A 230,686-nucleotide genomic window follows, 5' to 3' on the forward strand; every position below is an offset into this window, starting at 1 on the left:
TAACCCGAAGGTCGTTGGTTCAAATCCAGCTCCCGCAACCAATTCTTTTATAACAGAATTAAAACAGTTATTAGCGTCAACATGGACGCGGGATGGAGCAGTATAAAAGCTACTCGAACTCAACTCTTTATAAAAGAAGGGCGAAGGTCGTTGCCACGCTTTTGTAAAAAGTAATCCATCTTACGTAATCAATTCTTTTATAACAGAATTAAAACAGTTATTAGCGTCAATATGGACGCGGGATGGAGCAGTATGGTAGCTCGTCGGGCTCATAACCCGAAGGTCGTTGGTTCAAATCCAGCTCCCGCAACCAATTCTTTTATTGAAGAGTGACGTGATATGTAGGCCAGCGAAAGCTGGTTTTTTTGTACCTGCGATTTACCGTTCTTTATAAGGTTATGAATTTGGATGGTGCAGTTTACTTGCTCGTCGGGCTCAACTTTTTATAAAAGCTAGGGCTAAGGTCGTTGCCACGCTTTTGTAAAAAGTAATCCAGCTCCCGCAACCAATTCTTTTATTGAAGAGTGACGTGATATGTAGGCCAGCGAAAGCTGGTTTTTTTGTGTCTGAAATTTGTAATTCCCGTCTTCTTTTACACGCGTGAGCCAATTTATATACCTGCACGTTTTCTTTTGTTGGTGCCTATCAGTATAAAGATATGTTCGCTTTACTGACCGGTCATTAATAGCTGATCGGTTCTACCATCCTCGGTCTCTGTATCTGCGTCACCGTACTTCAGGAATCGATTTATTCGTCTTGCATTAGTTTGCCAAAAATACTCTGATCAAATCACTTTCCCTATATTGATAGGAATTAGAGTAACTTCCTCAATAAAAGCTATAAGCTGAAGAGTGGCCGTATTAGACTGCAGTGCAGTCAATGCAGTGTTAATTAGCATAGGTTTGATGCATATTCTATGGCTTATAACGCCTAGGTGCTTATAAGCATGTTTTACCTGATAAAACTTGCCCATAAAAAAACAGGCTAACTGCAATAGCGTTAGCCTGTTTCATTGTTATGGATAACCAGAGCTGGAACTTAATACTTAGCTATTAGGCTGATATTGTTGTCCTTCCGATTAAATTGCTGAGTGCACAACGCCCAATTTTTGAATGTACCTTAAGCGTGCGGCAAACATTATCGCTGCACTTGTAAGACCTGCAATAAGGCCTATCCAGAAACCTTGGGCACCCATATGCGGTACGATGATATCGGTACGCGCTAAGGTATAACCTAAAGTCATACCCACACCCCAGTACGAAACTAAGGTGATATAAAACGCGCTGCGAGTATCTTTATAGCCACGTAATGCACCTGCGGTAACGACCTGAACTGAGTCTGATAACTGATAGATGGCGGCATAGAACATTAAGCTACCAGCTAGTGCAACGACCTCAGGGTTATCATTATAGAGTAGGGCAATTTCATGTCTAAATAACACGGTAATGATTGCGGTACAGGCTGCTAAAGAAAACGAGATAATGAGTGCGAGTTTGGTCACTAGCGCTGCAATTTCTGGTTTATCTTGACCTAGGTAATAGCCGACACGAATTGATACCGCGATACCGAGAGAAAGCGGTAACATAAACACAATCGATGAGAAGTTAAGTGCTATTTGGTGTCCTGCAACGACTGTTGCGCCCAATGGTGCAAGTAAAAGGGCGATGATTGCAAATAAACTCACTTCAAAAAACAGCGCCATAGCAATTGGGAAGCCATGTTTTGTCATTTCAAACATGACTTTGAAGTCTGGTAAGTGAAAAGATTTGAACGGAGCCAGTTCTTTAAACTTATCATGGAACTGCATGTAGATGATCATGGCGATAAGCATTGCCCAGAATACTAATGCAGTGGCAACACCACAGCCAGCGCCGCCCATTGCTGGCACACCAAAGTGGCCATAGATAAAAATGTAGTTAGCAGGGATGTTTACCGCTAAACCGACAAAACCTATGACCATAGTGGGTAAAGTATAAGAGATCCCTTCGCTACAACCTCTTAATACTTGATAAAGCACAAATGCCGGAACGCCCCACATAAAGCCATTTAAATAGCCAATACCGAGCCTTGCCATTTCGGGTTCAAGCTCCATCATGGTGAAAATATTCTCTGCAAATGAGAGGATAAGCACCACACCCACACTGCCAATTATGGCAATATAAGCAGCTTGGTAAGCCAATGGTTGAATTGCCTTTTGATTGTCGGCACCGTGATGGTGAGCAAATACGGGTGTAAAGGCCATTAATAAGCCTTGTACAAACAGTAAAGCGGGTAACCAAAGACTTGCTGCAATGGCAACCGCGGCCATATCTACGGCACTAACGCGACCCGCCATGACGGTGTCAATAAAGCCCATCATGGTTTGTGTTACTTGAGCAATTAGCACCGGTAGTGCTAACTGGATTAAACGTTTGGCTTGAAAGCCAGAATGGTTCATGAATACAGCCCTTAATACTAACGAGAGATAAAATGTTTACAGGTATAGTTCAAGCAACATGCGAAGTGTTGGCGATAGATAAGAAATTAGGCTTAAGCACGCTACAAATCGCAATTGGGCCGGATTTGCGCGAGGGACTTTCACTAGGGGCAAGTGTCGCAAATAACGGTGTTTGTTTAACAGTCACAAGAATAGATGATGATAGGGTGTTTTTCGATGTAATGGAAGAGACCCTTAAGCTAACTAACCTATCAAAACTGAGAGTCGGATCACAGGTTAACATCGAGCGTTCATTAACCTTCGGTAGTGAGATTGGCGGGCACATATTATCGGGCCACGTGCACACTCAAGCCGAGGTCGAATTTGTTAGTGCAACGGATGAGCATTACGATATTTGTTTGAAGGTTGAACCTAAGTGGATGAACTACATTCTTTATAAGGGTTTCGTTGGTGTTAACGGCTGTAGTTTAACGGTGGGTGAAGTGAAAGACACGAGCTTTATGCTGCATCTAATTCCAGAAACATTAAAGCTAACCAACTTAGATGGCTATGTTAAAGGTGATAAAATTAACATCGAAATAGATAGCCAAACCCAAGCGATAGTCGATACCGTTGAACGAGTACTCGCTAAGCGTTTTGAAAACCAATAACTTGACTCGTTACTGATGCGTTGTTGACTCTTGAAAAGCGCTAGCAGATCTAGACTAATACCCTGTGATATGGCCATCTACTGCCATAAGCTTGCTGGTTTAGTAGATCTGCTCGTCGTCTGAATCAATAAAAAACTCAATTTTATGCTGGGCTTCATCCAGGTGCAGACGCATATGGATGGGGTTACAGCACACCCGGCAATCTTCATAGTAATCTTGGTCACCACACGTTGCATCTATATTAATGTGTTGGTGATGCCCGCAATGGGGACAACTAATCGTTTTGTTGATGAATCTCATGTTTACGCTCCCATAAAACCTACTGCGCTTCGTCCTCCATCTACAGCAATGACTTGGCCTGAGATATAAGACGAACTGACTAAGTGAGAAATAAGCTTGGCGATATCCTCTGGTTGGCCAAGCTTTGCTAACGGGATTGCACTTAACACTGCTTGTTGTGACTCAGTATCTGATTGTTCTGGCCATAAAATTGCACCAGGTGAGACACCATTTACGCGTACATCGGGTGCCAATTCTTGCGCCAGTGATAACGTTGCCATCTCAAGTGCAGCCTTTGATATAGAGTATAGTCCATGATCTTTTAATGGGCGCCGGCCATGGATATCGAGTAGGTTAATTATGCAGCCGTTATTCTTACTTAATATGGGATTCAGTGCTTCGGCTAATAAATAGGGGGTAATAAGGTTTGTCGCAAGCAATTGTTGTGCTTGTGCAAAGGTCGCCTCGCCAGTGGGTGTGGGGATAAAACTAGAAGCATTATTGATTAAAACTGACAAAGGCAGTTGAGACGATTTAATTTGTAAGACTAGTTTATTGACAGCATCAGCTTGAGCTAAGTCGGCCTGCATGATAATCGCAGAGTCGGCGCGCTTAGTGTTTAGTTGAGTGCATAGAGCTTGGGCTTGTTTTGCTGATTGCCCATAGTGAATGACAATATTATGGCCTTCATTATGAAGATGAGTAGCGATAGTGCATCCAATCCGTTTTGAAGCGCCTGTGACTAATGCCCAAGTGGTCATATTTAATCCATCCATTGCTGAATAATGAGATGGCTATAACTTAACGAGCGTTAGCTATTAGCCTCTATCGTGACATGATAGCCACAGTAAATGGGTAATAGAAGACGAGTCTTAGTAATAAACTCAATAAAAGCCAACGGGATGCACATGCCAAGGTAACAAAGCTAAATTAATATCGGTCATAATTTTGTTCTCTATTTGTCAGTTTTGTACCATCGAGAGTGTTGATGTCAACTAACGCTTTTTGTCTCATTTGGTCATTTTGATACAAACTATCGGTAATGAGCGTTTTACTCATCAATAACAGTGCTTTGTTGAGCTCGATTTCAAGTTGTACGGCAACAGCCTGTTTATCAATAGAGTTTACCGCAACGTTATTGGGTTGGTTTATATCTGCTTGAAAAAGCACGGCTGCAAACATCAAAGTATTAATCATCACTAGCTCCTTATTAAGTTGTGCGTATGCTAACGGGCGAACGTGAATGAATTGTTACGGTAACCATCTAGTTTTATTACACTTAACCTTAAATATTTTGCTCATTTAATAAGAAAAACTAATGTGATTGAAAACTTGCATCATACAGTGGCTATCACTTAGAATTAGCAGCTTGCGCGCTGGAAAACACAGACTCCAGTAAGGTCTAGTCCCAGTTGCGTAAACACATACTTAATTTTAAAACCAAGTGGCCCTACGTAGGGGTCACCACTGGAAAAGGAAAAATCATGCCTGTTATTACACTTCCTGACGGAAGCAAACGCGAGTTTGCTAACCCTGTTTCTACTTTAGATGTTGCTGCTGATATTGGTCCTGGTCTTGCTAAAGCGTGTATCGCTGGCCGCGTGAACGGTGAATTAAAAGACGCGTGTGACATGATTGACACAGATTCAGATCTGTCAATCATCACGGCTAAAGATGAAGAGGGTGTTGAAATTCTTCGTCACTCATGTGCTCACTTGCTCGGTCATGCAATCAAGCAATTGTTCCCTGAAACCAAAATGGCTATTGGCCCTGTTATCGATAATGGTTTCTACTATGACATCGACTTAGATCATAAGTTGACTCAGGAAGATATCGATGCGTTAGAAAAGCGCATGGCTGAACTTGCTAAAACTAATTACGCTGTTGATAAGCGTGTTGTTAGCTGGCAAGAAGCGCGTGATACTTTTGAATCACGTGGTGAAGTTTATAAGATGGCGATTTTGGATGAGAACATCCCGAAAGATTCAACGCCTGCGCTTTATCACCACCAAGAATATATCGACATGTGTCGTGGCCCACACGTACCAAACATGAAGTTCTGTCAGAATTTTAAGTTAATGAGTGTGGCGGGTGCATATTGGCGTGGTAACTCTGACAACAAGATGTTGCAGCGTGTATACGGAACAGCTTGGGCGGATAAGAAAGCACTTAAAGTGCACCTTAACCGTCTTGAAGAAGCGGCTAAGCGAGATCATCGTAAAATTGGTAAGCAGCTTGATCTTTACCATATGCAAGAAGAAGCGCCTGGTATGGTGTTTTGGCATAACGATGGTTGGAGTCTGTTCTTAGAGCTTGAGAAGTTTATTCGTCAAAAGCTAGGTCAGTACACTTACCAAGAAGTTAAAGGTCCATTAATGATGGACAGAGTGTTGTGGGAACGCAGTGGTCACTGGGACAAGTACTCAGAGGCTATGTTCACTACTAGCTCTGAAAACCGTGAATATGCGATTAAGCCAATGAACTGCCCTGGTCACGTTCAGATCTTTAACCAAGGCCTTAAGTCATATCGTGACTTGCCATTACGTATGGCTGAGTTTGGTTGTTGTCACCGTAATGAGCCATCAGGTTCATTACATGGCCTGATGCGCGTTCGTGGCTTTACTCAAGATGATGCACATATCTTCTGTACTGAAGAACAAGTACAGCAAGAAGTAAGCGCATGTATCAAAATGGTTTACGACACATACGAAACATTCGGATTTAGTAATATCGTTGTTAAGTTGTCGACTCGCCCTGAAAAGCGCATTGGTGATGACGATATGTGGGATCGTGCAGAAGAAGCGCTTAAACAAGCACTAACTGCAAATGATATCGAATTTGAAATTTTACCGGGCGAGGGCGCGTTTTACGGTCCTAAGATTGAATTTACATTGCATGATTGTCTAGACAGAGCGTGGCAATGTGGTACAGTGCAGCTCGATTACGCATTACCTGGTCGTTTGGGTGCAACTTATGTTGCTGAAGATAACAGCCGTCAAACCCCTGTTATGATCCACCGTGCGATTTTAGGTTCATTAGAGCGCTTCTTGGGTATTCTAATTGAAGAATATGCAGGCAAGTTCCCAGCTTGGTTATCGCCAGTTCAAGTTGTTGTAATGAATATTACCGATAAACAGTCCGATTATGTCGACAATGTCGTTAATTTATTCAAAGAACATGGAATTCGTGCAACTAAAGACTTGAGGAATGAGAAGATAGGCTTTAAAATACGTGAACATACTTTAAGGCGTGTGCCTTATTTACTGGTCGTTGGTGACCAGGAAATGGAAAATAATGAAGTAGCGGTGCGTACCCGTGAAGGCGTTGACTTAGGTAAGATGCAAATCGAAGAATTTGCTACTAAGCTCAAAAACCAGATTTCGCTCCGTAGTCTCAATTTGTTGGAGGATTAGGTCATAAAGATCAAAAAAACAGCAGGGCGCCAGGCGGCCCCGAACAGAATTAACGAGCTCATCGTTGGTGTATCTGAAGTCCGTCTAAACGGTTTAGATGGTGAGCAGTTAGGCATCTTAACAATTAAAGAAGCACAAGAAGTTGCTGATGAAGCCGGTGTTGATTTAGTAGAGATCAGTCCTAATGCTGAGCCGCCAGTTTGTCGTGTTATGGACTACGGTAAGTTCCTTTTTGACAAAGCAAAAGCTCAAAAAGAACAAAAGAAGAAGCAGAAAATTGTACAGGTGAAGGAAATTAAATTCCGTCCCGGTACAGACGAAAACGATTACCAGGTAAAACTACGCAACCTGACTCGTTTTCTAGAAGACGGCGACAAAGCGAAAGTAACGCTGCGTTTCCGTGGTCGTGAGATGGCTCACCAAAGCCTAGGTATGGATCTTTTGAACCGTATCAAAGCTGACTTGGAAGTTATCGCAGTAGTGGAGTCTTTCCCGAAAATGGAAGGTCGCCAAGCTGTTATGGTTCTCGCGCCGAAAAAGAAATAGTAAGGCAACCATAAAAGTAACAGGGGCCTATTAAGGTTTCCTGTTCGCCTTGCGTTTTATTAATTGTCCCAATGCGGAGTTTTAGCAATGCCTAAAATGAAAACAGACAAGGGTGTACAAAAGCGTTTTAAGAAGACCGCTAACGGTTTTAAGCGCAAGCAAGCCCATTTACGTCATATTTTGACAAAGAAGAGCACTAAGCGTAAACGTCACTTACGTGCAAAATGTCAAGTAGCTAAGTCTGATGTGCCAGCAATCGCACGTCAACTACCATACGCTTAATTAAAGGAGCAATGAACAATGCCTAGAGTTAAGCGTGGTGTAACCGCTCGTGCTCGTCACAAGAAAGTACTTAAATTAGCTAAAGGTTATTATGGCGCTCGTAGCCGTACTTACCGTGTTGCTGTTCAAGCAGTAACTAAAGCTGGTCAATATGCTTACCGTGACCGTCGTCAGAAGAAACGTCAATTCCGTCAACTATGGATTGCACGTATCAATGCGGCATCTCGTCAAAATGGTCTGTCTTACAGCCGTTTCATTAATGGTTTGAAAAAAGCATCAATCGAAATCGACCGTAAGATCCTGGCTGACATCGCTGTTTTCGATAAAGTTGTATTTGCAACTTTAGTTGAAAAAGCAAAAGACGCTTTAGCTAAGTAATTAGTTTAGAATCTTTTGAAAAAGGGAGCCTTAAGGCTCCCTTTTTTTATGCCCGTCATTTATTAAGGTATTCTCTAATACACTCTACGGATTAGTAAACCCTAGTTATCTAATCATAAGTCTGCAAACAAACTAAAAAGGATTTTCCAGCTAATGACAACCTTGACAACGGCCCGACTCATAATCTCACCCATGTCATTAGATGACGTTGATCTGCTATTTGAGTTAGATCAAGACCCACTCGTGATGAAATACATTAACGGTGGGCGAATAGTGACTCGTGAAGAAATAGAAAATGTATTTATTCCCCGATTTGCAAAGTTTTCAAACTTAGATAAAGGCTGGGGCTTATGGAAAGTGTTTGCAAAACCTACAACAGACAAGGGATCCAAACCGCTGCTGACTATAGCGCCGACGTTCGCTGGGTGGATTTTAATTAGACCCATGTATTATTTTACCGATGAGCCTTATTTTAATGATCTTGAGATTGGCTGGCGTTTTAAGCAAAGTACATGGGGAAAGGGTATTGCAACAGAAAGCGCTAACACCGTCGTTAAGCATCTAGCCGAGACGCAATTGAATATCGAAAGGTTCTCAGCTATTGCCGACGATAGAAATCTAGCTTCAATTAACATTATGACAAAGCTTGGTATGAGCTATGAGGGTAAGCTAGAACACCCTGATGCAGGCGATGATGTTGAGGTTGTTTTGTATTCTAAGCGTATAGCGCGTGACTAATTATTTGCTTATAGCGTATTCGAATGACCATAAATAAAGCATAAAACTATACTTATGCCAATGCTACTGGCTGAAGTAGTTGCTTTAGCGCTAATAGCTCAATCACTAGTACATTGAATTGTTTTTAAAGATTAAAGCTTGTGAAAGTTTGTAGCCTGTCATTACGTATCTATAAGTAAAAAAAGATAGGCAGTCTATACGAATTAATCCAATAAAAAAGCCAACTGATGCAGTTGGCTTATATTTTCTGATAAAGCGCGGGCTTTTTATCAGGTTATTAAAGTGCGTCTAAGTAACGCTCTGCATCTAAGGCAGCCATACAACCGGTGCCTGCAGAGGTAATGGCTTGGCGGTAATGTTGATCCATTACATCTCCAGCCGCAAACACGCCTTTAATGCTCGTTTGAGTTGCATTGCCGTTTAAGCCGCTTTCTACTTTGATATAGCCGTTGTTCATCTCTAATTGGCCTTCAAACATAGAAGTATTTGGCTTATGACCAATGGCAACAAATACACCAGCAACGTCTAGATCTGTGATTGCTCCGTCTTTAGTGCTCTTCATTTTTAGGCCTGTAACGCCCATCTGATCGCCAACGACTTCTTCAAGCGTGTTGTCTAAGTGAAGTACGATATTACCGTTCTCAACTTTATCCATAAGGCGCTTAGTTAAGATTTTTTCACTGCGGAATGTATCACGGCGGTGAATAAGGTGAACTTCAGATGCAATGTTACTTAAGTAAAGTGCTTCTTCAACAGCGGTATTACCACCACCAATAACGGCTACTTTTTGGTTACGGTAGAAGAAACCGTCACAGGTCGCACAAGCTGACACACCGCGGCCTTTAAAGGCTTCTTCAGACTCTAGGCCTAAATACATGGCTGATGCGCCAGTAGAGATAATTAGCGAGTCACAAGTGAATTCGCCATTATCGCCTTTAAGCTGGAAAGGGCGCACGTTTAAATTAACTTCATTAATGTGATCAAAGATAATTTCGGTTTCAAACTTCTCAGCATGCTTTTGCATACGTTCCATAAGTGCTGGACCTGTAAGATCTTCAGCATCGCCTGGCCAGTTTTCAACTTCAGTCGTGGTAGTTAATTGGCCTCCTTGTTGAATACCTGTGATCAATACTGGCTTTAAATTTGCGCGAGCGGCATAAACTGCAGCTGTGTAGCCTGCTGGGCCAGAACCCAGAATAAGTAGTTCACAATGTCTAGCTTGGGTCATTAGTTTCTCCGTTCTTTAACGAATGCGGGACGACAAAGGGGAGCTGTTCCCTATTGTTTCAAGAATTGCTGCGATTGTATGGAATTTCCGGGGGCTGGTAAAGCTCTGTATTTGGGTTTAAGTACGGCGTTAGTTCACCTAGACCGTGATATTTGGCGGTTTTTATTGGGTTTAAGCTGTTCCTTATCACATTTTGGTTTATTCTATAGCGCAAAGATTGGCATCAGGCTAATAAGCCGAGTCATAACGTAAAGCTAAAAGAAAAAGGAAGTGTTATGCGCATTACAGCGAATTTTGATAGTGGCAATATTGAAGTTATCAATCTAGATAACAAAGATGATGTTCAATTAGCGATCCGCCCTGATGAAGGTGGTGAATTTTTTCAGTGGTTTAACTTTAAACTTGAAGGGGTCGTTGGTAATCAATACACCCTTAACATCGTTAATGCCGGCAAAGCTTCATATACAAATGGCTGGGAAGATTACCAAGCTGTTGCGACCTATGACAGACAAACCTGGTTTAGACTGCCTACTCAATACCAAGACGGTCAATTGAGTATTCAAGTTGATCTTGATTGTGACGCAATTCAAATTGCGTACTTTGCCCCTTATAGTTATGAACGCCATCAAGATCTGCTCGCTGCTGTACAAGTTCATCCACAAGTCAGCCTTGAGCATTTGGGTTTAACTCTTGATGGTCGCGACATGACGCTCGTTAAGATCGGTGATGGAGATGAAGATAAAGCTAATATTTGGATCACTGCACGTCAACACCCTGGTGAGACCATGGCTGAATGGCTAGTCGAAGGCTTGATGAATAACTTGCTTGATAGCGACTGCCCTACTGCGAAAGCACTTTTAGATAAAGCCAACTTCTACATAGTACCCAACATGAACCCAGATGGAAGTGCACGTGGACATCTACGTACTAACGCTGTGGGTACCAACTTAAACCGAGAGTGGAAAACCCCTTCACTAGAGAAAAGCCCTGAAGTGTTATACGTGGTCAATAAGATGAAAGAGACTGGCGTTGACCTTTTCTATGATGTGCATGGCGATGAAGGACTGCCATATGTATTCTTAGCAGGTTGTGAAGGCGTACCAGCATTTACAAATCAAGATGCTGAACGTCAGCAAGCGTTCGTTGATGCTTTATTGATGGCAAGTCCTGATTTTCAAAATGAATTTGGCTATGACAAAGATGAGCCAGGTCAAGCAAACTTAACCGTTGCATCAAATTGGGTTGCGCATACCTTTGGTTGCCTTTCAAATACACTTGAAATGCCGTTTAAAGATAATGCCAACATGCCAGATCTGATGGCGGGTTGGTCACCAGAGCGTTGTATTTATCTTGGTGAAGCGTCTTTGATTGCCATGAACGCAGTTATTGATAAGCTTAAGTAATAGCAATAACAATAACTAAGAGGTAGCCAATGGCATTAGTTAACTGTCCTAGCTGTAACAAACGTATTTCGAGTATGGCTAAAAAGTGTAATCATTGTCAGGCGGCGATTTCGGCTGACAATGAAAGTCTTAAAGTCATCAGTCATATTAAGCGTTCAAATCAGTTAATGAATCAAAGCTTTTTAGCGTTAACTTTATTTATCGGTGGCGTGGTAACTTGGTTTTGGGGCGGTGAGCCCGCGGAAGGACTTAGAGCAAATATTGCACTGGGTGCATTTGCGCTGGGCTTTGTGGGCTACTTGATCACTAGAGTGCAAATCGTACTGCATAAACGGAAGAAAGTATGACAGATATAAATAAAGTCATCGACGAGATGCCTGATGAGGTCTATCAACGCTTACTTAGCGGTGTTGAGCTAGGTAAATGGCAAGATGGTACCGTTTTGACGCCTGAGCAACGGGCATCGACACAACAAGTTGTTATGCTTTATCAAGCAAGAAGGCTACAGCAAACTGATCATTTCACGATTAACAGTGAAGGTCAGGTTAATGAGTTGTCTAAGTCTGAACTTAAAAAGCAGTTTAAAGGCGAGTCGATTGCCGAGTTTAAACAAGACGAGCTTTAATTAACCGAGCTTAATTAAACATTCGTGCATAAAAGAGCCCCAAGCATCACTGCTATGGGGCTTTTTTATTATATACATCGTTGCTAGTCTGAGGTTAACTCGCCAGCGATAGAAATCTTCATTGCGGTGCGAATTTCTTCTGGTGACAGCTCGGTCGATAGTAAATAGTGCAACTTAGTCAGCGCCGCCTCAGTCGTCATATCATAGCCACTAATGACACCTGCCTCAGCTAAAGCATTACCCGTAGCGTAGCCGTCCATATTCACACGACCCTGCATACATTGGGTTAAGTTAACTAATACTATGCCACGCTCATGTGCATCTTTTAGCGTTTTAAGCAATGCAGGAGTTTGAGGTGCATTACCAACACCAAAAGTAAGTAGAATAAGTGCCTTTACCGGTTGCTGTAAAATATTGGCAAAGATTTCAGTATTAATTCCTGGGTAGAGTGTCACAACGCCAATGGGCTGTGGACTTATATTCGCCACATGTAATGGTATAGTGCTATCGATTTGAGCGCGCTTACCTGCATGCCAGCGGATCTTAATGCCTGCTTCGAGTAGAAGTGGGAAGTTAGGCGATGCAAACGCATTAAAGCCATCGGCATGAGCTTTAGTCGTGCGATTACCTCTAAACAGTTTGTTGTTAAAGAATAAACAGACTTCGGCTACTGGATAGTTGGCTGCAATATACAGTGCGTTAAGCAGGTTTGTTTGACCATCAGATCTAAGCTGCGCCAAGGGGATCTGCGAGCCCGTAACGATTACAGGCTTTTGTAGGCCTTGCAACATAAAGGATAGGGCTGAAGCGGTGAACGCCATGGTGTCGGTGCCATGGAGGATCACAAAGCCATCATATTTATCATAATTGGCTTTAATATCATCAGCGATCATCTGCCAATCGGTTGGCGCCATATTTGATGAATCAATTAATGGTGTGTATTCACTAATCACAAAATCTGGCATTTCATCATGGTAAAACTCGGGCATAGCTTTGACACAGCCTGTGAGAAAATCTGCAACAGGTGCAAAGCCTTGTTCGGTCTTTTGCATGCCAATGGTACCGCCTGTATAGGCGACATAGATAGATCGTTTAGTCATTTGATTTTGTTTTTTAGTTTTGGATTAAATCACGATGCAGGGATTATATACCCAAAGTGGTTACAGATGCAGGGGATAAGGGCAATTAGCTGAGGTAAGTGGGGGTTATATGTCAGTAATGAGAGCTGTTACAAAAGTTGGTGGTGATAAGCTTAAAATGAATAAGCCCTGAATCTACAGGGCTTATTTATGGTCTATACCCATGCTAAGCGGTATTTAGTTATTACAGGTATCGCAATACAGGTAAACACCGTTTGGATCATCAAATGATTTAAATTCGTCAATCACAGTTGACCACTGCTTTAAAACGGATTCAAGCAAACTTGATTGAGCAAAACTTTGTGGCATATAGCTCGAAGCTGAGGCAAGCATTTCTTGGATGAACAGCTCTTGAGGAGAAAGCTCCTTTTCAATGATTTCGGTGTCATACTGCTCAAGTTTGGCCATTTGCGCTGCCTTTGTTACTGCATCTTGAAGATCACCCAACCCATCTACAAGGCCTAGTTCTAATGCCTTTCGTCCGGTCCACACGCGGCCCTGAGCAATGCTGTCTACATAGTCTAGGCTCATATCACGCTCTGATGCCACGAGAGAGATAAAGTCTTGATAACCCCGTTCTATGTGGCGTTGAATAATGGCTTCAATTTGAGGAGAGAGACCTTTGGTTACTGAAAACCCTGCCCATTCGGACGTGCCCACACCATCGGTGTAAACGCCAATGCTTGCCAATGAGTCCTCGAATGTCGTGATCATACCAAAAATCCCGATAGATCCTGTTAACGTGGTTGGGGTTGCATAGATATAATCGGCGCTCGCAGAGATCCAATAACCACCTGATGCGGCATAACTGCCCATGCTGACAATAATTGGTTTGTTTGCAGCCTTTATCGCTAACACTTCTTGTCTAATTTCTTCAGAAGCGAAAGCGCTACCACCAGGACTATCAACACGCAGTACTACGGCTTTAACTGAATCATCAAAGCGGGCTTCTCTTAACAGCTCAGAGGTACTCTTGCCGCCAATTTGACCAGCAGGTTGCGAGCCATTAAGAATATTTCCTTTCGCGACAATAATACCCACTTTGTCGTTAAGTGATAGAGTTGGGTGAGTTTGCGTGACTGATAAATAATCATAGAAGTCGACATGTTTATAAGAGTCACCGTCTGCAGATTTACCAACGGCATCAACCATGGATAACCTAAACTCATCATAAGTTTTAAGCTCATCAACCCACTTCATGTTCAGCGCCATTTCGGCCGATTTACCGTTTGCCTTATCGAGCTGGGTAAGATAATCATCAGCACTGAGTGACAAGTCATGACTATCAATGCCTCGATTCGCCGCAACAGTATCAGAGTAGCTTTGCCACAAATCGTTTAAAAGTACCAGATTGGCTTCTTTAGCTGCATCTGACATATCGTCACGGATAAAAGGTTCAACCGCTGACTTGAAGGTGCCGACTCTAAAAACATGTGCGTTGATCTTGAGTTTTTCTAACGCCGATTTAAAGTACAGGCGATAACGGCCTAAGCCTTCAATTTCAACACTACCTTGCGGGTTGAGATAAACTTTATCGGCAAAGCTGGCAAGAAAATATTGATTTTGACCATACCAATTACCGTTAGCAACGACGGTTTTACCCTCAGCTTTGAAAGACTCTATGGCATTACCGATAGACTGAAGCTTACTGATCCCGGTGCCGTGTAACATGGCCAGATCTAATACCATCAGTTTTATTCGTGTATCCGTTGTTGCGTTTTCAATAACGGTCAGTACATCAGACAATAAAATCTCGCCGCTTCCGTCTGCCTCATTGCCACTTTTCATGGCAGCTTCTAACGGGTCAACTTGACGTTTTTGATCAACGATTACTCCAGATAGATTAAGTACCAGTGCAGTACCATCTTCAACTTTTACACCGTCATCGGCACTAAGGCTTACGATGATAATAGCAATCACGCCAAAGAATATAAGATTAAGAAAAAGCTTTCTTAATCCATTGACGGTATTCCATATAAGTAGGAATATCCTTTTAAATATTGAGGGTTTAGTGGACATTATCCACTCCTATATAGCTTAGTTAGCATAATGCTAACTGAAATCTCATCGGAAAGGAAAACTCAATTGTAAAGGAATCTGTTGTTTGGCTTATTGAGCTTATTGTTTACACAGGGTATGCTGGATTAAATCACTTGTTTAAAAAGGATGTTTGAATGTCGTTTCCGCATTTATTAGAACCCTTAGATCTGGGTTTTACCCAGTTAAAAAACCGTGTATTGATGGGCTCAATGCATACAGGTTTAGAAGAAGAAAAGGGCGGCTTTGAGAAACTGGCAGCGTTTTACAAAGAACGTGCACTAGGTGGTGTGGGCCTTATCGTTACCGGCGGTATTTCGCCTAACTTGCGTGGCCGCTTAGCGCCAAATGCCTGTCAGCTTAGTTTTCCGTGGCAAGTAAAGAAACACACTAAGGTCACTCAAGCTGTCCATGAGGCTGGCGGCAAAATTTGTATGCAGTTATTGCATGCTGGTCGTTATGGTTATCATCCTTTCTCTAGTGCGCCGAGTAAAATCAAATCACCTATCACCCCCTTCACTCCCTCAGCGATGTCGATAAGACAGGTTGCTGGCACTATCAAAGATTACGCAACCAGCGCAGCCTTAGCTAAAAAAGCAGGTTATGACGGCGTTGAAGTGATGGGAAGTGAAGGTTACTTGATAAATCAGTTTATTAGTTCTCGTACTAATAAACGTACTGATAAGTGGGGCGGGGCGTTTGAAAACCGTGCACAGTTTCCAATAGAAATTGTAAAACAAATTCGCGCCAAAGTTGGCGCTGACTTTATTATTATCTTTAGATTATCGATGTTGGACCTTGTCGATAATGGCTCAACTTGGGAAGAGGTGGTCAAGCTTGCTAAGTGGTTAGAGCAAGCTGGTGTTACCATTATTAATACTGGGATAGGTTGGCATGAAGCCAGAGTTCCAACAATTGCGACCAGTGTGCCTCGCGGCGCATTTGCTTGGGTAACCGAGCGATTAATGAAAGAGATGTCAATTCCACTGATTGCGACGAACCGTATTAACACACCAGAAATTGCAGAGCATATTATTTCATCCGGTCAGGCTGACATGGTATCAATGGCGCGCCCTTTCTTGGCCGATCCGGACTTTGTTAACAAAGCGGCGGCGAATACGCCTGAACTTATCAATACCTGTATTGGCTGTAATCAGGCTTGCCTTGATCATACCTTTGCGCTTAAGCGTGCAACGTGTTTAGTGAACCCTAGAGCCTGTTATGAAACTGAGCTTAATTTTACACCCGCTCAAAATAAGAAACGCATTGCAGTGATGGGCGCAGGACCTGCTGGAATGGCATTTTCTATCTACGCAGCAAGTCGTGGTCACGAGGTTGTTCTGTTTGAAGCTAAATCTGAAGTCGGTGGTCAATTCAACTTAGCACGTAAGATCCCTGGAAAAGAGGAGTTTAATGAAACCATTCGTTACTTCCTTAATCAGATTAAGCTGCATAAGGTTGAATTACGCTTAAACACTCGACTCGATGCCAGTGTGGTACGTGATGAGAAGTTTGATGAAATTGTTATCTCTTCAGGCGTGAAGCCAAGACCAATCGAGTTACCCGGTTTTGATAGCCCTAAAGTGGTTGATTATCAGAAAGTACTCAATGGTGAAGTGCAGATTGGCCAGAAAGTCGCACTTATCGGTGCGGGTGGAATTGGCTTTGATATGGCGCATTACTTGTGTGAGTCAGAATCTTCAACCCTCGATTTAAACCGTTGGTTAAAACAATGGGGCATAGATAAAGACTATAAAGAGCCCGGTGGTTTGACAGAGCCCGTTCCTGAAACTGAGCATAGAGAAGTGTATTTGCTGCAGCGTAAAGCGACCAAGATGGGCAAGGGGCTAGGTAAAACGACTGGTTGGATCCATCGCTCTGTACTTAAACAGCACGAGGTGTCGATGAAAACCGGTGTCAGTTACGAGAAGTTTGACGACCAAGGTCTACATATCAAAATTGATGGGCAAGACGAGGTGCTTGATGTCGATAATGTCATCTTATGTGCAGGGCAAGTGTCAAACACTGAACTCGTCGATGAGATGAAGTCCACCGGTATTCCCGTACACCTTATTGGTGGTGTAGATGTTGCTGCAGAACTGGATGCCAAGCGAGCTATTCGTCAAGGCGCAGAGCTTGCTATTGCGCTGTAATACCTAAGTCAATGGCTAATCAAAAAACCTGCTTACGCTTAATGCGTTAGCAGGTTTTTTATTACAGTTTCAACCACATGTCTTGGGGCGCCTTATCTTTGGTTATTAACTGATTGATATGTTGTTTAAAAATCCAGAACTCGCCGTTTACAGCCATAAATGTTTTTCTGCTGTATTTTGCTATAAATGAAATAAAAACAGTGAATTAGTCCTATTTTAAAGTCAGAATTCACACTTACTTCACGACCTCCAAGCTATGCTATTGAATAAAAGTCAGCAGTAGAAGTTACATGTACTATAGTATTGATTACTAATGATAACGATAGATATAGGCTAATGTTGCCAAATGAAAAGTGATCTGGTTTGTTTAAAAATCGTTTTGGCTATAAATCGCAGATCTTGAGTCTAGTTGAGTCTAGTTGAGTCTAGTTGAGTCGAGTTTTGAGACTAGCGTGCGCGATTTCGTCATTTTGAAGCACAACTAAGTAGACCTAATCAACTTACTTGCAAAAGGTTGAGTGCAAGGTAGTTCATCATGGACTTCGTTTGCGTGACTTAAAGCAATTCAATATAAAAGTGTTAATTACCGAACCATAGGGGAATTCTTTCATGAAAAAAGTACTACTAATGAGCGCACTGATATTTGCATCATCAAGTGTTTTCGCAGCTCAAACAAGTGATCCAAAGGGCGGATTTATTGGCCCGAGTAATGTCAGCGTGAAGACAGTCGCTGTTGCTTTAGGCGCCAAGGATGACACTCCAGTAATATTAACGGGTTATATCGTGGCAAGTTTGGGAGATGAAGCTTACAAATTTAAGGATGATACAGGGGAAGTCATCGTTGAGATTGACGATCGTGACTGGAATGGCGTTGAAGCGACGCCTGAAACTAAGGTTATCCTTGAAGGTGAGGTTGACAGCAGTTGGTCTTACACACAAATTGATGTGGACTCGGTTAAATTAGCAAAATAGAGTTGAGTACAACGCTAACACCCAATTAGACCAGTAGTACTTACTACTGGTCTTTTTATTTTAAAGCTTGATGTGATCTAGTGAAGCTCATGTTCAATACTAGGTTTTTAGAAGTACTAGAGCAGCTGTTGCTCCGTAAAGAGCACTTGCTGACAGTATGCTAGTCGGTGCCTTATGGCATCTAAGTACTGAGATGCTTGATTATCAACTAAATACCAAAAAGAGTTTGCTTGCTCTGGGGTTTGGTTGAAGAACATGAGCTCACAATCGAGTAGTTTTTCTTGGCTTGAATGGTGTAACCAGGTTTCGATGGGGCTTGTTGCTAAGTAGTTCAGTAAACAGAGGTTATCTGGCGTCGAGTTTTCATCTGCCACACTTGATTTAGACTGTGCCTGGTTATGTATTTTTTTGAGCAATAGAAAAGGGCAGTGAGCTATGTGGCGCTCCTTATGCTGCTCGTCGTTAAGGACCTGAACGGGCAATAGCTCCGGCTTGGGCAACATCAATTCAGGCCAGTCAAAACTTGCAAGTAAACCTAATGCAATACGACGTTCCCCTAACCAGTTGTGGACCATACAAGCTAAGTGTTCTTCACTTTGCATGGTCAATTGACGTTTAAGACTTGGCAGTAACGACATACGTTTAACTGTTAATTGGCAAGAGAGCTTTGTCATTAGTACCGCGGTCACCAATCCTGTTGATGGCCAGCAGTGAAGCTCTTTTTCTAATGACTCTGCTGTTTCAATAAGCTGCTGTGTTAATAATGCCAGCTCAGTATCAGTAAAATGGCCTGAAACAACAAAGGGGCTCTTTGAGCCAACAAATGGACCGTTAGAGATATTGATCAGCGTACTGGTTATTGGATCTTGTTTGTCTTGAGGTGTTGTACCGTTAAAAATGAAGGTCGCTCCACTCGATGGGATCTCCCACTTTCCGTTTGCATTACCGATAATGGTGACTTTACTTAGTATGCTTAATAGCTTAGTAGGACTAACTGTCTGCATTCTCGCCTTCAGATTAAAATTTGTTTGCGCCTATAATAGCAGTCAATTTAACAAAATAACCCAGCTGACCTTGATTGTTTAGCATTTGTATCGCCGCTAGCATGTGGTTATATAGCATTTATGTTGAAAGTAGAATGCACTATAAGCTGACATTTACAAACAACCAGTGTTGGTAGCGCTGTTAAGGCAGATATTAAAAGCCAAAAGGTATGAAGGAAGCTGTGACGAAGTGAAAAAGTGTAATTAAATTGCTTTTGTTGTCGGGGATTGTTGAGCTGGTGCACGTACAACGACTTCAGCCCCTTCGGCAGAGAGTACTAAATCGATATCTTCCTCAGGGATGCAGCAGCAAGGAAGACACTCATCTTGTTCCAGTGTAACAAGTGGTTCACGAAAGTAGCTAACCTTACCGCTTTTTACTTTAGTTTTACACTGTCCACAAAAGCCACTGCGACATTCAGAGAAGATTTTGACTTTCTTTAGCTCTAATGCTTCAAGCAAGCTGATGTGTTGCTCAGTAAAAAGCAACACAGGCATGCCTTGAAGGCTCACAATCGGAGCCTTCTTAAAGCGAGCTTGACTAAAGTTTTGTGACTTAAAGGTCAAAGTCAGAGAACTCATCATCATCGATAGAAGAATCGATTTGGCCAACAAGATAAGAAGAGACTTCTACTTCTTGTGGGGCTACTTGTACTGAATCACTTTCTAACCAGTTCTTCATCCATGGAAGAGGGTTGGTTTGCTCTGGATATGGCGATGCAAAATTAACGGCTTTCATGCGCTCGTTGGTGATGTATTCAACATACTGGCACAGAATATGTTCGTTTAGCCCAATCATTGAACCATCTTTGAATAGGTATTTAGCCCACTCTTTTTCTTGCTCAGCGGCTTTGATAAAGATATCGATAGCCGTCTGCTCGCACTCTTTAGCGATTTCAGCCATTTCAGGGTCGTCTTTACCAGCGTGCATGATCTTCAAGATATGCTGAGTGCTGTTTAGATGCAGGGCTTCGTCACGAGCGATAAGACGAATGATTTTCGCATTACCTTCCATGACCTTACGCTCTGCAAATGCGAACGAGCAAGCAAAGCTGACATAAAAACGGATAGCTTCAAGTACGTTGACCGATACCATACATAGGTAAAGGGCTTTTTTGATTTCACGTTTAGTGACTTCAATGATCTCACCATCAATTTCGTGACTACCTTCGCCCAACAAATGATAAGCCTGGCTCAGCTTGATCAAGTGATCGTAGTAGTTAGCGATATCACTTGCGCGCTTTAAAATCTCATCATTTTCAACGATGTCATCAAACACAACTGAAGGATCGTTAACGATATTACGAATAATATGAGTGTAAGAGCGCGAGTGAATAGTCTCAGAAAATGACCAGGTTTCAATCCAAGTCTCTAGCTCAGGTAGTGATACCAATGGCAAGAAGGCAACGTTTGGCGAACGACCTTGGATTGAATCAAGTAGTGTTTGATACTTAAGGTTCGAGATGAAGATATGCTTTTCATGCTCTGGTAGTGCCGCGTAGTCGATTTTGTCACGGCTGACATCGACTTCTTCTGGACGCCAGAAGAACGAAAGCTGCTTTTCGATCAGCTTTTCAAAAACTTCATATTTCTGTTGATCATAACGCGCTACGTTAACTGACTGCCCAAGAAACATAGGCTCTAGCATTGCGTTGTTAGGAGTTTGACAAAATGTTGAATAGGCCATTTTTCTATCTTCCGATAATGGGGGCTAAGCCCCCTTAAATTAACGTTTAATACTAATGATTAACTCTTGGGTTAAATCTTACATGCGCCGCCAGCGCAACTGTCATCTTCTTTCTCAATGGCAGTGATATCGTCATGACTATCTGAAGCCCCATCACGAGTATTGTGATAGTAAAGTGTCTTCACACCATATTTGTAAGCGGTTAATAAGTCTTTCAATAGTACCTTCATGGGTACTCTGCCACCCTCAAATCGAGTCGGGTCGTAGTTAGTGTTAGCTGAAATAGACTGATCGACAAATTTCTGCATCAATCCTACCAACTGCAAATAACCATCGTTATTAGGCATTTGCCATAATAACTCGTAGCTATACTGATATTTTTCAAAGTCAGGTACAACTTGCTTTAGCTGGCCATCTTTACTCGCTTTAACACTAATTAAACCGCGTGGTGGCTCAATACCGTTAGTAGCGTTAGAGATCTGTGAAGAGGTCTCTGATGGCATTAGCGCTGACAGGGTAGAGTTACGTAGACCGTGTGTCTTGATCTCTTCACGTAATGTTTCCCAGTCTAGATGTAATGGCTCGTCGCAGATCTTATCTAGATCACGCTTGTAGGTATCAATCGGTAAAATACCCTTAGCATAAGTTGTTTCATGGAACGAGGGGCAAGCACCTTGTTCTTGAGCAAGCTTCATAGAGGCTTTCAATAAATAGAATTGAATCGCTTCAAAAGTCTTGTGGGTAATGCCGTTAGCAGAACCGTCTGAGTAACGTACGCCTTCTTTTGCTAGGTAATTAGCGAAGTTAATTACGCCAATACCCAGTGTGCGGCGGTTCATCGATGCTTTTTCAGCAGAGATGATTGGGTAGTCTTGATAATCAAGTAAGTTATCGAGTGCACGCACGGCAAGATCAGCTAGTGGCTCAAGCTCCTCTAACTTCTTAATAGCACCTAAGTTCAATGCTGATAGTGTACAAAGTGCAATCTCACCGTCTGGATCGTTAATGTTATTTAACGGTTTAGTTGGCAAGGCAATTTCAAGACACAAGTTAGACTGACGTACAGGCGCAACCTTAGAGTCAAATGGACTATGAGTATTGCAGTGGTCAACGTTTTGAATGTAGATCCGGCCAGTCGAAGCGCGCTCTTGCATCATTAATGAGAACAGCTCTACAGCTTTTATCTGTTTTTTACGAATGCTGCTATCAGCTTCATATTTAAGGTACAGACGTTCGAACTCTTCTTGATCTTCAAAGAATGCATCGTACATTCCTGGCACATCTGATGGGCTAAATAAGCTGATCATACCACCCTGAATTAGGCGCTGATACATCACCTTGTTGATTTGAACGCCGTAGTCTAAGTGACGAATACGGTTATCATCAACACCACGGTTATTCTTTAATACCAATAGTGATTCAACTTCAAGATGCCACATTGGATAGAATAGGGTCGCTGCACCACCACGTACGCCGCCTTGAGAACAAGACTTAACCGCTGTTTGGAAGTACTTATAAAATGGTAAGCAACCTGTGTGGAAAGCTTCACCACCGCGAATAGGGCTACCTAGTGCGCGAATACGGCCTGCATTGACACCAATACCAGCACGTTGAGATACATACTTAACAATTGACGATGAGGTCGCGTTAATTGAATCTAGGCTATCGCCACATTCAATTAGAACGCATGAACTGAACTGACGAGTTGGCGTACGTACACCTGCCATGATAGGTGTAGGCAGCGAAATTTTAAATAATGAAGTTGCATCATAAAAGTCTTTAACGTACTTAAGGCGCGTCTCTTTGGGATACTTTGCGAATAGGCAAGCTGCAACCAAGATATACAGGAACTGAGCACTTTCATAAATTTCGTGGCTAACACGGTTTTGTACAAGATACTTACCCTCAAGCTGCTTTACAGCGGCATAAGAGAAGTTCATGTCTCGCCAGTGATCGATATAGGTATCAAGAATTTCAATCTCTTCTTGAGAGTAATCTTCAAGAATGTGAGCATCGTACTTACCGAGCTCAACTAAATTGACCACGTGGTCATAAAGCTTAGGAGGTTCAAACTGGCCAAAGGCTTTCTTACGTAAATGGAACACAGCAAGACGTGCAGAAAGGAACTGATAATCAGGTGCTTCTGGTGAAATTAAGTCAGCTGCTGCTTTAATGATAGTCTCATGGATGGCTTCAGTTGCAATGCCGTCGAAAAATTGCAGGTGAGAACGGAGTTCTACTTCTGATACAGAGACATTATTAAGTCCCTTTGCCGCCCATTCAATAACGCGATGGATTTTGTCGAGATCGATAGTCTCACGTTCGCCACTACGCTTTGTGACTGTCATATTGCTATTCATTAAAGATAGACCTTGATTTTTATATTTATGAAAGTGACCAGTTCAGGTTCACCCTACGTTTCCCTGTAAACAAACAGTTTTTAACCGTAAAAACGGAGAGTTCCTTTTTGTTGACACAAACGACTAAATAGTGCCTGTTATTGTCACTCACACACAATATATGGTGTTTTGAGATTCAATAGCTACAAGATAGTGAGGTTATGGTATTTTTGCAAGTGGGAATTTATTGGACAAGTTGTGGATATCTTGGGGGTAATTGAACCTGTTAGTAATGGCTAACCCTTAAAGCTTGTTTTGATTTGATTTCCTCGGTGAAGAGTAATATTTGAGCAAATAAAAATGATCGATAAGATCGCTGCTAACTTGTGCGATCCTAACCGATCATTTGAGTACTTTTTTATGACGCTTAATAACTTAATTAACAAAGATTTTAAAGCAGCATATAAAGGGTGAATACGCTAGCGCTTATAGCAAAAAAAATCGGCTAAGCTGTCACCGTTTTCAAAACTTAAGTCAGCAGGCCAAAGACTCGGTTCGTCATCTGGTCCGATATACCCCCAGGCCGCTAAACCTGAGATCATATTCGCCGCCTTAGCAGCGATAAGATCACGTTCAGCATCGCCTAAATAAAGAATATGCTCAGGTAAAACCCTAAGCTGCTGTGCTGCTAACAGCATAGGAGCTGTATGGGGCTTTGAATGTTGAGTGGTATCGCCGCTGACCACAGCAGGCATTTTTGCTGTTAAACCGAGTTTATCTAGTAGAGGCCTTGCAAAGCGCGCTGGCTTGTTGGTGACGACCCCAAAGGGGATTGACAGCTGGCTAAGCGTGTCCAGTAACCTATCTAACCCCTTAAATAAATCGCAATTATCTCCGTTGATCAGCTCATAATTGTCGAAAAGAGATTGCTGTAATGAAGGAATGCTTGCGTCATCAATGGCGGGGATGGCAGCTTTAATCATTGCGATACTGCCATGTGAGGCGCTCGCTCTAATGGCTTCAAATGGCACACGACTGTGACCATTCGCGGCTAAAGCCATATTAAGTGCCTCAATCATTTCTGGTGCCGTATCAGCGAGTGTGCCATCTAAATCAAATAGCACACCTTTAATAGTAAGTGCCTGTGCTTTAGTCATTTTTAACCGTAGCTATCATGTAGTTAACTTCAAGGCTCTTGGTGTATCTGAAGATGTCAGTAATAGGGTTATAGGTAATACCCACAGCATCTGTACAAAATAGCTCGGCGTTATCAGCCAAACCAATTAACTCTGATGGTTTGATAAATTTATTATGATCATGTGTGCCAACAGGCAACATCTTTAATAGGTATTCAGCACCTAGAATGGTTTCAACATAGGCACGGATGTTGCGGTTAATGGTTGAGAAAAACACAAAACCACCTGGTTTAACCATATCGGCGCAAGCTTGAATAACAGAGCTAGGGTCAGGAACATGCTCAAGCATTTCCATGCAAGTGACGACATCATAATGACCACGGTGTTGGTCTCTGTGTGCTTCAGCGGTATTTTTTACATAGTTAATCTCGACGCCTGTTTCTAGTGCGTGAAGTCTGGCGACATCAAGTGGTTCATCACCCATGTCTAGGCCAGTTACGTTAGCGCCAATTTTTGCCATGCTTTCAGACAAAATTCCGCCGCCACAGCCGACATCGAGAATTTGTTTACCAAAAATGCCGCCTGCTGTTTGGTCAATATAGTTAAGGCGAAGTGGATTTAAGTTATGCAGTGGCTTAAATTCGCCGTTAGGGTCCCACCAAGTGGCGGCCATTTTCTCAAACTTCGCGATCTCTTGTGGATCAACATTATTATGTGTTTGCACTTAAATTACCTCAGAGCGAAAAATCTGTCTTTGGGCCACATTATAATGAATAGCACCAAGAAACAAAGCAGTTATGAAGCTGTTTGTTACTTATTGAACAAACTGAACAATTAATGCGCCTATGTCTTGATTTTAATCAAGTGAATTAGCTTTTTTGGCTTATTTAAAATGAATCGATATTTGGGTCTAGCGCCATAAAATAACTGTGTTAGAATGCCAAATCACGTTTTCAAGCATAGCTATTCTAGGAAATAGGAATAGCACGCTAAATTTCAGGGGATCGAGCAGTTTATGACTGATCTGGCTTCATCTATAACACCAATTAATATTGAAGACGAATTAAAAAATTCATACTTAGATTACGCTATGAGCGTAATTGTTGGCCGTGCACTGCCTGACGTTCGTGACGGTTTAAAACCGGTACATCGCCGCGTATTATTCGCCATGAGCGAATTGAAAAACGACTGGAATAAGCCTTATAAAAAGTCTGCCCGTGTCGTAGGTGATGTAATCGGTAAATATCACCCACATGGTGATACAGCGGTATATGACACAATCGTTCGTTTGGCCCAGCCTTTCTCTATGCGCTATCCACTTATTGACGGTCAAGGTAACTTCGGTTCAGTTGACGGCGATGCGGCGGCAGCAATGCGTTATACCGAAATCCGTATGGACAAGGTGGCACATCAGCTTTTAGCCGATCTAGAGAAAGAGACCGTTGACTTTGTGCCAAACTACGATGGCACCGAGTTTATTCCTGCTGTTTTACCTACACGGATCCCAACACTGCTGGTGAACGGTTCGTCAGGTATTGCTGTTGGTATGGCAACGAACATTCCTCCGCATAACATAAGCGAAGTGATTGCTGGTTGCTTAGCGCTAATCGAAGATCCTGCCTTATCTATTGAACAGCTGATGGACTACATTCCGGGTCCTGACTTCCCAACGGCTGCAATCATTAATGGCCGCAAGGGCATTATCGATGCATATAAGACAGGCCGTGGCCGCGCAGTGATGCGTGCACGTGCAGATATTGAAGAAGAGAATAGTCGTGAGCGTATTATTGTTCACGAAATTCCTTATCAAGTTAACAAAGCGCGTTTAATTGAAAAAATTGCCGAGCTTGTTAAAGATAAGAAAATTGAAGGTATCAGTGGCTTACGCGACGAGTCTGATAAAGACGGTATGCGTATTGTTATCGAAATCAAGCGTGGCGAAGTGGGTGAGGTTGTACTAAATAACCTTTATGCACAGACCCAAATGCAGTGCTCTTTTGGTATTAACATGGTTGCACTGACCAATGGTCAGCCTAAACTATTTAACCTTAAAGAGATGCTAGAGTGCTTTATTCTTCACCGTCGTGAAGTGGTAACGCGTCGTACGGTATTTGAACTGCGTAAAGCACGCGAACGCGCTCACATCCTTGAAGCGTTAGCAGTTGCATTAGCTAACATCGATCCAATTATTGCGTTGATTAAAGCCTCTCCAACGCCTGCTGAAGCAAAAGTTAAACTTGTTGCACAAGGCTGGGAGCTTGGACATGTTAAAGGCATGCTTGAAAAAGCAGGCGATGACGCAGCTCGTCCAGAATGGCTTGAACCTGAGTTCGGGATCCGTGACGACCAGTACTACCTGACTGAGCAGCAAGCTCAAGCGATCCTTGAACTACGTTTACACCGTTTAACCGGTCTAGAACATGACAAGATCATTGCTGAATATGAAGAGCTTCTAGAAATTATTGCTGCACTACTATTTATTCTTGGTAGTCCACAACGTTTGATGGAAGTGATTAAAGAAGAGCTTGAAGAAGTATTAACAAACTTTGGTGATGAGCGACGTACTGTTATTAACGCTAACGAAGTTGATATGAGTCTTGAAGATCTAATCAATGAAGAAGACGTTGTTGTGACGCTTTCTCACTTAGGTTATGCCAAATATCAAGTACTGTCTGATTACCAAGCCCAGCGTCGTGGTGGTAAAGGTAAAGCTGCAACTAAAGTGAAAGACGAAGATTTCGTTGAGAAACTATTGGTTGCTAACACCCATGATACCATCTTGTGCTTCTCTGATTTTGGTAAGATGTACTGGCTTAAAGTCTATCAATTACCATTGGCAAGCCGTACAGCTCGTGGTCGCCCAATCGTTAACCTATTGCCATTGGCTGAAGGTGAGCGTATTACTGCAATTCTACCTGTACGTGAATATGCTGAAGATAAGTACATTATCATGGCAACATCACACGGTACGGTTAAGAAAACTGCACTAACGGCTTACAGCAATCCTCGTGCAAACGGTATTATTGCGGTTAACCTAAAAGATGGCGATCAGCTGATTGGTGTTGATATTACCGATGGTAATGACGATATCATGCTGTTCTCTAACGAAGGTAAAGTTGTCCGTTTTAACGAGAAGGCTCGTAGCTCTGAAACTGGTGAAGTTAAGATTGATCCAGAAACAGGCGAAGAGGTTGTTGCGCTACGTGCTATGGGACGTACTGCAACGGGTGTGCGTGGTATTAAGCTGGAAGATGGCCAAACGGTTGTATCGCTAATCGTACCTAAAGGCGATGGCGCAATCTTAACGGTAACTGAAAACGGTTACGGTAAGCGTACTGATCTATCTGAGTACCCAGCGAAGAGCCGCGGTACTAAAGGTGTGGTTTCAATTAAAGTTAGCGAACGTAACGGCGCCGTAGTGGGTGCAGTACAAGTTGGCGGCAATGATGAAATCATGTTGATCAGTAACAAAGGTACCTTGGTAAGAACACCTGCTGAAGGTGTATCGACCATTGGCCGTAACACCCAGGGCGTTACTATCATCCGTACAGCGGAAGATGAAAAAGTCGTGGGCCTACAGCGTATCGATGAAATTCAAGTTCCTGAAGTTGAGCTAGATGAAGAGGGAAACCCAATCATCACTGAAGCGACTGCAGAAACTGAAGGTCAAGCTGATGTAAGCACTACTGATGTATTAGATGCAGCAGCGCAGAGCGATGAAACGCCAACAACTGAAGACTAATATCAATCAATTTGATTATTAATCTCAATAAAAAAGGATGCCATTGGCATCCTTTTTTGTTTTCGGCATCAACATAAATACAGGGGGACTTTTTAGAATCAAAGCTCTGCAATATACATCCCTTGAGTATTCTATATTGCTCTATTTATAGTATTAAATGAGGCGTCAATTACCTGCTTTATCGGCTTGCTTAAAAGCATCACGCCAAAACTCAGAGCTTAATTTCGCAATAACTCGTGACTCGCCATTTAATAACATAGCCATACCGATATTTAACTCTGGAGAGTAGGAAACTTCAGCGACATAACCAGCAACCCAGCCCGCATGATAAATAAGTGGTCGACCGTCAAACTCATATACGCGCCAGCCTTTGCCGTAATGGGCGCTATTAAGATACGCTCGCCAATCACGACGATGCAACTCTTTGGTGGTCTTGACCCCTGGGGTGGTTACATCTAGCAATACCGTTTCACTGAGCACCTCAGGATTTTGGCCTAAATTTGCTATAAGCCATTTTGATAGATCAGTAATACTGGCATTAACACCTGCGGCGGGAGCCAGTTGATAATAATTTGATTTTACCTTTACTTGTTTAAAGCCATATTTTGTTTTGATATGAGGCTCTGCGCGATTGCTGGTTTGTTGAAAAGCGTTAAAGCCAACCGATGCGGTGTCCATCGCTAACGGCGAGAAAATGCGTTGTTGCAGTAAGTCTGAGTAACTGGATGCAGATTGCTGCTCAATTGCGGTTTGGATAAAGGAGAACGCGACATTTTGGTAGCCATAACATACGCCGGGTTTACAGATAGGGGTTAGCTCATCAAACTTGCTGATGATTTTAGTCACCTTGACGTTACTATCGACTAGGTTGTCATAACTATTGGGCATTAAGCCTGTGCTGTGGCCGATTACGTGGCCGAGATTAATTTGCTTAGCCATCTGCTGTTTAGCTAAAGTGAATTCGGGTAAATAGTTCACTATAGGTTGTTGCCAGTCTAACTTATTTTCTTCAACCAATATGCTCGCTAACGTGCCTGCAAAGGTTTTAGAAACAGAAGCGAGTCTAAACACGGTATTAGCATTAACATTTTTGTTGCTGCCTTTGCTGCGCTTGCCATAACTGCTTAATTTGATCACTTTGTCAGCATCAACGATGACAAAAGCGCCGCCGGGCACTTTATTGACTTTTAACTCTCGATGGAAACGTTGTTTGAAGCTATCAGCAAGCGTCGTATATTGAGAGGGGGCGGCATAGGCATGCTGCAGAGTAAAAGTCGCACCGATTGATAATGTGCCGATAACCAACATCGATTTAAAAAACATGGACAGATCCAATATGCCGTTAAAACGGTCTGTTTAGTATATTCGTTGCAACTTAACCAACTAACAATGCATGTTTATGCTGATTGCTATCTGTTATTGTTAAGTACAAAATATTAGGCTACTCGTTGTGTGAGTAAGTGGTGTATCTAAGTGAGTGGTGTCATCAATACTCACAATTCGCTACTCACAATTCGCTACTCACATCTAGCCTAGGTATTATTTTAACGATAATGCTAACAAAAGCAGTTATTAAATTTATAAATAGTGACTTGCTTACATCAACGTTAAGAGTGATTTTATTTTTATGTTAGCTTCTAAAGCGTTGGGATATAATGCTAAAAAGAATGCTAATACTCCACTATTTCTACTGATAATAATAGAAGGACAATACTGTGAGCGCGATTTTTAACTTCTGTGCAGGCCCTGCCATGTTACCCGCACCTGTAATGCAAAAGGCTCAGAAAGAGCTATTGAACTGGAATGACCAAGGTGTTTCCGTTATGGAGGTGAGTCATCGAAGTAAAGAATTTATCGCGTTAACTGAACAAGCTGACACTGATTTACGTCAGTTAATGGATATACCGGCCAATTATCACGTGTTGTTTATGCATGGTGGTGGTCGCGGCCAATTTTCGGCTGTTGTGAATAATTTTTTAGGCAACAATGGAAAAGCACTCTATTTAGTCGATGGTAGCTGGTCTCAGGCGGCGGTTGAAGAAGCAAAAAAAATAGCCGGTGAAGACAATGTTGATGTTATCGACATTGTCAGTGTTGTAGAGGGAAAGAAACAGATCTCGCTTCCTGACCTGACTCAAATTGATAAAGATTACCGATATGTACACTACTGTCCAAATGAGACCGTTGATGGTATCGAAATTTTTGAAAGCATTAACAGTCCTTGGCCTGTTATTGCTGATATGTCATCTAATATTTTGTCACGTACAATCGACGTGAGTCAGTTCGGGCTAATTTATGCTGGCGCGCAAAAGAACATTGGTCCATCGGGCTTAAGTATCGTTATTGTGCGTGATGATATGCTTTCTTTATCGAGCTTGCCGCAATCGTCAATTATGGATTATCGCTTAGCGGTTAAACATGACTCCATGTACAACACGCCACCGACGTTTGCTTGGTATTTGGCCGCAGAAGTCTTTAGCTGGTTGAAAAGTGTTGGTGGTGTTTCCCAGATGGAACAGATCAATATTGAAAAGGCTGCGCGCCTATATCAGTGTATTGATGAATTAGGTTTTTATGTCAGTGACGTTGCAAAACAAAATCGAAGCCGCATGAATGTCACTTTTAAACTGACAAATGCTGATTTAGATTCGAAGTTTCTAGAGGATGCAAAAGCTGCAGGCCTCGTAGCCTTAAAAGGTCATCGAAGCGTTGGTGGTATGCGGGCTAGTTTATACAATGCTATGCCATTGGCCGGTGTAGATGCGTTAGTTAACTTTATGAAAGCGTTTGCTGCGAAACATAGCTAGACATCGTTTAAAACTAAATCAAAAAAGCCGATAATAGCGATATTATCGGCTTTTTAGTTATTGTTCTAATGAGGTTCACGTTAAATTTAATCAAGCTTGAACGAATCGTTTACCTCTATACTAAGAAATCACTTTCGCAATTGATTCTGCGAGGTAATCAATATTCCCAGTTCCAATGCCTGCAATACTAATCCGGCTTGAGTCTACCATGTAGACGCTATAATGCTCTTGCAGTTCAGCAACCTCTGTTGGGGTTATCCCAAGAAAAGAGAACATGCCTTTTTGCTTGGCGATAAAGTCAAAGTTACGTTGAACGCCTTTCTCTTTAAGCTTATTAACCAGCATTACACGGTTACCGTTAATACGCTCACGCATTACGGTTAATTCGTTTAACCATTCTTGTTTTAGTGTGTCTGAACCTAAAATGGTTTCGACAATAGCAGCGCCATGAGCTGGCGGCATTGAGTAGATACAACGTACTACGTACAAAAGCACTGAAAATGCGATATCTGCGCGTATTGCATCACTGCCGATAATTGAGCAGGATCCAATTCGTTCACGGTATAAGCCAAAATTCTTAGAGCAAGAACTACACAGGATCATATTGTTAACCGCTGCAGCCATTTTACGCACGCCATAGGCGTCTTCATCAACACCATCACCAAAACCCTGGTAAGCCATATCGATAAGAGGAGTGAAACCTTGTCGACTGGTGAGTGAAATAATCTCATCCCACTGTGATGGACTTAAGTCCATACCACTTGGGTTATGACAGCATGCATGCAGTAGCACAACATCTTCTTCGCTCACCTTGGCCAAGGCGGCTTTCATCTCGTCAAACTTGAGTGACTTTGTATCGTAGTTATAATAGGGATAGGTTTTAACTGTGATCCCCGCCGCTTCAAACAGGCCAGTATGATTTGCCCAAGTAGGATCGCTAACCCAGAGTATGGCATTTGGATTGCATCGCTTGATAAAATCAGCAGCAACTCGAAGTGCCCCAGTACCGCCAGGGGTCGACACTGTACGAACTCGGTTGGCTAAAATAACCGGGTTATCTAAACCAAAAGCGAGCTCAGTAATTAACCTGTTGAAATCACCTGAACCTGTAGGGCCGATGTAAACTTTAGTTGACTCTGTCTCTAATCTAAACTTTTCTGCTTTTTTAACACAAGACAAAATTGGGGTGTGACCCGACTCATCTTTATAGACTCCAACACCTAAGTCTACTTTTTGGCAATGGTCATCTTCACGATATTTAGTCAGTAACCCAAGGATTGGATCGGCAGGCATAGCGGTCAATTTGTTGAACATGGCTCCATTTACCTTCTCTGTTGTTGGCTGTTTTATTGATCATTATCTTTATTAACTTAGAGTAACGTATATAACCTAGCGTTGAACAGTATTGCGGTATATTTTGATCCTGAAAGTTGTTGGAATATTATGATTCCACTTAAAGTTAATAGGTAATAATTGGCTGTTGTAAGCCGAGTGAAACTGTGAATTATTACTACTTGAGTATAATTTGTCTTGTAAAGGATGATTTTTATAAAAAAGTGTTGAATCCTGCGCAGCAATGAGTAACTTTATATCTACGAAGTTCAAACAAACGCGTAGACGGCTGTCATTTTGTCGTGATGACCTTAAATCCTATCAAATTAGGAGTAATGCTGTCTTGCATGAACATCTACTGTTAACCCGCAGGCGAGTTTGACTCCTGCAGTAATAATAAGAAGTACGCAATGAATCAATTACGTTTAGAGCCGATAAAAAAAGTATCAGGTACGGTTAATATTCCTGGTTCAAAGAGCATTTCAAATCGTGCTTTATTATTGGCGACTCTCGCTAGTGGAACCACGACACTCACCAATTTACTCGACTCAGACGATATTCGTTATATGTTGGCCTCACTTAAGCAACTCGGCGTCAACTATCGTTTATCGAATAACAATACCGTGTGTGAATTAGATGGCTTAGCCGGTACTTTAAACGCGAGTGAGCCGCAAAGCTTGTTTTTAGGAAACGCAGGTACAGCAATGCGCCCATTATGTGCTGCACTAACATTAGGCCAAGGTGAGTTTACGTTAACAGGTGAACCGCGTATGGAAGAGCGTCCTATTGGCGATCTGGTCGATGCGCTGCGCCAACTCGGTGCCGAAGTGAGTTACCTTAAAAATGAGGGCTTTCCGCCACTGCATATTACCTCAACGGGGTTAAATGGTGGCAATGTTGAGATAGCTGGCGATCTGTCCAGCCAGTTTTTAACCGCACTGCTGATGGTTGCACCGCTAGCTCAAGACGATGTAAATATTCAAATTAAAGGTGAGCTAGTCTCAAAACCTTATATCGATATTACCTTAGCCTTAATGGAGCAGTTTGGCGTTAAGGTTACAAATAACGACTACGCTTCATTTGAGATCAAGACTGGTCAACGTTATGTCTCTCCAGGCAAAGTACTGGTTGAAGGTGACGCGTCATCGGCTTCTTATTTTCTTGCCGCCGGTGCGATTCAAGGTGGAGAAGTTAAGGTCACAGGTGTAGGCAAGCTCAGCATTCAAGGTGATGTTAAGTTTGCAGACGTACTCGAAAAAATGGGGGCTGAGATAGAGTGGGGCGATGATTATATTATTGCTCGTCAAGCTAAGCTAACAGCAGTTGATCTTGATATGAACCATATACCAGACGCAGCAATGACAATTGCGACGGCGGCACTGTTTGCGACCGGTACAACCCGTATTCGTAATATTTATAATTGGCGGATTAAAGAAACCGACCGTTTAGCAGCAATGGCAACTGAACTGCGAAAGGTCGGTGCTATAGTCGATGAAGGACATGACTATATCAGCGTAACGCCACCCGCTAAGCTAAATACTGCTGCAATTGATACCTATAATGATCACCGAATGGCGATGTGTTTCTCTATGATGGCGTTTGCGGATTGCGGGATCACCATTAATGAGCCTGAATGTACCTCTAAGACATTCCCAGATTATTTCAAACAATTTAACGCGCTTGCTAGATAAGCGTTACCCCAACAAGCAGTAATACGCTTCAGGTTAACCTTGGCTAACCTGAAGATTTGCTGAACCAAGTTCCCGAATATTTGATTTTTTTGCCGCTTTCTAAACTTACATGGTTTATAATGCGCGCGCTCACTTTTCGGTTATATCAAGGAAGATGGAATTTCTTGTGGAGGATTTTATGTCAGAAAGGGCGCCTGTTGTCACTGTTGACGGCCCAAGCGGTGCGGGAAAAGGTACTATTAGTCAGTTACTTGCTGAGCGATTAGGCTACAAGTTACTCGATAGTGGTGCGATTTACCGTGTATTAGCCTTAGCCGCTATTCATCACAACGTAGAACTAGATAATGAAGAGTCGTTAACCTTACTTGCCGCACATTTAGATGTGCAGTTTGTGACGGGTAATGAAGCTAAAGGGATTAAAGTCGTTTTAGAGGGTGAGGATGTATCAATAACCATCCGCAGCCAAGAATGCTCTAACGCGGCATCAAAAGTTGCGGCATTCCCACGAGTTAGGGAAGCGCTATTGCGTCGTCAGCGTGCATTTGCAGAAGCACCAGGCTTGATTGCTGACGGCCGTGATATGGGAACGATCGTATTTCCAGCTACGCCAGCTAAATTGTATTTGACAGCAACGGCGGAAGAAAGGGCGCAAAGGCGCTATAATCAGTTGCAGGACAAGGGCTTCGATGTTAATATCGATCAACTTTTGTCTGAGATAAAAGAGCGTGACGACCGCGATATGAATCGTAGTGTCGCTCCTTTGGTACCTGCCGAAGACGCACTGATTATCGATACGACTAACATTAATATTGAAGATGTGTTGGACTTAGCACTAACGCATATTCATCAAAAGCTCCAAGTACCAGCGTAAGCGGGTACTTAACTATTCGTCACATGGATGAGATGAATTATTATACTGACTCCACGTCCAGGATGGTCCGTGGTTTATTAAAGAAAGTAACTTAAACATGACTGAATCTTTTGCTGATCTATTTGAACAATCCCTTGAAACTCTAGAGTTCCGTCCAGGTTCTATCGTACGTGGTGTAGTTGTAGCCATCGAAAACGGTATGGTACTTGTTGACGCAGGTCTTAAGTCTGAAAGCCCAATCCCAGCTGAACAGTTCAAGAACGCTCAAGGCGCTCTAGAAATCGCAGTTGGCGACGAAGTTGACGTAGCACTTGACTCTGTAGAAGATGGTTTCGGTGAGACTCAACTTTCTCGTGAGAAAGCTAAGCGTCACGAAGCTTGGATCGTTCTAGAAAAAGCGTACGAAGATGCTGAAACTGTAATCGGTATCATCAATGGTAAGGTTAAAGGCGGTTTCACTGTTGAATTAAACGGTATCCGTGCATTCCTACCAGGTTCTCTAGTTGACGTTCGCCCAGTTCGCGATACAGCTCACCTAGAAAACAAAGAATTAGAATTCAAAGTTATCAAGCTTGACCAGAAGCGTAACAACGTTGTTGTTTCTCGTCGTGCAGTTATCGAATCAGAAAGCAGTGCAGAGCGTGATGCTCTTCTTGAGAACCTTCAAGAAGGTCAAGCAGTTAAGGGTATCGTTAAGAACCTTACTGACTACGGTGCATTCGTTGATCTTGGTGGTGTTGACGGTCTTCTACATATCACTGATATGGCTTGGAAGCGTGTTAAGCACCCATCTGAAATCGTTAATGTTGGTGACGAAATCAACGTTAAAGTTCTTAAGTATGACCGTGAGCGTACACGCGTATCACTAGGTCTTAAGCAACTTGGCGAAGATCCATGGTTAGAAATCAGCAAGCGCTACCCAGAAAACACACGTTTGACTGGTCGCGTAACTAACCTAACTGACTACGGTTGTTTCGTTGAAATTGAAGAAGGCGTTGAAGGTCTTGTTCACGTTTCTGAAATGGATTGGACTAACAAGAACATCCACCCATCTAAGGTTGTTAACCTAGGTGATGAAGTTGAAGTTCTAGTTCTTGACATCGATGAAGAGCGTCGTCGTATTTCTCTAGGTCTTAAGCAATGTAAAGTTAACCCATGGGATGATTTCGCTGAGCGTTTCAACAAAGGCGACAAGGTTTCTGGTAAGATCAAGTCAATCACTGACTTCGGTATCTTCATCGGTCTTGACGGCGGCATCGACGGTCTAGTTCACCTTTCTGACATTTCTTGGAACGGTACTGGCGAAGATGCAGTTTCTGAATACAAGAAAGGCGATGAAATCCACGCTGTAGTTCTTTCTGTAGACCCAGAGCGCGAGCGCATCAGTTTAGGCGTTAAGCAAACTGAAGACGATCCATTCAACGCATACCTTGCTGATAAGAAGAAAGGTGTTGTAGTAAATGGTGTTGTTACTGCAGTTGACGCAAAAGGTGTTACAATTGAACTAGCTGAGACTGTTGAAGGTTACCTTCGCGTTTCAGATATCTCTCGTGAGCGTATCGAAGATGCATCAACAGTTTACTCTGTAGGTGACAAAGTCGAGTCTAAGTTCATGGGTGTGGATCGTAAGAACCGCACTATCAGCCTATCTATCCGTGCGAAAGATGAAGCTGAAGAGAAAGAAGCAATGGCTAGCTTGAACAGCCAAGATGACGCTGTAATGAGCAGCGCTATGGCTGAAGCGTTCAAAGCAGCTCGTAAATAATCGCCTTGACGTTCAGGGGTGCTTGCACCCCTAAAAGGTGACTGTATTTGGCTTGATAATAGAGGGTATAGGATGACTAAGTCCGAGCTAATCGAAAAACTTGCCACTAGGCAGTCGCAGCTGTCTGCGAAAGAAGTGGAAGCCGCTATCAAAGAAATGTTGGAGCAAATGGCTGATACATTGGAAACTGGAGATCGTATAGAGATCCGTGGATTTGGTAGTTTCTCACTTCATTATCGTGCACCACGCACTGGCCGTAACCCAAAGACTGGTACTTCAGTCGAATTGGAAGGCAAGTATGTACCGCACTTTAAGCCAGGCAAAGAACTGCGCGAACGTGTTGATGCAATCAACGCGTAATTTACATCGTATTAAAAGCCTCCATTAGGAGGCTTTTTTATACCTAAAACTTAGGTATAACTAGCTAGTTTACTCATTTTCTTAGATAATCAAAGCTTACCAACGCGTTCATGGAGCTTAACGTGAAGTCATTTATCATTGCCTTTTTAGTCGCTGCATTTTTTTTCTTAGCGCTTATTTTTGGTGCTCGTAACGAACAAGTCGTGACAATTAGTTACTTTGTTGCTCAAGGTGAATTTAGATTACCTGTGGTTCTTGCATTTGTGTTTTTAGCTGGCTTTCTAGTGAGCTGGATATTTGCCATGTACCATATCGCGGGTCTTAAATTAGCCCTACGTCGTGCGAATAAAAAGTTGCACAACGCTCAAGAGAAACAAGAATTAAATCAAGCAACTGAATCTAAAGTTAAGACCATGGTTGTTAATCCAAGCGCAGACAAAGAAGTAGACGCTTAATATGTTAGAGATCCTCTTTCTGCTTCTTCCTATAGCTGCCGGGTATGGTTGGTATATGGGACGCAGAAGTGTCAGGCAAAAACAGACAAATCAAAGAAAGCAGCTAAGTCGTGACTACTTCACAGGGCTTAACTTTCTTTTGTCGAACGAATCAGATAAAGCGGTTGATTTGTTTATCAGCATGCTTGATGTAGACGATGACACTATTGATACCCATCTCTCCTTAGGTTCGCTATTTAGAAAGCGAGGCGAAGTAGATCGCTCGATCCGCATTCATCAAAACCTTATCGCAAGACCAAGCCTCACCACTGAGCAACGAGATCTAGCCATGATGGAACTGGGTAAGGATTATCTCGCTGCAGGTTTTTATGACAGAGCAGAAGAGATCTTTATCAATCTCGTTAATCAGGACGATCATAGTGAAGAAGCTGAAACTCAACTGATTGCTATCTATCAAGTGACCAAAGATTGGCAAAAAGCGATAGATATTATCAAGAAGTTGAAGCGTAAACGTCAGCACGACCTTAAACACGATACTGCGCATTTTTACTGTGAACTCGCCGACGAGACTGAAGATGTCGCATTAAAACTTAAGAACCTTCAGCTAGCGATTAAGCAAGATAGTCGATGTGCACGAGCCTTGTTAGCACTTGCGGAGCAATACTTAAAGCAAGAAGAGTTTAAGGCATGCAAGCAAAGCATAGAGAAATTGCTCACCACTGATATCGATTTTTTGCCTGATGCATTAGCAATCGCAAAACAAGCCTACTTAGTGACCAATGATAGCAGCGGTTATCAAGAGCTTCTAAGAGAAGCAATAGAGAATGGTGCTGGTGCCAGTATAACCATAACCCTTGCTCAGCACATGATTGAGCAAGGTCATCCCAAAGACGCAGAAAAATTAATCATGGAAGGCCTGATTAGGCATCCGACGATGAAAAGCTTTCAGCACCTTATGAAAATGCATCTACAGCAAGCTGAAGAAGGACAAGCCAAACAGAGTTTGACCATGCTTGAGCAGTTAGTAGAGCAACAGATTAAATATAGACCTGGATATCGCTGCAGAGAATGTGGCTTCCCATCCCATAGGCTATATTGGCATTGCCCCTCATGTAAGCATTGGGGGAGTATAAAAAGGATTAGAGGCCTAGACGGTGAATAACCGTTAGTGCTGCTGATTGACCAACAAAAAATAATACAACTTACACCGCAAAGCGATTGGAGAAACAATGACTGACAAGCCTATTTTAGTTGCCCTAGACTACGATAATAAAAATGATGCTTTGCAGCTTATCGATCAATTAGACCCGGACATGTGCAGACTGAAAGTCGGCAAAGAGATGTTTACGCTGTTTGGCCCACAATTAGTTACTGACATTCATAATCGTGGCTTTGATTTGTTCCTGGATCTTAAGTTTCACGACATACCAAACACAGTCGCTAAAGCGGTAACTGCAGCTGCAGAGCTTGGCGTTTGGATGACGAACATCCATGCATCAGGTGGACTCGCAATGATGCAAGCTGCTAAGCGTGCACTAGAACCCTACGGTGATAACGCGCCTTTGTTAATCGCTGTGACGGTATTAACATCAATGAGCGATGAAGAGCTGAAGCTACTTGGCATCAATGTACCGGCTTCAGAACATGTTTTACGCTTAGCGGCGTTGACTAAACAAGCAGGTCTTGATGGTGTAGTTTGTTCAGCACAGGAATCTAGCATATTAAAGGCTACGTTCGGTGATGACTTCAAACTCATCACACCGGGTATTCGCCCTGCGGGTTCTGACAAAGGCGATCAACATCGAGTGATGACACCCGCTGAAGCGCTTGCTGCAGGTTCTGATTATTTAGTGATTGGCCGTCCAATTACAAAAGCAGCAGATCCGCTTAAGGCATTGCAAGCAATCTATCAAACGATTGCATAATTAGCTTTCGCCTTGTAGGTTAGTTTCAAATTGTTATTTACTGGTTTGAAATAAACTTAATGAGGAGAAGTGACCATGTTTACCTATCAAGGAAAGAATGTTGTCGTTGTTGGCGGTACCAGTGGCATAAACTTAGGTATCGCTATTCGCTTCTCTCAAGCCGGTGCAAATGTGGCAGTGGCGAGTCGCAGCGCAACTAAAGTCGATGCCGCTGTTGAGCAATTAAAACTCGCTAATCCAGAAGGAAAGCATTTCGGTGTTTGTTTTGACGTAAGAGATCTCGAAGCATTGAAACTGGGCTTCGCTGTAATTGCTGATACATTTGTTCATATTGATGTCTTAGTCAGTGGCGCTGCGGGTAACTTCCCATCATCGGCAGAGAACCTGTCAGAGAATGGTTTTAAGTCAGTCATGGACATAGACCTTTTAGGTAGCTTTCAGGTGCTTAAGCAAGGCTTTGCACTGATTAAAGAGCAGGGCGGCGCCATCATTCAGATCTCTGCACCACAAGCTTATGTCCCCATGCCAATGCAGGTGCATGTTTGCGCGGCTAAAGCTGGGGTCGATATGCTGACCAAGACATTGGCGATAGAGTGGGGCTGCAAGGGCATTAGGATCAACTCAATTGTTCCTGGGCCGATTGCAGGAACAGAAGGCTTTGATAGGTTAGCCCCTACCGCGGAGTTACAAGCTCATGTTGCTAAAGGCGTGCCTTTAAGACGTAACGGCAGTTGTGATGATATTGCCAATGCGGCACTATTTCTAGCATCTGACATGGCGTCCTACATTACGGGTACCGTTTTACCTGTTGATGGTGGATGGTCTCTAGGTGGTGCGGGCGCGGCTATTGCCGAGATAGGGCAATTAGCTAAACGCAATTATGTAAAAGAATAAGTCGATTAAGAGTAATCGTTAAATTAGAGATTTATAGTTATGGCAAATCCATTTCAAGAGCAGTTGTTAAAAGCTGGCTTAGTCAGTAAGCAAAAAGTTAGAGATACTAAAACTCAGAAGCGTCGCGATAGAAAGGCTAAAGTCGACGATGGCTCTGATACACTGAAACAAGAAATAGCAGCTAAAAAACAAGCTCAGATTGATAAAGATAAGCAACTGAACGAGCAACGTTTTGCAGAAGCGTCTGAGAAAGGTTTAGTACGTGGATTGGTAACAGAATTTAGAAATTGTGTTATTAAGCCGCCAAAAGATGCTGAAATTAAGTTTAACTTCACTTTTGAAAATAAAATCTTCTCACTTTATGTAAATGAGAAAATGCAAAGTGAATTGCTTAACGGCCATTTAGGTATTGTCAGACACGAAGAGGTGAGTTACTTAGTACCGCATAAGCTGGCTGAACGAGTGAACCTTCTTGTACCTACTTGGATTGGCTACTTATGGTCTCAAGAAGATAATACAGAGATTGTAGAAGAAGATGATCCGTATGCAGATTATGTTATTCCAGACGATCTTATGTGGTAAGCATTACTGTATATTTACCCATTGACATAGCCTCGTTCATTTAAAGGTCGCAATTTTTCGTTGCGGCCTTTTTTATGTCTGATATTTGCCTATTTACTTCAATTCAAGTTGAAATTGTTTCACTTTGAATACTGTATATCATTTGTTACATTTTTGTTGCGTTAAGCGTTTCAAATAGCTGAAAGGGTATTTCATCTATTCAAACAGCCATCAAAAAAATAAAAACAGTGTTAGGAGTGGATATGAACCATAGTTACCAAACAAGGAGTGTTAGCCGCACCCATATTTTAAAACCATTAAGTTTAGTGGTTGCACTTAGTTTATCAGCTTGCGGTAGTGATCCTAAAGACGAAGTGTTAGAACTCATTGAGCCAAGCCCGGCACCAGTTGAAACCATTATCGGCGAAGCGTTAACGTTAGATTCTGTAAAAGAGCATATTAATACCAACGAACCGCTTTCTTTTTATGTTGATGTTGAGACCGCAGCTCCAACATTGTTGATCAGCTTATTTAGCGGTATTGAAAATGAGAATTTAGGCGATCCAGATATTTATGTTCGTTACGAAAGCACTGCAACTACAGGTGAGAATGGCGAGTTTGACTGTGTTTCTTACAATGCTTCAGATTATAACGAAACGTGCATAATCGATGATATTCAACCTGGTCGTTATCATATTGTTGTTGATGCTAATTCAGATAAACCGACAGTCGATGCATCCATTCTTGCTACAGCATCATTATTTCAGCATAGCCTTTTGTGTAACGAGTCAGTCAGGATCCGCAGCCAAAATTTAACAGCAACACAAGTACAAGAAGCATGTGAAATTGTGACTGAAACTAAGCAAAAATTCGACACTGTACTGGGCGCTAACATTGCCCCAGAGTTTGGTATACCGGTAGATAATGATTTGAATGAAGTCACTAACATTAATATATTTAGTAGCTTATCAAATTACGCCGCTTGGGCAAAGCATCTATTTGATACGAGTAACTCAAGCGGGATTTATTTCGAAACCTCTCCAACTGAGTGGTGGCATGACTCAACTATTCTCACTTTTAACGCGCTAGAGTGGAGCGGTGGACGTAATGTTATTCGCTCTTTAAGCCATGAGTACATTCATGCGTTAGATGCCCGGTATAACAAAGAAGGCGCATATAAATCAGATATGGCGTGGTGGAGCGAGGGCTTAGCTGAATACATAGGTACCTTCTATCAAAAACAATACCAAAGTATTGTAACTGCCAATGAAGACACGACTTACACTTTACAACAGATCTTTGACGGTGAGAGTAATAGCTATTCGTGGGGTAAATTAGCCGTAGCCTTTTTGATTGAAACCCAGCCTGCTCGTGTTACCTCTATGCTCACTGAAATGCGTGCGGGTAACTGGGAGGCATTTAATACTTTATTGCAAGAAATTGCCAGTAGTCACCAGCAAGAGTTCGTGACTTGGTACCAACAAACACTCACTGAACAATTTGCCGCCAGTGATACTGCATTATCACTAGGTGAATATGCCTCGATTAACGGTCGAGGAGGCTGGTTATACTCAGTTGAGGTTGCAGGTGGAACAGACTCACTCAAGTTCAGCACCCAAGGCGGTTCGGGTAATGTTGATATGTGGGTTAACTATGCTTCTGCTGCACACCCAAGTTTAACTTCACAAGTCACTTGTCGTTCTGAAACGGCTGACTCGAATGAAGAAACTTGTATTATAGATTCCCCTGATGCCGGTCAGTATTTTATTACCATTGGTTCTGACTTTGTGGGCGGTGATATTGTTGACCTATATCTTTCAGCTTGTGCAGGAAATGATTGCAGTGTTTCGTTGCCGGAGCAGCAGCCTTTAAATGCAATTGAAGAACCTTATTTACCACATTGGCCAGAGAAGGGAATACTCGGCACTTGTAGTCTGGCAGAAACCTACCGTACTTCTTATGATTATGCTGAAGACGTGGCGATAACAAATACTACCGATACAGAAGTTAAAGTGTATTGGTTAAGTACCACAAAAGCTGATAAATCAGGTGGTTCATACATGACGCTAGCACAAGGTGATAGCTTTACACCTGAATACTGGTACATTGGCGAGAGGGTGATGTTAACCGATAAGACTGATAACTGCCTCAGTGTGGCGATTTTAAATGATGAAAATAACCAATTCGAAATTAAAGCTGAGCATGTGGTGGGAGCTGTTGATGAAGTCGAGATCCCAGCTGCTACTGCAGAGATAGGCAGTTGTGATCTTGCTGTGCCATATACTAGAGAGTCTGAATATGCTCCGGAGTTTATCGTAGCAAATACGTCAACAACGCCTTATAACTTATACTGGGTAGACTATGATTCTGGTCAACCAAACTTAAGTAATAACTATGCGACACTTGGCGAAAATGAAATGTACACAGCAGATTTCTGGACGATTGGTGACCGAATGATGGTAACGGATAGTGAAAATCAATGCATTGGCGTGCTTAGCTTAAATGACAGTAGCAACATCTTTGTTCTAGATTAATTATTGAAATCTAACTTTAAACGTTAAGCCCGGGTGTAACCGGGCTTTTTTATGTGCCAAAAATGTAGGTTGCAGGAGCTTTACCTTCGCTTTTCAGTAGATTTAACAAATAAATATTTACGTCTTAAATGCCTATCAGTAGAATGCGCCATCATTTTCAGTACCCCTCATCAGTGATGTCAATTGATGAGCCTATAGCGTGAGTCTAATCGGCCATGAACCCCATATTTATCAGTATCTCTTTGCTTGTTTGCAGCAATATTTTTATGACATTTGCCTGGTATGCTCACTTAAAAGAGCTGAACAATAAACCATGGATTATTGCTGCACTCATTAGCTGGGGAATTGCGCTGTTTGAATACTTACTTCAAGTTCCAGCTAATCGAATTGGCTATACGGAGTTAAATGTCGGACAGTTAAAAATTCTGCAAGAAGTGATTACCTTGATGGTATTTGTCCCGTTCTCGGTATTTTATTTAAGAGAGCCATTAAAGTTAGATTATCTATGGGCAGGGCTTTGTTTAGTCGGAGCCGTTTACTTTGCTTTCAGAAGTAAGTTTGCTTAATACTTGGAATAATTTGGCGATTTTCATCTCCAGTCATCGCTGCAGTTGTTACAATTCATGCCACTAGCTGATAACACTAGCCTTTAACGCCACCATTAAACGTGGCGTTTTTGCATCTAAAACACAATGATTTTAAACGTGATTCTTTACAATAAAGCGACAAAAATATTATAGCCAACGCTTTATCTTAAAAAACCAAAAGGTTGCAGCCGCACTGGCAAACATAAGCGCTATGGACCAGGGGTAGCCATAATGCCAATGTACCTCAGGCATATTGTCAAAATTCATACCATAGGTACTTGCTATCAATGTTGGCGGGAGAAACACTACCGCGGCAACGGAAAATATTTTACTGATTTTGTTTTGCTGCAAACCCGTAAAGCCCATAGCAGCATCCATCAAAAAGTTTAGCTTTTCAAAAAGAAACTGAGTATGCGGGATCAATGAAGATATATCAGACAGCATATTACCGATGTCTTTAGTTTCTTCACTAGACAGGTTTTGTTGGTAAACACGCAGCATGTAATTCAGTGCACGTTGAGTATCAAGTAAATTCAAACGAACTTTACCATTAGTGTCTTCTCTTATAGTGATCAGTTTAAACACCTCATCGATACGGTCTTTTTCGAAGACTTCATGGCCAATATTTTCCAAAGCGCTGTAAGTATCTTCAATGAGATCGGCTAAATGGTCGACTTTCATTTTAAATAACTGAATGAATAATTGCTGGGGTGTAACAGGGACGGAAGACTTTTGAAGGTTTGTGGCTAATGAGTCTATCAAACGCTGATCATCATCTCTGATGGTGATCAATAAGTCTGCTCTAAGGTTAAAATAAATATTAATAGAGCTTAGTGTCTGTGCAGACTTTTGACTAAATAATGAGTTAACGTGTAAACCATCTTTATTTTGGTAAAAACGTGAAGAGTCCTCAATTTCATTCCTATCTTCTCTATCTGGTACCTCGTCAGTAGAAAAGCTAGCCAACCAAAGTCTTTCTGCTTCAATGGGTCGATAAATGTCTAACCATATTGTTGTTTCTGGTAAAGGCTCGTCAATATTAAGAGTTGTTGTAGTGACTTGCTGTTGTTGGTAGCAATACGCTGTGATCATGTTGGCTCCATCGCAAAAAGTATGTATTAGTCGAAACCGATAATTAAATATTAGTCAATGATTGCAAAGATATAGTATTTAGATATGGAATGATATTTGTCTCATAAAAAGCTGAAGCAAATTGTACAGTCGCAATACAAGAGGTGAAATATGTCGACCTTTAATGTTTACTCTCAGTTGTCGATAAAACTAAGGTGACAAATAAGGTAAATACGAATGCAAGTAAGCTAAAAGATTTACGCTAAAAGGGTGTCATTTGCTGCGACTTCTGATAGATTTGAAACAACTGTTTAAATCCATTGTTTAAGAGTCCGATATGAACCCGTATAACGCCCCATTAGCAGAAATGCGTTTTCTTCTTGAGAAAGTCTTTGACGCCCCAAAAACGTGGTCTGAGATGCCAGCAATGGCCGAGACTGTCGATATGGATACTGCAGCAGCAATTTTAGATGAAGCAGATAAGATTAGCCGCGAATTAATCCATCCTATTAACCGTAGCGGTGATGAGCAAGGTGTTCGGCACGAAGCTGATAGGGTGATCACACCTGATGGCTATAAAGCGGTATATGACCAATACGCTGAAGGTGGCTGGGTAGGGCTATGTGGTGATCCTGAGCTAGGTGGCATGGGCATGCCTAAGATGCTCGGTGTACTAGTCGATGAAATGGCTTATAGCGCATGTAACGCGTTTACTCTATATGGTTCATTAACCGCTGGTGCAGCACTAGCTATTCATGCCCATGGCAGCGAAGAGATTAAGCAGCAGTATCTGCCTATGCTATACAGCGGCGAATGGTCTGGCGCCATGGATATGACAGAGCCTCAAGCGGGATCAGATCTGCGGAACATTAGAACTAAGGCTGTTCCTAATGATGATGGCAGCTATCAGATCACGGGTAGCAAGATTTTCATTACTGGTGGAGATCATGATTTAACTGAAAACGTTATTCACTTAGTACTCGCCAAATTACCCAATACCAGTGGCATTTCATTGTTTTTAGTGCCAAAGATTAAAGTGAATGCGGACAATACTCTAGGTGAAGCCAATGGCGTGACTGTCGGTTCAATCGAACACAAGATGGGGCTTAAAGGTTCTGCAACGTGTGTGATGAATTTTGACGATGCAGAAGGTTACCTTATCGGCAGAGCTAATCGTGGTTTAGTATGCATGTTCACCATGATGAACTATGAACGTTTGGCTATTGGTATACAAGGTTTAGGGACGTCACAAGCGGCTTACCAAATGGCTGCTGAATACGCTAAAGAGCGCACCCAAGGTGTAGCGGCTGGTGGCTCGCCGACAGGCGCTGCAAGCGACCCTATTATTGTTCACGGTGATGTCAGGCGAATGTTGTTAACGATCCGTACGTTAACTGAAGCGGGACGTGCATTATCTGTATATACCGGGCAACAACTCGATTTAGCCAAGTATTCAGATGATAGTGATGCTAAGGCGAAGGCTAGTCGTTATGTTGGATTGTTAACACCAGTATCAAAAGCGTTTTTAAGTGATCGAGGTCTTGATGCCGCGATTATGGCGCAACAGGTATTTGGCGGCCATGGTTACATCCGTGAGACAGGCATTGAACAATTAGTGCGTGATACCCGAATTGCCCAGATCTACGAAGGCACCAACGGCATTCAAGCGATTGATTTCTTAGGTCGTAAAGTAACGGGTGATAACGTCGCCGCTTTATCTGAATTTGTTTCAGAGCAGATCGCTAAAATTAATGGGTATGCTCATGTTGCCGATGGCGATAAAGCAACACTATTGGCATTACTCGAACAGCTACTAGAGGTGGCGAATCAAGTTAATGACAATAAATTAAGTCAACCAGCATTGATTAACTCATGTGCAGTCGATTACCTCGACGCATTTGGTTATGTCCTTTATGGCTGCTTCTGGTTAGCGATGAATGATGCGGCACATGATCATGAAGATGAAAACTTTAAGCTACAAAAAGCACATCTTGGGCGTTTTTACTTTGATAAGCTATTGGCTAAGGCCGAGTATCATTTATCACAGGTGAAGACAGGGGATGCGTCGATAATGCAAATAGATGAAAGCTTGTTCTAAATAAGACGATTTCTAACTTCGAATAAAATACGCCACTTAACGTGGCGTTTTTGTTTTATTGTGTTTTTAGCTTATGTAAGATTATCAACGGGAATGGTGAAAGTCCGAACAACAATTTAAGGTTCGCTATGCTTGTTATTTTTATTGTGAGCCGGAGTGCTTAAGTGATAACTTTGCAGTAACGACTGTAATAACAATACGCTAAAAGGCATGATCTCAACGTCTTTAACTGCTGGACTTTGACCATTTTCTAAGATCACAAAGGCACTAGTGAGTTCATCACCTTGCTTGATATAGCCTGCTAGATTAACAACGCCTTTCATTGACCCAGTTTTAGCCAGCACCTTTTCTTTTAATGGTGCAGCTGTAAACCCTGCACGATACTTTAGGGTACCACTCGCACCCGCTACAGGTAGTAGTTCAATGAGATAATTAAGCGATAAATCATTCTTTATCAGCAATAACACTTGAGCTAAATGTTCTGCACTAAGTAAGTTGTAACGAGATAAACCCGAACCATCGACGATATTTGCGGTGGATAAATCGATTCCTTGCTGAGTGAGAATATGTTTCATAGCAGCGCTGCCGTTTACAAATGAACCAGGCACCCCATAAGTGTATTGCCCTAAACGCTTTAACAGGCTGTCTGCAATTAAGTTATCGGATTTTAGTAACATGGTCTCAATAAGCGCTGAAAGTGGCTTAGATTGATGCTCTGCGAGCAGTAAGGTATTAGCTGGGCGTTTATTGGTAAGTAATACATCCCCTTTTAAAGTGATCCCGGTATTGTTTAGGATATTTGCAAGGGTGCGCTGTGCGTAAAGGGCCGGATCAGATATGGCGATAGCAAGCTTTAACGGCTTTTGCCCTTGATAGCAGCCACTGAGTATAAATTGATTATGTTGAAGGCGTTGAAGATTCAATTCGCAAAATGGCTGATTGCCCACTTTGTCAAATACGGCGGTACTAGTAATCGAAACCGGTTCAAACTGGCTAAAGGTGAGTTTACCTAGGTTCGTCGCCAGTGACGGGGTTAGCTTCGCTTTTACGCAATTCTTATTAAGAATATAACGTGAAACCGGCGCGGCATAACAGATCCCTAAATCATCCCACACCCAACCAGGGGCTTGTAAGGTTTCGGTTTGATCACCGACTAAATATAGGTTGCCGTCGATATGCTCCAAACCTTGTGCTTTGAGCTGTTTAAACAACAATCTTAAATCACCGGCGGTGAGAGTAGGATCACCGTCAAAGCGTAAGAACACATCACCCTCGATGCGTTGATTTTTAACTCCCACAAATGCATCAATTTGAGTGTTAAAGGTAAATGCTTTACCTAAAGCAGAAGATGCGGAAACCGCTGTAAGCAGTTTCATGGTACTGGCAGGAACAAATAGCCGGTCAGCATCCTTTCGGTAACTGGCTTCAGAGCGAGTCATAGGACTCACAACGACAGCCGTTTGCGAGGTTTTTGGCTCAATAACCTTAATAATATTTGCAAGGTAGCCGTTAGCAGATGCAAGAGCAGGCGAGAAACAAAGCGTTAAAGCTGTGGTAAACAAGGCTGTTTGTAAAAAGCATATTCTCAAAAGATTATCCTTGTAGTGGTCTCATATCGCTATGAACTCATAAAAATGGGTTTAGGCTAATCATTATCTGTCGGTTCATCTTTTTCCATTAGGCGATACAGCTTCAGTGTGACAAATAAAACCAAGCTAAAAAATAGCGGGATCACCAAGAAGCCTAGCTGCGCTTTAAAATGAAAAATAGCCCATGCAGCGAGGAGCATGACAGCGAGTGTAAGCAGGGTTTTTAGGTTCATCAATTAATCTCGGACGATAAAAAAGGGAGCTATATTAGCAAAAGTCACAGCTTTTATCAGTGACTCATACAGCAAACGATAGGGCTTTTTCATAAAATATTACTGTTATTTTATGGTATCAAACTGACTAAATATTTGGCTAACAGAGCAAGAAGCCACCGAAATTTGGTCCTAGAGACCGATATTGAGAGAAAAACCTTGCTCAAAGGCAGTTAAATCGGTAATTTCTATGCCCTTATCTAGGAGGATCTTTATGCCACATGTAAGAGTTAGCGGTTTACCTGAAACGGTAATTGCAACACTGAGTATCAACTTACTTGAGGCATTAGCCGACATCTGTCAGTCAAAACCAGAATCTTTCATACTCGATTGGATCAACAGTAGCAATTATCGTAACGGCAAAAAAGTCACCGATATCGCTCAAGTCGAGGTGTTATGGTTCCCTAAAGATCCTCAAACACACCATCGTGCAGAACAGGTTATCCGTGAAGCCATATTAAAGGTTTATCCGGGGCTAGAACATATCATTGTGATGTTTAGACAGCTTGAACCAAGCACATATTTTAAAGATGGTCAGCACTATTAAGGAGAGAGCCTTGCTGAGTAAGCTAGGTGGCATACCGCTACAACCAGATTCGCTTTCTTGGTTATTGACGCCTAAAGCGTTAAAAGCTGAATTGTTATCTCGAATTGCAAGCGCAACGCATTCTATTTATATCGCCGCACTTTATTTAGAAGATGATGAAGCGGGGAGAGAGATCCTCGCAGCGCTGATGGATGCGAAGCAACAGAACCCTCAACTTGATATAAAAGTACTCGTTGATTTTCATCGTGCACGTCGTGGCCTTATTGGCCATAAAGGCGATAGCGGTAATTATTTAATGTATCGCAAGGTGATCGAGGCCGCTGAATATCCAATTGATATTCTAGGTGTTCCGGTTAAATCTCGTGAGTTTATGGGTGTACTTCACCTGAAAGGTTTTGTTATCGATGACGCGGTTGTTTTTAGTGGAGCAAGCATTAATAACATCTACCTGCATCAAGATGATAAATACCGTTTTGATCGTTACCATGTGATTGAATCTGCAGAGCTTGCACGCAGCATGCGTGACATGGTGAAAACATATCTCGTTAACGATGTTGCTGTCAGCTCTTTAACTCAACCTAAAGAAACAGAGCATTTACCAACTAAAGGCGAGGTCAGTAGCCTTAAACATCGTCTTTCAAAAGCTGAGTATCAGTTTAGCCAGACGAAAATAGGCAACCGGGTTACACCTTTAGTTGGTCTTGGCCGTAAAAATAACAAACTTAATAGGGTTATTGTTGCCTTAGTTGAAGAGTCTGAAGACACTTTGTTTATTTGTACGCCGTACTTTAATCCGCCATACATTTTAGTTAGGGCGTTGGCTAAGCATCTGCGTAAGGGTAAGAAGATTGATATCGTGGTAGGGGATAAAACGTCTAACGATTTCTATATTCCACCAGAAGAAGAGTTTTCTACTATTGGTGCTTTGCCTTACATGTATGAGCAGTCACTTAGAAAGTTTGCTAAACGTCAGCAATGGGCAATAGAAAACGGTCAGCTGAATATTCACCTTTGGAAAGATGGTCGTAATAGCTTCCATTTAAAAGGGATCAGTGCTGACGGTAAGCGCCATTTAATAACGGGTAGCAACTTAAATCCAAGAGCATGGGCATTGGATTTAGAAAACGGTTTGTTACTGCAAGATGAAAGTGAGTGCTGGAAAGAAAAGTTTGAACAAGAGCAAACGCATATTCTTGAGCATACTGAGCGTTTGTTCCATTACAGCCAAATCGAGACATTGCATAACTATCCAGCCCCTGTACGCAAGATCATGAAGCGCATTAAACGCTTAAAAGCAGATTTTTTGTTAAGGCGTATCCTGTAAGCTTAAGATTTTTGTGATGAAAAAGCCTGCTTATTAGTAGGCTTTTTTGTTCTCATACTTTTATCATTTGACTAATTTTTGCTAAATAGTTTTGCTAAATAACTTGGCGCAAAAGTTTTACTAAAAAGGTTTTGCAAAATGAATTTGCCTAAACATGCTGTGCATCAACTGTATGAGTACAGAAAAGCTATCTCTTCAAGGCCTTTTACTGCAAGGGGCAAGAATGTAATACGCTGTCAACGTTGCTTGCTGGCAGAGACGCTTTGTACCTGTAGTTTGCGCAAGCAGATTGATAGTGATTTAGCGTTTATGCTGATCATGTACGATGATGAAGTACTTAAACCTAGCAACAGCGGACGGTTAATCGCAGATATTGTTCCTGATACGCATGCGTTTATTTGGTCACGTAACGAACCTAATCGTAAGATGCTGTCGATCATCAACGATCCTAAGTATCAGCCATTTGTTATTTTTCCGGCAGAATATGCGGTTGATGGACAATCGGTGGTTGATCGCGTAGAAAAAACAAAACTCGACCAAGATAAAAAGCCGCTTTTTATCTTATTAGACGGCAGTTGGCGTGAAGCTATTAAGATGTTTCGTAAGAGTGATTATCTGCATCAATTGCCGCTATTTTCTTTCTCTCCAGAATCGGCAGCGGCTTATGCCCTGAGAAAAGGGGCGAGAGATTTTCAATTGGGCACCGCTGAAGTGGCCTCGCTGGCGCTGTCAGCAGCTGGAGAAAACAAAAATAGTGCGGTGCTAGAAGCATGGTTTGCACTTTTCGTGGAGTCTTCATTGCGCGGACGAACTCGCAATGTTCGTGAGGCTTCAACATTAAGCCTGCTTAAGCAAAATTATTCTATTGCGTATCAGAACGCCTGTGGAAAAGATAAGTAGAGTAGGCGGTTAGGCGTGCGATTAGCCGTATAAAGTTAATCGGCAAATCAAGGAGTTGAATCTGCTGCTATTTGGGTTATGCTTACTATTTGATAGCTTTTTGTTTGAGCTATTAGTGATTAAGGAGCATCAATGGCAGCTGGTAATGTGTTATTTTTTGGCGGTTTAACTAAACCGTTTATTTCCTTTAGCCGTTATCTACTGCTCATACCTAGCATGTTTGTTTTTATCCTCTCAAACGTGGCGCCATTAACCTGTAGTTCATCAGGTCAAGACTTGAGCATGTCAGATAACCTTATTGCAAAACGTAACATTCAAGAGGTGTTTACCTCTGTAGTATCGCTAACTCAATCGCGTAAGATACTGCTGGTAAAAAGTCGCTATAGTGCAGGGCTTGTCTGCCAGGACAAAGGTTGGGAGTTTTGTGCCAGATGGGCCAAATCAGGCCGTAGCTCTGGCAGTCGAATCGCTTAGTGATCTACTGTGTCGGCAAGTTTACTTGCGTATGATTTAAAACATATAAACGACTACATATGAGCTGCTGGATATGAGTTATCAATTAAAAGCTGGCTAGTCGCTTTAATCCTAGCGGTATCACATATCGCTGTATCAAGGGCTCAGTTTTCTTCTACTTGAACGCTTCTACATTACCTTTTTCCCATTAAGAATGCGAGTTCTGCAACGTTACTGACCTGCATTTTTTGCATGACTTTTTGACGATGTAGTTCAAGGGTTCGCTGGGCGACATTGAGCTCTGCCGCGATAACTTTATTAAGCTTGCCTTCAAGTACCTTGTTCATTACTTCATGCTCTCTTGGGGTAAGAGTCGCTAACTTATCACCTAAGGCTTGACGCTCCAGCTTTAGCTGCATGGTTTGCTCTGTTTGTTGACTTGCCTGATTGAGCAGTAGAACAAGCTTATCGCCATCTACGGGTTTTTCTAAAAAATCGAGGGCACCTTTTTGAATCGCTTGTACCGCCATCGCGATACTGCCATGACCACTGAGCATGATAACGGCAATAGGGCTCTGTGCTTGGGTCATATGAGTTAATAGGGCACTGCCATCCATTCCTGGCATCTGTACATCTAAGATTGCGATCCCCGGGCTATGCAAGTCAACTTGATGTAAGAAGGCATCTGCAGAGTTAAAGCCTTTAGGTTGATAACCTAGGCCGTTCAACATCCAGGTTAGCGAGTCTAATACAGCTTGATCGTCATCGACTAGATACAAATTAGTCATTTAAGGACTCCTTAATTGGTAATGTTATGGTCATGGTTAAACCCGCTTGTGGCGGCAGAGTATCTTGATTGAAATTGCTGGTCGCTTTTATTTGGCCATCATGTTCCTCGATGATGCGCTTACAGATCACCATGCCAAGACCTAAGCCATTCTCTTTAGATGTTTCAAAGGGAAAAAACAGACGTTCTAGTGCGATGTCACTCAGGCCACAACCATTATCTATAAATACAATATGGGCTTTCTGCCTATCTTTGGTTAGCGAGATTGAAAGCTTAGGATCGCTACTGGCTTCCATGGCATCGAGTGCATTACGGATAATGTTGACTAGCACTTGCTGGAGTAAGCTTGGATCCGCGAGTAATTCTACTTGCTCGCAGCTGATCGCTGGTGTTATTTGCATTCGGGCAAACTCTGCGGCCATTAGGCTTAATGTATCGTCTAAAATCTGATTGAGACTGCACTGTGTCATAACACTGGGTTGCTGGCAGAAATGCCTAAAGCGCTTAATGGTTGCTTGAGCTCTATCGACTTGCTGAATAGCCTTTGTCATTGCATCTTTTAGATCAGCCTGATCATCTGATAATCGATAAATACAGCCCTGAGTTAAATAACGGATCCCGGCTAATGGTTGATTTAACTCATGGGCGATACCGGATGCCATTTCACCCGTTAATAATACGCGTTGGGCTTTATAGAACTGCTTTGTTTGTTCTAGTAAAGCTTTTTGTGTCTGGGTATGTTGTTCAACTTCAGCCTGAAGATCTTGGGTACGCAAAACAACTAAGCGCTTTACTCGTAAATGATAGATATAACCGAGTAAGAGTACGATTAACACGACGATAACCCAAGGAAGCGCACTCTTAAAAATTGAGGTCCAGTTGGTGACAAAAGGCCACTGTTGTAACTGCTTTAACAGTTTAAAGACTTCACTATCATTGACGGTTGCAGACCAAGAGTCATAACGGCCAACGATAGCCGCGGGCTCATCTTTAGTGATGGATAGCAATGAGCGAACAACGCGAGTTGCCAAAAGATGATCTGTTTTTCCCAATTTGGAGAATGAATAGTAAGGATAAAGCGCACTGGAGCTTTGGCAGTTGAAGTGAGTCAGTGGTTTAGTCAGCACTACATGCAGGCTATTTGGGGCTATCTCTCCTTTACTCACAGCGTTCTCTAAAACACAGGTTGGTAATATTGCGATATCAGCCTTGCCATCTAATACTAAATTGAGCAGTTTCTGTTGTGGAAAGCCGACAAAGTTGAGCTGTTTAAAATCGCTAAACGGGTTTAGGCCGTTATGCGCCATCTCTCCTGCGAATATTTGAAATCCGCCAAATGCTTGTTTATCTGTAGAAACCGCTGTTAGATATTTAAGAACCGCCATATTTGATACGTCGACATCTGCACGGGTAACTAATGCGGAACCAACGGACATCGTCGGCTGCTTATTATTTAAAGACACCAACGTCAGTATGCTGCTAGTACCATAATCCTTTTTGTAGCTCACCGCGGTTAACGCATTGGTAATTAAGAAATCTAATTTGCTTTGTGCAACATCTTGATCAAGTTGAGTCGGTGTTAGCACCACCAGCTCAAAGGGATGATTTAAGTCGTCCTCTAATTTATCAATGGTCGGTTGCCAACGCTTTTCTACTGTATCTGGATGTGTGAAAGCAAGCACCCCGACACGTACTGGACTGGCTTGAGTCGATTGTGCTGCGTAGGCATCACTAATAGAGCAGAAAATAAGAGTACTTAAGCTTACTAGGCCAGCTAGTTTTACCAACATCATTTAGCCCAACAGATAGGTGATTCAACAAGAGTTAAAACGCTATTATGACGCTTTTGTCGCTAAATGTTGGGAATACGCGGTCGTTAAGTGAAGCTAATCACGCTTTAGTTGCGATTGCGGAAAACCGCTATATAAAAAATAACCCGTAACTTTATAATTAGTTTACGGGTTAATATTATAATTCCATTGTTTGATTGAAGTTTATTTAATGTATCAATTAATTTTAAATCAACTTTAAATTATTGCTCAGTAATTTTTTAATCTATAGTCGTCAAATTTTTTAGATTCTACTTTATCGCCGACTTCATTTAAGAACCAAACGGCTTCAATCTCATTGTAACTATTAGTATATTTAATCGCCTCATCTATAGGCATTAAAAATAACGCGGTTGAAATAATATCGGCAAAGAGTTGGTTGCTATTCATCACGATTGTTGTCGATATCCCAGATTCTTTTGGGTATAACGTCTTAGGATTAATGATATGGTGATATTCTTTACCATTAACCCTGTAGTACCTTAAATAATTACCGCTGGATACAACAGTGATATCATTACCGCTTATTATCTCATGGTATTGCTCTTCAAAAAGTTGGCATTGAGGCAAAGTATTATTATATTTTTTACATACTGGGTTTTCTACAGCTGTCGCAAACAGCCGCCCTTGAGGATGAATGCCGTAATGCCTAATATTGCCTCCTGCATTTATCATGAAGTTTTTTAGGCCATCGTTTTTCAATTGTCTGTAGAGCATTTCAGCCATCCACCCTTTAGCGATACCGCCAAGATCGATACTCATACCCGCTTGCATCTCTATGGTGTTTTGTTCTGAGTCTAACGTTATATTGTCTATATTGGTTAATGGCTTAGCTAAATCAAGTGCTTTTTGAGTAGGAATGTTGCACTTATCCTGTTGTTTACGTTCGCCTTTACACTGGGCTCTATGACCTCGCCAAAGATCGATAACAGGCGATAATGCAATATTGAAATAGCCATTGGTTTTAGCATGCCAGTCAATACTTGCTTGGATAAGCTCAGTGAGTTTAGGGTCAATAGTGTGCTTTTTCTCTGGCTCATTATTGATGCTTTTAATATTGGTGACGTGTGGGTAAGTACTGTAGTTCGATGCAAGATAATGGTATTTCTGGATTACATTTAACGCGTTACACAATGTTTTATCTAAATGTTCTGTTTCTTTGTCATATATATCGATACTTATTGATGTGCCAAAATACTTAAGTGTTGTTAGGTTCGTTTTTATCTCATCAGTTATTATAATTGCGTTACCTTCACACTGATATGGTCTACCTTTCGTGTCCACTTTAATGATGGTGAAATCTGGCGCTTCAGGAAAATTGTTTTGTGTTTGTGCATAAGCCGAATTAGATATCACGAACATGGAAAAAAGTAATCTTGATATAACTCTTTTGGAACGATTAAATTTAGAGCTGTTAGATACAGTACCGTTGGATGTAGTACCGCTCATTACGGACGAGTACATCATAGGTAATCTGCATGATTTACGCGAAGCTGGTATTTTATTCACATTACTCTCAGGCTTAGATGGCAATATTTAAATAAATATCATGGACAGTGAATTGAGTGAAAAACAACTTCTCGTTATGTTAACTCTGTCATATAAATAGAACTAAGCAAGCCTTATTGCGGAAAACCGCAATTGTGGATAAATTTAAAACTTATATTCTGAACTCAATGCAATAAACATTGAAGGCCGACAGAATGAAAACCTTAACATTATTCAATAAAACACTTGTAAGCAGCGCAATATTATTCGCCACCATGACACTTGCAGGCTGTTCAACAACCATGAGCCAAGGTAAGTATGCTGATGGTACTCATGATGTATCAGCTAAAGGCAAAAAAAGTGTAATCACGCTAACCGTCGAAGTTAAAAATGGTCATATCGTTGATATCAAAACAAAGTCTCATAAAGAAACTGAATCACTTTACTTAAATGCTGAGCGCTTATTGGCTAAAGTTGTGGCGAATAATGGCCATGAAGGTATTGATGCTGTTTCTGGTGCGACCTATTCATCGAATGGCATTTTAGAAGCGATTAACACTTTGCCTAGAGCCGATGGTAGTCAACCTGAATATGTGTCAGTAGGTGCAAAAGATGAATCAGCTGATGAAGATTTCAAACTGAAATGGTCTATTCAGCCTCAACTTGGTTTATTAAAGGGTGACTATTATTACCAAGAGGCCCGCTTCCGCCAAGGTCACATGGGTAGTGTAGCCATAGTTACCGAGCTTAAAAACTCAGATAACGTGATATTTGCAGAGTTTAATGAAAGTGGGCGTCCTAACTACTACACCCGTTTATACCAAGATGTCCCTAAGCGTATGTCTGAATATAACTTTTCTATGGGTAAGAAAAAGGGCACGGCTTGGGTTCAATCAGCTCTAACCATGGAAAAATTAATGGTAGAGCAAGACAAGCTAACTTTTGAGCTTAATCCTGATTTTGATCCATCGTTAGGCAATAAGCTTAAAGAACCGAATCGTTTAAAATACACCGGCATCGATGTTGTCGCTGGAGCCTCAAACAGCATTCAACAGTCTATGGTACCGCTAACTGCCAAAATTCATGCTCAGATCAATGGGGATGGTACTCATCAACGTTTTTATCAATACGCTGAAAAGCTCGTTGATAGCAAAGGTAAATGGACTGGCGTAACAGCCATGTTGCGTATTGTTGTCGACACCAATACTCAGCAAATTACCAAAGCTCATTATGATGAAATCTTTGCTGATGAGAAAGCTTCGATCACAGATGCGTCGCAAAAGAAGTTCTACCGTCAGTCAAAGTATGAATCTATTAATTACGTTGAACCGGCTCGAATTGGCTTTAACGTGATGATTGATGTGCTTAATACTCATTTGCAGCAAGGCGGCTCATTATTCTTAATTAATGATCTACCTGCTACCGGCGATACCGGTAGCTATGCTGCGACGGGTTTCACTAAGCGTTCTAACTCTTGGGATACTTACTTGAAGCAAGCTGAGATCTTATATACGCAAATGCGCCAAGACGGCGTGATTGTTAAACACAAACAAAACTAATCCTGCTCTGGACGTCGACTCCTAATTGCCACAGAGCCAAGGAGTCTTCTTGCCTTTCAACGTATTAATACATTAAAAGAGAAGATGATGAAAACAATTAAACTGACTTTACTTGCCGCAGCAGTGTTAGTTTCACCAACTGTAATGGCTGATGCTTATAAATTTTATGGCCGCATTGATTACTCAATTACACACTCTGACAGCGGTAGTGCAACTCACAGTGGAAAAAGCGGTACCATTTTAGAAAATAACTGGAGCCGTCTTGGTGTTAAAGGTAACGCACCGTTAAATGATGATTTTAGTGTATTTTATCAAATTGAAGTGGGTGTAAATGGTGCAACTGAAGGTAAACAAAACAATCCCTTCTCGGCGCGTCCAACGTATTTAGGAATAAAGCACTCTACAGCAGGTCAACTTGCCGCAGGTCGTATTGATCCAGTTTTTAAAATGGCAAAAGGTACTGCCGATGCTATGGACATGTACTCGCTAAAGCATGACCGTTTATTTGCGGGTGATAAACGTTGGGGTGACTCAATAGAATATAAAACCGTTAAATGGAATAAAGTACAATTTGGTGCAAGTTATATTTTAGAAGATAACTACTACGGCGAAGATGATGTTCGTCGTGATAATGGTAATTATCAAGTTGCACTAACATATGGTGACAAGCTATTTAAAACAGGCGACCTATATCTAGCTGCAGCCTATACTGACGGTGTTGAAGATATAAAAGGTTTCCGCGCAGTTGCTCAGTATAAGTATGATAATTTAATGTTAGGTTCTATCTATCAGAGCTCTGAAATTGTTAATCCAAATTTAGATAACTGGCAGCAACGTGATGGTGATGGCTTTATTGTCAGTGCTAAATATCAAATTGATAAGTTGACGCTAAAAGCGCAATACGGACAGGATGATTCAGGTACAGGTAAAATTGCTGGGCGTGTATATGACAAGTTAGGCGCTGCAGCGACGGACGTACCAGAGGTGTCTCAATGGGCAATTGGTGCAGAATATCGCTTATCTAAGTCAACGAGAGTACACACTGAATTAGGCCAATTTGATGTAAAGCAGTACTCAGATTTTGATGATACTATCGCAAGTATTGGTTTTAGAATAGACTTTTAAGCGCTAAATTAATTCATAGTTTGCTCCTAGAGGGTGTACAAGGATGTGCACTTTCTTGGTTTACTCGACTTAGTTTCATGTACTATTTCTTCATAAAAGACTAGTCTATTTCATTTTAAAACTGACTGTTCTCTGCACCTATATTACTCTGTACTCATCATTTTCATGATCACTTCACAATCAGTCTCACAGTTACTCTCTCTGCCATGATCATTATTGTTTAAACCAAAAATAATGATACTGCCACCAATTTTATTCATATATCTGACTTTTTATGTTGTTAAGTTAAAAATATCTCGGGTTTGCACTTTAACTATTGAATAATAATTCAAACTTACGCATAACCATGCTACAGCCTTAACTAAAACATCACTCGTTGATAAAGATAAACTCATGTATCATCCATCACATATTTTAGCACCTGGGATCACCAATGCTGCCAATCGTAGATGACTTTATCGCTCCGCCATGTTTTGAAGATATTACAATACTTTATCGGGACGATGACTTACTACTTATCAACAAACCCTCGGGCCTTTTATCTTTGTCGGGTAAGCATCCCGCTAATTTAGATTCGGTGCACCATAGATTAGTGAAAGATTTCCCCGGATGCTCTCTAGTGCATAGATTAGATTTGGGTACGTCTGGAATTATGCTGATCGCACTCAATAGGGGGATAAACGCGCTACTGTGTAAACAGTTTAGTGAGCGTAGCGTGTTAAAAAGATATAACGCACTTTTATTGGGAGCACTTGCTGATGATAACGGCTTGATATCGGCTCCAATTGCTAAAGACAAACCTAATTTTCCTATGATGAAAATCTGCGCCGTAAGCGGTAAACCATCTTGTTCCCGTTATAAGGTATTATCTAGAGAAAGATTTTCTGTCATTCCAATAGTACAAAAGCAAATGCTAATTGAGAATGTTGATGATAAATCTATAGATGTCACTCGAGTCGAATTAACGCCCGAAACAGGTCGTACTCATCAATTACGGATCCATAGTCAATACTTAGGTCATCCTATTATCGGTTGTGATCTTTATGGCACTTCATTTTCACATAAAGTGGCTTCAAGATTAATGTTGCATGCAACCCGACTTGAGTTTGATCATCCTATTACAGGCAAAAGAATACTAGGATATAGCCCATGCCCATTCTAGTTTCGAAGGTTATTGTGATTCAATTAATAATAGTTTGTAATGATAGCTTTTAATCTTCATCCTTTTGATTGGCATTTATGATTGATGTAATCCGTGGGGCGAGTAGTTAGTACTAATACTAGATTGTTTGATTAGGTTATTTAAGTTAGCACCATCGTCATATGTCTACTTGTAACAGCTAACAAATATTTAGCTGATGTTATAGATAAAAATCCCAGCTAGTTTTATATTTTACCGTGCGGATAAATATTTATCATTCGCGTGCTTAAAATATAACAATTGTGGAATTTAATTAATGTGATACACAATCAATATCAACATGTATAACTCGGTAATAATAATTGAGATTTACACTTTTTAAAGTGCAATATGTTTGTAGTGAAATATATTTAAAGCATGATACCTTCTTGAAATACACAGGCAACTCAGCTTCACAATAAACTTATTTTATAACTAGGAGGTATATGCAAATTATTAAGGTAAGCGCATTATTTTTAATCGTAGCAATAACGTACATCATCTATATTTGAAAATGCTATTAACATTAATTCGGTCTTAATCTTGCTCTGTTTTCAATATGAAATAGCGTGTTAAAGTAATATAGAATGAACTACTGTATTTTAAATAAATTTAAAAAGTTATTTTTAAAACGATAAAAATCAATAATACTATTGCGCTTTACATCAGAGCTTTATTTGGCAGTGAGAAGCCTGTCCAGGATTTACTGTTAACAAAATCAATCGCAAATGGAGGCTTCAATCAGCTAAGTAGCATCGATTGCTGTCGAAACCAAGCACCACATATTAAACAACTAATCCTTTGGCTTTAGATAATGGCGAAGTGAACGCGGATCTGTATGACCCGTCCTACCCATAATATAGAGATGATCTTTATTGTTTTCATGTAGCTGGGTAACACAACCACTTCTTAAACTATGAGCACCATAAAAACGAGAGTTTAGTCCGGCTCTGTCGCAATATTTTTTTATCATCTGATAAATATCATCTCCCTTTAAGAAACCTTTTCCCATTCTTGGCTTGTTAACAATATAATCTCGTACACTGTTTCCATCTCGACTGAGGGATCTAAAAAGGTGGCCTTGTTTTATTTTAGTTGCCGTAAGCCATAGCTGTACAGCCTCATAAGCAGAAAACATTTCTTGTTTAGGAAGATCTTTCCACTCTCTTTGGCCCTGTTGATTACTTTTAGAGTAGGGCACTCGCACCTTGAGTTTTTCTCTCAAAAAACTAATATGTTCTACTTTAATTTCAGCCAACTCTGAACGTCTAAACCCACCTTGTAATCCAAGTTGTAAAATAGCTTTGTCTCGTAATCGCGTTAACTCTTGCGGCTGTTCATCGATCACAGACAATAGCATCTCTAGTTCATCATAAGTTATGGGTTGCTGATCGTAATCTGACATATGCCGATATTGATTGCGCATTAATCCACGCATAACTCTTATCACCAATGGATGTTCTGTTGGCGAATGAAAACTGGCTTGAATATGAAAAAAACGGATCGCGGCTAATCGAGTATTGATAGTTTGCTTTGAAAGCTGGTGGCCACTTTTTTCTTGGTACAAGTCTTTTTGATGACCGATAAACGAAATGACACTTCGTGGATCCGCGGGCAGGGCATTTAATCCGTGTTGTTCACAGTAACGTTGAAAGATCGAGAAACTTGAAGAGTAAACTCTGCGAGTATTGTGAGATATTTCATACTGAGTTTCATCTGCGGCACTTTTATAATCATCTAAGATTGAAACCGGCAATTGTTGCTCTCGAAAAAACTTTTCATCTGAACCTTGGGTGTACTGCGATTTGTTTAGGGTATTGATTTGAGGGTGAATATTGTCATAGCCAGAGGTAACGACATTAGCGTCGGGATCGCTTTTAGCATGAGGATCTACTGCTGCAATATTGACTGTTAATTCGACATCTGTTTTTTCTGCATTATTGTCAATATCATTTATGTTTTTATCAACACTCATCTTTCAAATACACCTAAAACCAACATCTGCTTGTGGAGAATAGCCTAGTAAATCACTGATATTCTACATAAATCCTGTATTTTCTACCAGTGATAATCGTCATTATCACTGGTAGAGATTGAAAAAGATAGAATTGCGTTTTTTATGAACAAAGGTAGCCATTCTTTGCTCACTTTAACAGCAATAGTGAAATCAAAACTTAGTGGTTAAAATTAACCTTCTCAGGTGTATTGCACTTGAGAAAATCATTTTAATAAAGAATGGTGTAACCATTTTAATGTTTGAAATTGGTTCTAAATTGACTTAGCTTTGAGTTGGCTTTGAGTTAGAACTAGTTTGAATAAATTGAGACAAGGCATAGGTAAATAACGTGGCAATAATATCTAATAGGTAAGTCTGACATCATTATAATTTGAGTAAAATTTTACACAGTAAAACTATCCTGCAGAAGGACGGCCATTAAGACCAAGCTAACTAGAAACAAGATAGCAAGAAACAGAGTATTTATGAATAAGCTAGATTAGCATGTAGGTTCTAATATGTGAGTGATAACACTTGGTAACAACGGGTTTAGTATGGTGACACCATTTTATCTGTCTTACCTATATGTATAGAGGGCAATATAAAAACACTAGATTTAATAGATAGTTATATAGAGAAAAGAGTAATACTTTTATATAATGTGGTTACACCATACTTTATCTGTTGGTTATTTCCTTATGCATTATTCTGATACTTATACAGGGCTCGAGAATTTATTATGGTCACACAAAAAATGTTATCTGAGGTTGAACAAAAGTCTAAGCTTGTGACTGAGTCTAAATCTGGTACAGATACAAAAAATCCAGTTAAGCCAGCACAAGTTTGGCAGTACCATAACGCAAAGCCGACAGCAGGGCGGATGTTAAAACTGCTGCAACTCGATGAACTGATATTTGCGTTACCTTTGATCTATCGTCTCATTCCATTAACTGAAGTTACAAAGAGAAAAGACTGGTTCGTTGAATTTAATTCTAATGGCGATAGTCATCAGCTGTATATTATGTTGACAGAAAGTTTATCAGAGCTAAATCATAAGCGTAAACAGAATCGTGGTTTAGATATAGCTTTGGAAAAATCGAATATTTTGCTCAACCAGTACTTCAGTGATTATGGTTGGAGAATGGTTCGTAAAGAATTATCGCAAATAAAAAAACGTAAAAAAAAATCACATATAGAGATTGGTAATGATTTAGTCACTCGCTTAAAAGAGTTCATGTCTATCAATCAAGTCGATACTTTTGATCAAGCAATTGATTTTCTGTTAAGTGAATATCAAGATAGAAACTAAAGAGTGAGGAACACTTGGCTAATATATAAGAAATTTTATCCAAGTATATTCTTGCCTTTCACTCGGTTTGCTCTCGGTTTAGTTCTGTTAAACGTTAAGATACGCAGGATCATTACAATAATTTAAAGCCGTTTGCGTTATCTTTTCACTGAATCGATTTCGTTTTGTGTGTTCTGGTGCCCAGCCAACGAGGAAGCGTTCAAAGTCAGCCCAGGCAAAAAAGACTAATTTTTGCCACTCTTTGATGACGAGTAAGGCATCAATATTGGGTTGGTATAATTCTATGGCCCTTGCAAGCTCTGAAAAATAATCATGCAGTAATACTGAGAAATTACTCTCGCAGTCTATTTCAGTCAAACAACTACCAAGCAAGTAAATGACATCTTTAACACCCACTCCAGTGCCTACATATTGAAAATCGACAGCGGCCACATCCGTAAATTTTTTGTTAAAACAGAAGTTTGCAACTTTGGCATCACCATGTACTAGTGTCTGATATTTGCATTGTTTCAGTATGTTATCTATCTTGGCTGCATTTGATTTTAACATTGTATCAGGCATTGCAAGCCATTCTTCATGACGAGTTTCAAGATGCCAATATGTTCCAATTGGCCAAAGCCCTTCATGTGCAGTCTCAGTTGAAATTTTTAAAAACTTTGCATGAAAATGCGCTAACCAACGAAGACATAACTTAGTTTGATCTATCGTCAGACATGACGCTCTCGTTGAAAACCCGTTTGAATCTAGATCAGTCATAACAATCAGCTGGGTCAATCCATCTCTATGTTTGAAGCTTGTCATCCCTAATAGCATAGGTACTTGACAATTATGATCGCACTGGTCGGCAAAGTCTTTATAAAAGTTCATTTCAACTTTATAAGAGTTGAGTTTTCTCTGATGTGAAAAAGAGCCAGCCCATCCTCTTGGGTGCTTTACCTGCTTTGGCGGACAGATATGTTTTACGATAAAGGTATTTGCACTCTTGAGCTTGCTCTGTGTTGATGAAGTGAATCGGTATCTTGCTATCTCACCATATCCAGCCCAGAGCGACTGTATTGTTTCTACTTTGTAGAAAGATTGTGTGCCCAATATGTAAGACAAGGCCTCCTCAACAGATTTTACATTTTGTTTCATTAATGAGCCTTAGTGAAGATCTGTTCAAGTGATGGACAGGAAAAAGGCTGTACTATAATCGATATACATAAGAATTCAAAACAGAGTATGTCCATTGATTCTGTTGATGATTAAAGTAAAACTATTTGATAAATAGGAATTATTAATGAAAAGTTATTTATTAGCAATTGGTTGTATGTTGTTACCGTTTAGTGCCATAGCCAATATTATTGTGGATAAAACAGGAGTTGATGAGAAGGACTATGTATATGATTTGCATCAATGTACAGAGTTATCAACTCAAGTTAAACACAAAAGTACAGATTCGAGCGCTGTTGGCACTGCAGCTAAAGGTGCTGCAATTGGCTCTGCCGGTAAGGCTATCGCAGGTGGTTCAGGTTCCGATGGGGCAAAACAGGGCGCAGCAATAGGGCTCGGTATTGGGGTGATTTCTAAGGGTAGAGAGAAGCGCCAAAACAGAGATTCATTTGAAGCCGAGCAGCAAACAGTGATCAAAAACTGTATGACAAATCGTGGCTATGCGGTCTTAAATTAACAGGATAAATGGGATTACATTTAAACTGGCAAGAGATGGTCCATACTTGCAAGTTGTTACTCACATGTGATTCTGTGGTTGCAGAAGCTCATCTGCAGTAGCTAAACTTTCATCACTTAAATTGGTGTGAGTTTTACACTTTCTTTACCTTTGCAATCTGATTAGGTGTTCTGCTTTATCTTTAACATAGACTAAGTCTATCAGGGCAAGCATGGCGCTGTAGCGGTATCCAATAGTCGAGCAGACGCTCTAACACTTGATTTGCTGAATAATATCGTTTGATAACACATTTATATAATAGACAAGCTTTTGAAATGCATAGATGTTAATGAGTAACTAATACTTCATATTTTGTATTTTTTCCCTCATTATTTCGCAACTTTGCTTGACTCTGAACTAGACTGAGCTTTGATGATAGAACTCGATCTTTTTAAGGTAAATTAAATGACTAAACATGTACTCATAACTGGTGGGAATCGCGGAATAGGCCGGGCGTTCGTTGAGCACTATTTAAAGGCGGGCTGGCAAGTTACAGCTAGTTGCCGAAACCCCAAAAAAGCAGTAGAGCTGTCGGTGCTAAAGTCGAACTTCGATCAGCTAAAGGTGATAGCGCTAGATGTTACTGTGGCAGATTCCATTTCGGCATTAACCACTGAATTAGATGGCGCTCCGATAGATCTACTCATCAATAACGCCGGGTATTATGGTCCTAAGGGAGTCAGCTTTGGACAAACGGATGCAAATGAGTGGCGAAGAGTACTCGAGATCAACACCATTGCCCCTTTACTAATAACAGAAGCCTTATATACAAATCTCAAACTTGGGTCTAACAGCATTGCTGCATTTATCTCTTCCAAAGTTGGAAGTATGCAGGATAACAGAAGTGGAGGGGGCTATTACTATCGCTCGTCAAAAGCGGCACTAAACTCTGTCGTTAAAAGCCTTTCAATCGATCTTAAAGCTGATGATATTAAATGTGTCGCCTTACACCCTGGCTGGGTGCTAACTGCAATGGGGGGGCCTAATGCATTAATAGATACAGATGCATCAGTAAAAGGAATGATGCAAGTATTAGACTCTTTAACACAAGAACAAAGTGGTGAATTTTATGATTATCAGGCTAAGGTGATCCCTTGGTAACAGTATTTAGAACAGAATACGTTACACGGTTGCACCTGGATAAAAACGATTGCTGTTGAGAACTACTGACTGACAAATTGTAAAAATAACACATTTATTATGTGTATAAATTATAATTTACTTAATGAAACTACTCAAAAAAACATATTTTTGATACTCTACATCTTTAATCGAGTTAACGTGATGTCAGCCGTTCATACGTCTATAAAACGACGATGAACATCTCAGTTTTCAGGATTTTAGAAAAAAATCTATCGGTATGCAGAAAATAACTAAAATTTAGTTTGCATCTGCTGAAAAAAGGAGTACTTTCGCGCTCCTTAATTTAACTTAACTGGAAGAATTGTAATGAGCGACAATAAGTTTATTATCGGAAGTGAAGAGTGGTGTGCATTCCCAGCTCTTGGTGTTCCTGCAATTAAGGCTAGAGTAGACTCTGGCGCCAGAACGTCATCAATCCATGCTGTCAATATCCGACCTTTTAAAAGAGAAGGCGAGCCATGGGTTTCTTTTGAGCTTCACCCGATACAAAATAGTCGCAAGATCATTCTTCGATGTGAAAGTAAAGTTATCGATCGTCGTAATATCAAGAGTTCAAATGGCGAATCAGAAAAGCGTTACGTTATTGCCTCTGTTATTCAGCTAGGTGGTCACGCGTGGGAAGTAGAACTTACATTAACGAACCGCGATAGCATGGGTTACCGCATGCTGTTAGGCCGTGAAGCGATGAGCAACAAGACCTTAGTTGACCCTTCTGCTTCATTTTGCTTAGGTGAGCAAAATGATGATGAAGTTGAAAAACTATATGGTGTTAAATCGGCTAAGAAAAGCGGTTTAAAGATCGGCTTACTAGCGAGCAACCCTGACTTATACAGTAACCGCCGTATAATCGAAGCTGGTGAACAGCGCGGTCATGAGATGGTATTCTTAAACATCAAGCAATGTTATTTAAAGCTTGATGCTTCTGAGCCTGAAGTACATTACCGTGGTGGCCGTATATTAAACGACCTCGATGCGGTTATTCCGCGGATCAGACCAAGTATGACTTTTTACGGTTGTGCGTTAACACGCCACTTTGAAAGTCTGAATATCATGGCGCTTAATACTTCTGATGCGATAACACGCTCAAGAGACAAACTATTCTCTTTGCAGTTATTGCAAAAGAATAACTTAGATATTCCTACCAGTGGATTTGCAAATTCACCTGTTGATACTAAAGATCTAATCGATATGGTTGGTGGTGCACCACTTATCGTTAAGCTACTTGAAGGTACTCAAGGCAAAGGCGTTGTACTTGCAGAAACGACAAAAGCAGCTGAAAGTGTGATTAATGCTTTTAAATCGTTACATGTAAATCTATTGGTACAAGAGTTTATCAAAGAAGCTCAAGGTAAGGATTTACGTTGCTTTGTAATCGACGGTAAGGTTGTTGCTTCTATCGAGCGTACAGCGGCTCCTGGTGAGTTTAGAGCTAACATTCATCAAGGTGGTAGTGCATCTATCGTTTCGGTAAGTGCTGCTGAGCGCCAGTTAGCACTTAAAGCGGCTAAGACAATGGGACTTCGTGTTGCCGGTGTTGATATTATCCGTTCAAGCCGTGGACCACTTTTACTGGAGATCAACTCATCGCCAGGACTAGAAGGTATTGAGTCTGCTACTGGTATTGATATTGCTGGTGCAATGATTGATTCAATAGAGAAGAAGTTAGGTTGGAAGCCTGAATAATTAGCATCCAATAACGACTTAATTAAAAGCGTTATGTCTCAGACATAGCGCTTTTTTTTCATCCAATATCCGCATGCTTTTTGTGGCATTCTGCAATAAGTTTACCTTCATATAACAATCATTACTTTGGTGACCCATAGCTGGCTTTAGATGAACAGGAATAATGAAGCAATGACGATTATGCTAGGTTAAAGGCCGCCATTTTGAGTAAATTTTTTTACTCAAATAGTACTTTGTGCTACTTTTATTACTTACTTTTTTTCTATGGAGGAAATTGTGAAGTCCACAGTAGACAAAATGTTAGTTAAGCATGACAAGCTCGTTCATTCAGAAGATGTTAAAGTTTGTTCCCATACACAAAGAGCTAAAGATGACTGGGTCATTCACACTGTCATGATTGATAACTGTGATACTCCTTTTACGTTCAGGCGAACCAAAAAATATAAGAGTTTGAGCGGTGCCCGTGTAAACATGACTTATTATCCAGACAAGCAGGGGGTTGCTGGCTTCGAAATGGATATTTTTAAAGTCGTGAGAATAAAACGAAGTTAACCCTGGAACGTGTCTTTGTTGATAATATAGCCATTAAGCCAACGTACAGCGTTAGAAAGTTACTATTTACCCCAATAGCCTAATAGCAGGGCAAACTTTACAGGGGTAAATATGCATTCCACTAGACAACAAGCTCTTCAATGTCAGGCTTTTGAGCCGCGAGTGATTACTCAAGACAAAGTGACAAGTCTCACATTACTTATTCATGCATCTATAAGGCTTACTCAACGAGCCTTATTGATGCGTTATCAAAATTTAGACCAAATATCAGCGCTTACACTTCTTAGTCATAAATCTGAAGCTCTAGAGTTACACCGTGCAGTGTTAAATACTGGAATGGGTGATAGCGAGAAGCACATACTAATTAGCTATATCAATCAAAATATCGAAGTAATAGATGAAGCTATTGGATCTAGTTCAACAAAAAAACGGAAATTTATCTAAACTCTCCTCTTCCTGCTCTTATGGCACACAATGGACTTATGGGGTTTATGTCGACATCAATACGCGCCGCCCCATAAAACATGCCAAAATTCGAAATTACGCTTGTTATCATTCTTAAGTGTTAATCATGCTTACATAAATCAGGTGACGTAGAGTAATTGTTTTAAAAGTGTTATTTTTACCCCTAAAGGATTATGGCAAAGGAACTGTATCCCGTGGCGACTTTCCCCAAAGGTGACCAAGAACAGCAAAAACCTAATACAATCAGTAAATCTCCATTCCTACGATTTGCGCCTTTAACTATCCTCTCAATGCTTATGTTATTGGTATTAATTCTCTTATTAACACCAATGTACCCAAACGGCATTGGAGTCTCGTCTTATAATACGCCCAAAAGCACTATCGCACTCGTGATAGCGAACTCCAAAGCATGGAAACCCTTTTCTTACCTTGATGATAAAAATGAGCCCAGAGGTTTGCTAATTGATTTATGGAAAGAGTTTGGCGAGACGAATCAGATAGAAATTCAATTTCTTTTATCTGATTGGCAAGAATCTATCGATAATGTACGGCTAGGTAAAGCCGACATACATGCTGGCTTAGTATGGTCAAATGATAGGGCGAGGTATTTGGACTACGCTAATAACCTCGCTCAGCTAGAAGGTCAACTATTTGTAGAGCAGTCTTTACTTAGCGATAGTTTAGATTCAATTGTAGAGCACACAACGCTAGGCGTGATCGAAGGAAGCTATGAAGATAACTTCATCCGTCAAGCTTACCCAAAAGCTAAATTTATCCGTTTTAAAAATAATGAGCAGATGATTGAAGCGGCTTTACGTTCTGACATCAACGCCTTTGTAGCTGATTTTCAAGTTGCAAACTTTTATTTGTATACATCAAACAGGCAAAGTGCTTTTGCACCTGTCCAGCATCTTTATACCGCGTCAGTTAAACCCGCTGTAGCAAAAGGGAATGAGGTACTGCTTAATTTTGTTAAGAATGGATTTAACCGCGTAGAGCAGGACACTTTGAATCGTATTCAGAGGAAATGGTTGCATGTTGAAACGGTATACCCGAGTTACTTACTGCCACTACTGATAGTTTTATCGTTAAGCATGATTGCGATTTACGTTATACAGCTTAAAAGAACCGTCATGCTGCGAACTAAAGAACTCTACTCGGCAAATCAGGAATTACAATTATTGGCGAAGAAAGATTCATTAACGGGTATCGATAATCGACGTGCTTTTATGAGTGAGTTTGAACGTCAAAATAATATTAGAAAAACTAGTATTACGCTATTACTGTTCGATATCGATGGATTTAAAGGGGTTAATGATACGTTTGGCCACCAGGTTGGTGATCAAACGATTATAGAAATCGTCAAAAGAGTGGAACTAACACTTTGTGGAAGCGCTGTATTTGGCCGTGTAGGAGGCGAAGAGTTTTGTGTTTTTTTGACTGGGCTTAACGAAGAGCAAGCAGAAGCTTTTGCTAATACGATACAAAGATGTATTTCAGAGGCGAAGGTAGATAGCGATGCTGGACAGTTAGTTATTACCGTTAGCCTAGGTGCCATTTATTGCAAGAACGTTGATATAGATTGCACTTACTTGATGAATCAAGCCGATCTACTTATGTATAAAGCGAAAGGTAATGGTCGTAATTGTTTCGAGTTCTCAAGTATATAACAATAAAAACCCAGCATTCGCTGGGTTTTTATTACAACATTCGAATTACTTAGCAGACATAAGTGCAACTGCATTATCTAACATGCGGTTACTGAAGCCCCATTCGTTGTCGTACCATGCCATTACTTTTACTAGACGACCGTTAACGCGAGTTTGAGTTGCGTCAAAGTTTGAAGAGTATGGATTATGGTTAAAGTCGATTGATACCAATGGCTCGTGGTTTACAGCTAACACTTCACTCAATGGAGCAACAGAAGCTGCTTTCTCAATGATGGCGTTGATCTCTTCAACACTTGTGTCACGTGCAGCCACGAAAGACAGGTCAACGAGTGACACGTTAACAGTAGGTACACGTACTGCTAGTCCATCAAACTTACCAGCAAGCTCAGGAACAACAAGACCTACAGCTGCAGCAGCACCCGTCTGTGTTGGGATCATTGACATTGCTGCAGCACGAGCACGGCGTAGGTCAGTGTGGTAAACGTCAGACAAACGTTGATCATTGGTGTATGCATGAATCGTTGTCATAAGACCTGATTCAATACCAATTTCATCATTTAACGGCTTAGCAAATGGAGCTAAACAGTTAGTAGTACAAGACGCATTTGAAATCACAGTCATATCGCTGGTGATAACATCGTTGTTTACGCCGTAAACAACAGTTGCATCCACATTTTTACCAGGAGCAGAAATAAGTACTTTCTTTGCGCCAGCGTCTAAATGTGATTGAACAGATTCTTTAGAAGTGAAGATACCAGTACATTCAAATACCACGTCGATATCTAGCTCTTTCCAAGGAAGCTTTGAAGGGTCACGCTCTTGGAAGGTAAGGATTTTATCTTCGTTAACAAAAATAGCGTCATCAGTATGCTCAACTTTAGCGTTAAAGCGTCCATGTACTGAGTCGTACTTAGTTAAATGAGCGTTGATTGAAGCGTCACCTAAATCGTTAAGTGCGACGATCTTGATAGGATAGTTCTTCTCGCTTTCATATAGAGCACGTAGAACATTGCGGCCGATACGGCCATAGCCGTTAATTGCAACTCGGATAGTCATCTCATATCCCTCAGGTAAATGTTTAAAAGTATCTGGTAGTAAAATTACCAAACTGACAGCTATCGTCAAGTTATATCGGCTATAAAAGCCACTTTGTCAGCGTAATTTAGGTAATTTTTTTACACATGTCGCGATTCCAAGCAATTATTGCATAAATGTACAAAAAACTTGAAACTTGGCAAATATATTGCCAGAACTAAATGATAGTTAAATGTCAGCTTATAATGGTAAATAAGCTTCATTCATATCTTTATCAAGTAGTTTCTTTAATTTACTCTTTTGATAACTTCCAGATTGTAGTTGATCTGCAAGTATTAACGCGTCTTTATCTAATTTGCGCTGCAATCTTTTATCACCTTTCAGCAACGCCAGCATTTGCTCTTCGGAAAAATTAGCCTCAGTTAATTCAATATTTGTTTTAGAGAGCCAATAATCGATTTCTAACTGGTTTTCTTGTCGATAGAGTGTCGCTAAAGCAAGTAACCAATCAGGGTTAAAGTTTTCTTCAGTACTGCCATCGAGCACCTCTGTATAGAGCTGCTTAGACTTAGCCTGGTTTATTCTAAGATAGTAAGAAGCCAACTCTGCTTTTAATACTATATCGGTAATAGCTCCGCGTTCCTCTGCGGCAAACAATATTCTCTCGGCCTGAGGATCATTAAATCGAGACCAATGATAGTAGGCGAGGTGAGGGTCATTACTGCCCTTAGTGGTTGCTTCCAGCTCAGCTAATGATTGTGAACTTAACCCAAATGCTCTAGCACGATCATTGGTTCGCTCAGGATGCAAAATATGTTGAACTCCAGCTGCCAATTCAACACATTTATTGTAGCGTTCTAAATATAACAATTGCTCATAAACTAGCTTACCTGAGGGCTCCGGTGTACCTTTCAACTTGAATCGATTACGGATCAGGTCACCTTTTTCGAAGCGACACCAACTATCTTTGTGCAAATCGGCACAAAGTTCGGGATTTTTGTTACAAATCACCTGAGTATTTGTAGGTCCTTCACAGCCAAAAAGCCCCAAAAAAGCGCTAATTCCTAAAAATGATGTAAACATTACAAAGTTTTTGTTCAAACATGGCTCCAAGCGGACTTTTTTCTAATAAAATTACATTGTTAACGAAAATTTCTGACTAGCCTGAAAGCTAACTTTTCATTACAATGGCGCCGACCAAACGGGGAAAGAACCCTAATATAACGTTAGATTATTGGTCTTTTCTTTTTGTTACTCAAACATTTCTAATTAAAAAATTGGAAAAGTGAGATAAAGGATCTGTTAATGAGCGCTGATAAACACCTACAAAGTTGGCAAGAACGTTTCGAAATGGCAGAGGCTATGCAACCTCTACTTGGTAAATTATATCGTAACCAAGGTGTAGAAGTCGTCGTCTATGGCAAACCTCTGCTAAATGCTTCTACAATCGAAATCATTAAATCGCACCGTTTAGTGCGTCGCCATGTTGGTGAAAAACTGAGATTACGTGAAAGCTTTCCATTTATCGAGGCTTTAAGTAAGTTAGCGGTAAAACAATGTAAAGTTGATATCGGTAAACTGGCAGTCAATTACTGGCGCGAGTATCAAGATGCGAGTCAAATAGAGGCTTATATGAGCCGCGAACTTGCAGATGCAATCACCTTAGAAGACACACAAGCAGCCAAAGATGTTGTGCTATACGGATTTGGCCGTATCGGACGCTTACTCGCTCGTCTTCTTATCGAAAGAACAGGTGTAAGCAATAAGCTTAGACTACGCGCAATTGTACTTCGTGGTGGCCGCAAGGGCGATTTAGAAAAACGTGCCAGTTTATTGCGTCGTGACTCTGTACATGGTCCATTCAATGGCTCTGTAGAAGTTGACGAAGAAAACAATGCAATCATTGCCAATGGTACCTACATTCAGGTTATCTACGCAAATTCTCCAGATGAAGTCGATTACACTAAGTTTGGTATTTCAAATGCACTTGTGGTTGATAACACAGGTATTTGGAAAGATGAAGCGGGTCTAGGTCTACATCTTAAGTCACCTGGTGCAAGTAAAGTGTTACTTACCGCTCCTGCAAAAGGAGCCATTAAAAATATCGTTTATGGTGTTAACGAGTCAGACATTCTTGACGAAGATACAATTGTATCTGCAGCAAGCTGTACGACTAACGCTATTACCCCAGTACTAAAAGCTGTTAACGATAAATATGGCATCGTAAATGGTCACGTTGAGACTATTCACTCATACACCAATGACCAAAATCTTATCGATAACTACCACAGTGCAGATCGCCGTGGTCGCAGTGCACCACTAAACATGGTCATTACTGAAACGGGCGCAGCTAAAGCAGTTTCAAAAGCACTACCTGTGCTTGAAGGTAAGTTAACAGGCAACGCTATTCGTGTTCCAACACCAAATGTGTCTATGGCTATCATTAGCCTTAACCTCGACGGTGAAACGAATAAACATGAAATGAACGAGTACCTAAAAGATATGGCGCTGCAGTCTGAACTGCAAAACCAAATTGATTACACTGATTCGACTGAAATCGTATCAAGTGATTTAGTCGGTTCACGTTACGCGGGTGTTGTGGACTCACAAGCGACTATTGCTGACGGTAACCGTACTATTCTTTATGTATGGTATGACAACGAATTTGGTTACAGCTGTCAAGTTGTAGGTGTGATGCAAAAAATGCTTGGTCTTAACTACCAATCATTACCTAATGCATAAATGCTAATTAGGATTAAGCTTAGATCGCGGATCTAAGTAACTAAAACGCCTCTATTTATAGGGGCGTTTTTTGTTTTAAGTATTATTGGTTGAAACGTACTAACAGTAATAGGTATAACTACAGGCTGCTCTGGGGTTTTAAAAACTCAGGTCTTAAAATACATTATCCTTAAAATAATAAAGTCATCACGGTTCTTAGAATAAAGTCATCACGATACTTATCGCCAATCAGTTAGAACGCGCGTTCGCCACCGAGAGTTTTACATTCCTGAGCTAATGCCATTAAGTTAAAGACAAGCCAATTAATTTACTCCGGTATTAAAGGCTCCGGTATTGACGCTAGTAAAGAAGCTAAAACCATGGCAATGCAAATAAATGTAGTCGAGGGCAGGTGAGTCGCTTTACCATTTTGACTATCTAATAAGCAAAAAGCTGCAATATTGTTTACATTGATTGATTTAACATCAAACAGTCATAAAAAAGGTTTTTCTCGATTGACTCTGACAACCAAATCGGTAGAATGCCATTCCGTAGTCAAGGGGAAGCAAACCAAGCAAGAACTTGAATACAGTTTAAATTGAAAAGCGACATTAGCTCAGTTGGTAGAGCGATACCTTGCCAAGGTATAGGTCATCGGTTCGAACCCGATATGTCGCTCCAATTTAAAGTTATGGCGCGATGGCAGAATGGCTATGCTGCGGATTGCAAATCCGTCGATCTCGGTTCGACTCCGGGTCGCGCCTCCATAACTTTTATAGTTATACAGAATAAGAGTTTGCTGAGTTTGACACTTAATCATTAAGAAGTCAGGCAGTATTGATACCGACAATACGTATCGTCAAAGTCAAAGAGTTTGCCCGTGTGGTGGAATCGGTAGACACAAGGGATTTAAAATCCCTCGCTGAATAAGCGTGCCAGTTCAAGTCTGGCCACGGGTACCAAATAATTCTCTACGGAGAGTTGCAGATAAGCCTCGACAATGTCGGGGCTTTTTTGTATTTCAAATTAAGCCCATTGAATGATGGTATGCGATAAAATCTTGGCGTCCTCGCAGAATAAGCCTGCGATTCCTTTTGATAAAGCAGATCTGGCCGCGGGCACCATCTTTATATGAAGAGTAATCAAACCAGGCATTGAGCTGTTTTTTGCGCCTAGACTTTCAGTGAGTTCATACCCATCTACATAAAGCAGGGCGAACAGCAATCATTTAGCGCTTTGAGGTGCTCAATCACGCCTCCCTCTACTCGTAAAGCCCCTATTAATGGCATTTGCATCCTCAACAGCGATGCAGTTTATTTTTTAGAGAAATAAACAAATAAGCTAATACTTTCTGTTACGCGCTTTCCGCTACGACTTATTTGCACGGTAAAGCGGTACTTTAAGCTTTGATTCACTATAACGAATATTATTTACGCGTTCATTGTTTATATAATATCTGTTTAGTATGCGATTTAACCACTTGAATAAAATCAATTAATTACTTGTTGACTCATTTTTTAATTCTAGTAAAGTATGCCTCGTTCCCCGGTAAGAGGGAAACAAAATGGCGCGATGGCAGAATGGCTATGCTGCGGATTGCAAATCCGTCGATCTCGGTTCGACTCCGGGTCGCGCCTCCAACTTTTTATAGTTATAAAGAATAAGAGTTTGGTGAGTTTGACACTTAATCATTAAGAAGTCAGGCAGTATTGATACCGACAATACGTATCGTCAAAGTCAAAGAGTTTGCCCGTGTGGTGGAATCGGTAGACACAAGGGATTTAAAATCCCTCGCTGAATAAGCGTGCCAGTTCAAGTCTGGCCACGGGTACCAAATAATTCTCTACGGAGAGTTGCAGATAAGCCTCGACAATGTCGGGGCTTTTTTGTATTTCAAATTTAACCCTGAATAAGCGAAAAGGGATTTATTTTTTGTAAGAGATGCCTCGCTGAATAAGCGTGCCAGTTCAAGTCTGGCCACGGGTACCAAATAATTCTCTATGGAGAGTTGCAGGTAAGCCTCGACAATGTCGGGGCTTTTTTGTATTTCAAATTTAGCCCTGAATAAGCGAAAAGGGATTTATTTTTTGTAAGAGATGCCTCGCTGAATAAGCGTGCCTCTCATTTGATAGAGCAGGTCTGGTAAGTGTACCATCTTCATATGAAGAGTGACTAAACCAGCCATTGAGCTGGTTTTTTTTACGTTTAAAATTTTAGCTTCAGTAAATCACTCTGAAACATGCATCAAGCGACAAGCGATTTATTTTGATACGAGATCCCCTCAATTTCAATAAAGTAGGCCGGGCTGCTCTTTTTATAAAGCAGTACAGGCCAGGACACAGCCTTCTTATAAAGAATAAATAACCAAACCTGTATTAAATAGGCCTAAAAAAGCCCTAACGAGTAGGGCCTTATAAAGATTGAGATTAAATGCATTTAGCGGGTTTCGGTAGGCCGGCTATTTTGGTTGCCTGCTTGGCGGGACCAACGGGGAACAGGGTATAGAGATACTTAGAGTTTCCCTTGTCAGCTCCAAGCTTAAGGCCTATTGCTTTGACTAATACCCTTATAGCAGGGCTAGTCTTAAACTCGAGGTAAAATTCTCGGACAAAGTTAATCACTTCCCAATGTGCATCAGTGAGCGCTATCTTTTCTTCCTCTGCAATGACTAGCGCCAATTCTGGAGTCCAGTCACTTACCGACTTTAAATAGCCTTGCGGATCGGTGTCTATCTGCTTTCCATTAAATTCTATCATTTTACCAACTAATTACTTTATCGTGCGTTAGACTAAGCGCCACAAATTCGTTGTAGTTTATCAGCTCTATCTCTTTTAAAAAGCGAGTAAGGCCCCGAGCATCGACATCTTCTTGCAAAGCAACACATCTATACTCAGATAATTGTGCTCGCCACGCTTGTTTGAGCAAACTGTTGACACCGTTGCCTGACAATAAGATGCAATCTTCTTTAGTTGCATAACGTAAGCATGTTTTTAGTGATGCACTCTGGTCAGGAGAGTGCTGTATTAGATGTAATATCATCAGAAAACAATTACCTCATCGACACCGGCTAAATGAGTGGAAATCTCTATGGCAGTTGAAATAGAAGCTGTAATTCGAAAATCTGTTTCAAGCAAACCCAATTCGTGCATCGACTCTTGGCATACTAATACAGTGTCTATATCGTAAAGGGGGAGTGCACCGAGTGTCGCTATATAGTCTTTACAACCAATAGATTCAGGATCTTGGTTTTTTAATAATGTTAACAGGCCTTCATCGGTAAATATAAGGCTAACTTCTTGTTCAAAACTGGCACTTAATAATGACAGATCAAGACCTTCTCGGCCGTGTGCTGTACCGTGAGGAGCCTGTCTAAAGATAATACAAAGTTTCTTCATGCATGCTCCTAAAAACAGATAAGCCTGTTAGCTTTCTCAATACCGGTAACTAACTCACCCAAACCACCCATAGTAAATGGAGCTTGCATATTCCAATGCTCTAAGCGGTTTTCTTTAGCCTCAGACTCAGATAATACACCACGGCGCAGCGCAGCAGATACACAATTGACCAAAGCGACACCGTGCTGCTCATGCAAGTCAATCCATGCTTGCTTTAGATCAAACTCATCACTAGCCGGACTATTAAGGTGATTAGTATTAAGAACGCCATCTTGGTAGAAGAAAATCTTTTCGACAATATGGCCGCTATCAACAGCCGCTTTAGCGAACCGATAGGCACTGTAACTCGAGGCGCTGCCGTAAGCTGCTGAGTTAACTTGGATAATAAATTTGCTCATGATAAAAAAAATGGCCCTGTAATAGGACCATTTTAACTCAATTAAATTTAATTGGTATTAGTCATCACCGCCAATACCCATTAAATGTAGTAGAGCAATGAAAAGGTTCAAGAAATCTAAGTACAAAGAGATTGTCGCGCGAATGTAGTTAGTTTCGCCACCGTTAACGATTTTGCTTGTATCGTAAAGAATGAAGCCTGTCATTAATAATGCGATACCGGCGTTAAGCGCCATAAACACCATGCCGTTACCTAGGAATAGGTTAACGAGAAGGCCTACGACCATGATAACAAGACCGGCAATAAGGAAACCACGCATGAAAGAGAAATCTTTCTTAGTCGTAACAGCATAACCTGAAAGGGTGATGAAGATTACTGAGGTTAATCCCAATGCTTGCATGATCAATTGTGGGCCGTTGGCCATACCTGCGTAATGATTAAGGATATAACCTAGCGATGCACCTTGCATACCTGTAAAAGCAAACACCCAGAATAGACCCGCACTAGAGTCAGCTTTTCTTAGTGTTACAAATAAAAGCACTAAACTACCAAGTGATAGTCCAATAGACATTAATGGGCTAATTGCTAATGCCATCGCCAAACCTGCGCACACTGCAGAAAAAGCTAAGGTCATAGAGAGCAGCATATACGTATTTTTAAGCAGTTTATTTACCTCAACGGTAGTACTGCTATACGCGGTTTGTTGTGTCATATCTTTCATATCTTTCTCCGAAGACAAAATGTAAAGCTATCTATTTGAACATGAGTTAAACAAGGAGTTCCCTCACAGTCAAAATGAGAACCTATCGCTCGTTAAGTTATTGAATCATACAGCAGGCACAACAAGGTATAAAGCGCTTAGCGCATAAAAGACCTCAAGTTAAGCTTAGTTAATCGAGCCAATCCTTATGTAATTTTTCACTATCACCTAAATAATTAAGTACCCAGGCCATGGCTGGCGATTGATTAGTGGCGTTCCAGGCTAAACAACAAGGGCTGGTAAGCTTTGGGCGTTCAAGTTGTTTTTCAATAAGCGCGCCTGTTTTGATAAACGGGAATGCAAAATGCGCGGGCATATAACCAATACCAAGACCCTCTCTAAAACAATTAATCGCGCGGATCCAATCAGGTACAACAAGACGTCTTTGATTCTCAAGTAACCAGGTCATCCTTTTGGGGATTTCACGTGAAGTGTCTTCAAGACATATAGAAGGGTATTGCCTTAATTCATCGTCACTTAACGGTCTATCAATATTGGCCAGCGGGTGGTTTTTGCCAACAAGAAAATTCCATTCAATTTCTCCCATGTCCCTAAAATGGAAGTCTCCACCGACAGGTATAGCTGTTGTTGCACCGATTGCAATATCACTTCGTCCCGTTGCAATTGACTCCCAAACACCATTAAACACTTCGATGCGGATAATCAGCTCGACATTATCAAATGTACGGTAAAAGTCGGCGATTAAATTACTGATTTTGTCGGCCCTAACAATGTTGTCGAGGGCAATAGACAGGGTGGGTTGCCAACCATTTGCAACCCGAATCGTATCGGCTTTCATCACGTCTAAATCGGTGAGTAAGCTTCTTGCTTGCTTAACAAAGTGCTCTCCTGCAGGGGTTAAGCTCACACTTCTATGGTGCCTAATAAACAAGACAACCCCTAACTCTTCCTCAATTTGTTTAACCGCATAGCTTACGGCGGAAGGAACTTTATGTAATTTATTGGCTGCAGCGGTAAAGCTACCTACACGGGCTACCATGTCAATGAGCTGAAGAGATTGTTCTGAAAGCATAGGTCACATCCTGCTGTGAGTTTTTTTGATGGCTAATGTGAAAAATAAACGTTTCACAGGGGTTTAGCAAGTGTTTACACTGCGCGCCATTATTAAATTACCATTTAAAATTTTACTTATGAAACCTCTAATGAATGTTAAATACTATGTGTTTTTAGCCTACCTTGCGTTACTAAGTATGTTAGGTTTTATTGCAACCGACATGTACTTACCTGCGTTCAAAGCAATTGAAGACTCAATGGCAACCTCGCCATCACAAGTCGCGATGTCTTTGACCTTCTTTTTAGCGGGCTTGGCACTGGGTCAATTATTATATGGTCCATTAGTAGAGCGCTTTGGTAAGCGTAACTCACTCATTTTTGGATTAGTATTATTTTCGGTTGCGAGCTTTTCACTATCTGTTAGTGACTCAATGTTAGTATTTAACATATCACGATTTATGCAAGCGTTGGGTGCTTGTTCTGCAGGTGTGATCTGGCAAGCCATTGTGATTGAGAAGTATGATGCTTCAAAGGCACAAAGTGTTTTTTCAAACATTATGCCGCTTGTGGCGTTATCGCCAGCATTAGCCCCAATTTTAGGTGCATTCATTCTGGAATCAATGGGCTGGGAAAGCATTTTCGTTACTCTGACGTGTATGTCAGTCGCCATGATTTTATTGACAGTTTGGTTTGTGCCAGGTGAAACCAAAGCGGTAAATCATGAAAAGAAAGAGATCAGTTACCTTAAAATTTTTAAGAACACCAAATATTTAGGCAATGTTGTTATTTTTGGTGCTTGTTCTGGTGCATTCTTCTCATACCTAACTGTTTGGCCTATGGTTATGGAGCAGCATGGATTCGATGCTACAGCGATCGGTTTGAGCTTTATTCCACAAACTATCATGTTCGTTTTAGGCGGCTATGCAAGCAAGACGCTTATTCGTAAAGTCGGTGCCGAAAAAGCGCTAACAGTATTGTTATCAGTATTTGGCTTATGTTCACTTGCCATCGTTGTAGTGACTATTTTGATTACAGGCTTGTCAGTATTCCCACTGCTAGCTGTGTTCTCTGTTCTTGCTGCATGTAATGGTGCGATATACCCCATCGTGGTTAATGGCGCCTTACAGCAGTTTCCTGAAAACGCTGCAAAAGCGGCAGGTTTACAAAACTTCTTACAGATAAGTTTATCTTTTGGCGCTTCAAGTCTTGTTGCCATTTGGGCAACCAGCGGTGAAGTGGCGATAGGTTGGGGCATCATGATCTGTTCATTTATTGTGTTTATTGGCTACAAGCTACGTAATCACAATAATTGGCAAGAAGTGAGCGAAAACATTGTTATGCCCGATCCTGCTCGCATCGCAATAAATCAGGATGATAAATAAGCTAAACAGCTTGGTAATTGTTCAAAGAGATAATTTATGATAATTATCTCTTTACAAGGTTAACAGAGCGCTATATTATTCGCGGCGTTCGGAGGGATGGCAGAGTGGTCGAATGCACCGGTCTTGAAAACCGGCATGGGTTTATAGCCCATCTAGGGTTCAAATCCCTATCCCTCCGCCACATATAGAGAAAAGGCTTCCAGTAATGGAAGTCTTTTTTCGTTTCGGTTATAAAGCTGATTAGAACCCAGGATTCCTATTGTTTAATAGTTAGCTATCCCAGCACCACATTTAGATAAGGCCTCAGCAGAAATGCAGAGGCCTTTCGCATTCTTGAGGTCATATTGACCCCTAGGGTTGCTATTGTTAGAAGCCGGCTATCCCTACGCCATATCTAAAGAAAGTGCTTCCACTCTAGAATGAAGAGTGAAAGCCCTATTTACGTAAATCAGGGCTGAAGTCAGATTTTCTATTATTAGGTTAAATTTAACACTTTACTGCACTCTATTAATCATTCTATACCCATCTATTGGCGTTTTGCTATTCCAGCTTACAGTAACGTCCCCCTTTATCCGTTTGTAATAATTGCCGAGTATCGTTTAGGAGTCATTTAGGTTTAATACTTCAAACTTCATACAACTTTGGAAATGGTCGTTATTGCGGTTTATTTTATGAAGGGTTTAGTCCATCTAAAGTGAGTTAGAGAATGGAATAAGTTCAAATAATATAGTGACCAGTTAGCGCTAGTTTGAATCATTTGTACTCATTAGTAATTGGCAACATAAGTTACTTAATTACATTAACTACGCCAGGAGTTCACTAATTGACTCTTCGGTAACACTTAGTAGGAAATCATTATGTCTCAGGAAAAATACGCTAATTTAAATCCTTACGAACAATTTAATATCGAAGTACCAGAAAGCTTCCCTGAAGAGGGAATGGCTGCTCGCGCTGCCGCAGCACTAGTTAAAAGTGAATGCTGGACAGACGCAAACCCAATGTTAAATCTGTCATCTTTTGTGACAACATTTATGGAGCCTGAAGCAGCCGAAATATTTAAAGAAGGCTCGTTTAGAAACTTTGCTGATCCTGATATGTATCCTCATACTAAAGCGACTGAAGAGAAATGCGTTAATTGGCTACATGAGTTATGGAATGGTCCAAAAGACGTGGAAGCATATGGCGCTGCGACAGTTGGTTCTTCTGAAGCCTGTATGCTTGCGGGGTTGGCACATAAGTGGAACTGGCGTCAAGAACGAGAAAAAGCTGGTAAAGATTCGACTAAACCTAACATGGTTACGGGGGGGAACGTACAAATTGTGTGGAAAAAATTCCTTAAATATTTTGACGTTGAACCTCGTATCGTTCCACTAAAACCAGGTCAATACCGGTTAACTGCTGAACAGCTTGACGAGTACGTCGATGAAAACACAATTTGTGTCGTTGCCATCGCAGGGCAAACATTTACAGGGGAAGATGATGACTTCCAAGCCATCCATGATTGGTTAGATGCTTTTGAAGAAAAAACGGGCATTTCAATTCCTATGCATATTGATGCAGCATCAGGTGGTTTTGTTAATCCTTTCCTTTACCCTGAATACAAATGGGACTTCCGCTTACCTCGGGTCAAGTCGATTAATGCTTCTGGCCATAAGTTCGGCTTAGTGCCTCCAGGTCTTGGGTGGATTATTTTCCGTGAACGCGCAATATTTAACGAAGATTTAGTATTTTACGTTAACTACCTTGGCGGTGAAGCAGCTACAGCCACTCTTAATTTCAGTAAGAGTTCAGCGACCGTGCTCGCACAATATTATAACTTTATCCGACTTGGTAAAGCGGGCTACACAAGCATTATGAAGCAAACCGTAGCAAATGCAGAATACCTAAGAGATCGCTTACTCGCCACAGGGAAGTTTAAAGTGATGAATGAAACGCAGCGGATCCCTGTGGTAGCTTTGACTCTAGATGAGTCAATTACTCAATATAATGAATTTGATATTTCCAATAAAGTTCGTGAACATGGTTGGATTTTATCCGCTTATTCAATGCCTGCTGACGCTCAAGAAGTGAACAGCTTGCGTATCGTTGTAAGGCCACACCTTAATCGAGACTCTGCTGAAATCTTAGCTAGAGACATTGAGATGGCATGTGAATATTTAGAAGAGCATGGCGGTAATGCAACAGCTCCGGTATTGCATGATCTTCATAAAGTGTCCTCTGGTAAGTGTTAATTAAATCACTAATCACTAATCACTAATGAAAAAGAAGTAACTAGTCGTTACTTCTTTTTCATCATCAATACTGACTGGATAAAATTATGAACGTTCGTTCTAGAATCTTAGGTTGTTTATCTAATCCACCTAAACACATTATTAGCCTTATATTGGGGCTATGTGGTCTTGCAATCTTAACCATAGGTAATGCATACGCCTCATCGGCTGAGCCACAATCATATCAAGGGGTTGCTTGGGCTTTTAATTATTTAGCACAAAATCCTTTTGCTTACTTATTTTTAACACTGGCTATTGGTTATCCTATAGGCCGTATTACCATCGGAGGGATTTCGCTCGGCGCGACAGCCGGTACATTAGTGACAGGGATCCTCATAGCTTTAGCCTCAAGTGCACTTTATGGGATCACCTATAACATTCCAGGTCTTGTCGAAGATATCTTCTTGATGCTTTTCATGTATGCATTAGGCATGCGGGTAGGGCCACAATTTTTCTCAGGCTTAGCCCGAGGCGGCGTAGATTTCTTAGTGATTGGCCTGATTGTGGTTTTCTCTAACTTCTTAATCGTATTCTTTGGCGTTAAAGTACTCGATTTAGGTCCTGGTTATGCTGCGGGAATTATTTCTGGAAGCTACACTGTGACGGCTGTTATGGGGGTTGCTCAATCGGCTGTATCTAGCGGGGCATTTAAACTTCCTGAAGGTGTAACTGCTGATATGGTTGGGGCAAACATGGCTGCAGGCTACGCGATTAGTTACGTATTATCTTCGATATTCATTATTCTACTTATTAAGTACTTACCAAAAATGTTTGGTAAAGATGCTGTAGCTGAAGCTCTAAAAGCTGAGAAAGAGTTTGGTGGGGGAGAGGACGGTGGTGCATTACCTGGCACTGCAGGCGCGTCAATTCTTGGTTTTACTGACAAACAAATTCGCACTTACCTCGTTGAACATAAAGAAGTGGTGGGTAAAACGGTAAATCAGCTGTTTAAAATGAATCCCCATGCCACAATCGTAAAAGTAGTTCGTGGCGATGATGTGATTGATGCGAATGATAATCCAACCATTCAGTTAGGCGACATTGTGGGTGTGATGGGCGATTACAATTTACTCCTTAATGGTAAGGATAAAGTCGGTAAAGAAGTGGATGAACGTCGCGCGAGAATGGTTGATATCGAAGTGGCCGATATCCATGTTGGAAAAAGTGAGTTCGCTGGAAAAACGTTAGCAGAAGTTGGATCCCAAATGGGCTTTGGGATCCATTTAAAATCTATGTTTAGAGCTGGTGTTGCCATTCCTCACCTTCCTAAAACAGTGGTAGAAAAAGGTGATGTTTTACGACTAGCAGGTCCTACATGGTGTATAAATCAAGCCGCTAATGCATTAAAGGGGGTGCCTATTATTGAAAGTGCCTACACAGAAGTGTCATTTATGTCACTGGCACTATTCATAGGCTTTGTTATTGGGCATGCCAGCGTTGAAATTAGCGGTATTCCATTTGCGTTAGGTACCTCAGCGGGCTGTATGTTAATGGGTATTTTAGTTTCATGGTTACGCACCCGAAATCCTGATTTTGGTGGACCGACTAGCGAAGGCGCACGCGCGTTTCTCAATGACATAGGGTTGAGCCTATTTGTTGCTGTGTTGGCCGCAGGAGTCGGGCCAAAAATCATGTCATCATTCCAAGGTACCGTCGTAATATGGATAGCTGTACTTGGCTTGCTAGGAGCCTTAGTTCCACCTTTCTTGGCATGGATTTATGGCTATTATTTTAGAAATATGAACCCGGTCATACTTGCTGGGGCGTGTGCCGGAGGGCGAAATAGTACACCGGCACTCAATGGTATTCAGGATATTTCTAAAAGTGGCATAGCGGCAGTAGCTTACCCCGTTCCCTATGCATTAACTTCCGCTATCGTGCTTATTTTAGGTTACATGGCAATGGTATTTTCATAGTTGACCCATTTTAAATAAATCGGTTTCCTCAAAACACGCCTTAGCAGTGGTTAACCAGCCTTGCTAAGGCTCTATTGTCAGTATAATTAATTCCATTCCTAGAGAGCTATAATGACTCAAGAACCTCCTATACGTATTGCGATTAACGTAATGCGCGCTCGTTTAACGGTTGTTGGTTTCAATATTGCCATCGTATCCTTCCAAATATCAGAGTTAGTTGAAATGGCGGGCGGGATCTCCGTTCCTGGACTTGAACATGCGATACATTTTCGAGCCGATATGGCGCTATTTATTGCATTAGCTTTTTCGTTATTATCTTTGGTTGCTTTTATCAGTTCTTCTGCGATAGACGAGACTGGCACCTGCGACCATTGGTCTTTTATTGTTGGCGATATATTGATGTATTTAGGCCTAGCAAATACCGTAACAGGCTTTTTCTCACCTTTAAACCAGGAGTTTTGGCTGGTGGTGAAACAATTGCCCTCGTTAGAGCAACAAATAGCAATGTTTCGGAAATCAATTCTTATTCTCGGATCATTAGCCTGGGTTGCGGCAATATATGTAGGCCCAATTGTTACTCTTGTTCGATCGCCATTTCATAAACACACTAATCTTAGTTTGTTGCTGATGTACATTCTGTCATTAATCATGATGGTTTGGTTTAACCATCAAGTATATTCATTTGAACTGATAAATAGCAGTGACAACCTGCTGTATTCGTATACATTTTTCTATGAGTTCTTACAACCAATACTGTGGTAATGGTTTTATTAAGTGATGATGTTTCTGGGGGGGGGGGGGGACGCTCAAAAAAAAGATTGATACAGAGTTAAGATAAGCATGAGATGAATTGTTGATATCTCGTATTATTTAACAGGTTTAATTCTTATCCAATTTCAACAATCAAATAAAAGCCCCTTAGGGTAGGGGCTTAGTCATTTTTCGTCGCAGATTGAACATCATTGCTAATTAACCAAGATTGCTCAGTTGCTAACTCTGTTCAGTTAATTTAGATGTGCCGCTAATGGTTGGCGTATCAATCACCCCGTCAACAGGTTCTTGCACACGAGATTTGCTGCCAATTAATCGTTTAATGTCCTCAATCGTCACGTACAAGCACGGGATTAATACTAATGTCACAACAGTGGCAAACAGCACACCAAAGGCTAATGATACAGCCATAGGGATCACCATCTGCGCCTGCATACTGGTTTCAGTCATGATGGGCACTAAACCGATAAAGGTCGTGAGAGAGGTCAATAAAATGGCTCTAAAACGGCGACAACCCGCTTCGAGTACCGATAGTTTCATCGCAATACCAGATTCCCGTGATTTATTGATGTAATCAACCATCACCAGCGAGTCGTTCACCACAACACCTGCTGCCGCAATAATACCAAATACTGAAAGGGCACTGAGATCGAGTCCTAAAAGCATATGCCCAAGGACAGAGCCAATGACACCAAAAGGGATCACCGACATGATCATGATTGGCTGAGAATATGACTTTAACGGTACGGCTAATAGGCTGTAAATCACCAGCATAGAGATTAAGAAGTCTCGTAACTGAGTATCAGCACTATCTAGTTGCTCCTGGATATTACCAGACACCTCACTCTTAACCCTTGGATACTTCTTTAATAACTCTGGTAAATAGTTATCTCGAATATCTTTAGCAAGTTTAAAGGGCTCTGCTTGATCTGCATCTACTGAACCCCAAACATTAATTGTTCGGTTGCCATTTTCACGGCGAATACTGTTAACGCCATCCGTTACAACTATTTCTGCAACTTCAGACAATGGGATCTCAGCCCCTTGTGGAGTTTTTATGTTTACATCTGATACCTGCGCGATGGAGTTACGCTGCTCTTCAGGATAACGCAGCATGACTTTAATCTCTTCGCCATTACGTAAGATCCGCTGAGCTTCAAGGCCATAAAAACTATTACCGACCTGACGCGCAATATCGGCAAGCGTTAAGCCTAAACTATGAGCAAGAGGCTTTAATTCAAATTGGATCTCTTTAGCGCTGGACTGACGGCTGTCATTAACGTCACCCACACCTTTAAGGGTATTCAATTTTGCTTTGAGCTCTTTTGCTGCTGCGACTAACTGCGCATCATCCTTACCTTCAAGTCTGAAGCTAATATCGCCATCATCGCGACCTCCACCAAATAGGTTATCCTGGATAGTAAAAGACTTCATGCCGGGGATTAATGGCATATTCTGGCGCCATAGCTCTGCCACCGCAAAGGTATCGATTGGACGAATTTCTGGATCAACCAGCTTAGTCATCACTTGTGCCGACGTGCGGCCACGAAGTTCGACTTGCATGTCTGATATCATCTTTTGCCCATATTGTTGCTCAAGCTTGCTATCAACGTTTCTCAATGCTTCTTCAATAGATAAGGCTGCTGATAATGTCGCTGTTTCAGACGCATCAATATTCATCTCAAAAGTGATCCGAGGAAAGTCATGCGGGATCTTAGGTTGGCCAATAAAACGAATTAAGCCACCTGAATAAAGACCTGCACAAATTAGGATCAGACTGAAGAAAACCATAATGACTGTGTAGCGATACTTAACAGCAACTTCAAGAGAAGGGCGGTAATAGTGAGTGATTAGGGTTTTAAGGCCGGTATCAACTTTCCCTTGTAAAAAGTTAACCACGATACGTAGCCAGTCAATCGGATTCTTTGATCCTGGTTTAACGATAGTTTTTTGCTTCATACGTGCCAAATGCGCGGGCAAGATAAGCTTAGATTCTACTAACGAAAAGATAAGACATAAGATCACCACAAAGCCGATAGCCTGGCCAAATGCAGAAGAGGGACCGTCGTCGAGTGTAATAGGTAAAAATGCTGCAATGGTGGTTAACACACCAAAGGTAGCTGGCATAGCAACCCGCTTTACGCCACGAATAACATTATCTAAGCTTTGGCCTTTTTCTTCGCATTCGGCGTGAGCACTTTCGCCCATGACGATGGCATCATCGACGACAATACCGAGCACTAAAATGAAAGCGAATAGGCTGATGACATTAATCGTGACATCAATCATACCCATAGGCATAAAGAGTAAGGTGCCTAAGAAACAAACAGGTAAACCCATCATCACCCAAAATGCCAGTCTCACTCGTAAAAATAGTGCTAGTAATATAAAGACTAATATGGCACCACTTTTCATGCTGTCGAGCATGAGGTTTAAGCGACCTTCAAGGTAATAGGTCATATCGACCCAAGGCTCTAATTTAACCCCTTGAGGCAACACTTTCTGTTTATCGCTAATGTAAGCCTTAACGACGTCAGCAACATCGGTTAAGCTCTGATCGTTAGCGGCGCCAATAAAGAAAGTAACTGAGTTTTTACCGTTAAATTTAGAGTATTGAATACCTTCTTCAAAACCGTCGATTACGTTTGCCACATCGCCTAACAGCAAAGTGGTACCATCTTCAAGGGTGATTAACGGCAAGCTTTCAAACTCATAGCCGACATAGGCCTGATTTTGAACGCGTAAGTTAATATAACCGTTCTCGGCCCTTATCTGTCCAGCTGACATGTTACGCGAATAACCACGAACCGCTTCGGCGACATCATTAAAACTTAAACCAAACTCTCGTAATCTATCTTTACTGACTTCAATGGCAATCTCATAGCCAAGTCCGCCATAGAAATCCGTGATATTAACCAGTGGTAATTGTAAAAGCTCATCGTGAATTTTTTCACCCAAGTCTTTTAGTTGTCGTTGGGATAAATCACCATAGAGGCTCATATACATCACTTCTTGGCGAAGTTTTATACGCTCAACTTTGGGGCGCTCCATGCCATCGGGGAAACTTGAGATCGAATCAATTTCTGATTTTACCTCCTCCAGTACCACCTGTGGATCATAAGAGTCTTCTACACGGAAATAGCCTGAAGAGACATTACGGTTAGAATAGGTGATCACTCGCTTAAGGCCCTGCACACTTTCCAGTGCTTCCTCAATCTTAATGGTGATCCCTTCTTCTACCTCTTGTGGTGCTGCGCCGGGGTAGACCGCGTTGAATTCTAACCAATTGATCTCAACGGCTGGGAAGAACTGCTTACGAATCGTGTTAGCGGTAAGTAAGCCGCCTATGATAATGATAATCATCAATAAGTTAGCAGCTACACTGTTACGCGCAAACCAAGCGATAATGCCTTTATTGGTATCGATCATGAATTATTCCTCATCTTCCATCGCTATCTGGGCAGCTTGTGGAGCGGTAGGTTCATCCTCAGATAAGGCTTTATCTTCTGGTAAGGCGAGCTGCATGCCTTCAATCGGGTAATCAAGGGCTGAGGTGATGACATTCATACCTGCTTCTAATCCCGCAGATACAATAACTTTAGCGCCTATTTGACGCAAAATAGTAATGTCTTTATATCTAAGTTTGCCTTCATCATCGAGTATTGCAATTTGATTATTGATAACTAAATGACGTGGTACTTCAGCGACTTGACCTGCATGGCTACCATCAATATTGGCCGTCACATAGGTGCCGTAACGCAGTTCATTGTTGTTCGAGTTAAGCCCATAAGGATCTGCCACTTCAGCAACTAAATAGGTCATACGGCTACGGCTATCAATTACGCCCTCGCTTCTCACTATTGTCGCAGGCCACTGTGTTGTTTGTCCGGCAAACTCACCAGTTAACATAACTTCAGCACCTTTACCTTTGCTATCTAAAAACTGCAGCTCTTTGTCGGCAATCGGTAAGCGCACTTCTGCATGCGCTGTACTCAATACTTTACCAAGGGGAGTCCCCATGCTGACATAAGAACCTAAACCAATATTTCTAGCCTCTATTAAGGCATCGTAAGGGGCTTTAATGATGGTACGCTCAAGGTTGCGGTTAGCCCGTTTTAGGCCCGCTTCCGAAGAGTTTAACTTAGCCACTTCTTGGGCAAGCTGTGGCTTACGCAAACTCAGCTCAGTGGGTACACCATTTTCAATGCGCTTCCATTCTTCGGCTGCAACTTTACCAAATGCTTTTTCTTGTACCAGTGTCGCTCTTGCTGACGCCATACTGGCTTTAGCATCAATAAGCGCAGCTTCATAATCACTTGGGTCGATTTTTGCGAGAACATCGCCTTTTTTGACAAAGCCACCGCGGACAAATTTATCTGATAGGTAAACAATTTCACCATTCACTTGTGAGACTAATTCTGTTTCGTACTTGGCATTCACCACTCCATATGAAGTAACAGCAAAACTCATCGGGTTGATTTCAACTGACTGAATTGATACTAGGGGAGTGGTATCAAGCTCTTCCTTTTCTTCAGGGGGCTTTTTTAATGCCGAGATGCCAATAAACCCTGCCACGCCAACGGCAATGACAACCATTGGTAAAATGATCTGTTTTTTAGTAGCCACAAACACGTCCTCTTGTTGAAGCAATTTTGCACTCAATACCCATCTTTATTGGTGTTTAAAAAATAAAGATGAGTAATCTATTTAGAATTTTGAATACATGTTAATGGAACTGGCGAAATGTAACAGTATGATTGTGTAAACGTGTGTAACTAAAATTAACATTTATGAATACGCTATGAATTACGCATAGGCGTTTAGTTTATTGATATCGTATTTGGCTTTAGTGCAAGTCTCTGTATTTAAATGGAAGATTTTTTGGCTGGTGGGATGTAATTGGCTATTGTTGATCCAGAATCGATAAAAACGCTTTATTTTTGAATCGGCAAAAATGTAAAAAAACTGTTTATAACTCAAACCATTTGGATTTAGAAACTGAATAGAAGCTAGATTGATTATCTGCGCTGGGTAGAAAGAAGGGCATGAGGGGATTTGAAAGGGCATTACATACAAAAAAGCAGTGCGACATGCACTGCTTTGAATTTTACGATGTTAACCGCAACATTTCTTATATTTCTTGCCGCTTCCACAAACACAAGCGTCGTTACGATTAGGTACTTTTTCAAAACGAGTTGTCTGTGGCTTATTGAGCAGCCCCATCAGTTGAACGACGTTTTCATCCTGGGTTGCATCAACCGTAATTAAGCCCACCAGCTCATTATCGCTGAGTAACTGGGTGATTTCAGCTTCACGCTCAGCATTTTGAACCATAAGTACTAAAGGGTTTACTTCAGTACCGATTTTAACTTCACGTTTAGTGTTGTAACCATAGCTTTCGTGCTTAGGCTTTGGGGTTTTACGCCCTTTAAAGAAGAATTTGTCTGACATAGCTATGGCGCTCAATTTTGATAAAGATAAATTTACGCAAGCTTATACTATAAAAATGGACTCAGTGGTATCGAAGTCTAATCTAGACGGCAATTTTATCTAAAAATGCGCCATATTCACGGTTTTCAGTATCGTTCTTAACTCATTTGAGAACTGCACGTTATAGGATTGGTCTAAATAAGTAGGCGTCAATGGCTTGCTATTTCGGCTGATTACGCGTTAAAACGGCTTAAATCGTGATTTTTGACCAATTGATTTGCATCTGCGACCTTTTGGTATTTCCGCATCGTGAAAAACTTTGTTAAAATCGCGGCAAATTAAAGGAGAGCTTTATATATGCCAGTTTATGTTGTGGGCCACAAAATCCCAGATTCAGATTCAATTTGTGGTGCTATTGCACTTGCGCACCTAAGAAACCAAATTGGTGAAGCATCAGTTGCCACTCGTTTAGGTGAGTTATCACCTGAAACAGCTTTCATTTTAGAAAAATTCGGTTTCGAAGCACCAGAATTTAAAACCAGCTACGCTGGCGAAGAAGTGTATATCGTTGACCATTCTGAGCTAACTCAAGCACCAGATGATATCGAGCAAGCGACGATTGTTGGTATTGTTGATCACCATAAGTTGGGTGACTTAACGACTTCAACACCTTTAGAGTGCTGGATCCGCCCTGTAGGTTGTAGTAACACCATCATTAAGATGATGTATGACTTCTACAACGTTGAGATCTCAAAAGAGATCGCAGGCATTATGCTTTGTGCCATCTTAAGTGACACGGTTATCTTCAAGTCACCAACTTGTACAACCGCTGACATTAAGTGTGTTGAAGCATTAGCTGAAATCGCTGGTATTGAAGATGTTAAAGCATTAGGCATGGAAATGTTTAAAGTGAAATCTGCTGTAGAAGGCACGCCTGCTCGTGATCTTGTTATGCGTGACTTTAAAGATTTCAACATGAACGGTAACCTAGTGGGGATCGGTCAGCTTGAAGTGATTGACCTTGCTGTATTTGACGAGATTAAAGCTGAACTTGAAGCTGATATTGCGGCACTAAAAGCAGAAGGTAATCGTCACAGCGTTCTATTATTACTGACCGACATCATGAGAGAAGGTTCTGAGATGCTTATTGTCAGTGACGATTTAGCAAAAATCGAATCGGCTTATAACTGTGAGTCACAAAACAGTAAAGTATGGTTAGATGGGGTATTAAGCCGTAAGAAGCAAATCGTGCCTCCATTGCAAGATGTGTTTGCCTAGTCTCTACTAGCAAGTTCTGTCTAGTCTTAAAATGCTGTCAGTCCTAAAATAGGTTGACAAAAAAGGCCGAACATTGAGTTCGGCCTTTTTGTTAGCTACACATTTCATAAAATGCGGATGAATTAGCCATTACTTTTTAGTGTCATTTTCACGTAACTTTTTCACGTAACTTATCTAGCCTTAATTGGGATAAGCCTAAAATGCTACCCTTGGTATATTCACCTTTGGTATTTATTTTACCGAGTTTAGTCCCTGTCAGTAATTCTACTGCTTGCTCTACATGACTGATTGCCCAAATGTGGAATTTTCCTTTTTCCACCGCGTCAACTATGTCTCGGCGTAACATTAAGTTATGGATATTTGACTTGGGAATAATGACGCCTTGCGTATCTTTACGGCCTTTGATTTTACACACGTCAAAGAAGCCTTCAATTTTCTCGTTAACGCCACCAATCGGCTGAGATTCACCAAACTGATTCATCGAACCTGTTATCGCAATATCCTGACGTAGCGCAACCCCTGAAAAAGAAGATAGCATGGCACACAACTCTGCCATGGTAGCACTGTCACCATCTACACCGCCATAGGACTGTTCAAAGGTAAGATGCGTCGACAACGGAATTTTATCTGTCTTGCCTAAAATCGATGCGATATATGCGGATAAAATCATTACGCCTTTAGAGTGAATGCTGCCACTTAACTCTACTTTGCGCTCGATATCGAAAACTCGACCCTCACCAAAAGCGGTCGTCGCGGTGATCCGGCTAGGGGCACCAAATTGGTAATCGGAGGTCGACATCACCGATAAGCCATTCACTTGGCCAACGGTTTCTCCTTGAGTATCAATTAGGGTAGTGCCATTAACAAAGCTTTGCATAAAGTCATCTTTTGCGCGGCAGATCCGTTTTTCTTTATTCGCTAACGCTTGCTCTACATGGCAGACTCTAATCATGTTTGAGTTAACTGAACGCGCGCAATAATTTGCTTCTCGTAATAGATTGGCAATATCGACGGAGTGCAGTGATAACATATTTTGATCATCGGCTTGGCGAGAACTGAATTCGATTACACGTCCAATCGCTTTTTTATCACAGTGCAGCATTTTATTGCTGTGTACTATGCTCGAGATGAACTGGGCGTAATGGGCCTCAGAATCATCGCTACGTGGCATTCTATCTTCAAAATCAGCTGTAACCCTAAACAACTCAGTAAACTCGGCGTCATACTGTTGTAATAGTTTATATGTCGCAAAATCCCCAAACAAAATGATCTTAACATCTAAGGGGATCGCTTCAGGATCCAGAGATATCGTCCCAGATAAGGTGACTTCACGTTCCAGTGAGGTCAAACTCAATTTGCGAGAACGCAGCGCACGCTTAAGTCCGTCCCATACATAAGGGTGCTCAAGCACTTTAACCGCATCAATCATAAGCACGCCGCCATTCGCCTTATGCAAGCTACCTGGGCGGATCAGTGAAAAGTCAGTGAAAACGGTACCTTTATAGGTCGCATTTTCTACGTAGCCAAAAATGGTGTGATAGTTGGGGGTTTCCTCAACAATAATCGGCTGCAATTGTGACGCTTGCGACACCAGTACATTGATCTGATAACGCCTTGGCATTTTCTTGCTCATTGAGGCATAGGCGAGGGCAGCTTGCTCTTCACTTTCTTCTAGGAAGATATCCAGATTATCAATGATGTCTTTATGCATCGCCTTAATGTAGGCTTTTACATTCGCTTGGTCTTTATATTGCTCTTTTAACGCAGTAAGGCTGTGGGTTAGGACTTCTTCAGCAACTTGTTCATCATGTTTTTGCTGCTTCTCAGAATACTCCTCTTCCCAAATGGTTATTTGTCTTACGATGCCACGCAGCTGTGCTTCAAGTGCAGAAATCGCATCTTGCATCACATCTTGCTCTTTGGCCGATAACGCCAAGTAGCTTTCTTCGGTGTGGGGCTCGTCACCGTTTAATGCTACCAACTCATAATTACCTTGAGGGGAAATCGAGAGTCCTACAGAATGACTCTTCGCCTCTTCTGTCAGCAAGAGCAAGGCTTCTTCCTGTTTGGCTGCAAGCTGATTCTTTAATTTGTCAGCGCGGCTATAGTACATCTCATTATCAAATGCTAAAGGCAATGCCTTTAGCAGTTTTGACATGAGCTTTTCAATATCTTTTTTAAAGCATAAGCCCATACCTGCAGGTAACTTAAGCACCTTGGGGCTACGAGTATCGTCAAAATTTACCACATAACACCAATCGTATAAGGTGCGGCCGTTACTATTGGGTGCTTGACGGTTTAGATGGCGCAGCACCATGGTGCGTTTGCCTAGGCCATTGCGACCAAGCGCATAAATATTGTAGCCTTTCTCTTTCATAGAAAGCGCAAACTCTACCGCTTGTTGAGCGCGGGCTTGACCCACAATTTGGTCTAATGGTTCGAGGTGTTTTGTCGACTTGCAGTCTGAAGAGAGCTTGTTAAGCGCCGATACGCGATAAAGCTTGGTACTGCTGAGAGGTTTTATTGGCATAATACGTCCTCTTAATGACGGTCAATATTTTTACTCTATACAGTTAAATCGCATATTTCTGCAATTATTTACCTTTAGGCCAAATATTGAGCGAAAAATGGTCTTGACTGCCGATTTTATAACCATAACGGTGTTGCGATGACTTTTTTCAGCGAAATACTTTTAAAAAAGGTGACTATTTCAAAGACTTTGTCGCTATAGGGCATAAACGTACTTATCTTTTATGACTTAGTTTGTTAAGTGGTTTATGACGAGGATTATGATGAGCTTAAGAGACAATTAATGACACTTTTTACGACAAGAAAGAAAATTTTACGACAAAAAGAAAAAGCCCTCAATTTATAAGAGGGCTCTACGTGCATCACATCAGACTATCCGTTCAGGCACTTAAACATAATCATAAACTTAAACCGTTTTATTGTTTAGCATGCTGTTGTAAAAACTTTAGCACTTCAGCCTGTTCATCAGGGTTTAATCCTGCTCTTGGGAACATACTACGAGTGATACCTTGCCACTGTTTATAGCTATGATCGGCAGGGTTTGGCGCCGCATGACACATGGTACATGCATGGTAGAAGATTTTTTCACCTTTACTCTGAACTTGCTGTTTCACAGATTTTATTGATTTTAGAGCCGCTGCAAGTCCCAAGCTTTTAATGTCGAAGGGCTGCTTAAGTGTTTCAATTTTGGGAGCCTGGTAAGCCTTATTCGGGGATTCGGGATCTAAACACTTTTTAAAGGCTGCCAAACAGGTATTCGCACTCGTTCCTTGACTGAGTCCACTTGATGGCCGAGCAGAGGTTAGCATGTTAATCGAACCTGAATTACAGCGACCTTTTTTATCCAGTTGCAGCCAGGCTCCTTCATGGATATAAATAACGCCGGGCATCACATTGTCAGCTATTTTTGCTCCCGCTAATAACGCACCGCGTTCATTGTATACTTCAATCAAATCCCCATCTTTAATGCCACGGTGCGCCGCATCATCTTTATTAATTAACGCAAATTGACGGCCATCAACAGACTCATAACGATTAACGTCAGCATTTGCCATTTGGGAATGAAGGCGCATCCATGGATGTGGGCTCAATACATGGACTTGATCAGGTTTGGCATTTCCTAGCCACTCGGCAGGAGGGATCCATTCAGGCATGGGCGGGCAGTCGGGTAAGTGATAAGACTCTATCTGCTCACAATAAAGCTCAATTTTACCTGAAGGGGTATGTAATGGATGTTTAGCCGGATCAAGGTAAAAATCGCGGTGTCTAACCCAGTCATTGGCCGTTTTTGGGGTACTGAGATGGGTTACACCTTTAAGCCAGAAACTGTCAAAGCTTTCGCTCGCATCAGATGCCGCGTATGCATCTTTAAGGTGCTGCATAAAGGTCTTATTTTCTGTGAATTGTTGCTGGACATTAAATATTTTTGCCAATGCCGAAAAGATCTCATAGTCATTCCAACTTTCGCCTACAGGCTTGATGACCTGTTTCATGGCATAGATCTTATTGTTAGAATAGGTTCCACCAGAGCTAATATCATTGCGTTCGAGCGTTGTCGTGCTGGGGAGTACAATATCGGCATACAGTGAGGAGGCACACCACCATGGATCTTGATTAATGATGGTTTCCACGTTGTTGTTAAGTGCTTGAATGAGTTCATTGGTATTTTGCTGGTGGGACAGCAAATTATTCCCTGCATTATAGATAAGCTTGGCGTTAGGGAATTTCAGGGTTTGACCATTACGAGTGTAGTTGCTCCCAGGATTATTCAGCATGTCAGAAATAAGTACCACAGGGCAACGTGCAGTTATAGGGTTACGCCCTTGCGATAGACCCGCAGGCATTTTTTTGCCTGACTGTGGCATCCCACCGTTACCATAATGCCAGCTGAAGCCTGCGCCTTCACCCGGTTTACCTATTTTACCTGCCATAGCCGCAAAGTTAATAATCGCCCAGTGGATCATCTCTCCATGTTGCGCTCGCTGCAGTGACCAACCGGCACAGATCTGCGTGCGCTTTTTTACCACCTGTTCTGCTAGTTTACGAATTTGTTTAGCACTGACTCCTGTAATTTCCTCCGCCCATTCAGGGGTTTTAGGTGTATTGTCATCAACCCCTTTGAGATAGTTAAGGTACCGGTCAAAGCCGACCGTATATTTGTCTAGATAAGCCTTATCATACAAATCGGATTGGTAAATATGGAACGACATAGCGGTAAACAGTGCGACATCTGTATTGGGGCGAATATTGATCATCTCGCTACCCATGGCTTTATCTGTTTGAGTTTGTTGCGGGTTTATCGAAATAAACTCAATCCCTTTTTCAGCAAAGGCTTGCCAGTGTTTATGCATAGCATGATCAGCAACCCTAAACTCAATCCGATTTGTTTTATATGGGTCACAGCCAACCAATAACATCAGTTCTGTATTATCTTCGATAACTTGCCATGCTGTTTGAGGGGAATAAACCTCCATATCGCCTATTACATGAGGCAATATTACTTCAGACGCCCCCGCGCTGTAATCTCCGCTACAAGCACTTTGGCCACCAATTAAGTTAAAAAACCGGCCTTGTAATGTTTGTGGCCTCATTAAACCAGCATGGGACCAACCGCCATAAGAAGAACTAAAAATCGCTTGGTTACCATGCTTGGCTATCGTATTGGCAATCGCAGTACTGACCATGGCCATAGCGGTGTTCCAGTCCACACGGATAAAAGGCTCTTTGCCTCTAAGGTGTGGTTTATGATCGCCTAATGGATTTTCAAAATAGGATTTACGCACCATCGGGTATTTAACCCTAGTGTCGCTGTAAGTTCGGCTTAAGATCCCTTCTAATAGCATCTTGGTCGGGAAAGCATCTATGTCTTTCAATGGCTGTACGCCGATCAGAACGCCTTCTTTGACGATAGCATTGAAGGGGCCATAATGGCTGGCATGGGGGATCGATTGAGTGTCATCTGCAAATACTTTGCCTGCAGGAAACAAGGTAAGCCCTTGCGCTGCAACGGTGCTTGCGAGTGCAGATTTAAGGAAGGTGCGTCTAGAGAATGTCATATCAGTCAGGCTCTCACTTATGGAAGATTGTAGAGGAACATGCTATTGGTTATGGTACATAACCGCTATTTTGACAAGCTAGCTAGGATTAAATATCACGTAACTATTCATGTCTTTGCCCTACATCAATAACGATAGCGCTTTGTGAAAAAATCCTTAAGTGAGATGACGTTATCTTTAAGCTCCTAACTCCAACTGCTAAGAGCTTATTCAGGTTGCCTTACAGACCTTTTAAGTATTGAACGTTGGTAGTATTGCTAACAAGGTTTGTAAACTCAGTGCTTGATAAATTTGGACTTGATACCTCTTTTGTTGATAACTTCGAGCTTGATAACTTTTGGTTTGATAACCCTGGGCTTGATAGTGCTTGCGATGATAGAAACTGAGTTAACTTGATTACAGTATCAAACTGATTTTGCTGTAATTGGCTATTAGTTACAATCGCGCGTAAATCCAGCATAACGCTATCAAAGTAACCTGATAGCTCAGTCAAGATCTGTGGATTAAAGAAGTGTTGACTGCCATACAAGGCATTATGCTCACGGCGCTTCTTGTCTATCACAAAATCAACCCCCTTTACATTAGTCAGTGAACTGGTTTTCTTACAAACCGTTAAGCACTCATCATCCATCACTGCTTTGTCACAACCACTGGACTGTAAAAACAAGCATTGACGGCTAGTCATTAACATTATCGGGTGAAAAAGACTGTAATGCACCTTAAAGCCTTTAGGCGCTTTAATCGCTTTTATCTGTATTTTATTTAGTTCATTAGACACAAACGCGCCGCTGCATCCTTGTTGCTGCAAGCTGTACATACTTATCGAATTACTGGTATTAAGGTAAGGGCCCGCAACCCAATTTATACCTAAGTCTGTGGCCACAACGCCAACGCCACTATTGTTAGTCACGATCAACTTAGGTTTTATCTCTTCGAGTAATTGTTTAGCGGCATTAAAATCTGTTTGCATAATAACAGCGCCAAACCAAGGAATAAGCTCAGGTTCTTGAGAAAACAGTAGGGCGAGTTTTTCGCGCTCTGCGTTTATCGCATCTGGAACTAAATAATAAACCTGGAGCCCTTTAAGTTCGATCTGCTGCTTTAATTGACGATACAGAGCAAGATCCCGTCTATTGGCTATTAGTATTGATAACTGAGTGAGGTTCTCGTTATGTGAAACCTGTGCCTGAGCGATGGTGTTCGTTGTATTAGTTGCTGCGTTAACGCTGTTGATGCATAGATCACTATTTATTTGCTGGCGAACCTGCTGCAAAGATACTGGCTCAACATGCTCTCGGCCGCTATTTAACCATGTCACTATCTGCTGCCTCATAGTGGTTAACTGCTTAAACGGCACAAACAAGTCTGCGGCTAAATCATCGAAACAAATAGAGTCTAAGGCATACTCAATGTTACCAAGACTTGTGAAACGTTTTAGTAATTCCTCTTTTAGCCCGTATTTATCAGATGTAACAAGCGCAGCGTCAGATAAAAGACTAAATTCACGTATCGCCTCAGATTGCTCAGCATCAACGTCTAGCATGTTGGCAGGCCGAACACAGAGTGTTATCCCTAATGCTTGGCCTTCCTGACCATAAAATTTTAGCGAAATAAGCGGCTTGGCTAAACTAAGTCGCGCTATTTTGTCGCCAAGAGTAGCAATAATTTCTGTTTTTTCATCATAGAGCGCCTTTTTCACATTCACCGAGGCAGCAGAGCTTTTCTCGGTAAGCAATCTAAGGCTTTCTAATTGAGTAAAATGCTGCACCGCGTTATCGCGTGGGTTATCTATGTACATATTTGTACCCACTGCGCCGTGTAAGTAACCATTAGAAAAGTCACGATTGAACACGGTATATAGCGGGGATTTGTCGGTCGAGATAGCGCTGCGCAGCTCAAGTCTTGTGATCTGTTTACGCCATGTATCAATCACCCGATACACGTAATGAGACTTCTTAATTCTACCTTCCACTTTCAACGAGTCAGCGCCAGCAGCGTAAAGCGCATCAAGATCTGAAAATGCTGAGTTATCTTTCAGGTTTAGTGGATATTGTGCACCAGTATCAGTGGTTTGATACTGATCGCGACAAGGTTGACTGCAACGGCCACGATTGCCAGAATTACCGCCATGGGCCGAGCTAAAGTAACACAGACCAGAAAAGCCAATGCAATTTGAGCCATGCACAAAGACTTCCGTGAGCATATCAAGAGCATGAGCTTTGTCTGACAGCTGTTTAATTTCGGTCAGATTAAGCTCTCTCGATAAGTTTGCTCTTGATGCGCCTAAACGTGACAAAAACTCGATTTGCCCCGTATTGTGGGTCGTTACCTGAGTCGATGCATGAATGTCTAACGTCGGATAGTGCTGTTTCAATAGGTAAAATAAGCCAAGGTCCTGCACGATCACGCCATCTATAGCGGTATTAACCAATTGATTTAGCAGTTTTAGTAATGCAGGCAGTTCTTTTTCTAACACAATGATATTAAGCGTTAGAAACAGTTGGCAATCATGTTGGTGGGCAATACGCAGCAGACCGTACAGATCTTCAAAACTTAAATTCTCGGCGCGGGTACGGGCATTAAAGCTATTAAGACCGCAGTACACCGCGTCAGCACCGGCAACGATAGCCGCTTTAATTGACTCGATGTCGCCACCTGGCGCGAGTAATTCAAGTTTTCTCATGGTATTCCTATTGATGGCTGAATTCCTGATAAAGAATTCATGGGGAACTGCTTGGTTATGGTGCAGTATGGTGATGCTTTGTGAATTGTAAGGTGTGGTACAGCTGAGATCTAGGACAGGCAATCTTATTTTACTAAATTATGATATTGATCCATTGTTGGCCCTATCGCCACTGATCATGAAGGCCCTGATTAAAGGGACAGATTAAAAGTGAGCCGAAAAGGGGGTCACTGATTAATGGACACTGATAAGGGACTAAGATTAAAGGGCCTGCAAATAGAGAGTGCTTTCTTATTCGGTTAGCAAGCAGTTCAAACAAGATTTAACATGCAGATGAAAGCAGAGTGGAAGTTAAGGTGGGCTCTAATAGGGTAAGGAGGAGGGGATAACAGATTCTGTGCTGATTTCCAGCCTTACCCACAAGAGCTTTTTTCGTTAGAAAATTTACTTAGCGATATTTGGGCCGACATAGCTAGACAACTTGCTATAGCCACCTTTTAATACTTTGACATTATCAAAGCCTAATTGACGTAGGGCAGTACCTGCCGCCATAGCGCGCGCCCCCGATTTACACACAATAACGACTGGCTTATCTGTTGGGATTTTATCTAAATTTTCAGGGATAAACAGTTCATCTAAACTAATATTTAGCTGATCTTTCATCGCAAGACCGAACACTTGACGCTCCTCGATGGTACGGATATCGATAGCAGTAACGCCAGTGTTATTTTGTAACTGTTTAACAAAGACTTCAGCACTAATCAATCCAATATCTTTACCGACGCTTTTACCTGTTGCATGGCTAAATTGGTCATTAAAGCTATTCGCCAATTTAGCGTCATATGCGTTAGCTTGTACACTAAGGCCTAGTAGCGCACATAATAACGTCATATTTACCACTTTGTTCATACACCTTATCTCCAGTTTTATTGTGAGCGTTAGCTATATGCTTGTCCTCACATTGCTATTGTTTTGTTAAAATAGTATCTTTTTTATTTGGTATTTATTAAAAACAGTCTTTATTTGAAACCGTATTCAGCCCAATGAACTTGGCCGCAATGAACTTGGCTTAGCTGCAGTGCTTCAGTTCACAGTGAAGCAAACTGATTATAGATAGACAGGGCGGCTAAAGTTTTTGCACTAAATCACATTAAAGTTGCAGATAAGATCTCAATGAAAATCAAAAGGCGTTAACGACGCACCATTTAGAACTCATCGGTTCACAACAATGATATAAGTCAATAAATTCATAGTGATATGGTCGCTACCGCATGCGGCGCATTATAGCCAGGCTAGATTGACGGCACAGTTGATTTACAATGTTTTATTTATAAATCTCAGCTTTTGTTAAGCATGTGGGGGAAAAGAGATCAACATGCTTGATGTTTAAGCGCGCTAAATAGTCTTATGAGTAGAATAGTTAAACTTGATTATGTGCATAGCTTTTTTACTCAATTCATTCAAGAGATATTTCATAGAACTCTTTCACTGAGCAAGCTTAACGTGCTTATAAAATGGATTTGTTTAGTAAAAACTCAATGGACCAATTCAAACCTAGCTAGATTTAAACTCTGTAGGAATTTAATAATCAACTAATTTACCAATGAACGAACTTAACTCTGACTCATTTAACTTTGGAAAAACGATAGATTGAACCAAATTAATATAAAGGCTTGTACGTTTACTCCTAAATTCTCGACATAAGCGGTACAACTTGCCAGTTAATCATCTGAATTCAAACATTGAATTAGCATAAATTTAATATCCGGCTGAATATTGCGCATAAGATTCTAGTAACTAAGTTAGTTGAAGAGAATTAGTCTGAATTAGTGTAAGCTAAACGCTTATATTCTCAAGTAATACATACTCAGAGTTTCCTTCCTATTTTCACTTATAAGTCTAATATTAGAAGTCCACTATGCTTTACAATCAAAATCACGCAGTTCGTTTTCCAAAAGGCAAGTTTGCTATGTGGAGTGTTTACAGCTTCACGGGCGCATCTATCTTAGCCTCGATTATCTTTTCATTATTACTGTTTCTTTCAATTGATGATGATCCTGTCATGCAGTTGTTATTTGGTGGATTAGCCGTCATTTTTGAACTCGGTAAATTCTTTGCGTGGTATGAAGTCGGTGAACGTTACTCTAGGAAGAACTTTATTGGCATGTTTTCAGCGCTTGGCTTTTATGCCGTGTTGGCTGCCATCTCTATTGGCGGTTCTATTGGCGGGATCAACAGCGCCACGAACAAGGCCCAAGAACATGTTCATGTGCAGCAGAGCAAGGCTAATGCCTTTAATATGCAAATCGATGCTATCGACAAGCAGATTGCACTTAACAATGTTGCCGCTGAAAAGTACATCCAGATGGAGCGAATTGCTACCGGTGTGATGCGAATTCAAAAAGAGAACAATAAATTACGTGAGCAGCAACAACTGCTAGCCATCCAGAGAGACAGCATCCCGGTGGTAAGCCAAGGTTCGATTGTTGGCTTAATTGAAAGTCTAGCAATGTCATTGAATATTAAAGCTGAGACAGCGCAGCTTGGATTAGTGGTGTTCTTATCCATTTTATTGGATTTCTTTGCCGCATTTTTTGTGGGGCTAATTGGTGAAGAAAATCGTTTTCGACAACGATTTAAACAACAATCGGCGCAACTTGAACCTATTACGCTAGATGCTTATAGACGATTACATAGTGATGAAACCGGTTTTATTCCTCTGTTTGAGCCTAAACAACTCAACGAGCCAGAAGCTAAGTCGACTTATGAGCAAGTAATCGATGCATTAGGTGCAAATCGAGTTAATTGCAGTAAACGCGCGGTGAGTCAGTACTTGAAGATCAGTGCTGAAGAGGTTGATGACATTTTCAGTAAAATGTTTAGTGAAGGCATAGTGACTAAAAAGCCAAATAATCATTTTCAATGGCAAGGTGTCAACCCGGTCTTAGAACCAGAAGCCATATAATCGTAATAACGAGCTATTTCAGCCGAAAAGGAAGTATCTGACAAGTTACTTTCTTTTTTTATGCCCTTTTTATAAAAATGTTCCAGATAAACAAGATTGCTGTTTGAATAAAAACAATAAAGCCCTTAGGATCGGCATTACAGAATATATGAACAAGATCATCGTCAATGCCAGCCAATCAGACAAATACTCACAACGAATCTTTAACGCTTTATTTTATCTACGACTCTCATTGTCCATGGAGCTATGCAGTTACACCTATCGCTGCTGAACTGATTAATGCTTTTGATTTTACTGAAATTCATTTACTACATTGTGCCCACTATAATGGCAAAGATGCCCCTAAAAAGGATCAGGTCTCGCAAGTTCGCGCTATCAGTCCAGTCGTTTTTGGTGATGACTACGTAAAACAAGTCAGCACTAAAGTTAACTCAATCAAGAGCGCTAACTTCATGTCTTGGGCTCAGTCTAAACAGGCTGATAAAGAGTTTGAATTGCTACAAGCACTGCAAAAGCAACACTTTGTTACTGGCAATCCATTAAATTCTAGAGAAGATTTCGAGCCTATCATTGCACAATACAAGCTTTCGCCTTCTAATAAAGTTTTTAAAGATGTTATCAGCCACGAAGCTGAAAGTGTGTTGGCGGGGATTGCTGACATAGGAGAGGCCATTGGAACATCGGCGTTTCCTGTACTCGTGCTGACTTATGGTGATGATGCTATCTTTATCGATCACTCACAGTATTTAGCTAAACCTGAAGATGTCGTGATAGCGGTACAAAAAGAGTTAGCAGCGTTAAGTTAGGCCGCCTTGCGATAGTTAAATGCGGATAGTGTAATTGCGCTAAAGCGCTAACAGTGAGTTATTGTTAGCGCGATTTTATAGCCATTCAAGCGGTTACTCTAAACAATTACTGCATAATCATCACCGCATAAAGTGACTTATTTAGAGCAGATCCTTATGAGCACAATATAAAAGATCACCAGCCCTAGCCATTTCAATGTTAACCCTGTACCAATAAACATAAAGCACCTCTTGTGATACTTTTGCTCCAACTTTTGTCACGGTTATTTTATCAACACAAGGTTAAACGGGGATTAATAGTGCTATTTTTATACCCATTTTTGTGCATAAACATGAATATAGCGGCCTAACGATAAAAATGGCTCTTGACGACATAGCTTCTGCTCCATGGCAACAATCTGCTCAAAACTAAAGTCTCCCATATCATGGTTTTGCATATAGTCATGAAAGGTTCTAACGCCGGTTTTCCCCAAAATATTAAAACCCGCTTGCTCAAGGCATCCATATACCAATTCTGGCTTTATTCCCTGCTGAGGTTGTAACTTAAACCGTTTACGGTGGGGCATCCCTTTTTCAATATGGTTAAGGTTGCCACAGATTAAATTCTTAAATAGCAGACCATTATAGTTATAAAACATCACCGAAATAATGCCGCCAGGTTTGACCTGCTCACACAGTGTCGATAACGCCTGAATCGGCTCCGCTAACCACTCCATCACCGCATGAAACAGGATTAAATCGACAGGAGTTTGTAAGTGCTCAGCAATGTTTTGCACTGGGCTATGAATAAACTGGTACTTATCCAACAGCTGATTGCCACTAATATCTTGCTTAGCCAGAGTGAGCATTTCACTTGATAGATCGCATAGGCTGACATTATGGCCAAGTGCTGCAATTTTTTGTGATAGTTGCGCTAGACCCCCGCCCGCATCAAGCACACTGAGCTCACTCGCGGTATTGGCCGATTTATCGTTAGATAGCATCAACAAGATCTGTTCAATATCTTGCCAAACAACGGTTTGCCTTATTTCGCCTTTAGCGGTGCCGTAAATACTGGCGGCAAACTTATGAGCTAAATCATCAAAATTTCTATCTTCTATCACTTGGGTCATCATTTTGCGGCTACATTACGTGGGCGCGGATTTTCTCATAGCTTGCATAAAAATCAAATCATAGAAATGAAAATCACACTACCATCAGTACAATCTAAAGCTTTGTAAAAACGTGGAAGAGAAGGGCATTAACTTGGTTTTGCATACGAAGACTGAAATCGTGGCGACTAGATATGCAGAAAACTGAATGAAGGTATCAAAAATTCCCGGGGTTATATTTCTTATTTTGCATAAAACATGATTATGAATTCACTTCGGGGTTTAACTCTACAGCTAATGGCTTCAAGCATTTTTAATGCAACACTTGCAGATAAAAAAACGGCTAAGCTGGTTAGCTTAGCCGTTTTTTACAATCTTGAACCACTTGTGATGATAACTTCAATGGTCTGAAACTGAGGTTATACTGTTTTATCGACGGAAGGTCACATTCTCTAATTCAGCCAAATGGATCTGCGTGGTGGCAATTTGAGTTTCAGCCAGCACCTTACCTTGGCGTATTGAATAACGAACAGGAACCTGACGGCGAACCGCATCAAATCCATTGTCGGCAGGTAGAACGAGCAAGTTACCAGGCTTGCCAAGTTCAATCCCATACTGATCTTGAATATTTAGCGTACGGGCAGACTTGCTGGTGATAAGCTCCAGCGAGTTGTTGATTTGATCGTAACCCATGATTTGGCAAACATGTAGACCCATGTGCAGCACCTGCAACATGTTAGCTGTACCGAGCGGATACCAAGGATCGAAAATATCGTCGTGACCGAAACAAACATTAATGTCAGCGGCGAGCATCTCTTTCACACGGGTAATACCACGGCGCTTAGGGTAATCGTCAAAGCGACCTTGCAAGTGGATATTAACCAGCGGGTTAGCGACAAAGTTAATGCCCGACATACCAAGTAAGCGGAACAGACGCGACGCATAAGCACCATTATATGAATGCATCGCCGTGGTGTGACTCGCCGTTACGCGCTCGCCCATTTGATATTTATGGGCAAGGGCTGCAACGGTTTCCACAAAGCGCGACTGCTCATCATCAATCTCATCACAATGCACATCGATAAGGCGGTCGTATTTACGCGCTAGCTCAAATACATAATGCAATGACTCAACGCCGTATTCTCGGGTAAATTCAAAGTGGGGGATTGCGCCAATCACATCCGCGCCAAGTTTAACGGCTTCTTCTAGCAGCTCTTTACCGTTAGGGTAAGACAAAATACCTTCTTGCGGGAAAGCCACAATCTGGATATCGACCCAGTCTTTCATCTCTTCTTTCACTTCAAGCATAGCTTTAAGTGCAATCAAGGTTGGATCAGACACATCAACGTGAGTACGAACATGTTGAATACCGTTGGCTATTTGCCACTTTAGCGTTTGCTTAGCGCGAGACTTAACGTCTTCGATAGACAGCATAGATTTACGCTCAGACCAACGCTCGATACCTTCGAACAAGGTGCCTGAAATATTCCAGCTTGGCTCGCCAGCGGTTTGCGTTGTATCTAAGTGGACATGAGGCTCACAAAAAGGAGCTACAGCCATACCGCCTTCGCCATCGATGATCTCTAATGACGCAGAGCTTGGCAGCTCAATGCTATCAGCCATTGGCACAATCGCTTTAAACTGACCACCTTCAATGAGTAGTTGATAAAGGCCTTCTTTACCGCTTAGCGATACGTTTTTGATCAACATATTTGCTGATGACATGGAGTTTTCCTTATGCATTGGTAGCATTTTTACAATCTGATTTAACTAAATTCTGTTTGCCTAAACGAACCTGAACTTCATCTATTAATAGATAGCTGAAGGCGCCAGCAAGCACAGCATTAATTGGCACTATGCCAGGTAACAAATGGCCTGCCAGTACGCCTATCATGACGCCGCTAATCGCAGCCCAATTGACAGTCGCAAACTTGGCATTGGCAAAGTCTTTGTATTTTTCGCGGTTTCGAAGGTAGTCGGCGATAATAATGCCACCAATCGGCGGGATTGCCGCAGACAAGAAGGTCAACCAGCCGACGAAGTTATTATATAACCATAGTGCACACAGGGTGCCGATTATGCCGTTAAAAATCGATAAGTATTTACTCGGTAAGCCGGTAATGTTTGCAAAACCAAGGCCTGAAGCATATAGCGCATTATCGTTAGTGGTCCAAATATTTAAGCCTAAGATGATAATCGCTGGGATCAACAAGCCTTGTGCAATCATCACCTCTGAAATATCGGCTTGGCCTGTTGCCGCCGCGCCTGCAGCGCCAAAGATAAACATCAGTGAGTTACCCACGAAGAAGGCAAACATAGTGACAAACACGGCAGTTTTTGGGTGCTTACCAAAGCGAACAAAATCTGCAGTCAGTGTGCCAGCTGAAATGAACGAGCCAACAACCAAAACCAAGGCGGTATTAAAATCAATTGGATTTTGTGGCTCAACAGCCATTAAACCTTGCATCCCGCCCATGGTATCAACCGCTTGAACTACTGAGAAACCACCAAATAGTGCGATTGCAGGAACTGCTATGGCGGATAAAATCATAATCGCGCCGATACCGAAGTAAACTGTGATGGTCATTAATAGACCCGAGATAATGATAAGCAGATTAGTGTCGATGCCTGTGGCTTTTTGGACTGGGATAGCAAACATAGCAACGCCAACACCAAACCAACCAACTTGAGTGCCACCGAGAAGTAGCGAGGGTAACCAAGAACCTTTTAAACCGAAAGAGTAACGAGCGAGGAGATGAGTCGAAAGACCAGATTGAGCGCCGATGTAACCAAGAAACGAAGTGTAAATACCGAGAATTAAATTACCAATGAGAACTGCGAGAACAAAATCATTAAAGGAGAGGCCAGTGCCGAGTGTTCCTCCTGTCCACATACTTGCTGAAAAAAAGGTTAACCCTAACATCACCATTGTTAGAGAAAGCACCCCTTTACGTGCCGATATCGGTACCGGGGTTAAACTATAATTATTATCGCTTGCCATTTATTGTCCTTGGATTAAATAAAGAAAATACACGGCTTACCTAAAACGAAAAAGCTACGCCAATACAGGGCTACAGCAGTTGCACATCAGGCAAACGGCGCGTAGTTTAGTGATTGTTGACGCAGAGTCAAGCAAATATAGAAGCGAATCTAATAAATAAAAACAAACGTAATCAAGCCGTATAAATAAAGCTAATACTTAGTTGTAGAGCGATGTAAAATGAGGCGGATAACAGCATTAAATGTTAATGGCAGACCGCCTAGAGCGGGGGCGTTAACTTATGTCGAAGTTTGTATCAAAAGCTTAAACGTAAAAAGTAGGCTGATATAAATCCATTTATCGAGCGTAAATTAATCATCACCCTAGTGTTATCGAAGTGAAGCCTGGATTCTCGACATTTAAGAATAAATGATAAAAGCTAAGCGTCCTCTGATAGAACGCTTAGCTTATTATTTTAAACTGCCAGCATAGTTAGAAAATGTGAATTGAGTTATGGAGCCGATTCAATTTTGGGCTTAGGTTTAAATAAAGCCAGTAGCGGAATTAAACATAAGTAGGAGACCAGTAAAAAACCGAACGTATACACGAACGCCGTTAATGTTGATTGCTGCTGCAGTATATTCTGCAGTTGGGCTATAAATGACGGGTCAGTGATCGTAGTACCTTGCATCTGCGCCGCGTTCTGTAAAACAGGGTTACTTGGCGAAAGAGCGCCGCCTAACTGGTTCCACTCTTGTTGCTGGATCCGCGAGAAATAGGTATTAACGATAGATATGCCGAAAGAGCCACCAATAGTTCGGCACAAATTAAACACCACAGCACCACTAATCGTTTCTTTCGGTGATAGGGTTGCATAGGCCAGCTGACTTAACGGTGCAAAAACCAATCCCATTCCCGCACCTTGTATAATACTCGGCAGTAAAATCCAGTAAATATCAATTTCAAGTGAATACTGAGTCATCAAATAGGTGCCAAGGGCATTAAGCGATAGGCCAACTGCGATAAGTAGCCTCGCATCGATTTTGTCCATGTAACGTGCCATTCCTAGCAAAACGATAGCTGATGCTAGGCCCCTTGGTGCCATAGCAAAACCAGTTGTTTCAACCGGATAATTCAATAGCTGTTCCAGCATCATGGGTTGCAGCTGAGTAATGCCAAACATCCCCATTGAGAAACCCGCCATCACAAGGCATGACATAGCAAGGTTACGATCGCGTAACAACCACACTGGCGCGATATCACTCTTAGTAATAAAAGAGCGCGCGACAAAGAAAACTATCGCAATTACGCTAATAATGGTGGCAAACAAGATGGTATTAGACTCAAACCAGGACTCTTGATTCCCTCGGTCGAGCACCATCTGCAACAAACCAATACCAATGGTCATTGCGATGACGATTGGCCAATCAATTTTAGGTTTACCTTTACCACCGAGCTTAACAAATAAGTAAATCAGCGTAAGGCAGACAGCGCCAACGGGGAGGTTCACATAAAAAATCCAGCGCCAATTCATATTCTCGGTAATAACGCCACCCAGTGTCGGCCCTAAAATAGGCCCTAGTAATATCCCGACACTAAACAGTGCCATGGCTTTACCACGTTGGCTTGCGGGATAGATCTGCACCATAATTGACTGAGACAGTGGGATAACCGAAGCCCCAAATGCTCCTTGCATCACCCTAAAGGTGACCATTTCAGCAATGCTATCTGCTTGTCCACAAAGTGCAGAGCTGATCATAAAGCCACTCACTGAAACCAACAGTAGATTACGCACACCAAATTTAAGCGCGAGGAAACTGGCTAGCGGAATAAATATCGCTTCAGCCATAGAATAAGAGGTCAGTACCCAGGTAATTTGATCAGACGTGACCCCCAATGCCCCCATCATATGCGGTAAGGCAACATTGGCGATGGTCATATCAAGCAATACCATGATGGCAGATAGCATTACCGCTAACGTGACGAGTTTGCGGCTGCTTTCACTCAATACCTGACTGTCATCAGTATTAGGCATTGTCTCTGAATTATCGCTCATGTTACTTCTCTTGATGCTTTGGTTGGCTATCAATCGTATCAATGGTTACGTTAGCACTTGCACCCACACGTAGTGGAAAGTCAGGATGCTCACTTTCGTTAGAGAGGCGAATTAACACAGGGAAACGTTGTGGCACTTTAACCCAGTTTCCCGTGGCATTTTCAGGCGGCAACAGCGTAAAGGAAGCGCCACTGGCCGGTGAAATGGCTTCAATTGTGCCGTGATAATCCACCTTAGGGTAAAGGTCTAGGGTGATTGTTGCACTCTGGCCTGCGGTCAATCGTTCAAGTTGGGTTTCTTTAAAATTAGCTTGAACCCAATACGTGTTATCAACAACTAAAGGCACAAGCGCTTGCCCTGGAGATACAACGCTACCAGCATGAGCACTTAATTTACCTAAAATGCCGTTTTTAGGCGCGAAAATATTAGTGTATGAAAGCGATAAACTTGCCTGACTCAGTGCTGCAGCCGCTTTTTTCACTTCTGGCGCAGCATTACCGTGCGCACCTTGAGATTTGATCAGTTGAGCCATGGTTGCCCGCGCGGCGATAACACTCTGTTCAGCTGCCGATAGCTTGGCACGCGAGTCGTCAAGTTGCTGAGCAGGCAACAACTCTTTATCGACTAAGTCTTTAATACGTTTATAGGTTACCTGAGCATCAGATAATTGAGCGACGGCACTTTTAACATTGGCACTCGCAGCAAGTATGGCATCATCGGTTGCCGCATTATTTTGCAGCGCCATTTCATAGGCTGCGCGAGCTTCATCTAGTTTAGCTTGAAAGGGAGCAGGGTCGATCTGCACCAATAAGTCACCTTGACTAATCTTTTGATAATCAGATGCATTAACACTGACGACTTTGCCGCTGACTTGTGGAGCGATGTAGATAATATTGGCATGCACATAAGAGTCATCTGTGCTCGGATAGTTTTTTTGATGTTGAATATAGAAATAACTCAGAGTAACAAGTACTGCGAGCACTACGGCTGCAAGAATAAGATTACGTACTAGATGGGATGGTGCTTGTGTTGAATTTTCGCTCATAATGTTAACCAGTCCGGTTATTCGACAGTCGTCGAGAAGGGGGTGAAGACTCATAACGCTTCAAGGCGTTCATTCGTCTCAACAAATACTAGTCCTAGTTTGTTTCAGTAACAATGTAAGTCGTTAAAAAAATTTAGAAAGTCCCCATCAACACTTAATGATAGGGATGTCTTTCCAGCGAGTGGTGTATTGAGGTGTTAGCATCTCTCTGCGCATTCCCCATTTCTGCGATATGCCCTGAGCTGCTAAAAACAGAGAATCTGTGCCATATTTAGCATTAATGCTATCTAATACCTGCATTCTATTGGGGTTTCTGCTGCTTTCGAACAAGTCCTGCTGCAAGTTTGCCTCACTACATAGATTAATCAGTCCAACGCCTATTTTGTAATAACGAATAGAGGAGTTGAATCTGACGATAGCCGCGCGTGTTGCAGCTTCTATCAATTCACACGTGTCATTCGTTGGATAAGCAAAATGATACACAAACTTAAAACCGCTAGGCTGCTCATCAAAAGGGGAATTAGAAGCGAAAATTAACATGCTTTGACAGAGTGAGCCTTGAGCCCTGGCTTTGGCCGCGGCGGTTGATGCATGCTTGCTTAACGCCTGACACAATGATGTTAAGTCGGTTATTCGGTTACCAACACTGCGGGTAGAAAAGATCTGTTGCTTGTCAGCTCGTGCTTCATCCCATGTTTTGCACACTTCGCCGTTCAACTCACGGACGGTACGCTCAAGCTCGATACTAAATTGCTTGCTTACGATACCGGCTTTCATCTGCGACAAGGCAAAAGCACTGTGAATATTCATCATCGCAAGTCTGTTAGATATACGTCTGCCAACCCCCCATACATCGTCGGTCTTCATGGTTTTTAAAATGGCAATGCGCTGTTCATCACAGGTAATGGCGCAAACACCTTTATAACCGGGTATTTTCTTAGCTGCGTGATTGGCGACCTTAGCCAGAGTTAGCGTCGAGCCAATCCCAACACAGACTGGAAGCCGTGTTTCCTTCCAAACTGCGCGCCTTATCTTCATCGCATGCTCAGTTAAACAAGGGATAACGGGGTAACAGTGCTTAAACGATAAGAATGACTCATCGATACTATAAATATGCTGCTCAGGAGCAAAACGGCCAATCACTTCCATCATTGCAGTAGATAGCGAGCCATAAAGCTCGTAGTTTGAAGATAAAGCGATAACACCTTTTTGCTCACACAGTTTTTGCACTTCAAAGTAAGGACCGAACTTGTTAATTCCAGCCTCTTTTGCCAACCTGTTAGCCGCAACAATGCAGCCATCGTTATTACTTAGCACTATGATAGGGCGGTTACGCCAGTCAGGTCTAAAAACCTGCTCAGCGCTGCAATAAAAAGAATTCGCATCGACAAGCGCATACATGGTTAGTCGTTCTCTAGAATTGGGCTTTTACGATGGCAGCGAATAGAGCGGATCACCACGCCTTCAACACTAAAAGTGTCGTGCTCGAGGATAGGCGTGCTCATGTGAGATTCATTGGCAGATAACAGCAATCTGTTCACCTTATCAATAATCTTACAAACAAATGAACCGTTAAAATTTGCCACGATAACGTCTTGATTACGCACATCAACATGCCTATCGACTATTAAAATGTCGCCATCGAATATGCCGACCCCCTGCATAGAGTCACCACAAGCATGGCCAATAAAGGTCGAGCTCGGATGCTCAATCAGTAATTCATCAAGACTTAACGGCAGTTGCTTGTAATCGGTGGCAGGGGATTCAAAACCTGTTATGCCTGCACTGGCTGAAATTGGAATTATGTTCATGCTAAAAAATAGTTAACTGTATATTTATACAGCATAGTGGTTTTATGTGATTTTGCGCAATAAGGATGACAGATTTCTGTGAGCGGTGTGATCAGATTGAACGCACGAAAGGTGGGGCGGTATGCCAAGTATGAGCAACGGTATTGCAGCTAGAGCGGGCTCTGGTGGTTAAGCCAACAACGCCGCTTTTATGGGGGATGTTAATGTCGTAAATAAAGCGGCTTTTGGTTCAATTTTTTCAAAATAACAGGCACAAAAAAAGGCCGCATTAGCGACCTTTTTTGTATATCAGCTTACGTTATTAGCGCTTGATTAAAGAGCGACTACGTTGCTTGCTTGTGGACCCTTTGGGCCTTGCTCTACTTCGAAAGTCACTTTTTGACCTTCAGTAAGCGTTTTGAAACCTTCAGATGCGATAGCACGAAAATGTACGAATACGTCAGCGCCACCGTTGTCTTGAGCAAGGAAACCGAATCCCTTGTCTTCGTTAAACCATTTTACAGTACCAGTAGTTGAGTTAGACATATGATGCCCCTTATTTAGTTTTAAAAAGTTCAACATTAACACTATGTTAATTTATTGAATTATATCATGTTACGCTAAAATATAAGGCAAACGTCTAGCTACAAAACACGGTTTTGATAGTGGAAGCTTTACTTGTACTTGATGCTGCATTTAATAACTCTCTGAACAACTGAGCGATATAATAACTGCTGTGCGTTTTTTGTACAGCGCTTTTTTGATTTATTTTGCCTTGTTTAAGCAATACCTTTATTTAACAGTTATATGCATATTTTCGTTTTAGACCGCATTGCTCCATTGAACTTTAGCTTCATTGACTTTGGCTAGGGGAAGAGCTGTCAGGGTAAGAGAAATAGGCCTAAACCTATCTCTTGCAATATGACTTCGCCTTGAAACCTTACAAAAATGTATAGTTCAGGAAAACTTGCGGAAAGATGTCTTAAGTAAAGTAGCCTCATCGACAAGGAAACCCCCTGTCTGCATTAAAACAAATGAGGATTTAACCATGAACAATACATCAGTTTTTAAAACAACAACTATTTCAACTCTGCTTGGACTGAGCGCCATGATGGCCATTGGCTCTGCAAATGCAGGTGATGCCCCTAAATCTTTTAATCAAGACACTGTCTCTCTACTTCAGGCTGTCGCATTGGCTGAAGCCAACACAGGCGGCGTAACGGTTGAAGCCGAGCGTGAAGTGAAAATGGGACACGTTTTCTATGAAATTGAATTAATCGGTAAAAACGGTGAGAAAATTTATACCGCAATCAACACACAAACCGGTGATGTTATTTTAACAGACAATCGTGGTCAGAATGATGATCATGACGCTGATGATAAATTAGAAGATGCATTGTATTTATCTGGCTTGAACAGTGGTCAATATTTATCGTTTGCAGATGTTGTGAAGCAAGCAGAAATACAATTTAGCGCTAAAGCGTGGAGCGTTGAACTCGATGATGAACACGGTAATATTTGTTATGAAATCAAGTTGATGACTGTCAATGGTAAGAAAGTTGAAACTGAAGTGAATGCATTGACAACAGCGGTGAGCAAATAATTCTCTTTAACACTTGAGCCGAATACTTGAGCCGAACAATGAATAGTTAAAAAAGGGGTGATCTTTGATGACCCCAAGGAGATCTAATGACTGAATCAACTGAATCAACTGAATCAACTGAATCAACTGAATCAAAAAATACCAACCAAGAAGCTGAGCCTTGCTCGAAAAGGTCGACGTCTTGGTTAAACAGTGTCAAATGCTGTATTAATAAAGTGAAACTGTTGCTTAACAAATCGAAACAATCGTCGTCAAACATACCATCAGGGCTTAAAATCCTTCGTGAAAATGGACCAAAAGCACTTATTGGTTTAGCCTCTTTCTCTCTGTTTTTCATACTAGGATTGGTTACGCTGGGCGCGAGCTTATTAGCTGGTATCGCAGCGGTGATTATGATGAAATGGCAACAGCATAAAGCGGAAACGATGCCAACTAATGTGGCAGAACCAACGCCAACTGAACAACAAAATGTCCCTATCGTTGCGGCTTAAGCGACAACGACGTTACCCTATGATCTGAGAGAGAACCGTCATGCGAGTGTTACTAGTTGAAGACGATGTGAGTCTGAGCACTTTTGTTGAAAAAGGGCTGCGTGAAGCTGGGCATCAAGTCGAGGTGACAGAAAATGGCAAATATGCGTTGACCCTATGCATGACGGAACACTTTGATGTGGCGATCGTCGATCGCATGTTGCCGGGCTTAGACGGATTGTCTTTAGTTAAGGCCCTTCGAGCTGCGCAAGTGGGAACACCTATCTTATTTTTGACCTCCTTAGGCGGGGTGGATGACCGTGTGCAAGGGTTGGAAGCGGGAGGTGATGATTATCTCACTAAGCCATTTGCATTCTCTGAACTGCTTGCGCGTGTTAGCGCTCTTTCTCGCCGGTCCGGATTGACATCAACCGACACTAAACCGCAACTGACTTTTGGCGATGTGGTATTAAACCTGTTTGAACATACCGCAACACGTCAAGGTAAGCTATTGGATTTACAGCCTAAAGAGTTTCGTATTCTAGAATTATTCTTGCGTCATCCTGGCCGCGTGATCACCCGTACTATGCTGCTTGAGCATGTATGGGATATTCATTTTGATCCTCAAACCAGCGTTGTCGAAACTCACATTAGTCGTCTTAGGAATAAAATAGAGAAGCCTTTTGGCGACACTTTGATCCAAACCGTACGAGGCGCAGGCTACAAGTTAGAACATCGACATATTGAGGAGGCTAAATGAAACGCAGACTCCTTGATATGTTGCAAAATAAAGTCTCACTTCAGCGAATCGTTAATCGACTCCCAATGTGGATGAAAAGCTCTGCTATCCAGCAAGGCGTGATGTTTGCTCTGGTGTCGCTGTTTAGTCTTGTGCTTATGGCCAGCGTGACCATTCTCTATGTTGACTATGAACTGGGTCAACAGAACAGTGAGATAGTCAAAGAATCAAAGCTACGGGCAACAGGTGATAAACACGATATCGACGAAGATCCGATTGAAGATGACGACATTATAGCGGTGCTTACCACAGGTTTTATTCTTGCTGGCGTTTTAGTATCACTCTTTACCATTGCCATTGTTGTCGCGATGAGCCGTGTCAGTCAGCAACGAATATCTCGTATTGAACAAGTATTGAACGCGGCGGCAGACGGTGATTTGTCGGCACGAACGGGCGAGATAAACACCTATAACGATCTGGCGAGAATATCGGTATCTGTGGATGAAATGCTTTCTCGTTTAGAAGGCTCTGTGGCGGCGATGAGCGATATTTCGTCCAATATTGCCCACGAGCTGAAAACGCCTATCACGCGTTTGAGGCACAATTTACTAACCTTACGTGACGAGGCTGATGCATCATCGATTGCGCAAAGTCAGAGCTTTAACAATGAGTTAGACCATGCCTTGGCTGATTCTCAACGTCTTGCTTCTATTTTTGATGCGTTGTTACGCATTACTCAAATTGAGTCAGGCGCGAGACGAAGCCGCTTCACGACAACGGATTTAACCCAGATTGTTGATACCGTCGCCGAAATTTATGTCGATGTTGCAGAAGATGCCGCAATGCAGTTGCAGATCCATAAAGCCCAATCACCGTTACTGATCCAAGGCGATCGAGAGCTGCTGATCCAGCAAATTGCCAACTTGATAGAAAATGCGCTGCGATATTGCTCTGCAGGCAGTGTGATCAAGCTCAGCTGCGGCGCGGATGATAAAGCCTCACTGGTTTGGCTCAAGGTTGAAGATAATGGGCTCGGTATTGCTGAGACAGAAAGGGAGCGTGTTTTTGAACGTTTATATCGTGTCGATAAAAGCCGTACCGATGGTGGCTTGGGGCTGGGTCTCTCGTTGGCAAAAGCGGTTGCGGGCCTACATCACGGCACTATTACCTTACATGATTGTGAGCCAGGTCTGGGTGTGATGATCACGATGCCAAGAGAAGATGTCTAATTTTTAATGCTTAATGCTTAATGCTTAATGCCAAGTGCTTATTGCCTTCTAATGCCTAATACCTAGTGAACGTTAATCTAGCTCGATTAACGGTGACGGAGATTAGAGAGCACTTACCAAAGCCACGCAATGACACAGCCTTAATATGTAGAAAAAAATCTCGAACCTATGTTCGGGATTTTTATTGCTTGTGCATATTGAGTGGGCAATCTTGTTCGCTCTTAGTGGAAAATACAATGCGAAATCTATGATATAATTTAAGATTGAACTAGTATTCAGACTTTATGAATATGTACAGGACTTATCAGATTAGCAAATCGATTAAAATTAACGTTAAGCTATTGATATGTAGCAACTACCTCTTAACAAAGACCCCTTAACAAAGAACTCTTAACAAAGAACTCTTAATAAAATATTTTTAACAAAACATTCTTAACAAAGCACTTTTGATAAAGAAATCTTGATAAAGGATTCTTGTTGAAAAATAATTTTGAGTTGTGACCACTTTTTTATAACCATTACCGGATAGTAAATATTATGACAAAAAGGAACGTGCTTAGCATTTGCTTATCTTTTATTGTATCTATAAGTGCTGTTAATTTGTTTATCACTGTCAATAAGAGCGAGTTGAATAGTAAGTTTTTAACTAACATCCTTTTTATTAGTGATGCAATATACCGCTTTAATGTCAACAGCCTTAACAGTGAGTATATTTCTCTACCAGCTGGTGATTTAAGCCAGGGGGTCATAGTCAAAGGTTCTCAAGATAAGAAAATTCGAGACCTATCTAAGCATATAGATAACCTATTTAGTGTATTAAAAAGAAACCCCATCATAGCTGACAATCTATGGACGGTCGCGAATGTATATCCAGAATATGTTATTCCCAAGCCATTTAGAGAGCAGTACGTTCACCTTTATGATAGGGATTTTGCGGAGGGAAACTACTTAGAACGTATTTTGAAATTAGAAAATATAGAAAAGACTTTAAAAGGCAGTGGTTTAACTGTTTTTGAAACCGTGAGGGTTTTTGGGCCTTATATAGAATCTGGCACTAATGAAGAGTTATATTCAATTTATTATCCATTATATTTAGAAGGTGACGTTTTTTCCGTATTGGTCATTGATGTGAAAAGTAATTTTTTGAATGACTTTATCTCAGATTTCAATAATGAAAAATTCACTTGGTTTGATATTTCTGATGAAGACAGTATAAAAATAAGTACGCTTGTTTACGAATCTTTAGCGCTTAAAACTGAAAACAAAAAAGTAGGTCTAACAATAAAGACTTCCTTACTATACAGCGGCATAGCAATCTTCATATGCACACTAATTATACATAGCTGTTTTTTACTTGCACAATACATTAGAAGATTCTATATCGAAAGCAGCATAGATAGGCTATCTGGATTCTATCGTAAAGATGGGTTTATGAATAAAGATATGTCAGTTACCTCTATGTGTCTGATTGATATAGACCACTTTAAGAAAATCAATGATATTCATGGACACGTTGTTGGTGATATTGTGATATCAGAAGTAGCGAATAGAATAAAATCCTCAATGCGCTCCACTGATCTCGCAATCCGATGGGGCGGGGAGGAGTTTGTTGTTATTTTTAATGGTGAGCTTTCTTTCGAACAATTTAATAACAAAGCGAATAAATTATTGAGTGTAATCAATAGTGAAAAAATAAATGAGATTGGCGTTACTATATCTATAGGTGCTATTTACTGTGAATCTAAAATGAAATTGCAGGAAGCATTTCAATTTTCAGACAAAGCGCTTTATGAGTCAAAGAATGCAGGACGAAATAAAGTAACAATATATCGTCATGGCTAATGAATTATACATCTAATTACCACGTAGCATTGAACAATGCATGATTTAAGTAAACTAATTGGCCAGACAAAAGGACAGTAAGACCACCTAAAATAATGGATTAAGTTTCTATCTCGCTATTCGTTGAAATAGTTCAAGAACCTATTTTAAAAGAGAAACATGCCTATCATCAAGTGTGTTTCTTTGTCATCACAAGTTCAACAATGCTAAGCTTAGCTAGGCAATCCTTTGCCACCTTTTACAATATAAGCGATTTAAACTAATCAAACTCTGTAGGACGTGCTGTTAATGCCCATCCCGAAAATAGGTTTCAACCATCAAAAATCCAACCAGGCCGAGTTTGAAATCTTTGAGCTTGCTTCTCTACTTTCGAGACCTAACCTAGATCACGAGCCACAAATGCCCCATCGGGTGAGCTTTTTCATGTTCATCTGTATTGAAGAAGGGCAAGGTAGCCACATGGTGGATTTTGTAGAGTATCCATTCCAACCCGGCTCAATTATCTTTGTGCAGCGTGAACAAGTACATAGCTTTGATCTATCATCGAAACCACAAGGTAAAATATTACTGTTCACTCAAGCCTTTTTAGACCGCTTGCATAGCAATATGCGCTTGCCAGATTACACGCCAACACATCTTAACGCCTCCCATTCACCGCTGGCACAGCTGAGCGAACTCGATCGCAAGCGTACTCGCACATTAATCGCTGAAATGATTACCGAGCAGCAACAAGAGAACTGCGATCCCTTGATAGTCATGTACCTTTTTTCTGCGCTCGCGTTGATTTTTCATCGCTTACGACCAGAGTCCGTTCACGACAGGCTTTCGATAGAGCAAAATGTACGCCTTGCGCGATTTTTTGAACTGTTGCTGCAAAACTTTTCTCGGGTGCGAGACGCCAACTGGTATGCACATCGACTCAACACCACCTATAAAACCCTTAATCAAGTATGTAAGCTGGCAACCGGTTTAACCGCAAAGCAGATGATTGACGCTTTTATCATTATTGAGATGAAACGACGCTTAGTGATTAATAGTACGACCTCACAGCAGATGGCCTATGACTTCGGCTTCGAGGATGCCAGTAACTTTGTTAAATATTTTAAGAAACTCACCGAGCTAACGCCGACACAATTTCAGACGAAATACAGTAAACCCGTCTTATAGCGGTAACAGCCAAAACCTCTATCACTCTAAATACAACCCTAAACACAGCTATTGCCTTAATTTTCAACCAGTTAGTTACGCTGCCTTCTGTAAGGTTCGATATTGACCATTTTTCGGCATACTTCAACACTGCAAAAACATCCCTTGTCCACTAACCTATATCTCATTCGGGCAAGGACGGAAGCAATGAATAAACTATCAAAAATATTCACACAAACATTAACTGTAATTGGCGTAATGGGTCTCGCGGCCTGTTCTCATGTAACATCGGAGTCAGAGTCTATGAGCAATAAAGAGAAAGCGGTAGCCGTAATTTCAAGCATCGAAACAGGCGACCAAGCAGCAATCAACTACATTAATGCAGCGCAATATACGCAACATAATCTAGCCGTTGGCGATGGATTAGCAGGATTTGGAGAGGTGCTGCAAGCTCTGCCAGAAGGTAGCGCGAAAGCCAGTGTGAAGCGTGCAATTCAAGATGACAATTACGTTGTGCTTCATACTGAATACAACTTTTTTGGTCCTAAAGTCGGTTTCGATGTATTCCGCTTTGAAGATGGCAAAATTGTTGAGCACTGGGATAATTTGCAAGAAATTGCTCCAGTAAATCCAAGTGGACACTCTCAGCTTGACGGCAGCGTGGCCATTACCGACCTAGATAAGACGGCAGAGAACAAAGCTATCGTCGCAGACTTTGTTAAAACGATTTTGATGAATGGCGACATGAGCCAGATAAACAAGTTCATCGACAACGAAGACAGCGCATACATACAACACAACCCTAGCATTGGCGATGGCTTAAGTGGTCTTGGTAAGGCACTCGAAGAGCTGGCAAAAGCAGGACTAGCGATGAAGTATGACACCAATCATAAAATTATCGGCGAGGGCAATTTTGTTGTCTCTATTAGTGAAGGTGTCTTTGCCAATGAACATGTGGCTTTCTACGATTTATTCCGTCTCGATAACGGTAAAATTGTTGAGCATTGGGACGCCATCGAAACGATTCCGGCTCAATCTGAGTGGAAAAATACTAACGGTAAATTTGGCTTCTAACCCGCCCTAGAATGACTAACTAGTACAAGCAGGCCGTTAGCTATCATATGGATAGTTAGCGGCCTTTTTATTCGTGTAAGCATCAGAGCAAAGTGACAATGACCAGACTCAATATCCAAGATTATGCTCAGCAAATAGCGCTTTATGAGCCATTTAACCCCGACTTTAGCTCTCAAAAGGGCAAAGACCAATTAGTTAACGAGCTGCTTAAACAACTCTCTGAGGTGCTGGAATCACTCGGGGTCACAAATTATCAAGATTACGACGCTCAAAGCCAGCGCGTATTATTGGATAACGCCATAACGGTTTTGCATGCAAATTATTTATCAGCAGAGAGTACCGATGCACTGACGCAGTTATTACAGATAGAATGCAACGAACGTGAGATAACCGATGTAAATGACTTAGCTGCAAAGCCTTTTTTAACCCTAGGTAATACCAAAATTGTGCTTTGGAAAGGGGACATTACGACACTCGCGGCTGACGCAATTGTGAATGCCGCCAATAGCCAAATGCTGGGTTGTTTTCAACCTCAACATAAGTGCATCGATAATGCGATCCATAATCGAGCAGGGGTGCAGTTAAGAGCCGATTGTGAGGTGATTATGGCGCTACAAGGCAATATTGAACAAACAGGCATGGCAAAGATCACCCGAGCTTATAACTTACCCGCTAAATTTGTGATCCATACCGTTGGGCCTATTGTACAAAATAAGATTCTACCAAACCATGCAGAACAACTCGCGGCCAGCTATCGCAGCATTGTAACCTTAGCCAAGCAAACAGAGCGTATTCACAGCCTGGCTTTTTGTTCTATATCGACAGGCATTTTTGGATACCCGATTGAGCAAGCAACGAAAGTCGCACTCGATACCGTGACTCAATGGTTAACTGAAAACCCAGACTCGTTCGAGACGATAGTTTTCAACGTATTTAGTGAATATGACCACCATGTATACCAAGCAGTAATGGAGGATTATGTATGTCAGCGATGAAAGCTAGAACGCTCGATCAACAAACCTTAACCAGCATACAGGCATTATTGAACCAGGCCGATGCGGTTCTCATTGGGGCCGGTGCTGGCTTGAGTGCTGCTGCCGGGATCAATTACCTCGATCAGAATAAATTTGAACAGGTATTTCCTGGTTGGGTTAAAAAAGGCTTCACGGCCCAATATCAGCTGATGGGCTACCCACACTGGACTCAATTAGAGCAATGGGGTTATTACAAGGCACACCTTGAATATGTGTACTTTGGTCAAGATGACAATCAGCTATATCGACAACTGCGGCGCGCCGTAGCGGATAAAAACTACTTTGTGATGACATCAAATGTAGATGGCCTTTTCTACAAGAATGGCTTTGATAAAAACCGATTTTATTCGCCTCAAGGGGACTATGGAAAAATCCAATGTACAACGCCTTGTAGCCAGCAAGTCTGGGATATTCGACCATTCCTGGACAGAATGGAACCTTATTACGATGCCGATGAGCAAGTGTTAACCGATGACATTGCCATTCCTCGTTGTCCAAATTGTGGAGGTGAAATGTTTATCCACGCTCGAATTGATCGCTCATTTATCGATTCGGTCCATGAACCTGACAGAATTAAGCTTATAGATTGGTTAAATCAAGTCGCGGATAAGAAGGTGTTGTTGCTCGATTTGGGCTCAGGCTTTAATACTCCCACAGTCATTAGAATGCCGATGGAGCAAATTACACAGAGTCTGCCTAATGCACATCTGGTTAGAGTCAATCTAGATCATGCCGAAGTGCCAGCTAAACTTGCCACCAAGGCGATAGCAATTAAAGCCGATCTAAAGGTATTTATTGAGGCTCTCGCAGCGAGCTAACTCAATAAAGCCATGTTTGAGTTTTGGACGCGTTCGACGACAAAATAACCAAGACACCCCAAACTGTTGGATAGCGATTCTTCTACTAGGCTTTAGTTAAGGTTGAACAGAGGAATGTGTTATGCCAACGCCAAGAAAAGCGTTAGTCAGCTTGGAAGATACCCCTTATTATCATTGCATAAGTCGCTGTGTTAGAAAGGCATTCCTGTGTGGGGTTGATATTCACACGGGACAATCCTATGAGCATAGGCGTGACTGGGTCGAAAGTCGGCTGTTGCAGCTGGCTGAAGTGTTCGCAATCGATATCTGTGCTTTTGCCGTGATGAGTAATCATCTGCACCTTGTATTGCGGGTTGATGCTGAGCTGGCTAAGAGCTGGTCAGATATCGAGGTTGTAACGTAATGGCAAAAACTGTTCAAAGGCGATAGCCTGAATCACGATTTTATTAAAGCTGAATCTCTTAAATCTTATCAACAAACAATCATCAATAAGCGGGTAAAAGAGTACCGACTTCGACTCATGGATATCTCTTGCTAACGCATTCAAAAGAGTTGCGGGCGCTTAATGAACCCATTGGCAGAAAGGCCAATGCTGAAGATAAGTGTAAGGGGCGGTTTTGGGAGGGGTGGTTTAAGTCCCAAGCCTTGCTTGATGAAGCCGCAGTGCTGGCTTGTATGGCTGTCTTTGCTTTAATCTCATTTTATCCGTAAAGAAATAAATACGAGTCAGTGCAGAGCAGCTATTTTAACTAACGCTAATAAAGAAAATAGTTTTTAGCTCTACGGATCAGGCTTGGCCGGAAATTTAATATTTCGACCCTGACAAAATAGAATAATAATAGCCTCTAGGGATAAAAGGATAACCACTTAATTTAACATAATGAAAATATTATTAGCCGAAGATGGCTTTAAGACCTTCCCGGTAAAGCTCTTTGCTTACAGCTTGATTGTTGTAACTTGTTAATGTTAAGTTTGGTGATTGTTATTTTCTTTGCGGTGTTAACTGTTATTTGACAGGTTAACTTAGGGATCTATTTTATGTTTATTCACGAATGTAAACGTGTGGATGAAAGTCTTTCGATTAAATTTTCGGCTCTTCTCCGCTTACATGAGCTTGATATTTGGATAAAAGGTTGAATGGGTATCAGGGACTGATGTTTGTCTGATCTTGAGTTTGAAGTATTCGATGTCTCGGATCCCTCTAGCTCTTCGCCTGAGTAAACCAATAGATACATTCCCAGCTTCAACTCGAGCATTGGTTAATCTATATTTTGCGTAATTGCAGATGCCGACTTTTCTATCCAATAGTGCATCTGCATAATTACACAAGGACAATATCCTCGTAGACCTAGCAAGACCGCACCAAGCTTCAAGTGCCATTACCATCGACTTGTAACACGCTTCATCCCATATCGCTTGTAACTGCTCTTTCAGCATATAAACAATGCAGAGAGTCTTGTTACTCTCGAGTAAGTCACCAAGCCTATCTGACTGCCTATCTGACTGCCTATCTGACTGCCTATCATCCAGTTTATGGGCGTTTTTCAGCAAGAGGAATAACGTTCCTTTGAGCATCTTTTTCTCTTCATGAGAACCATTTCGAAAGGCTTTGGAACGCTCTTTTTTGATTAGCAGGCCGTAGTTTTGCATCACATGAAATCGGTCGAAAACGATATCGGCGTTAGGCAGCATTTTTCTTACGGCGGATTGATAAGGCTGTCCCATATCCATTGAAACCGCTTTAATACCGTCTCTCGTCGCGGTTGATAATTGCTCGAAGAACGAAATAAGGACTGCTGCTTTTCTACCGTGTTCGACCCAAATTAAATGACCAGAAACCAAATCATATACCACGGTCATGTAGTCATGCCCTTTAGCTCGGGCCACCTCATCAACGCCAATATGGATTAAGTTGTTAAGCTTCGCGGGCTCCAAGCCTGGCAGAGTTGAATGTAGATATTCCTTATCTATGTTTTTTACCGTTTCCCAACGAATGCCTAGATGTTGAGACACTGCGTGAATACTCATGTACCGGCATAATCCACTGATGAATTGACAGAAGCGAATGGTATATCGCGCTCCTTTGGCAACGTATTCAGTCGCCTCAATTAACCTTCTTCCGTCTTTATCTCTGGTCTGAGCAAGTTCGACTTCGATGCTACAAGGACGTCCACTAACTGGTAGATCGTGTACCCGTCTTCTTACATAGTGATCAACTGTACATCGCCTTTCAGTTCTTGGTTCTTTAACCTTAAACCGTCCGTCTCGGCTGCATCGTACAAGAATAGAATGAGACCCTTGTTCTATAGAAAAGGACTGCACACATTGCCCTTTAAAGCTAAATAGGGCGGATGATAATGATGGCAAGGTATATCCACTTATTCACAGATAAGAAAGTGTTGTAAATGATAATGTTATTTATGATCTTTGATATGAATAGACTCACTTAAGCGGAGAAGAGCCCTTGCCGCCGTTCACCAAAAATACAGAGGTTCAATATCGTCAAACACCCAATGGAAAAACCGCTCAACTAGTCGGTAACGGCGCAGAAATAACGGCAATAGACTGGACGATTAACCATCAAGTAGGAAAGGGCAAAGAGCAATCATTCATACGCGGCTTGTCATCGATGCAAATTGGGCGAGGGCGCAAACCTAAACTTTATCCTGACGGGAATACATGTAACTGGGGAGAAGCTTCAACTTGGTTGATGACCAAACTGTATAACAAAGCTGCAGAACTTATTAAACATCTAAAAAAAGACCAACGTAGAAAAGACCAAATTTCTGATGAACGACTGAATTATATCCAAGACCTAATTAGGTACTGTGAAGAAAAAGGTGTTGTACGTGAGGAGCACAGCCTACGACAAGCACTGATTAAACGACATAATTTGCAATTTTATGGACGAGTGACTGAAGCAGATTTTTACCCGCATCTAAAAGAGATCGAGACAGCCATGAACACAATTCAAATATCCTATGATGAACACCAATCAATAGCTGACCAACTAATTAACCTCGGTGTAGTTAAAGCCGTCAGGCAGCAAATGCAACTCAGTGTTACGCCTTGATGTGGCAACACGGAAGCGATCTAAGGCAGCAATTAAAATCTAGTCAGTTTTATGAACATAAAGCCCGTCTAAAAGCGATAGGTATCGATATCGGTCAACAGTTTGATGTGTCCCGCATGTGTCCGACTTTGAAGCGCTCTGAAACCATTGAAATTAAACCTTTAGCAATCCCAAGTTGGTATCAAATGCCACGGGTTGCCGAATCCAACATTTTACCTTTTAAAGCTTACGCATAAGGAATAGCAAAATGCTTAAAATTGAAGTTTTCCCTGAAGATATCAACGTAATTACACGCACCATGCAGCCAAAAGATGATAAGCCTGGACGAACTTTCTATGAACAGATTGCATACGCATACCTGGGCGGAAAATTTCCAGTTCAAATGAAATTACAGGTTGAGAACCCAGCATCGGCATATCAAGCCGGTGAGTATCAAGTCGATGCTTCGAGTTTCATCATTAATAACTATGGCGGCCTTGAGCTTAAACGCTTCGGGTTAACCATCAAGCCAATGTCAAAACACTCTAATAACGGTGCGATCTCAGGCGCTAAATAAGGAAATATCATGGATGATTTAATCAATGCAGCCATACAGCAACGTAATGATATACAGGTCATTAATGAGTTTCTGCTAAAAGGATTAGCCCCAACAGAAGCCTTGCTACAACTTACAGCTAAGAGCTGTGTGTTACTTGGTGAACTGGACGATACACTAGAACAACTTAAGGAGGCATCATGCAGCTCGTTAAATATAAAGGCGGCGTAACAATGGTTCAGCGCGAGGATGCGCCAATATATCAATGCAAACATTGCTTTAAACCTTGGTGGGCAGATGATTTTGAACAGTCTGTTTTTATTGCTTGCCAACATTGCCACGGCGAACTTAGATCAATTACTGAAGACAACCCAATTGAAACTTGAGGCATGGTAAGGAACGACGACGAGCGAAGTCTGAGCGCAGAAGGAATGACGAACAAATGCCGGTAATCACATTATCGGCATCTTTATATCTATAGCCAATCACACCTACACAGAACTGCGCACAATGTATATTATGTTAAATTCGGTGTGGGTGTAGGGAAATGTAGGTATGAGCTTATGACACAGCGATATTCACAAGCCTTTGCTGCTCTATACCTAAGTCATTGCTGCACGTTATGGTTATACTTTTTCATCAGTATTGATCATCAGCTCACATCGCCTACATAAATTAACCATGCGCTACTTGAAATCTGGCGTGTTGAGCTAAGCAAACTTTTAAAGCAGCCACACAGCGCACGATGTTAAATCCGGTTTGAGCAGCTATATAACTGAGCTTGTGGAACTTAATTTCGCTTAGCAATACTGAGCATTCGATGCTCGAACTATAAGCCGAACCATGGCCCGCACTGAAAACTTGGAAAACTATTGCTTAGTTAATTATCCAAACTGGATATTGAGCGTTAGCTGCTAGTGACTTAATGCCATAATTTCTTAGTAGCGGCATCAACGCTACAAAAAGCCAGTTCTTTTGGTACTGGTCTAGTGGGTTTGAATTAGCTGATAGAGGATTAATGTCATGTCGACCTGGTCGTCTCTAATTCAATCAATCAGCCATACACATGCAAGAAGCGACCAAATATAGGCATAACTATATAAATCGGTGAAATACCACTTCATTACTTAGTTTCATGACCTCTAAAGATGGGCTAGCCCTAATAGAACTCTTCAATTAAGTAATGTTCTAATGCTTTTCATCTATGATCTAATTCAAGCTTCAAAATAATAGCTAATTACGACAGAGGCATAATCGTAATCAACGGCATAACAGTTTCTTGATTACACACGAGAAAGCCCCTTTAGGGCAATTGCCGATAATGTCACTTATCGGCATTAACTGATATCAAACTTTATCTATAAGCCATTTAAATAGTTGGAAAATATGTCATGCTAATGTACTTTCTTGATTTTAATCGACAATCTACTAAGTTTTTACTTATCAAACCAATGCAACCATTAAAGAAAGTCGCTATTTTACAGCTGTATTGTAAGTGAAGCTAACGCAACTGCGGTGTCGCCAAGATAACAGCTGGAGTAGCTGTGAAATAAATTCTAGCAGTTAAAGAAAGTCACTCCTAGATTCTCGTCATAACGGTCCGGCCATTGTTTAAGGGAAAAATGGATAACACCTCACTGCCCTAGCCCATTTATGGTTATAGAGGAAGGTACTAATTCTGAGCATAAAGTTAGATTATCAATAATGTGCAGCTAAAATCCTGAACCTAATTTGAAGTAAATTGCATTTTCTTCACCGCTAGTGGCTAAATCGATCCCCATGTATATGCCATAGCGCCTTGCTAGTTGATATCGAAACCCTACCCCGTATGCATTTACTGATGCATCCCCCGCTTCAATCACATCATTACTGGTCACGCCATAGCCGTAAAATGCGGAAACAGTCCAGCGGTGATCGAAGTGATACATTAACTGAGATTGCACTGTGGCCACTTGCTCGCCTTGATACCTGAACGCCGACACGCCACGCAGATCAACATAGGGTTTAGTTGTCGGAGCGAGTTTACTGCCCCCTGTGTATAACTGGTCATAACTACCCGCAAAAGCAAACGTCCAATGTTTAGAAAGCGGCAAATAAAATTCACCATTTGCTTCCAAGGTTTGATAATTATTATCTGAACCCAACGCTTCGTCGTAAACCATGTACTCGGCCGACACTGTATAACCTTTCTTAGGAAAGAAGATGTTATCTCGTGTATCGTATTCAGCAATAAACCCTAAACCCGATGTTGTCGTTTTATCTCCTAGGCTATTTTGCAATATCCAATCAACTAAGGCATTTGACGATGATATGCTCGACTCTGCCCACAACTGCTTAACCCCAAGCATTAGCGGTGTGTCAGCGACCCTAAATTGTACCTTTTGCATGGCAAATAGCGCTTCAGTTTTTGTATCAAACTGTATTGCGTGTTCTACAGGTAACAGCCCTCCTAAGCGTGTGTAGATATCAAGATTAGCATTCGCGGCTCCACCAACTCCTGTATATCGAATACTATCCTTTAACCATGAGTGACGGTGACCGGCAAACGCAAACCAGGTACCATTTACTGTCCCACCCGCACCGACCAACGTCATTGCTGCTGGCATTAATTGTGCGCCGCCTTCAATAGACTCCAACGCCTTTTGCCTTCTTAGCTCTTTTTCTGAGTCAGTCTCATGCAGAAATAGCCCCACTATTCCCACGCCCGCTCCTACAGCGGGTTCTGTGATTAAAACTGGTACAGGTAGAAAACCGTAAGCATTTTCAGCAAGATGATAACCTAAATCAAATTGTCCATCTTTTTCATCAAAAAAGTACGAGCTTTGGGCTATAGCCTGTGATGAAGCCATGAGTAAGATGCATAACGAAATTTTTTTTATCATCTTGTATCAGCCTATTAAATTAATTTCAACAGAAATAAGGAATGGGTAATTAGCCTATAGTTCGAGGCGTGTATATGCAGGAATCGATTGTAAGGCTTACATAAAATTTAAGAGCGTTGAGACGACAATCAACATTAAAAAGCTTGCTGTAATATAAGATACTGCCATCGCATAAATAGTGCCTTCAACCTTGCCCTGTCGATAAAAGGCTGACAAGCCTAGACCCGAGTTCAGGCTACCACTGGTACACGCCATTAATTCAGTTGGATGTTTAATGTTGAAAAGCCAGTAAGCAAAAATAAATGAAATGAGTTGCGAGATCAGCACCACAAAACTTCCAATTAATGAAACTTTAAACCCATTTGTATTCATTGCCTCAAGCATTTGTGGCCCAAAATACAAACCTGTTACCGCTATAAAACCTAATAGTGATAAATCTCTAAGAGGATTAGTTAAATTTTTAGGTAGTAGTTCTAATGGGTTAATTTTATGACAAGCCCAGCCAACCGCAATACCGGATACCAGGCTGCTAAAGCCAAGGCTAAAATAGAGGTAAAGACCGCCTATATTGAGGTGCCACATACTGATGAGATACGCCAATACTAAGCCTATACCAAATATGGCTTGGTTGGTCCCAGCACTGTTGAACGCACGTGGGAAGGTCTTTTTCACATTTTGCAGATCACTTAAGCTACCAGTGACTTGCACAATATCGTGTTGTTTTACAGTTAGATCGGGGGTGATTTCCAGGGGCTTATCGCCCCTGACTAACTGAGTAATACAAACTTCTCTATGAGTACGTTGGTTAATATCTGCCTTAATCGTCTGTAATGACTGACCCACAAAATCGTCTATATTGATCAGCATAAGATAATTTTTTACACGGGTATCACTGTGTGTATCGTAAGGCATTTCTGTACCTAACACATTATCATCAAAATAAAAAAGCGTATTATGCCTCCCGGTGATAGTGATGAGATCCCCAGCAGTAATAAACTCACTGTCCTTAGCGCTATTGTCACGATTATTTGGGCGCGACAGTTCAAATATAATATCGATGGATGGAGCATTAAGTTGCGCTAAGGTTTTACCAACAACGGTACTTTGCTCATTTACTTCAAAAATCCGTCTAACGATATTTTGCGCAGTATTAATAGGCTGATAGCTAGACATACGAGTTACATTTAATGCTAAGTCATCACGTCTGCTTGAAAGTGAGCCCAAAGACCCCTTAAAAAAGCTTGGCAACAACCAGTTCATCATGAATACAGGCGCTAGCACTCCAAAAATTACCGTCAACATATAACCCATGTGCACTTCACTTTGGGCCACATGTTTAGCCCCATTAGTCAAACCTGGTAGCTGCTCAATGGCGTCAGTGGCAACATTAATGATTTCAGGATGCACAAAACTGCCCGCTGCCATGCCAATGGCGAGATAAAGATCGAGATTAAATAACCAGCTCGCTATAGCAAGGGTTACCATGGACATAAGGCTCATCAATATACTTGCAAATAATATCGATTTTTTTCGTAATTGCAGTGTATCGATAATGTGATACCCGCCCTGATAGCCAACCACATACATAAATAAGCCAAAGAAAACCCATCGAATGGATGGCGTGATATCAACACCTATTTGACCAATAGCAATGCCCACCAGTAGGGTTCCAACAATGCTGCCGAGCACAAAACGGCCGATAGCGAGCTTACCAACTAAGGCTCCCAAGACTAAGGTCAACAAGACTGGGAAGTACGGTGATACATTTAAAATATACTGTAGTGTTTCCATTGGCTGATCACTTTTATGTTAATTACATGGACTGCTGTTCAGTGCATGTTTATTTAAAAGGTGCAGACTGAGCGCAAGTGAATATATCTCTCCAGCACACCACAGCGTGCTAATCGTCAGAATGAGCGTCATAATTTCAGGATTATTTTATTCGCTATTACTTGTTACTGACAATCGCCTATGAAGGATTAGACCCTTCATAGCCTTTGGCCCAATTGCGTAACCTTGTATCGATTTTTAACTGGGAAAAGTGTGCTTAATATGGGGAAGGTGAAGAGATAAATGAACTCGGTAGAATAGTAAACTTGCTAGCCTCTCCTTAAGAGAGGCTATATGGTACAAGGGTTAGTTGACGGCTGAGTCTACCGCTTGTATGTAATCTATAATGCACTTAGAAATTGATTTCTTGACGATTGCAACCTGTTTTGAATGTTGACACCACATTGAAACAGGTACATGGATTGCTTCATTAATCGTATCGGAATCTATTTCTACTATTTTTTCAGAGTAATACTCAGATTGAGAAATAGTTCGAGGCAATAGTGCCCAACCAAGTCCCTCTTGAACCATTCTAATAATTAACGTCTGCTGATCGACCACCTCATACTGTGACGAGAGAACAATTTTTGCGGCCATATCATCATCGAGCATCGATTTGAGTACAAACTGCCGTGTAGACTTCATGGCTGTAAACGTTTCATTTGACGGTAATTGGGCAAGTATGCTGCTTTCACCCGTAAAAGGAACAAACGCCATACTGCGTAACAACATAGAGTCAATACTGTTAATCACTTTGCTTTCAAATACATTCACAAGACCAAAATGAATAGTCCCATCTTGAATACCTTGTTTAATTTCAGCCTTGGAGCGAACCAGCAGGTTTACCCTCATATGGGGGAAGTCATTGATCAGGACCTTTCGGATTGTGGTGAGCACCTGCTGAGGAATGAAGCTGGCATAAGCTATCGTGACAGACTCTAAACCACCATAACTTAAGCTTAAAGCCATTCGATCGAAGGTCCGAGTTTGTTCAATGGCCTGTTTAGCATAATGATAAAGCAAGGTGGCATCTTGGGTCGGCTCAACCGTACGCCCTACTCTTTCAAACAAGGTAATGGCCAGTTGATCCTCAAGATTAGTGATCACCTGACCAATCGTGGTGCGGTGTTTATCCAATTTTACCGCCGCTTTGCTAAATGCCTTTTGCTCATACACAGTCACAAAAGCAAGCAGCTGCTCTAAACTGAAATTCATGATTCTACTCCCTGAAAAATGCAAAAAAATGGGCCGGAATCGACAACCATTCAAATCATTAACTTAGAACCTAACACACTTGAAGTTGATTGTTCAGCTGTTTTGATGGGTTTGATCCGTCATATGAGATTATTAGATTAACTACCAGTCAATTAATATCTGCAGTCTATTGAACAGGTATGCATATAAAGACCTTGTTTACGCATCTTAGAACCGGAGGCTATTAACGATGAACATCATGCCCCATGAAATAGCGCTGGGTGATGTCTATTTCCCCCCCTTGTTGCTTGTTGGAATACTGGCTTACGTTTTGACGGCGGTATTGACCACGATTGGAACCAGACTTGGCTGGTACAAATATGTTATAGCACCAGCGATTGTAGATCTCTCCATCACAATCATCTTTATAGGTGTGATTACGCAGTTTATTTCAATTTTATAAATAGGTAACCTCATGTTTAAACGATACTTGCTCACATTTATCATTGTTTCGGCGGCTATAGGAACGCTGTACTCGCAATATCAGACAGACTTAGCGAATCCTTGGACCAGAGATGGACAAGTACGAGCTCATATTATTCAAATCACTCCTCGAGTGACAGGTCAAATTATCAATATGATGGTCAAAGATAACGTTCTTGTGAAAAAAGGACAGTTGTTATTTGAAATTGATCCGAGCATTTACCACGTCAATTTAAGCAAAGCCATTGCTAGCGAGAAGCAAGCTAAAGCCTTATTAGATAAAGCAGAGAATGAAGCCCAGCGCGCAAATAACCTTGAAAAACTGACACCTGGTGCGCAATCACAATTAACACTGAATAACTTACAAAATGCAGTTGAAACGGCGCAAGCCAACCTGTTAGTGGCCAAAGCACAAGTTGAAGAAGCCAACCTGAATTTACAGTATACCAAAGTAAGTGCGCCAATAGATGGCTACATTACCAATCTAAACTACCGAGTGGGTTCTCAGGTTATTGCTAATAGCCCTATTGTAGCGTTAATTGATGCCTCTAGTTTTTGGATTGAAGGTTTCTTCAAAGAAACCGATCTCAACGATGTCAGCATCCATAATAAGGCGCAAGTTACCCTACTCATGCACGACAGTGAAGTGCTTGAAGGTGAAGTGCAAAGTATTGGATATGGCATTGCTAAATCAGACGGCAGTACAGGCAATGAATTATTACCCAATGTTAACCCTAGCTTTCAATGGATAAGACTCGCTCAACGTATACCGGTAAAGATAAAACTGACTCACCTTCCTAAAGAGATTCAATTGCGGGTAGGTATGACAGCATCAGTACAAATAATTAAGCATTAAAGTGAGAATGGTATGCTCAGTTCAACAATGAAAGAAGCGATAAAAATATCGTTAGCTGTTGGTGTCTCGATTGCTTTGGCCCTTTTTTTTCAATGGGATAAACCTTATTGGGCGGCCATCACCGTTATTGCAATTTCAGCGACAGAAACCTTTGGTCATGGCATACAGCAGGGGAAACTGCGCATATTGGGCACCGTTGTCGGTATACTTTTTGCCTTGCTGCTAATCAGTCTTTTTTCCCAAGATCGATTGTTATTCATCGTTTTTTTTCAATTATTTCTGGCTTTGTGTGTTTTTTTTAGCGCCAACAAGCGTTACGGTTACGCCTTTACTATGGCATTCGCTGTATTTTCCATCGTGGCCATGCTCGGTGGCACCAACGGCATAGCCTCATTTGATATCGCTATTTTAAGAGTTCAAGAAACCATGCTAGGTGTTCTGGTGTACTCGGCTGTCTATCGCTTTTTGTGGCCAACAACCACCGAGTCACTGTTTTTTGAATCACTTAAGGCGTTAACTAACCAGTTTAATTTAGCGAAAACGACCTTAGAACAAGCATTGGTCGAAGAGCGCAAGCTAGAGATTAAATCTGATATGTTTGACGGACAACATCATATCAATAAAATGCGAGAACTACTGGCGCTGCCAGCAGCCAGCAACTATCGCTTACGTCACGAAAAAGCCAAGTGGCGAACCATTATCGATGCATCCGATGGAATTCAAGCTCATATTACTCAGCTAGTAAAAGATAGTAATGAAAGTGAAAGGCAAGTTATCGAAAAAAGCTTGAGCCATTTGGAGTATGAAATGAGGTTACTTACAGCGGCCATCAATGATGATGCGGAGAAGCTTCATGTATTAGCGCTCTATTGGTCTAAGTACGTAAATAGCCAAGCTACGGCGGTTAACAAAAAAAACAACGTTAACCAGTTCAGACTCCAATTAAACAACGCGTTTACCGCAATGGCCATCTCATCAACATGCTTTGGGTTATGGATCTATTTTGCTATACCTGGAGGACCTATGTTCCCGCTGATTGGGGCTGCACTGGCAAATACCACTGTACGTATGCCCGATAGCCTTATTCGGCAGGCAAAACTGGCCTGTCTAGCATGGGGTGTGGTATTTATTGCTGAGTATTGTTTGGTATTAACAACACTCACTGAACTCTGGCAACTTATCGTCTTTTATATGGTTAACATGCTGTTTATATATGGCCTGTGTGGCAAACCATCACTTGCAGTACAACGAATATTAGGCGCAAATCTGTTACTTATCATGACGATGAATGCACTACATGGCACACCGCAATATGAGATTATCACGCCACTATTAATGTTATTAATGTTGGTTATCTGCTTGGCTGTGGCGCGCTTTTACACACGCTTACTACACATTGATCCTAAATAGCAGCTGACTGACTACAAATAGAGCGACTTCAGCACGAGGTTAGGTCGCTACTAAAAATGTTGCATTCTAAGAGCTTCTCAAAATGCGTACTCATAAAAAGTATTCACTCATTGTAAACCCAAAAAGTACCTGACATTAGTTTGATACCATTATTTCCATTCAAAATCATGATTTTAATGATTTAAGTTCCATTCATAAACAAGCTGTAAATAAAGCTGTTCCTTATCCCATCAGCTGTTATTGAAGGGTGTCACCCTTCATATGCGATTACTTAATTGTCACATCTAATCATAAAATAACCTCATTGAAAGCGATATGACGACATATCTCAGCTGCGCCCCCCCATAACGGGTAAAAATGGTAACGCCATAGCGTGGCAAACTTTAAGGGTAACTACATGACGAAAATACACTCTCTCTCAGTAAGTAACTTCTCTATCGGCAAAAAGATGCTTAAAGCAATACCACTAACCTTAGTCTTGGCACTTTCTAATGGTGCCTACGCAGATGAAACTCAGTTTGTAACACAAACAAAAACCGAAGCGCAGCAAAATGCCTTTGATCGTTACGGGATCTCTGATGAAATCATCAAACTTGGTTTGAGTTCACTATCCCATGGTGACCAGATGGTTGAACATGTGCAACGTAGATTTGACGACGGCGGAGACGTTACTGAATCTGAAGTCTTTTTAGTACAAAGCACTGATCATAATGGCAATATCGACCTGAGAATCAAGTACGACCAAAGCAAGCTTGACTCAAAAGAAGATGTTATCGGCAATATTGAAAAAATATCCAAAATCGAGTATCGGTTAAAGAATTATTTAGAAAGCTATGATAAGTCATCGTTAATCGTCAATGAACTATCGCCAGAGGTGGTTGAAATTAGCTTTAACTACTCAAAATACGGCCTACCTCAAGACATCGCATACTTCAGATTTATGCGAGTAAAGCTGTTCGTTATTAACGGTAATCCAAGCCATATGCAGATCACCAACTCTAAGCCTTATGACTATGAAGGTTATCGCGTTGAAAAATACTCACAAAATATTGAGTTTACAACGCTGGTCAACGGTAAAACCGTGATGAAAAGTAAGATCATCAAGGCTGATGGGATAAAAGGAAAGAAAACTGTAAGCTATAGAGCGACAATTAAACCTGTTACCTTTTATGATGACGAGTTAGGCCCCCTAGTTATAGACCAAGAGCTGCTCTCAACAGTGTCCGACCCACGCATTCGTGAAGAGAAGGTCGATCTAGACAGGTTATTTCCTTTAATGGGAGATTTGGTGCGCCAACAGGGCATTGATGTGCCTATGCCATTTGGTTTTTCTGTGGCTTACCGTAATCAAGATATGAATGTGGGTTTTGACAGTTTTGACATTATGGGACTAAATCTGGATGAGTTTTTTGACCCATCCAGTTCTGTAGGCATGGTCAATGCCCAAAGCTATACCCTTCGAGCCGATGTCAATATCCTTCCCTTTTGGAACGTGTATGGCGTGCTAGGTAAGGTAAATGTAGATGCTGTGGTCGATGCACAATATACCGGCAAGATGAAAGACGTTTTCGAAGATAAATTAGGAGTCGTTGGCGGTAAGCTGGCATGTAGTGCAGTTGCTGGTGCAGGGGTTGATTTGTGCTCTCCTGGAGAAGTCAGCGTACCACTACACCTAGACTACGATGTGGCCGGAATAGGCACAACCCTTTCTGTTGGTTACAAAGAGTTTTTTGCATCCGTTACCGCTACGTATAGTGCAACACGTCTTGAGGGACAGGATAACTGGGGCGATGGTATTTTAACTATACAGCCTATGTTAGGTTATCAATTTCTTGATTCTCGAGCCCAGATATTTGTGGGAGCCGAATACCAAGGTCTTAAAGCCACAATGAGTGGCAATCTAGGCTATATCGACGCATTAGGTCGAGATTTTACTTATGACGTTGGCGTAGAACTTGAACAATGGGCTTACTTGGTCGGCTTTAACAAACAAATAGGCAGAAACTACAATATTACCGCCCTTTATAATAAAGGAGAAACCAGAAGCTCATTCACGATAAACTTCGGCTATCGCTTCTAAGTGAATATGAACAGTCATTGCCACTAAAAGACCCAACCTAATCCGTTGGTTTTTTTGCCTAAAACATCAAATTATCACTTAGCGTGCTTATCATCCATCAAATAACGTATAAGTATTGAAGGGTTTGATCCATCATTAGTGATTTAACTAAGCGAAATTACTAGCATAAACTAGCGATATAGCTCGCGAAGTCAACCCCTAACACGGTAAGCGTGGAAAATCCCGATAACAAACTTAATATCGTGCTGTCATTAACCCTGATTAGGCATAAATACTAAGTGTAATTAGCCAAGATTAAACTATTGAATCATCAATTAAGGAAAGCATTACTCATGAAAAAATTATCTTCATTTATGAAAAAAGCTTCTGTGATAGGCCTCGGGTTACTCTCTCCATTTGTTATGGCAGCAAACTATGACGTTGTGATCTTAAATGGTCGAGTTATTGATCCAGAAACTAACTTTGACGCAATCGCTAACGTGGGGATCAAAGACAACAAGATCATATCTGTCACCACCGATAAAATCACAGGCAGCCAAATCATCGATGCGACGGGCAAGGTTGTTGCGCCAGGATTTATCGACGTGCATGCTCATGGGCAGAATATAGGTGATTACAGAATGCAGGCGATGCAAGGTGTAACCACTATGCTTGAGCTTGAATCAGGCGTATTACCGATTAGTGATTGGTATGCCACTCAAGGGGAAAAAGGCTTGCCACTTAACTATGGCGCAGCAGCTGGCTGGACCTATGCCCGTATCGCAACCTTTAGCGACACCAAACCTGAAGCAACTGCCGGTTATTTCCAAGCAGCCCAGTCACGTAATGATTGGAAAATGGATATTGCTACGCCTGAACAAGAAAATAAGATCATGAAGTTAATTGAACAAGGTCTTGATGAAGGCGGCCTCGGCATAGGAATTAACGCAGGTTACGCGCCAGGCCATGGCCAAAAAGAATATTATTCACTGGCTGAGTTAGCTGCAGAGCGTGATGTAGCCACATTTACTCATGTGCGCTATGCAAGTAATGCAGAACCACAAAGCTCTTTTGAAGCAGTAAAAGAGTTGGTGGGTAATGCCGCCATTACTGGTGCACATATGCATCTTTGCCACATTAACAGTACCTCATTGAAAGATATCGACACCATCCTACCTATGGTCAATAAGGCACAGGAACAAGGCATAAATGTCACCGTTGGTGCTTACCCTTGGGGAGCGGCGAGCACGGTCGTCGGTGCAGCGATGTTTAGTGGCGAAGGCTGGCGTGAGCGCATGGGCTCAACCGCAGAAAACTTTCAGCTGGGCAAGGAGCGTATGACAGAAGAGCAACTTGCCGACTATCAAGCAAACAAGCCTGGTACCTTTATTGTTTGGCACTTTTTAGATGAGAGTAACCCTGCAGATTTGGCGAAGCTAGACGTATCGATCCTCAATCCAAATGTGTTAATTGAGTCTGATGAGATGTTCTGGATGCACATGGACGAAGAGGGTCATATTGACAACTACGCAGGTGATGAATGGCCACTACCAACAGATCTATTCTCTCATCCCCGTTCAAACGGTACATTTGCCAAAGTACTAAGAATGTATGTGCGTGAACGCGGATTATTAAGCATGACTGAAGCGTTGCGTAAAATGACCTTGATGCCAGCGCGATTGATTGAAGATTTTGCCCCACAAATGAAATATAAAGGCCGCATTCAGCCTAATATGGATGCTGATATTGTGGTATTTGACCCTGACACTATCGCCGATGTCGGTACCTACCAAGATCCGAACCACCCAGCTGTGGGCGTTCATTGGTTACTTGTTAATGGTAAAGTCGTTGTGAATAACACAGAGCTAGACACCAGTGTCAAAGCGGGTACACCAATTCGCCGCGAACAGAAAAAATAGGACTTTTAATAATAAGCGCAATACTTGTTATTGCGCTTATTTATCGCGAAAAAAGCTGTCCGTTTATCCCCATTGAATCAGCAATCAGCCTAAAATTATAATTAACACTTTACACCCAAACTTGGTCAAATACGCGATACATATTACCTCCCAAGAACTTGCCGCAGTCTGCTTCTGAATATCCGCTTTCAAGCATCTTATCAATTAATGCTGCAACAATTTGATATGGCGCTGGTGTAGGGAATCCTTTTGCCCCTACAGCAGCACTGTAGCCTCCATCAGGGAATACATTTTGTCCCATTGGAGTTTGAATAATCGACGCTGTAAAATTGATGTTAGGTATATAGTCCGAACCGAAGCCAACATGATCTATCCCGACTAAATTAACCATATAATCAATATGCTTGAATAATGTATCAGTCGTCAATATATCTGGATTAGACGTATCCATAAAAGCTGCAACCATATTTATCGAACAAACCCCACCCGTTGAAGCAACTCCTTTAATAACGGCATCGGTAAGGCTCCTCTGATAGTCAGCAATCGCCTTGGCTCCTGAATGTGAAGATATAACAGGCTGGCTACTGCGTTCAATTGCATCAAGGGAAGTACGCTCACCAGTGTGGCTTACATCCACCAGCATACCGTAGCGATTATAGGCATCGACTAATTTCTTACCATAAGCTGTGAGTCCTCGATTTTCAATTTCGAAGCAACCATCACCCACATCATTGCGCTGATTATATGCTAGGAGGCAGTAACCATAGCCCATCTCTCGCCAGAGGCCTACACGGTCAACATCACCGCCAAATATTTGCGTTCCTTGGTGAGTGAAGTAAATACCAAGTTTATTCTGCTTGTGCGCTTCATCAATATCTTTGGTTGTACGAATCAACATGTAATTATCGGGGCGCTCTTTCATTTTACTGAGATAGAACTGAGCCCCCTTCATAATCCCTTCAACAGACGCATCCAATGAATCCGCAGATGGACACGCAGCTAGAACTTTGAAACCTGCGGCTTTGCATTTATCCATTTCATCATGGAATTCATGAGCTTTTGGGGATGACCATTGAGAGGGCCAAAGACCAGAGAATAAAGTGTCAATAGCCATGGAATCACGTACGATTTTTTTTGCACGTTCAGAGGCCGGGTATTGATGAGTTCTTTGTGGAATCTTAGAATAATCCTTTATCTCAAAGTCTGGCAGCTTAGGAGTTGAAACTGCTTTAGGTTGGTCAGTCGCATTGACTATACCACTAGGTAGTATCATTGCCGCGGCACCGACAGAGGTTTTAAGCATAGATCGGCGGCTTAATTCGAGCCCTTTCCCTGTCCCAATCGAGTCACTTGCCACATGGTCTTTAACTAAGTCCACTGATTGAGTCATTTTGTCCATATGTTTTACCCTCCTTTTTTGAACACAAAAATAAACAACAAAAAGTTAAAGAGTTCATAAGTCGGCAAACACACCCAAAGCCTTTTAGTAAACAATTTTAGAAATTCTGCACGTTTCGTTGCCAATAAATAATATATACCTTCCCCAGGCAAAAATCCTGAGCACGATCACGCTATTGGTGTGTTTCGAATACTGACTCATACAAGGCTGTTTATTAAAAATTTATAATAATTTCAGCCCATAAAGATATTAGCGAGCTAAGCAGCTTGTTTCCTAAATAGCCTTCCGAGCCCTATGACTTTGTCCATTTACAGTTTTTATAACGACCTTGGAGGCTCAAACTATCGGCAAAAAGTTCACTCAATTAAACTAACAAGGTTGTACTTAGCACGTATTTTAGACGCAAAAAAGCCAGTTGAACAATTCAACTGGCTTAAGATCGGGAAAGATTGAGTAGCCTTTAAAAGTAAGCTTTAAAGAAGAACTAGGCTGCAGTGTCATCGATATCAATCTTTTCTGAACTAGGCCTCATCGTGCTCACGGTATTTTCAAGCTTAAATTGGCCCCATTTAGACTTATCTTGAGACAAGGGAGTGCCAAACGTTATCGATGTTTTCAAAGTATTGTCTTCAATGCTACCACCTAAATAGGTGTATTCTGGGCTAAACATGATATAGGTACCATCATCACCTGTTTTCCATGAGAAATAAGCCGCCATACCACCAACAATATCAGTATGAGTATGAGTATCACTTTCTCCCATGGCATTAGCAAAATCCTCATCATATGAACCTGCTAATACCCCGCCACGAACAAAAATATTCAGCGACTCAGCAGGGGTGGTAAACATAACAATGCCACCAACCGCAGTAGTAGTAGTAAACTGTTGATTAACGATGATATCAAGTGATGCCGCGACACGTGGAGTCACCGCGTTATCAATGTTAAACACATGAAAATACTGGATACGACTATCATTATAGTCACCCTGCTTATTCATTGTTCCTTCGATAGTGCCCATCGCCATCTGTCCATTATCAAGTGTATAGGCTAGTGAGCCCGATAGCTTAACGTCCCCCTTATTATTCACACCAACATAGGCAGATGTTGATGCTTTTGTTAGATCAGAAGGATCAACATCGTGAACTTGTTCCTGCGCAAAACATTAGCAGTCAACGCAAGGCCGAGTGTCGTGGCTAAGATAGTTTTAGTAAGTGATGACATGATTTGTAGCTCCGTAAAAATGGGTGTAAGTCAATAACTGGAGCCAGTTAACGGTGAGTTTAAACTAACAATAACTCTCATTTGACGGGTCAAACCATTCAAATGGCAAAGCTCTTATCAGGCCGTTTGTAAAGTGAAGTGAATTACGCGATGAAAACGTTAGGTAAAATTGTCTATTAGTAGATTTAACAACCTCTTTCTCAGCAGTGAAGTGCATTGAACTGAATGCCCTTTCTTTTTCGCAGGACTCAACCCTCTATATGCGATTGTAAAGTGAATGACTTAATCATTACCATTTCTGTTCATGCCACCTCTATCCATACCAAAGTTGCCATCATTAATGACCACGCACTGAGTACCAGCCATGAAAGTTAAAAATGAAACGCCTTTACAGCAGGATGACATTTTATCGTTTGCAGATAAATTACATCAATCAGGTTGTGCACCCTACGCCGTTGCCCAATACACTAAGGCTTATGCCAACGAACATGGTGTGGCGATCGCTATCGATGTCACTCCAACCAAAATGGTGACGGTATTTGAGCAACCAACCCAAAAAGTGGTGATGCAAGATAAAAATCCACCTTCGGTAAATTTACGGAAATTGATAACAACATTAAAAAATCAAAAGGCTGATGGAATTGCTAAAGGTGCTGATAAGTATTCCAAACTGACCCTCTGTATCGCCAATATGTTACTGCCACCAACCTATTTAATGTTGGTTGGCAGTACTTATCTTGCCGTCGGCATTGCCTTCATGTTAGGGCTACTAGCCTGGCTTTCACAGGTAGTGTTAACGGGTGAACGTGCGATTCTGATTGAGTTTTTAGTCGCGTTAGTATCAAGCTTTGTGGTTGGGGTTTTAGCTTCTCATTTTCCAGAGCTACCCGTGTTAGCCCTATGCGTCTCATCAATAGTCCTGTTTATACCAGGGCTTACCGTAACCAATGCCCTTGCAAGCCTAACATTAAATGACTTTCGTTCAGGCATAGAACTCTTGGCGCAAAGTACACTCATCGTCATAAAAATTTTTATCGGCGTCGTATTGGGTTTGAGCCTATCGACTCAACTCTTCGGCAGCACAACAGCAGGCCCCTTTGTTAATGACATCCCTTTCAGTCTGCATATCCTAGCTTTAATCGGCATATCTGTCGCAATTGGGGTCATCTTTAATGCCAGTGCGAAAGATATTGTGATCGGATTACCCGCAGCGGCAATTGGCATGTGGGGCCCTCATTGGTTTACCTCTGACTGGGTAGTAGGGACGTGGATAAGCACTATGCTTATTACCCTATACGGACTCGCTGCGGGAAGAATACGCAATGTTCCCGCGCTGGTATATATCATCCAAGGGATCATTATCTTAGTACCGGGAAGTCGAATAATTGTTGGAGCGAGTGAGTCTTTCTTTGCTACCGCAATCTTACCGATCCCAAGCATAGGACTATCAGCATTACTGATGTTTTGCGCCATTATGGCCGGCCAAATCATCATCTATTCTATCTTTAACAACCGATTTATCTTTACCCATGAAGATCGCTAGTTTTTATGAGTTAACGCAGAACGAATCAATTAAAACCAGGGGGAACCCGCTCATTTTTCAAACGGAATTTCACCTTTCCAATATGTGTTGAGAGGGTTTCATCCTTCATCGGCGATTATTCCATGGTCAAAAAAACAACTAAAATGGCGTCATAAATTGAAGTGTTCCCTGACATATATACCCACTCGACTTAAAACCAGTGGAGGCAAGTGAGTCAGCACTCAATGCCAAATGAACTGAACTATGGAGTCTATTATGACGATGTTTTATCGCTCGGCCCTCGCTGTACTTGTTTCGTTATCTTTAGCTGCGTGTGGCGGTAGTGATGACAATTCAGAAGTCACCAACCCCGATCCCGCACCAGAGATACCTGCACCAGTTGAGCCCTTGCCAACGGAGCAGGTAGCGTTGCAGATAGGTGATAACACCCTGCAAGCACTGCGTGAATCCGTTGTCGTCAATGATATTGATGGTGCACCTGCTCGTGTCGAACTTGAGGTATTTAAAGGACTTCCCTATGCCAATGCAGCACGCTTTGCTCACAGTGAACTCGCAACATTGGCCACGATCAGTGATGCCACATCATTCGGCAATGCCTGCCCGCAAAACCGAACAACTATTCAGGCCCAATCGGAAGATTGCCTCAACCTCAATATTTGGCGTCCTGAAAATACCACAGCATCGGAATCATTACCCGTATACGTGTTTATTCACGGCGGCGATTTTGAAGTGGGTTCAGGTTCAGACCCTTTAGTGCAAGGTGACAATGTGGTGGCGCAGGGCGCAATAGATGGCAAGCCATTTATCGCAGTGACCATCAACTACCGTCTCGGTATTTTGGGCAGCTATTGGCAGGATGGCAGCAAGACACCTGAAGGCGGTAATTTTGGCTTGGGCGATCAAAAACGTGCACTGCAATGGGTAAATGAAAACATCGACTTGTTTGGCGGTAACCCTAATAACGTGACGCTTATCGGCCAAGGCGCTGGCGCAATGTCTGTGGGGATATTGCAACAGAGCCAAACTCAAGACAATATCACTGGTAGTTTTTTCCAGCGCGCGATCATGCAAAGCAACCCTTATGGATTTGATTATAAATCCTATGGCCAGGCACAGACCTTTAACGGCAAGTTGGCCCAATACAATACAGAACTGTACCAAACAGAAAGCCTAGCTGAGCTCAGTCTGACTGAACTGCTGGCCGTTCAATCTAAAGCAACTGGACTTGTATCAACGGTCGGCACCTGGTCTGGCATAGACTGCATCGATACCGATAATTTGGTTGGCAGTGGCCTGTGTTTCGCCAATAAACTAGACAGCGAGATAACACCACAGCACCACCTGAAACCATTTGCGCCCTACATAGAGTACCGTGCCAAGGCGTTCCTGAAACCTGAAATTAGCGGCTACCACCTGACCACTCAGCCCGCGCAAACCGAGTACACAGTGCCTACGGTAGTCGGTTTTAACAGTGATGATGGCGCCACCACCAGCTTTTTGCCTAGCCTAACCTCTTTAATCCCAACCATCATTGAGTTAATCAAAGAGATGAATGAGGCACCAGAGGGGATCGAGCAATCAGCACAGACTATTCAAACCTGGTTGGCTTCGCAAGACAACTTGGCTCAACTTGGGCAACGCCTGATGCAGCTGACACCTGCACAAGTTGACGCACAGGTAGACCTTGGCGATATGTTGCCAGGTAGCGCCTACGAGGCCATAGTTAAATTTTTCTTTGGACTAGGCAATAGTGAGCTGGCCAACAAGTTACTTGCACTGACCGATTACGCCCCTAACGACGAGAGTCAACTCTCTGGCGCAGCCGCAAACATGGCGCAGTTTAATCAGTTGGCCAATGAAATGCTGTTCAGCGGCCCTGCACGTATCAAGGCCAAACAAACCAGTGATAACGGCTTGGTTGCATCCACCCTATATCAATTTGACTATCAGGCTAGTTTTAATAGCTGGACAATTTACAACGAGGAAGAAAATATCTATCTGGGAGACCTCATAAAATCAATCAGTTGTATAGGTAAAGTGTGCAGTGGTGCAGAGTTGCCATTCATCTTTAACAAGCCATACAACCTAGCTGGGAGCCGAGTAAAGCCAAGCAATAAAGATAGTGAGTTAATGAGCAAAATGTCACGCGTTTGGTTTAGTGATGAGCTATTTGCTGACAATCAATACGACACCGCTACCGATAATGTTATCGTCATTGATAGCAATATCGAAACCGTCACCAGCTGGGACAAAACCAAGCACTCGGGTGTTGACCCAAAATTACGAAACGGACGTTTAACTGGCCTAGAAAATTTAGGTCTACTATTAGGCTACTTCAATAAGTAGCCAAAAGATCTATCCCCCTCTATCAGCCAGCTAGGTTAAACCCTAGCTGGCTTTTTATTATCCGAATTAGGATCTAAAAGCTCATGAATATAAAGATACCTAGGCAGTGGCTAGCGATCATGTGGGTGTCACAGTCCTTGCAGCTATTAACCGGCTGCGCCACCTCTTATACAGAAGTAGAGGCATCCTTTGACTCAGATTGGGCACAGTATCCTTACCAAAGCGATGTGTACCTTATTCCATCGGCCTCAGAAGCGCTAGCACACCGCATCGACTTCATTCGCCAAGCACAGCACTCGGTTGATATAACCTACTTATTCTTTGAATAAGGACACCACAGGATTATTACTATTTAACGAGTTAAAAATTACAGCCACTTTTATCAAGTGGTAACAAAAACTACAGATCAAAATACCGTGGTGGTTAATGCGATTGCATCAGCTGTCGGCAACTTAACCAGCATGGCATTTATCCGCAGCGCAGTGACACCGGTATTTGACTCATTGGCCAAGCAGCAGGATAACAAGCCCTATTTCATAACCCGTGTTGAGCGATTAATGGATAGCTCAATAAGTTGCGCTAAGAAGGCTGTGATCTCAACACCTTACGTTTTCCCCACGCAGCATAAATTTAAGATTATTGAAACGCTGGTAAATAATGGCGCAGCGGCCAGCTTAATCAACAACTCATCTGCGTCAAATGATTCTGCCTTTGTGCCTGCCGACTTTGAAGAATATCGTCCGATATTAATGAAGATGGGCGTAAATCTGTATGAATTTAGAGATGATGCCTATATAAAGGACCATCTTTATCATGTCGATACTTACTACCACAATAGGACTTTCATTTTTGACGATAAGATCTCCTATATAGGCTCATCCATTTTTGACCCTCGCTCTGACTTTCTCAATATTGAATTTGGGATTGTGATTGAAAGCGAAGCCTTTGCCAAGATACTCAACACCTATTTATTGGTGCACACAAGAGTACAACTATTGGCATGTCACTCAACAGTCTGACGGCAGTATTCGTTGGCAGTCCGCTGATGAGAGCCTCGACACTAATCCTAATTATGGGGATTGGTACAAACTGCCAGACTAGCTTATAAGGCAGCTGGAAGATGGATCGGAACTCTAAACAGAAACGGTAATGAACAGGAGCGGTTATTGATACCGCTCTTTTTTATGTCTGGATGTTTAGTAGCGGGAGGGGTTTAGCATTTAAGCATCATCTAGTCTCAAAAAAAGCCCACTAGTTGAGGGCTTAACTTAAGTCACTCATGTTATTTGTATTCGATAACCCGAGCGACGTAATTAAAGTCACCAGAATCACCGTGATAATCACGATATAGATCGACAGAGAAAAAAGCGGGGCTGTGCTCATCGATGCGGTCTGCAATTTTACGGCTCAAAATATCAATATCTTTTTCACCATAAACGTAAAACTTATGCGCAGTTTCAAGGTTAAACGCTTGTGCTTGCTGGCGGCTAATATAGATTTCACTAAACACCTCTTTAATAAAACCTTTATATTCAATTAGCTCAAAACTGGCATCTTCATCGATGGTGATAAAGAATTCTGTCTCCTCAGTAACCGACACTAGCTGCTCCATCTCTTGAACCACCTGCGCCGTTTCACGCTGTTCCAATGTGGTCGCCGAGACATTCGTAGCCAACGTAAGCAGTGTTAGGGTGATAAGTGTTTTCTTCATATTATTACCTTTTGGTAAGTTTAAGGAACTTCAGTTGACCAAAGTTCAGTGGATGTAGCTTTGCTATAGCCATGCTGGTACAAGGCTTTCATATACTGTAAGTCGAACATATCTTTGGTCGATTTAGGTGCGTTAAACTCATCATCCATATAAGTAAATGAAAGTTCTAACCCACTATTTTTACTGAAATAAAGCATTCTATACAGGTCACCTTTAGCTTGTTGAATCGTCATACTGCCAAGACTTCTACTTAATAAGTCAACACCCTTATCCTCAGTTGCCTGATAGGGAACTTTTAACATGCCGTTACGAATAACATGTACCTGTGGCGTCGTCGTTAAACCCAAAGCCTCATTGATCTTGCCGTAATCAACATTGACCACTTCGAAAAACATTTGCACCGTAAGTCCGCCATCAACATGTAGCTCTTCAAGGGTCTTATCACCTTGGCTAACCTCAATAAATTGTGGTGGAAACACCCCTGGTATTGATGAACTCGCGGCCAGAATTTGATGGATCAATGTGACCTTGTTAGGTAGATCACTCTCGGCAATGCGACCAAGGTTCCAAACAACCAGCTCTTCAGAGTCAAAATGAGTGCTGCCAATAAATAACCGACGACCAGACTGATGCTGCACAGCAATCTGCTCAATCATTTCTGCCGTGTAGACGCTCTGGATAAATTCAAACATCTTTTGTCCATCGGTAAATGCATCCTTAATCAGCGTATTTAGAAAATTACGTTTACCTAAAATAAGGTCGTCATTAAGGCTAAGCATGACCCCTTTTAGACGTGGGATCTCATCCCCACCCACAAATACAAATGGCGCCATCAGTGAGCCAGCACTAATGCCAGTAACAATGCTGTACTCCTGCAATTGATTACTGTCGTATAAGCCGTTAATAATTCCGGCACCAAATGCTCCGTTAGCGCCGCCGCCTGACAACGCAAGAATATTTAACCTTTCGCCACTCACCTGCAACGGCGTCGTGCCCTCTTGCGGATCAAACAAAAATTCTGATGAGTCGTCTGCCCAAACTCGATAGGGTTCAGTGGCTAAATCTGTTGCACTAGACTCAACCGTTACCGCTCTGTAATTATCTTTGGTTACTCGGTTTTCAAGGGTGTGTGTTGAACTACACGCCACAAGAAACATCGACAAAAACATCACCATAGATAAAGACTTTGTGTGACCCATTACTATCTCCAAATGACTTATCACCACTGTCTGACAGTGATACTGAAAACAACGGACAACAGCCTTATGTCCAACTGATAAAATACTGCTAGTGGTATTCCCCTCACCAGCACTGCTACATTCTTGATTGTGGGTATTTTATACAGATAATTGAGAAGCCATTAATCGCATATGAAGGGTTAAACCCTACAATCACAACTCGACTATTTGATCAGGAAAGCTTCACGGTGATAGAAGGATTTGACCCTTCAAAAGGAATGTGGGTGATAGCTATGGCTCAGGTACATTAACCTTGTCCGATCCGTTTTAATCTATAGGTCAATTATGAGCAGAAAAAAATTATTATTGAGTACTGCACTTCTTATATCTGTGTCGGCTTACACCAAAGCCAACATCATTGTCGATAGCAAAAATGTCGACCCCCAGCAATATCACGCCGATATGTATGAGTGTGAACAGTTAAGCCAGCAAGTTGAACCACAGTCGTCCAATTCGCTAGGTCATGACATACTAAAGTCAACAGCTAAGGGGCGGCCATCGGCGCCGCTGGCGGTGCAATATCGGGTGGCAGTGGCTCTAGCGGTGCCAAAGCGGGGGCGGGAATAGGTTTGATTGGCGGGGCATTAAAGCATGGTGCAGATAAACGCCGAGCAGAACAAAAATTCGATGCTCAGACCCAGAGTGTTATGCGTAACTGCATGGTCGGTCGCGGCTATACGGTACTTAACTAAGCCTTATGCTTTAACATTGCAGCTGTGGGCAGCAAGTAGTCGATCCACTCAAATATAAACATGCCGCGAGTTAACGCGGCATGTTTAATGTTAATCAGCATTCATAGCTAATGGTTTCAAATTGAATCCATTTTAGTGTTAAAATTATACAGTACTAATCAATAATCGGATTCTATAAGGTGGCAGCTGGACGAACTATGCTGTGCCCCACTACTATCCCAATGGTAATCGTCAGAGCTACCACAAACATTTGAAAAAACTGTTGTGCACCAAGTAGTAACTCTCCTCCCGCCATTGCCGCTAGCCCTCGAAAACCAATACTTCCACTGACTAACATCACAACAGCAGGGATTAATACAATAGAACTTGGCCGTCCAGTCTGTCTAGCCCAAAGGTTAGCGATCACCACAGCAATTACTGTGCCGATAAAATTCCCCATATTACTGTCTACCAATGCACTGCCCGCCATGACCCCTAAATAAGCAATATTCGATACCAGTGCAACCCAAAATAGATCACGCGGTGGAGTTTGAAATACGAGGCACAAGCCAACAATTAGTATAGGGAAAAATATCAACAACCAAAGTTGTGCAATTGGTACCGCTGTTATACTCGGTGTATCTGGTAATATGGCATTAGCGAAACTAATCCCAAGCCAACCACCGACAATTAACTTTACCAGACAAAACAAACCATTCATAAGATTAGACATACCTGACAAAACCTGCTGCTCAACTAGTTCTCCGGCACCTAGACTGATGGTATATCCAGGCAAAATAATCGCTATTGCTGATAGAGTAACCAATACTAGATTCAGTTCTGGTAACCAAAATATTTTCACCACAGTTGCCAATAAGCTTGAAATAAAAGCGGTAGACAGGGGCATCCAAGCCATCGCGGTAGACCCTAAACGCCCTGAGGTAATTACAACACCAAAAACAAGTATGCTTAACAGTGAAGAAAGTAACGTATCCCACCAACCACCACCTAAGACAGGTGCAAGCCCTGCACCAACAAAAACATAACCTAACACGATCCACCAAGGTCCCCATGCAGGTGGTATTTTATCAATTTCTTCAAGTTCAGCCGTTGCCTCAATAAGTGACAAGCTGCTGACTTCTAAAGCTTTAAGTAACTCCACCAGGCGCGCTAACTTATTTAAATCCACATCTGAACTTGTAGGGAAAATCTCTACTCTTTGAGGTGAATCGGGTGCTTAACGTAATGCGAATATGATTTCAGAGGGAGTAGACCTAAACACACCACAATAACAAAACTTACTTGATAAAGAGACTAGAAATGACTGTAGCCTACTGGCCGTAGAACCATACTTATGGGCTGCAAGACCGACTTTAATGATGAACTGCAACGCATCGTCAAATGCAATTTTTTCGGCTGCAGAATGACTACTGCCCACTAACGGTGCTGTAGAAGTTGTAGCTGATTTTATATCAGGTGAATTTTCCATACTCGCCTTAATGAACGTTCGTGTGGGTTAATACTACTCGCTATAATTATAATAGGGTTCCCCAAAAGGACTGCTGGCTTATAACAACCAGTAGTCCTTATCAGTGACTTACTTTGACTACACCTTTCTTCTCATAGGTTTCAAGAGCATCAGTAGCTTAAATGTTTAATGGCTTATGCTGGTGTGACTTACTCTGTTTTGTGCAATTATCTTGTTGCTGCTTTAAGTGAATATACTCCCAGAGCACGATATGCCACGTAAGATACTTGAATTGCTCTCTAGCCGCCGGCAAGTTTCTTAGCGGCTGCCCTAAGATAACCCGGAGAATGATCTACTCCAGCAATTTTCTCGTCGTTAGTAGCAAGTCCAAAATACACACCGCAGAAGTCACGCGCAGGATCTACGTAGATCCCCTGCCCCATATTGCCGTGTTTGAACATAGCCCCGTCCTTGAAGGCGTGATCCCATTGAGCCGTATTCAAAGCTGGAGTCTCACCGAACCATCGCTGGCCATAAGCCAGTTCAGTGGACCCCTGATACGCGGATGGATTACCCATGGTCTGAATCAGTTTCAAAAGCTCGTCGCTTATGAGTTTATTTTGTGCTACAACGTTCCAGCTAGGGGTATAGAGTAGCGCATAACGTAACATGTCTTCAGCTGTGGTAAAGTTCATACCAGCAGCAATGGGTGAACCGTCCGGAGTAAGACCGACGATAAAAGGTGATCGAGCTCCGATCTTCGACCAGACACGCTCATTCCAGAGCTGCTCCCATGCCATCTGAGTGACTTGCTCTGTGATCAAAACCAGAACTTGCGTGGTTGATGAAGAATACCTAAACAGGTCGCCAGGCTTCTCGTTTAGAAGTGGCTTGGCCGATTTCAGAAGCTTACGCCACTCGCTCGGTTCACCAGCCCCACCAAAGGCTGCCGTAAAGAATCCTGAAATCCAAGATTTTGGATCCACAAGGTTTTCGAAAGTTTCTTCTGTATCTAGCGCCACTGACATGTTCATGGCATTCTTAACAGAAATATCGTCCCAAGCTGTGCCTGCAAGTTCAGGAACATAGGCAGGCACCATCTTATCGAGATCGATTTTACCTTCGTTTGCAAGCATCGACAGTAACAGCCCCACCGTGGTTTTAGAGGCTGACATCCACACGTGGTAATCCGTAGGGTTCATACCGGGATAGGTCTCGAACACAACCTTACCTTTATGGGCCATCATCATTGCCTGCACCTGTCGTGGTCCGACGAGATAGTCACGCAGTTGCGGGTTAGTCGAGCCATCAAGATTAGTAAAACTCAAGTTAAGCAGAGCAGGCTGAATATCACGTTGCAAAACACTAAACTGATCTGGTGCGGCTACCACTCTGGACTTGAAAAATGACGGAATATTCAGGTTATAGAAGACGGAATCTTCGTTCCCTGACTGCCAGTTAGGGAAGGTACAGCGTTTAGTAGCTGCCTCAATATACTCAAGTGACTGCGGCTTCTTCCAGCGAGCCATAGGACTATTAACCTCTAGGGGCTTGTAGCCCTGCCCACCAAGCATGAGCGTGTTCCCGTAAAGGAACCGTCATTCTCATTAATTAGTTTAGTTTCAACCTTACCCGTGTGCTGTTCCTTAGCAGTAGGATCCAATTTGGTCTGAGAGTTGTTCATATTGCGCTCCTGTTTAACCACATTATTTTCTGTTTAAATATTTAGTTCAATTTCTACTCGATGTTACCGCCGACGTTAAATGCCGTTCTCCCTATTAAAAGTAAATCAACTGACGGTACTGACTAGTAGAACGAATTTAATCTGCTGATGGACCTATTATTAGTGCAAACTGCAGACTCAACTAATCGCAATTGATGGATCGAACCATACAAAAGTGTATTGAGTGCTTATTAAGGATACAAATCATTCACTGCATTATTATTACGCTACTCCCCACGCTCATAGATAATGAGTTTTGCAGTTGAAGGTTGTGAGATCTTTAAAGTGATTGAGATCGAATACGACGTGTTCAGCATATTTACCGACTTACAAACGTCCTATATTACGCATTTTGGGGATGTAGGTTCGATAGTCCAATCAGCATTTAAACGAGTACGTAACATAACTTCTATCAATGTTACCGCTTTATACTCCCCCGTTAACTTATTTATTAACAAAGCGAGCAAAGCCCCCGCTAACACGGACTTGCCAAGGTCTCACGGGTAAAGGCACATAATGCCTTCAATTAATGCCCTTACTGTTCACCCTCACATGGCATATAAGGCTATATCCGCACCAACAAATAGCAATGCGCGTTCGATCATGCGTAGATCTTCTTTTTTAACATCTGGCTTTAAATTAATGACGACGATTTAATCAAAATTAGTTTGACGTAACTCATTTATCTTATTTTGGGTTATAGCTTTGCCGTACCATGGAAGCAACATTTTGCTTGCTAACACGCAAATTTGAGTACACAAGACTATGGTTGAGTTACATTCAACTCACTAAACGGGCTAATTTTTGGCGCATCTGAATTTCATCCATGCCACCTATCGGAGCTATAAAAACTAAACGTGTTGAACGCTTTTCATCGGCATCCCATGGCTCACCCACAGTGACATTGGCACGCTGGCCTGTACATTGGAAAATACAGCGATGCTCTGGACGATCAATTAGGTTTAAGATGCCTTTCATACGATAAGCATCGACTGAAAACTGCTGAAGTAGTGGATACAGACTTTGCAAAGACAAGGGCTGATCGGTCTCAAAACTAAAGGTGTCGAAACTATGATTTACATGATGATGGTGGGCGTGGCTATCGCGTTCATGGTCATGATGCTTGCATTGGCTGTGGTCATGACGTTGGTGTAAACAAAAGTCGTCATGCAGAGAAATCGCTTGAGGTAGCCTTTCAGGTACATCAAATAGAATCGGTAAATCGACTTTAGCAAATTCAATATCGACTAACTTAGCAAAAGGGGCTTGCGTGCGACACCAGGTTTTGACAACTTCGAGTTGCTCACTTTCGATCAAATCAACTTTATTAACCAATACAATATCAGCGACTTGAATTTGCTGCTCAGCCAAGTTGGCCATAGGTCCTTCCAAAGAAAGTACATTGGCGGCATCAATAGTCGTAACGATAGCATTAAGCGGCGCATGGGCTTGTAATTCAGGGTCTTCAAACTTCAACGCAACTTCTTTAGGCTCGGCAATCCCCGAAGTTTCAACGATGATGTGGTCGGGGCGCTCCTCAAGCGACAGTAAACGCATAACTGATACAACCAGACCTTCAGCAAGATTGCAGCATATGCAGCCATTCTCTAAGCTAATCATGTTGTCGCTTTGGGATTTAACCAACTCGGCATCGACATTAATAGAGCCAAAATCGTTAACGATAACCGCCATGCGCATACCGTTTGCGTTGGTAAGAATATGGTTTAACAGAGTGGTTTTACCTGCGCCTAAAAATCCGGCTAATATCGTCACTGGAATTGGTTGTTTATTCATAACGTGCTCTCTCTAAATTTGGGTAAAATGTGTCTGTAAATGATGAAGGTTAGGGCTTATCTCCCTAACCTTTCTTATTGCTAATTACGCCGATACATCACGACGAACAGGTTCACCTGGCATCGCATCAAGTTTTAGTTCACCTTTCTCTATCAGTAGTGATCCGTTAACCAACAGATACTTCATCCCCGCCGCTAACATGTTAGGGTGAGTAAAAGTGGCTGTGTCTTTTACCTCTTCTAACTTGAAAATGGCTAAATCTGCATCCTTACCGACCTGAACTCGACCTTTGTTTTTCATCTGTGGAATTGAATCTTCAAGAATACGACAAGCATTTAAACTAGTACGCTCCATCGCCTCAACCAGCGATACAGCTTTATACTCGTTAACATATTTATTGATGAACCTTGAATAGCAACAAAGCGAGCGAGGATGCGCAAATGCATCGGCTGGTAGTGGCCATATATCACCTTGAATTAGCTCACCTTTGCTGTTAAGCCAAGGCATTGCATCAGAGGCAATAGCTGCACCTGGAAATAGCACTGAACGATCCATCTTATGGCGATCATCTTTGCTCTCGTCAGGTTTCAAAAAATGCATCACTACAACGGTTCCTGGTGCGGTCGCTTGCAGCTCGGTGACTTTTTCCTGCGTTAACGCTTTACCGTTAGTTTCCATATAACTGGCACTTGGCACGCCCCAACGCTGTAACCAATCGTCACCGCGGAACACTTCTGCGCCAACTGCCGACGATCCTGCGCCATAAGGATAGGCCTCGGTAGTGATAGCTAAACCGTTATCAACAGCTGATTGTATTAGATCGGCACAATCTTCAATGTCCTGCACAGACGTACTATTCAAGTGACAGATATGCATGTGCGCACCAGTGGTCGCGGACAGACTAATCAACTCTTGATAGGCTTCAAAACTGGATTTTGGCTCAGCACTATTTAGGTATCGCACATGAGTATAAGTGGGTACCTCATAGCTTTTAGCAAGTTTGGCCAGTTGATAATACTCTTTATGACCATAGCCTGGTGCATAACCGGCATTAATTCCGATCCCTAAACCGCCCTCTTTGAGACCTTGCTCAACTGAAGATAAAATCTGCTGTAATTCCTCATCCGTCGCTAAGGTATTTTGCCAATTTGTTAAGGCAAACGCTTTTTGGAACCAAATGATGGTGCCATCTGCTGGCGAAACGTCTTTCTCTTTCGCCATTACACGGGCATAAGTCCATGCTACCGATGCGCCATAATTAATGGGGCGTCCCTCTTTGGCGCAATCATCATAGTACTTACTAATTGGCAGCAAGCCTGACTCCATCTCCAATGCTGTGGTGACACCGTCGAATGCTTGTGCACGAGCAGCAGGAACTTGTTGACCATGAGCATGCATGTCAATAAAACCTGGTGCTACCACTAATCCAGTGGCATCAATGACTTTATTACCATGTAGCTTGTTATCAGAAATTGCGGCAATACGTTTACCTTTAATTCCCACATTTCGAATCCCATCGAACTTAGTTTCAGGGTCAATCACGCGGCCATTTTTGATGACAATATCAAAAGGCCCTATTTCATTGGCCATTAGTTTAATATCTTGGTTCAACAGCTTTTCTGGGGCCGCATGTAATATTGAGGCAAATGGAATGGCAGCAGCTCCTACAGCCATTTTTGTCAGCGTGGCGCGCTTAGACTGATCGATCTCTATATTATCGGTTGCACTTGAGTTACGTTTATCTTTCATTTTAAATCTCCTTCAATTCACAATGACCGTCAGCAAATATACAGCCCATGAGTAGGTACTTGATGACAATTAAAATAATAATGATATTGAAGTAAGATAAGAACTCACATATGAAGGGTCAAACCCTTCATATGTGAAATATAAGAGCGTCAAGTAGTACGCTTAATATTGATTAAACGGATCATATGGTGGAAGAGTTTTATTATATTGACTCTATTAAGGCACTAAGTGTCAATCCCCTGCAGATAATCTAGCGGTTTGTTCTGGGCACTCTCGTGACGCTCTATCTGAGTGGTGTGCAAATATTGCGAGGTGGTGTCGATACTCTCGTGTCCGGCATCGGCTTGTACGTGTGATAACGGACGACCGTTAATATTGATGTCGTGGGTAATGCCTGTGTGACGAATATTGTGGATACTTAAGCCGCGCATTTGTAGGGCATCTTCGATAAAGCCATCTGTTTCGATGCTAATCGCCGCTATTTCGATGATCTTATCGACTTCGTCTCGGATATGGCGTATTCCGAGGTTTGCATTTACATTGCCAACTTCGCGCCCTCGCCCAGCGGCTTTTTGACGTACGATTAATGGATGTTGCTCAGTAGCAGAGGGATAATCTGACAGCTTTAGGTAACGTCGATAATCCACTAACGCAGCTAATAATGCTTTAGATATTGCCACGCTTCGACTCTTGCCCCCTTTACTCTTAGGGATATGAAAACTCCAGATCCCAGAGTGACGGTTTTGTTTAAACTGGCTCATCACCGGTGAGTAACCCGCCCTGGCAGAGACTTCTGATACGCGCAGATAACAGGAGTAGATAAGTTTAATGAGGAACAAACTACGTTGGTGTAATTCAGGCTGTGCTTTGGCCAGTTTCTCAACCGTGGACATAATGTAGGACCACTGCAACTCGGTAAATGCCAACTGATTATCGTCGTCAGTGTTGAGGCGGTATTTTCGGCTAGATGAAAAGCGGCTCTTATTGAGCCACATCTGCGCAGGATTCCGCTCACAATAGTCCTCACCCATTAAGTAGCTATAAAAGCTAGATAGAATGGCTATCTTTGTTTTGAGTGCGCTATCACTGAGGACATAGGGTTTTATCTGGCCATCGACCTTACAGCCTCTAAAAGGAAGCCAGCTTGGATTGGGCGTTCTTATGTCGCTGGTTTTATCTTGTTTAAATTGGGCGACATTAAAGTAGCCAATAAGGTCTAACGGCGGGTGCTTGCAATAGTCGACATAGAGTCCGATCTCTTTGCGCCCTATTGCACTAACGTTCAGTTTAATCACATCAAAACACCAATGTAAAAATGTCGTCAGTTCGCTTCTATAAGCTTTATAGTTGTTTTCATTGTACTTTTGCTCAAACAACCAATCGGTAGCTAACTCGTAGGCGAGCCCTGCTTCATCGAGTGAACTCAAGCTAAGTTGAGTGATGCGTTGATTGACAACGGGATTACCCTGTTGAATAAAATCGATGGAATCAAAAAATGGGATAACCGGGGGTAATTGCATAAGTAGAGCCAGTAACAATCCGTATATCACTATCTTAATCAGTAAGATGAAGAAGCGATATGGTTATTTAGGGTTTAACCGGCTTAAATGGGCGTATCGCTTAACAAGCGATCAATGTGTGCATACTTAAGGTTTCTATCACAGTTTATGTCACAACTTATGTAACAGTTTGCGACATTAAGATCAGCTCAGAGCTTTGTACATCAGAGCTTAGTACATCAATTTTTTGTACATTAGGGCTTTGTACATCAGGGCTTTCGGCAATAGCGCATTGGTTTTTACAATGGTCTTGGCACTGCTTGTCGCAGTGAATGCGTTTCTCACAGCTCCATAAACAAAGTTGCCAAACCGCTTTTTTGGTGTCGCTATCGAGGCATTTGAAATCTGCGGCGCATAGTACGCCTTGCTGGATAAGCTTAGCTATTTTGTCTTCAGAGATACTGATATTTAACTGTCTGGTTGGAGTGGTCATGATGAAACCTCCCAATGCGATTCATTTAAAAACAATATACCCACATGAGAATGATAATCAACAACTGTTTTGTGAATGCGTGATAACTGAGCATTGTTTAACCTAAACCCAAACCCAAACCTAAACCAAAAGCTTGGTGTGCTTAATCTGTGCTTGAGTGTTTACTATTAATAAACAGGCCGAAACGATGAATAAACAGCACACTATTAATAAACAGCACACTATTAATAAACAGCACACTATCAATAAGCCGTGCACTCTTAATAAGCAGTGCACTAAAAATTACCCTGATTATCTTGTTCAGGCCTACTCGGGGCTATCGGCCAAAAAGTCAAAAGTGGTAAATGACTCTACGCCATTGTGCTCAAAACTGACTACTGCACTCCAAACCATATAGCCACTACTACACGAACCGTATATTAGTGGTGCGTTATAGTCATTTTCTCCCATTTGGGTCAAATTTACCGGAATAATGCCCATAAACATGTCTCTACCCTGTAATTTAACCTTAACATTACTTAAGGGTTTCGAGGTATGCAGTGTCATCTGTATAGGCTGCTCACTCGGCGCCTGCCAAGGGTTAAGGCTTAACTCGATGTCAACATCGGCAACCGTTTTGATGCATGGACCCGTTTTAAAACTGCAAAGACTTATATCTACAGGAGTTGACGGTGTAACATCTTGGCTTTTTGGCTCACACCCCAGTAAAAATGCGACCGGGATGAGGCTGTATAGAATTCTTAATAGTGTTGATTTGTGAGTGACTTGCACGTTATTTAACCTTTACATCATTTGTTTTAACATTCTATTGAGTACCTTGATCTAGATCAACTTATCTGGAGGGGTAATTCCTATCTTTTTTGATATAGCTCAAGTATCATTGCTTTGCCTTGCGTTACTTCATGAAATGTAAGGTTACACATTGACACATAACCTATGTTTCCGTTAGGTAGCATGGTTTTTGTCATATATACGGGTAGAGCTTTACTCTACACAACAATAAGTATAAGTAATAAGCAGTGGAAGCAATATGATGAACCATTCCCAGCCTCAAGGCGCTGATTACAACTACACTGTCGTCCGTCAATTTGCCCTAACTACCGTGTTATGGGGAATTGTTGGTATGTCAGTAGGTGTATTAATTGCAGCTCAGTTGATCTGGCCGCAGCTAAACTTCGAAACGTCATGGTTAACGTATAGTCGTCTACGACCACTACATACGAATGCCGTGATTTTTGCGTTTGGCACTTCAGCCCTTTTCGCCACATCCTATTATATCGTTCAACGCACCTGTCAAACTCGACTATTTGCACCTAAGTTAGCTGCATTTACGTTCTGGGGTTGGCAAGCCATCATTCTTTCAGCAGCCATTAGTTTGCCGCTTGGTATTACCAGTGGTAAAGAATACGCTGAATTAGAATGGCCAATTGATATCGCAATTACCGTCGTATGGGTTTCCTATGCTGTGGTTTTCTTCGGTACTATCATTAAACGAACAACGTCCCACATTTATGTGGCGAACTGGTTCTTTGGTGCCTTTATTATCACAGTAGCAGTACTTCACATAGTTAACTCTATGGCTGTACCGTTAACGATGACTAAGTCTTACTCACTCTATAGTGGTGCAGTAGATGCGATGGTCCAGTGGTGGTATGGTCACAACGCGGTGGGCTTCCTGCTAACTGCAGGCTTCCTAGGTATGATGTACTACTTCGTTCCTAAGCAAGCTGGCCGACCAGTTTACTCGTACCGTCTATCTATCGTTCACTTCTGGGCATTGATTGCTTTGTATATCTGGGCTGGTCCTCACCACCTACACTATACAGCGCTTCCAGACTGGACACAGTCACTTGGTATGGTGATGTCTCTAATCCTATTCGCTCCGTCTTGGGGTGGTATGATTAACGGTATCATGACTTTATCTGGTGCCTGGCACAAACTTCGTACTGACCCAATCTTGCGTTTCCTTGTTGTTTCATTGTCTTTCTATGGTATGTCTACCTTCGAAGGCCCAATGATGGCAATTAAGACGGTTAACGCACTTTCTCATTACACTGACTGGACTGTTGGACACGTTCACTCTGGTGCATTGGGCTGGGTTGCTATGGTTTCAATCGGTTCTTTGTATCACTTGATCCCAGTTCTGTTTGGCCACGGCCGTATGTACAGCACAAGCCTAATTAACGTTCACTTCTGGTTGGCAACAATCGGTACTGTTCTTTATATCGTTTCAATGTGGATCTCTGGTGTGATGCAGGGTCTAATGTGGCGCGCAGTTAACTCTGACGGTACATTGACTTATAGCTTTGTTGAAAGCTTAGAAGCCTCTTACCCGTTCTACTTTGTACGTTTCCTAGGTGGTGTATTCTTCCTTACAGGTATGTTCATCATGGCATACAACGTACTGCGTACTGTTAAGGCCCCTAAAGATTCTTTGCCAGCAATTGCTGAAGCAAAAGCAGCTTAAGGAGTAGATACGATGAAATTTAATCATGAGCTAGTTGAGAAAAACATCGGTCTATTAGGGATCTTTACTGTTATCGCAATCAGCTTTGGTAGCTTGGTTGAGATTACACCCCTACTGTTCCAAGAAGATACAACTGAGCCATTAGAAGGTCAGATCCCTTATACGGCAATGCAGATTGAAGGTCGTGACATCTATGTTCGTGAGGGCTGTTATGGCTGTCACAGCCAGATGATCCGTCCTCTTCGCGCAGAAACTGAACGTTATGGCCACTACTCTGTAGCTGGCGAGTCAGTTTGGGATCACCCATTCCAGTGGGGCTCTAAGCGTACAGGTCCAGATCTAGCCCGTGTTGGCGGTCGTTACAGTGACAAATGGCATGAGGTTCACTTAATTGATCCTCGCGCTGTTGTACCTCAGTCAAATATGCCTGCGTACCCTTGGTTAGCAGAAAACATCCTTACTGGTGATTTGACCGGTGAGAAGATGGAAATCCTGCAAAACTTTCACCCAACTCATAAGTTGTATACAGCTGAAGAGATTGCTGGCGCTAAAGACGCTGTGAAAGGTAAGACTGAGCTGGACGCATTGATCGCATATCTGCAATCACTTGGCCACGCGCTTAAATAAGGAGGCAAAATATGGATTACGGCACATTACGTGGAATTATTACTATCGTTGTAATGGTGACCTTCATCGGTATATTTGCCTGGGCATATAGCGCTAGTCGTAAGAAACAATTCGACGATGCAGCTAACCTAGTTTTCTCAGATGATGAGAAAATCTCGGTATCGAAGGACTCAGGAGAACAAAAGTGATGAGTAACTTCTGGAGTGTATGGATTATCGTACTCACCGTTGTGGTAATCATTGGTTGTATTGTTCTACTTCGTGCTTGTTCTAAGAACGACACGGGCGTAGAAGAAGGCGAATCAATGGGTCACAGCTTCGACGGTATTGAAGAACTAAACAACCCACTACCTAAGTGGTGGAGTTATATGTTCTACATTACCATCGTATTCAGTGTTATCTATTTGGCACTGTACCCAGGACTTGGTAGTTTCAAAGGCTTATTAGGTTGGACAAGTGCTAACCAAAGCGTTCGTACTATTGAAGAGTCAAAGCAAGCTGTTATTGACGCTCAAAATGAAGGGCGTTGGGTGCAGTATGACCAAGAAGTTAAGCACGCAGACGAAAAGTTTGGTCCTATCTTCAAGGCATATGCTGATACGCCATTGGAAGAGTTAGTTAAGAATGAAGAAGCCCTAAAAGTGGGTGGACGTCTATTCTTACAAAACTGTGCAATGTGTCATGGTAGTGACGCGCGTGGTAGCAAAGGCTTCCCTAACCTAACCGACAACGCTTGGTTATATGGTGGTGAGCTGGCAACGATTAAGACCTCAATCATGAACGGTCGTCACGGTATGATGCCGCCAAAAGGTGGTTTACCGATTGAAGACAGTGAGATTACCGGTCTAGCTGAATACGTTGTAAGCCTATCTGGTCGTGAGCACGATGCAGCACTTGCAGCTCAAGGACAGGGTTCATTTATGAAAGGCTGTTTTGCCTGTCATGGTATGGACGGCACCGGTAACAAGTTTATGGGTGCACCTAACCTAACTGACAATGCGTGGGTCTACGGCGGAAGTCGTGGCGCTATCGAGCAGTCAATTCAGAACGGTCGTACAGGTGTTATGCCTGCATGGAAAGATGTATTAGGTGAAGAAAAAGTTCACGTAATCACAGCTTACGTTTACAGCTTGTCAAACAAGTAGTTACACCAGGGCAACATCTAGTGTACTAATAAGGCCTCGTCACCAACGAGGCCTTTTTTTTAAGTGCTAAATCACAGTTTTTTGGGTAAAATATGCGTTCTTTTTTCCCAACATTTAACAACTATTCTAATAAGTAAAGGCGGTAAATAATGTCGACTCCACAACCCTGGTATAAACAGTTCTGGCCTTGGTTTCTTATCATACTGCCATTATGTGCCGTGGTCGCAAGTATCAATTTATTTTGGGTTGCTTTTAACAACCAAGACCCATTGGTTACCGAAGAATACTATAAAGAAGGTAAAGGCATTAATATTGACCTTCGAAAGATAAAGCATGCTAAGCAGCTTGGCATGAACTACATGCTAGAGTTTGATGACAAATACGTTGAGCTCTCTCAACAAGGTGGCGATACCTATCTTGCAGGCTTAAGCATTAGCTTTTATCACCCGACTCTTGAAGAACGAGATTTCTCGCAAATTGTCACCGCTGATGCCAATGGCGTATATCGAATTGATTTAACGCAGAGTATTGAAGGCCCTTGGGACGTCAGAATTGAAGGTTATGATCAAACTTGGCGTATACAGCAACGCGTAACGCTAAAAGATGATCAACAGTACTGGTTAAACTAATTAGTTTATGCCCTAACCCGTTCGCATCTGCAGCGGGTTTTTCAAATACTTACAAAAAGAATAACATCCCATGAGTCAAACAAGCTGCTTTCATTGTAGCGAACCCGTTTTAACTGGTCAGCAATTCACAACCACCATTAACGAAGTGGAGCAGCTCATGTGTTGCCCAGGTTGCCAAGCAGTGTCGCAAGCGATTATCGATGCTGGACTGACCAATTACTATAAGTTCCGTACAGAGCCTGGTAATAAGCAAACTGCGTTGGTGCCTGAAGAGTTATCAAATTTCAGTGCTTATGACTTACCAGAAGTGCAGCAAGACTTTATTCAACAAAGAGATGCGTTAAATGAAGTCTCGTTAACGGTTGATGGGATCACTTGCGCTGCTTGTGCTTGGCTGATTGAACATAAGATTAATAAGCTTAATGGCATCGCTAACATTCAAGTTAACTCAACCACGCAGCGTGCTTTGATCGCGTGGGACAGTGACAAAATCAAACTCAGCGAAATTCTCAATCAAATTAGCCATATTGGCTATCAAGCAGCGCCGTTTCAAGTCGACGAACAAGAAACTAAAAGTAAGAAAGACAGTCGTAAATTTTTATTAAGACTCGGCCTTGCAGGTTTCGCGACCATGCAGGTGATGATGTTCGCCCTCGCCCTTTATTCCGGCTATTTTAGCGATCTTGATACCGAGTACCGAGACTACTTTCGTTGGGTGAGCATGTTATTTGCCGCCCCTGTTGTTTTTTATTCTGCTCAACCATTTTACTTTAGTGCCGTGCGCTCGTTGCTGATGGGCAGATTAAACATGGACGTCTCTGTGAGTATCGCCATTTGCGGCGCTTATATCGCAAGCTGTATTGAAACCATTAACGGGACTGGCGAAGTGTACTTTGAGTCGGTATCCATGTTTACCTTCTTCTTGTTGCTAGGCCGTTTCTTTGAGCAAAATGCCCGTCAAAAAGCCTCAGTGAGTTCCAGCAACCTCCATAAGCTTGTACCGTTAACCGCACAATTAAAAACTGACGAAGGTTTTGATGAAGTACCCGCTAAACGGCTGGTTATTGGCGATATCATTTTAGTTAAGCCGGGTGACGTTATTGCTGCTGACGGTGTTGTTGTTGAAGGCGAGTCTGCGGTAAATGAAGCCATGTTAACGGGTGAGCAAATGCCGCTACATAAAGCGCTTGAGTCAGAGGTGTTTGCCGGTACCATTAACATTGAGCAGCCAATATTAGTTAGAGTGACTGCGCTTGGGCAAGATCAGTTAGTTGCTGAAATTATTCGTCTGCAAGAGATAGCATCTAACAATAAGCCCAAAGTCGCCTTATACGCCGACAGGTTCTCAAATTACTTTACTGCGGCTATTTTACTGATTGCCACATTGACCTATCTGTTTTGGTATTTCTATTCACCGGAAGACGCTTTTTGGGTCACTTTATCGGTATTAGTAGCAACCTGCCCTTGCGCCCTTGCTTTAGCAACGCCAACCGCTGTGACCTGTGGTACAGCGATTATGACCCGCCTTGGGATCATTACCCGTCGCTCTGGTATATTTGAAAAATTGCCTAAAATCCAACATGTTGTTTTTGATAAAACCGGTACCCTTACCTTAGGTTCATTGTCGATTAGTGATGTGGAGCTAACCGGCGACATATCAAAGGCCGAAGCACTTGGTTACATTGCGGCATTAGAATCTGGCTCCTTGCACCCTATTGCCAAAGCGTTTACAGCTCATATCGATAAGTCTATTAGCGTGACACAAAGACTGAGTGTGGTTGGTAATGGTCTGTCAGGAGTTATAAATGGCCAGGCGTTTAAAGTGGGCAGTCAGCAATTTGTTAATGGCACCGATACTATAGAGAGTGCGACAACGGTTTGGTTAAGTTGTGATGGCGTTATTCAAGCTAAGGTCACGTTAAATGATGAAGTTAGACCTGATACCGCTAAAGCCGTGGCACAACTTAAACAGATGGGCTGCAAACTGAGTATTGCAAGTGGCGACAACTCGACTGAAGTAACAGCATTAGGTAAAAGACTCGGCATTGATGATGTGCACAAAGGGCTTTCACCCAAAGGTAAGCTGGCATTAATTGACAAATTTCAGCAGCAAGGGCAAGTGGCCATGTTTGGTGATGGTATTAACGATGCGCCTGTACTTGCTGGCGCGAACTTATCTATTGCGATGGGCAGTGGCGCTGCGATTTCTAAAAACAGTGCAGATATTATCTTGTTGGGTGATAACCTTTCACGCTTTGCCGATGCGGTCCAAGTGGCCAAATCTACCGGGCGGATCATCAAACAGAATTTATTCTGGGCGCTTGGATACAACCTGTTTATAATTCCGTTGGCCGTAACCGGTCACGTCGCTCCATACGTTGCAGCAATAGGCATGTCCGCCAGTTCACTCATTGTTGTCAGTAATAGCCTAAGACTACTTAAGGTTCGTTTATGAGTATTATCTATGTCCTAATCCCAATTGCCATGCTTTTTGTTTTGGTTGCCGTTGGGATCTTCTTTTGGGCTGTAAAGTCTGATCAGTTTGATGATCTTGAAAAGCAAAGCGTATCGATACTCTTTGAAGACGACAAAGCGCAAAGTGACAATGCTAGCCAGCACAATACGTCAAGCAACCTGTCTGATCCCCTGGCTAATACAACTAACCTCAAAACGTCTAGTTCACAGGCTGAAAATGCCGCTCCCCAGGGCACTGAATCCTCCTCAGCAGCAAGTAGTGCGAAAACCGATACAGCTCAACAAGAGGCTACTAAACAAAAGAGCGCTAAAAGTGAATGACTATAGCTTAATTGGCGCATTACTTGTGGGAATCATGGGCGCCGGTCATTGCATTGGTATGTGCGGTGGGCTAGTTGGCGCACTATCTGCAAACCTGCCTAAGCAACAAACGGGCAATAAGCTCGTTGCACAGTTGGGTTACCTGTTAAGTTACAACAGTGGCCGGATAATTAGCTACACAATAGCAGGCGCATTAGTCGGTGCCAGCACCAGTGCATTAGGCTTGTTATTTGATGTTGACACCTATTTGCTGGTACTAAGACTATTTGCTGGCTTTATGATGATTATCACCGGCCTCTACATTGCTCAAATTTGGGCCGGTGTAGTGCAGATAGAACGCCTCGGAAAATGGCTGTGGCAGTACATCTCGCCTATTGCTAACAAATTTATTCCAATCAAAAACAAGCGACATGCATTTATCGCCGGAAGCCTATGGGGATGGTTACCCTGTGGTTTAGTCTACAGCATGTTAACTTGGTCGGTTGCAGCAGGAAATGCCCTAGACGGCGCCTTAATTATGTTTGCTTTTGGTATAGGTACGTTACCCGCCCTGCTAAGTGCAGGTATTGCGGCAAGTACATTTAGCCGTTGGGTACAGAAAAGAGCCGTACGCATTATCAGCGGGATCGCTTTGGTGGGGTTCGGATTGCAGACCTTGTACATTGCTATCGCCCAGCTTCGCTAGCTCCTAATATCAAATTAGTTTAACATAGTAGATGAATAGTCAAAATTGAGAGAGACAATGCCAACAGATAACAACAAAAATCGTCGCCAAATGGCTTCTGGATGTGCGATTCATTGTCATGATTGCAGCATGGGTACGCTATGTATTCCGTTTACACTAAACTCGACTGAGTTAGATCAACTTGACGAAATTATTGAGCGCAAGAAGCCGATTCAAAAAGGTGAGCCAATTTTTAAATCAGGTGATCCATTAAAGTCTTTATTTGCTATTCGCTCTGGCACAATTAAAAGTTATACCATCACCGAACAAGGCGATGAACAGATCACGGGCTTTCATCTAGCGGGTGACGTTATCGGTTTTGACGGAATTCATTCACAATTTCATCAAAGCTTTGCTCAAGCGCTTGAAACGTCGATGGTGTGTGAAATCCCCTACACGACCCTCGATGAACTTACAGGTAAAATGCCTAAGCTTAGACAGCAGATCATGCGCTTAATGAGTAACGAAATTCAAAGCGATCAAGAGATGATTTTATTACTGAGCAAAAAGAATGCAGAAGAACGACTCGCAGCTTTTATAAGTAACTTAGCTAAACGCTTTGGCAGCCGAGGGTTCTCACCAAGAGAGTTTAGATTAACCATGACTCGCGGTGATATTGGTAACTATCTAGGGTTAACTGTTGAAACCATCAGCCGTCTGCTTGGCCGCTTTCAGAAAGCAGAACTAATTGAAGTTAAAGGTAAATATATTACAATACTTGATATAGATGCCTTGAGCGAACTATCTGGTAACAGTAATATTGCAAGGTAGAACTTTTAGGTTATCACTTGATCTAGAACAATACGAAATCATCCTATTGATGCAAGATAAAACTAGACGATATTAGATAAGGAAAAAGTTATGATGGACTATAAAAAACTCCTTGTGGTTGTCGACCCTACGACAGATAAACAGACGGCTCTAGCCAGAGCTGTTGAACTTGCTTGTGATAATCAAGCCGTAATAACTGTATTTTTATCCATTTTTGACTTTTCTTATGAAATGACCTCTATTCTTTCAGGTCAAGAGCGAGAGTCAATGCGTGAAGGCGTGGTTAATCAACGTAAAGCGTGGCTTGAAGATGTGGTTAAACCCTATCGTAAAGACGGTTTAACCATAAATTTAGATGTTATTTGGCACAACCGCCCGTTCGAAAGCATCATTAAACACGCTATTGATGGTGAGTATGATCTTATTGTCAAAGGCACCCATGAACATGACAAGTTAAAATCAGTCATTTTCACCCCGACAGATTGGCACTTGTTGCGTAAAGCCCCTATTCCAGTGCTACTTGTAAAAACGCATGATTGGCCTGTAGCTGGTAAAATTATTTGTGCGGTTAATGTCAGCTCTGAAGAAGATGCTAACGAATCACTCAATGGTAAGATTATCTCTCACGCGAAAAAGCTCGCTCAGCAGTTTAGCGCTCAAGTGCATTTAGTTAATGGTTATCCTGGCACCCCTGTTAACTTGGCTATCGAACTCCCCGACTTTGATGCTCATACCTATAGTGAAACCATAAAGTTACAGCATGAGGAACGCATCAGTTACCTTGCTAATGCTTATGGGATCTCACCCGATTTTTGCCACGTTAAAGAAGGTCTCCCAGAAGATGTTATCCCTGACATGGCAGCCTCTTTAGATGCAGAACTTGTGATATTAGGTACCGTTGGCCGAACTGGACTTTCAGCAGCCTTAATCGGTAATACTGCAGAGCATGTTATTGATAGCATCAACTGCGATCTACTTGCGATAAAGCCTGATGGTTATAAATCACCATTAGAAGAGGTATAACCGCTTTCTAAGCTTTACCAAAAGCCTTTAAGCTGGAATAATACGCGCCCTGAACATTTGTGTACTAGGCGCGTTTTTTTATGTCCGAAGAATTAACTCCAAAACAAGTCACCCGCATGTCAAAATTGCAAAAGCGTTTACGCAGTGAAGTTGGCCGTGCTATTGGTGATTACAACATGATTGAAGAAGGTGACCGCGTTATGTGTTGCCTATCTGGTGGCAAGGATAGTTATGCCATGCTTGATATCTTGTTGAATCTTCAGCAACGCGCACCTATTAAATTCGAAATCGTAGCGGTTAATTTAGATCAGAAGCAACCTGGCTTTCCTGAAGACATTTTACCAGCGTATCTTGATACTTTAGGCGTTGCTTACCATATTCTGGAAAAAGACACTTACTCTATCGTTAAGGATAAGATCCCAGAAGGTAAAACCACCTGCTCTCTGTGCTCTCGTCTACGCCGCGGTACGCTTTATGGCTTTGCACAGAAAATTGGCGCGACCAAGATCGCCCTTGGCCATCACAGAGATGACATCATTGAAACCATGTTCCTAAACATGTTCTTTGCTGGCAAAATGAAAGCGATGCCACCAAAGTTGTTGTCAGATGATGGCGCCAATATGGTGATCCGCCCATTAGCTTATTGCCGTGAAAAAGATATCGCTGAATATGCTGAACTTAAAAACTTCCCAATTATTCCTTGTAACCTTTGTGGTTCACAAGAAAACTTAAAGCGTGCGGCAGTAAAGGAGATGTTAGTCCAGTGGGATAGTGAACATCCAGGCCGTATTGAAACAATCTTCACTGCGATGCAAAATACTGCGCCGTCTCAAGGTGTCGATAGAGAGCAGTTCGATTTCTTGTCATTGACTCGAGATCCAGATGCACCTATGCGTGGTGATGTGGCTGAGTCTGATCTACCCGCCTTTGACTTTGTTGATGTAGCCAACAATGGCCACATCAATTTAGATAAAGCGGCCCGTATTGATGTGGTCAGCACCTATACGCCTGATTAGTTAATACTGGCATAAAAAGTCCATACAAAAAGCCCTGCAATGCAGGGCTTTTTGTATGCTTATGACTTAGATGATGCAGCTAGATGCCCTCGATGACTGAGTTTCATTAGCTTATATACATGCCTATTACTTCGCGGTCCAGGGACTAATGACCTTAGGTGCTACTGAAGATTCTAGCGTTGTCAGTTTATCTAAGTCACTCATCACAAGACGATAAGTCCCCGTAACAGGGATCACTTTTCCATCAATGATTAAACTTGCATCACCATCAAATTCAAGATTTAGACCCGCTATATCGGATGCAAATAAGCGCATTGGAAAACCTTGCATCTGACTCAACAATGCATTCATCTCTGCTGCAATCTGTTTAAGCTCTTCTTGGCTATAGGCTTTTTTTGTGTTTTTAGCTCTAACCTGCATGGCAATAGCACAAGACTTGGCATCACCTTCAACGTCTAAATTAATTAGCGCGCGATCAGATTTTAGTTGGCCATCATAAGGCAAGAACAAACGTTGATCTTTAGTGATAGTCAGCGGAAAAGAATCGTTTTCAGTCGTTATAGTGCCACTGTTAACTTTGCAGCCATTCGCCTTTGATACAGAAAATGCCAGTTCAACTAATTGGTAATTCCCTTTATTAACTTGCTTAAGGCGTTGGTAAAAGCTTTGATACTCAAGTGAGATCGGCGCAGCCTGACTTGCAGATGCAAGTCCTAATAAGATACAGCTAAACAGCAGTTGTTTTTTCATTGTTATCCACTAAAAATCGTTGGTTTTGGCGTAACATTTCAAGTAACTCATCAATATAAGCTTCTTGACGTTCAGAGTAATTAATTAAACCATAAACAAGGTCTTGTGCTTCTGGATTTTTGTCTTGAGCACGTAAATCTGCACGAATTGATCGCAACAAAGAATAAGCAGCATTCGAATTCAAGTTACGCATATAAGAAGCCACTGAATCTTCAACTGTTTTAAATAGTGCGACTTCATGAGACAGGCCTTCAGTTCTAGATTGTGGCACCAGTCCGCAACCTTTTCTAAAACACCATTGACCGAAGAAGTTAAGCCCTTCTCGAGCAAAACGCGAACTGCCCCAACCAGTTTCGTTCGCAGCTTGAATAAGTACCATCTCTTGTGGAATGACATCAACACGAACTAATAAGGTATCTATATTGCCAATATTGAGACTTCTAAAGGTATATTGATACTTTTCAGAGATCTGCTGCAGTCTAAACTCATCGGCTTCGGTAAGCGCTTTGTCATTAACGATTTGATTACGAATACCAATAAGAAAGTTGCGCTCATCTAGAATGATGGCATTTTGATGTTTGATCGAAGGCTTAAGAAAGGCAAAGAAGGCCTTTTTTTTCTCGCTAACATCTTTGATGGCTGCAAAATCCGGCACTAAGCTAGCAGTTTCTGCGTTTTTAACTGCTTTTCCTAATGATTGTGTTTGCTCTTCACTCACGGGAACTAATATTAATCTAACCAGTAGAATTAGCGCTATCACAAGCCCTAATGCTAGGGTAAACAATCCGACTTTACCTGTTTTCACTCATTTTCCTTTATCAAACGCTTAATACTTTGCTTAATTACGGCCATTATATGCTAGCTTTAGCTGAGAATACATCGCGAATAATTTTGTTATCTCAGTTATAATTCTGCAGTCTTTTATATTGCTTTGGGTATTCAGGAAGGAGACCCCAAAAATGAAACAAAATGGGCTTAATCAATACAAACATGTGGTAGCCATAGGTGGCGGGCATGGCTTAGGACAAGTTTTATCTGCACTTTCATTCTTAGGCCCTAGGCTTACCGGTATTGTTACGACGACCGATAACGGTGGTTCTACGGGACGGTTAAGAGCAGAGCAAGACTGCATTGCTTGGGGAGATTTACGTAACTGTTTAACTCAACTTGCCAAGCGCCCTTCTGTCGGCTCGTTAATGTTTGAATATCGCTTTAGTGGCGATAATGAGTTGTCAGGTCACAACCTTGGCAATTTAATGCTTATGGCACTGGATGAACTTTGTGTACGGCCGCTAGACGCTGTCAACTTGGTGCGTAACTTTCTTAATATCGACACTCGCCTAATCCCCATGTCAGAAGAGCCTACTCACTTAGTGGCACTACAAGCCTGTGGGACAAGTGTTTTTGGTGAAACCGATGTTGATAGAATGCAAGATACTCCCATCGCCTTGTCACTCGATCCACAAGTTCAGGCAACATGCGAAGCTTGTGAAGCCATTCGAGAGGCCGAGCTGATTATTTTAGGTCCAGGTAGTTTTTTAACGAGTATTATGCCACCACTATTACTCCCCAAAATAGCCAATGCACTCGCACAATCAAAGGCTGAAGTGATTTTAATTGATAATCTCACCGATGAGCCGTCTCCCATTGCTAATTGCAGCTTGAGCCACAAAATCGATTGGTGCCATCAAGTATTGGGGCTAAAGATTATCGATCAAGTGCTGTGCAACGCTGACAGTGCTTACCAGGAAGGTAATATTAGTTATTATCCGCTGCGTAGTTCACACCATATTGGTTTACACGATAAACGAGCGTTAGCAGATGCACTGTCTTTAATGGTTGGTCACGATTTTAAGGTAATGACAACATAGTCAAGAACCACTCAAGAGTTGACCATGGATTAACGAGGGATCAGCCAAGCGCTTTTTTATGGGTTGCTAACAAAATGCGATGGATTATTGTTTGATATAATTAACTTAAACATCGTATTAGAAAGGCCGTAAATCCAGGTCAGTAAGTTTCTATTTAGTAATACAATATTTGAATTCCGTCATTACAACACACGTTATTATCTGCATTTGGCAACTCAGCCCTTCACTGTTCCATTACTTGACCTATTAGGTTCCTCTAGCCAGACTGAATAGTTACAGATATCGATAAGCAATGGCCAGTTGTCACGATGAAAACATCTCTCACCTCACTTATTAAAGATAATAAATTAGTTACAGCGACTATTTCAGCAATAGGCGCGACACTTTGTATATGGACTCTAGCGGCAATTGATACTGAAATTGACTCTCCCTATGTTTTAATTGCACCTTTTGGGGCGACTATGGTGCTTATTTTTGGGGTGCACCGCAGTCCATTAGCACAACCTAAAAATGTCATATTGGGCCATATTATTACTGCAACGGTTGGGCTTATCTTTGTGAACTATCTCCCTATCACATCTTTAACACTTGGTTTAGCTGTGGGACTTGGCCTATTTTTCATGTTACTTTTTGATGTTACCCATCCACCCGCAGGGGGAAACCCTTTGCTTATTATGCTTGGAGGCCATACAAGTTGGACTTTTTTACTGCATCCCATCTTAATTGGCACCTTAGGAATTGTGGTATTAGCAGTGCTCTACCATAAGTTAATTCCTGGGCATATTTATCCCTACTTTGAAAAGAAAGAGTAATTAAGTATTAACTCGTGCCGTTTTAATATCACTATCACCACTTTTGCAATAACAACTAAATTGACTTTATGCTCGGCAGCAAGAGGTTTATTAGCCTGATAAACCTCAATTGATACTAATTTGCATTAAGAAAGCTTTCTATTCAGAGTGTGTTTGACCAACTAAAACTAAACGAATGAATCAAAAAGTAGAATTTCCCTTGAGGTGTTATTCAACGCCGTAGTAGGAAGGCCAATAACACTGCTAAAGCCCAGTTTTAATGCTTTCAAGCTTTTATAAGCTGCCAATGTTATTAATGCACGACTATATGGATATAAATTATAAGATTAGAGTAATGCTTTGCACCGACTCACAAGGGAATAACCATTCTGTCGTCCATAGGCCTTCAATTGAACAGCTTGAGCGCTTTTGAATTGATTAAATACTTAATGCGATTGGTATAACACAGGAGCTATTGATGTTCCTGGTTTGAAAGTACTAAACTCTTGCTAAGCGAGGAGAACTTTATACTGATTGTTAAAAGATAAGCATAAAAAATGCGCGTAGTGTGTCACTGACGCGCATGTTAAGCTTCTGATAACTAGGCTGATCTTATCTTCAACGATGTAATCGTATCATCACTAGATTAAAGAACCTTAGCAATAGCTTCACAGATGACCGGCATATTGTTTTTAGTCATGCCTGCAACACTAATACGCCCAGAACCCACAATGTAAACGCCAAACTCTTCTTTTAAGCGATTAACTTGGTCTTTATTAAGACCTGAAAAGCTGAACATACCGTTTTGGCGAGAGATAAAATCAAAATTTTGCTCAACACCAGCCGCTTTTAATGACTCTACAAACAGCGTACGCATTTCTGCAATACGTTCGCGCATCTCTTTTAGTTCGTCGTGCCATAATTGCTTAAGTGTGTCATCAGCCAAAATAGTACTAACGATCAGCGCGCCGTGTGCTGGAGGATTCGAATATGATGCACGGATAGTGCTCTTAATTTGGCTGAATGCGTTCACTGCTTCGCCGCTATTACAAGCAACAACCGTTACTGCGCCAATACGTTCGTTATATAGGCCAAAGTTTTTTGAAAATGAATTGGCAACGATTAACTCAGGAACCGTATTAGCAACAATACGAAGACCTTGAGCATCTTCTTCAACACCAGCACCAAAACCTTGGTAAGCAAAATCAAAAAGCGGAACTAACGACTTCTCTAAACACAGATCAGCAACTTGCTGCCATTGGTCAAGGTTTAAGTCGATACCCGTTGGGTTGTGACAGCAGCCGTGAAGTAAGACAAGATCGCCAGCCTTAGCGCCCTGAAGATCTGTCAGCATAGCCTCGAAATCTAGACCATGAGTTTCAGCCTTGTAATAGCGGTACTCAGCAATTTGTAGGCCCGCAGTAGCAAAAATATTATTATGGTTGGCCCATGTAGGATTACTGATCCAGATAGTTTTTGATGACGTGTGACGAACAAGAAATTCTGCCGCAACGCGTAAAGAGCCCGTACCACCTGGTGCCTGCGCCGTTAATGCGCGTTGCTGTGATACTACATCATGTTCAGTACCAAATAGTAAGCCTTGAACGGCATGGTTGTACGCTTGAACGCCTTCCATACCGAGGTAGCTTTTACTTTTCTCAGTTCCTAATAGCTTTTCTTCTGCAAATTTTACTGACTTTAGGATAGGTGTCTGGCCTGATTCGTCTTTATAAATGCCAACGCCTAAATTCACTTTGTTTTCGCGAGCATCTGCTTTGAATGCATCTGTTAGACCTAAAATGGGATCAGCTGGGGCCAGTTCAACCTGGGAAAATATCATGACGGCTTTCCTAAATATTAGAAGTGTAGGGTTTTCGCGTGTATTTATAACATTGAAGCTAAGTAGCACAAAGCGAGATCTGCGACTATTAGTAAAATTTGCGCTATCGCTTAGCTTTCATCAGTCGAAGGGGAGTAAATATACGTATTTCTTAAAATTTTTCCGAATTAATCACAATACTGTAAGACGGTGCGTACATTGCCACAAACAAAAAAGCCTTCAAATAAATGAAGGCTTTTACGGTTAATGGCGCTTGGTATTAACCAATCTTTTCTAAGCCGCCCATATAACCACGTAATACTTCTGGCACAGTGATAGAACCATCTGCATTTTGGTAGTTTTCGATAACCGCTACCAAAGTACGACCTACTGCTAAGCCTGAACCGTTTAGAGTATGAAGTAAGCTTGGCTTCTTATCGGTTTTAGCCTTAAAGCGAGCCTGCATACGACGTGCCTGGAAATCTTGCATGTTACTGCAAGATGAGATCTCTCTAAAGGTGTTCTGTGCAGGTAACCAAACTTCAATATCAAAAGTCTTGCTTGAACCAAAGCCCATGTCACCAGTACAAAGCACAACAGTACGGTACGGTAGACCTAACTTTTGCAGCACAGTTTCAGCGTGAGCGGTTAGCTCTTCTAATGCCTGCATAGAATCTTCTGGCTTTACAAGTTGTACTAGCTCAACTTTGTCAAACTGATGCTGACGGATCAAACCACGTGTATCACGACCGTATGAACCCGCTTCACTTCTGAAGCAAGGTGTATGTGCCGTAAGCTTAATCGGTAACTCTTCTTCATCAACAATGGTATCGCGAACTAAGTTAGTTAGCGGAACTTCTGCCGTTGGAATAAGGCTTAGGCCCTGACCTTCTTCTGTTGCTGGTTTGGTGTGAAATAGATCTTCACCAAATTTCGGTAGCTGACCGGTACCCAATAAGCTGTCTTCATTCACCAGTAAAGGCACATAAGCTTCAGTATAACCATGTTCAGTAGTGTGCAGATCCAACATGAACTGTGCTAGTGCGCGGTGCATGCGAGCGATTTGGCCTTTCATAACGATAAAGCGTGAACCGGTGATCTTAACGGCATTCTTAAAGTCTAAACCGCCAATATTCTCACCAAGCTCTACATGATCTTTAACGTCAAAATCAAACTCTTTAGGCGTGCCCCAACGGCGAACTTCAACATTTTCAGACTCATCCGCTCCAATAGGTGCAGACTCATCAGGTAGGTTAGGAACGCTCATTGCGATAGAGTTTAGCTCGTCGAGTAAAGATGCAAGCTCAACTTTCTTAGCATCAAGCTCTTCACCTAGTGAACCCACTTGAGCCATGATTGGTGCAACATCTTCGCCTTTAGCTTTAGCTTGACCAATCGATTTAGAGATAGCGTTACGTGATGCTTGTAATTCTTCGGTAGCAACCTGTAGTGACTTACGCTTGTCTTCAAGCTTGCCTAGGCGCTCAACATCTAAAATAAATCCGCGAGTCGCTAAACGCTCTGCGGTCACTTCTAATTCATTACGTAAAAATTTTGGATCTAACATATTTTATTATCTTAATAGTTAAAAACGAGAAAACACCAATTGCTGTCCTAGATATACGACGAAAATACAAACGCATACGTTAACAACAACATTCAATATGGCTTTAACCAATAAACCTTCTTGCATCAAAAGCAAAGACTCATTGGAAAAAGTGGAAAACGTGGTTAGGGCTCCTAACAGGCCGACCCCAATGAACGCTTTTATCTCTGGGCTAAGTTCGCTAACTTCTCCGAGTGCAAAAACAACACCCATTAAAAACGAACCTAAAATATTAACGACCAGTGTACCAAAAGGAAATCCACTACCAAATACCTGAAGCATCAATAATGAGATAAGATAGCGTAAAACAGCGCCAATTGATCCACCCAAGGCGATAAAAAGTACATTATTCATATCTTTTCACCTCACTCTGTTCATCTAACTGCTGTAATTGAGATAGCTTATCTTTAATCCGCTTTTCAAATCCACGCTCGGTAGGATAATAAAAACGATGTTCAACTATCGAGGCCGGAAGGTATTTCTCGCCACTGGCGTACGCATTTGGTTCATCGTGAGCATAACGATAGCCCTCGCCGTATCCAATATCTTTCATCAGTTGTGTCGGTGCATTACGTAAATGTTCAGGTACCGGCTCATGACCCGTTTCACGCGCTAACTGACGTGCAGCTGCAAAAGCAGTATAGACCGCATTACTTTTAGGTGCACTAGCAAGATATAATACAGCTTGTGCGATTGCTCGCTCACCTTCAGATGGCCCAACCCGATGAAAACACTCCCACGCGTTAATGGCGACTGTCATCGCCATAGGATCAGCATTACCAATATCTTCAGATGCAATCGCTAACAGGCGACGTGCAATATAAAGAGGATCGCAGCCGCCTTCTAACATCCGACAAAACCAATATAGCGCCGCATCAGGAGCCGAGCCACGAATTGATTTATGAACCGCTGAAATCAGATCGTAATATTGATCACCATTTTTATCGAATCCAGCAAGCTGTTGACCTGCAACTGCGATGATCATCTCTTCGGTAAATGCTTCGCCATCTTTAAGCATATCGCTCATTAGCTCAATCAGGTTTAACGCTTTCCGCGCGTCACCATCACAGATTTGAGCCAACTTTAACGAAACATCTGGAGGCATGAGTAAATGACGTTTTCCAAGCCCTCTTTCTTCATCCTCAAGCGCTTGCTGAACAATTTGGCCTATCTCATCGGGCGCTAACTGCTTAATAAGGTATACCCGCGCCCTAGATAACAATGCATTATTGATCTCAAAGGATGGGTTTTCAGTCGTGGCACCAACAAATATCACCGTACCATCTTCAATGAAGGGTAAGAAGGCGTCTTGCTGGCTCTTATTGAAGCGATGTACCTCATCAACAAACAGTAAGGTACGTTGCCCTCGCGACTGCGCTACGCTCTTGGCATGCTCAATGGCACTACGGATCTCTTTAACCCCCGAGCTAACCGCAGAAATGCGTTCTACATGTGCATTGGCATAATGTGCGACTAACTCGGCCAGGGTTGTTTTACCTGTGCCTGGTGGTCCCCAGAACATCATCGAATGCGCCCGACCCGCTTCAAGCGCCTGGCGCAGAGGCTTGCCCTCACCTAACAGATGTGACTGGCCAATATATTGCTCTAGCCGTTCAGGCCGCATTCTTGCGGCTAACGGTCTAAAGTCTGGTGCAAAATCAAAACTGAAACTGGACACGAACTTCTCTTAATTAGTCGATTTAAGACGTTGATCGTCGATATCTACATCGTCAGGTACGATGAACTCAAACAGTGCTTGGTCTTTACCGGCAATGACACTTTGATTGGTCAGTGTAAAGTCACTGATATTGCCCTGTTGATCCTTGAGTACCATTTTAGTTAACTGCTTATCGTTAAAGCAAACTTGCACTTCAGATACACCGCTGTCTTTATCTTTAGGGCTGATATCAAAACAGTTTTGGTGTTGAATAACATTGTATTGTGACCAGGTGGCATCGTCAGAGTGCACTAACAAGGCTATGGGAGATGCATTGATAGCCTGATTTAGGTCCATAACAGAAACTTCTTCTGCAAATGGGTTATAAATCCAAACGTCAGTACCGTCTGCAACAATTAAAGACTCGTCAGGTGCGGTTAAATGCCAATAAAATTGATTGGGGTGAGACAAAGCAAATACCCCCTCGCCCCTTTGAATCACTTTATCGTTGATGTCGGTAACAGTCTGAGTGAAGTTAGCTTTTAAGCTATTGACCTCAGTCAACTTAACTTTTAGTTCATCAGACGCTCCAGCAAAAGCTGGAAAGTGGCTCAACAAAGGCAGGCTTAGCGCTGCAATAGCAAAAATCTTTTTCATTTTTTTCTCCGAGTTAAGCCTATATTTTAGGCTTAACACTGAATATATTTTGTGGGGCATGGCACTTATTTACACGTAATCTTTTGGCGGTGGCGGCGCTAATACTTCTCGATTACCGTTATGACCTTGGGCACTGACAACACCTTGAAGTTCCATCTGTTCGATAATACGCGCTGCACGGTTATAACCAATTTTAAACTTACGCTGCACACTTGATATTGAACCACGACGAGTTTGTGTCACAAACGCAACCGCATCGTCGTATAAGGCATCCATCTCCTCTTCTGAATCACTGGCTTCGCCAGGTAATAACACTTGCTCACCTTCTGCAGAACCTTGCAAAATATCTTCGATATATTGCGGTTTACCTCGAGCATGCCAATCGGCGACCACTTTATGAACCTCATGATCGTCAATAAATGCACCGTGAACGCGGATAGGAACGCTAGTACCTGGTGGCAAGTACAACATATCCCCCATACCAAGCAAGGTTTCCGCGCCCTGTTGATCTAGAATCGTTCTCGAATCGATGCGAGATGAAACTTGAAACGCCATACGTGTTGGAATGTTAGCTTTAATCAAACCGGTGATCACATCAACAGAAGGTCTTTGAGTAGCAAGGATTAAATGGATCCCTGCAGCACGGGCTTTTTGAGCGATACGTGCAATCAACTCTTCTACTTTTTTACCTACAATCATCATCATGTCGGCAAATTCATCGACGACCACTACGATAGAGGGCAGTTTATCTAACTCTGGCGCTTCTGGCTCCATGCTGTCAGACGACTTCCACAGTGGATCATGTACAGGCTGCCCTGACTCTTTAGCCTGTTTAATCTTAGCGTTATAGCCTTTTAGATTTCGCACGCCAAGTGCTGACATCAATTTATAGCGACGCTCCATCTCTCCGACACACCAACGTAGCGCGTTAGCTGCTTCTTTCATATCGGTAACCACTTCACACAGTAAGTGCGGGATCCCTTCATAAACAGATAGCTCAAGCATCTTAGGATCAATCATGATGAAACGCACATCATCAGGGCCTGATTTATACAACAGACTAGTGATCATTACGTTTACACCCACTGACTTACCTGAACCGGTAGTACCTGCAACAAGCAGATGCGGCATTTTGCCTAAATCAACAACAACTGGCTTACCACCGATATCAGCACCGAGCACCATGCTTAGATGTGAAGGGTCGTCTCTGAAATCTTCACAGTCGAGCACATCACGCATAAATACCGTTTCACGGAACTTATTCGGCAACTCTAGCCCCACATAGGCTTTACCTGGGATCACCTCAACTACTCGTACATTTTCAGCTAACAATGAACGCGCCAGATCTTTCGATAAATTGGTGATTTTAGAGGCTTTAATCCCAGGAGCGAGTTCAAGCTCAAAACGAGTTACAACCGGGCCAGGATAAACACCTACTACGTTTGCAGTAATATTGAAGTCGGCGAGTTTAACCTCAACTAGCTTACCAATTTGCTCTAGCTCTTCTTGGCTAATTGGATTGGTCTTACGATTTGGGACATCCAATAAAGAGATACTAGGTAACGGCGCCATAGGCTGGCGCTCTTGCTCAATGGCTTGACCGGGTAATACAACTATCCCATCAACAATCTTAGCCTTGTCATCCTCAATACGCTTAACTGCATTAACCGCACCCGACGAGGCGTTATTATTGAAATCGATTGATTCAATTTCATCACAGCTTTCATTAACCCATGGGGCTGAAATCCTTGGTTCATCAGCTAAAGTAGCATGGTAGCTATCAGCCTCGGTTAATTGAGGTTCATTGGCCTTAGGTGTATTGAATTGAGGTTCAATAACTTTAGGCTTTACTCTTGGTTGAGGTGTTAACTCTCGTCCGACAGTCTTACTGTTACTGTTTTGGGCTTTTTGCTGTGAATCAAATTCATCATGCTCAATGCCGTCTTCATCGACGTCTTCGTATTCATGCGAGTCATCATCTGTTTGTCTATTACGTCGCTCTTTAAAGCGTTCAACCACAGACATAAAACCGCGTGTATCTTCGGTATCACCCAATTCAGGCTTAAATTTATTAGGTAGATCGCGCAGATTTTTAAATAGCCAAATCGTGGCATAGCCTGTTAGCTCTATCACGGTTAACCAGCTAATACCGGTCAGTAGTGTAAAACCGGCACCGACAAAACACAGTAGTAATAGCGTCGTCCCCAACTTGTTAAAGTAAGGCAGCATTGCTTGACCAATAACATCACCCGCTACGCCGCCGGCTGAAAAACCATATAGTCCGTTTGCATTCATACTCGCAAGCGCAGCAAGACTAAATACAATTAACAAGAAGCCAATTAAACGTAGACCAACAGAAAAATAGTCAATCTCTAACAGCTTATGAGTTCGTTTAAACAGTAACCAACCCGTTAACGCGATAATGATAGGAATGATGTATGCGCAGTAACCAAAGAAATAAAATAAAACATCCGCTAACCACGCGCCTACAGCGCCCGTTAGGTTATTAATTTCGCCACTGAAATTTGATTGACTCCACCCTGGATCGGAAGAATGGAAACTGCTCAAAGCGATAAGAACGTAAGTTGCCAACATGCAACAAACAATGAGACTACCTTCTAATAGCCGTTGTACGCCTGAGAGCGTTTTAACACTATTTCCCTTAGACAATGGAAAACCTACACTAAAAAACGTTAATTAGGGATAACATACCAGAATTTAAGACTTTATGCAGCGTTTGCGACTTTCTAGTGATATTGAATAAATATGCACCCAAACAGTTTGCATCAATTTGTATCAATTTGGATTTTGTATAAAAAAAGGAGCCTTTTAGGCCCCTTTTTGTATTTAGTATATTATTTATGAGTCTGAAACAGTATTGATAGCAACACGATTAGTTTGCTTAACTTCTTCCATCACGACATAAGTACGAGTGTCTGAAACTGCTGGTAATTTAAGAAGTGTTTCACCCAATAAGCGACGATATGCAGACATATCAGAAACTCGGGTCTTCAATAGGTAGTCAAAGTCTCCAGAGACTAAGTGACACTCTTGGATATCATCGAGTAACTGAACCGCTTTATTAAACTTATCAAACACTTCTGCAGTATCACGGTTTAGAGTGATCTCTACAAACACTAACAAAGAGGCACCTAAATAATGAGGGTTCACTAATGCTGTGTAACCCTTTATATACCCTTGCTTTTCAAGTCGTTTCACTCTCTCTAGGCAAGGTGTTGGGCTTAACCCTACGCGCTTAGATAACTCGACATTAGAAATTCGGCCATCAATCTGTAATTCATTAAGTATATTTCTATCGATGCGATCTAAGTCTTTTATAGGACTCTTTTTATTATTAACCATATATATAACCCTGGTTGACGTCAAAGACGATATTATTATCTGCTTTTAAAAAAACTTCAGCAGCATAAACTGCGGAATGAATACTATACTAGATTTCCCTGAAACATTCACGTTCAGGCAATACAAAATAACAATTACACCCATAGAAAATGGGTTTTTATGCGAATTTGAGGCTCGAAGATGATTATAGGTGTTCCAAAAGAAATCAAAAACCACGAATATCGTGTTGGCATGGTTCCATCAAGTGTTCGTGAATTGACGTCACGTGGTCATAAGGTTTTTATTGAAACAAATGCTGGCTCAGGCATTGGTTTTACAGATCAAGATTATATCGAAGTCGGTGCAAAAATACTGGACACTGCTGCAGAGGTGTTTGCTCAATCAGAGATGATTGTTAAAGTAAAAGAGCCTCAAGCTGTTGAACGCGCAATGTTACGTGAAGACCAGTTGCTATTCACCTACCTTCATTTAGCGCCAGACCTTCCACAAACAGAAGACCTAGTGAAAAGCGGTTCTGTTTGTATTGCATATGAAACAGTCACTGATGATCGCGGTACCCTTCCACTGCTTGCCCCTATGTCTGAAGTTGCAGGCCGTATGTCTATTCAAGCCGGTGCCATGGCTCTAGAGAAATCTATGGGTGGACGCGGTATGTTACTCGGTGGCGTGCCAGGTGTTGAGCCTGCTAAAGTTGTGATTATTGGCGGCGGCATGGTGGGTACAAACGCAGCGCAAATGGCTGTGGGTTTAGGTGCCGACGTTGTTATTTTAGATAGAAGCATTGATGCTCTTCGTCGCCTTAACGCTCAATTTGACAATAAAGTTAAAGCAATTTACTCAACTGCTGATGCAATTGAGAAACATGTACTTGAAGCTGATCTTGTGATTGGTGGTGTTCTTGTTCCAGGCGCTGCGGCTCCGAAACTTGTGACTAAAGAACATATCAAACGCATGAAGCCTGGCTCTGCAATCGTAGATGTTGCAATTGACCAGGGCGGTTGTATTGAAACATCCCATGCGACGACTCACCAAGATCCTACTTACATCGTTGATGATGTTGTTCATTACTGCGTTGCTAACATGCCAGGTGCTGTCGCTCGCACCTCGACATTTGCATTGAACAACGCAACACTGCCATACATCATTAAGCTGGCTCAACTCGGTTACAGAGAAGCACTTCTACAAGATAAGCACTTACTGAACGGTCTTAATGTTATGCACGGTAAGATCACTTGTGCTGAAGTTGCTGAAGCGCTTAATTTAGAATTTGTTGATCCAATGATTCTACTTAAGTAACACCTCAGAAACAGTCATTAAAAAAGGGAGCAAATCGCTCCCTTTTTTATGAACATATAAAACCTATCAACTTGGCTACGCAAAGCTATACCCTTTACCTCTCACTGTATTGATCATCGTCTTCGGGAGTTGATTTTCTGACAGTTTACGGCGTGTATTACTGATATGCATATCAAGGTTACGATCAAACTGCCCTAGCTCTTTTTGTAAGACCCTAAGCTGCAATTCCTGCTTTGTTACGACCAAACCTTTCCTTTCAAATAAATACTTAAACAGTTTAAACTCTGTTTGAGTGAACGATACTGATTGCTCAGAGGTTGAAATCATAAACTGGTTATCATCAAAGCTAATATCTTCAGAGAATTTAAGCTGACAATCAGCATTATTTTTAATGCAGTCTATTCGGCGCATCAATGCGTTAATCCGCACCACTAGCTCACGGTGACTAAATGGCTTACTCAGAAAGTCATCGGCACCTAACTCATATATTTTAATTCTGTCCTCTTCTGTATCTAAAGTTGAGATAACGATAGCCGGTGTTTTATCGAGTCGCAGTGTTAGCAACTCAAAGCCGCTTAACTCTAGCAAATTGATATCTAACAATATCAAATCCGGCCTAATGGACTTTAGTTTATCCAGTGCATCGGCGCCGCTATTTACAACGGTGACAATAAAGCCTTCTTGTTCCAAAACAGGTAATAAAGCTTTTAGGAATACAATATCATCATCTACCAATAGAAGGTGTTTCATCTCAAACAATCTTAATGCGAATAATTTTCATTAAGATTACATTGAAAGGTAAAAATTTACCAGCATCTTTGATTAACTTGGATTGATTTAACGGGATTTATCGCGATTTTTCTGATAAGGATCTGGTATTGAAAGAAGCTGAGCCGCAAGTTTTTACTGGCGGCTCTGCACTTTGTCTATGTAAGCAGGTTTAATGTTAACGTATTGACCGTAAACAACTTATTTATTCAGCATAAGCTCACGAATATATTTTACCGGTGCGCTGCCGTAACTTAAAAATTCTTCGTGGAATGCCTTTAAGTCAAAGTCATCACCTTTAAGCGTTTTATACTCTTCTCTTAAATCGTATATCTCACGGTAACCCGAATAGTAACTGGTTAACTGTACCTGACTCAGTGTTGCACGGCGCCATTTCCCTTCAGCTTCAGCTTGCTGCTGAAATGCCTCGTTAATCATGAGATCTAAAGCTTGCTCTTCAGTCATGCCGTTAACTTGAATACTGTAATCTAGGATAGTATTCGCGATGACTCGTAAGTTCCATTTGTAGTACATCAGCCACATTTCAGGCTCAAAATTGCCATAGCCCTCTTCAAGCATCATACGTTCGGTATACACAGCCCAGCCTTCTACCATCGCACCGTTGCCAAATAAACTTTTAATTAGGCTCGGCGATTCATTTGAATAAACCAACTGAGTGTAATGTCCAGGAATGGCCTCATGGATATTAAGTACCTGTAGTATCCAATGATTGTACTCTCTGAGGTAACTTTCAGCAGAGGTATCACTCATTCCATCAAGTGGTGTCACGTTATAATAGGTGTTACCTGACTTTTCATAGGGGCCAGGGGCACTAATTGAAGCGCCGGCATATCCACGCATGTATGCGGGGGTCTCACGAACCACCAAGGGCTTATTTGGATCTAGGGTGACTAGGTTCTTCTCGTTAACAAAATCAATCAGCTCTGGGATCTGCGCTCGAACTTCATCAACAAAATCTTCGCGTTTAACATGCTTTGCAGAAAGATTATTAATCAGTTGTTTAATTGCAACTTTGTCATCTGTTGGCATGGGAGTATCGAAGTATTTACTCCAAATTTTCTTGGAGATTTTGGCCATTTCGGCCTGAACTCGATTCTTGTCTTTGACAGCTTTTTCATAAAGCGCCTTACCTGACATACCCGCTTGTATATCGTAGGTAAATTTTTGTTCGTACAGTTTTTCACCAATACGGAAGCTTTTCGCGCCCTCGACCTCAAGTTTAGCCTCTAATGCAGTTAACCAATCAATGTGTTCATTAATTGCCATGGTCACTTTATTAAAACGATTAGCAAATAACGCCTTTTCAGCGTTGGATAAACTCGACGCTAAAACTTGATTCAGTAGATCATTAGAAAAAACAGAGAATGCGCCTTGGTTTTGCATTATCGCGAGTTGCGTGTGTTCAATCGTTGGGTTTTGAATGTTTTCTCTTGCTGCAGCGTAATAAGCTGGCACATTTTCCATTCTTACTAACACTGAACGCAAACGCTCACTAAGCGGGGCAAAGTCTTCATTAATAATCTGGGCAAATCCACCAGAGACGTTATAACTGGCAGGGTTCCATTGCCATGACTTGAAGGTGTCAATGTTCCACTTCATTTCGGCAAGTAAGTTTTCGATAAGACGGTAATCGGTCAGTGTCGCTGGTGACATGAGTTTAGGGTCAAACTTAGCTAACGCTGCTTGTTGTGTTTGAATAAACGCTAAACTCGCTGCACGGGTTTCAGCATTAGGAACCTTTAACACACCATCATATTTATGAAAACCACTATAAAGTGCCCAAGTTGGAGACTCTATCCATAACGCATCAATAAAATTTTGACTGAACTGGGCAAATGCTAAGTTTTGATCGGTGATCTCAACCGCCACTTGCTCAGTTGTAGGCTGACTTTGACAGGCTGTTAAGCCCACAAGAGATAACGCAATGGCCAAAGGCAGTGCGGCTTTTTTCATGGTGTGGTCCCTTAATTTGTTAGAGCGTGGTCTACTGCCACTTTAAAATCCGCTCCAGTAAATCATGTTCTGTGCATATTTTCAGTAACTAAACTCAGTTTGACAACCTTTGTTACACAACAAAGGCTGTCAAAGCTCGGCACTAAAAATTGTCTTTTAGCGTTACATTCCCGCTAAGGGTTCACATCTTTATTCTGATTGCATTCGACCAGCTTCTAGGTTGGCTTCAACCCAGGCCAATACTTCTGCAAAACGGTAATGCTCAAACTGAGCAAAACCTTTAGCCTGCCGTAGCTTTATCTTGGTAAATATCGGCGTCGTCAAACCACATAAAAACCTGCTTAATAATACTGGAGATAGGTGTTTAGCCAACTTTTCAATTGCTTCACGGCAAATATCATTAAAATAGAAGTCGGTTAAAGGCTTAAGGGGTTGCGGTGCAGGTAAGCGCGCAAGATTACCTAGGCATACACTACAGTGACCACAAGGGGCTGTTAAGTGAGGATCGGCGAAATATTGTGCCAGCTGTAAACTTAAACAAACTTCGCTGTCGAAAAAGTCGACTAACTGATTAATTCGGCTTATTTCACTCTGCTCTTTAGTGCTAAATCGGTCGAATAAACGCGCCGCGAGCGAATCGTTGATATTAGCGCTATAGATGTCATAAACCTGAGTTAATTGCTTACTTTGTAATTCTATAAGTTGCTTTTGATGTAGGTAATCGAGTGCTTTAATGGCACGATCTCGGCTATTTGGGAGTGTTTGCTCCAGTGCACTGAAGTTGGCGCTGTACCAAAGTTTGGCTTTATCAGAACTATCGATAACAGCATTGATAAACACTTGACGCTGCGGATCAAACTTTGACAAGAGCTCATCGATAGGACATAAAAGTTTAAAACGATAATCGGCAAAATAACTGTACTTAGGCTTAATCACCCGCAGCATTTCAAGGTACACCAGTAAGGTTTTTAAGCTTAATGTACGGATGTTTGAGGCCGTTGATAGTTGGTTAAGCATCAGCTCCCACTGCGTGCTTACGGTTGACGCTTGACGGATTTCATCTAGGACAAATTCAATGGCACTGGGCTCTGGCGTATCACCATACACAAAGTTTTCTAGCACGTTAAGATTGTCACGATTAGCCAGCACTAGGCAGTCAGAGCTTAAGCCGTCTCGTCCAGCTCGACCAATCTCCTGGGCATAATTTTCAATCGATTTGGGCAGGTCGTAATGCGCCACAAAACGGATATCACTTTTATCAATCCCCATGCCAAACGCGATCGTTGCGACAATAATGGGTACCTCACCCGCCATAAACTGATTTTGTATGGTTTTACGTTTATCGCTATCCATTCCTGCATGATAAGCAACAGCTGAAAAACCTCTATTAACTAACGCTTTAGCTACAGTCTCAGCTGTTTGCTGTAGGGTGACGTAGACAATGCCACTTTGATTCTGATCCTGTTTTTGAACCAACCAATCACTTAAGTAACGTATTTTATCCTGTGCGCTTATTCCTACCGCATATAAATTAAGGTTAGCGCGATAAAAACCCGTTAGGGTAATACATTGCGGCTCTATGCCAAACTTACTGCCCATATCCTCGATAACTTTCGGAGTTGCAGTGGCTGTTAACAGCAGGACTTGAGGGATATTAAGTTGTCTTTGATACGCTGGCAGTTTGAGATAATCAGGTCTAAAGTTATGGCCCCACTCAGAAATACAGTGCGCCTCGTCGATCACTAACAACGAGATGGGAACCGATGAAATAAAACGTCTAAAACGCTCATTGTTTAGACGCTCAACCGAGATCATTAAAATTTTAATCTGCCCGTCAGTCACACCTTGGATCACGGCACTGGACTGTTCATTTGTTTGTGTTGAATCGATTGATGCCGCGGGGATCCCTTTGCGATTAAGAAACTGTAATTGATCATCCATCAGCGCAAGTAACGGTGAAACCACTAAAGTAAGGTTAGGTAATGCAAGTGCTGGCAATTGATAGCATAAGGATTTACCCGAGCCTGTAGGGAAAATCGCCGCCGCGCTTTTTCCGCTCAACACGTTGTTAATAACATCGCCCTGCCCCAATCTGAACTCGCTAAAACCGAAATAGCGATTAAGTAACGCCAGTGCGTTATCCATATAAAATCCTGTATGATTTTTTGTAAATGTGATGATTATTTAGTTGTTGCGATGCCTTTAACGGGGCGTTTTTTCACTAGTCTAAAATAGGCTTTAACCGGGTTATGATCAGAACTTGAGGTGATGATTGATTCAGCTTTTACTAACTCTAGTCCTCGATAAAATATATGATCAAGCTGGTGACCAAGAATGGTTGTTCTAGAGTCAACCTCAGGAATAACTTCAGTTAAACCTGTGCGCTTTGCCAATTGTTTAACCGTATCCAATCGAGTATCGCTCCAGGTATTCATGTCACCAGCAAAAATGACAGGTCCTTGATGATCTTGCATCGCTTCTTCCACTACCCGTAACTGAGATAGGTACTCTTCTAGACTGATGGTGAAGTTAATACTATGGATATTGATCACTAACAGCTGGCTTTGATCTGACAGTAAATAATACGACACCAACATTGATTTTGGGAAATTGATATAAGGTTCAGCCTTCCTAAACACGCAACTACTCATTGCGGGTTCTCTCGTCAAATTCATCACTCCAACGGGTTCGCCATCAAAACTAAATGCCTGCGCCAGAATCATAGAAAGCTTTTGTGACTCCACAAAGCTCTTGAGCTCTTTGGTTAACTGCGCCTCTTGAAGTAACAACAGATCAGAACGTTCTACGAGTTGCTTTAAGGTATCATCCCAACCGTCGCTGTTTTGCTTATAAAGATTCCAAGTAGTGATATCGAGCTTGCCGAACCTATCGAGCGACGCTTTGGTTGGTTTTGTCATACACTGGGCCTGCACACCTGCAGGATTATCGTTACTAACGAGAATATCGTCAGAGGGAATAACCGATGCGTCGTAGACATAAATAACCACGGCTACAGCTGCGATAAGTGCTAATAAAATGAGTTTACGGATAATTTTCGCCATAATTGACTTATTCAGCTCTGTTTTTAGATTTAAAGTAATCTTTTCATTATAATAGCTTATTACGCTTAATCACATAATCATTCTAGACAGGGATTATTCGCTCAAGCACCCTCCAACGCTCGCCCGCACTTGGCTTTGAGTGACTAAGGATAAATTTATCAAACACAACATGTATGAGTTTTATCAGCTACTAACCATAGCAGGCGTCTTTGTGTACTGGTTGATAATTGCTGGTATTAGTATTCGTGTCGTTGCCAAACGGCGAACGATTGGCGTATCACTCGCTTGGTTAATGATTATCTATATTGTCCCGTTAGGCGGTGCTTTTGCTTACTTACTTTTTGGTGAGCTCAATTTAGGCAAAAAAAGAGCGCTTCGAGCAGAGCTGATGTTCAAACCTTATGGAGAGTGGTTTAAAAAGCTCTATGAGTACCGAAAGTATCGCCCTCATGTTGCCAGCCTATATGGTCAATCAATCAGTGCCATTTGTGAAAAGCAAGTCGGGATCCCTGCATTGGCCGATAATAATTTAACCCTGTGCAGCGAAACCTATGAGATTTTAGATAATCTTATTGAAGACATAAACCAAGCGACTGAAACAATATTATTAGAGTTTTACATCTGGCACCCCGGCGGCAGAGCCGATGATGTTGCCCAGGCGCTCATACAAAGTGCGGCGCGAGGCGTGAAAGTACGCTTACTACTCGATGCGGCGGGAAGTCGACACTTCTTCAAAAGCCAATGGCCAAAACTCATGAAACAAAAGGGTGTTGAAGTCGTTAGCGCGCTAGAGGTATCACCTTTTCGTATGTTCTTTAGACGCTTAGATCTCAGATTACATCGAAAAATTGTTGTCGTAGATAATCAAATTGCCTATACAGGCTCAATGAATTTGGTCGACCCTAAGTTTTTTAATCAAGACGCGGGCGTCGGACAATGGATTGATGTCATGGTTAGGATCACTGGCACGTCTGTCCCCGTACTCAATAGTATTCACGCCTGGGACTGGGAAGTTGAAACCAACGAACGTTTTCTTCCAGAGCAACCCAAGTGCTTGTCTCATGAAGACAGTGAAATTACCGATTTAGTGCAAGTTATTCCTTCAGGGCCTGGCATGCGCGAAGAAGTGATCCACCGTGTGCTACTCCAAAGTATATATCAGGCTCAAAAAAGTATTGTTATAACAACGCCCTACTTCGTTCCCAGCGATAACTTACACATGGCATTGATTATTGCCGCACAGCGTAATGTTCAAGTTGATATTATTGTCCCAGATAAAAATGACTCATTGATGGTTGAATGGGCAAGTCGCGCATTTTTCAGCGAGCTCTTAGAGGCTGGGGTCAACATACATAGATTTAAAGGTGGCTTACTGCATACCAAGTCAGTTGTTATCGACAGTAATCATTGCTTAATCGGCACAGTTAACTGGGATATGCGCAGTTTATGGCTTAACTTCGAGGTGACACTCGCTGTCGATAACCTTGTTTTCACTCAAAAGCTTGAACAGGTTCAACAGGATTACCTTAAAGATTCAAATAAGATTTCACCTCAGGAATGGGCAAAGCGCTCTATTGCTAGCCGCACCGCTGAGCGAATATTTTATCTTTTTAGTCCGTTACTCTAACCATCTGGGTAGTTTTCGCTGAACTTTTGAACAGAACTTTAGCCAGTACTCTTACTCAGAGCCCTTGCTCATTACCCTCACCCTGAGGTCTAGCCTAGAAAGCTAGGCCTGATAGTAGTTATCGCTTGAATGCGATATTTGGCAACATTATGAATAAAGTTTTTATTATTGGCCTTCCGCGAACTGGCACTACAAGTATCAGTGTTGCTATGCTCGATTATGGTTTTAAAGTCGCCCATACCGCATATACTAAACAGGCATTTCATTTAGCCGACATCATTTCAGACTCTCCCTGTTTTTGTGATTATCAACAACTGGATGGGCTCTTTCCCAACTCCAAATTTGTTTACCTTGAGCGTGATTTGTCGCAATGGGTTCCCTCTATGCAGATGCTTATCAATAAAATGAAGGCACAGCTGGATCTGAAAACGGGTACGTTTAACCCGATCCTTAAACGGACCTTTAACAATACGTTCGATCTTGCTATTGCAAAAGAACCTGATGATGCAGAGCACCTAAAAGCCTGTTACTTACGTCATCAACAACAAGTCATTCATTATTTCGATGGCCGTGATGATTTCATTCGTATTAATGTTAGCCATCAAGATAGCTTAACCCGCATGCTGAGTTTTCTCGGTATCGGATTCGAAGGCACGCCAAAGTTCCCCCACTTAAATATCGGAAAAAAAGTGGCTTGCTGGGCGGAGCATAAGCATCCGAATAAAGTGAATTCAAATAGTGCGGGGATCGAAAATAGAAAGTTTTTTGATTATGCAGCTAAACGATAAGCCCTTAACTAAACTGATTAAAAGCCCTGTTATCAAACTATTAGTAACAGAGTGAAAGTAACAGATAATTCGTAGCACAAAGAGTTACCGGTAGGTATATAGATAGACAGCTAAGTAACAGACAGCAAAAAGCCCGTTATCTTGCGATAACGGGCTTTTCTAATATGGCGGTGAGCGAGAGATTCGAACTCTCGTTAGGGATTAACCTAAACACACTTTCCAGGCGTGCGCCTTCAGCCACTCAGCCAGCTCACCGATGCATTATCTTTTACGTGTTTAAGCACCACGATTGCTACCAAAAATCTTTTACAATAATTGCTTAGCAACGGAGCGCTACTTTACTGAAAAGGCCTTATTGCGTCAAGCCAAATAGCGCTATTACTCTTCGTTTGCACAATTGATGGTCAATTAAAAGATTTACTCGACGAATAAAAATAAAATAGCCTGCTTTGCAGGCTATTTTATTTAAAATCAATTGCTAAAGTTTAAGCATTACCTTTAACTTTCATATTTAAAGAAGCCGCAAAATCCAGCATTCTATCCAGTGGTTTGAGTGCATCGAGGCGCAATTCATCGTCGACAAAGATCTCATGCGCACTCGCGTCTTTATTCTCTAACGCACTTTCAATTGCTTTGAGGCCATTCATCGCCATCCAAGGGCAATGTGCACAGCTCTTACAAGTCGCGCCATTTCCACCTGTCGGTGCAGCAATTAGCTCCTTGTTAGGGGCTGCCTGCTGCATCTTATAGAAGATCCCTTTATCGGTAGCCACGATAAACATATCGTTATCCATGGTTTGGGCTGCTTTAATCAACTGACTAGTTGAGCCAACTGCATCAGCGAGTTCTACTACGCTAGCGGGAGATTCTGGATGCACTAAAACAGCGGCATTGGGATGTAACTTCTTCAGTTCACGCAATGCTTTGGCTTGAAACTCATCGTGGACAATGCACTCGCCCTGCCACATCAACATTTCAGCACCGGTTTGTTTTGCAATATAACTACCTAAGTGGCGATCTGGGCCCCAGATAATCTTCTTACCTTCGCTATCGAGATGCTCAACAATTTCAAGTGCAATGCTCGATGTCACAACCCAGTCTGCACGAGCTTTTACTGCTGCGGAGGTATTAGCATAAACCACTACAGTATGATCTGGGTGAGCATCACAAAACTCGCTAAAGGTCTCAATTGGGCAACCAAGATCGAGCGAGCAAGTGGCTTCCAGTGTTGGCATTAACACCGTTTTGTCTGGACTTAGGATCTTAGAGGTTTCACCCATAAACTTAACGCCAGCAACAATTAATGTTTTAGCGGGATGATCACGGCCAAAACGGGCCATCTCTAATGAGTCAGAAACACAACCGCCGGTCTCTTCCGCTAAAGCTTGAATTTCTGGGTCGGTATAATAGTGCGCAACCAAAACCGCATCTTTTTCTTTTAAAAGCTGCTTAATTCTGGCTGTTGATTCAGCTTTCTCACGATCGGATAAAGGAGCAGGCTTGGGTGGAAAAGGATAGTCAATATTTTCGATAATTGGGGCGAATGCGCTCATAGTAAAACCAATGGGCAATAACGGATTAGCGGAATTATACGGAATAGTTAACAAATTTAAAACTACTACAGGGCTAATAGAGATAAAAAAGGCGCTATCACTAGCGCCATTTTATCACGTTGTTGATAGCTATCGCATGGCTAGCAACATTTCTTGTGGCTGTTCTAAATAGTGTTTCCACAAGTTACAAAAACGAGCAATGGTACCACCATCAATTACCCGGTGATCGCCAGACCAACTCACCTGCATGATCTTACGCGCTTCGACTTCGCCTTTCTCATTAAAGCGCGGTAGCACTTGCAGTTTACCTAAGGCGACTATCGCTACTTCAGGCTTATTAATGATTGGTGTTGCCACCGTACCACCCAATGCACCGATGTTTGAAATTGAAATACTGCCACCTTTAAGATCCGCTGGAGATACCCTGCCACTTCGTGCAGCATGAGTTAAACGCGTGATCTCAGTAGCGATTTCAAGAATCGTTTTATCTTGTACATCTTTTACATTAGGCACAAGTAGACCCACTTTAGAATCAACTGCCATGCCTATGTTATGGCTTGCAAGATAAGTCTGCTCAGTGCAGTCAGCATTAACTCGGCTGTTCATATCTGGAAATTGAGCCAGTGCCAGTGACATAGACTTCATAAAGAAAGGCATCATGGTGAGCTTGAGCTCGTCTGATGAATACTTTTTCTTCATGCTTTCACGTAGTGCAACTAAATCAGTTAAATCAAACTCTTCGCAATAGGTAAAATGTGGGATCGTTGATACAGAGTCCATCATCATTTTCGCCATCACGGCGCGTACACCTTTTATCGGCTCAACTCTATCGGCGTGGTTTTTAACCTGCAAGTTTTCAACCTGTGCGTGTTGAGCAACTGCCACTGTTTGCGCCGTTGCCTTAGCCGTGCTGACTGCGTCAGTGATACCTGGCTGCATTGCCGCGCCGCCAAGGTGGTGACGCTCAATATCTTCCTTGTACACCCGGCCATTTTTACCAGAGCCACTCACCGTTGAGATATCAATATCTAGACTGCGAGCCAAACGTCGCACCGCAGGGCTTGCTAGCGCTTTGCCTTGTGGCACTATTTCATTTGTTGTTACTGATGCATTAGCAAGTGTATCGACGGTGCTAGTCTTGCTTGCATCAGTGACATTTACACTGTTTACATCTGATACAACTTCAATGGCAAATAGCGGCTCATGCACACGTGCCAGCTGGCCTTTACGGTAATGTAATTTACTAATTTTACCGTTTTTTATGGCGGGTATTTGCACTAATGCTTTATCGGTCATCACATCGGCAATAGGCTGATCTTCAACGACCATATCACCTTCGTTAACAAGCCATTCGACAAGTTCACACTCAACAATACCTTCACCGATATCGGGCAGTAAAAACTCTTCAATAGTCACACCTGCAGTGTTCGCTACGGACGGACTTGTTTGTACGGAGGCTGTTTCGACAAAGTTTGTGTCACTTATCGAGCTCTCGCCTGAAGCAGCGCTTGGCGTCACTTGCAGCTCTTCTGTTACATCGACAGAATAAAGCGGTGCGTGCACCAAAGCGATTTCACCTTTGGCGTAATGAAGCTTAGTAATAACACCGGCATTGGGCGCAGGAATTTGCACTAATGCTTTATCGGTCATCACATCGGCAATAGGTTGATCTTCAACAACACTATCACCCTCTTCTACTAACCATTCAACCAGCTCACATTCGACAACGCCTTCGCCGATATCCGGAAGGATAAAATCTTTAATCATGGCGGGCTCCTAAAATTTAACCGAAGCTTTGATTGCTTCAAACGTCTTTAACGCATCTGGCATATATTCTTTTTCATGGATCAAAGGATACGGTGTATCTAGACCACAAACACGGGCAATTGGCGACTCAAGGTACAAGAAACACTCTTCTTGAATTGTTGCTGCTATTTCCCCTGCGAACCCACCCGTTAATGGTGCTTCGTGGTTGATCAGTAAGCGACCAGTCTTTTTTACTGATGCCGCGACAGTATCGACATCCCAAGGAGACAAGGTTCTTAAATCGATTATTTCACAAGAAATACCTTTTTTAGCCGCCATTTCAGCCGATTTTTCAAGGATCTCCATCTGAGCTCCCCAGCCTAGAAGCGTGATATCAGTCCCCACTTTCACGACTTCCGCTTTACCGAGTTCGATAACGTAGTCACCTTCGGGTACATCACCAACTGAGGCGCGATATAAGCGTTTAGGCTCGAAGAATATCACCGGGTTTTTATCACGAATAGAGGCGATTAATAAGCCCTTCGCTTGCTCTGGATTACGCGGCACAACCACTTTAAGCCCTGGTGTTTGAGTAAAATAAGCTTCTGGTGATTGCGAGTGATAGTGACCGCCTGCAATTCCGCCACCATATGGAGTTCTAAAGGTCAGCCCGCCCACATCAAACTCGTTACCACTGCGGTATCTAAATTTGGCACTTTCATTAACGATTTGATCAATTGCAGGAAAAATATAATCGGCAAATTGGATCTCAGCGACAGCCGTCATGCCATTTGATGCTAAACCATTGGCAAAGCCTGCTATGCCTTGTTCGGTTAACGGCGTATTAAAACAACGGTCGCGTCCAAACTTTTCTTGTAGGCCAGAGGTTGCTCTAAAGACCCCTCCAAAGTGACCGACATCTTCGCCAAACACTGTCATTGTTTCATCTGATTCCATTTCCGAGCTCAGCGCTTGGTTAATGGCTTGCAACATATTCATTTGAGCCACGGCTTATACTCTCCCTGCGCTTTTTGGATAGGATTCTGGATATTTTTTAACGTGTTCTTTCAGCTGTGCTAACTGTTTTTTAAGTAAAGGAGTTGGCGTATCGTAAACATCTTCGATGATGCTATCGAGATGAGGCGTGGGTATTTTTTCTGCCACTTTGAGTTCAGATAATACCTCTTCACGGTATTTCACATACAGATCGGCATCTTCTTGCTCATTCATCCAGCCTTTATTGATCATCCAAAGTTTGAAGCGTTTTACTGGATCGTGTTGTTGCCACTTTGCTTCTTCATCTTTAGAGCGGTAACCCGATGGATCATCTGAAGAAGAGTGTGCTCCCAAGCGATAGGTCATAGCTTCAATAAGTACTGGCGCGTTATGCTCTAATGCATAGGCACGAGCTTGTTGCGTTGCCGCAAGTACGGCCAACATATCGTTACCATCAACACGGATAGTATGCATGCCGTAACCCACGCCACGACTGGCGATACCGTTACCTTTGAACTGCTCTTCTGTAGGTGTAGAAATTGCGTAACCATTGTTACGGCAAAAGAAAATAACCGGAGAATTTAACACTGCAGCCATGTTGAGGCCCGCATGGAAATCACCTTCAGAAGCCGCACCTTCACCAAAGTAACAGATAGCAATATTACGCTTACCTTGTCTTTTAAGGCTATAAGCCACACCTGTTGCCTGGGGGATTTGAGTTGCTAGCGGCGAAGAAATCGTTTGATAGTTAAGTGCTTGGCTGCCGTAATGGATTGGCATTTGACGGCCTTTACCAAAGTCTTTCTCATTACTGAACATTTGGTTCATAAATTGTTCAGTCGTAAAACCTCGGTAACGCAGCGCTGCATGTTCACGATATTGCGCTAAGATAACGTCGCCATCATCGAGGGCGGCTGTGCTACCAATAATAGAAGCCTCTTCACCAGTACAAGTCATATAGAAGCTAATTCTACCTTGACGTTGTGCGCCCAACATACGCTCGTCTAATACTCGGGTAAATACGCAAGTATCATGGATCTGTTTGGCTAGCTTTTCGTCTATTACAGGCAATACGGCGCCTTCATAGGCGGTACCATCTGCTTGTAACACTTTTAAAATCGGGATCGACAGTGAGTCTTTATCAAGAAAGCTCACGCGATGGACTGTTTCTGCATTCGTTGTTGCGTTGCTCATAATGTGCTCTTGTTATTGTTGGTGCCGCTAAACGACTAAATACGGCGCCTTGCTATTCTAATACGCGGGAAGAACATTACGTTAACGTAAACTAACTCTCAACACTTCCCATCATTGAAACCACAACTAAGCATGTCTGTGCATGTATATATTGGTTTACATGCACAGTTATTCAGTTTGAATTTAGTCCAATTGACTTTCATCGGCAGGCTTTAAACACAAAACCGTCCGCTGCCCTACAGGTACTTTTGCATTTGGAAAAACAATCGATTCAAACTCTTGTTCGATTTTGACTTCTTTGCCGCCCTCTTTCGCTAAGGTGTATCCTCTTGGAAAAGCAGTAAAGTTTTCAACATCGTTAGCGAAGCTAAATTCAAAATCATCAAAATGTTTATTTACCGAACGGCAAACTTGATACAGATTTAAGCGTTTCATATCAAAGTCGGGTAACTGTAGATCTTTGCCCGTCATTAATAGTGTTAGCATCTCTTTCATCGCAATAAAGCGCGTCATATCATTTTGCCCCATAGGAAACACCTTACCCAGTTCAATGGTAAATGCGTCGGCATGATAATTTTCAGAGGAGAAATAACTGAACGTTGTCGTTGGTTCGTGGTGTAATAAAATAGTATTTACACCGCAAGATTCGAGAAACATGATCTGTTGCTTACTGTATTTACGGTTGGCGCGATAAGGGTAAATAGCAAACTTTTCATGTTTAGAGGGGCGAATTGCAGTATGGAGGTCATAATGTATTCTGTGGCGTTCGCCTGATTGAGAGGCAAAAAACTTATCGATATAATGCTCAAGTTTTTGCGCTCTTACCCGCTCAGGATTACACAAGCCCTCACCACGAGAGTACGCGCCATTAAATAATCGATTGAGATTTTCATCGATAAAGCGCGTGCCGTTATGGATAGCCGGTGGATTACCAATAAGAAATAGTATTCGCTGTTTTAGCGCGATGTTCTCACCCAGTAGTTGTGTCATGAGATCATTACACAGTTCTATCGGAGCTGTTTCGTTGCCGTGAACCGCACAAGATAAGACAATATCTTTGGTGTGCTTAGCATTAATCGGCTCAAACATGATAACACCCGTGTCCCACACTTCTACTCGGATCTGATTATCAAGCTCAAACTCGAACGTTTCTGGTAAATATTGTGGATGTGCCAGGGTAAGCGCTAAAAAGTCCTTAGACTGTTTCAATTCGTGAAACACAAACTACTCCTTATTTGTTGGTACGTCAGCTTTATATTCCGAGAAATCATTAAGCAACAAGCATTTGTTTCTACGGCATTCTGAACTGATTCTGCCAAGGATAATAGCATATTTGCCCCTCTATTCGGGTACAGATTTTATCGAGATAGTATAACTAATAATCAACGAGTCTAATTTCTGCTTGCATAAGCCAAAAAAATAAAACAAGATAAAGACATCTAGCCATCCAAACGGCTACTAGGCAAAGTCATCAACATTCGAGAGCTGCACTAAGGGGTAAACTATGGCATTGGCAACATTCGGCGCAGGTTGTTTTTGGGGAGTTGAATATTTCTTTAGAGAAGTCGAAGGTGTCATTGATTGTACTTGCGGTTATATGGGCGGTAAGGATCAATACACTCGCTACCAGCAAGTAAAAACCGGCACAACCGGTCATGCAGAAGTCGTACAAGTTAAATACGATCCTGCCATTGTGTCGTTTGATGATTTGCTCAATGTTTTCTGGCAAAACCATAACCCAACTAGCCTTAATCAACAAGGTGGAGACATAGGAACGCAGTATCGAAGTACTGTTTTTTTCCACGATAAGCAGCAGAAACAACTGGCTGAGATCTCAAAACTGGCTTTGATTAAAAGCCAAAAATGGGGTGCGAGACACGTGGTAACTGAAATCGTCCCTTGCCAGCAGTTTCATCACGCCGAAGAGTACCATCAGAATTACCTCGCTAAGAACGAATTACCGAGCTGCCACATCAGCTACTAGTCATCGCCCCAACGCCAAATGAAGCAAAGGCGTTAACCCCAACATGCTCACTAATGCTTATAAACAGTAAAAGGCACCCGAAAGGTGCCTTTTTTAGTCATTACTGATGAGTATATTTTTTGCTGTATTTGTTACTTTAATGCTTGAGCGACAATCTGCTGCGCATCGTCTAACAGCTTAGCCAGATGGGCTTGGCTAACAAAACTTTCACCATAAAGCTTAAATAAGGCTTCGGTACCCGATGGGCGAGCGGCAAACCAGCCTTTTTCAGTGACAACTTTAATACCACCAATAGCAGCGCCGTTGCCCGGTGCATGGGTCAACTTTTGTAAGATAACGTCTCCGGCAAGGGTATTCGCCGCAATCGTATCTGCTGAAATCTTCGAAAACTTAGCTTTGTCTTCAAGGCTCACAGGGCTATCGATGCGTTGATAAAAACTCTTACCAAACTGCGCTTCTAGTTCATCGTATCGTTGTTGTGGTGTTTTACCGGTCACAGCCAAAATTTCAGCCGCTAACAAGCATAAAATAAAGCCATCTTTATCGGTACACCAGGTGTTGCCATCTGTTCTTAAAAACGCTGCGCCAGCACTTTCTTCACCGCCAAAAGCAAAATCACTATTGGCTAAGCCTTCAACGAACCACTTAAACCCTACTGGTACTTCAGACATCTGTTTATTGTGCATTTGACAAACTTTATCAATCATCGCACTAGATACTAAAGTCTTACCTATCACCATCTGTTCGGTCCAATGAGGTCGATGGGTCACTAGGTAATCAATCGCAACCGCAAGGAAATGATTGGGATTCATTAATCCACTGCCAGGGCAGACAATGCCATGACGGTCAAAGTCAGGGTCATTACCTAAACAAAGATCAAAATTATCTTTATGCTCTAAAAGACCGGCCATTGCATAAGGTGATGAGCAGTCCATGCGGATCTTGCCGTCTTTATCCAGAGGCATGAAGCTAAAACTTGGGTCGACTTTGTCGTTAAGCACTGTGATGTCGATACCATAATGCTTTGCTATCGGTGACCAATAGTGAACCCCAGAGCCACCGAGAGGGTCGACGCCCAAGCGGAGTTTCGCATCTGCAATCGCCTGCATATCAACGACCTGACTTAAGTCTTCAACATAAGGTGAAATAAGGTCGGCTTCTATTATATATCCACTATCAAGCGCGGCGCTGTATGGAGTACGCTTAACGCCCGCTAAATGCTTAGCAAGATATTCGTTGGCTCTGCCTTCAATCCAGGTGGTGATTTCGCCTTCAGCGGGTCCACCATGGGGAGGATTGTATTTAATACCACCATCTTGAGGCGGATTATGGGAAGGCGTTACAATGAGGCCATCGACTAAACCGTCTACTGGATTATTGTTGGCACAAATAATCGCATGAGACACCACTGGAGTCGGTGTGAAACCATCATTTTTATGAACCACAACGCTAACTTCGTTAGCCACTAACACTTCAACAACCGACATGGCTGCGGGTTGTGACAAGGCATGTGTATCAATACCTAATATCAACTTACCCGTGATATTGGCTTGCTTTCGATAATCAGCAACTGCTTGAGCAATGGCAACAATATGTGCTTCATTAAAGCTTTTTTGCATCGCACTTCCACGATGACCCGAGGTACCAAATGTCACTTTTTGAGTTACATCTCTCACATCGGGCGTTAAGCTATAATATAGGCTAACGAGTTTGGGGATATTGACCAAATCCTTTTGCTCAGCAATCAATCCTGCTCTCTTGTGTGTAGCCAATTACCCTCTCCTTTATTTACCGTGTTTTTAATGTCGTCACAGCAAGCTTATACATTTTACGTTAACGCTTTATGTCGTTAAATTTTTTCTATAATTTGAGCCACTTGCTCTTCATTCGTACCGAACTGCAGCAAAACTTCAGAAAGAATTGTGCGCTTTTTAGCGGTATTGTTGTTTGTCGTGACCCAGAAACCACTTTGGCCTATCTCTTTTGGATTTGCTGATTTACTGGCTTTTAACAGTGCATCTTTTGACGTCGCAAAGTATAAGCGGTCACGCCCTTGAATTTGTAACACCTGCTCAAATTGTGTCGTTGATGCTCTATAAACCGTATCTAGAATAAATAGAAAACGCCCTACCGCGCCCTTTTGGGCTGCCAACGCATCGACATCGATCAAACGGGTAAAATCAGAAACGGCCTTAGTTGCTACTTTAGCGACCTTTACTGGCTTAGGTGAAGAGTGCTCAAGACTCGGATGACTGATCTTTTCAGGTGCTTCTTGAACCACTGATTCAACTTGTAATCCCAATATACGGCGCAAAATATCCGAAGCGCTCTCGCCAATATGTTCAGTCTTGCTGGCGATGTGTCGATAAAGCTCTTCATCAACTTCGATATATTTCATAACGGTTATCTTCCTTAAGTAGAAAAGCGGATCGGTGTTCTAAAATGCAAAAAGATCGCATAACTGTCCCGAATTATCCGCCCAGTGTAGCGAGGTTTAGAGCCTTGATAAAGCGTCATTAAATGAAAACTGCGATCCAGAGGAGAAAGATCCTATTTACTAAACAAACAATGTTTACTTTTTAAGCGTTAATCACGGGTATGTGCGCTCTTTGTTGGATTTTAGCGTAAACCAAGGCACAATCTGCGCCATTCGATTCAAGTAAGTGGAAAGACAATGCATTATGTGACAAGCGGTCAAGGCCCCGTAGTTATCCTTATTCATGGTTTATTTGGTGATCTTGATAACCTTAAGGCTTTGGGCAAAGAGCTCGAGGCAAACTTTACCGTTGTTCGCATTGATGTACTCAATCACGGCAGCAGCCCCCAAGTAGCCAATATGAGTTATCAATCACTAGCCGATAGCATGGTTAACTTGATTGATGAGCTTAACTGCAAGGATGCGATTCTTATTGGACATTCTATGGGGGGGAAAATAGCCATGGCAACCGCACTCAGTTACCCAGAGCGTGTTAGCCAGCTAGTCGTTGCAGATATCGCGCCGGTAGCTTACCAAAGTCGCCATGACAAAGTCTTTACTGCATTAGCATCCATGCCATTATCAGAGATTAAAGATAGACGCCAAGCGCTCGCCCATATGCAATCTTGTGATATTGACGAGGGTACCGCGCAGTTTTTATTAAAATCTCTTGCTCGCACAGAGCAAGGTTTTATATGGAAAATGAACCTAGACGGCTTAAAAGCCAGTTACGCCGATATTATTGATTGGCCAACCTTTAATCTCTCCTACCAAGGCCCTTGTCTATTTATACGTGGAGGGGATTCAGATTATGTGACGGCTAAACACAGACAAGCAATACTGTCACAATTTCCAACGGTTAAAGCCAAAACAATCGAAGGCACGGGTCATTGGTTACACGCTCAAAAAGCCAGCATTTTTAACCGTATAGTCAAAGATTTTATTACACAATGTTAAGCTGTTTTTCACCACAGAAAGCGGTAAAGCATATAGCCGCTTGAAAACTTATATGGTATATTCGCGCAACTTTTTTTAGCCTAGAAAGGAATGGCGAATGTTGATGCAGTATATGGAACAGATTGAAGCTCTCGGCTTAAACCTGTTTTTTGCAGCCATTTTCTTTTTTATTGGTATGGCCATTAGAGATGTACTCAAGCAAGGCAATGTGCCGACGTTTGGGCGAAACATTGTTTGGCTAGTTTTATTTCTCGGCTGCGCCGGGTTTATTGCAAAAGGGATTATACAGATGACCTGGGAAAGCTCAGGCATCGGGTAAATACGAACTCAATGGCAAAAGAAACATCAGATAGAACCACCATTGATCTGTTTGCAACAGAAAAGCGACGTGGTAGGCCTCGAAGCAATCCTTTGCCTCGGGACCAACAGCTTAAAATTAATAAAAGAAACCAAATTCAGCGTGATCGAGCAAACGGATTAAAACGAATAGAGTTAAAGGTGTCACAAGATTTGTACGACGCCTTGAATGAACAAGCTATGGCCAGTAATATCAGCCGTAGCCAACTAATCGAATCTATACTTCAAAAGCAGGTTAGTGACTAACCCACTTTTAAATGCACGCATACCATTAATAGTTAACTAGATATTAAAGGAACAACAATGGCAACTGTAGGTCTTTTTTTCGGGTCTGATACAGGCAACACCGAAGCCGTAGCCAAGATTATCCAAAAGAAACTGGGTAAAAAAATGGTTGAGGTAAAAGATATTGCCAAAAGTACCAAGGAACAAATTGCAGATTACGATCTGCTCATTTTCGGCATTCCAACTTGGTACTATGGTGAAGCACAATGTGACTGGGACGACTTTTTCCCTGAACTTGAGCAAATCAACTTCGAAGACAAATTAGTCGCAATCTTTGGTTGTGGCGATCAGGAAGATTACGCAGAGTACTTCCTTGATGCTATGGGCATGGTCAACGAAATCGTTGAAGCTCGTGGCGCGGTCGTTATTGGCCATTGGCCAACTGAAGGCTATGATTTCGAAGAATCAAAAGGTTTAGCAGACGACAAGCACTTTGTAGGTCTAGGTATCGACGAAGATCGTCAGCCTGAACTAACAGAAGAGCGCGTTGATGCATGGGTTAAGCAGATCTATGAAGAGATGTGTTTAGCTGAGCTTGAAGACTAAAGAATCACACCTTAAAGGTAATCATTTACTTTTAGCGTAATTCTATAAAAGCGGCATATTATTATGCCGCTTTTTTGTCTCATTAATAAGGCTCAATTGCCGATTTAACCGTCTCGCATTGAGCAGATAGAGTGAGTTTTGTAATATGACAAGTCAAAATAGCCCAGAACGTTGGGATATCTTTTGTGCGGTCGTTGATAATTATGGTGACATTGGCGTCACATGGCGACTTGCAAAACAATTGTCTGCAGAGCAACCTATTGCTATCACCTTATGGGTCGATGATTTAAAAAGCTTCTCACACATATTGCCCGCACTCGATCCTAACTTGATAAGCCAGGTTCATTTTGGTGTCACCATCAATCAGTGGTCTGAGCCATTAGCGATTTCTTATCAAGCCGGTACTGTGCTTATTGAGGCCTTTGCGTGTGAATTGCCTGAGTCTGTTAAAAACAACTTAATCGCCATCCATCAGGTATACAAACTCGATTCAAGTGCAGCAAAACCGCCTTTATGGCTTAATCTTGAATACCTGAGTGCAGAGTCTTGGGTAGAAGGCTGTCACGGACTTCCTTCGATGCAAGCCAGTGGATTGAAGAAATACTTTTATTTCCCCGGATTCACAGCTAAAACTGGTGGGCTCATTTGCGAAAATAAACTGTTTGAACAGCGCGATGCTTGGCAGCAAGACTCACAAAATCGGCACAATTTATTTGCAAGCCTCGGGCTTAGGGGCATAAGCCCTGAAGATAATGTCGTTAGCGTTTTTAGCTATGAGTCTGATGCGTTACTCGCTTTATGTGAAACATGGCAAGATAGCCAACAAACGATTCATGCTTTGTTTCCTAAGGGGCGGAGCCTTAATAGCTTACAAACAATACTCCCCTGCTCTATTGCAGAGCTCAGTGCAGGAATGCAGATAAAGCTTGGGAATTTAGTAATCCATATTTTGCCAATGACAGATCAAGAAGGTTACGATAAGTTACTTTGGAGCTGTGATTTTAATATTGTGCGCGGTGAAGATTCATTCTTAAGAGCCCAATGGGCCGCAAAACCCTTCATTTGGCACATATATGCACAAGAAGATGACTATCATCTAATAAAATTAGATGCCTTTATGCAGCTTTACTGTAATAATCTGCCGCCAGAATTAGCGATAAGCTGGAAAGCATTAAATCTTGCCTTTAATAAAGAACAGCAAGAACAAACAGCTAGCTACTGGCAAAAAATCAATTTAGTCGGTTTGCCACTGTTGCAGCACGCTAAACAATGGCCAATTGATGCAATAAATGATGTAGATCTTGTTTCTCGACTAGTTCAATTCGTCAAAAATAGCTAAGATACTACGTTTAAATAGAAAAACCTAAAATAGGAAATAGTGTAATGAAAACTGCTCATGAACTCCGTCCTGGTAACGTGATCATGTTAGATGGCAGCCCATGGGTTGTTCAAAAAACTGAAACAACTCGTTCTGGCCGTAATGCTGCAATCGTTAAATTAAAGCTTAAGCATGTTCTACAAGACTCTTCTACTGAAAGCACCTTCAAAGGTGAAGACAAGATGGAAGACATCATTCTAGAGCGTCTAGATTGTACATATTCATACTTTGCTGACCCTATGTTTGTATTCATGGATGCTGAATACAACCAGTACGACGTTGAAGCAGAAAACCTTGGCGATGCAGCAGCATACATCGTTGACGGTATGGAAGAAAATTGCCAAGTTACTTTCTACGAAGGCAAAGCGATTTCAGTTGAACTACCAACTTCAGTGGTACGTGAAGTGACTTACACTGAGCCATCTGCTCGTGGTGATACTTCAGGTAAAGTAATGAAGCCAGCTACCATCACTGGCGGCGGTACATTAAGTGTTGCTGATTTCGTGAAAACTGGTGACATGATTGAAATTGATACTCGTACTAACGAGTTCAAAAAGCGCGTTTAAGTTTTTAAACATTGCTTTAAAAAAGCCAGCGTATATACGCTGGCTTTTTTATTGGCTGTGTCTTGTCCTGAAATGAGTTTGCTCATACTGAAGTCCGATCAAGTTAACAAATTAATCAATTAGTTTTTATATGGTGTTAGTAGTAGAACAGACCAAACTTAGCACTGCCAGATTGGCACCGGAACAGTGTAAAAATCTAAATATGAATATCCGGCAGCTGATAATTGAGATCATATACTTTTTAACGCCGTTAAATTAGTGATTTAATCCTTTATTTGTCGATTGAAATTAGCTATTGTGCCTGCAACTAAGTCAAAGGTATGTTTGGCTAAAATTTTCAGCATTTTCGAGGTGTAGATGCGCCCTATTATCAAATCCAATAAATTAGATTCTGTTTGTTATGACATTCGCGGTCCGGTGCATAAAGAAGCCCGTCGACTAGAAGATGAAGGTCATCGAATTCTAAAGCTTAACATCGGCAACCCTGCCCCATTTGGATTTGAAGCGCCTGAAGAGATCGTTCGTGATGTTATTCTGAACCTACCAAGTGCGCAAGGATACTGCGAGTCCAAAGGACTATTCTCAGCACGTAAAGCGATTGTGCAGCATTATCAGTCTCAAGGTATTTTCGGTGTTGATATCGAAGACATCTATATCGGTAATGGCGTATCAGAACTGATCGTTATGGCGATGCAAGGCCTACTTAATAGTGGCGATGAAATACTGGTTCCGTCACCAGATTACCCTCTATGGACCGCTGCTGTACACCTTTCTGGTGGTAAAGCGCAGCATTATCGCTGTGATGAAGAGTCTGACTGGTTCCCTGATCTTGAAGATATCAAGAGTAAAATTACGCCTAGAACCCGTGGTATCGTTCTTATCAACCCGAACAATCCAACGGGCGCCGTTTATTCAAGAGAACTGATCCTTGAAGTGATTGAACTATGCCGCCAAAACGATATGATTTTGTTTGCTGACGAGATCTACGACAAAATTCTATATGATGAAGCTGAACATATTCCTGCAGCAAGTCTCTCTGACGACATCTTAACGGTCACTTTTAACGGTTTATCTAAAGTTTATCGTGCTGCAGGTTTCCGCGTAGGCTGGATGATGCTTACAGGCAACTTAAAATCGGCTAAGAGCTATATCGAAGGCTTGGATATGCTTGCATCTATGCGCCTATGCGCAAACGTACCAAGTCAGCACGCGATTCAAACAGCATTAGGTGGTTATCAAAGCATCCAGGAGTTAGTACAACCTGGCGGACGCTTGCGTGTACAACGTGACGCCTGTGTTGAAATGCTTAACTCGATTCCGGGTGTGAGTGTAAAAACGCCTAAAGGCGCATTGTATGCCTTTGCAAAGCTGGATCAAAAGAAGTTTAACTTACGTGATGATGAGCGTTTGGTTCTCGACCTGTTAAAAGACCGCAAGATCTTACTCGTACAAGGTTCAGCCTTTAACTATCCAGAGCCTGATCATGTTCGCGTCGTTTTTCTGCCTCATAAAGAAGAGTTAACTAAGGCGCTGTCGGAATTTGGCGACTTTTTAGGAAACTATAAGCAATAGCACTTAAGCTAAGTGAACTAAGTGAACTAAGTGGACTAAGTGGACTAAGTGGACTAAGTGGACTAAGTGGACTAAGTGGACTAAGTGGACTAAGTGGCTAATCAAATTATTATTTATAATAACTAGATAGATAAAACGACCCTCGGGTCGTTTTTTTGTATAACAACTATGCTAATCTGAATTCATTGAAGTATACATGCCTACAAGGAATGCGATGAGCCACTTATTTGCCCACCTAGCTAGAATGAAATTAATTCAACGCTGGCCACTCATGTACAATATTAGAACTGAAAATGTTCAAGAACACTCTCTTCAGGTCGCAATGGTAGCGCATTCACTTGCTTTAATTAGCAACAAAAAATTTGATGGGAAGTTTGACCCATACCAAGCTGCAACCATCGCCATATTCCATGATGCCAGCGAAATATTAACTGGCGATCTGCCAACTCCCGTTAAGTATTTCAATAAAGAAATAGAAGCTGAATATAAAAAGATTGAAGCGATTGCTGAGCACCGTTTGCTTGAAATGGTGCCAGATGAGTTTAAAAGTGATTATCAGGCCTTGCTCACCAGTGAGTATGCCGATCCGCAATATAAAGCACTGGTGAAGTCTGCTGATACCTTGTGTGCCTACCTTAAATGCCTTGAAGAAAAGCGCGCTGGAAATACCGAGTTCAACACCGCGCAAAAGAGACTTGAACACAGTATTAATAATGATCCTAACCCTGCAGTCAGATACTTTGTTGAATGTTTTATTCCTAGCTTCACTCTCGATCTCGACGATATTAATAAACTGCTTTAACACCTTTTGAGGTTCGACTATGACACACTCGGTTTGGAATGAAAGACGTTTAGGGGAAGATAAACTTAGACGCAATGATCATCGTAGTCCTTATCAGCGTGATCGTGCCCGGATCTTGCACTCTGCCGCTTTTAGGCGACTTCAAGCTAAAACTCAAGTACTTGGTGTGGGCATGAACGATTTTTATCGTACTCGGCTGACACATTCGTTAGAGGTGTCTCAAATAGGTACTGGCATTAGGGCACAGCTTAAGCAAAAACAGCCTGAGTTCAATCCTCTACTCGATTCTATGAGTTTAATCGAATCCTTATGTTTAGCTCACGATATTGGCCACCCTCCTTTTGGACACGGAGGTGAAGTCGCCCTCAACTATATGATGCGCGCCCACGGTGGCTTCGAAGGGAATGGACAAACTTTTAGAATATTAACCCGCCTAGAACCCTATACCGAATTTTACGGCATGAACCTTTGTAGGCGAACCTTACTTGGGATCTTAAAATATCCCGCGCCTTATTCACAACTTTGTCGAGCACAATCAATTGAATCTGTCCAACATTTTAGGCAACTAAAGCCATCTCAGTGGCCGCCCGTAAAAGGTATTTTTGATGATGACCTAGAGATCTTAGATTGGGTATTAGCACCGCTTTCTAAAGAGGACAAACAGTTATTTCTGTCTAGCTATACTGTCAGCGAGGGTCAGCACAAACGAACCCGATATAAATCACTTGATTGCTCAATCATGGAGCTAGCCGACGATATTGCCTACGCGGTGCACGATTTAGAAGATGCTATAGTCATGGGCATTGTCAGCGAACATCAGTGGAACAACGACGTCACTCAAGTGCTGTGTAATAGCGAAGATGCATGGCTAAAAAATGAGTTTGCCACAATAAGCCAACGCTTATTCTCTGCTAAACATCATCAACGTAAAGATGCAATTGGCACCTTAGTTAATGGTTTTGTCACCGCAATAGCAATCAATGAAATCGAAGGATTTACTGAGCCTTTATTAAAATATAATGCAGCATTAGAGCCAGCATTTGATGCTGCGCTTAACGTGCTAAAACAGTTTGTATTTAAGTATGTGATTAGAAAGCCTGAGATCCAGATGCTTGAATATAAAGGACAGCAGATTGTGATGGAGCTCTTTGAAGCCTTTATTTCAGATCCAGAGCGCTTGTTGCCACTCAATACCCAAGAACGTTGGCTTGCCAGTGAAAAACAAGGAGAAAACAGTCATAGAGTGATAGCTGACTATATTTCAGGCATGACAGACGAGTTTGCCGCCAGATTGCATCAGCACCTATTTAGTCCAAAATCGGGTTCTATGATGGAGCTTAATTGCGAGTTTTAGTCCTAGCTTATGCTCTTACTAATTACGACCATAACCTGCTATTTTGTTGTTGATTAGCTCATTGATTAAAACTTACAAGAAAGGCACTCATCGAGTGCCTTTCATTTAGTATACCTATGCAACTTTAGCTATCTATTAGCTCGTTATTAGCCAGGATAAAAACCTTTAACGCCTGCGGCTATCACTTCAATACCAATAGACAACATTATCAAGCCCATTAAACGGGTGATCACGTTAATGCCAGTATTACCGAGTAATTTAAAAATTATCGGCGCCATTCTAAACAGCAAAAAGCTCAATATACCAAACACTATGATGGAAATTGACATGCCGATAAGGTTTTCTATGCTGCTATGCTCAGCAGAAGAAACAATCACAGAACTGATCGCACCAGGGCCAGCCATTAATGGCAGCGCTAATGGAACGACGGCGACCGAGTCCATAGCCGAGGCTTCTCGTCCCTCTTCCTTGTTCCGTTTCACTTCACCCAATTTACCTTGAAGCATCGACATCGCAATGATGGCAATCAGCGTACCGCCTGCGATCCTAAACGCTGACAACGAAATACTAAACAGATTTAGTATGTGTTGCCCTGCAAATATCGTTACCAGTAAAATCACCACAACAGCGAAGTTAGCAACCTTGGCCGTTTGATTACGTTCAACTTCAGTCTGATGACTGGTTAGGCTCACAAAAACCGGTAATAAACCAAATGGATTAATTATCGCGACTAAGCCGAGAAAAAATTTAACATAGAGTGTTAAATCCAACGTCTTATCCTCAACGCGCCCAAGGCGTTATCTGTTCTAAAAAATGTTGCGCTACTCTAACTCATGACCCTAAAAACAAAAAATGAGATTTTCTATCCTGAATCACAACTTTGAATAAAATTTTCTAATTAATTATTCAAAACTCTGACCCAAAACCGCAACAAGAGTTGGTTAAGTTAGTTGTAAAATTACAGATTGCCCCGAAACTGTGGCATTCATCACGGCATAGCCGTGCTTTTGCGTGTAATTTTTCTTCATCAAATGGATTTTAGAGCACCGGAGAATGTTTAGCCAAATACGGTTTGGCTAAATTTTTTCAGGATTGCGATTATGACTGTATCAAATGAGCAAGAACTCAACCTCCTAGTAGATAAAGTGCGAACGGCGCAACTGGCGTTCGCTAACTACTCTCAGGAACAAGTCGATAAGATTTTCAGAGCCGCCGCCCTTGCCGCTGCAGATGCGCGGATCTCCCTTGCCAAGATGGCTGCAAGTGAAACTCAAATGGGAGTCATTGAAGATAAAGTGATTAAAAACCACTTTGCCTCAGAATATATCTATAACAAATATAAAGATGAAAAGACCTGCGGGATCCTATCAGAAGATCCTACATTTGGAACCATCACCATTGCCGAGCCAGTCGGTATTATCTGCGGCATAGTGCCAACAACAAACCCAACTTCTACCGCCATTTTTAAGGCGCTGATCAGCCTTAAGACTAGAAACGGCATTATTTTCTCCCCGCATCCCAGAGCAAAAAATTCAACAACCACAGCTGCACGTATTGTATTAGACGCTGCGGTAGCTGCTGGTGCACCTAAAGATATTATTGGCTGGATAGATGAGCCATCCGTGGCATTATCTAATCAATTGATGACCCATAAAGAGATCAATCTTATTCTTGCGACAGGCGGACCAGGAATGGTAAAAGCCGCCTACTCTTCAGGTAAACCCGCTATTGGTGTCGGCGCAGGTAACACGCCAATTGTCATTGATGAGACAGCTGACATAAAACGTGCAGTCAGTTCTATTTTAATGTCCAAGACCTTCGATAACGGTGTAGTTTGTGCTTCAGAGCAAGCGGTTGTCATTGTAGATGAGGTTTACGAAGCGGTTAAAGAGCGTTTTGCAAGCCATGGCGGTTATATATTAAATGCCGAAGAAACTGCTGCTATGCAAGATGTTATTTTAAAAAATGGTGTGCTAAATGCCGATATCGTTGGTCAAAGCGCCGCGAGTATTGCCAAGATGGCTGCAATAGAGGTGCACCACACCACTAAGGTGCTCATTGGTGAGGTATCTGATATTGATGAAGCTGAAGCTTTTGCTCATGAAAAACTATCACCACTACTTGCTATGTACCGAGCAGCAGATTTTGACGATGCAATGGATAAAGCTGAAGCCTTAGTCACCCTTGGGGGCATTGGGCACACATCGGGTCTGTATACCGATCAAGATACACAAATCGAAAGAGTTAAGGCCTTCGGTTTTAGAATGAAAACCGCGCGCATTTTAATCAATACCCCAGCTTCACAGGGCGGGATTGGCGATCTATATAACTTCAAGCTCGCTCCATCGTTAACCTTAGGTTGTGGCTCTTGGGGTGGTAACTCCATTTCAGAAAATGTCGGCCCGAGCCACTTAATCAATAAGAAAATGGTCGCTAAGAGAGCTGAAAATATGTTGTGGCACAAACTTCCCTCTTCTATTTATTTCCGCCGTGGTAGCTTACCTATCGCTCTAGAAGAGCTCAGCGATAACAAACGTGCGCTTATTGTAACGGATAAATACCTGTTCAATAACGGTTACTGTGATGAGACCATCAAGATTTTAAAAAGCCAAGGGGTTGAAACTGAAGTCTTCTACGAGGTAGAGGCCGACCCAACCATGCAGATCGTTAAACAAGGTGCCAAAGTTGCTCAAAGCTTCCAACCTGACGTCATTATCGCCTTAGGCGGTGGTTCGCCAATGGACGCCGCTAAAATTATTTGGGTAATGTATGAACATCCTGATGTTGATTTTGCCGACTTAGCACTGCGCTTTATGGATATTAGAAAACGTATTTATAAATTTCCTAAATTGGGTAAGAAAGCTAAAATGGTTGCTATACCAACAACATCTGGAACAGGCTCTGAGGTGACTCCTTTTGCCGTAGTAACAGATGAAAAAACGGGTATGAAGTATCCGATTGCCGATTATGAGTTAACCCCAAACATGGCAATCGTTGATCCGAATCTGGTAATGGATATGCCAAAGTCACTCACGGCCTTTGGTGGCATAGATGCGGTGACCCATGCATTAGAGGCATACGTGAGTGTAATGGCTAACGAATATAGCGATGGTCAAGCATTACAAGCACTAGACTTACTGTTTAAGTATCTGCCTGATGCCTATGAACATGGTGCAAATGCGCCAGTGGCTCGCGAAAAAGTACATAATGGTGCAACCATTGCCGGAATTGCGTTTGCCAATGCCTTTTTAGGTATTTGCCACTCTATGGCTCACAAGCTAGGTGCAGAGTTCCATTTAGCCCATGGCTTAGCCAATGCGTTACTTATCACCAATGTGATCCGCTTTAACGCAACAGATTTACCCACGAAACAGGCAGCGTTTAGTCAATACGACAGACCTAAAGCACTCTGTCGTTATGCAAAAATTGCAGAATATTTAAAACTTGAAGGCGCTACAGGCGAAGGCATTAGTGATGAGGAAAAAGTCGAGGCACTGCTTAAAAAAATTGATGAGCTCAAGGAGACGATTGGCATTCCACGCTCGATCCAAGCAGCTGGCGTCAACGAAGCCGATTTTATCGCAAAACTTGACGAGTTAGCAGAAGATGCCTTTGATGACCAATGCACCGGCGCAAACCCGCGCTACCCATTGATTGCCGAACTTAAGCAAGTATTGCTCGCTAGTTATTATGGTACTGATTACACAGACGATTAAACTAAGCTATCAAGTTAGCTTAAGCGCTTAATAACTCATCATAAAAGCCCTCAATCAGGATTGAGGGCTTTTATGTTACAACTATTTATTAAGCTCACTTATAAAGTGGCCAACATCTGCTTAAATAGGTTAATTTTTTGCTGACTTATTTGCTACTTTTTAGAGCTAACTTAGCCTGCTTACGATAGGCATGCAGTAACGGCTCTGTGTATCCTGACGGCTGTTCAGTACCTTTAAATATTAGGTCACAAGCTGCTTTAAAGGCAATGCCATCAAAATTGGGTGCCATATTGATATACGCAAGATCATTAGCATTTTGCTTATCAACAACCAGCGCCATCTTTTTAAGCGATGCCATCACTTCTTCTTCAGTACACACGCCATGGTGTAGCCAGTTAGCAAGGTACTGTGATGAAATTCGTAAAGTAGCCCTATCTTCCATCAAACCTACATTATTGATATCAGGCACCTTTGAGCACCCCACTCCCTGATCAATCCAGCGCACAACATAACCTAGAATACCCTGGGCATTATTATCCAGTTCGAATTGCTTTTGCTCAGCACTTAATGCTGTGCCGGGAGCCATTAAGGGAATCGTTAACAAATCGTCTAGGCTCGCGCGCGAGCGTTGTTTTAACTGCTCTTGAACCTCGGCCACATTCACTTGATGGTAATGAGTTGAGTGCAATACCGCGCCATTTGGCGAGGGAACCCATGCAGTGTTCGCCCCCGCCTTTGGGTGACCTATTTTTTGATCTAACATCGCCGCCATTTCATCTGGCATTGGCCACATACCTTTGCCAATCTGCGACCGACCTTGCAAGCCACATTCAAGCCCAATATCAACATTCCAATCCTCATAGGCTGTGATCCAAGCTTGCTGCTTCATAACGGATTTAGCAACGAATGGCCCTGCCAGCATCGATGTGTGAATTTCATCGCCGGTTCTATCTAAAAAGCCTGTATTAATAAACACCACTCGCTCAGATGCTGCTCGTATGCATTCTTTAAGGTTGACAGTTGTTCGGCGCTCTTCGTCCATAATTCCCACTTTAATGGTATTACGAGAAAGCTTGAGTGCATCTTCTATTCGTGTAAATAGCTCACAGGTAAACTGCACCTCTTCTGGGCCGTGCATTTTGGGTTTAACGATATTTACCGATCCCTTACGGCTATTACTTCGCTGGTTGTTATTGCCTTGAAGATCGTGCATCGCTGCAAGTACTGTCACCATGCCGTCTAAAAAGCCTTCTGGCACTTCATCGCCGTTCTTATCTAACACTGCATCTATTGTCATAAGATGACCGACGTTACGAACAAACAACAGACTACGTCCAGGAAGTGTAAGGCGCTCACCGCTGGCGGAGGTATAAACTCTGTCATCATTTAATTGACGAACCATTTCACGGCCATTTTTATTCAGTGTAGCCGTAAGGTTACCTTGCATTAGACCTAGCCAATTACGGTATATTTCAACCTTATCCTCAGCATCAACGGCAGCGACTGAATCTTCACAGTCCATAATGGTCGTCACAGCGGCTTCGACTAAAAGATCTTTTACCCCTGCTAAATCAGTTTTTCCAACCTGATGGTTACTGTCTATTTGGATCTCGATATGCAGGCCATTATTCACAATGAGTACAGCCGTTGGCTTGTCTTCATTTCCTTGGAAACCAGCAAATCGTTCAGGGTTAGCAAGCCCTGTTTGCGTTCCATTCTCAAGCCTGGCTTGTAGACTGTTATTTTCAATAAAATATTGAGTCACAAGGCTATGGGAGCTAACGGCCAAAGGTGCAGCGTTATCTAAGTGGGCCTTAGCAAATGAAATGACCTTAGCGCCACGCACAGGATTATAGTCCTTTGATAGCTCAGCCCCTGCGGTCTGGGGAATGGCATCAGTGCCATAAAGTGCATCATATAAGCTTCCCCAACGAGCATTGGCCGCATTTAACGCAAAACGTGCATTTTTAACCGGCACAACTAACTGTGGTCCAGCTTGTTTTGCGATCTCATGATCTACATTTTCAGTACTAATTTTAAAAGGGCAGCCTTCTTCGACCAAATAACCAATGTCAAAGAGAAAGCTTTTATATTCAGCGAATATTTGTGCTGTATTGGGATTAGAGATCGTAGAGCTTGTTTGTTGAAGTGTGTCTGCATGCTCGTGATGACAGTGACCGCGATGCCATTCATCAATCTGTAACTGTAACTGCTCTCGCTTAGCCAATAATGCACGATTAATCGGGCCAAGATCATTGACGAGCTCTTCAAATTTATTCCAGAAGTTGGTTGAGTTGATCCCTGTTCCGGGGCAGATCTCTTTATCTACGAGCTCCCAAAGTTCTTTCGCTACTTGTAGGCCGCCAACTTGAATACGTGCTGTCATAATTTGCCCTTTTTCTCTGATTTATCAGGCCATCTATCCCTGTATATGAGTTATTGTCAGTTCAATATGGCCAGTTCAATGCTTCCTTTATCCGTGTCTGCGGATTGTTATTCCTACTCAAAACCTTGTCAGGGCATTAAGAAACACGCTCTATGATTACTCACCCTATACTAGAACAGCTTAATTTATCTAATTTATCGTTTCTATTCTGACTATTCACCAAAGTTATTTAAAATGCACTTTTGGTGTAATAAAACATCAGTAAAGTACTTTAGTGTCTTAAAGCAAATTGCCTCGCCCAAAGCTGTCTGCCGTCTGTGTGATAAGTTTGCGCATCCACTTATGTGCAGGGTTGTGCTGTAATAAAGGGCTCCAGGCCATAGTTAACGCTATAGGCTGAATAATAAAGGGCGGTGGCACGATGCAAACACGGTCATTATTCTCATGTTGCTTTGCCATTTTACTTGGTATGGTTGCGATCAAATCTTGTTGTTCTGCCAACAAACAGGCCGCTTGATAGTGACGAGTAAATACGGTGATCCTTCTCTGTACCCCTATCCGAGTTAATGCTTCATCAACCCAACCTAAGCGCTGCACATCACCGGGATCCATTCCTACACCAACCCCCATACCCGTTTTACTGACCCAGACATGATTAGCTTTTAAGTAACTGTCTAGCGAAAACTTGTCGAGTACTGGATTTGTTTTACTAATCAGGCAACTAAAGTCATCACTCCAGAGCACTTTTTGATGAAATGACTGAGGAATACTGTCAAACCGGTTAATCACCATATCGACTCGACCTTGTTCAACATCGGGAAAGCTGACGTCACTTGGAGTCATAATATCTAAGATAACATTTGGCGCTTCGGTTCGAAGCCGAGCAATAAGTGGCGGGATCAGTGTCGCTTCTGCGTAGTCACTTGCCATCACACGAAAGACTTGCTCACTTTCTGCAGCATTAAATTCAGCTCTAGGTTGAACTGCTTTTTCTAAGCCAATAATCAGCTCACTAATTGTCGGTTGTAACTCCTGTGCTCGCTCAGTTGGCGTCATGCCTTGGCTTGTACGTATGAGCAACGGATCATCAAATAGCGTTCGTAACCTTTTTAGTCCATTACTCATAGCTGGTTGGCTTATTCCTAGCTGATCCGCCGCCCTTGTAACATTTCGTTCACGTAGTAAAACATCCAAATAAACTAATAAATTCAAATCAATACGAGATATATTCATAAGATAAATACCGAAAATAGAAACTATAAATTAGACTTATTTAAGCAAATCTAACTAATATTTTCAACGTAATCAATCGCCGCTAATCATATTGTTAAAGGAATAGACACATGACAAATTACAGATCAAACATCGATGAAGCTGCTACCTTGATTAATGCTGAAGGTAGTACTTGGAACGCAATTAACCCTGAGTCTGTAGCCCGTATGCGTCTACAAAATCGTTTTCAAACTGGTTTAGATATTGCGAAGTACACAGCAAAAATAATGCGTGAAGACATGGAAAACTACGACAAGGACTCATCGCAGTACACTCAGTCGTTAGGTTGTTGGCACGGATTTATTGCTCAGCAGAAAATGATTTCTATTAAAAAACATCTACTGACGACAAAGCGTCGTTACCTTTACCTTTCTGGCTGGATGGTTGCAGCGCTTCGCAGCGAGTTTGGTCCATTGCCAGATCAGTCTATGCACGAAAAGACCTCTGTCGCTGCGTTAATTAAAGAGCTATACACTTTCCTTCGTCAAGCCGACGCTCGTGAACTAGGTGGCCTATTTCGTCAACTAGACGCCGCTAACGCAAGTGATAAAGCAGCAATTCAAGCTAAAATTGATAACTTTGAAACTCACGTTGTGCCGATCATCGCCGATATTGATGCAGGTTTTGGTAACGAAGAAGCCACTTACCTGATGGCTAAGCAGATGATTGAGGCGGGTGCCTGCTGTATTCAATTAGAAAACCAAGTATCAGACGTGAAGCAATGTGGCCACCAAGACGGCAAGGTAACCGTGCCTCATGTTGAATTTCTCGCTAAAATTAATGCCGTTCGTTACGCATTCCTTGAACTAGGTATCGATGATGGCGTGATCGTTGCTCGTACCGACTCTTTAGGTGCAGGTCTTACCCAGAAGATTGCCGTCACAAGTGAGGCTGGAGATTTAGGTGATAAGTACAACTCTTTCCTAGAAGTTGAAGCGGTTAATCCAGCTAATCTCGCCAACGGTGACGTTGTATTCCAGCAAAACGGTAAGCTTGTTAAGCCTGCACGTCTTCCTAACGGATTATTTAAATTCCGTGCAGGGACAGGTGAAGAGCGCTGTGTACTTGATTGTATTACCTCGCTACAAAATGGTGCCGATCTGCTATGGATTGAAACTGAGAAGCCTCATGTAGCTCAAATCGGTGCAATGGTTAATAAGATCCGCGAGACGGTGCCGAATGCAAAACTTGTTTATAACAACTCACCTTCGTTTAACTGGACGCTAAACTTCCGTCAGCAGGTATTCGATAGCATGAACGATGCAGGACAAGACGTATCAGCTTATGACCGTGACAAGCTAATGAGCGTTGATTACGACAATACTGAGCTTGCGGTACAAGCCGACGAGAAAATTCGTACCTTCCAGTCAGATGCTGCTCGCGAAGCGGGTATTTTCCATCACTTGATTACGCTACCGACTTACCATACTGCAGCGCTTTCAACTGACAACTTAGCCAAAGAGTACTTTGGTGACCAAGGAATGCTAGGTTATGTGGCGAACGTACAGCGTAAGGAGATCCGTCAAGGTATCGCCTGTGTTAGACACCAAAACATGGCTGGCTCTGATATGGGTGATGATCACAAAGAGTACTTCTCTGGCGACCAGGCACTGAAAGCATCGGGTAAAGATAACACCATGAACCAATTTAGCTAAGCTGTCATTATGGCAATCAGTTTTTGAAGTGGACTAGATTGCTAATATGAGCTAATTATGAAAGGCCTGCTGATAGCAGGCCTTTTTATTTTGACGCGATCCTAATCAAGGTTTTTGCTGTTATCAGGCACAACATCAGTAGTTTAATCAAAAATATAGAACCTTAATATCTTGTTATTTGATTAGTAATAGTTAAATATATGTGATAAATCTATTTGCCAATCAATTTATTTCACTCCTATTTATACTCAAGAATACGCTAGCAACATTCAGCACATACGGCGGCAAAAGAAAAACTAAAACACAGCTTGAACATATGTACAGCAACGGCATCCAGAACTGTGATGGCAACTCTTGTTAGCAGCTGACTCACATGCCTATCCACTCCAGTATTGCCAACTGAAAACGTGATCACATTAACACTTCAACGAACTTGTATCACAATGTATCACTTGTAACTTGTTAGCCGCAGGTTTGATCGTTAACCTTGCGCGCTTTACATATATTGAGCTTTAAAAGATGCTTCAGACACGAAAATCCTGCCTTCCAGCAAAAGATTCTGGCTTTACCTTAATAGAGTTGGTGGTCGTCATCGTTATTATGGGGATTATCAGCGTTGTTGCTACCAGCAAATTTATCGATTTTAGCCGTGATGCTCAAGTTACACAGCTACAAGGTATTGCCGCAGAACTCAGTGCCCTAAATCAATTGGTTTACAGTAAAAGCACTATAGATAACATTGAACGACTTAAAGGCTGTAGTTACCAGTGTGGAGGCAATGAAAACTGGGACGTATTGGTGGGTGAATACTTTGTCGATGTTTCTGGGACTCGGCTATATGTCAGTTTAGGTTATCCATTAGCACCCTTATCCTCTAGCGACATCGTCAACCAAAACTATCGTATCGCTTTTGGCTTACCCGCATCAGAGTTTGTTTTCACCAGTGTACCGAGACACATATCGGCAACAGCTATTGTTCCAATAAAGTGGCAAGAAAAGCTCAGTGATATAACAGCTGGGAAGTTTGAATGCCATGTTGAATATAGCTCGCCAACCCTAATACGTGACTATAGCGTTCGAGTATATGATAAAGACTGCTAGAAACCGCTCTTAAGTTATTCTTTCAAACAAAAAGCCAGAATTAAATTCTGGCTTTTTGTTTATCAAAAATCCGCTAGAGGCTTACTTATTCTCTGTCCAGCGGTCCATCCAACCCAATACGTTGGCGTACCATTGCTCAAGGTTGTCAGGATTCAAAATCCAGTGGTTTTCATCAGGGTAAATTAATAGTTCTGATGGAATACCATTGCGCTGCATATAAGTGAAAGCAGCAAGACCTTGACCATACGGTACGCGGAAATCTTTTTCACCGTGGATCACTAGCATTGGCGTCTTCCAGTTCTCGACATAGTTAACTGGGTTAAATTTCTCATACAGCTCTTTGTTCTTGTCATAAGTACCGCCAAACTCGAACTCAGGGAACCATAGCTCTTCGGTAACATAATACATAGAACGCATATCAAACAAACCAGCGTGGTTGACTAGACACTTAAAGCCGTCATTCCAGTTACCTTGGATCCAGTTCATCATGTAACCGCCATAAGAACCACCTAGCGCACAAGCGTTATCAGCATCTAACCATTTTTGCTGCTTAGTGACAGCTGCTAGGCCTTTTTGCAGATCTTCAAGCGGCTTGCCGCCCCAATCCTGAGTAATTGAATCGGTAAACGCTTGACCGTACCCCGTAGAACCATGGAAATCGATCATCACTACGCCATAACCAGCACCAGCCCATAACTGTGCATTCCAGCGACTGCTGAACGAGTTACCGAATGACCCTTGTGGACCACCGTGGACTAGGAAAGCGATAGGATATTTTTCACCCGCCTTGTAGTTTGAAGGCTTAATCCAGTAACCGTAAACCTCTTCGTTATTCCAGCCTTTAAAGCTAAATTGCTGGTATTCACCAAATTTAATCTCAGCGAGTTTGTCTTTATTGACATCTGTTAAACGATTAAGGTTTTGACCATCAAGGTTAATCGTATAAAGATCGCCTGGCTCTACGAGTGATTTATGACTAAAGATAATCTTGTCGTTATTCACGCCCACAATGCTGTTACTACCTTCATTGTAGATAGTTTTAACATCACCAAATTGGGTGTTCACTTCAAAGATTGATACCTGACCAAGATCTTGTGCGGTAACGTATAACGTCTTGTTGTCTTTACCAAATGCCAAAGAGCTTGGGCTACGATCCCAAAGTGGTGCAACTTCTTTTTCTTGGCCTGTTACCGTGTCGCGCAGCATGATGCGGTAACGGTCAGCTTCAAAACCCGGTTTTGTCATGGCGAAATACGCTAAATAACGACCATCAGCAGAATACGTAGGGTGTGCATCCCATGCCTTATTCGCTTCAGTTAGGTTCTTAGCCTCACCACCAGCAACGCTCACTTGCCATAAATCGTAGTTAGTGATCCAAGCTTGATCTTTACCTGGTGCCTTTGCACTGTAAACCACGTGCTTACCATCAGGTGTAAATGTAACCTCTTCCATACCAGAGAACGGCTTCGGCGGTGTTTCAGTATCGAGGCCGGCTGTCACATCTACAGCTGTTGACACTTTCTCACCATTTACATTCTCACCATTTAACTGGGCCACAAACAGGTGGCTTCTTGAATGATCGCTCCACGTATCCCAGTGACGCACCATAAGCTGCTTATATTCACGCCCAGTAGTGTCACGCTCCGCTTCTGCTGTGAACTTATCTTTAGAACAAGCAAGATCCTTACACTCAGGGAACACACGCATGTTTACAACAGCTTGCTGACCATCTTGCGATAATTTAAAGCCTTCAACATCGAGAGGAAAATCAGTTACCTGAACGGCTTCACCACCATCGAGTGCTAATTTATAGATCTGACTTGAACCATCACGTGCCGCTAAAAAGTAAATGCTGTTGTCATTTGGACCAAATGTAACGCTATGCTCGGTACCCGCTGCACTGGTTAACTGTTTTACTTGAGCAGTGGTAGAGCTTAAATCTTGCAGATAAAGGTCAGTCGTCGCCTTACCTTCTGCATCAATATTTTTCACGGCATAAACAATTTTAGTGCCGTCATTTGACAGTGCCGCCGAATGCAGCTTATTCATTTTAACTAAATCTTGAACGGTAAAAGGCGTAGGTGATGCGGCTTGTGCGCTAAAAACCATGCCTGCAGACGCAAGCGCCATTATGATTGCAGTTTTTTTCATCATTATAATCTTATTTTTATAGTTAAAAGATGTAAGTGTTCAATTTGTGATTGATTTTGCCGACTAAAACTAGGCAGCATGTTTTGCTAGATGTCCGACACATTAGCCAAAATAAATGGCTTAAGCAATACGCCTAAGCCATTATTATTAAGGGGATATAAAAAAATACACTCGCATTATCACCACTAGAATAACCCGTCAGAAACTATTAACCTGACTCAATTCGCTAGGTGGTTAACGCAACTTATGTCCTCTAGTTTGTCATCACGGACGAATGTTGAGTGTTAACTCAACATTAGCCTTCTAACTTGACCTTCCAGATAGCAGGCCCAGTTTCATGTGCATTTACGCCTTCAGAGTCAACAGCTACCGTTACAGGCATATCTTTAACGTCAAACTCATAAATCGCTTCCATACCTAAGTCTTCAAACGCCACAACACGCGCTTTCTTAATCGCCTTAGAAACAAGGTAAGCAGCGCCGCCTACAGCCATTAAGTAACATGATTTATGTTGTTTAATCGATTCAACGGTTGCAGGACCACGTTCAGCTTTACCAATCATGCCCATTAGGCCCGTTTTATCAAGCATCAGGTCAGTAAACTTATCCATACGTGTTGCAGTAGTTGGGCCAGCTGGACCCACAACTTCATCGCCAACAGGATCAACAGGGCCAACGTAATAAATAAACTTGCCTTTAAAATCGACGCCTTCTGGCAGACCTTCGCCGCTTTCAATTAAGCTTTGAATTCGTTTATGTGCCGCATCTCGACCGGTCAACATCTTACCGTTAAGCAATAAAGTATCACCGCTCTGCCACTGCTCCATTTCAGCTTGAGTGACAGTGTTTAAATCAACACGGCGTACACTCTCGCCCACTTCCCAGGTAATTTCAGGCCAATCAGCTAGTGACGGGGGAGTCAATTCAGCAGGACCTGTGCCATCTAAGTGGAAATGAACATGACGAGTTGCAGCGCAGTTTGGGATCATCACTACAGGTTTTGATGCCGCATGAGTTGGCGCAGATTTAATCTTAATATCGAGTACCGTCGTCACACCGCCAAGCCCTTGCGCGCCAATACCTAACTTGTTTGAGCGTTCAAAAATCTCTAAACGAAGTTTTTCATCTGTTGTTTCGGCGCCGCGCGCCTGTAGTTCATGAATATCAACAGGATCCATTAATGACTCTTTTGCCATAACCGCGGCTTTTTCTGCTGTACCACCGATACCGATACCCAGCATACCTGGTGGACACCAACCCGCTCCCATTGTTGGAAGGGTTTTCTCTACCCAAGCGGCAATATCATCAGACGGATTTAGCATCGCCATTTTGGACTTATTTTCAGAGCCACCGCCTTTGGCTGCAATGGCCACATCAACATGGTTACCAGGCACCATTTCAACGTGTACAACTGACGGTGTATTGTCTTTAGTGTTCTTACGGCCACCAGCAGGATCGGCAACAATTGATGCACGCAGCGGGTTATCAGGATTGGTATACGCGCGGCGTACGCCCTCATCAACCATTTCTTGAACAGTTAAGTCCGTTTTATCCCATTGCACACCCATACCGATTTTGACAAAACATGTCACAATACCGGTATCTTGGCAAAGCGGACGTTTACCTTCTGCAGACATACGAGAATTGATAAGAATTTGGGCGATTGCATCTTTAGCCGCTGCACTTTGCTCACGTTCGTAAGCATCGTTCATCGCATCGATAAAATCTTTTGGGTGATAATAAGAGATATATTGTAGGGCATCAGCAACGCTTTCAATGAGATCGGCTTGCTTGATTACAGGGACTTCTTTGCTCACAGACACTTCCTTTTTTATCAGACACTTATTTAATCGGCTGAAATCACATCAGCTTTTGTGATGTATGAATGACTCCAGTCACCATTAACGCTCACGTGTTTTGTTTTTATTACTTGTGTAAGCAATATGATACTCTTTCGCGACTTTGAGTTAAACATCACATTTTAGATAGGGTTAATAGATGAACACATTGGCGCAAAATGCAGTTTTTTCTAAGCGTCTTGATTGGAATTTAAGCACTACTGAATTATTTGAGTATTTTTCAGATTTACCTTGGGCTATTTTACTCGACTCCGCGAATGCCAATCACATTGATGCTAAATTCGATGTGATCTGCGCCGAGCCTGTAGCCACCATAGTAAACCATGGTCAATCAACTACTATTACTCGCTCAACGAACAGACAGCCGCTGTTTGCGTTTGATAAGCACCACGTAAGTGATGATACAAACCAGATAGCAATAAATCAGACAGTAATCAATGTAATGCAATCTGTATCGAGTCACGATCCTTTTGTGCTATTAAATGATTTATTAACAGAATACTATCCTACGCAAAAACGCAGTCCCTTCATCTTTAGTGGCGGGCTGATGGGCAGTTTTAGTTACGATCTTGCTCGGTGCATTGAAAACCTACCCGACATTGCGAAAAACGATATTTCGCTACCAGAAATGAATCTAGGGTGTTACGACTGGGCGCTGATTTTTGACTATAAAACCCAAAACTGGCAACTGGTTCATTATCAATCGCAACACGCTTTAGAAGCACTTGAACTGAGATTAAATCAGCTAATTGCAACCGGTTCATTAAATAAAGCCATTCAAAAGCATACAGGTCGTATACTTAAAGACCAGCAAGATAGCCCTATCATTAATGAGCCTTTTAAACTTAACGGCCAATGGTGTAATCAGCTTTCTGAACAGGCATATAAACAGAAATTCGCTCAGGTGCAGGCCTATCTACTTAGTGGCGATTGTTATCAAATTAACCTAACTCAACGTTTTAGTGCCTTGTATACGGGTAATGAATGGCAGGCTTATAAAGCATTGCGCGAGAGTAATAGTGCTCCCTTTTCAGCGTTTATTCGTTTAGAGAGCCACGCACTACTTTCCATCTCTCCAGAGCGTTTTATTCAGCACAAACAGGGTGAGGTTCAAACCAAGCCGATTAAAGGTACCTTGCCAAGAAGTGCTGATCCTCGCCGTGATAATGAGCTTGCCGCTCAACTACAGGCTTCAGAAAAAGATCGGGCTGAGAATGTAATGATTGTCGATCTGCTTCGTAATGACATTGGTAAAGTAGCAACCCCTGGCAGTGTTGCTGTACCTCACTTATTTGAGGTTGAAAGCTTTCCTGCAGTTCATCACCTTGTTAGCACCGTTACCGCGAGACTTAAACCCGAACTCAATCCTACCGATCTATTAAGGGCCTGTTTTCCTGGTGGTTCGATAACAGGCGCCCCAAAAATTAGAGCGATGTCTATTATTGAAGAGCTTGAACCCTCTAGGAGAAGTCTCTATTGTGGTTCTATAGGCTATATAAGCCAAGACGGTACTATGGATACCAGCATCACTATCCGCACTTTAGTTGCGCAAAGGGACAATGCCACGGCTCTGACTCCTCATAACGGGACTTATAACAGTGTTCAGGGAATAATGCATTGCTGGGCTGGAGGCGGTATCGTCGCTGATTCAGAGGTCGATGCTGAGTATCAGGAGAGTTTTGATAAAATCAGCCGTATATTGCCCGTTCTTGCTAACTTAAACCGTTAATAAGTCGGATATTAACACTCCGTTAAGGAGTCATCGTAAAGGACAAATTATGGATCTGGTGGAGTTTAGGCTCAGGTACACTCTTAATACTTTACCAGATCTTGATTTAATAGAGTTAGATCACGACCTTCGTCAAGCCGCGGTACTAATCGCCTTGTATGAAGTCAATAATCGACTCGAGCTTATATTGACCCGTAGACCCACACACCTTCGCGCCCACCCAGGGCAGATTAGTTTTCCTGGCGGCAAAGTTGAGCAATCAGATGCAAGCTATCAAGCAACGGCATTACGAGAGGCAGAAGAGGAGATTGGTTTACTCAGCAACAATGTGGAGGTGATTGGTGCTCTCCCGCCCCATAAAACCTTTACGGGTTTTGAGATCACCCCCTTTGTCGGCATCGTTAAACAAACATTTACGCCTATTATTGATCCCGGGGAGGTTGATGAGTATTTCACTGTGCCGCTGACTTTTTTAATGCAGGCTTATAACCGCCATACACAAAGGTTTAGCCGTAAGGGTATTCTCTACCCTGTTCACTTTATTCCCTATAAGCAGCATTTTATTTGGGGAGCGACTGCTGCGATGATCGACCTCCTTTGTCGGCAACTTAGCACCAGAGCGGAACGTTAATTTTTATACAGAGGCTGCATCTATGCTTCAAAACCTAAAGCTTGCTACATTTATCTAGACTTCTCTAAGCTTCTCGACATGATAAACATTCTAAATCTTAAGCTCTTTATACCTAAAGCTTGCTAACATCTATAGCGCATTAAATCTAAATAGAACATAGCGACAACAGTTTAAAATGAAAGCCGTAACCTTCTACACGACAAAGCGAATGTATAAACCCGCCGCTAACGAGCACAAAAATAACAAAGGGATGTTTACCCACCAGCTAATATGGCTCTGACGTGAAATATACAAGTTAAACCCCATATTGATAAAACTCACTGCCGCACAGACCCAAATAATATGCTCAAGGAGCACCGTTTGTGTCGGGTCCCATTCAAATCGTACGGATGCACCATGACTTTGATAGTATCCAATTGCCGTATCAGGCCGAGCCTTATCAAAAATCATTAGTGCATAAATCGCCAATGACCAGCCGATAATCGATAGCGCCGACAGGATAAACTGAAACAATTTTGTTCTATTCATGCTTACTATCCTTAGTTTTTGTCATGATTGTCGTCAGAATAACAATTTAGGTACGAAGATACCCTACTTTCCACTTGAGAAAAGCGTTTATACAGGTAATATAAACCTCCAAATTATTTACAAAAACGTTTCGTTGGAGAACTAAGCAACAATGAGCATTACATCTGTCGCTTCTGTGTTTAAAGGTGACTTTGCGATCGGTTCGCAAATCACAGTGCGTGGTTGGGTAAGATCCCGCCGCGATTCTAAAGCTGGGATCTCATTTCTAGCTGTTTATGACGGTTCATGTTTCGACCCTATCCAGGGTGTTGTGCCGAATAATCTAGAAAATTACACCAACGAAGTGTTAAAGCTTACTGCTGGTTGCTCTGTCGTGATGACAGGTGAAGTTGTTGAGTCTCCAGGTAAAGGTCAAGCGTTTGAAATGCAAGTGACCAACATTGAGGTTGCTGGCTGGGTTGAAGATCCAGACACATACCCAATGGCTGCTAAGCGCCACTCAATTGAGCATTTACGTGAGCTTGCACACCTACGTCCGCGCACTAACATTATTGGTGCAGTTGCACGAGTACGTAACTGCTTATCACAAGCTATCCACCGCTTTTATAACGAGCAAGGCTATATCTGGGTATCAACGCCACTAATCACAGCTTCTGATACCGAAGGTGCTGGTGAGATGTTCCGTGTTTCTACTCTAGATCTTGAAAACCTACCTCGTAACGATAAAGGCACAGTTGATTACGGCGAAGATTTCTTTGGTAAAGAGTCGTTCCTAACGGTATCGGGTCAGCTTAATGCTGAAACTTACGCGTGTGCACTATCAAAGGTTTATACCTTTGGTCCTACATTCCGTGCTGAGAACTCAAATACTAGCCGTCACTTAGCTGAATTTTGGATGGTTGAACCTGAAGTGGCTTTCGCCAATCTAGATGACGCCGCTAAGCTTGCTGAAGATATGCTTAAGTATTGCTTTAAAGCCGTTCTTGAAGAGCGCCGTGATGATCTTGAGTTCTTCGCTCAACGTGTTGAGAAAACAGCTATTGAGCGCTTAGAAGCATTTGTAAGCAGCGACTTTGCTCAAATCGATTACACTGATGCGATCGAAATTCTTAAAGCGTGCGACAAAGACTTTGAGTATAACGTTGAATGGGGTATCGACTTACATTCAGAGCACGAACGCTACCTTGCTGAAGAGCACTTCAAAGCGCCTGTTGTTGTTAAAAACTACCCGAAAGACATTAAAGCCTTCTACATGCGTTTAAATGACGACGGTAAAACAGTTGCTGCAATGGACGTATTAGCACCTGGCATTGGTGAAATCATCGGTGGTGCACAGCGTGAAGAACGTTTAGATGTACTTGATGCACGCCTTGCTGAAATGGAACTTAGCCAAGAAGACTACTGGTGGTATCGCGACCTACGTCGTTATGGCACAGTACCTCATGCTGGATTCGGCCTAGGTTTCGAGCGTTTGGTCTCTTATGTTACTGGTGTTTCTAACATCCGTGACGTGATCCCATTCCCACGCTCTCCAAAGTCTGCAAACTTCTAAGCTAACTGCTTAGAAAAAATAGCGCAGATTTACGCTTAAAAAAAAGCCTCTCATTTGAGAGGCTTTTTTACGATGTAAATACCTGTTTATTTTTCATTCATTACTGTCAACTAAAATACCGCGGATACCCGATAAAACAAATCAAAGCCAACTAAAATATAGCCCACCGAAATAAAGTCGACTGAATCAAAGACCACTGGAATAAACTCTACTAGCGCACAGCCAACTAAAACATGTTCTACTAATAAATCGTCGACTTACACTGACACTTTACAGCCCTCAAATGCAACAACTCGTTGACAAACCTCCAGCAAAAACAAGCTCCCACAGATGAATCAATCACTTAAAATCAGCCAGATTGTTAATATCTTGTCAGATATTGCATCAAGAATAAGTGCGACATAGATCACACGCCATGGCGTTACGGGTCATTTTGTCCCTATTAGTTATATTTTAATGATCTAGCTCAAGTGAGCCAAAACTGGTCTGTGTAGTATGGCTCAAAGGTCGGCAAAGTTTGACGCACATCAACAATAACTCGCTTTTTGTGGCCTAAACTGGTTTTCGTTGAACACATTCCTTATAAATTAAAAAGGTTTAACCATGGAAACACATGAAGCCCTTTATCAACAAGGTTTGGCGCGAATAGAGCAACTTCGTAAGCTAGAGCCTCGAAATGGTGAAACGCTACAGCAAAAAATGGAACAAAACGGCATCACTCGCCGTGACTTCATGAAATGGAGTGCAGCTGTAACAGCAATGCTCGCCCTGCCACTGCCTTTTAGTACCTTAGTAGCAGAAGCGGCAGAACTGGCAGATAGAGTGCCGCTCATTTGGTTACATATGGCTGAGTGTACTGGCTGTTCTGAATCTCTTATTCGAACCGATACCCCTAATTTAGATACATTAATCTTCGATTACGTTTCTCTTGAATACCACGAAACATTAATGGCTGCAGCTGGTTGGCAAGCAGAAGAGAATCTTGAGCATGCACTTGAGGCCTATAAAGGTAACTACTTGCTGGCGGTTGAAGGTGCGATACCGACGGCAAATAATGGCGCTTATTTAACGGTTGGTTGTAAAGGCCACACTGGGATGCACATTGTTAAAGAAGCAGCAGAAGGCGCTGCCGCCATTATCTCTGTCGGCACCTGCGCAGCTTTTGGAGGCGTTCAAGCCGCAGCCCCTAATCCTACTGGGGCAAAAGGCGTTTATGAAGTGGTTGATAGAACCGTCATCAACTTAGGTGGTTGTCCACCAAGTGAAAAGAACATTGTCGGTACACTGATGTACTTCATTATGTTTGGCAAGCTGCCTGCACTTGATATGTTCAATCGTCCTAAGTGGGCATACGGCGCTCGAGTACATGATAACTGTGAACGTCGAGGTCGATTTGATGCTGGTGAGTTTGTTGAGGAGTTTGGCGATCAAGGCGCTAAAGATGGCTACTGCTTATATAAGGTTGGCTGCAAAGGCCCATACACCTACAACAACTGTCCGACAGAAAGATTTAATCACCATACGAGCTGGCCAGTGCTTGCAGGTCACGGCTGTATTGGTTGCTCTGAGCCCAACTTTTGGGACGAAATGGCTGACTTTGAACAACCCTTGGGAAGGCAAGAATTGCATAGCCTTGATGCCACTGCAGACACTGTAGGTGCGGTCATTTTAGGTGCAACTGTTGTCGGAATTGGCGCACATGCTGTAGCCAGTATTTTTGCCAAACCTGAAGAGGAATAATCATGAGCAAACGTGTAGTCATAGATCCAATCACTCGTATTGAAGGACACTTACGAGTCGAAGTCGAAGTCGACGAAAACAATGTTATTACCAAAGCGTGGTCATCATCTACATTATGGCGTGGTATTGAGGTGATCCTCAAAGGCCGCACGCCTATGGACGTCGGCTTAATCGTACAGAGAATTTGTGGTGTA

193 protein-coding genes, 8 tRNA genes and 3 pseudogenes (1 of these 204 cut by a window edge) are annotated in these 230,686 nt (G+C 42.1%); 115 read left to right on the plus strand and 89 right to left on the minus strand.

The genetic code is table 11. The features are described 5' to 3' along the window. Positions 1–236: 236 nt before the first annotated feature. Positions 237–313 (plus strand) — tRNA-Met (locus tag ACVBJC_RS01615). A 765-nt stretch (positions 314–1,078) separates the two neighbouring features. Here ACVBJC_RS01615 and ACVBJC_RS01620 read toward each other — a convergent pair. Then, a complete protein-coding gene (locus ACVBJC_RS01620; protein ID WP_447159359.1) occupies positions 1,079–2,437 on the minus strand; it encodes an MATE family efflux transporter in 1,359 nt (452 codons plus the stop codon). A gap of 32 nt (positions 2,438–2,469) precedes the next feature. On the opposite strand from ACVBJC_RS01620, the gene ACVBJC_RS01625 reads away from it, so the two are divergent. Then, entirely contained in the window at positions 2,470–3,087 is a 618-nt protein-coding gene (locus ACVBJC_RS01625; RefSeq protein ID WP_447159358.1) for a riboflavin synthase subunit alpha, read from the plus strand. Between the two features lie 99 nt (positions 3,088–3,186). On the opposite strand, the gene ACVBJC_RS01630 is transcribed toward ACVBJC_RS01625, so the two are convergent. From ACVBJC_RS01630 to ACVBJC_RS01640, 3 genes are all read right to left on the minus strand, one after another. Next, positions 3,187–3,387: a CPXCG motif-containing cysteine-rich protein gene (locus ACVBJC_RS01630; RefSeq protein ID WP_447159357.1), complete on the minus strand. Its 201-nt coding sequence runs from the start codon at positions 3,385–3,387 to the stop codon at positions 3,187–3,189. Positions 3,388–3,389: 2 nt separating this feature from the next. Further along, positions 3,390–4,127 carry a pteridine reductase gene (locus ACVBJC_RS01635; RefSeq protein WP_447159356.1) on the minus strand — a complete coding sequence of 246 codons (738 nt, stop codon included), beginning with the start codon at positions 4,125–4,127 and terminating at the stop codon, positions 3,390–3,392. Positions 4,128–4,296: 169 nt separating this feature from the next. Next, positions 4,297–4,563, minus strand: coding sequence for a hypothetical protein (locus ACVBJC_RS01640; protein ID WP_447159355.1), 267 nt, complete (start codon positions 4,561–4,563; stop codon positions 4,297–4,299). Positions 4,564–4,850: 287 nt separating this feature from the next. On the opposite strand from ACVBJC_RS01640, the gene thrS reads away from it, so the two are divergent. From thrS to ACVBJC_RS01665, 5 genes are all read left to right on the plus strand, one after another. Beyond that, the gene (gene thrS, locus ACVBJC_RS01645) at positions 4,851–6,779 is read left to right on the plus strand and encodes a threonine--tRNA ligase (protein WP_447159354.1); all 1,929 of its coding nucleotides are present in this window, start codon (positions 4,851–4,853) and stop codon (positions 6,777–6,779) included. 3 nt (positions 6,780–6,782) lie between these two features. Continuing rightward, positions 6,783–7,325, plus strand: a complete 543-nt coding sequence (infC, locus tag ACVBJC_RS01650; RefSeq protein ID WP_220764059.1) for a translation initiation factor IF-3 — start codon at positions 6,783–6,785, stop codon at positions 7,323–7,325. Positions 7,326–7,412: 87 nt separating this feature from the next. After that, complete coding sequence (gene rpmI / locus ACVBJC_RS01655; protein WP_012155497.1) at positions 7,413–7,607, plus strand: 50S ribosomal protein L35; 195 nt, start codon at positions 7,413–7,415, stop codon at positions 7,605–7,607. 18 nt (positions 7,608–7,625) lie between these two features. Then, positions 7,626–7,985, plus strand: coding sequence for a 50S ribosomal protein L20 (gene rplT / locus ACVBJC_RS01660; RefSeq protein WP_012155496.1), 360 nt, complete (start codon positions 7,626–7,628; stop codon positions 7,983–7,985). 153 nt (positions 7,986–8,138) lie between these two features. Next, positions 8,139–8,723, plus strand: a complete 585-nt coding sequence (locus tag ACVBJC_RS01665) for a GNAT family N-acetyltransferase (RefSeq protein WP_447159353.1) — start codon at positions 8,139–8,141, stop codon at positions 8,721–8,723. A 277-nt stretch (positions 8,724–9,000) separates the two neighbouring features. Here the strand turns inward: ACVBJC_RS01665 and trxB are convergent, their stop codons facing one another. Beyond that, on the minus strand, positions 9,001–9,951 hold the full coding sequence (trxB, locus tag ACVBJC_RS01670; RefSeq protein WP_447159352.1) for a thioredoxin-disulfide reductase: 951 nt from the start codon (positions 9,949–9,951) through the stop codon (positions 9,001–9,003). Positions 9,952–10,226: 275 nt separating this feature from the next. Here trxB and ACVBJC_RS01675 point away from each other — a divergent pair, with 275 nt between their 5' ends. Genes ACVBJC_RS01675 through ACVBJC_RS01685 form a run of 3 tightly spaced genes read left to right on the plus strand, consistent with a single transcriptional unit; the run spans position 10,227 to position 11,979 of the window. Then, positions 10,227–11,354 carry a M14 family metallopeptidase gene (locus ACVBJC_RS01675; protein WP_447159351.1) on the plus strand — a complete coding sequence of 376 codons (1,128 nt, stop codon included), beginning with the start codon at positions 10,227–10,229 and terminating at the stop codon, positions 11,352–11,354. A 29-nt stretch (positions 11,355–11,383) separates the two neighbouring features. Next, positions 11,384–11,701, plus strand: a complete 318-nt coding sequence (locus tag ACVBJC_RS01680; protein WP_442529584.1) for a zinc ribbon domain-containing protein — start codon at positions 11,384–11,386, stop codon at positions 11,699–11,701. Continuing rightward, a complete protein-coding gene (locus ACVBJC_RS01685) occupies positions 11,698–11,979 on the plus strand; it encodes a YeaC family protein (protein WP_447159350.1) in 282 nt (93 codons plus the stop codon). The genes ACVBJC_RS01680 and ACVBJC_RS01685 overlap by 4 nt, the downstream gene beginning before the upstream one ends. A gap of 83 nt (positions 11,980–12,062) precedes the next feature. Here the strand turns inward: ACVBJC_RS01685 and ansA are convergent, their stop codons facing one another. Beyond that, complete coding sequence (gene ansA, locus ACVBJC_RS01690) at positions 12,063–13,079, minus strand: asparaginase (RefSeq protein ID WP_447159349.1); 1,017 nt, start codon at positions 13,077–13,079, stop codon at positions 12,063–12,065. 216 nt (positions 13,080–13,295) lie between these two features. Next, entirely contained in the window at positions 13,296–15,137 is a 1,842-nt protein-coding gene (gene sppA, locus ACVBJC_RS01695) for a signal peptide peptidase SppA (RefSeq protein ID WP_447159348.1), read from the minus strand. A gap of 155 nt (positions 15,138–15,292) precedes the next feature. On the opposite strand from sppA, the gene ACVBJC_RS01700 reads away from it, so the two are divergent. Further along, the gene (locus ACVBJC_RS01700) at positions 15,293–17,308 is read left to right on the plus strand and encodes an oxidoreductase (protein WP_447159347.1); all 2,016 of its coding nucleotides are present in this window, start codon (positions 15,293–15,295) and stop codon (positions 17,306–17,308) included. A gap of 609 nt (positions 17,309–17,917) precedes the next feature. Further along, positions 17,918–18,280 (plus strand): YgiW/YdeI family stress tolerance OB fold protein, encoded by a 363-nt coding sequence (locus ACVBJC_RS01705; protein ID WP_447159346.1) that lies wholly within the window; start codon positions 17,918–17,920, stop codon positions 18,278–18,280. Positions 18,281–18,396: 116 nt separating this feature from the next. Here ACVBJC_RS01705 and ACVBJC_RS01710 read toward each other — a convergent pair whose 3' ends face one another. The 6 genes from ACVBJC_RS01710 to ubiG all read right to left on the minus strand — a co-directional run bounded on the left by ACVBJC_RS01710 (position 18,397) and on the right by ubiG (position 25,209). Next, positions 18,397–19,284: a hypothetical protein gene (locus ACVBJC_RS01710; protein ID WP_447159345.1), complete on the minus strand. Its 888-nt coding sequence runs from the start codon at positions 19,282–19,284 to the stop codon at positions 18,397–18,399. A gap of 243 nt (positions 19,285–19,527) precedes the next feature. Then, on the minus strand, positions 19,528–19,911 hold the full coding sequence (yfaE, locus tag ACVBJC_RS01715; protein WP_447159344.1) for a class I ribonucleotide reductase maintenance protein YfaE: 384 nt from the start codon (positions 19,909–19,911) through the stop codon (positions 19,528–19,530). Further along, the gene (gene nrdB, locus ACVBJC_RS01720; protein WP_447159343.1) at positions 19,880–21,010 is read right to left on the minus strand and encodes a class Ia ribonucleoside-diphosphate reductase subunit beta; all 1,131 of its coding nucleotides are present in this window, start codon (positions 21,008–21,010) and stop codon (positions 19,880–19,882) included. Before nrdB ends, yfaE begins: the two co-directional genes overlap by 32 nt. Positions 21,011–21,081: 71 nt before the next feature. Further along, entirely contained in the window at positions 21,082–23,370 is a 2,289-nt protein-coding gene (nrdA, locus tag ACVBJC_RS01725; protein WP_447159342.1) for a class 1a ribonucleoside-diphosphate reductase subunit alpha, read from the minus strand. Positions 23,371–23,828: 458 nt separating this feature from the next. Beyond that, a complete protein-coding gene (locus ACVBJC_RS01730) occupies positions 23,829–24,506 on the minus strand; it encodes an HAD family hydrolase (RefSeq protein WP_447159341.1) in 678 nt (225 codons plus the stop codon). Then, positions 24,499–25,209, minus strand: coding sequence for a bifunctional 2-polyprenyl-6-hydroxyphenol methylase/3-demethylubiquinol 3-O-methyltransferase UbiG (gene ubiG / locus ACVBJC_RS01735; RefSeq protein WP_447159340.1), 711 nt, complete (start codon positions 25,207–25,209; stop codon positions 24,499–24,501). Before ubiG ends, ACVBJC_RS01730 begins: the two co-directional genes overlap by 8 nt. A gap of 291 nt (positions 25,210–25,500) precedes the next feature. On the opposite strand from ubiG, the gene gyrA reads away from it, so the two are divergent. Next, positions 25,501–28,227, plus strand: coding sequence for a DNA gyrase subunit A (gene gyrA / locus ACVBJC_RS01740; protein WP_447159339.1), 2,727 nt, complete (start codon positions 25,501–25,503; stop codon positions 28,225–28,227). 165 nt (positions 28,228–28,392) lie between these two features. Here gyrA and ACVBJC_RS01745 read toward each other — a convergent pair whose 3' ends face one another. Further along, on the minus strand, positions 28,393–29,550 hold the full coding sequence (locus ACVBJC_RS01745; RefSeq protein WP_447159338.1) for a serine hydrolase domain-containing protein: 1,158 nt from the start codon (positions 29,548–29,550) through the stop codon (positions 28,393–28,395). 392 nt (positions 29,551–29,942) lie between these two features. Here ACVBJC_RS01745 and serC point away from each other — a divergent pair, with 392 nt between their 5' ends. After that, positions 29,943–31,034, plus strand: coding sequence for a 3-phosphoserine/phosphohydroxythreonine transaminase (gene serC / locus ACVBJC_RS01750; RefSeq protein ID WP_447159337.1), 1,092 nt, complete (start codon positions 29,943–29,945; stop codon positions 31,032–31,034). Between the two features lie 120 nt (positions 31,035–31,154). Here serC and ACVBJC_RS01755 read toward each other — a convergent pair whose 3' ends face one another. After that, positions 31,155–32,348 (minus strand): amino acid aminotransferase, encoded by a 1,194-nt coding sequence (locus tag ACVBJC_RS01755; RefSeq protein ID WP_447159336.1) that lies wholly within the window; start codon positions 32,346–32,348, stop codon positions 31,155–31,157. A gap of 428 nt (positions 32,349–32,776) precedes the next feature. Between ACVBJC_RS01755 and aroA the strand changes: the two genes are divergently transcribed. The 11 genes from aroA (at position 32,777) to ACVBJC_RS01810 (ending at position 43,988) form a co-directional block, all read left to right on the plus strand. Further along, positions 32,777–34,057, plus strand: a complete 1,281-nt coding sequence (gene aroA / locus ACVBJC_RS01760; RefSeq protein WP_447159335.1) for a 3-phosphoshikimate 1-carboxyvinyltransferase — start codon at positions 32,777–32,779, stop codon at positions 34,055–34,057. Between the two features lie 178 nt (positions 34,058–34,235). Then, positions 34,236–34,928, plus strand: coding sequence for a (d)CMP kinase (gene cmk, locus ACVBJC_RS01765; protein ID WP_447159334.1), 693 nt, complete (start codon positions 34,236–34,238; stop codon positions 34,926–34,928). 97 nt (positions 34,929–35,025) lie between these two features. Continuing rightward, the gene (rpsA, locus tag ACVBJC_RS01770; RefSeq protein ID WP_447159333.1) at positions 35,026–36,693 is read left to right on the plus strand and encodes a 30S ribosomal protein S1; all 1,668 of its coding nucleotides are present in this window, start codon (positions 35,026–35,028) and stop codon (positions 36,691–36,693) included. Between the two features lie 72 nt (positions 36,694–36,765). After that, on the plus strand, positions 36,766–37,053 hold the full coding sequence (ihfB, locus tag ACVBJC_RS01775; protein ID WP_447159332.1) for an integration host factor subunit beta: 288 nt from the start codon (positions 36,766–36,768) through the stop codon (positions 37,051–37,053). Between the two features lie 122 nt (positions 37,054–37,175). Next, positions 37,176–37,508, plus strand: coding sequence for a LapA family protein (locus ACVBJC_RS01780; RefSeq protein ID WP_447159331.1), 333 nt, complete (start codon positions 37,176–37,178; stop codon positions 37,506–37,508). A gap of 1 nt (position 37,509) precedes the next feature. Then, entirely contained in the window at positions 37,510–38,670 is a 1,161-nt protein-coding gene (gene lapB / locus ACVBJC_RS01785) for a lipopolysaccharide assembly protein LapB (protein WP_447159330.1), read from the plus strand. A 67-nt stretch (positions 38,671–38,737) separates the two neighbouring features. Then, a complete protein-coding gene (pyrF, locus tag ACVBJC_RS01790; protein WP_447159329.1) occupies positions 38,738–39,433 on the plus strand; it encodes an orotidine-5'-phosphate decarboxylase in 696 nt (231 codons plus the stop codon). A gap of 75 nt (positions 39,434–39,508) precedes the next feature. Further along, entirely contained in the window at positions 39,509–40,327 is an 819-nt protein-coding gene (locus tag ACVBJC_RS01795; protein WP_447159328.1) for an SDR family oxidoreductase, read from the plus strand. Between the two features lie 39 nt (positions 40,328–40,366). Beyond that, on the plus strand, positions 40,367–40,909 hold the full coding sequence (locus ACVBJC_RS01800; RefSeq protein WP_447159327.1) for a DUF2058 domain-containing protein: 543 nt from the start codon (positions 40,367–40,369) through the stop codon (positions 40,907–40,909). Positions 40,910–41,151: 242 nt separating this feature from the next. Further along, complete coding sequence (locus ACVBJC_RS01805; protein ID WP_447159326.1) at positions 41,152–43,422, plus strand: collagenase; 2,271 nt, start codon at positions 41,152–41,154, stop codon at positions 43,420–43,422. A gap of 215 nt (positions 43,423–43,637) precedes the next feature. Next, complete coding sequence (locus ACVBJC_RS01810; RefSeq protein WP_202722221.1) at positions 43,638–43,988, plus strand: DMT family protein; 351 nt, start codon at positions 43,638–43,640, stop codon at positions 43,986–43,988. Between the two features lie 168 nt (positions 43,989–44,156). Here ACVBJC_RS01810 and corA read toward each other — a convergent pair whose 3' ends face one another. After that, positions 44,157–45,101, minus strand: a complete 945-nt coding sequence (corA, locus tag ACVBJC_RS01815) for a magnesium/cobalt transporter CorA (protein WP_447159325.1) — start codon at positions 45,099–45,101, stop codon at positions 44,157–44,159. 316 nt (positions 45,102–45,417) lie between these two features. Between corA and ACVBJC_RS01820 the strand changes: the two genes are divergently transcribed. Then, entirely contained in the window at positions 45,418–47,178 is a 1,761-nt protein-coding gene (locus ACVBJC_RS01820) for an acyl-CoA dehydrogenase C-terminal domain-containing protein (RefSeq protein ID WP_447159324.1), read from the plus strand. Between the two features lie 116 nt (positions 47,179–47,294). On the opposite strand, the gene dacB is transcribed toward ACVBJC_RS01820, so the two are convergent. Together dacB and ACVBJC_RS01830 are read right to left on the minus strand one after the other, a co-directional pair. Beyond that, positions 47,295–48,767, minus strand: a complete 1,473-nt coding sequence (gene dacB, locus ACVBJC_RS01825) for a D-alanyl-D-alanine carboxypeptidase/D-alanyl-D-alanine endopeptidase (protein ID WP_447159323.1) — start codon at positions 48,765–48,767, stop codon at positions 47,295–47,297. 56 nt (positions 48,768–48,823) lie between these two features. After that, entirely contained in the window at positions 48,824–49,000 is a 177-nt protein-coding gene (locus tag ACVBJC_RS01830) for a hypothetical protein (protein ID WP_447159322.1), read from the minus strand. Positions 49,001–49,253: 253 nt separating this feature from the next. On the opposite strand from ACVBJC_RS01830, the gene ACVBJC_RS01835 reads away from it, so the two are divergent. The 4 genes from ACVBJC_RS01835 to ACVBJC_RS01850 all read left to right on the plus strand — a co-directional run bounded on the left by ACVBJC_RS01835 (position 49,254) and on the right by ACVBJC_RS01850 (position 52,284). Continuing rightward, the gene (locus ACVBJC_RS01835; protein ID WP_447159321.1) at positions 49,254–49,586 is read left to right on the plus strand and encodes a DUF1904 family protein; all 333 of its coding nucleotides are present in this window, start codon (positions 49,254–49,256) and stop codon (positions 49,584–49,586) included. Between the two features lie 10 nt (positions 49,587–49,596). Further along, positions 49,597–50,910 carry a CDP-diacylglycerol--serine O-phosphatidyltransferase gene (gene pssA, locus ACVBJC_RS01840; protein ID WP_447159320.1) on the plus strand — a complete coding sequence of 438 codons (1,314 nt, stop codon included), beginning with the start codon at positions 49,597–49,599 and terminating at the stop codon, positions 50,908–50,910. 138 nt (positions 50,911–51,048) lie between these two features. Continuing rightward, the gene (locus tag ACVBJC_RS01845) at positions 51,049–51,810 is read left to right on the plus strand and encodes a tRNA-uridine aminocarboxypropyltransferase (protein WP_447159319.1); all 762 of its coding nucleotides are present in this window, start codon (positions 51,049–51,051) and stop codon (positions 51,808–51,810) included. A 132-nt stretch (positions 51,811–51,942) separates the two neighbouring features. Beyond that, positions 51,943–52,284 carry a hypothetical protein gene (locus ACVBJC_RS01850; RefSeq protein WP_447159318.1) on the plus strand — a complete coding sequence of 114 codons (342 nt, stop codon included), beginning with the start codon at positions 51,943–51,945 and terminating at the stop codon, positions 52,282–52,284. 173 nt (positions 52,285–52,457) lie between these two features. Here the strand turns inward: ACVBJC_RS01850 and ACVBJC_RS01855 are convergent, their stop codons facing one another. The 3 genes from ACVBJC_RS01855 to ACVBJC_RS01865 all read right to left on the minus strand — a co-directional run bounded on the left by ACVBJC_RS01855 (position 52,458) and on the right by ACVBJC_RS01865 (position 56,241). After that, on the minus strand, positions 52,458–53,051 hold the full coding sequence (locus ACVBJC_RS01855; protein WP_447159317.1) for a response regulator transcription factor: 594 nt from the start codon (positions 53,049–53,051) through the stop codon (positions 52,458–52,460). Further along, positions 53,044–54,840 (minus strand): sensor histidine kinase, encoded by a 1,797-nt coding sequence (locus ACVBJC_RS01860; RefSeq protein WP_447159316.1) that lies wholly within the window; start codon positions 54,838–54,840, stop codon positions 53,044–53,046. Before ACVBJC_RS01860 ends, ACVBJC_RS01855 begins: the two co-directional genes overlap by 8 nt. A gap of 249 nt (positions 54,841–55,089) precedes the next feature. Further along, positions 55,090–56,241, minus strand: coding sequence for an FAD:protein FMN transferase (locus ACVBJC_RS01865; protein WP_447159315.1), 1,152 nt, complete (start codon positions 56,239–56,241; stop codon positions 55,090–55,092). On the opposite strand from ACVBJC_RS01865, the gene ACVBJC_RS01870 reads away from it, so the two are divergent. From ACVBJC_RS01870 to ACVBJC_RS01885, 4 genes are all read left to right on the plus strand, one after another. Continuing rightward, a complete protein-coding gene (locus ACVBJC_RS01870) occupies positions 56,240–56,419 on the plus strand; it encodes a hypothetical protein (RefSeq protein ID WP_447159314.1) in 180 nt (59 codons plus the stop codon). The genes ACVBJC_RS01865 and ACVBJC_RS01870 overlap by 2 nt on opposite strands. 163 nt (positions 56,420–56,582) lie before the next feature. Continuing rightward, positions 56,583–57,926 carry an FMN-binding protein gene (locus ACVBJC_RS01875; protein WP_447159313.1) on the plus strand — a complete coding sequence of 448 codons (1,344 nt, stop codon included), beginning with the start codon at positions 56,583–56,585 and terminating at the stop codon, positions 57,924–57,926. Positions 57,927–58,010: 84 nt separating this feature from the next. Continuing rightward, positions 58,011–59,051: a porin gene (locus tag ACVBJC_RS01880; RefSeq protein WP_447159312.1), complete on the plus strand. Its 1,041-nt coding sequence runs from the start codon at positions 58,011–58,013 to the stop codon at positions 59,049–59,051. 433 nt (positions 59,052–59,484) lie between these two features. Then, positions 59,485–60,213 (plus strand): RluA family pseudouridine synthase, encoded by a 729-nt coding sequence (locus ACVBJC_RS01885; protein WP_447159311.1) that lies wholly within the window; start codon positions 59,485–59,487, stop codon positions 60,211–60,213. An 811-nt stretch (positions 60,214–61,024) separates the two neighbouring features. On the opposite strand, the gene ACVBJC_RS01890 is transcribed toward ACVBJC_RS01885, so the two are convergent. Beyond that, entirely contained in the window at positions 61,025–62,053 is a 1,029-nt protein-coding gene (locus tag ACVBJC_RS01890; protein ID WP_447159366.1) for a tyrosine-type recombinase/integrase, read from the minus strand. 913 nt (positions 62,054–62,966) lie between these two features. Here ACVBJC_RS01890 and ACVBJC_RS01895 point away from each other — a divergent pair. Beyond that, on the plus strand, positions 62,967–63,536 hold the full coding sequence (locus ACVBJC_RS01895; RefSeq protein WP_447159310.1) for a hypothetical protein: 570 nt from the start codon (positions 62,967–62,969) through the stop codon (positions 63,534–63,536). Positions 63,537–63,623: 87 nt separating this feature from the next. On the opposite strand, the gene ACVBJC_RS01900 is transcribed toward ACVBJC_RS01895, so the two are convergent. Further along, positions 63,624–64,670: an oxidoreductase family protein gene (locus tag ACVBJC_RS01900; protein WP_447159309.1), complete on the minus strand. Its 1,047-nt coding sequence runs from the start codon at positions 64,668–64,670 to the stop codon at positions 63,624–63,626. A gap of 145 nt (positions 64,671–64,815) precedes the next feature. Between ACVBJC_RS01900 and ACVBJC_RS01905 the strand changes: the two genes are divergently transcribed. The 7 genes and pseudogenes from ACVBJC_RS01905 (at position 64,816) to ACVBJC_RS01935 (ending at position 70,757) form a co-directional block, all read left to right on the plus strand. Beyond that, a complete protein-coding gene (locus ACVBJC_RS01905; RefSeq protein ID WP_447159308.1) occupies positions 64,816–65,205 on the plus strand; it encodes a glycine zipper family protein in 390 nt (129 codons plus the stop codon). 444 nt (positions 65,206–65,649) lie between these two features. Then, entirely contained in the window at positions 65,650–66,345 is a 696-nt protein-coding gene (locus ACVBJC_RS01910) for an SDR family oxidoreductase (protein WP_447159307.1), read from the plus strand. Positions 66,346–66,693: 348 nt separating this feature from the next. After that, positions 66,694–67,101 (plus strand): annotated as a pseudogene (locus tag ACVBJC_RS01915) (ATP-dependent zinc protease family protein); the annotation flags it as partial. 84 nt (positions 67,102–67,185) lie between these two features. Then, complete coding sequence (rimK, locus tag ACVBJC_RS01920; protein WP_447159365.1) at positions 67,186–68,070, plus strand: 30S ribosomal protein S6--L-glutamate ligase; 885 nt, start codon at positions 67,186–67,188, stop codon at positions 68,068–68,070. 276 nt (positions 68,071–68,346) lie between these two features. After that, positions 68,347–68,622, plus strand: coding sequence for a hypothetical protein (locus ACVBJC_RS01925; protein WP_447159306.1), 276 nt, complete (start codon positions 68,347–68,349; stop codon positions 68,620–68,622). 111 nt (positions 68,623–68,733) lie between these two features. Next, the gene (locus ACVBJC_RS01930; protein WP_447159305.1) at positions 68,734–69,066 is read left to right on the plus strand and encodes a hypothetical protein; all 333 of its coding nucleotides are present in this window, start codon (positions 68,734–68,736) and stop codon (positions 69,064–69,066) included. Between the two features lie 194 nt (positions 69,067–69,260). Then, positions 69,261–70,757 carry a transporter substrate-binding domain-containing diguanylate cyclase gene (locus tag ACVBJC_RS01935; protein WP_447159304.1) on the plus strand — a complete coding sequence of 499 codons (1,497 nt, stop codon included), beginning with the start codon at positions 69,261–69,263 and terminating at the stop codon, positions 70,755–70,757. Between the two features lie 45 nt (positions 70,758–70,802). Here the strand turns inward: ACVBJC_RS01935 and gap are convergent, their stop codons facing one another. Then, the gene (gap, locus tag ACVBJC_RS01940; protein ID WP_447159303.1) at positions 70,803–71,813 is read right to left on the minus strand and encodes a type I glyceraldehyde-3-phosphate dehydrogenase; all 1,011 of its coding nucleotides are present in this window, start codon (positions 71,811–71,813) and stop codon (positions 70,803–70,805) included. A gap of 219 nt (positions 71,814–72,032) precedes the next feature. Further along, the gene (locus ACVBJC_RS01945) at positions 72,033–72,893 is read right to left on the minus strand and encodes a DUF2989 domain-containing protein (protein WP_447159302.1); all 861 of its coding nucleotides are present in this window, start codon (positions 72,891–72,893) and stop codon (positions 72,033–72,035) included. A gap of 204 nt (positions 72,894–73,097) precedes the next feature. Between ACVBJC_RS01945 and ACVBJC_RS01950 the strand changes: the two genes are divergently transcribed. From ACVBJC_RS01950 to ACVBJC_RS01975, 6 genes are all read left to right on the plus strand, one after another. Next, on the plus strand, positions 73,098–74,534 hold the full coding sequence (locus ACVBJC_RS01950; RefSeq protein WP_447159301.1) for a glyceraldehyde-3-phosphate dehydrogenase: 1,437 nt from the start codon (positions 73,098–73,100) through the stop codon (positions 74,532–74,534). Between the two features lie 584 nt (positions 74,535–75,118). Beyond that, positions 75,119–75,194 (plus strand) — tRNA-Gly (locus ACVBJC_RS01955). Between the two features lie 12 nt (positions 75,195–75,206). Continuing rightward, positions 75,207–75,280, plus strand: a tRNA-Cys gene (locus tag ACVBJC_RS01960). A gap of 109 nt (positions 75,281–75,389) precedes the next feature. Further along, positions 75,390–75,475, plus strand: a tRNA-Leu gene (locus ACVBJC_RS01965). 604 nt (positions 75,476–76,079) lie between these two features. Continuing rightward, positions 76,080–76,153 (plus strand) — tRNA-Cys (locus ACVBJC_RS01970). A gap of 108 nt (positions 76,154–76,261) precedes the next feature. After that, positions 76,262–76,347, plus strand: a tRNA-Leu gene (locus tag ACVBJC_RS01975). Between the two features lie 592 nt (positions 76,348–76,939). Here ACVBJC_RS01975 and ACVBJC_RS01980 read toward each other — a convergent pair. The 6 genes from ACVBJC_RS01980 to punR all read right to left on the minus strand — a co-directional run bounded on the left by ACVBJC_RS01980 (position 76,940) and on the right by punR (position 80,098). Then, positions 76,940–77,269, minus strand: a complete 330-nt coding sequence (locus tag ACVBJC_RS01980) for a TusE/DsrC/DsvC family sulfur relay protein (protein WP_447159300.1) — start codon at positions 77,267–77,269, stop codon at positions 76,940–76,942. A 1-nt stretch (position 77,270) separates the two neighbouring features. After that, positions 77,271–77,552 (minus strand): sulfurtransferase complex subunit TusB, encoded by a 282-nt coding sequence (gene tusB, locus ACVBJC_RS01985; RefSeq protein WP_447159299.1) that lies wholly within the window; start codon positions 77,550–77,552, stop codon positions 77,271–77,273. Further along, positions 77,552–77,908, minus strand: a complete 357-nt coding sequence (tusC, locus tag ACVBJC_RS01990) for a sulfurtransferase complex subunit TusC (protein WP_447159298.1) — start codon at positions 77,906–77,908, stop codon at positions 77,552–77,554. The genes tusB and tusC overlap by 1 nt, the downstream gene beginning before the upstream one ends. Positions 77,909–77,916: 8 nt before the next feature. Further along, positions 77,917–78,306, minus strand: coding sequence for a sulfurtransferase complex subunit TusD (gene tusD / locus ACVBJC_RS01995; RefSeq protein WP_447159297.1), 390 nt, complete (start codon positions 78,304–78,306; stop codon positions 77,917–77,919). Positions 78,307–78,363: 57 nt separating this feature from the next. Continuing rightward, positions 78,364–79,017, minus strand: a complete 654-nt coding sequence (locus ACVBJC_RS02000) for a Bax inhibitor-1/YccA family protein (protein WP_447159364.1) — start codon at positions 79,015–79,017, stop codon at positions 78,364–78,366. A 178-nt stretch (positions 79,018–79,195) separates the two neighbouring features. Next, positions 79,196–80,098, minus strand: a complete 903-nt coding sequence (gene punR, locus ACVBJC_RS02005) for a DNA-binding transcriptional activator PunR (RefSeq protein ID WP_447159296.1) — start codon at positions 80,096–80,098, stop codon at positions 79,196–79,198. A gap of 130 nt (positions 80,099–80,228) precedes the next feature. Between punR and punC the strand changes: the two genes are divergently transcribed. The 5 genes from punC to ACVBJC_RS02030 all read left to right on the plus strand — a co-directional run bounded on the left by punC (position 80,229) and on the right by ACVBJC_RS02030 (position 86,409). Then, positions 80,229–81,461, plus strand: coding sequence for a purine nucleoside transporter PunC (gene punC / locus ACVBJC_RS02010; protein ID WP_447159295.1), 1,233 nt, complete (start codon positions 80,229–80,231; stop codon positions 81,459–81,461). A gap of 90 nt (positions 81,462–81,551) precedes the next feature. After that, positions 81,552–81,642 (plus strand) — tRNA-Ser (locus tag ACVBJC_RS02015). A gap of 676 nt (positions 81,643–82,318) precedes the next feature. Beyond that, positions 82,319–83,692 carry a glutamate decarboxylase gene (locus ACVBJC_RS02020; protein ID WP_447159294.1) on the plus strand — a complete coding sequence of 458 codons (1,374 nt, stop codon included), beginning with the start codon at positions 82,319–82,321 and terminating at the stop codon, positions 83,690–83,692. Positions 83,693–83,778: 86 nt separating this feature from the next. After that, a complete protein-coding gene (locus tag ACVBJC_RS02025; RefSeq protein ID WP_447159293.1) occupies positions 83,779–85,647 on the plus strand; it encodes an aspartate:alanine exchanger family transporter in 1,869 nt (622 codons plus the stop codon). 111 nt (positions 85,648–85,758) lie between these two features. Beyond that, entirely contained in the window at positions 85,759–86,409 is a 651-nt protein-coding gene (locus ACVBJC_RS02030; RefSeq protein ID WP_447159292.1) for a hypothetical protein, read from the plus strand. A 228-nt stretch (positions 86,410–86,637) separates the two neighbouring features. Here ACVBJC_RS02030 and ACVBJC_RS02035 read toward each other — a convergent pair whose 3' ends face one another. The 3 genes from ACVBJC_RS02035 to ACVBJC_RS02045 form a co-directional block, all read right to left on the minus strand. Beyond that, positions 86,638–89,847 (minus strand): efflux RND transporter permease subunit, encoded by a 3,210-nt coding sequence (locus tag ACVBJC_RS02035; RefSeq protein WP_447159291.1) that lies wholly within the window; start codon positions 89,845–89,847, stop codon positions 86,638–86,640. A 3-nt stretch (positions 89,848–89,850) separates the two neighbouring features. Next, a complete protein-coding gene (locus ACVBJC_RS02040) occupies positions 89,851–91,044 on the minus strand; it encodes an efflux RND transporter periplasmic adaptor subunit (protein WP_447159290.1) in 1,194 nt (397 codons plus the stop codon). 489 nt (positions 91,045–91,533) lie between these two features. Further along, positions 91,534–91,869 carry a PBPRA1643 family SWIM/SEC-C metal-binding motif protein gene (locus ACVBJC_RS02045; RefSeq protein ID WP_447159289.1) on the minus strand — a complete coding sequence of 112 codons (336 nt, stop codon included), beginning with the start codon at positions 91,867–91,869 and terminating at the stop codon, positions 91,534–91,536. A gap of 336 nt (positions 91,870–92,205) precedes the next feature. Between ACVBJC_RS02045 and ACVBJC_RS02050 the strand changes: the two genes are divergently transcribed. Beyond that, positions 92,206–93,126: a manganese-dependent inorganic pyrophosphatase gene (locus ACVBJC_RS02050; protein WP_447159288.1), complete on the plus strand. Its 921-nt coding sequence runs from the start codon at positions 92,206–92,208 to the stop codon at positions 93,124–93,126. A 148-nt stretch (positions 93,127–93,274) separates the two neighbouring features. Here the strand turns inward: ACVBJC_RS02050 and ACVBJC_RS02055 are convergent, their stop codons facing one another. The 4 genes from ACVBJC_RS02055 to ACVBJC_RS02070 all read right to left on the minus strand — a co-directional run bounded on the left by ACVBJC_RS02055 (position 93,275) and on the right by ACVBJC_RS02070 (position 102,303). Continuing rightward, positions 93,275–95,656, minus strand: coding sequence for an AAA family ATPase (locus ACVBJC_RS02055; protein WP_447159287.1), 2,382 nt, complete (start codon positions 95,654–95,656; stop codon positions 93,275–93,277). A 415-nt stretch (positions 95,657–96,071) separates the two neighbouring features. Then, complete coding sequence (locus ACVBJC_RS02060) at positions 96,072–98,711, minus strand: molybdopterin-dependent oxidoreductase (RefSeq protein ID WP_447159286.1); 2,640 nt, start codon at positions 98,709–98,711, stop codon at positions 96,072–96,074. A 220-nt stretch (positions 98,712–98,931) separates the two neighbouring features. Next, positions 98,932–101,394 carry a peptidase U32 family protein gene (locus tag ACVBJC_RS02065; RefSeq protein WP_447159285.1) on the minus strand — a complete coding sequence of 821 codons (2,463 nt, stop codon included), beginning with the start codon at positions 101,392–101,394 and terminating at the stop codon, positions 98,932–98,934. A gap of 444 nt (positions 101,395–101,838) precedes the next feature. Beyond that, positions 101,839–102,303, minus strand: a complete 465-nt coding sequence (locus ACVBJC_RS02070) for a rhodanese-like domain-containing protein (RefSeq protein ID WP_447159284.1) — start codon at positions 102,301–102,303, stop codon at positions 101,839–101,841. Between the two features lie 1,009 nt (positions 102,304–103,312). Between ACVBJC_RS02070 and ACVBJC_RS02075 the strand changes: the two genes are divergently transcribed. Next, positions 103,313–104,359 (plus strand): Preprotein translocase subunit SecY, encoded by a 1,047-nt coding sequence (locus ACVBJC_RS02075; RefSeq protein WP_447159283.1) that lies wholly within the window; start codon positions 103,313–103,315, stop codon positions 104,357–104,359. A gap of 167 nt (positions 104,360–104,526) precedes the next feature. Next, positions 104,527–105,165, plus strand: a complete 639-nt coding sequence (locus ACVBJC_RS02080; protein ID WP_447159282.1) for a protein-disulfide isomerase — start codon at positions 104,527–104,529, stop codon at positions 105,163–105,165. A 308-nt stretch (positions 105,166–105,473) separates the two neighbouring features. On the opposite strand, the gene cmoM is transcribed toward ACVBJC_RS02080, so the two are convergent. The 8 genes from cmoM to cspE all read right to left on the minus strand — a co-directional run bounded on the left by cmoM (position 105,474) and on the right by cspE (position 114,673). After that, positions 105,474–106,280: a tRNA uridine 5-oxyacetic acid(34) methyltransferase CmoM gene (gene cmoM / locus ACVBJC_RS02085; protein ID WP_447159281.1), complete on the minus strand. Its 807-nt coding sequence runs from the start codon at positions 106,278–106,280 to the stop codon at positions 105,474–105,476. Between the two features lie 405 nt (positions 106,281–106,685). Continuing rightward, complete coding sequence (locus ACVBJC_RS02090) at positions 106,686–107,981, minus strand: cytosine deaminase (RefSeq protein WP_447159280.1); 1,296 nt, start codon at positions 107,979–107,981, stop codon at positions 106,686–106,688. 10 nt (positions 107,982–107,991) lie between these two features. Continuing rightward, positions 107,992–109,257, minus strand: coding sequence for a cytosine permease (codB, locus tag ACVBJC_RS02095; protein ID WP_447159279.1), 1,266 nt, complete (start codon positions 109,255–109,257; stop codon positions 107,992–107,994). Positions 109,258–109,747: 490 nt separating this feature from the next. Then, a complete protein-coding gene (locus ACVBJC_RS02100) occupies positions 109,748–111,292 on the minus strand; it encodes a DHA2 family efflux MFS transporter permease subunit (RefSeq protein ID WP_447159278.1) in 1,545 nt (514 codons plus the stop codon). A 1-nt stretch (position 111,293) separates the two neighbouring features. Further along, positions 111,294–112,337: an HlyD family secretion protein gene (locus tag ACVBJC_RS02105; protein ID WP_447159277.1), complete on the minus strand. Its 1,044-nt coding sequence runs from the start codon at positions 112,335–112,337 to the stop codon at positions 111,294–111,296. 147 nt (positions 112,338–112,484) lie between these two features. Next, positions 112,485–113,738, minus strand: a complete 1,254-nt coding sequence (locus ACVBJC_RS02110; RefSeq protein WP_447159276.1) for a Y-family DNA polymerase — start codon at positions 113,736–113,738, stop codon at positions 112,485–112,487. 2 nt (positions 113,739–113,740) lie between these two features. Next, entirely contained in the window at positions 113,741–114,148 is a 408-nt protein-coding gene (locus ACVBJC_RS02115; RefSeq protein ID WP_447159275.1) for a LexA family protein, read from the minus strand. 312 nt (positions 114,149–114,460) lie between these two features. Beyond that, entirely contained in the window at positions 114,461–114,673 is a 213-nt protein-coding gene (gene cspE / locus ACVBJC_RS02120; protein ID WP_447159274.1) for a transcription antiterminator/RNA stability regulator CspE, read from the minus strand. A gap of 502 nt (positions 114,674–115,175) precedes the next feature. Here cspE and ACVBJC_RS02125 point away from each other — a divergent pair. The 10 genes and pseudogenes from ACVBJC_RS02125 to ACVBJC_RS02170 all read left to right on the plus strand — a co-directional run. Continuing rightward, a complete protein-coding gene (locus ACVBJC_RS02125) occupies positions 115,176–115,730 on the plus strand; it encodes a PepSY domain-containing protein (RefSeq protein WP_447159273.1) in 555 nt (184 codons plus the stop codon). 86 nt (positions 115,731–115,816) lie between these two features. Continuing rightward, a complete protein-coding gene (locus ACVBJC_RS02130; protein ID WP_447159272.1) occupies positions 115,817–116,221 on the plus strand; it encodes a hypothetical protein in 405 nt (134 codons plus the stop codon). A gap of 40 nt (positions 116,222–116,261) precedes the next feature. Next, positions 116,262–116,960, plus strand: a complete 699-nt coding sequence (locus tag ACVBJC_RS02135; protein ID WP_447159271.1) for a response regulator transcription factor — start codon at positions 116,262–116,264, stop codon at positions 116,958–116,960. Next, complete coding sequence (locus ACVBJC_RS02140) at positions 116,957–118,168, plus strand: sensor histidine kinase (protein WP_447159270.1); 1,212 nt, start codon at positions 116,957–116,959, stop codon at positions 118,166–118,168. The genes ACVBJC_RS02135 and ACVBJC_RS02140 overlap by 4 nt, the downstream gene beginning before the upstream one ends. A 537-nt stretch (positions 118,169–118,705) precedes the next feature. After that, positions 118,706–120,010, plus strand: a complete 1,305-nt coding sequence (locus ACVBJC_RS02145; protein WP_447159269.1) for a GGDEF domain-containing protein — start codon at positions 118,706–118,708, stop codon at positions 120,008–120,010. Between the two features lie 288 nt (positions 120,011–120,298). Further along, positions 120,299–121,177: an AraC family transcriptional regulator gene (locus tag ACVBJC_RS02150; RefSeq protein WP_447159268.1), complete on the plus strand. Its 879-nt coding sequence runs from the start codon at positions 120,299–120,301 to the stop codon at positions 121,175–121,177. A 186-nt stretch (positions 121,178–121,363) separates the two neighbouring features. Then, positions 121,364–122,230, plus strand: coding sequence for a nuclear transport factor 2 family protein (locus tag ACVBJC_RS02155; RefSeq protein ID WP_447159267.1), 867 nt, complete (start codon positions 121,364–121,366; stop codon positions 122,228–122,230). Positions 122,231–122,328: 98 nt separating this feature from the next. Then, entirely contained in the window at positions 122,329–123,225 is an 897-nt protein-coding gene (locus ACVBJC_RS02160) for a protein-ADP-ribose hydrolase (RefSeq protein WP_447159266.1), read from the plus strand. Further along, a complete protein-coding gene (locus tag ACVBJC_RS02165) occupies positions 123,213–124,082 on the plus strand; it encodes a hypothetical protein (RefSeq protein ID WP_447159265.1) in 870 nt (289 codons plus the stop codon). Before ACVBJC_RS02160 ends, ACVBJC_RS02165 begins: the two co-directional genes overlap by 13 nt. A 121-nt stretch (positions 124,083–124,203) precedes the next feature. Next, positions 124,204–124,763: pseudogene (locus tag ACVBJC_RS02170) on the plus strand (transposase); the annotation flags it as partial. 423 nt (positions 124,764–125,186) lie between these two features. On the opposite strand, the gene ACVBJC_RS02175 reads toward ACVBJC_RS02170, so the two are convergent. Continuing rightward, on the minus strand, positions 125,187–126,449 hold the full coding sequence (locus ACVBJC_RS02175) for an ISL3 family transposase (RefSeq protein WP_447159264.1): 1,263 nt from the start codon (positions 126,447–126,449) through the stop codon (positions 125,187–125,189). Positions 126,450–126,546: 97 nt separating this feature from the next. Between ACVBJC_RS02175 and ACVBJC_RS02180 the strand changes: the two genes are divergently transcribed. The 5 genes from ACVBJC_RS02180 to ACVBJC_RS02200 are packed head-to-tail and all read left to right on the plus strand — an operon-like array spanning position 126,547 to position 128,076. After that, positions 126,547–127,155, plus strand: coding sequence for a phage/plasmid replication domain-containing protein (locus ACVBJC_RS02180; protein ID WP_447159263.1), 609 nt, complete (start codon positions 126,547–126,549; stop codon positions 127,153–127,155). Continuing rightward, positions 127,155–127,391 carry a phage/plasmid replication domain-containing protein gene (locus ACVBJC_RS02185; protein WP_447159262.1) on the plus strand — a complete coding sequence of 79 codons (237 nt, stop codon included), beginning with the start codon at positions 127,155–127,157 and terminating at the stop codon, positions 127,389–127,391. Before ACVBJC_RS02180 ends, ACVBJC_RS02185 begins: the two co-directional genes overlap by 1 nt. An 11-nt stretch (positions 127,392–127,402) precedes the next feature. Then, positions 127,403–127,711, plus strand: coding sequence for a single-stranded DNA-binding protein (locus ACVBJC_RS02190; RefSeq protein WP_442529566.1), 309 nt, complete (start codon positions 127,403–127,405; stop codon positions 127,709–127,711). Between the two features lie 9 nt (positions 127,712–127,720). Continuing rightward, on the plus strand, positions 127,721–127,921 hold the full coding sequence (locus ACVBJC_RS02195) for a hypothetical protein (RefSeq protein ID WP_447159261.1): 201 nt from the start codon (positions 127,721–127,723) through the stop codon (positions 127,919–127,921). Next, on the plus strand, positions 127,891–128,076 hold the full coding sequence (locus tag ACVBJC_RS02200) for a hypothetical protein (protein WP_447159260.1): 186 nt from the start codon (positions 127,891–127,893) through the stop codon (positions 128,074–128,076). The genes ACVBJC_RS02195 and ACVBJC_RS02200 overlap by 31 nt, the downstream gene beginning before the upstream one ends. A 1,326-nt stretch (positions 128,077–129,402) precedes the next feature. Here ACVBJC_RS02200 and ACVBJC_RS02205 read toward each other — a convergent pair. From ACVBJC_RS02205 to ACVBJC_RS02215, 3 genes are all read right to left on the minus strand, one after another. Beyond that, entirely contained in the window at positions 129,403–130,572 is a 1,170-nt protein-coding gene (locus ACVBJC_RS02205) for a BamA/TamA family outer membrane protein (protein ID WP_447159259.1), read from the minus strand. Positions 130,573–130,668: 96 nt separating this feature from the next. Then, on the minus strand, positions 130,669–132,363 hold the full coding sequence (locus ACVBJC_RS02210) for an aspartate-alanine antiporter-like transporter (protein WP_447159258.1): 1,695 nt from the start codon (positions 132,361–132,363) through the stop codon (positions 130,669–130,671). 345 nt (positions 132,364–132,708) lie between these two features. Next, a complete protein-coding gene (locus ACVBJC_RS02215; RefSeq protein ID WP_447159257.1) occupies positions 132,709–133,617 on the minus strand; it encodes a LysR family transcriptional regulator in 909 nt (302 codons plus the stop codon). Positions 133,618–133,846: 229 nt separating this feature from the next. Here ACVBJC_RS02215 and ACVBJC_RS02220 point away from each other — a divergent pair, with 229 nt between their 5' ends. From ACVBJC_RS02220 to ACVBJC_RS02240, 5 genes are all read left to right on the plus strand, one after another. Beyond that, complete coding sequence (locus tag ACVBJC_RS02220) at positions 133,847–134,059, plus strand: DUF1656 domain-containing protein (RefSeq protein ID WP_447159256.1); 213 nt, start codon at positions 133,847–133,849, stop codon at positions 134,057–134,059. Between the two features lie 12 nt (positions 134,060–134,071). Next, on the plus strand, positions 134,072–134,935 hold the full coding sequence (locus ACVBJC_RS02225) for an HlyD family secretion protein (RefSeq protein ID WP_447159255.1): 864 nt from the start codon (positions 134,072–134,074) through the stop codon (positions 134,933–134,935). A gap of 12 nt (positions 134,936–134,947) precedes the next feature. Then, positions 134,948–136,345 carry an FUSC family protein gene (locus tag ACVBJC_RS02230; RefSeq protein ID WP_447159254.1) on the plus strand — a complete coding sequence of 466 codons (1,398 nt, stop codon included), beginning with the start codon at positions 134,948–134,950 and terminating at the stop codon, positions 136,343–136,345. Between the two features lie 397 nt (positions 136,346–136,742). Continuing rightward, positions 136,743–138,425, plus strand: coding sequence for a hypothetical protein (locus ACVBJC_RS02235; RefSeq protein ID WP_447159253.1), 1,683 nt, complete (start codon positions 136,743–136,745; stop codon positions 138,423–138,425). A 332-nt stretch (positions 138,426–138,757) separates the two neighbouring features. Beyond that, a complete protein-coding gene (locus tag ACVBJC_RS02240; protein WP_447159252.1) occupies positions 138,758–140,323 on the plus strand; it encodes an amidohydrolase family protein in 1,566 nt (521 codons plus the stop codon). Positions 140,324–140,432: 109 nt separating this feature from the next. Here the strand turns inward: ACVBJC_RS02240 and ACVBJC_RS02245 are convergent, their stop codons facing one another. Further along, positions 140,433–141,713, minus strand: a complete 1,281-nt coding sequence (locus ACVBJC_RS02245; protein ID WP_447159251.1) for a dipeptidase — start codon at positions 141,711–141,713, stop codon at positions 140,433–140,435. A 493-nt stretch (positions 141,714–142,206) separates the two neighbouring features. Beyond that, the gene (locus ACVBJC_RS02250; RefSeq protein WP_447159250.1) at positions 142,207–142,812 is read right to left on the minus strand and encodes a hypothetical protein; all 606 of its coding nucleotides are present in this window, start codon (positions 142,810–142,812) and stop codon (positions 142,207–142,209) included. A 498-nt stretch (positions 142,813–143,310) separates the two neighbouring features. On the opposite strand from ACVBJC_RS02250, the gene ACVBJC_RS02255 reads away from it, so the two are divergent. From ACVBJC_RS02255 to ACVBJC_RS02270, 4 genes are all read left to right on the plus strand, one after another. Further along, entirely contained in the window at positions 143,311–144,489 is a 1,179-nt protein-coding gene (locus tag ACVBJC_RS02255; RefSeq protein WP_447159249.1) for a threonine/serine exporter family protein, read from the plus strand. A gap of 255 nt (positions 144,490–144,744) precedes the next feature. Further along, positions 144,745–146,835 (plus strand): carboxylesterase family protein, encoded by a 2,091-nt coding sequence (locus ACVBJC_RS02260; protein ID WP_447159248.1) that lies wholly within the window; start codon positions 144,745–144,747, stop codon positions 146,833–146,835. 83 nt (positions 146,836–146,918) lie between these two features. Then, positions 146,919–147,164, plus strand: coding sequence for a hypothetical protein (locus ACVBJC_RS02265; RefSeq protein ID WP_447159247.1), 246 nt, complete (start codon positions 146,919–146,921; stop codon positions 147,162–147,164). A 57-nt stretch (positions 147,165–147,221) separates the two neighbouring features. Continuing rightward, complete coding sequence (locus ACVBJC_RS02270) at positions 147,222–147,854, plus strand: phospholipase D-like domain-containing protein (protein WP_447159246.1); 633 nt, start codon at positions 147,222–147,224, stop codon at positions 147,852–147,854. A gap of 263 nt (positions 147,855–148,117) precedes the next feature. Here ACVBJC_RS02270 and ACVBJC_RS02275 read toward each other — a convergent pair whose 3' ends face one another. Together ACVBJC_RS02275 and ACVBJC_RS02280 are read right to left on the minus strand one after the other, a co-directional pair. Next, positions 148,118–148,546: a hypothetical protein gene (locus ACVBJC_RS02275; RefSeq protein WP_447159245.1), complete on the minus strand. Its 429-nt coding sequence runs from the start codon at positions 148,544–148,546 to the stop codon at positions 148,118–148,120. 20 nt (positions 148,547–148,566) lie between these two features. Continuing rightward, a complete protein-coding gene (locus ACVBJC_RS02280) occupies positions 148,567–149,745 on the minus strand; it encodes a patatin-like phospholipase family protein (RefSeq protein WP_447159244.1) in 1,179 nt (392 codons plus the stop codon). 324 nt (positions 149,746–150,069) lie between these two features. On the opposite strand from ACVBJC_RS02280, the gene ACVBJC_RS02285 reads away from it, so the two are divergent. Next, positions 150,070–150,351 (plus strand): hypothetical protein, encoded by a 282-nt coding sequence (locus tag ACVBJC_RS02285; protein ID WP_447159243.1) that lies wholly within the window; start codon positions 150,070–150,072, stop codon positions 150,349–150,351. A 297-nt stretch (positions 150,352–150,648) separates the two neighbouring features. Here ACVBJC_RS02285 and ACVBJC_RS02290 read toward each other — a convergent pair whose 3' ends face one another. From ACVBJC_RS02290 to ACVBJC_RS02325, 8 genes are all read right to left on the minus strand, one after another. Then, positions 150,649–151,644, minus strand: coding sequence for a threonine/serine ThrE exporter family protein (locus tag ACVBJC_RS02290; protein ID WP_447159242.1), 996 nt, complete (start codon positions 151,642–151,644; stop codon positions 150,649–150,651). A 48-nt stretch (positions 151,645–151,692) separates the two neighbouring features. Then, positions 151,693–151,944 (minus strand): hypothetical protein, encoded by a 252-nt coding sequence (locus tag ACVBJC_RS02295; RefSeq protein ID WP_447159241.1) that lies wholly within the window; start codon positions 151,942–151,944, stop codon positions 151,693–151,695. A 278-nt stretch (positions 151,945–152,222) separates the two neighbouring features. Next, on the minus strand, positions 152,223–153,497 hold the full coding sequence (locus ACVBJC_RS02300; RefSeq protein WP_447159240.1) for a serine hydrolase domain-containing protein: 1,275 nt from the start codon (positions 153,495–153,497) through the stop codon (positions 152,223–152,225). A 929-nt stretch (positions 153,498–154,426) separates the two neighbouring features. Continuing rightward, on the minus strand, positions 154,427–155,440 hold the full coding sequence (locus ACVBJC_RS02305; RefSeq protein ID WP_447159239.1) for a CobW family GTP-binding protein: 1,014 nt from the start codon (positions 155,438–155,440) through the stop codon (positions 154,427–154,429). A gap of 84 nt (positions 155,441–155,524) precedes the next feature. Further along, positions 155,525–157,189, minus strand: a complete 1,665-nt coding sequence (locus tag ACVBJC_RS02310; RefSeq protein WP_447159238.1) for an amidohydrolase family protein — start codon at positions 157,187–157,189, stop codon at positions 155,525–155,527. 224 nt (positions 157,190–157,413) lie between these two features. Further along, positions 157,414–158,709, minus strand: a complete 1,296-nt coding sequence (locus tag ACVBJC_RS02315) for a tyrosine-type recombinase/integrase (RefSeq protein WP_447159237.1) — start codon at positions 158,707–158,709, stop codon at positions 157,414–157,416. Positions 158,710–158,866: 157 nt separating this feature from the next. Next, positions 158,867–159,181, minus strand: a complete 315-nt coding sequence (locus ACVBJC_RS02320; protein ID WP_447159236.1) for a hypothetical protein — start codon at positions 159,179–159,181, stop codon at positions 158,867–158,869. Between the two features lie 306 nt (positions 159,182–159,487). Further along, entirely contained in the window at positions 159,488–159,952 is a 465-nt protein-coding gene (locus ACVBJC_RS02325; RefSeq protein ID WP_447159235.1) for a hypothetical protein, read from the minus strand. A 259-nt stretch (positions 159,953–160,211) separates the two neighbouring features. Between ACVBJC_RS02325 and ccoN the strand changes: the two genes are divergently transcribed. From ccoN to ttcA, 11 genes and pseudogenes are all read left to right on the plus strand, one after another. Continuing rightward, complete coding sequence (ccoN, locus tag ACVBJC_RS02330) at positions 160,212–161,648, plus strand: cytochrome-c oxidase, cbb3-type subunit I (protein ID WP_447159234.1); 1,437 nt, start codon at positions 160,212–160,214, stop codon at positions 161,646–161,648. 12 nt (positions 161,649–161,660) lie between these two features. Further along, positions 161,661–162,275, plus strand: a complete 615-nt coding sequence (gene ccoO, locus ACVBJC_RS02335) for a cytochrome-c oxidase, cbb3-type subunit II (protein ID WP_447159233.1) — start codon at positions 161,661–161,663, stop codon at positions 162,273–162,275. An 11-nt stretch (positions 162,276–162,286) separates the two neighbouring features. Continuing rightward, positions 162,287–162,463: a cbb3-type cytochrome oxidase subunit 3 gene (locus tag ACVBJC_RS02340; RefSeq protein ID WP_447159232.1), complete on the plus strand. Its 177-nt coding sequence runs from the start codon at positions 162,287–162,289 to the stop codon at positions 162,461–162,463. Then, positions 162,463–163,419 (plus strand): cytochrome-c oxidase, cbb3-type subunit III, encoded by a 957-nt coding sequence (ccoP, locus tag ACVBJC_RS02345; protein ID WP_447159231.1) that lies wholly within the window; start codon positions 162,463–162,465, stop codon positions 163,417–163,419. Before ACVBJC_RS02340 ends, ccoP begins: the two co-directional genes overlap by 1 nt. Positions 163,420–163,568: 149 nt before the next feature. Further along, positions 163,569–164,048, plus strand: a complete 480-nt coding sequence (locus ACVBJC_RS02350) for a FixH family protein (protein WP_447159230.1) — start codon at positions 163,569–163,571, stop codon at positions 164,046–164,048. Positions 164,049–164,118: 70 nt separating this feature from the next. Beyond that, positions 164,119–166,503: a heavy metal translocating P-type ATPase gene (locus tag ACVBJC_RS02355; protein ID WP_447159229.1), complete on the plus strand. Its 2,385-nt coding sequence runs from the start codon at positions 164,119–164,121 to the stop codon at positions 166,501–166,503. Beyond that, positions 166,500–166,688 (plus strand): annotated as a pseudogene (gene ccoS / locus ACVBJC_RS02360) (cbb3-type cytochrome oxidase assembly protein CcoS); the annotation flags it as partial. The gene ACVBJC_RS02355 and the pseudogene ccoS, both read left to right, overlap by 4 nt. Before the next feature lie 148 nt (positions 166,689–166,836). Then, on the plus strand, positions 166,837–167,529 hold the full coding sequence (locus ACVBJC_RS02365; protein WP_447159228.1) for a sulfite exporter TauE/SafE family protein: 693 nt from the start codon (positions 166,837–166,839) through the stop codon (positions 167,527–167,529). A 57-nt stretch (positions 167,530–167,586) separates the two neighbouring features. Then, complete coding sequence (gene etrA / locus ACVBJC_RS02370) at positions 167,587–168,339, plus strand: electron transport transcriptional regulator EtrA (protein WP_447159227.1); 753 nt, start codon at positions 167,587–167,589, stop codon at positions 168,337–168,339. Between the two features lie 90 nt (positions 168,340–168,429). Beyond that, positions 168,430–169,362 (plus strand): universal stress protein UspE, encoded by a 933-nt coding sequence (uspE, locus tag ACVBJC_RS02375; RefSeq protein WP_447159226.1) that lies wholly within the window; start codon positions 168,430–168,432, stop codon positions 169,360–169,362. An 80-nt stretch (positions 169,363–169,442) separates the two neighbouring features. After that, positions 169,443–170,378, plus strand: a complete 936-nt coding sequence (gene ttcA, locus ACVBJC_RS02380) for a tRNA 2-thiocytidine(32) synthetase TtcA (RefSeq protein ID WP_447159225.1) — start codon at positions 169,443–169,445, stop codon at positions 170,376–170,378. A 126-nt stretch (positions 170,379–170,504) separates the two neighbouring features. On the opposite strand, the gene ACVBJC_RS02385 is transcribed toward ttcA, so the two are convergent. Beyond that, a complete protein-coding gene (locus ACVBJC_RS02385; RefSeq protein ID WP_447159224.1) occupies positions 170,505–171,128 on the minus strand; it encodes a DUF2987 domain-containing protein in 624 nt (207 codons plus the stop codon). Then, positions 171,106–171,933 carry a glucosaminidase domain-containing protein gene (locus tag ACVBJC_RS02390; RefSeq protein ID WP_447159223.1) on the minus strand — a complete coding sequence of 276 codons (828 nt, stop codon included), beginning with the start codon at positions 171,931–171,933 and terminating at the stop codon, positions 171,106–171,108. Before ACVBJC_RS02390 ends, ACVBJC_RS02385 begins: the two co-directional genes overlap by 23 nt. A gap of 154 nt (positions 171,934–172,087) precedes the next feature. On the opposite strand from ACVBJC_RS02390, the gene yvcK reads away from it, so the two are divergent. Further along, positions 172,088–172,999: a uridine diphosphate-N-acetylglucosamine-binding protein YvcK gene (gene yvcK / locus ACVBJC_RS02395; protein ID WP_447159222.1), complete on the plus strand. Its 912-nt coding sequence runs from the start codon at positions 172,088–172,090 to the stop codon at positions 172,997–172,999. 308 nt (positions 173,000–173,307) lie between these two features. After that, the gene (locus tag ACVBJC_RS02400) at positions 173,308–173,811 is read left to right on the plus strand and encodes an HPP family protein (protein WP_447159221.1); all 504 of its coding nucleotides are present in this window, start codon (positions 173,308–173,310) and stop codon (positions 173,809–173,811) included. 625 nt (positions 173,812–174,436) lie between these two features. On the opposite strand, the gene ACVBJC_RS02405 is transcribed toward ACVBJC_RS02400, so the two are convergent. The 7 genes from ACVBJC_RS02405 to lrp all read right to left on the minus strand — a co-directional run bounded on the left by ACVBJC_RS02405 (position 174,437) and on the right by lrp (position 182,892). After that, positions 174,437–175,630, minus strand: a complete 1,194-nt coding sequence (locus ACVBJC_RS02405; protein WP_447159220.1) for an amino acid aminotransferase — start codon at positions 175,628–175,630, stop codon at positions 174,437–174,439. A gap of 259 nt (positions 175,631–175,889) precedes the next feature. After that, on the minus strand, positions 175,890–177,176 hold the full coding sequence (gene serS, locus ACVBJC_RS02410) for a serine--tRNA ligase (RefSeq protein WP_447159219.1): 1,287 nt from the start codon (positions 177,174–177,176) through the stop codon (positions 175,890–175,892). A gap of 18 nt (positions 177,177–177,194) precedes the next feature. Then, on the minus strand, positions 177,195–177,569 hold the full coding sequence (crcB, locus tag ACVBJC_RS02415) for a fluoride efflux transporter CrcB (protein WP_447159218.1): 375 nt from the start codon (positions 177,567–177,569) through the stop codon (positions 177,195–177,197). Beyond that, complete coding sequence (locus tag ACVBJC_RS02420; protein ID WP_447159217.1) at positions 177,562–178,893, minus strand: replication-associated recombination protein A; 1,332 nt, start codon at positions 178,891–178,893, stop codon at positions 177,562–177,564. The genes crcB and ACVBJC_RS02420 overlap by 8 nt, the downstream gene beginning before the upstream one ends. 9 nt (positions 178,894–178,902) lie before the next feature. Beyond that, the gene (gene lolA / locus ACVBJC_RS02425) at positions 178,903–179,529 is read right to left on the minus strand and encodes an outer membrane lipoprotein chaperone LolA (RefSeq protein WP_447159216.1); all 627 of its coding nucleotides are present in this window, start codon (positions 179,527–179,529) and stop codon (positions 178,903–178,905) included. Between the two features lie 69 nt (positions 179,530–179,598). Next, positions 179,599–182,199, minus strand: a complete 2,601-nt coding sequence (locus ACVBJC_RS02430) for a DNA translocase FtsK 4TM domain-containing protein (protein ID WP_447159215.1) — start codon at positions 182,197–182,199, stop codon at positions 179,599–179,601. Positions 182,200–182,388: 189 nt separating this feature from the next. After that, positions 182,389–182,892, minus strand: a complete 504-nt coding sequence (lrp, locus tag ACVBJC_RS02435) for a leucine-responsive transcriptional regulator Lrp (RefSeq protein ID WP_447159214.1) — start codon at positions 182,890–182,892, stop codon at positions 182,389–182,391. 180 nt (positions 182,893–183,072) lie between these two features. Here lrp and ald point away from each other — a divergent pair, with 180 nt between their 5' ends. Further along, positions 183,073–184,188 carry an alanine dehydrogenase gene (ald, locus tag ACVBJC_RS02440; RefSeq protein ID WP_447159213.1) on the plus strand — a complete coding sequence of 372 codons (1,116 nt, stop codon included), beginning with the start codon at positions 183,073–183,075 and terminating at the stop codon, positions 184,186–184,188. A gap of 75 nt (positions 184,189–184,263) precedes the next feature. Here the strand turns inward: ald and ACVBJC_RS02445 are convergent, their stop codons facing one another. The 4 genes from ACVBJC_RS02445 to ACVBJC_RS02460 form a co-directional block, all read right to left on the minus strand. Further along, positions 184,264–184,938, minus strand: a complete 675-nt coding sequence (locus ACVBJC_RS02445) for a response regulator transcription factor (RefSeq protein ID WP_447159212.1) — start codon at positions 184,936–184,938, stop codon at positions 184,264–184,266. 219 nt (positions 184,939–185,157) lie between these two features. Then, positions 185,158–186,930: a DUF885 domain-containing protein gene (locus ACVBJC_RS02450; RefSeq protein WP_447159211.1), complete on the minus strand. Its 1,773-nt coding sequence runs from the start codon at positions 186,928–186,930 to the stop codon at positions 185,158–185,160. Between the two features lie 189 nt (positions 186,931–187,119). Continuing rightward, a complete protein-coding gene (locus ACVBJC_RS02455; protein WP_447159210.1) occupies positions 187,120–189,075 on the minus strand; it encodes a RecQ family ATP-dependent DNA helicase in 1,956 nt (651 codons plus the stop codon). A gap of 35 nt (positions 189,076–189,110) precedes the next feature. Continuing rightward, positions 189,111–189,992, minus strand: coding sequence for an endonuclease/exonuclease/phosphatase family protein (locus ACVBJC_RS02460; protein ID WP_447159209.1), 882 nt, complete (start codon positions 189,990–189,992; stop codon positions 189,111–189,113). Positions 189,993–190,161: 169 nt separating this feature from the next. On the opposite strand from ACVBJC_RS02460, the gene cls reads away from it, so the two are divergent. Beyond that, entirely contained in the window at positions 190,162–191,619 is a 1,458-nt protein-coding gene (cls, locus tag ACVBJC_RS02465; RefSeq protein WP_447159363.1) for a cardiolipin synthase, read from the plus strand. Between the two features lie 149 nt (positions 191,620–191,768). Then, on the plus strand, positions 191,769–192,407 hold the full coding sequence (locus ACVBJC_RS02470; protein ID WP_447159208.1) for a sulfotransferase: 639 nt from the start codon (positions 191,769–191,771) through the stop codon (positions 192,405–192,407). A gap of 165 nt (positions 192,408–192,572) precedes the next feature. Here the strand turns inward: ACVBJC_RS02470 and ACVBJC_RS02475 are convergent. From ACVBJC_RS02475 to astE, 6 genes are all read right to left on the minus strand, one after another. Next, positions 192,573–192,662, minus strand: a tRNA-Ser gene (locus tag ACVBJC_RS02475). Positions 192,663–192,892: 230 nt separating this feature from the next. Then, on the minus strand, positions 192,893–193,960 hold the full coding sequence (gene nadA / locus ACVBJC_RS02480) for a quinolinate synthase NadA (RefSeq protein ID WP_447159207.1): 1,068 nt from the start codon (positions 193,958–193,960) through the stop codon (positions 192,893–192,895). 129 nt (positions 193,961–194,089) lie between these two features. Further along, positions 194,090–195,727: a dihydrolipoyllysine-residue acetyltransferase gene (locus tag ACVBJC_RS02485; RefSeq protein WP_447159206.1), complete on the minus strand. Its 1,638-nt coding sequence runs from the start codon at positions 195,725–195,727 to the stop codon at positions 194,090–194,092. Positions 195,728–195,736: 9 nt separating this feature from the next. Beyond that, complete coding sequence (locus ACVBJC_RS02490; RefSeq protein ID WP_447159205.1) at positions 195,737–196,714, minus strand: alpha-ketoacid dehydrogenase subunit beta; 978 nt, start codon at positions 196,712–196,714, stop codon at positions 195,737–195,739. Positions 196,715–196,717: 3 nt separating this feature from the next. Next, the gene (locus ACVBJC_RS02495; protein ID WP_447159204.1) at positions 196,718–197,896 is read right to left on the minus strand and encodes a thiamine pyrophosphate-dependent dehydrogenase E1 component subunit alpha; all 1,179 of its coding nucleotides are present in this window, start codon (positions 197,894–197,896) and stop codon (positions 196,718–196,720) included. A 183-nt stretch (positions 197,897–198,079) separates the two neighbouring features. After that, a complete protein-coding gene (gene astE / locus ACVBJC_RS02500) occupies positions 198,080–199,117 on the minus strand; it encodes a succinylglutamate desuccinylase (protein WP_447159203.1) in 1,038 nt (345 codons plus the stop codon). A 283-nt stretch (positions 199,118–199,400) separates the two neighbouring features. Here astE and msrA point away from each other — a divergent pair, with 283 nt between their 5' ends. After that, positions 199,401–199,880: a peptide-methionine (S)-S-oxide reductase MsrA gene (msrA, locus tag ACVBJC_RS02505; RefSeq protein WP_447159202.1), complete on the plus strand. Its 480-nt coding sequence runs from the start codon at positions 199,401–199,403 to the stop codon at positions 199,878–199,880. A 131-nt stretch (positions 199,881–200,011) separates the two neighbouring features. Here the strand turns inward: msrA and pgm are convergent, their stop codons facing one another. After that, positions 200,012–201,652 (minus strand): phosphoglucomutase (alpha-D-glucose-1,6-bisphosphate-dependent), encoded by a 1,641-nt coding sequence (gene pgm / locus ACVBJC_RS02510; protein WP_447159201.1) that lies wholly within the window; start codon positions 201,650–201,652, stop codon positions 200,012–200,014. 77 nt (positions 201,653–201,729) lie between these two features. After that, positions 201,730–202,278 (minus strand): replication initiation negative regulator SeqA, encoded by a 549-nt coding sequence (gene seqA, locus ACVBJC_RS02515; RefSeq protein WP_447159200.1) that lies wholly within the window; start codon positions 202,276–202,278, stop codon positions 201,730–201,732. 276 nt (positions 202,279–202,554) lie between these two features. Here seqA and ACVBJC_RS02520 point away from each other — a divergent pair, with 276 nt between their 5' ends. From ACVBJC_RS02520 to ACVBJC_RS02560, 9 genes are all read left to right on the plus strand, one after another. Further along, on the plus strand, positions 202,555–203,313 hold the full coding sequence (locus ACVBJC_RS02520; protein ID WP_447159199.1) for an alpha/beta fold hydrolase: 759 nt from the start codon (positions 202,555–202,557) through the stop codon (positions 203,311–203,313). Positions 203,314–203,410: 97 nt separating this feature from the next. Then, entirely contained in the window at positions 203,411–203,632 is a 222-nt protein-coding gene (locus tag ACVBJC_RS02525) for a DUF2788 domain-containing protein (RefSeq protein ID WP_012277330.1), read from the plus strand. Between the two features lie 11 nt (positions 203,633–203,643). Beyond that, complete coding sequence (ybfE, locus tag ACVBJC_RS02530) at positions 203,644–203,916, plus strand: LexA regulated protein (RefSeq protein WP_012277331.1); 273 nt, start codon at positions 203,644–203,646, stop codon at positions 203,914–203,916. Positions 203,917–203,973: 57 nt separating this feature from the next. Continuing rightward, positions 203,974–204,501, plus strand: a complete 528-nt coding sequence (gene fldA, locus ACVBJC_RS02535; protein WP_447159198.1) for a flavodoxin FldA — start codon at positions 203,974–203,976, stop codon at positions 204,499–204,501. 145 nt (positions 204,502–204,646) lie between these two features. Then, positions 204,647–205,840 carry an elongation factor P maturation arginine rhamnosyltransferase EarP gene (gene earP, locus ACVBJC_RS02540; protein ID WP_447159197.1) on the plus strand — a complete coding sequence of 398 codons (1,194 nt, stop codon included), beginning with the start codon at positions 204,647–204,649 and terminating at the stop codon, positions 205,838–205,840. 44 nt (positions 205,841–205,884) lie between these two features. Beyond that, positions 205,885–206,445: an elongation factor P gene (gene efp / locus ACVBJC_RS02545; RefSeq protein ID WP_447159196.1), complete on the plus strand. Its 561-nt coding sequence runs from the start codon at positions 205,885–205,887 to the stop codon at positions 206,443–206,445. Between the two features lie 357 nt (positions 206,446–206,802). Beyond that, positions 206,803–208,017, plus strand: coding sequence for a pyridoxal phosphate-dependent aminotransferase (locus tag ACVBJC_RS02550; RefSeq protein WP_447159195.1), 1,215 nt, complete (start codon positions 206,803–206,805; stop codon positions 208,015–208,017). Positions 208,018–208,231: 214 nt separating this feature from the next. Continuing rightward, positions 208,232–208,819: a 5'-deoxynucleotidase gene (yfbR, locus tag ACVBJC_RS02555; RefSeq protein ID WP_447159362.1), complete on the plus strand. Its 588-nt coding sequence runs from the start codon at positions 208,232–208,234 to the stop codon at positions 208,817–208,819. 19 nt (positions 208,820–208,838) lie between these two features. Then, positions 208,839–210,173, plus strand: coding sequence for an anti-phage deoxyguanosine triphosphatase (locus tag ACVBJC_RS02560; RefSeq protein ID WP_447159194.1), 1,335 nt, complete (start codon positions 208,839–208,841; stop codon positions 210,171–210,173). Between the two features lie 146 nt (positions 210,174–210,319). On the opposite strand, the gene ACVBJC_RS02565 is transcribed toward ACVBJC_RS02560, so the two are convergent. Then, the gene (locus ACVBJC_RS02565) at positions 210,320–210,943 is read right to left on the minus strand and encodes a YchE family NAAT transporter (protein WP_447159193.1); all 624 of its coding nucleotides are present in this window, start codon (positions 210,941–210,943) and stop codon (positions 210,320–210,322) included. 330 nt (positions 210,944–211,273) lie between these two features. Between ACVBJC_RS02565 and adhE the strand changes: the two genes are divergently transcribed. Further along, positions 211,274–213,889: a bifunctional acetaldehyde-CoA/alcohol dehydrogenase gene (gene adhE, locus ACVBJC_RS02570; RefSeq protein WP_447159192.1), complete on the plus strand. Its 2,616-nt coding sequence runs from the start codon at positions 211,274–211,276 to the stop codon at positions 213,887–213,889. 145 nt (positions 213,890–214,034) lie between these two features. Here the strand turns inward: adhE and ACVBJC_RS02575 are convergent, their stop codons facing one another. Both ACVBJC_RS02575 and ACVBJC_RS02580 read right to left on the minus strand, forming a co-directional pair. Next, positions 214,035–216,275 carry a malate synthase G gene (locus ACVBJC_RS02575; protein WP_447159191.1) on the minus strand — a complete coding sequence of 747 codons (2,241 nt, stop codon included), beginning with the start codon at positions 216,273–216,275 and terminating at the stop codon, positions 214,035–214,037. Between the two features lie 279 nt (positions 216,276–216,554). After that, positions 216,555–217,508, minus strand: a complete 954-nt coding sequence (locus ACVBJC_RS02580) for a LysR family transcriptional regulator (RefSeq protein WP_447159190.1) — start codon at positions 217,506–217,508, stop codon at positions 216,555–216,557. Between the two features lie 110 nt (positions 217,509–217,618). Between ACVBJC_RS02580 and ACVBJC_RS02585 the strand changes: the two genes are divergently transcribed. Beyond that, positions 217,619–219,202 (plus strand): isocitrate lyase, encoded by a 1,584-nt coding sequence (locus ACVBJC_RS02585; protein WP_447159189.1) that lies wholly within the window; start codon positions 217,619–217,621, stop codon positions 219,200–219,202. A 519-nt stretch (positions 219,203–219,721) separates the two neighbouring features. Then, positions 219,722–220,303, plus strand: coding sequence for a prepilin-type N-terminal cleavage/methylation domain-containing protein (locus tag ACVBJC_RS02590; RefSeq protein ID WP_447159188.1), 582 nt, complete (start codon positions 219,722–219,724; stop codon positions 220,301–220,303). Positions 220,304–220,384: 81 nt separating this feature from the next. Here the strand turns inward: ACVBJC_RS02590 and ACVBJC_RS02595 are convergent, their stop codons facing one another. Both ACVBJC_RS02595 and ACVBJC_RS02600 read right to left on the minus strand, forming a co-directional pair. Next, positions 220,385–222,454, minus strand: coding sequence for a prolyl oligopeptidase family serine peptidase (locus tag ACVBJC_RS02595; RefSeq protein WP_447159361.1), 2,070 nt, complete (start codon positions 222,452–222,454; stop codon positions 220,385–220,387). Positions 222,455–222,749: 295 nt separating this feature from the next. Next, positions 222,750–224,270 carry a fumarate hydratase gene (locus tag ACVBJC_RS02600; RefSeq protein ID WP_447159187.1) on the minus strand — a complete coding sequence of 507 codons (1,521 nt, stop codon included), beginning with the start codon at positions 224,268–224,270 and terminating at the stop codon, positions 222,750–222,752. A gap of 181 nt (positions 224,271–224,451) precedes the next feature. Between ACVBJC_RS02600 and pabB the strand changes: the two genes are divergently transcribed. Both pabB and ACVBJC_RS02610 read left to right on the plus strand, forming a co-directional pair. Then, complete coding sequence (gene pabB / locus ACVBJC_RS02605) at positions 224,452–226,041, plus strand: aminodeoxychorismate synthase component I (protein ID WP_447159186.1); 1,590 nt, start codon at positions 224,452–224,454, stop codon at positions 226,039–226,041. A gap of 49 nt (positions 226,042–226,090) precedes the next feature. Continuing rightward, the gene (locus ACVBJC_RS02610; RefSeq protein ID WP_447159185.1) at positions 226,091–226,672 is read left to right on the plus strand and encodes a CoA pyrophosphatase; all 582 of its coding nucleotides are present in this window, start codon (positions 226,091–226,093) and stop codon (positions 226,670–226,672) included. A gap of 192 nt (positions 226,673–226,864) precedes the next feature. Here the strand turns inward: ACVBJC_RS02610 and ACVBJC_RS02615 are convergent, their stop codons facing one another. Next, a complete protein-coding gene (locus ACVBJC_RS02615) occupies positions 226,865–227,200 on the minus strand; it encodes a hypothetical protein (RefSeq protein ID WP_447159184.1) in 336 nt (111 codons plus the stop codon). A gap of 151 nt (positions 227,201–227,351) precedes the next feature. Here ACVBJC_RS02615 and asnS point away from each other — a divergent pair, with 151 nt between their 5' ends. From asnS to hyaB, 3 genes are all read left to right on the plus strand, one after another. Beyond that, on the plus strand, positions 227,352–228,752 hold the full coding sequence (asnS, locus tag ACVBJC_RS02620) for an asparagine--tRNA ligase (RefSeq protein WP_447159183.1): 1,401 nt from the start codon (positions 227,352–227,354) through the stop codon (positions 228,750–228,752). A 603-nt stretch (positions 228,753–229,355) separates the two neighbouring features. After that, a complete protein-coding gene (hyaA, locus tag ACVBJC_RS02625) occupies positions 229,356–230,492 on the plus strand; it encodes a nickel-dependent hydrogenase small subunit (RefSeq protein WP_447159182.1) in 1,137 nt (378 codons plus the stop codon). A gap of 2 nt (positions 230,493–230,494) precedes the next feature. Next, positions 230,495–230,686, plus strand: the 5' portion of a protein-coding gene (gene hyaB / locus ACVBJC_RS02630) for a nickel-dependent hydrogenase large subunit (RefSeq protein WP_447159181.1). Its footprint extends 1,512 nt past the window's final position; the window shows 192 of its 1,704 coding nt (coding positions 1–192); it begins with the start codon at positions 230,495–230,497; its stop codon lies beyond the right edge, outside the window.

Source organism: Shewanella sp. 0m-6 (assembly GCF_052977325.1).

What these genes read in the sequence shown, in the direction of transcription:
- ACVBJC_RS01620 (WP_447159359.1), bottom strand. Translation starts at nt 2,437, where the DNA reads ATGAACCATTCTGGCTTTCAAGCCAAACGTTTAATCCAGTTAGCACTA.
- ACVBJC_RS01625 (WP_447159358.1), top strand. Translation starts at nt 2,470, where the DNA reads ATGTTTACAGGTATAGTTCAAGCAACATGCGAAGTGTTGGCGATAGAT.
- ACVBJC_RS01630 (WP_447159357.1), bottom strand. Translation starts at nt 3,387, where the DNA reads ATGAGATTCATCAACAAAACGATTAGTTGTCCCCATTGCGGGCATCAC.
- ACVBJC_RS01635 (WP_447159356.1), bottom strand. Translation starts at nt 4,127, where the DNA reads ATGACCACTTGGGCATTAGTCACAGGCGCTTCAAAACGGATTGGATGC.
- ACVBJC_RS01640 (WP_447159355.1), bottom strand. Translation starts at nt 4,563, where the DNA reads ATGATTAATACTTTGATGTTTGCAGCCGTGCTTTTTCAAGCAGATATA.
- thrS (WP_447159354.1), top strand. Translation starts at nt 4,851, where the DNA reads ATGCCTGTTATTACACTTCCTGACGGAAGCAAACGCGAGTTTGCTAAC.
- rpmI (WP_012155497.1), top strand. Translation starts at nt 7,413, where the DNA reads ATGCCTAAAATGAAAACAGACAAGGGTGTACAAAAGCGTTTTAAGAAG.
- rplT (WP_012155496.1), top strand. Translation starts at nt 7,626, where the DNA reads ATGCCTAGAGTTAAGCGTGGTGTAACCGCTCGTGCTCGTCACAAGAAA.
- ACVBJC_RS01665 (WP_447159353.1), top strand. Translation starts at nt 8,139, where the DNA reads ATGACAACCTTGACAACGGCCCGACTCATAATCTCACCCATGTCATTA.
- trxB (WP_447159352.1), bottom strand. Translation starts at nt 9,951, where the DNA reads ATGACCCAAGCTAGACATTGTGAACTACTTATTCTGGGTTCTGGCCCA.
- ACVBJC_RS01675 (WP_447159351.1), top strand. Translation starts at nt 10,227, where the DNA reads ATGCGCATTACAGCGAATTTTGATAGTGGCAATATTGAAGTTATCAAT.
- ACVBJC_RS01680 (WP_442529584.1), top strand. Translation starts at nt 11,384, where the DNA reads ATGGCATTAGTTAACTGTCCTAGCTGTAACAAACGTATTTCGAGTATG.
- ACVBJC_RS01685 (WP_447159350.1), top strand. Translation starts at nt 11,698, where the DNA reads ATGACAGATATAAATAAAGTCATCGACGAGATGCCTGATGAGGTCTAT.
- ansA (WP_447159349.1), bottom strand. Translation starts at nt 13,079, where the DNA reads ATGACTAAACGATCTATCTATGTCGCCTATACAGGCGGTACCATTGGC.
- sppA (WP_447159348.1), bottom strand. Translation starts at nt 15,137, where the DNA reads ATGTCCACTAAACCCTCAATATTTAAAAGGATATTCCTACTTATATGG.
- ACVBJC_RS01700 (WP_447159347.1), top strand. Translation starts at nt 15,293, where the DNA reads ATGTCGTTTCCGCATTTATTAGAACCCTTAGATCTGGGTTTTACCCAG.
- ACVBJC_RS01705 (WP_447159346.1), top strand. Translation starts at nt 17,918, where the DNA reads ATGAAAAAAGTACTACTAATGAGCGCACTGATATTTGCATCATCAAGT.
- ACVBJC_RS01710 (WP_447159345.1), bottom strand. Translation starts at nt 19,284, where the DNA reads ATGCAGACAGTTAGTCCTACTAAGCTATTAAGCATACTAAGTAAAGTC.
- yfaE (WP_447159344.1), bottom strand. Translation starts at nt 19,911, where the DNA reads ATGATGATGAGTTCTCTGACTTTGACCTTTAAGTCACAAAACTTTAGT.
- nrdB (WP_447159343.1), bottom strand. Translation starts at nt 21,010, where the DNA reads ATGGCCTATTCAACATTTTGTCAAACTCCTAACAACGCAATGCTAGAG.
- nrdA (WP_447159342.1), bottom strand. Translation starts at nt 23,370, where the DNA reads ATGAATAGCAATATGACAGTCACAAAGCGTAGTGGCGAACGTGAGACT.
- ACVBJC_RS01730 (WP_447159341.1), bottom strand. Translation starts at nt 24,506, where the DNA reads ATGACTAAAGCACAGGCACTTACTATTAAAGGTGTGCTATTTGATTTA.
- gyrA (WP_447159339.1), top strand. Translation starts at nt 25,501, where the DNA reads ATGACTGATCTGGCTTCATCTATAACACCAATTAATATTGAAGACGAA.
- ACVBJC_RS01745 (WP_447159338.1), bottom strand. Translation starts at nt 29,550, where the DNA reads ATGTTTTTTAAATCGATGTTGGTTATCGGCACATTATCAATCGGTGCG.
- ACVBJC_RS01755 (WP_447159336.1), bottom strand. Translation starts at nt 32,348, where the DNA reads ATGTTCAACAAATTGACCGCTATGCCTGCCGATCCAATCCTTGGGTTA.
- aroA (WP_447159335.1), top strand. Translation starts at nt 32,777, where the DNA reads ATGAATCAATTACGTTTAGAGCCGATAAAAAAAGTATCAGGTACGGTT.
- cmk (WP_447159334.1), top strand. Translation starts at nt 34,236, where the DNA reads ATGTCAGAAAGGGCGCCTGTTGTCACTGTTGACGGCCCAAGCGGTGCG.
- rpsA (WP_447159333.1), top strand. Translation starts at nt 35,026, where the DNA reads ATGACTGAATCTTTTGCTGATCTATTTGAACAATCCCTTGAAACTCTA.
- ihfB (WP_447159332.1), top strand. Translation starts at nt 36,766, where the DNA reads ATGACTAAGTCCGAGCTAATCGAAAAACTTGCCACTAGGCAGTCGCAG.
- lapB (WP_447159330.1), top strand. Translation starts at nt 37,510, where the DNA reads ATGTTAGAGATCCTCTTTCTGCTTCTTCCTATAGCTGCCGGGTATGGT.
- pyrF (WP_447159329.1), top strand. Translation starts at nt 38,738, where the DNA reads ATGACTGACAAGCCTATTTTAGTTGCCCTAGACTACGATAATAAAAAT.
- ACVBJC_RS01795 (WP_447159328.1), top strand. Translation starts at nt 39,509, where the DNA reads ATGTTTACCTATCAAGGAAAGAATGTTGTCGTTGTTGGCGGTACCAGT.
- ACVBJC_RS01800 (WP_447159327.1), top strand. Translation starts at nt 40,367, where the DNA reads ATGGCAAATCCATTTCAAGAGCAGTTGTTAAAAGCTGGCTTAGTCAGT.
- ACVBJC_RS01805 (WP_447159326.1), top strand. Translation starts at nt 41,152, where the DNA reads ATGAACCATAGTTACCAAACAAGGAGTGTTAGCCGCACCCATATTTTA.
- ACVBJC_RS01810 (WP_202722221.1), top strand. Translation starts at nt 43,638, where the DNA reads ATGAACCCCATATTTATCAGTATCTCTTTGCTTGTTTGCAGCAATATT.
- corA (WP_447159325.1), bottom strand. Translation starts at nt 45,101, where the DNA reads ATGATCACAGCGTATTGCTACCAACAACAGCAAGTCACTACAACAACT.
- ACVBJC_RS01820 (WP_447159324.1), top strand. Translation starts at nt 45,418, where the DNA reads ATGAACCCGTATAACGCCCCATTAGCAGAAATGCGTTTTCTTCTTGAG.
- ACVBJC_RS01830 (WP_447159322.1), bottom strand. Translation starts at nt 49,000, where the DNA reads ATGAACCTAAAAACCCTGCTTACACTCGCTGTCATGCTCCTCGCTGCA.
- ACVBJC_RS01835 (WP_447159321.1), top strand. Translation starts at nt 49,254, where the DNA reads ATGCCACATGTAAGAGTTAGCGGTTTACCTGAAACGGTAATTGCAACA.
- ACVBJC_RS01845 (WP_447159319.1), top strand. Translation starts at nt 51,049, where the DNA reads ATGAATTTGCCTAAACATGCTGTGCATCAACTGTATGAGTACAGAAAA.
- ACVBJC_RS01850 (WP_447159318.1), top strand. Translation starts at nt 51,943, where the DNA reads ATGGCAGCTGGTAATGTGTTATTTTTTGGCGGTTTAACTAAACCGTTT.
- ACVBJC_RS01855 (WP_447159317.1), bottom strand. Translation starts at nt 53,051, where the DNA reads ATGACTAATTTGTATCTAGTCGATGACGATCAAGCTGTATTAGACTCG.
- ACVBJC_RS01860 (WP_447159316.1), bottom strand. Translation starts at nt 54,840, where the DNA reads ATGTTGGTAAAACTAGCTGGCCTAGTAAGCTTAAGTACTCTTATTTTC.
- ACVBJC_RS01870 (WP_447159314.1), top strand. Translation starts at nt 56,240, where the DNA reads ATGGAAAAAAGTAATCTTGATATAACTCTTTTGGAACGATTAAATTTA.
- ACVBJC_RS01865 (WP_447159315.1), bottom strand. Translation starts at nt 56,241, where the DNA reads ATGTTCGTGATATCTAATTCGGCTTATGCACAAACACAAAACAATTTT.
- ACVBJC_RS01875 (WP_447159313.1), top strand. Translation starts at nt 56,583, where the DNA reads ATGAAAACCTTAACATTATTCAATAAAACACTTGTAAGCAGCGCAATA.
- ACVBJC_RS01880 (WP_447159312.1), top strand. Translation starts at nt 58,011, where the DNA reads ATGATGAAAACAATTAAACTGACTTTACTTGCCGCAGCAGTGTTAGTT.
- ACVBJC_RS01885 (WP_447159311.1), top strand. Translation starts at nt 59,485, where the DNA reads ATGCTGCCAATCGTAGATGACTTTATCGCTCCGCCATGTTTTGAAGAT.
- ACVBJC_RS01895 (WP_447159310.1), top strand. Translation starts at nt 62,967, where the DNA reads ATGGTCACACAAAAAATGTTATCTGAGGTTGAACAAAAGTCTAAGCTT.
- ACVBJC_RS01900 (WP_447159309.1), bottom strand. Translation starts at nt 64,670, where the DNA reads ATGAAACAAAATGTAAAATCTGTTGAGGAGGCCTTGTCTTACATATTG.
- ACVBJC_RS01905 (WP_447159308.1), top strand. Translation starts at nt 64,816, where the DNA reads ATGAAAAGTTATTTATTAGCAATTGGTTGTATGTTGTTACCGTTTAGT.
- ACVBJC_RS01910 (WP_447159307.1), top strand. Translation starts at nt 65,650, where the DNA reads ATGACTAAACATGTACTCATAACTGGTGGGAATCGCGGAATAGGCCGG.
- ACVBJC_RS01930 (WP_447159305.1), top strand. Translation starts at nt 68,734, where the DNA reads ATGCATTCCACTAGACAACAAGCTCTTCAATGTCAGGCTTTTGAGCCG.
- ACVBJC_RS01935 (WP_447159304.1), top strand. Translation starts at nt 69,261, where the DNA reads ATGGCAAAGGAACTGTATCCCGTGGCGACTTTCCCCAAAGGTGACCAA.
- gap (WP_447159303.1), bottom strand. Translation starts at nt 71,813, where the DNA reads ATGACTATCCGAGTTGCAATTAACGGCTATGGCCGTATCGGCCGCAAT.
- ACVBJC_RS01950 (WP_447159301.1), top strand. Translation starts at nt 73,098, where the DNA reads ATGAGCGCTGATAAACACCTACAAAGTTGGCAAGAACGTTTCGAAATG.
- ACVBJC_RS01980 (WP_447159300.1), bottom strand. Translation starts at nt 77,269, where the DNA reads ATGATAGAATTTAATGGAAAGCAGATAGACACCGATCCGCAAGGCTAT.
- tusB (WP_447159299.1), bottom strand. Translation starts at nt 77,552, where the DNA reads ATGATATTACATCTAATACAGCACTCTCCTGACCAGAGTGCATCACTA.
- tusC (WP_447159298.1), bottom strand. Translation starts at nt 77,908, where the DNA reads ATGAAGAAACTTTGTATTATCTTTAGACAGGCTCCTCACGGTACAGCA.
- tusD (WP_447159297.1), bottom strand. Translation starts at nt 78,306, where the DNA reads ATGAGCAAATTTATTATCCAAGTTAACTCAGCAGCTTACGGCAGCGCC.
- ACVBJC_RS02000 (WP_447159364.1), bottom strand. Translation starts at nt 79,017, where the DNA reads ATGACACAACAAACCGCGTATAGCAGTACTACCGTTGAGGTAAATAAA.
- punR (WP_447159296.1), bottom strand. Translation starts at nt 80,098, where the DNA reads ATGCTTTCAGAACAATCTCTTCAGCTCATTGACATGGTAGCCCGTGTA.
- punC (WP_447159295.1), top strand. Translation starts at nt 80,229, where the DNA reads ATGAATGTTAAATACTATGTGTTTTTAGCCTACCTTGCGTTACTAAGT.
- ACVBJC_RS02020 (WP_447159294.1), top strand. Translation starts at nt 82,319, where the DNA reads ATGTCTCAGGAAAAATACGCTAATTTAAATCCTTACGAACAATTTAAT.
- ACVBJC_RS02025 (WP_447159293.1), top strand. Translation starts at nt 83,779, where the DNA reads ATGAACGTTCGTTCTAGAATCTTAGGTTGTTTATCTAATCCACCTAAA.
- ACVBJC_RS02030 (WP_447159292.1), top strand. Translation starts at nt 85,759, where the DNA reads ATGACTCAAGAACCTCCTATACGTATTGCGATTAACGTAATGCGCGCT.
- ACVBJC_RS02035 (WP_447159291.1), bottom strand. Translation starts at nt 89,847, where the DNA reads ATGATCGATACCAATAAAGGCATTATCGCTTGGTTTGCGCGTAACAGT.
- ACVBJC_RS02045 (WP_447159289.1), bottom strand. Translation starts at nt 91,869, where the DNA reads ATGTCAGACAAATTCTTCTTTAAAGGGCGTAAAACCCCAAAGCCTAAG.
- ACVBJC_RS02050 (WP_447159288.1), top strand. Translation starts at nt 92,206, where the DNA reads ATGCCAGTTTATGTTGTGGGCCACAAAATCCCAGATTCAGATTCAATT.
- ACVBJC_RS02055 (WP_447159287.1), bottom strand. Translation starts at nt 95,656, where the DNA reads ATGCCAATAAAACCTCTCAGCAGTACCAAGCTTTATCGCGTATCGGCG.
- ACVBJC_RS02060 (WP_447159286.1), bottom strand. Translation starts at nt 98,711, where the DNA reads ATGACATTCTCTAGACGCACCTTCCTTAAATCTGCACTCGCAAGCACC.
- ACVBJC_RS02065 (WP_447159285.1), bottom strand. Translation starts at nt 101,394, where the DNA reads ATGAGAAAACTTGAATTACTCGCGCCAGGTGGCGACATCGAGTCAATT.
- ACVBJC_RS02070 (WP_447159284.1), bottom strand. Translation starts at nt 102,303, where the DNA reads ATGAACAAAGTGGTAAATATGACGTTATTATGTGCGCTACTAGGCCTT.
- ACVBJC_RS02075 (WP_447159283.1), top strand. Translation starts at nt 103,313, where the DNA reads ATGCTTTACAATCAAAATCACGCAGTTCGTTTTCCAAAAGGCAAGTTT.
- ACVBJC_RS02080 (WP_447159282.1), top strand. Translation starts at nt 104,527, where the DNA reads ATGCCAGCCAATCAGACAAATACTCACAACGAATCTTTAACGCTTTAT.
- cmoM (WP_447159281.1), bottom strand. Translation starts at nt 106,280, where the DNA reads ATGATGACCCAAGTGATAGAAGATAGAAATTTTGATGATTTAGCTCAT.
- ACVBJC_RS02090 (WP_447159280.1), bottom strand. Translation starts at nt 107,981, where the DNA reads ATGTCATCAGCAAATATGTTGATCAAAAACGTATCGCTAAGCGGTAAA.
- codB (WP_447159279.1), bottom strand. Translation starts at nt 109,257, where the DNA reads ATGGCAAGCGATAATAATTATAGTTTAACCCCGGTACCGATATCGGCA.
- ACVBJC_RS02100 (WP_447159278.1), bottom strand. Translation starts at nt 111,292, where the DNA reads ATGAGCGATAATTCAGAGACAATGCCTAATACTGATGACAGTCAGGTA.
- ACVBJC_RS02105 (WP_447159277.1), bottom strand. Translation starts at nt 112,337, where the DNA reads ATGAGCGAAAATTCAACACAAGCACCATCCCATCTAGTACGTAATCTT.
- ACVBJC_RS02110 (WP_447159276.1), bottom strand. Translation starts at nt 113,738, where the DNA reads ATGTATGCGCTTGTCGATGCGAATTCTTTTTATTGCAGCGCTGAGCAG.
- ACVBJC_RS02115 (WP_447159275.1), bottom strand. Translation starts at nt 114,148, where the DNA reads ATGAACATAATTCCAATTTCAGCCAGTGCAGGCATAACAGGTTTTGAA.
- cspE (WP_447159274.1), bottom strand. Translation starts at nt 114,673, where the DNA reads ATGTCTAACTCAACTACTGGTACTGTAAAATGGTTTAACGAAGACAAG.
- ACVBJC_RS02125 (WP_447159273.1), top strand. Translation starts at nt 115,176, where the DNA reads ATGAACAATACATCAGTTTTTAAAACAACAACTATTTCAACTCTGCTT.
- ACVBJC_RS02130 (WP_447159272.1), top strand. Translation starts at nt 115,817, where the DNA reads ATGACTGAATCAACTGAATCAACTGAATCAACTGAATCAACTGAATCA.
- ACVBJC_RS02135 (WP_447159271.1), top strand. Translation starts at nt 116,262, where the DNA reads ATGCGAGTGTTACTAGTTGAAGACGATGTGAGTCTGAGCACTTTTGTT.
- ACVBJC_RS02140 (WP_447159270.1), top strand. Translation starts at nt 116,957, where the DNA reads ATGAAACGCAGACTCCTTGATATGTTGCAAAATAAAGTCTCACTTCAG.
- ACVBJC_RS02145 (WP_447159269.1), top strand. Translation starts at nt 118,706, where the DNA reads ATGACAAAAAGGAACGTGCTTAGCATTTGCTTATCTTTTATTGTATCT.
- ACVBJC_RS02150 (WP_447159268.1), top strand. Translation starts at nt 120,299, where the DNA reads ATGCCCATCCCGAAAATAGGTTTCAACCATCAAAAATCCAACCAGGCC.
- ACVBJC_RS02155 (WP_447159267.1), top strand. Translation starts at nt 121,364, where the DNA reads ATGAATAAACTATCAAAAATATTCACACAAACATTAACTGTAATTGGC.
- ACVBJC_RS02160 (WP_447159266.1), top strand. Translation starts at nt 122,329, where the DNA reads ATGACCAGACTCAATATCCAAGATTATGCTCAGCAAATAGCGCTTTAT.
- ACVBJC_RS02165 (WP_447159265.1), top strand. Translation starts at nt 123,213, where the DNA reads ATGTCAGCGATGAAAGCTAGAACGCTCGATCAACAAACCTTAACCAGC.
- ACVBJC_RS02185 (WP_447159262.1), top strand. Translation starts at nt 127,155, where the DNA reads ATGTGGCAACACGGAAGCGATCTAAGGCAGCAATTAAAATCTAGTCAG.
- ACVBJC_RS02190 (WP_442529566.1), top strand. Translation starts at nt 127,403, where the DNA reads ATGCTTAAAATTGAAGTTTTCCCTGAAGATATCAACGTAATTACACGC.
- ACVBJC_RS02195 (WP_447159261.1), top strand. Translation starts at nt 127,721, where the DNA reads ATGGATGATTTAATCAATGCAGCCATACAGCAACGTAATGATATACAG.
- ACVBJC_RS02200 (WP_447159260.1), top strand. Translation starts at nt 127,891, where the DNA reads ATGCAGCTCGTTAAATATAAAGGCGGCGTAACAATGGTTCAGCGCGAG.
- ACVBJC_RS02205 (WP_447159259.1), bottom strand. Translation starts at nt 130,572, where the DNA reads ATGATAAAAAAAATTTCGTTATGCATCTTACTCATGGCTTCATCACAG.
- ACVBJC_RS02210 (WP_447159258.1), bottom strand. Translation starts at nt 132,363, where the DNA reads ATGGAAACACTACAGTATATTTTAAATGTATCACCGTACTTCCCAGTC.
- ACVBJC_RS02215 (WP_447159257.1), bottom strand. Translation starts at nt 133,617, where the DNA reads ATGAATTTCAGTTTAGAGCAGCTGCTTGCTTTTGTGACTGTGTATGAG.
- ACVBJC_RS02220 (WP_447159256.1), top strand. Translation starts at nt 133,847, where the DNA reads ATGAACATCATGCCCCATGAAATAGCGCTGGGTGATGTCTATTTCCCC.
- ACVBJC_RS02225 (WP_447159255.1), top strand. Translation starts at nt 134,072, where the DNA reads ATGTTTAAACGATACTTGCTCACATTTATCATTGTTTCGGCGGCTATA.
- ACVBJC_RS02230 (WP_447159254.1), top strand. Translation starts at nt 134,948, where the DNA reads ATGCTCAGTTCAACAATGAAAGAAGCGATAAAAATATCGTTAGCTGTT.
- ACVBJC_RS02235 (WP_447159253.1), top strand. Translation starts at nt 136,743, where the DNA reads ATGACGAAAATACACTCTCTCTCAGTAAGTAACTTCTCTATCGGCAAA.
- ACVBJC_RS02240 (WP_447159252.1), top strand. Translation starts at nt 138,758, where the DNA reads ATGAAAAAATTATCTTCATTTATGAAAAAAGCTTCTGTGATAGGCCTC.
- ACVBJC_RS02245 (WP_447159251.1), bottom strand. Translation starts at nt 141,713, where the DNA reads ATGACTCAATCAGTGGACTTAGTTAAAGACCATGTGGCAAGTGACTCG.
- ACVBJC_RS02255 (WP_447159249.1), top strand. Translation starts at nt 143,311, where the DNA reads ATGAAAGTTAAAAATGAAACGCCTTTACAGCAGGATGACATTTTATCG.
- ACVBJC_RS02260 (WP_447159248.1), top strand. Translation starts at nt 144,745, where the DNA reads ATGACGATGTTTTATCGCTCGGCCCTCGCTGTACTTGTTTCGTTATCT.
- ACVBJC_RS02265 (WP_447159247.1), top strand. Translation starts at nt 146,919, where the DNA reads ATGAATATAAAGATACCTAGGCAGTGGCTAGCGATCATGTGGGTGTCA.
- ACVBJC_RS02275 (WP_447159245.1), bottom strand. Translation starts at nt 148,546, where the DNA reads ATGAAGAAAACACTTATCACCCTAACACTGCTTACGTTGGCTACGAAT.
- ACVBJC_RS02280 (WP_447159244.1), bottom strand. Translation starts at nt 149,745, where the DNA reads ATGGGTCACACAAAGTCTTTATCTATGGTGATGTTTTTGTCGATGTTT.
- ACVBJC_RS02285 (WP_447159243.1), top strand. Translation starts at nt 150,070, where the DNA reads ATGAGCAGAAAAAAATTATTATTGAGTACTGCACTTCTTATATCTGTG.
- ACVBJC_RS02295 (WP_447159241.1), bottom strand. Translation starts at nt 151,944, where the DNA reads ATGGAAAATTCACCTGATATAAAATCAGCTACAACTTCTACAGCACCG.
- ACVBJC_RS02300 (WP_447159240.1), bottom strand. Translation starts at nt 153,497, where the DNA reads ATGCTTGGTGGGCAGGGCTACAAGCCCCTAGAGGTTAATAGTCCTATG.
- ACVBJC_RS02305 (WP_447159239.1), bottom strand. Translation starts at nt 155,440, where the DNA reads ATGAATAAACAACCAATTCCAGTGACGATATTAGCCGGATTTTTAGGC.
- ACVBJC_RS02310 (WP_447159238.1), bottom strand. Translation starts at nt 157,189, where the DNA reads ATGAAAGATAAACGTAACTCAAGTGCAACCGATAATATAGAGATCGAT.
- ACVBJC_RS02315 (WP_447159237.1), bottom strand. Translation starts at nt 158,709, where the DNA reads ATGCAATTACCCCCGGTTATCCCATTTTTTGATTCCATCGATTTTATT.
- ACVBJC_RS02320 (WP_447159236.1), bottom strand. Translation starts at nt 159,181, where the DNA reads ATGACCACTCCAACCAGACAGTTAAATATCAGTATCTCTGAAGACAAA.
- ccoN (WP_447159234.1), top strand. Translation starts at nt 160,212, where the DNA reads ATGATGAACCATTCCCAGCCTCAAGGCGCTGATTACAACTACACTGTC.
- ccoO (WP_447159233.1), top strand. Translation starts at nt 161,661, where the DNA reads ATGAAATTTAATCATGAGCTAGTTGAGAAAAACATCGGTCTATTAGGG.
- ACVBJC_RS02340 (WP_447159232.1), top strand. Translation starts at nt 162,287, where the DNA reads ATGGATTACGGCACATTACGTGGAATTATTACTATCGTTGTAATGGTG.
- ccoP (WP_447159231.1), top strand. Translation starts at nt 162,463, where the DNA reads ATGAGTAACTTCTGGAGTGTATGGATTATCGTACTCACCGTTGTGGTA.
- ACVBJC_RS02350 (WP_447159230.1), top strand. Translation starts at nt 163,569, where the DNA reads ATGTCGACTCCACAACCCTGGTATAAACAGTTCTGGCCTTGGTTTCTT.
- ACVBJC_RS02355 (WP_447159229.1), top strand. Translation starts at nt 164,119, where the DNA reads ATGAGTCAAACAAGCTGCTTTCATTGTAGCGAACCCGTTTTAACTGGT.
- etrA (WP_447159227.1), top strand. Translation starts at nt 167,587, where the DNA reads ATGCCAACAGATAACAACAAAAATCGTCGCCAAATGGCTTCTGGATGT.
- uspE (WP_447159226.1), top strand. Translation starts at nt 168,430, where the DNA reads ATGATGGACTATAAAAAACTCCTTGTGGTTGTCGACCCTACGACAGAT.
- ttcA (WP_447159225.1), top strand. Translation starts at nt 169,443, where the DNA reads ATGTCCGAAGAATTAACTCCAAAACAAGTCACCCGCATGTCAAAATTG.
- ACVBJC_RS02385 (WP_447159224.1), bottom strand. Translation starts at nt 171,128, where the DNA reads ATGAAAAAACAACTGCTGTTTAGCTGTATCTTATTAGGACTTGCATCT.
- yvcK (WP_447159222.1), top strand. Translation starts at nt 172,088, where the DNA reads ATGAAACAAAATGGGCTTAATCAATACAAACATGTGGTAGCCATAGGT.
- ACVBJC_RS02400 (WP_447159221.1), top strand. Translation starts at nt 173,308, where the DNA reads ATGAAAACATCTCTCACCTCACTTATTAAAGATAATAAATTAGTTACA.
- ACVBJC_RS02405 (WP_447159220.1), bottom strand. Translation starts at nt 175,630, where the DNA reads ATGATATTTTCCCAGGTTGAACTGGCCCCAGCTGATCCCATTTTAGGT.
- serS (WP_447159219.1), bottom strand. Translation starts at nt 177,176, where the DNA reads ATGTTAGATCCAAAATTTTTACGTAATGAATTAGAAGTGACCGCAGAG.
- crcB (WP_447159218.1), bottom strand. Translation starts at nt 177,569, where the DNA reads ATGAATAATGTACTTTTTATCGCCTTGGGTGGATCAATTGGCGCTGTT.
- lolA (WP_447159216.1), bottom strand. Translation starts at nt 179,529, where the DNA reads ATGAAAAAGATTTTTGCTATTGCAGCGCTAAGCCTGCCTTTGTTGAGC.
- lrp (WP_447159214.1), bottom strand. Translation starts at nt 182,892, where the DNA reads ATGGTTAATAATAAAAAGAGTCCTATAAAAGACTTAGATCGCATCGAT.
- ald (WP_447159213.1), top strand. Translation starts at nt 183,073, where the DNA reads ATGATTATAGGTGTTCCAAAAGAAATCAAAAACCACGAATATCGTGTT.
- ACVBJC_RS02445 (WP_447159212.1), bottom strand. Translation starts at nt 184,938, where the DNA reads ATGAAACACCTTCTATTGGTAGATGATGATATTGTATTCCTAAAAGCT.
- ACVBJC_RS02450 (WP_447159211.1), bottom strand. Translation starts at nt 186,930, where the DNA reads ATGAAAAAAGCCGCACTGCCTTTGGCCATTGCGTTATCTCTTGTGGGC.
- ACVBJC_RS02455 (WP_447159210.1), bottom strand. Translation starts at nt 189,075, where the DNA reads ATGGATAACGCACTGGCGTTACTTAATCGCTATTTCGGTTTTAGCGAG.
- ACVBJC_RS02460 (WP_447159209.1), bottom strand. Translation starts at nt 189,992, where the DNA reads ATGGCGAAAATTATCCGTAAACTCATTTTATTAGCACTTATCGCAGCT.
- cls (WP_447159363.1), top strand. Translation starts at nt 190,162, where the DNA reads ATGTATGAGTTTTATCAGCTACTAACCATAGCAGGCGTCTTTGTGTAC.
- ACVBJC_RS02470 (WP_447159208.1), top strand. Translation starts at nt 191,769, where the DNA reads ATGAATAAAGTTTTTATTATTGGCCTTCCGCGAACTGGCACTACAAGT.
- nadA (WP_447159207.1), bottom strand. Translation starts at nt 193,960, where the DNA reads ATGAGCGCATTCGCCCCAATTATCGAAAATATTGACTATCCTTTTCCA.
- ACVBJC_RS02485 (WP_447159206.1), bottom strand. Translation starts at nt 195,727, where the DNA reads ATGATTAAAGATTTTATCCTTCCGGATATCGGCGAAGGCGTTGTCGAA.
- ACVBJC_RS02495 (WP_447159204.1), bottom strand. Translation starts at nt 197,896, where the DNA reads ATGAGCAACGCAACAACGAATGCAGAAACAGTCCATCGCGTGAGCTTT.
- msrA (WP_447159202.1), top strand. Translation starts at nt 199,401, where the DNA reads ATGGCATTGGCAACATTCGGCGCAGGTTGTTTTTGGGGAGTTGAATAT.
- seqA (WP_447159200.1), bottom strand. Translation starts at nt 202,278, where the DNA reads ATGAAATATATCGAAGTTGATGAAGAGCTTTATCGACACATCGCCAGC.
- ACVBJC_RS02520 (WP_447159199.1), top strand. Translation starts at nt 202,555, where the DNA reads ATGCATTATGTGACAAGCGGTCAAGGCCCCGTAGTTATCCTTATTCAT.
- ACVBJC_RS02525 (WP_012277330.1), top strand. Translation starts at nt 203,411, where the DNA reads ATGTTGATGCAGTATATGGAACAGATTGAAGCTCTCGGCTTAAACCTG.
- ybfE (WP_012277331.1), top strand. Translation starts at nt 203,644, where the DNA reads ATGGCAAAAGAAACATCAGATAGAACCACCATTGATCTGTTTGCAACA.
- fldA (WP_447159198.1), top strand. Translation starts at nt 203,974, where the DNA reads ATGGCAACTGTAGGTCTTTTTTTCGGGTCTGATACAGGCAACACCGAA.
- earP (WP_447159197.1), top strand. Translation starts at nt 204,647, where the DNA reads ATGACAAGTCAAAATAGCCCAGAACGTTGGGATATCTTTTGTGCGGTC.
- efp (WP_447159196.1), top strand. Translation starts at nt 205,885, where the DNA reads ATGAAAACTGCTCATGAACTCCGTCCTGGTAACGTGATCATGTTAGAT.
- ACVBJC_RS02550 (WP_447159195.1), top strand. Translation starts at nt 206,803, where the DNA reads ATGCGCCCTATTATCAAATCCAATAAATTAGATTCTGTTTGTTATGAC.
- yfbR (WP_447159362.1), top strand. Translation starts at nt 208,232, where the DNA reads ATGAGCCACTTATTTGCCCACCTAGCTAGAATGAAATTAATTCAACGC.
- ACVBJC_RS02560 (WP_447159194.1), top strand. Translation starts at nt 208,839, where the DNA reads ATGACACACTCGGTTTGGAATGAAAGACGTTTAGGGGAAGATAAACTT.
- adhE (WP_447159192.1), top strand. Translation starts at nt 211,274, where the DNA reads ATGACTGTATCAAATGAGCAAGAACTCAACCTCCTAGTAGATAAAGTG.
- ACVBJC_RS02575 (WP_447159191.1), bottom strand. Translation starts at nt 216,275, where the DNA reads ATGACAGCACGTATTCAAGTTGGCGGCCTACAAGTAGCGAAAGAACTT.
- ACVBJC_RS02580 (WP_447159190.1), bottom strand. Translation starts at nt 217,508, where the DNA reads ATGAATATATCTCGTATTGATTTGAATTTATTAGTTTATTTGGATGTT.
- ACVBJC_RS02585 (WP_447159189.1), top strand. Translation starts at nt 217,619, where the DNA reads ATGACAAATTACAGATCAAACATCGATGAAGCTGCTACCTTGATTAAT.
- ACVBJC_RS02590 (WP_447159188.1), top strand. Translation starts at nt 219,722, where the DNA reads ATGCTTCAGACACGAAAATCCTGCCTTCCAGCAAAAGATTCTGGCTTT.
- ACVBJC_RS02595 (WP_447159361.1), bottom strand. Translation starts at nt 222,454, where the DNA reads ATGAAAAAAACTGCAATCATAATGGCGCTTGCGTCTGCAGGCATGGTT.
- pabB (WP_447159186.1), top strand. Translation starts at nt 224,452, where the DNA reads ATGAACACATTGGCGCAAAATGCAGTTTTTTCTAAGCGTCTTGATTGG.
- ACVBJC_RS02610 (WP_447159185.1), top strand. Translation starts at nt 226,091, where the DNA reads ATGGATCTGGTGGAGTTTAGGCTCAGGTACACTCTTAATACTTTACCA.
- ACVBJC_RS02615 (WP_447159184.1), bottom strand. Translation starts at nt 227,200, where the DNA reads ATGAATAGAACAAAATTGTTTCAGTTTATCCTGTCGGCGCTATCGATT.
- asnS (WP_447159183.1), top strand. Translation starts at nt 227,352, where the DNA reads ATGAGCATTACATCTGTCGCTTCTGTGTTTAAAGGTGACTTTGCGATC.
- hyaA (WP_447159182.1), top strand. Translation starts at nt 229,356, where the DNA reads ATGGAAACACATGAAGCCCTTTATCAACAAGGTTTGGCGCGAATAGAG.